This window comes from Streptomyces sp. Xyl84 (genome assembly GCF_059731885.1).
Map to the genome: position 1 here is coordinate 6,205,381 of NZ_AP029182.1, position 225,126 is coordinate 6,430,506.

General features: G+C 74.0%; 202 protein-coding genes and 4 pseudogenes (1 of these 206 only partly in view). 99 read left to right on the forward strand and 107 right to left on the reverse strand.

Going from position 1 to position 225,126, the window contains the following annotated elements; genetic code table 11:
• The first annotated feature begins 260 nt into the window (after positions 1-260).
• Entirely contained in the window at positions 261-788 is a 528-nt protein-coding gene (locus AC6I72_RS26980) for a hypothetical protein (RefSeq protein WP_498003722.1), read from the forward strand.
• Positions 789-797: 9 nt separating this feature from the next.
• On the opposite strand, the gene AC6I72_RS26985 is transcribed toward AC6I72_RS26980, so the two are convergent.
• Together AC6I72_RS26985 and AC6I72_RS26990 are read right to left on the reverse strand one after the other, a co-directional pair.
• Positions 798-1,316: a hypothetical protein gene (locus tag AC6I72_RS26985; protein WP_498003723.1), complete on the reverse strand. Its 519-nt coding sequence runs from the start codon at positions 1,314-1,316 to the stop codon at positions 798-800.
• A 264-nt stretch (positions 1,317-1,580) separates the two neighbouring features.
• Complete coding sequence (locus tag AC6I72_RS26990) at positions 1,581-2,096, reverse strand: DinB family protein (protein ID WP_498003724.1); 516 nt, start codon at positions 2,094-2,096, stop codon at positions 1,581-1,583.
• Positions 2,097-2,409: 313 nt separating this feature from the next.
• Here AC6I72_RS26990 and AC6I72_RS26995 point away from each other — a divergent pair, with 313 nt between their 5' ends.
• Positions 2,410-3,321 carry a Gfo/Idh/MocA family protein gene (locus AC6I72_RS26995; protein WP_498003725.1) on the forward strand — a complete coding sequence of 304 codons (912 nt, stop codon included), beginning with the start codon at positions 2,410-2,412 and terminating at the stop codon, positions 3,319-3,321.
• Here the strand turns inward: AC6I72_RS26995 and lnt are convergent.
• The gene (gene lnt, locus AC6I72_RS27000) at positions 3,239-4,816 is read right to left on the reverse strand and encodes an apolipoprotein N-acyltransferase (RefSeq protein WP_498003726.1); all 1,578 of its coding nucleotides are present in this window, start codon (positions 4,814-4,816) and stop codon (positions 3,239-3,241) included. The genes AC6I72_RS26995 and lnt overlap by 83 nt on opposite strands.
• Positions 4,817-5,090: 274 nt before the next feature.
• The gene (locus AC6I72_RS27005; RefSeq protein WP_498003727.1) at positions 5,091-5,861 is read right to left on the reverse strand and encodes a hypothetical protein; all 771 of its coding nucleotides are present in this window, start codon (positions 5,859-5,861) and stop codon (positions 5,091-5,093) included.
• 469 nt (positions 5,862-6,330) lie between these two features.
• On the opposite strand from AC6I72_RS27005, the gene AC6I72_RS27010 reads away from it, so the two are divergent.
• Positions 6,331-7,071, forward strand: coding sequence for an SDR family NAD(P)-dependent oxidoreductase (locus tag AC6I72_RS27010; protein ID WP_498003728.1), 741 nt, complete (start codon positions 6,331-6,333; stop codon positions 7,069-7,071).
• 62 nt (positions 7,072-7,133) lie between these two features.
• Here the strand turns inward: AC6I72_RS27010 and AC6I72_RS27015 are convergent, their stop codons facing one another.
• The 3 genes from AC6I72_RS27015 to AC6I72_RS27025 form a co-directional block, all read right to left on the reverse strand.
• A complete protein-coding gene (locus tag AC6I72_RS27015) occupies positions 7,134-7,313 on the reverse strand; it encodes a hypothetical protein (RefSeq protein WP_498003729.1) in 180 nt (59 codons plus the stop codon).
• A 105-nt stretch (positions 7,314-7,418) separates the two neighbouring features.
• Positions 7,419-8,294: an undecaprenyl-diphosphate phosphatase gene (locus tag AC6I72_RS27020; protein ID WP_498003730.1), complete on the reverse strand. Its 876-nt coding sequence runs from the start codon at positions 8,292-8,294 to the stop codon at positions 7,419-7,421.
• 190 nt (positions 8,295-8,484) lie between these two features.
• Complete coding sequence (locus AC6I72_RS27025) at positions 8,485-9,264, reverse strand: TVP38/TMEM64 family protein (protein WP_498003731.1); 780 nt, start codon at positions 9,262-9,264, stop codon at positions 8,485-8,487.
• A 49-nt stretch (positions 9,265-9,313) separates the two neighbouring features.
• Here AC6I72_RS27025 and AC6I72_RS27030 point away from each other — a divergent pair, with 49 nt between their 5' ends.
• From AC6I72_RS27030 to AC6I72_RS27040, 3 genes are all read left to right on the forward strand, one after another.
• Positions 9,314-10,099, forward strand: a complete 786-nt coding sequence (locus tag AC6I72_RS27030) for a DNA alkylation repair protein (protein ID WP_498003733.1) — start codon at positions 9,314-9,316, stop codon at positions 10,097-10,099.
• A 204-nt stretch (positions 10,100-10,303) separates the two neighbouring features.
• Positions 10,304-11,473 (forward strand): elongation factor Tu, encoded by a 1,170-nt coding sequence (gene tuf, locus AC6I72_RS27035; RefSeq protein WP_498003734.1) that lies wholly within the window; start codon positions 10,304-10,306, stop codon positions 11,471-11,473.
• A gap of 241 nt (positions 11,474-11,714) precedes the next feature.
• Positions 11,715-12,560, forward strand: coding sequence for a spermidine synthase (locus AC6I72_RS27040; RefSeq protein ID WP_498003735.1), 846 nt, complete (start codon positions 11,715-11,717; stop codon positions 12,558-12,560).
• A gap of 84 nt (positions 12,561-12,644) precedes the next feature.
• On the opposite strand, the gene AC6I72_RS27045 is transcribed toward AC6I72_RS27040, so the two are convergent.
• Entirely contained in the window at positions 12,645-13,712 is a 1,068-nt protein-coding gene (locus AC6I72_RS27045) for a DUF8017 domain-containing protein (RefSeq protein WP_498003736.1), read from the reverse strand.
• A 145-nt stretch (positions 13,713-13,857) separates the two neighbouring features.
• On the opposite strand from AC6I72_RS27045, the gene AC6I72_RS27050 reads away from it, so the two are divergent.
• Both AC6I72_RS27050 and AC6I72_RS27055 read left to right on the forward strand, forming a co-directional pair.
• Entirely contained in the window at positions 13,858-14,295 is a 438-nt protein-coding gene (locus AC6I72_RS27050; RefSeq protein WP_037856531.1) for a DUF4442 domain-containing protein, read from the forward strand.
• Between the two features lie 349 nt (positions 14,296-14,644).
• Entirely contained in the window at positions 14,645-15,301 is a 657-nt protein-coding gene (locus AC6I72_RS27055) for a DedA family protein (protein ID WP_498003737.1), read from the forward strand.
• Positions 15,302-15,466: 165 nt separating this feature from the next.
• On the opposite strand, the gene AC6I72_RS27060 is transcribed toward AC6I72_RS27055, so the two are convergent.
• Complete coding sequence (locus tag AC6I72_RS27060) at positions 15,467-16,024, reverse strand: gamma carbonic anhydrase family protein (protein WP_498003738.1); 558 nt, start codon at positions 16,022-16,024, stop codon at positions 15,467-15,469.
• A gap of 97 nt (positions 16,025-16,121) precedes the next feature.
• On the opposite strand from AC6I72_RS27060, the gene AC6I72_RS27065 reads away from it, so the two are divergent.
• Positions 16,122-16,949 carry an acyltransferase gene (locus AC6I72_RS27065; RefSeq protein WP_498003739.1) on the forward strand — a complete coding sequence of 276 codons (828 nt, stop codon included), beginning with the start codon at positions 16,122-16,124 and terminating at the stop codon, positions 16,947-16,949.
• A gap of 181 nt (positions 16,950-17,130) precedes the next feature.
• On the opposite strand, the gene AC6I72_RS27070 is transcribed toward AC6I72_RS27065, so the two are convergent.
• Entirely contained in the window at positions 17,131-17,988 is an 858-nt protein-coding gene (locus AC6I72_RS27070) for an EamA family transporter (protein ID WP_498003740.1), read from the reverse strand.
• 92 nt (positions 17,989-18,080) lie between these two features.
• On the opposite strand from AC6I72_RS27070, the gene AC6I72_RS27075 reads away from it, so the two are divergent.
• Together AC6I72_RS27075 and AC6I72_RS27080 are read left to right on the forward strand one after the other, a co-directional pair.
• Positions 18,081-18,653 (forward strand): cupin domain-containing protein, encoded by a 573-nt coding sequence (locus AC6I72_RS27075; RefSeq protein WP_498003741.1) that lies wholly within the window; start codon positions 18,081-18,083, stop codon positions 18,651-18,653.
• 42 nt (positions 18,654-18,695) lie between these two features.
• Positions 18,696-19,250 carry a YbaK/EbsC family protein gene (locus AC6I72_RS27080; RefSeq protein ID WP_498003742.1) on the forward strand — a complete coding sequence of 185 codons (555 nt, stop codon included), beginning with the start codon at positions 18,696-18,698 and terminating at the stop codon, positions 19,248-19,250.
• A 137-nt stretch (positions 19,251-19,387) separates the two neighbouring features.
• On the opposite strand, the gene AC6I72_RS27085 is transcribed toward AC6I72_RS27080, so the two are convergent.
• Together AC6I72_RS27085 and AC6I72_RS27090 are read right to left on the reverse strand one after the other, a co-directional pair.
• A complete protein-coding gene (locus AC6I72_RS27085; protein WP_498003743.1) occupies positions 19,388-20,626 on the reverse strand; it encodes a 4-hydroxybenzoate 3-monooxygenase in 1,239 nt (412 codons plus the stop codon).
• 79 nt (positions 20,627-20,705) lie between these two features.
• A complete protein-coding gene (locus tag AC6I72_RS27090; protein WP_498003744.1) occupies positions 20,706-21,119 on the reverse strand; it encodes a CoA-binding protein in 414 nt (137 codons plus the stop codon).
• Between the two features lie 147 nt (positions 21,120-21,266).
• Here AC6I72_RS27090 and AC6I72_RS27095 point away from each other — a divergent pair, with 147 nt between their 5' ends.
• The 4 genes from AC6I72_RS27095 to AC6I72_RS27110 all read left to right on the forward strand — a co-directional run bounded on the left by AC6I72_RS27095 (position 21,267) and on the right by AC6I72_RS27110 (position 27,756).
• Positions 21,267-21,998 (forward strand): hypothetical protein, encoded by a 732-nt coding sequence (locus AC6I72_RS27095; protein WP_498003745.1) that lies wholly within the window; start codon positions 21,267-21,269, stop codon positions 21,996-21,998.
• Positions 21,999-22,517: 519 nt separating this feature from the next.
• A complete protein-coding gene (locus AC6I72_RS27100; protein ID WP_498003746.1) occupies positions 22,518-23,144 on the forward strand; it encodes a YigZ family protein in 627 nt (208 codons plus the stop codon).
• A gap of 120 nt (positions 23,145-23,264) precedes the next feature.
• Positions 23,265-24,428 (forward strand): exonuclease SbcCD subunit D, encoded by a 1,164-nt coding sequence (locus AC6I72_RS27105; RefSeq protein WP_498003747.1) that lies wholly within the window; start codon positions 23,265-23,267, stop codon positions 24,426-24,428.
• Positions 24,429-24,762: 334 nt separating this feature from the next.
• Positions 24,763-27,756, forward strand: a complete 2,994-nt coding sequence (locus tag AC6I72_RS27110) for an AAA family ATPase (RefSeq protein WP_498003748.1) — start codon at positions 24,763-24,765, stop codon at positions 27,754-27,756.
• Positions 27,757-27,815: 59 nt separating this feature from the next.
• On the opposite strand, the gene AC6I72_RS27115 is transcribed toward AC6I72_RS27110, so the two are convergent.
• Entirely contained in the window at positions 27,816-28,262 is a 447-nt protein-coding gene (locus AC6I72_RS27115; RefSeq protein WP_037856555.1) for an Lrp/AsnC family transcriptional regulator, read from the reverse strand.
• A gap of 123 nt (positions 28,263-28,385) precedes the next feature.
• On the opposite strand from AC6I72_RS27115, the gene AC6I72_RS27120 reads away from it, so the two are divergent.
• Positions 28,386-28,904, forward strand: coding sequence for a rhodanese-like domain-containing protein (locus AC6I72_RS27120; RefSeq protein WP_498003749.1), 519 nt, complete (start codon positions 28,386-28,388; stop codon positions 28,902-28,904).
• 61 nt (positions 28,905-28,965) lie between these two features.
• Here AC6I72_RS27120 and AC6I72_RS27125 read toward each other — a convergent pair whose 3' ends face one another.
• Both AC6I72_RS27125 and AC6I72_RS27130 read right to left on the reverse strand, forming a co-directional pair.
• Entirely contained in the window at positions 28,966-30,654 is a 1,689-nt protein-coding gene (locus AC6I72_RS27125; protein WP_498003750.1) for a DUF885 domain-containing protein, read from the reverse strand.
• 256 nt (positions 30,655-30,910) lie between these two features.
• Complete coding sequence (locus AC6I72_RS27130; RefSeq protein ID WP_498003751.1) at positions 30,911-31,402, reverse strand: Lrp/AsnC family transcriptional regulator; 492 nt, start codon at positions 31,400-31,402, stop codon at positions 30,911-30,913.
• 59 nt (positions 31,403-31,461) lie between these two features.
• Between AC6I72_RS27130 and AC6I72_RS27135 the strand changes: the two genes are divergently transcribed.
• On the forward strand, positions 31,462-32,754 hold the full coding sequence (locus AC6I72_RS27135) for a trans-sulfuration enzyme family protein (RefSeq protein WP_498003752.1): 1,293 nt from the start codon (positions 31,462-31,464) through the stop codon (positions 32,752-32,754).
• Between the two features lie 112 nt (positions 32,755-32,866).
• On the opposite strand, the gene AC6I72_RS27140 is transcribed toward AC6I72_RS27135, so the two are convergent.
• The 3 genes from AC6I72_RS27140 to pdxR all read right to left on the reverse strand — a co-directional run bounded on the left by AC6I72_RS27140 (position 32,867) and on the right by pdxR (position 38,046).
• Positions 32,867-34,348 carry a GNAT family N-acetyltransferase gene (locus tag AC6I72_RS27140; RefSeq protein ID WP_498003753.1) on the reverse strand — a complete coding sequence of 494 codons (1,482 nt, stop codon included), beginning with the start codon at positions 34,346-34,348 and terminating at the stop codon, positions 32,867-32,869.
• A 291-nt stretch (positions 34,349-34,639) separates the two neighbouring features.
• On the reverse strand, positions 34,640-36,223 hold the full coding sequence (locus AC6I72_RS27145) for an alkaline phosphatase D family protein (RefSeq protein ID WP_498003754.1): 1,584 nt from the start codon (positions 36,221-36,223) through the stop codon (positions 34,640-34,642).
• A gap of 257 nt (positions 36,224-36,480) precedes the next feature.
• Positions 36,481-38,046, reverse strand: coding sequence for a MocR-like pyridoxine biosynthesis transcription factor PdxR (pdxR, locus tag AC6I72_RS27150; RefSeq protein WP_498003755.1), 1,566 nt, complete (start codon positions 38,044-38,046; stop codon positions 36,481-36,483).
• Positions 38,047-38,093: 47 nt separating this feature from the next.
• On the opposite strand from pdxR, the pseudogene AC6I72_RS27155 reads away from it, so the two are divergent.
• Positions 38,094-38,450 (forward strand): annotated as a pseudogene (locus AC6I72_RS27155) (EamA family transporter); the annotation flags it as partial.
• Positions 38,451-38,975: 525 nt separating this feature from the next.
• Here AC6I72_RS27155 and AC6I72_RS27160 read toward each other — a convergent pair.
• Positions 38,976-39,806 (reverse strand): alpha/beta fold hydrolase, encoded by an 831-nt coding sequence (locus AC6I72_RS27160; RefSeq protein ID WP_498003756.1) that lies wholly within the window; start codon positions 39,804-39,806, stop codon positions 38,976-38,978.
• Between the two features lie 216 nt (positions 39,807-40,022).
• Between AC6I72_RS27160 and AC6I72_RS27165 the strand changes: the two genes are divergently transcribed.
• The gene (locus AC6I72_RS27165) at positions 40,023-40,907 is read left to right on the forward strand and encodes an RNA polymerase sigma-70 factor (protein WP_498003757.1); all 885 of its coding nucleotides are present in this window, start codon (positions 40,023-40,025) and stop codon (positions 40,905-40,907) included.
• 309 nt (positions 40,908-41,216) lie between these two features.
• Complete coding sequence (locus tag AC6I72_RS27170; protein WP_498003758.1) at positions 41,217-41,978, forward strand: GntR family transcriptional regulator; 762 nt, start codon at positions 41,217-41,219, stop codon at positions 41,976-41,978.
• A 281-nt stretch (positions 41,979-42,259) separates the two neighbouring features.
• Here the strand turns inward: AC6I72_RS27170 and AC6I72_RS27175 are convergent, their stop codons facing one another.
• A complete protein-coding gene (locus AC6I72_RS27175) occupies positions 42,260-43,417 on the reverse strand; it encodes an ROK family transcriptional regulator (protein WP_498003759.1) in 1,158 nt (385 codons plus the stop codon).
• 248 nt (positions 43,418-43,665) lie between these two features.
• On the opposite strand from AC6I72_RS27175, the gene AC6I72_RS27180 reads away from it, so the two are divergent.
• Positions 43,666-44,109: a hypothetical protein gene (locus AC6I72_RS27180; protein WP_498003760.1), complete on the forward strand. Its 444-nt coding sequence runs from the start codon at positions 43,666-43,668 to the stop codon at positions 44,107-44,109.
• Positions 44,110-44,203: 94 nt separating this feature from the next.
• Here AC6I72_RS27180 and mug read toward each other — a convergent pair whose 3' ends face one another.
• The 8 genes from mug to AC6I72_RS27220 form a co-directional block, all read right to left on the reverse strand.
• Entirely contained in the window at positions 44,204-44,752 is a 549-nt protein-coding gene (gene mug / locus AC6I72_RS27185) for a G/U mismatch-specific DNA glycosylase (RefSeq protein WP_498004830.1), read from the reverse strand.
• Entirely contained in the window at positions 44,749-46,191 is a 1,443-nt protein-coding gene (gene purB / locus AC6I72_RS27190) for an adenylosuccinate lyase (protein ID WP_498003761.1), read from the reverse strand. The genes mug and purB overlap by 4 nt, the downstream gene beginning before the upstream one ends.
• Positions 46,192-46,250: 59 nt before the next feature.
• On the reverse strand, positions 46,251-47,084 hold the full coding sequence (locus tag AC6I72_RS27195) for an SGNH/GDSL hydrolase family protein (protein WP_498003762.1): 834 nt from the start codon (positions 47,082-47,084) through the stop codon (positions 46,251-46,253).
• Positions 47,085-47,262: 178 nt separating this feature from the next.
• A complete protein-coding gene (locus AC6I72_RS27200) occupies positions 47,263-48,276 on the reverse strand; it encodes a hemolysin family protein (protein WP_498003763.1) in 1,014 nt (337 codons plus the stop codon).
• Positions 48,273-49,658, reverse strand: coding sequence for a hemolysin family protein (locus tag AC6I72_RS27205; protein ID WP_498003764.1), 1,386 nt, complete (start codon positions 49,656-49,658; stop codon positions 48,273-48,275). Before AC6I72_RS27205 ends, AC6I72_RS27200 begins: the two co-directional genes overlap by 4 nt.
• Positions 49,659-49,829: 171 nt before the next feature.
• A complete protein-coding gene (locus AC6I72_RS27210) occupies positions 49,830-50,264 on the reverse strand; it encodes a GNAT family N-acetyltransferase (protein WP_498003765.1) in 435 nt (144 codons plus the stop codon).
• A gap of 174 nt (positions 50,265-50,438) precedes the next feature.
• Positions 50,439-53,012, reverse strand: coding sequence for an ABC transporter permease (locus AC6I72_RS27215; RefSeq protein WP_498003766.1), 2,574 nt, complete (start codon positions 53,010-53,012; stop codon positions 50,439-50,441).
• 5 nt (positions 53,013-53,017) lie between these two features.
• A complete protein-coding gene (locus tag AC6I72_RS27220) occupies positions 53,018-53,920 on the reverse strand; it encodes an ABC transporter ATP-binding protein (protein WP_498003767.1) in 903 nt (300 codons plus the stop codon).
• A 126-nt stretch (positions 53,921-54,046) separates the two neighbouring features.
• Here AC6I72_RS27220 and AC6I72_RS27225 point away from each other — a divergent pair.
• Together AC6I72_RS27225 and AC6I72_RS27230 are read left to right on the forward strand one after the other, a co-directional pair.
• Positions 54,047-54,256: pseudogene (locus AC6I72_RS27225) on the forward strand (toxin-antitoxin system HicB family antitoxin); the annotation flags it as partial.
• A gap of 187 nt (positions 54,257-54,443) precedes the next feature.
• A complete protein-coding gene (locus tag AC6I72_RS27230; protein WP_498003769.1) occupies positions 54,444-54,818 on the forward strand; it encodes a fic family toxin-antitoxin system, toxin component in 375 nt (124 codons plus the stop codon).
• 15 nt (positions 54,819-54,833) lie between these two features.
• On the opposite strand, the gene AC6I72_RS27235 is transcribed toward AC6I72_RS27230, so the two are convergent.
• The 4 genes from AC6I72_RS27235 to bioB form a co-directional block, all read right to left on the reverse strand.
• Positions 54,834-55,595, reverse strand: coding sequence for a class I SAM-dependent methyltransferase (locus AC6I72_RS27235; protein WP_498003770.1), 762 nt, complete (start codon positions 55,593-55,595; stop codon positions 54,834-54,836).
• A 99-nt stretch (positions 55,596-55,694) separates the two neighbouring features.
• On the reverse strand, positions 55,695-56,447 hold the full coding sequence (gene bioD / locus AC6I72_RS27240; RefSeq protein WP_498003772.1) for a dethiobiotin synthase: 753 nt from the start codon (positions 56,445-56,447) through the stop codon (positions 55,695-55,697).
• A gap of 1 nt (position 56,448) precedes the next feature.
• Positions 56,449-57,738, reverse strand: a complete 1,290-nt coding sequence (locus AC6I72_RS27245) for an adenosylmethionine--8-amino-7-oxononanoate transaminase (protein WP_498003773.1) — start codon at positions 57,736-57,738, stop codon at positions 56,449-56,451.
• The gene (bioB, locus tag AC6I72_RS27250) at positions 57,731-58,984 is read right to left on the reverse strand and encodes a biotin synthase BioB (RefSeq protein WP_498003774.1); all 1,254 of its coding nucleotides are present in this window, start codon (positions 58,982-58,984) and stop codon (positions 57,731-57,733) included. Before bioB ends, AC6I72_RS27245 begins: the two co-directional genes overlap by 8 nt.
• Before the next feature lie 147 nt (positions 58,985-59,131).
• Here bioB and AC6I72_RS27255 point away from each other — a divergent pair, with 147 nt between their 5' ends.
• The gene (locus AC6I72_RS27255; RefSeq protein ID WP_498003775.1) at positions 59,132-60,280 is read left to right on the forward strand and encodes an 8-amino-7-oxononanoate synthase; all 1,149 of its coding nucleotides are present in this window, start codon (positions 59,132-59,134) and stop codon (positions 60,278-60,280) included.
• 75 nt (positions 60,281-60,355) lie between these two features.
• Here the strand turns inward: AC6I72_RS27255 and AC6I72_RS27260 are convergent, their stop codons facing one another.
• The gene (locus tag AC6I72_RS27260; protein ID WP_498003776.1) at positions 60,356-60,586 is read right to left on the reverse strand and encodes a DUF397 domain-containing protein; all 231 of its coding nucleotides are present in this window, start codon (positions 60,584-60,586) and stop codon (positions 60,356-60,358) included.
• 45 nt (positions 60,587-60,631) lie between these two features.
• Positions 60,632-61,492 (reverse strand): helix-turn-helix domain-containing protein, encoded by an 861-nt coding sequence (locus AC6I72_RS27265; RefSeq protein ID WP_498003778.1) that lies wholly within the window; start codon positions 61,490-61,492, stop codon positions 60,632-60,634.
• Positions 61,493-61,711: 219 nt separating this feature from the next.
• Here AC6I72_RS27265 and AC6I72_RS27270 point away from each other — a divergent pair, with 219 nt between their 5' ends.
• Entirely contained in the window at positions 61,712-62,170 is a 459-nt protein-coding gene (locus tag AC6I72_RS27270; protein WP_498003779.1) for an ATP-binding protein, read from the forward strand.
• Positions 62,171-62,420: 250 nt separating this feature from the next.
• Here AC6I72_RS27270 and AC6I72_RS27275 read toward each other — a convergent pair whose 3' ends face one another.
• Positions 62,421-62,894 carry a C40 family peptidase gene (locus tag AC6I72_RS27275; protein WP_037856608.1) on the reverse strand — a complete coding sequence of 158 codons (474 nt, stop codon included), beginning with the start codon at positions 62,892-62,894 and terminating at the stop codon, positions 62,421-62,423.
• Between the two features lie 632 nt (positions 62,895-63,526).
• Here AC6I72_RS27275 and AC6I72_RS27280 point away from each other — a divergent pair.
• On the forward strand, positions 63,527-63,886 hold the full coding sequence (locus AC6I72_RS27280; protein ID WP_498003780.1) for an ANTAR domain-containing protein: 360 nt from the start codon (positions 63,527-63,529) through the stop codon (positions 63,884-63,886).
• A gap of 388 nt (positions 63,887-64,274) precedes the next feature.
• Entirely contained in the window at positions 64,275-65,864 is a 1,590-nt protein-coding gene (locus AC6I72_RS27285) for an alpha/beta hydrolase (protein WP_498003781.1), read from the forward strand.
• A gap of 125 nt (positions 65,865-65,989) precedes the next feature.
• Here the strand turns inward: AC6I72_RS27285 and AC6I72_RS27290 are convergent, their stop codons facing one another.
• A complete protein-coding gene (locus tag AC6I72_RS27290; RefSeq protein ID WP_498003782.1) occupies positions 65,990-66,691 on the reverse strand; it encodes a lysophospholipid acyltransferase family protein in 702 nt (233 codons plus the stop codon).
• 153 nt (positions 66,692-66,844) lie between these two features.
• Between AC6I72_RS27290 and AC6I72_RS27295 the strand changes: the two genes are divergently transcribed.
• The 7 genes from AC6I72_RS27295 to AC6I72_RS27325 all read left to right on the forward strand — a co-directional run bounded on the left by AC6I72_RS27295 (position 66,845) and on the right by AC6I72_RS27325 (position 72,042).
• Positions 66,845-67,384 (forward strand): PadR family transcriptional regulator, encoded by a 540-nt coding sequence (locus AC6I72_RS27295; RefSeq protein ID WP_498003783.1) that lies wholly within the window; start codon positions 66,845-66,847, stop codon positions 67,382-67,384.
• Between the two features lie 138 nt (positions 67,385-67,522).
• A complete protein-coding gene (locus AC6I72_RS27300) occupies positions 67,523-68,836 on the forward strand; it encodes a DUF2306 domain-containing protein (RefSeq protein ID WP_498003784.1) in 1,314 nt (437 codons plus the stop codon).
• The gene (locus AC6I72_RS27305; protein ID WP_498003785.1) at positions 68,745-69,290 is read left to right on the forward strand and encodes a hypothetical protein; all 546 of its coding nucleotides are present in this window, start codon (positions 68,745-68,747) and stop codon (positions 69,288-69,290) included. The genes AC6I72_RS27300 and AC6I72_RS27305 overlap by 92 nt, the downstream gene beginning before the upstream one ends.
• Before the next feature lie 29 nt (positions 69,291-69,319).
• Positions 69,320-69,952, forward strand: a complete 633-nt coding sequence (locus tag AC6I72_RS27310; RefSeq protein ID WP_498003786.1) for a DedA family protein — start codon at positions 69,320-69,322, stop codon at positions 69,950-69,952.
• Between the two features lie 76 nt (positions 69,953-70,028).
• Positions 70,029-70,535: a DUF6153 family protein gene (locus AC6I72_RS27315; protein ID WP_498003787.1), complete on the forward strand. Its 507-nt coding sequence runs from the start codon at positions 70,029-70,031 to the stop codon at positions 70,533-70,535.
• Between the two features lie 111 nt (positions 70,536-70,646).
• Complete coding sequence (locus tag AC6I72_RS27320) at positions 70,647-71,363, forward strand: DUF305 domain-containing protein (RefSeq protein WP_498003788.1); 717 nt, start codon at positions 70,647-70,649, stop codon at positions 71,361-71,363.
• A gap of 136 nt (positions 71,364-71,499) precedes the next feature.
• A complete protein-coding gene (locus AC6I72_RS27325) occupies positions 71,500-72,042 on the forward strand; it encodes a DUF4396 domain-containing protein (protein ID WP_498003789.1) in 543 nt (180 codons plus the stop codon).
• 44 nt (positions 72,043-72,086) lie between these two features.
• Here AC6I72_RS27325 and AC6I72_RS27330 read toward each other — a convergent pair whose 3' ends face one another.
• Positions 72,087-72,395 carry a hypothetical protein gene (locus AC6I72_RS27330; RefSeq protein ID WP_498003790.1) on the reverse strand — a complete coding sequence of 103 codons (309 nt, stop codon included), beginning with the start codon at positions 72,393-72,395 and terminating at the stop codon, positions 72,087-72,089.
• A gap of 217 nt (positions 72,396-72,612) precedes the next feature.
• Between AC6I72_RS27330 and AC6I72_RS27335 the strand changes: the two genes are divergently transcribed.
• The gene (locus tag AC6I72_RS27335) at positions 72,613-73,032 is read left to right on the forward strand and encodes a CBS domain-containing protein (RefSeq protein WP_498003791.1); all 420 of its coding nucleotides are present in this window, start codon (positions 72,613-72,615) and stop codon (positions 73,030-73,032) included.
• A gap of 256 nt (positions 73,033-73,288) precedes the next feature.
• On the opposite strand, the gene rocD is transcribed toward AC6I72_RS27335, so the two are convergent.
• From rocD to AC6I72_RS27350, 3 genes are all read right to left on the reverse strand, one after another.
• Complete coding sequence (gene rocD, locus AC6I72_RS27340; protein WP_498003792.1) at positions 73,289-74,509, reverse strand: ornithine--oxo-acid transaminase; 1,221 nt, start codon at positions 74,507-74,509, stop codon at positions 73,289-73,291.
• On the reverse strand, positions 74,506-75,318 hold the full coding sequence (gene ddaH, locus AC6I72_RS27345; protein WP_498003793.1) for a dimethylargininase: 813 nt from the start codon (positions 75,316-75,318) through the stop codon (positions 74,506-74,508). The genes rocD and ddaH overlap by 4 nt, the downstream gene beginning before the upstream one ends.
• 124 nt (positions 75,319-75,442) lie before the next feature.
• The gene (locus AC6I72_RS27350) at positions 75,443-75,946 is read right to left on the reverse strand and encodes an Lrp/AsnC family transcriptional regulator (RefSeq protein ID WP_498003794.1); all 504 of its coding nucleotides are present in this window, start codon (positions 75,944-75,946) and stop codon (positions 75,443-75,445) included.
• Positions 75,947-76,238: 292 nt separating this feature from the next.
• Between AC6I72_RS27350 and AC6I72_RS27355 the strand changes: the two genes are divergently transcribed.
• Genes AC6I72_RS27355 through AC6I72_RS27370 form a run of 4 tightly spaced genes read left to right on the forward strand, consistent with a single transcriptional unit; the run spans position 76,239 to position 80,323 of the window.
• Positions 76,239-76,994, forward strand: coding sequence for a LytR/AlgR family response regulator transcription factor (locus AC6I72_RS27355; protein ID WP_498003795.1), 756 nt, complete (start codon positions 76,239-76,241; stop codon positions 76,992-76,994).
• Between the two features lie 12 nt (positions 76,995-77,006).
• Positions 77,007-77,366, forward strand: coding sequence for a hypothetical protein (locus tag AC6I72_RS27360; protein WP_498003796.1), 360 nt, complete (start codon positions 77,007-77,009; stop codon positions 77,364-77,366).
• A 12-nt stretch (positions 77,367-77,378) separates the two neighbouring features.
• Complete coding sequence (locus tag AC6I72_RS27365; RefSeq protein WP_498003797.1) at positions 77,379-79,115, forward strand: sodium/solute symporter; 1,737 nt, start codon at positions 77,379-77,381, stop codon at positions 79,113-79,115.
• The gene (locus AC6I72_RS27370) at positions 79,112-80,323 is read left to right on the forward strand and encodes a sensor histidine kinase (RefSeq protein ID WP_498003798.1); all 1,212 of its coding nucleotides are present in this window, start codon (positions 79,112-79,114) and stop codon (positions 80,321-80,323) included. The genes AC6I72_RS27365 and AC6I72_RS27370 overlap by 4 nt, the downstream gene beginning before the upstream one ends.
• 42 nt (positions 80,324-80,365) lie before the next feature.
• Here the strand turns inward: AC6I72_RS27370 and AC6I72_RS27375 are convergent, their stop codons facing one another.
• The 5 genes from AC6I72_RS27375 to AC6I72_RS27395 form a co-directional block, all read right to left on the reverse strand.
• Entirely contained in the window at positions 80,366-80,536 is a 171-nt protein-coding gene (locus AC6I72_RS27375) for a hypothetical protein (protein ID WP_037856646.1), read from the reverse strand.
• Positions 80,537-80,636: 100 nt separating this feature from the next.
• The gene (locus AC6I72_RS27380) at positions 80,637-81,590 is read right to left on the reverse strand and encodes a cytochrome c oxidase assembly protein (RefSeq protein ID WP_498003799.1); all 954 of its coding nucleotides are present in this window, start codon (positions 81,588-81,590) and stop codon (positions 80,637-80,639) included.
• A 148-nt stretch (positions 81,591-81,738) separates the two neighbouring features.
• Complete coding sequence (locus AC6I72_RS27385; RefSeq protein WP_498003801.1) at positions 81,739-82,764, reverse strand: 6-phosphofructokinase; 1,026 nt, start codon at positions 82,762-82,764, stop codon at positions 81,739-81,741.
• A 290-nt stretch (positions 82,765-83,054) separates the two neighbouring features.
• Positions 83,055-83,783, reverse strand: a complete 729-nt coding sequence (locus AC6I72_RS27390; RefSeq protein ID WP_498003803.1) for a type 1 glutamine amidotransferase — start codon at positions 83,781-83,783, stop codon at positions 83,055-83,057.
• A 20-nt stretch (positions 83,784-83,803) separates the two neighbouring features.
• Entirely contained in the window at positions 83,804-85,042 is a 1,239-nt protein-coding gene (locus AC6I72_RS27395; protein WP_037856652.1) for a MurT ligase domain-containing protein, read from the reverse strand.
• A gap of 158 nt (positions 85,043-85,200) precedes the next feature.
• Between AC6I72_RS27395 and def the strand changes: the two genes are divergently transcribed.
• A complete protein-coding gene (gene def / locus AC6I72_RS27400) occupies positions 85,201-85,746 on the forward strand; it encodes a peptide deformylase (RefSeq protein WP_498003804.1) in 546 nt (181 codons plus the stop codon).
• Between the two features lie 261 nt (positions 85,747-86,007).
• Here the strand turns inward: def and AC6I72_RS27405 are convergent, their stop codons facing one another.
• Positions 86,008-86,652 carry a TetR/AcrR family transcriptional regulator gene (locus AC6I72_RS27405; protein ID WP_498003805.1) on the reverse strand — a complete coding sequence of 215 codons (645 nt, stop codon included), beginning with the start codon at positions 86,650-86,652 and terminating at the stop codon, positions 86,008-86,010.
• A gap of 181 nt (positions 86,653-86,833) precedes the next feature.
• Between AC6I72_RS27405 and AC6I72_RS27410 the strand changes: the two genes are divergently transcribed.
• Both AC6I72_RS27410 and AC6I72_RS27415 read left to right on the forward strand, forming a co-directional pair.
• On the forward strand, positions 86,834-88,060 hold the full coding sequence (locus AC6I72_RS27410; RefSeq protein WP_498004831.1) for an acyl-CoA dehydrogenase family protein: 1,227 nt from the start codon (positions 86,834-86,836) through the stop codon (positions 88,058-88,060).
• A gap of 89 nt (positions 88,061-88,149) precedes the next feature.
• Complete coding sequence (locus AC6I72_RS27415) at positions 88,150-88,407, forward strand: hypothetical protein (RefSeq protein WP_498003806.1); 258 nt, start codon at positions 88,150-88,152, stop codon at positions 88,405-88,407.
• Positions 88,408-88,467: 60 nt separating this feature from the next.
• Here AC6I72_RS27415 and AC6I72_RS27420 read toward each other — a convergent pair whose 3' ends face one another.
• The 8 genes and pseudogenes from AC6I72_RS27420 to AC6I72_RS27455 form a co-directional block, all read right to left on the reverse strand.
• Positions 88,468-89,049 (reverse strand): cupin domain-containing protein, encoded by a 582-nt coding sequence (locus AC6I72_RS27420; protein ID WP_498003807.1) that lies wholly within the window; start codon positions 89,047-89,049, stop codon positions 88,468-88,470.
• Positions 89,050-89,055: 6 nt separating this feature from the next.
• A complete protein-coding gene (locus AC6I72_RS27425) occupies positions 89,056-90,288 on the reverse strand; it encodes a cytochrome P450 (RefSeq protein WP_498003808.1) in 1,233 nt (410 codons plus the stop codon).
• Positions 90,285-91,349: pseudogene (locus AC6I72_RS27430) on the reverse strand (type III polyketide synthase); the annotation flags it as partial. The pseudogene AC6I72_RS27430 and the gene AC6I72_RS27425, both read right to left, overlap by 4 nt.
• A 696-nt stretch (positions 91,350-92,045) precedes the next feature.
• Complete coding sequence (locus AC6I72_RS27435; RefSeq protein ID WP_366724134.1) at positions 92,046-92,285, reverse strand: DUF6213 family protein; 240 nt, start codon at positions 92,283-92,285, stop codon at positions 92,046-92,048.
• A 25-nt stretch (positions 92,286-92,310) separates the two neighbouring features.
• Entirely contained in the window at positions 92,311-93,696 is a 1,386-nt protein-coding gene (locus AC6I72_RS27440; protein ID WP_498003809.1) for an NADP-dependent succinic semialdehyde dehydrogenase, read from the reverse strand.
• Between the two features lie 76 nt (positions 93,697-93,772).
• Complete coding sequence (locus AC6I72_RS27445; protein ID WP_498003810.1) at positions 93,773-94,321, reverse strand: NUDIX hydrolase; 549 nt, start codon at positions 94,319-94,321, stop codon at positions 93,773-93,775.
• On the reverse strand, positions 94,318-95,856 hold the full coding sequence (locus AC6I72_RS27450) for an ATP-dependent DNA ligase (RefSeq protein ID WP_498003811.1): 1,539 nt from the start codon (positions 95,854-95,856) through the stop codon (positions 94,318-94,320). The genes AC6I72_RS27445 and AC6I72_RS27450 overlap by 4 nt, the downstream gene beginning before the upstream one ends.
• Positions 95,857-96,061: 205 nt before the next feature.
• Positions 96,062-97,075 (reverse strand): NAD(P)/FAD-dependent oxidoreductase, encoded by a 1,014-nt coding sequence (locus AC6I72_RS27455; protein WP_498003812.1) that lies wholly within the window; start codon positions 97,073-97,075, stop codon positions 96,062-96,064.
• Positions 97,076-97,158: 83 nt separating this feature from the next.
• On the opposite strand from AC6I72_RS27455, the gene AC6I72_RS27460 reads away from it, so the two are divergent.
• The 6 genes and pseudogenes from AC6I72_RS27460 to AC6I72_RS27485 all read left to right on the forward strand — a co-directional run bounded on the left by AC6I72_RS27460 (position 97,159) and on the right by AC6I72_RS27485 (position 102,675).
• A complete protein-coding gene (locus AC6I72_RS27460) occupies positions 97,159-97,752 on the forward strand; it encodes a helix-turn-helix domain-containing protein (RefSeq protein WP_498003813.1) in 594 nt (197 codons plus the stop codon).
• Between the two features lie 263 nt (positions 97,753-98,015).
• Positions 98,016-98,993: an NADPH:quinone oxidoreductase family protein gene (locus tag AC6I72_RS27465; RefSeq protein ID WP_498003814.1), complete on the forward strand. Its 978-nt coding sequence runs from the start codon at positions 98,016-98,018 to the stop codon at positions 98,991-98,993.
• Complete coding sequence (locus AC6I72_RS27470) at positions 98,990-100,186, forward strand: acyl-CoA dehydrogenase family protein (RefSeq protein WP_498003815.1); 1,197 nt, start codon at positions 98,990-98,992, stop codon at positions 100,184-100,186. The genes AC6I72_RS27465 and AC6I72_RS27470 overlap by 4 nt, the downstream gene beginning before the upstream one ends.
• On the forward strand, positions 100,183-101,289 hold the full coding sequence (locus tag AC6I72_RS27475; protein ID WP_498003816.1) for an acyl-CoA dehydrogenase family protein: 1,107 nt from the start codon (positions 100,183-100,185) through the stop codon (positions 101,287-101,289). Before AC6I72_RS27470 ends, AC6I72_RS27475 begins: the two co-directional genes overlap by 4 nt.
• A gap of 192 nt (positions 101,290-101,481) precedes the next feature.
• Positions 101,482-102,356, forward strand: a pseudogene (locus tag AC6I72_RS27480) (phosphatidylinositol-specific phospholipase C/glycerophosphodiester phosphodiesterase family protein).
• Positions 102,357-102,480: 124 nt separating this feature from the next.
• Positions 102,481-102,675, forward strand: coding sequence for a hypothetical protein (locus AC6I72_RS27485; RefSeq protein WP_078883938.1), 195 nt, complete (start codon positions 102,481-102,483; stop codon positions 102,673-102,675).
• A 42-nt stretch (positions 102,676-102,717) separates the two neighbouring features.
• On the opposite strand, the gene AC6I72_RS27490 is transcribed toward AC6I72_RS27485, so the two are convergent.
• The 6 genes from AC6I72_RS27490 to xylB all read right to left on the reverse strand — a co-directional run bounded on the left by AC6I72_RS27490 (position 102,718) and on the right by xylB (position 110,601).
• Positions 102,718-104,019 (reverse strand): phosphodiester glycosidase family protein, encoded by a 1,302-nt coding sequence (locus AC6I72_RS27490; protein ID WP_498003817.1) that lies wholly within the window; start codon positions 104,017-104,019, stop codon positions 102,718-102,720.
• A 147-nt stretch (positions 104,020-104,166) separates the two neighbouring features.
• Positions 104,167-104,514, reverse strand: coding sequence for a VOC family protein (locus AC6I72_RS27495; protein ID WP_498003818.1), 348 nt, complete (start codon positions 104,512-104,514; stop codon positions 104,167-104,169).
• Between the two features lie 114 nt (positions 104,515-104,628).
• Complete coding sequence (locus tag AC6I72_RS27500; protein ID WP_498003819.1) at positions 104,629-106,713, reverse strand: SpoIIE family protein phosphatase; 2,085 nt, start codon at positions 106,711-106,713, stop codon at positions 104,629-104,631.
• 171 nt (positions 106,714-106,884) lie between these two features.
• A complete protein-coding gene (locus AC6I72_RS27505) occupies positions 106,885-107,490 on the reverse strand; it encodes an N-acetylmuramoyl-L-alanine amidase (RefSeq protein WP_498003820.1) in 606 nt (201 codons plus the stop codon).
• Between the two features lie 379 nt (positions 107,491-107,869).
• A complete protein-coding gene (locus tag AC6I72_RS27510; RefSeq protein ID WP_498003821.1) occupies positions 107,870-109,078 on the reverse strand; it encodes an ROK family protein in 1,209 nt (402 codons plus the stop codon).
• Positions 109,079-109,152: 74 nt separating this feature from the next.
• The gene (xylB, locus tag AC6I72_RS27515; RefSeq protein ID WP_037854742.1) at positions 109,153-110,601 is read right to left on the reverse strand and encodes a xylulokinase; all 1,449 of its coding nucleotides are present in this window, start codon (positions 110,599-110,601) and stop codon (positions 109,153-109,155) included.
• 181 nt (positions 110,602-110,782) lie between these two features.
• Here xylB and xylA point away from each other — a divergent pair, with 181 nt between their 5' ends.
• Positions 110,783-111,949 (forward strand): xylose isomerase, encoded by a 1,167-nt coding sequence (xylA, locus tag AC6I72_RS27520; protein ID WP_498003822.1) that lies wholly within the window; start codon positions 110,783-110,785, stop codon positions 111,947-111,949.
• A 56-nt stretch (positions 111,950-112,005) separates the two neighbouring features.
• Here xylA and AC6I72_RS27525 read toward each other — a convergent pair whose 3' ends face one another.
• From AC6I72_RS27525 to AC6I72_RS27535, 3 genes are all read right to left on the reverse strand, one after another.
• Positions 112,006-113,379 (reverse strand): esterase-like activity of phytase family protein, encoded by a 1,374-nt coding sequence (locus AC6I72_RS27525; RefSeq protein WP_498003823.1) that lies wholly within the window; start codon positions 113,377-113,379, stop codon positions 112,006-112,008.
• A gap of 295 nt (positions 113,380-113,674) precedes the next feature.
• Entirely contained in the window at positions 113,675-115,048 is a 1,374-nt protein-coding gene (locus AC6I72_RS27530) for an SWIM zinc finger family protein (protein WP_498003824.1), read from the reverse strand.
• Complete coding sequence (locus tag AC6I72_RS27535; RefSeq protein WP_498003825.1) at positions 115,045-117,909, reverse strand: SCO1167/SCO6262 family helicase; 2,865 nt, start codon at positions 117,907-117,909, stop codon at positions 115,045-115,047. The genes AC6I72_RS27530 and AC6I72_RS27535 overlap by 4 nt, the downstream gene beginning before the upstream one ends.
• A gap of 265 nt (positions 117,910-118,174) precedes the next feature.
• Between AC6I72_RS27535 and AC6I72_RS27540 the strand changes: the two genes are divergently transcribed.
• Positions 118,175-119,233: a fatty acid desaturase family protein gene (locus AC6I72_RS27540; RefSeq protein WP_498003826.1), complete on the forward strand. Its 1,059-nt coding sequence runs from the start codon at positions 118,175-118,177 to the stop codon at positions 119,231-119,233.
• A 205-nt stretch (positions 119,234-119,438) separates the two neighbouring features.
• A complete protein-coding gene (locus AC6I72_RS27545; protein WP_037854733.1) occupies positions 119,439-119,621 on the forward strand; it encodes a tail-anchor membrane protein in 183 nt (60 codons plus the stop codon).
• Positions 119,622-119,766: 145 nt separating this feature from the next.
• On the opposite strand, the gene AC6I72_RS27550 is transcribed toward AC6I72_RS27545, so the two are convergent.
• A complete protein-coding gene (locus AC6I72_RS27550; protein ID WP_498003827.1) occupies positions 119,767-120,729 on the reverse strand; it encodes a hypothetical protein in 963 nt (320 codons plus the stop codon).
• A 266-nt stretch (positions 120,730-120,995) separates the two neighbouring features.
• On the opposite strand from AC6I72_RS27550, the gene AC6I72_RS27555 reads away from it, so the two are divergent.
• Positions 120,996-121,868: an oxygenase MpaB family protein gene (locus AC6I72_RS27555; protein WP_498004832.1), complete on the forward strand. Its 873-nt coding sequence runs from the start codon at positions 120,996-120,998 to the stop codon at positions 121,866-121,868.
• Between the two features lie 169 nt (positions 121,869-122,037).
• Here the strand turns inward: AC6I72_RS27555 and AC6I72_RS27560 are convergent, their stop codons facing one another.
• Both AC6I72_RS27560 and AC6I72_RS27565 read right to left on the reverse strand, forming a co-directional pair.
• Positions 122,038-122,637 (reverse strand): class I SAM-dependent methyltransferase, encoded by a 600-nt coding sequence (locus AC6I72_RS27560; RefSeq protein WP_498003828.1) that lies wholly within the window; start codon positions 122,635-122,637, stop codon positions 122,038-122,040.
• Between the two features lie 178 nt (positions 122,638-122,815).
• Entirely contained in the window at positions 122,816-123,244 is a 429-nt protein-coding gene (locus AC6I72_RS27565) for a PPOX class F420-dependent oxidoreductase (protein WP_498003829.1), read from the reverse strand.
• A 93-nt stretch (positions 123,245-123,337) separates the two neighbouring features.
• Here AC6I72_RS27565 and AC6I72_RS27570 point away from each other — a divergent pair, with 93 nt between their 5' ends.
• Entirely contained in the window at positions 123,338-123,751 is a 414-nt protein-coding gene (locus AC6I72_RS27570) for a roadblock/LC7 domain-containing protein (protein WP_498003830.1), read from the forward strand.
• 122 nt (positions 123,752-123,873) lie between these two features.
• Positions 123,874-124,821, forward strand: a complete 948-nt coding sequence (locus tag AC6I72_RS27575) for a DUF6397 family protein (RefSeq protein ID WP_498003831.1) — start codon at positions 123,874-123,876, stop codon at positions 124,819-124,821.
• Positions 124,822-124,897: 76 nt separating this feature from the next.
• Here AC6I72_RS27575 and AC6I72_RS27580 read toward each other — a convergent pair whose 3' ends face one another.
• Together AC6I72_RS27580 and AC6I72_RS27585 are read right to left on the reverse strand one after the other, a co-directional pair.
• Positions 124,898-125,764, reverse strand: a complete 867-nt coding sequence (locus tag AC6I72_RS27580) for an acyl-CoA thioesterase (RefSeq protein WP_037854725.1) — start codon at positions 125,762-125,764, stop codon at positions 124,898-124,900.
• A gap of 61 nt (positions 125,765-125,825) precedes the next feature.
• Positions 125,826-128,339, reverse strand: coding sequence for a DEAD/DEAH box helicase (locus AC6I72_RS27585; protein WP_498003832.1), 2,514 nt, complete (start codon positions 128,337-128,339; stop codon positions 125,826-125,828).
• Between the two features lie 145 nt (positions 128,340-128,484).
• Between AC6I72_RS27585 and AC6I72_RS27590 the strand changes: the two genes are divergently transcribed.
• Entirely contained in the window at positions 128,485-129,279 is a 795-nt protein-coding gene (locus tag AC6I72_RS27590; RefSeq protein WP_498003833.1) for a metal-dependent hydrolase, read from the forward strand.
• Positions 129,280-129,356: 77 nt separating this feature from the next.
• On the opposite strand, the gene AC6I72_RS27595 is transcribed toward AC6I72_RS27590, so the two are convergent.
• The 4 genes from AC6I72_RS27595 to AC6I72_RS27610 form a co-directional block, all read right to left on the reverse strand.
• Positions 129,357-129,626 (reverse strand): type B 50S ribosomal protein L31, encoded by a 270-nt coding sequence (locus AC6I72_RS27595; RefSeq protein WP_498003834.1) that lies wholly within the window; start codon positions 129,624-129,626, stop codon positions 129,357-129,359.
• Between the two features lie 66 nt (positions 129,627-129,692).
• The gene (locus tag AC6I72_RS27600) at positions 129,693-130,166 is read right to left on the reverse strand and encodes a DUF5709 domain-containing protein (RefSeq protein WP_498003835.1); all 474 of its coding nucleotides are present in this window, start codon (positions 130,164-130,166) and stop codon (positions 129,693-129,695) included.
• Positions 130,167-130,478: 312 nt separating this feature from the next.
• Entirely contained in the window at positions 130,479-132,260 is a 1,782-nt protein-coding gene (locus AC6I72_RS27605) for an ABC transporter ATP-binding protein (RefSeq protein WP_498003836.1), read from the reverse strand.
• Positions 132,257-134,251, reverse strand: coding sequence for an ABC transporter transmembrane domain-containing protein (locus tag AC6I72_RS27610; protein ID WP_498003837.1), 1,995 nt, complete (start codon positions 134,249-134,251; stop codon positions 132,257-132,259). The genes AC6I72_RS27605 and AC6I72_RS27610 overlap by 4 nt, the downstream gene beginning before the upstream one ends.
• Before the next feature lie 864 nt (positions 134,252-135,115).
• On the opposite strand from AC6I72_RS27610, the gene AC6I72_RS27615 reads away from it, so the two are divergent.
• Positions 135,116-135,865: a L,D-transpeptidase family protein gene (locus AC6I72_RS27615; RefSeq protein ID WP_498003838.1), complete on the forward strand. Its 750-nt coding sequence runs from the start codon at positions 135,116-135,118 to the stop codon at positions 135,863-135,865.
• Positions 135,866-136,240: 375 nt separating this feature from the next.
• On the opposite strand, the gene AC6I72_RS27620 is transcribed toward AC6I72_RS27615, so the two are convergent.
• Entirely contained in the window at positions 136,241-136,696 is a 456-nt protein-coding gene (locus AC6I72_RS27620; protein ID WP_498003839.1) for a MarR family winged helix-turn-helix transcriptional regulator, read from the reverse strand.
• Between the two features lie 125 nt (positions 136,697-136,821).
• Between AC6I72_RS27620 and AC6I72_RS27625 the strand changes: the two genes are divergently transcribed.
• Both AC6I72_RS27625 and mltG read left to right on the forward strand, forming a co-directional pair.
• Positions 136,822-138,732, forward strand: a complete 1,911-nt coding sequence (locus AC6I72_RS27625) for an ABC transporter ATP-binding protein (protein ID WP_498003840.1) — start codon at positions 136,822-136,824, stop codon at positions 138,730-138,732.
• A 134-nt stretch (positions 138,733-138,866) separates the two neighbouring features.
• Positions 138,867-139,790 (forward strand): endolytic transglycosylase MltG, encoded by a 924-nt coding sequence (gene mltG, locus AC6I72_RS27630; RefSeq protein WP_498003841.1) that lies wholly within the window; start codon positions 138,867-138,869, stop codon positions 139,788-139,790.
• 15 nt (positions 139,791-139,805) lie between these two features.
• Here the strand turns inward: mltG and AC6I72_RS27635 are convergent, their stop codons facing one another.
• The gene (locus tag AC6I72_RS27635; RefSeq protein WP_498003842.1) at positions 139,806-140,885 is read right to left on the reverse strand and encodes an NAD(P)-binding domain-containing protein; all 1,080 of its coding nucleotides are present in this window, start codon (positions 140,883-140,885) and stop codon (positions 139,806-139,808) included.
• A 58-nt stretch (positions 140,886-140,943) separates the two neighbouring features.
• Between AC6I72_RS27635 and AC6I72_RS27640 the strand changes: the two genes are divergently transcribed.
• From AC6I72_RS27640 to AC6I72_RS27695, 12 genes are all read left to right on the forward strand, one after another.
• The gene (locus AC6I72_RS27640; RefSeq protein WP_498003843.1) at positions 140,944-141,366 is read left to right on the forward strand and encodes a secondary thiamine-phosphate synthase enzyme YjbQ; all 423 of its coding nucleotides are present in this window, start codon (positions 140,944-140,946) and stop codon (positions 141,364-141,366) included.
• Between the two features lie 424 nt (positions 141,367-141,790).
• On the forward strand, positions 141,791-142,771 hold the full coding sequence (locus AC6I72_RS27645; protein ID WP_498003844.1) for a hydroxyacid dehydrogenase: 981 nt from the start codon (positions 141,791-141,793) through the stop codon (positions 142,769-142,771).
• Positions 142,768-143,013 (forward strand): hypothetical protein, encoded by a 246-nt coding sequence (locus tag AC6I72_RS27650; RefSeq protein WP_498003845.1) that lies wholly within the window; start codon positions 142,768-142,770, stop codon positions 143,011-143,013. Before AC6I72_RS27645 ends, AC6I72_RS27650 begins: the two co-directional genes overlap by 4 nt.
• Before the next feature lie 316 nt (positions 143,014-143,329).
• Positions 143,330-143,866, forward strand: coding sequence for an RNA polymerase sigma factor (locus AC6I72_RS27655; protein ID WP_366724093.1), 537 nt, complete (start codon positions 143,330-143,332; stop codon positions 143,864-143,866).
• Positions 143,867-144,112: 246 nt separating this feature from the next.
• Positions 144,113-144,757: a hypothetical protein gene (locus tag AC6I72_RS27660; protein WP_498003846.1), complete on the forward strand. Its 645-nt coding sequence runs from the start codon at positions 144,113-144,115 to the stop codon at positions 144,755-144,757.
• 514 nt (positions 144,758-145,271) lie between these two features.
• Positions 145,272-146,819, forward strand: a complete 1,548-nt coding sequence (locus AC6I72_RS27665; protein ID WP_498003847.1) for an ABC1 kinase family protein — start codon at positions 145,272-145,274, stop codon at positions 146,817-146,819.
• 214 nt (positions 146,820-147,033) lie between these two features.
• Positions 147,034-147,936 carry an SAM-dependent methyltransferase gene (locus tag AC6I72_RS27670; RefSeq protein WP_498003848.1) on the forward strand — a complete coding sequence of 301 codons (903 nt, stop codon included), beginning with the start codon at positions 147,034-147,036 and terminating at the stop codon, positions 147,934-147,936.
• Between the two features lie 5 nt (positions 147,937-147,941).
• On the forward strand, positions 147,942-148,409 hold the full coding sequence (locus AC6I72_RS27675) for a hypothetical protein (RefSeq protein WP_498003849.1): 468 nt from the start codon (positions 147,942-147,944) through the stop codon (positions 148,407-148,409).
• Positions 148,406-149,458 carry a phosphatidylglycerol lysyltransferase domain-containing protein gene (locus tag AC6I72_RS27680; protein WP_498003850.1) on the forward strand — a complete coding sequence of 351 codons (1,053 nt, stop codon included), beginning with the start codon at positions 148,406-148,408 and terminating at the stop codon, positions 149,456-149,458. The genes AC6I72_RS27675 and AC6I72_RS27680 overlap by 4 nt, the downstream gene beginning before the upstream one ends.
• Positions 149,459-149,515: 57 nt before the next feature.
• Positions 149,516-150,496, forward strand: coding sequence for a ferritin family protein (locus tag AC6I72_RS27685; RefSeq protein WP_498003851.1), 981 nt, complete (start codon positions 149,516-149,518; stop codon positions 150,494-150,496).
• Between the two features lie 55 nt (positions 150,497-150,551).
• Positions 150,552-151,604, forward strand: a complete 1,053-nt coding sequence (locus AC6I72_RS27690) for a fatty acid desaturase family protein (RefSeq protein ID WP_498003852.1) — start codon at positions 150,552-150,554, stop codon at positions 151,602-151,604.
• A gap of 66 nt (positions 151,605-151,670) precedes the next feature.
• Positions 151,671-152,312 (forward strand): hypothetical protein, encoded by a 642-nt coding sequence (locus tag AC6I72_RS27695; RefSeq protein WP_498003853.1) that lies wholly within the window; start codon positions 151,671-151,673, stop codon positions 152,310-152,312.
• Between the two features lie 74 nt (positions 152,313-152,386).
• On the opposite strand, the gene AC6I72_RS27700 is transcribed toward AC6I72_RS27695, so the two are convergent.
• From AC6I72_RS27700 to AC6I72_RS27730, 7 genes are all read right to left on the reverse strand, one after another.
• Positions 152,387-153,256 carry an esterase/lipase family protein gene (locus tag AC6I72_RS27700; RefSeq protein ID WP_498003854.1) on the reverse strand — a complete coding sequence of 290 codons (870 nt, stop codon included), beginning with the start codon at positions 153,254-153,256 and terminating at the stop codon, positions 152,387-152,389.
• Positions 153,257-153,347: 91 nt separating this feature from the next.
• Positions 153,348-154,010, reverse strand: a complete 663-nt coding sequence (locus AC6I72_RS27705; protein WP_498003856.1) for a flavin reductase family protein — start codon at positions 154,008-154,010, stop codon at positions 153,348-153,350.
• Complete coding sequence (locus AC6I72_RS27710) at positions 154,003-154,488, reverse strand: SRPBCC family protein (protein ID WP_498003858.1); 486 nt, start codon at positions 154,486-154,488, stop codon at positions 154,003-154,005. Before AC6I72_RS27710 ends, AC6I72_RS27705 begins: the two co-directional genes overlap by 8 nt.
• Positions 154,489-154,661: 173 nt before the next feature.
• Positions 154,662-155,996 carry an aspartate aminotransferase family protein gene (locus AC6I72_RS27715; RefSeq protein ID WP_498003859.1) on the reverse strand — a complete coding sequence of 445 codons (1,335 nt, stop codon included), beginning with the start codon at positions 155,994-155,996 and terminating at the stop codon, positions 154,662-154,664.
• Entirely contained in the window at positions 155,993-157,090 is a 1,098-nt protein-coding gene (locus AC6I72_RS27720) for an SDR family oxidoreductase (protein WP_498003860.1), read from the reverse strand. The genes AC6I72_RS27715 and AC6I72_RS27720 overlap by 4 nt, the downstream gene beginning before the upstream one ends.
• A gap of 468 nt (positions 157,091-157,558) precedes the next feature.
• Positions 157,559-158,692, reverse strand: coding sequence for an acyl-CoA dehydrogenase family protein (locus AC6I72_RS27725; RefSeq protein ID WP_498003861.1), 1,134 nt, complete (start codon positions 158,690-158,692; stop codon positions 157,559-157,561).
• Between the two features lie 357 nt (positions 158,693-159,049).
• A complete protein-coding gene (locus AC6I72_RS27730; RefSeq protein WP_498003862.1) occupies positions 159,050-159,628 on the reverse strand; it encodes a TetR/AcrR family transcriptional regulator in 579 nt (192 codons plus the stop codon).
• Between the two features lie 248 nt (positions 159,629-159,876).
• On the opposite strand from AC6I72_RS27730, the gene AC6I72_RS27735 reads away from it, so the two are divergent.
• From AC6I72_RS27735 to AC6I72_RS27750, 4 genes are read left to right on the forward strand one after another with little or no spacing between them, the layout of a single operon-like run.
• Positions 159,877-160,464 (forward strand): (2Fe-2S)-binding protein, encoded by a 588-nt coding sequence (locus tag AC6I72_RS27735; RefSeq protein ID WP_498003863.1) that lies wholly within the window; start codon positions 159,877-159,879, stop codon positions 160,462-160,464.
• Entirely contained in the window at positions 160,461-161,453 is a 993-nt protein-coding gene (locus AC6I72_RS27740) for an FAD binding domain-containing protein (RefSeq protein WP_498003864.1), read from the forward strand. The genes AC6I72_RS27735 and AC6I72_RS27740 overlap by 4 nt, the downstream gene beginning before the upstream one ends.
• Positions 161,450-163,591, forward strand: coding sequence for a xanthine dehydrogenase family protein molybdopterin-binding subunit (locus AC6I72_RS27745; protein WP_498003865.1), 2,142 nt, complete (start codon positions 161,450-161,452; stop codon positions 163,589-163,591). Before AC6I72_RS27740 ends, AC6I72_RS27745 begins: the two co-directional genes overlap by 4 nt.
• Positions 163,584-164,738, forward strand: a complete 1,155-nt coding sequence (locus AC6I72_RS27750; protein WP_498003866.1) for an XdhC family protein — start codon at positions 163,584-163,586, stop codon at positions 164,736-164,738. Before AC6I72_RS27745 ends, AC6I72_RS27750 begins: the two co-directional genes overlap by 8 nt.
• A 72-nt stretch (positions 164,739-164,810) precedes the next feature.
• Here the strand turns inward: AC6I72_RS27750 and AC6I72_RS27755 are convergent, their stop codons facing one another.
• From AC6I72_RS27755 to AC6I72_RS27770, 4 genes are all read right to left on the reverse strand, one after another.
• Positions 164,811-167,714, reverse strand: a complete 2,904-nt coding sequence (locus AC6I72_RS27755) for an ATP-binding protein (RefSeq protein WP_498003867.1) — start codon at positions 167,712-167,714, stop codon at positions 164,811-164,813.
• A 231-nt stretch (positions 167,715-167,945) separates the two neighbouring features.
• The gene (locus AC6I72_RS27760) at positions 167,946-168,986 is read right to left on the reverse strand and encodes a (-)-alpha-amorphene synthase (protein WP_498003868.1); all 1,041 of its coding nucleotides are present in this window, start codon (positions 168,984-168,986) and stop codon (positions 167,946-167,948) included.
• A 5-nt stretch (positions 168,987-168,991) separates the two neighbouring features.
• Positions 168,992-170,275 (reverse strand): cytochrome P450, encoded by a 1,284-nt coding sequence (locus tag AC6I72_RS27765; protein ID WP_498003869.1) that lies wholly within the window; start codon positions 170,273-170,275, stop codon positions 168,992-168,994.
• Between the two features lie 610 nt (positions 170,276-170,885).
• Entirely contained in the window at positions 170,886-171,290 is a 405-nt protein-coding gene (locus AC6I72_RS27770) for a DUF5997 family protein (protein ID WP_498003870.1), read from the reverse strand.
• Positions 171,291-171,368: 78 nt separating this feature from the next.
• Between AC6I72_RS27770 and AC6I72_RS27775 the strand changes: the two genes are divergently transcribed.
• Positions 171,369-172,214: a LysR substrate-binding domain-containing protein gene (locus AC6I72_RS27775; RefSeq protein ID WP_498003871.1), complete on the forward strand. Its 846-nt coding sequence runs from the start codon at positions 171,369-171,371 to the stop codon at positions 172,212-172,214.
• Positions 172,215-172,334: 120 nt separating this feature from the next.
• Here the strand turns inward: AC6I72_RS27775 and AC6I72_RS27780 are convergent, their stop codons facing one another.
• Positions 172,335-172,808 carry an Lrp/AsnC family transcriptional regulator gene (locus AC6I72_RS27780; RefSeq protein WP_498003872.1) on the reverse strand — a complete coding sequence of 158 codons (474 nt, stop codon included), beginning with the start codon at positions 172,806-172,808 and terminating at the stop codon, positions 172,335-172,337.
• 270 nt (positions 172,809-173,078) lie between these two features.
• Between AC6I72_RS27780 and AC6I72_RS27785 the strand changes: the two genes are divergently transcribed.
• Positions 173,079-174,578 (forward strand): FUSC family protein, encoded by a 1,500-nt coding sequence (locus tag AC6I72_RS27785; RefSeq protein ID WP_498003873.1) that lies wholly within the window; start codon positions 173,079-173,081, stop codon positions 174,576-174,578.
• Positions 174,579-174,686: 108 nt separating this feature from the next.
• Positions 174,687-175,724, forward strand: a complete 1,038-nt coding sequence (locus tag AC6I72_RS27790) for a lactonase family protein (protein WP_498003874.1) — start codon at positions 174,687-174,689, stop codon at positions 175,722-175,724.
• 153 nt (positions 175,725-175,877) lie between these two features.
• Here AC6I72_RS27790 and AC6I72_RS27795 read toward each other — a convergent pair whose 3' ends face one another.
• Positions 175,878-176,801 carry a sirohydrochlorin chelatase gene (locus AC6I72_RS27795; RefSeq protein WP_498003875.1) on the reverse strand — a complete coding sequence of 308 codons (924 nt, stop codon included), beginning with the start codon at positions 176,799-176,801 and terminating at the stop codon, positions 175,878-175,880.
• A gap of 428 nt (positions 176,802-177,229) precedes the next feature.
• Here AC6I72_RS27795 and AC6I72_RS27800 point away from each other — a divergent pair, with 428 nt between their 5' ends.
• The gene (locus AC6I72_RS27800; RefSeq protein WP_498003876.1) at positions 177,230-177,907 is read left to right on the forward strand and encodes a uracil-DNA glycosylase; all 678 of its coding nucleotides are present in this window, start codon (positions 177,230-177,232) and stop codon (positions 177,905-177,907) included.
• Between the two features lie 173 nt (positions 177,908-178,080).
• On the opposite strand, the gene AC6I72_RS27805 is transcribed toward AC6I72_RS27800, so the two are convergent.
• From AC6I72_RS27805 to AC6I72_RS27815, 3 genes are all read right to left on the reverse strand, one after another.
• A complete protein-coding gene (locus tag AC6I72_RS27805; RefSeq protein ID WP_498003877.1) occupies positions 178,081-179,592 on the reverse strand; it encodes a histidine kinase in 1,512 nt (503 codons plus the stop codon).
• Between the two features lie 236 nt (positions 179,593-179,828).
• Positions 179,829-180,914: a WD40/YVTN/BNR-like repeat-containing protein gene (locus AC6I72_RS27810; RefSeq protein ID WP_498003878.1), complete on the reverse strand. Its 1,086-nt coding sequence runs from the start codon at positions 180,912-180,914 to the stop codon at positions 179,829-179,831.
• A gap of 369 nt (positions 180,915-181,283) precedes the next feature.
• Positions 181,284-182,906: an acyl-CoA dehydrogenase family protein gene (locus AC6I72_RS27815; protein WP_498003879.1), complete on the reverse strand. Its 1,623-nt coding sequence runs from the start codon at positions 182,904-182,906 to the stop codon at positions 181,284-181,286.
• Positions 182,907-183,182: 276 nt separating this feature from the next.
• Between AC6I72_RS27815 and AC6I72_RS27820 the strand changes: the two genes are divergently transcribed.
• The 3 genes from AC6I72_RS27820 to AC6I72_RS27830 all read left to right on the forward strand — a co-directional run bounded on the left by AC6I72_RS27820 (position 183,183) and on the right by AC6I72_RS27830 (position 189,922).
• Positions 183,183-184,163, forward strand: a complete 981-nt coding sequence (locus AC6I72_RS27820) for a PaaX family transcriptional regulator C-terminal domain-containing protein (protein ID WP_498003880.1) — start codon at positions 183,183-183,185, stop codon at positions 184,161-184,163.
• A gap of 266 nt (positions 184,164-184,429) precedes the next feature.
• Positions 184,430-185,551, forward strand: coding sequence for a hypothetical protein (locus tag AC6I72_RS27825; protein ID WP_498003881.1), 1,122 nt, complete (start codon positions 184,430-184,432; stop codon positions 185,549-185,551).
• A gap of 9 nt (positions 185,552-185,560) precedes the next feature.
• Positions 185,561-189,922 carry a cation-translocating P-type ATPase gene (locus AC6I72_RS27830; RefSeq protein ID WP_498003882.1) on the forward strand — a complete coding sequence of 1,454 codons (4,362 nt, stop codon included), beginning with the start codon at positions 185,561-185,563 and terminating at the stop codon, positions 189,920-189,922.
• Positions 189,923-190,162: 240 nt separating this feature from the next.
• Here AC6I72_RS27830 and AC6I72_RS27835 read toward each other — a convergent pair whose 3' ends face one another.
• Positions 190,163-191,242: an NADH:flavin oxidoreductase/NADH oxidase gene (locus AC6I72_RS27835; RefSeq protein ID WP_498003883.1), complete on the reverse strand. Its 1,080-nt coding sequence runs from the start codon at positions 191,240-191,242 to the stop codon at positions 190,163-190,165.
• Between the two features lie 122 nt (positions 191,243-191,364).
• Between AC6I72_RS27835 and AC6I72_RS27840 the strand changes: the two genes are divergently transcribed.
• Positions 191,365-191,727 carry an ArsR/SmtB family transcription factor gene (locus tag AC6I72_RS27840; protein ID WP_498003885.1) on the forward strand — a complete coding sequence of 121 codons (363 nt, stop codon included), beginning with the start codon at positions 191,365-191,367 and terminating at the stop codon, positions 191,725-191,727.
• A gap of 25 nt (positions 191,728-191,752) precedes the next feature.
• Here the strand turns inward: AC6I72_RS27840 and AC6I72_RS27845 are convergent, their stop codons facing one another.
• The 6 genes from AC6I72_RS27845 to AC6I72_RS27870 all read right to left on the reverse strand — a co-directional run bounded on the left by AC6I72_RS27845 (position 191,753) and on the right by AC6I72_RS27870 (position 197,527).
• Entirely contained in the window at positions 191,753-193,153 is a 1,401-nt protein-coding gene (locus AC6I72_RS27845; RefSeq protein WP_498003886.1) for an FAD-dependent oxidoreductase, read from the reverse strand.
• 133 nt (positions 193,154-193,286) lie between these two features.
• Complete coding sequence (locus AC6I72_RS27850; RefSeq protein ID WP_498003887.1) at positions 193,287-193,961, reverse strand: TetR/AcrR family transcriptional regulator; 675 nt, start codon at positions 193,959-193,961, stop codon at positions 193,287-193,289.
• Positions 193,962-194,202: 241 nt separating this feature from the next.
• On the reverse strand, positions 194,203-194,919 hold the full coding sequence (locus tag AC6I72_RS27855; protein WP_498003888.1) for an HAD family hydrolase: 717 nt from the start codon (positions 194,917-194,919) through the stop codon (positions 194,203-194,205).
• A 15-nt stretch (positions 194,920-194,934) separates the two neighbouring features.
• The gene (locus tag AC6I72_RS27860; RefSeq protein WP_498003889.1) at positions 194,935-195,633 is read right to left on the reverse strand and encodes a phosphatase PAP2 family protein; all 699 of its coding nucleotides are present in this window, start codon (positions 195,631-195,633) and stop codon (positions 194,935-194,937) included.
• Positions 195,634-195,915: 282 nt separating this feature from the next.
• A complete protein-coding gene (locus tag AC6I72_RS27865) occupies positions 195,916-196,851 on the reverse strand; it encodes a M56 family metallopeptidase (RefSeq protein ID WP_498003890.1) in 936 nt (311 codons plus the stop codon).
• 94 nt (positions 196,852-196,945) lie between these two features.
• The gene (locus tag AC6I72_RS27870; RefSeq protein WP_498003891.1) at positions 196,946-197,527 is read right to left on the reverse strand and encodes a DUF5134 domain-containing protein; all 582 of its coding nucleotides are present in this window, start codon (positions 197,525-197,527) and stop codon (positions 196,946-196,948) included.
• Positions 197,528-197,741: 214 nt separating this feature from the next.
• Here AC6I72_RS27870 and AC6I72_RS27875 point away from each other — a divergent pair, with 214 nt between their 5' ends.
• Together AC6I72_RS27875 and AC6I72_RS27880 are read left to right on the forward strand one after the other, a co-directional pair.
• The gene (locus AC6I72_RS27875; protein WP_498003892.1) at positions 197,742-199,457 is read left to right on the forward strand and encodes an FUSC family protein; all 1,716 of its coding nucleotides are present in this window, start codon (positions 197,742-197,744) and stop codon (positions 199,455-199,457) included.
• A 281-nt stretch (positions 199,458-199,738) separates the two neighbouring features.
• Positions 199,739-200,302 carry a MarR family winged helix-turn-helix transcriptional regulator gene (locus AC6I72_RS27880; protein ID WP_498004833.1) on the forward strand — a complete coding sequence of 188 codons (564 nt, stop codon included), beginning with the start codon at positions 199,739-199,741 and terminating at the stop codon, positions 200,300-200,302.
• Positions 200,303-200,350: 48 nt separating this feature from the next.
• On the opposite strand, the gene AC6I72_RS27885 is transcribed toward AC6I72_RS27880, so the two are convergent.
• Entirely contained in the window at positions 200,351-201,118 is a 768-nt protein-coding gene (locus AC6I72_RS27885) for a VOC family protein (RefSeq protein WP_498003893.1), read from the reverse strand.
• Positions 201,119-201,211: 93 nt separating this feature from the next.
• Positions 201,212-201,604 carry a VOC family protein gene (locus tag AC6I72_RS27890; RefSeq protein WP_498003894.1) on the reverse strand — a complete coding sequence of 131 codons (393 nt, stop codon included), beginning with the start codon at positions 201,602-201,604 and terminating at the stop codon, positions 201,212-201,214.
• Between the two features lie 405 nt (positions 201,605-202,009).
• Between AC6I72_RS27890 and AC6I72_RS27895 the strand changes: the two genes are divergently transcribed.
• Positions 202,010-202,558, forward strand: coding sequence for a GNAT family N-acetyltransferase (locus AC6I72_RS27895; RefSeq protein ID WP_498003895.1), 549 nt, complete (start codon positions 202,010-202,012; stop codon positions 202,556-202,558).
• An 18-nt stretch (positions 202,559-202,576) separates the two neighbouring features.
• On the opposite strand, the gene AC6I72_RS27900 is transcribed toward AC6I72_RS27895, so the two are convergent.
• Positions 202,577-203,260, reverse strand: coding sequence for a glycerophosphodiester phosphodiesterase (locus AC6I72_RS27900; protein ID WP_498003896.1), 684 nt, complete (start codon positions 203,258-203,260; stop codon positions 202,577-202,579).
• Between the two features lie 461 nt (positions 203,261-203,721).
• On the opposite strand from AC6I72_RS27900, the gene AC6I72_RS27905 reads away from it, so the two are divergent.
• The 5 genes from AC6I72_RS27905 to AC6I72_RS27925 all read left to right on the forward strand — a co-directional run bounded on the left by AC6I72_RS27905 (position 203,722) and on the right by AC6I72_RS27925 (position 208,398).
• A complete protein-coding gene (locus tag AC6I72_RS27905) occupies positions 203,722-205,119 on the forward strand; it encodes a DUF6421 family protein (protein WP_498003897.1) in 1,398 nt (465 codons plus the stop codon).
• Between the two features lie 41 nt (positions 205,120-205,160).
• Positions 205,161-205,919 carry an SDR family NAD(P)-dependent oxidoreductase gene (locus tag AC6I72_RS27910; protein ID WP_498004834.1) on the forward strand — a complete coding sequence of 253 codons (759 nt, stop codon included), beginning with the start codon at positions 205,161-205,163 and terminating at the stop codon, positions 205,917-205,919.
• Positions 205,916-206,989, forward strand: a complete 1,074-nt coding sequence (locus tag AC6I72_RS27915; protein ID WP_366724044.1) for a threonine aldolase family protein — start codon at positions 205,916-205,918, stop codon at positions 206,987-206,989. The genes AC6I72_RS27910 and AC6I72_RS27915 overlap by 4 nt, the downstream gene beginning before the upstream one ends.
• A 94-nt stretch (positions 206,990-207,083) precedes the next feature.
• Complete coding sequence (locus AC6I72_RS27920) at positions 207,084-207,677, forward strand: transglutaminase domain-containing protein (protein ID WP_498003898.1); 594 nt, start codon at positions 207,084-207,086, stop codon at positions 207,675-207,677.
• 19 nt (positions 207,678-207,696) lie between these two features.
• Positions 207,697-208,398 carry a B3/B4 domain-containing protein gene (locus tag AC6I72_RS27925; protein ID WP_498003899.1) on the forward strand — a complete coding sequence of 234 codons (702 nt, stop codon included), beginning with the start codon at positions 207,697-207,699 and terminating at the stop codon, positions 208,396-208,398.
• Between the two features lie 62 nt (positions 208,399-208,460).
• On the opposite strand, the gene AC6I72_RS27930 is transcribed toward AC6I72_RS27925, so the two are convergent.
• Entirely contained in the window at positions 208,461-208,685 is a 225-nt protein-coding gene (locus AC6I72_RS27930; protein ID WP_498003900.1) for a hypothetical protein, read from the reverse strand.
• Positions 208,686-208,797: 112 nt separating this feature from the next.
• On the reverse strand, positions 208,798-209,526 hold the full coding sequence (locus tag AC6I72_RS27935) for a lysophospholipid acyltransferase family protein (RefSeq protein ID WP_037854645.1): 729 nt from the start codon (positions 209,524-209,526) through the stop codon (positions 208,798-208,800).
• 264 nt (positions 209,527-209,790) lie between these two features.
• Here AC6I72_RS27935 and AC6I72_RS27940 point away from each other — a divergent pair, with 264 nt between their 5' ends.
• The 4 genes from AC6I72_RS27940 (at position 209,791) to AC6I72_RS27955 (ending at position 212,888) form a co-directional block, all read left to right on the forward strand.
• Positions 209,791-210,117, forward strand: a complete 327-nt coding sequence (locus tag AC6I72_RS27940) for a TlpA family protein disulfide reductase (RefSeq protein ID WP_498003901.1) — start codon at positions 209,791-209,793, stop codon at positions 210,115-210,117.
• 211 nt (positions 210,118-210,328) lie between these two features.
• Entirely contained in the window at positions 210,329-210,847 is a 519-nt protein-coding gene (locus AC6I72_RS27945; RefSeq protein WP_498003902.1) for a flavin reductase family protein, read from the forward strand.
• A 238-nt stretch (positions 210,848-211,085) separates the two neighbouring features.
• A complete protein-coding gene (locus tag AC6I72_RS27950; protein WP_498003903.1) occupies positions 211,086-211,871 on the forward strand; it encodes an electron transfer flavoprotein subunit beta/FixA family protein in 786 nt (261 codons plus the stop codon).
• Positions 211,872-211,925: 54 nt separating this feature from the next.
• The gene (locus tag AC6I72_RS27955) at positions 211,926-212,888 is read left to right on the forward strand and encodes an electron transfer flavoprotein subunit alpha/FixB family protein (RefSeq protein ID WP_366724037.1); all 963 of its coding nucleotides are present in this window, start codon (positions 211,926-211,928) and stop codon (positions 212,886-212,888) included.
• A 91-nt stretch (positions 212,889-212,979) separates the two neighbouring features.
• On the opposite strand, the gene AC6I72_RS27960 is transcribed toward AC6I72_RS27955, so the two are convergent.
• Positions 212,980-214,128, reverse strand: coding sequence for an IS30 family transposase (locus AC6I72_RS27960; RefSeq protein WP_498004835.1), 1,149 nt, complete (start codon positions 214,126-214,128; stop codon positions 212,980-212,982).
• 270 nt (positions 214,129-214,398) lie between these two features.
• Here AC6I72_RS27960 and AC6I72_RS27965 point away from each other — a divergent pair, with 270 nt between their 5' ends.
• Positions 214,399-215,703 (forward strand): DUF6986 family protein, encoded by a 1,305-nt coding sequence (locus AC6I72_RS27965; RefSeq protein WP_498003904.1) that lies wholly within the window; start codon positions 214,399-214,401, stop codon positions 215,701-215,703.
• 333 nt (positions 215,704-216,036) lie between these two features.
• Here AC6I72_RS27965 and AC6I72_RS27970 read toward each other — a convergent pair whose 3' ends face one another.
• Entirely contained in the window at positions 216,037-217,110 is a 1,074-nt protein-coding gene (locus AC6I72_RS27970; RefSeq protein ID WP_498003905.1) for a LacI family DNA-binding transcriptional regulator, read from the reverse strand.
• Positions 217,111-217,314: 204 nt separating this feature from the next.
• Between AC6I72_RS27970 and AC6I72_RS27975 the strand changes: the two genes are divergently transcribed.
• Positions 217,315-218,268, forward strand: coding sequence for an ROK family protein (locus AC6I72_RS27975; protein WP_498003906.1), 954 nt, complete (start codon positions 217,315-217,317; stop codon positions 218,266-218,268).
• Between the two features lie 100 nt (positions 218,269-218,368).
• Here AC6I72_RS27975 and AC6I72_RS27980 read toward each other — a convergent pair whose 3' ends face one another.
• Entirely contained in the window at positions 218,369-220,405 is a 2,037-nt protein-coding gene (locus tag AC6I72_RS27980) for an NPCBM/NEW2 domain-containing protein (RefSeq protein ID WP_498003907.1), read from the reverse strand.
• 190 nt (positions 220,406-220,595) lie between these two features.
• On the opposite strand from AC6I72_RS27980, the gene AC6I72_RS27985 reads away from it, so the two are divergent.
• Positions 220,596-220,790 (forward strand): hypothetical protein, encoded by a 195-nt coding sequence (locus AC6I72_RS27985; RefSeq protein ID WP_498003908.1) that lies wholly within the window; start codon positions 220,596-220,598, stop codon positions 220,788-220,790.
• A gap of 180 nt (positions 220,791-220,970) precedes the next feature.
• A complete protein-coding gene (locus tag AC6I72_RS27990) occupies positions 220,971-222,017 on the forward strand; it encodes an NUDIX hydrolase (RefSeq protein WP_498003909.1) in 1,047 nt (348 codons plus the stop codon).
• Positions 222,018-222,168: 151 nt separating this feature from the next.
• On the opposite strand, the gene AC6I72_RS27995 is transcribed toward AC6I72_RS27990, so the two are convergent.
• Together AC6I72_RS27995 and AC6I72_RS28000 are read right to left on the reverse strand one after the other, a co-directional pair.
• Positions 222,169-222,885, reverse strand: coding sequence for an MBL fold metallo-hydrolase (locus AC6I72_RS27995; RefSeq protein WP_498003910.1), 717 nt, complete (start codon positions 222,883-222,885; stop codon positions 222,169-222,171).
• Between the two features lie 87 nt (positions 222,886-222,972).
• Positions 222,973-224,325 carry a dipeptidase gene (locus tag AC6I72_RS28000; protein WP_498003911.1) on the reverse strand — a complete coding sequence of 451 codons (1,353 nt, stop codon included), beginning with the start codon at positions 224,323-224,325 and terminating at the stop codon, positions 222,973-222,975.
• A 215-nt stretch (positions 224,326-224,540) separates the two neighbouring features.
• Here AC6I72_RS28000 and AC6I72_RS28005 point away from each other — a divergent pair, with 215 nt between their 5' ends.
• Positions 224,541-225,126, forward strand: partial view of a geranylgeranyl reductase family protein gene (locus AC6I72_RS28005; protein WP_498003912.1) — the 5' end (the start) only. Its footprint extends 677 nt past the window's final position; the window shows 586 of its 1,263 coding nt (coding positions 1-586); it begins with the start codon at positions 224,541-224,543; the stop codon falls past the right edge of the window.

Sequence of the window (225,126 nt, forward strand, 5' to 3'; positions counted from 1 at the left end):
TCCGGTACCGGTCCCAGTGGGGGCCGGGGGCCGGGGGCCGGTGGCCGGTGGCGGTAGGCAGGGGCCGGGGGACGTGCCTGGTGCCGTTGTCGGGTGGCGCGTCCTCCGGCGGCGTCGGGGTGCCGTTGCCCCGGCCCGTACCGCCGCCGGTGTCCGGACTCGGGGTGAGACGCGGCCCTCCCGCGGGCAGCCTGAGCCGGAATGCCCGTGGGTGCCGTTAGCGTCGGGGGAGTCGGGTCGGGGACAGGGCTGGAGGACGGGTGGCGGAGCGGCAGGAGGAGACCGCGGACGACGCCGTGCTGACGCGGATCGGGCAGAGCGTCATGCTGCACCACGCCGGTGACCGCGAGGAGGCCCGGCTCCGGTTCCTGGCCCTGTGGCGGGAGATCGGCGCGGACGGCGATCCGCTGCACCGCTGCACGCTGGCCCACTACATGGCCGACACCCAGGACGACCCCTGCGACGAACTGGCCTGGGACCTCAGAGCGCTGTCGGCCGCCGAAGAACTCACGGACGAGCGGCGCGCCGGGTCCGAGGGCGCCCCTGCGGCGGCCCGCGCCCTGTACCCGTCCCTGCACCTGAACCTGGCCGCCGACTACGTGAAGCTCGGCCGCTGTGAGGCCGCCCGGAGCCACCTCCGCCACGCTCGCGGCACGGCCGGCGGCCTCGCCGACGACAGTTACGGCGACGGGGTGCGCGCGGCGATCCACCGGCTGGAGCTGCGGCTGGGCGACGGCGGGCCCGGCGCCGGAGGGGATCCGGGGGGACCGCCCCGGCAGCGGTCGTAGCGGCGGCGCTCAGCGGCCGTAGGTCTGGCCGCAGATCTTCGCCTCGGGACTGTTCGCACGCCAGCCGCCGTACTGCTTGCCGAGCGCGCAGACGCCCGGGCCGGCGGGCGGCGCTCCCTGCGCGGCGGGAGCCTGGCCGTGGTGTGCCGCGGGAGGCCGTGCCGGCGCGGGGCGGTGCGCGGGACGGCCGGGGGAGTGCGGTGCCGGGTGCGGGTGCGGGTGCCGCGCGCGCGGTGCCGGGGCGCTGACCGGGGCCGCGGGTGCGGCCGGGTGCGGGGCGGCGGGCGGGTGCGGGTGCGCGGGCGGTTCGGGGGAGCCGGAGGAGTCCGCGCGTTCCAGGGCCTCCCGGGCGGGAGCCTGGACGGCGCGCGGCCCGGTGCCGCCCTCCGGGCGCGGTGCCGGGGCAGCGGCGGAGGCCGCTCCCGGCCCCGGCCCGCCGGAAGCCGGCCGCTGGACCGTGACGCAGCCGGTCAGGGCCGAGACGGCCATGGTGAGCAGGAGCGTTGCGGCGGTCGTCGTTCGATGCACCCGCGCCACTCTGCTGCGTCCGGGGCGCGCGCGGCCCGCGGACCGGCGGAGGATGCCCCGCACGGGTGATCTCCCGCCCCGTAGGGAGTCCGGACGGTGCGGGTGGGTGACGCCCGTGCAGTCGGCGCGGTGCGGGTGGGTGACTACGCCCGTGCAGTCGGCGCGGTGCGGGTGGGTGACGACGCCGGTGCCGCCGGCCGGCGCGGCCGCGCACCACCCCCCCCGCCCCGGCTCGGGACCCGCCCCGGCTCGGGGCCCGTCCCGTCAGTCGCCCGTCGCCCCGTCGATGCGCTGGCGGATCAGGTCGGCGTGGCCGTTGTGCCGGGCGTACTCCTCGATCATGTGGGTGTAGATCCACCGCAGGTTGAAGGCCTCGTCGGTGAACCTGCTCCTGCCCTTCGACAGGTCGTCCAGGCCGACGCCCGCGGAGAGGCGGCGTGCGGCCTCGATCTCGGCCTGCCAGGTGGCGTGGGCCTCGGCCCAGGTGTCGGTGCCGGTGACGTGGAAGTCGCCGTCGGGGTCCTCCTCGTCGTAGTAGATCGGCCCGGCGTCCTCACCGGCCAGCACCCTGCGGAACCAGCTCCGCTCCACCTCCGCCATGTGCCGCACCAGGCCCAGCAGGGTCAGGTCGGACGGTGGGGTGGAGGCGGTGCGCAGCTGTTCGTCGGTCAGGCCCTCGCACTTCCACGCCAGGGTCTGGCGGTGGTAGTCCAACCAGCCCTCCAGCATGGTGCGTTCGTCGGCTGTCAGGGCGGGCTCGCGGCGTTCGGTCGTCGTCATGCGACGATCGTCGCTCAGGCGTGGCCCGCACACCACGGGTTTTCCCCGCCGCGGAGCAGGCCGGCCGGCGGTTCCCCCGGCCCCGCCCGCACCTCGTCGAGAGCGGGGAGCCGCGCGCCCGGCGCACCGGTGAACGGGCTCGCGCCCGGTGCGGGCACGCGGGGCGACCGAGCGCCGCGTGCTCCCGGCCCCCCGCCGGGAGCGCCACCGCGCGGCTTCGACGGGGCATCGCCCGCCGGCGGCCCACGCGGCGCCCGTATGCTGCCGTGCGGGCAGGAACCGCGGACGCGGACGGAACGGCGAGGGAGAACACGTGAAGGTCGGCTGCATCGGACTGGGCGACATCGCCCAGAAGGCGTACCTGCCGGTGCTGGGCACACAGTCCGGAGTCGACCTGCACCTGCAGACCCGGACGCCCGCCACGCTGCAGCGGGTCGCCGACAGCCTGCACCTGCCCGCCGGCCGGCGCCACACCGACCTGGACGCCCTGCTCGCACAGGGCCTCGACGCGGCCTTCGTGCACGCCCCCACCGCCGTCCACCCGGAGATCGTCACCCGGCTCCTGGAGGCCGGCGTACCCACGTACGTCGACAAACCGCTCGCCTACGAACTCGCCGACTCCGCCCGGCTGGTGGAACTCGCCCAAGAACGCGGCGTCTCGCTCATGGTGGGCTTCAACCGCCGCCACGCGCCCGGATACGCGCAGTGCGCCGAGCACCCGCGCGAGCTGATCCTCCTGCAGAAGAACCGCGTGGGGCTGCCCGAGGAGCCCCGCACGATGATCCTCGACGACTTCATCCACGTCGTGGACACCCTGCGGTTCCTGGTGCCGGGACCGGTCGACGACGTCACCGTGCGCGGCCGGATGCGCGACGGACTGCTGCACCACGTCGTGCTGCAGCTCGCGGGGGACGGGTTCACCGCGCTCGGCGTGATGAACCGCCTCAGCGGCTCCGCGGAGGAGATCCTCGAGGTCTCCGGACAGGACACCAAGCGCCAGGTGGTCAACCTCGCCGAGACCATCGACCACAAGGGACAGCCGACCGTGCGCCGGCGCGGCGACTGGGTGCCCGTCGCCCGCCAGCGCGGCATCGAACAGGCCGTGCTGGCCTTCCTGGACGCGGTCCGCGCGGGCACGGTCCTCAGCGCCCGGGACGCGCTGGAGACCCACGAGCTGTGCGAGCGCGTCCTGCGGACGGTGCTGGAGCGCTCCGGCGCGGCCTGAGCAGCGCCCGCACCCCCTCGGTCACGCACAGCGCGGCCAGCACCAGCAGCGCCGCGAGCACCGGCCAGTCGCCGTAGCGGACGTAGAGGGTGACGCCGTGCGCGGTCGGTACGTCGTACACCCGCGCCGTGCTCGCGCCGGTGCCGAGCCAGGGGCCGGCGCGCCGGCCGTCCGGGCCGTAGACGGCGGACACCCCGGTCAGCGTGGCGTGCACCATGGGGCGCCCGGTCTCGGCGGCGCGCAGCGCCCCGAGCGAGGCGTGCTGCCCGGGCGCCCAGCTGTGCTGGAACGTGGAGGTCGAGGACTGGGCCAGCAGCACCCCGGCACCGTCCCGCGCCAGGTGCCGGCTCATGTCGGGGAACGCGGTCTCGAAGCAGATCAGCGGACCGATGCGCAGTCCGTGGCCGACGTCCATGACCACCTGTCCGGTGCCCCGCCTGCGGTCCTCGCCGGCGGCCTTGCCGACGGAGGTCGCCCAGCCCAGCAGCGAGCGGGCCGGGACGTACTCGCCGAACGGGACCAGCCGCATCTTGTCGTAGCGGTCGCCGGTCGGGCCGTCCGGGCCGATCAGCACGGCACTCTTGTAGATGCCGGGCCGGTCGGAGCGCCGGGCGTCCACGTCGACCAGGACGTCCGCGCCGGCCTCCCGGGAGAGGGCCGCGAGCCGCCGGGCCAGGTCCGGCCGCTGCGCGAGGTCGAACCCGACGCTGCTCTCCCCCCAGACGACCAGGTCGACGTGGCGTCCCACTAGGCCGCGGGTCAGCTGCTCCTCGCGGTCGAACCGCCGCTGCCCGCTGTCGGTCCCGCCGATCATGCCCGGCTGGACCACGGCGATGCGGACCCGGCCGTCGACCTCCGGGCGCGGTGCCCAGACCCAGGCCGCCGAGGTCAGCGCGGCGGTGGCGGCGAGGCAGGCCACCGCGGGCGCCCGGACCCCGCGCACCGCCACGAGCACGGCGACCGCCACGTCGACGGCCACCACCAGGAAGCTCAGCAGCCACACACCGCCGACCGAGGCCAGACGCAGGGCCGGCGCCACCTGCCACTGGCTGGCGCCCAGCATGCCCCAGGGGCCGCCCAGCCCCTGCCAGGACCGGACGAGTTCGACGGCCAGCCAGGCCGACGGCAGCACGACGAGGGAGGCCGCGCAGCGGCCGGCGGAGGGCGTGCCGCCGAGGAACCGCCGCACCAGCCACCCCCAGGGCGCCCAGAGCGCACCCAGCAGCGCCGCCAGCACCACCGTGAACACGTGCAGGCTCGGCAGCAGCCAGTGGTGCACGGCCAGCATGAAGCCCAGGCCGCCGCACCAGCCGTCGTACGCGGCCCGCCGCCCGGTCGGCGCGCAGCGGGCCAGCAAAATCCACGGGACGAGCGCCACGTACGCGAACCACCACAGCGCCGGAGCGGGGAAGGCGAGCATCGGCAGCGCACCGGCGAGGGCGGCGAGCACCGAACGCCGCCATGGGGAGCCGAGCGAGCGGCCTGACGTCTTCATAGGGCGCCCTCCTACCCGTGGACGGCTCCGCTTACCCGGCGATCTTCGGACGGCTTCCAGTGTGCGCGCCGCCAGCCCCTGCGCGCAGGCGGGCGACGGCCCGGACAGCCCGGACGCTCCACGAACCGGCCGCCTGCTTGCGGATGTCCGGCGGTCCGTACGACCGGGGGCGGCGCGGCCGGCGCCGGACGGCTCCCCGGCCGTACGGAACCGGCCGGACGACCTGCGGCTCCCAGGCCCGCTCCCTGCGCCCCGGGTCAGTGGGCGACCCCCCTCACTCCGCAGCCGTGGCCTCGCCGAGCTTGGCCAGCTGGGTCCTGATGATCACGTCCGGCACGACGGCCGGGCCCTCGCCCCCGGAACGTCCGGGGCGGTGGAACGCGGAGAACATGACGACCGTCGTACCCAGCCGGACGGCCACGACGGCGTACGGAACCCGGACCGGCCGCTCGCCCTGGTCGCCGGCCGCGAGCTGGGTGAGGCGCAGAGACACGGAGGCGTCGCCGTAGTCCGGGTCGGGCCGCAGCGCGACGGCTTCGTAGCGGAAGCCCGCCTGGACGTCCTCGAAGGTCCGGCAGCGCTCGGCGGCGGTCCGCAGGGCGCCGATCACTCGTGTGGCGTCCCGGAGACTGTGTGACGACAGGGTCATGGTGGCTCCGGGGCCGTGCTCCTCGGAGAAGAGCTGCCGACCGGCGCGGGCTGTGGCGGTGAAGCCGCTGCCTGCGCCCAGGGCGTGAACGACGGGGGTGCAGGCGGCAGGGGCGGCCGCCCGGTGAGCCGCCGGGGCTGCCGTCGCCATGAACCGGACCTCGTAGCCCTTGAGATCCGTACCGGTGATCGCTGCCTGCTCCAGGGCCCGCTCGCTCAGCGGCCTGGCCGGGCCGCCGGAGGTCCCGGCGTGCCCGGGTCCTGCGCCTGTTGCGGGGGCCGGTCCGGGCCCGCACGCGGTCAGCGCGTACATGGTCATGAGGCCGGCCACCGCCAGGCCGGCCGTCGTACGGCGCACCACGCGCACCACTGTCTCCCCCTGGTTCGTCGAGCACACGGAGGATCCCGCCGGCTCGGTGACATCGCGCGGACCGGCCGCTCCGGTTCACCGCGTGCGGCAGCAGAGTAGGGCGTTCGTGCCGTCGGCGGGAAGGATCACCGTCCGCTCGCGGCCGAGGTGCGCGTGTTGGGCCGGTCGGGTGAGCTGGAGGGGGCCGCCGTGCCGCTTCCGCGGCCGTCGGCCGGTCAGGTGCCCACGCGCCCGCGGGCCTAGGCCCTGTCGTCGAATTCCCGCCTGCCTCGCGGCGCCATGCACGCACTCTCGCCGCACCGGGCCCAGACCCGAGTACGTCCAGTACGAGGGTCAGGGCCCGGCACGCCGAGAGCACGCACCTGACGCCGCGAGGCCCGCCCTCCGGGCGGACGACGGGAATTCGACGACAGGACCTAGGATGATCACATCCGGGCCACCCGCCGGCGCGTGACGCGGGTGTGGCAGGCAGCGGGCGAGGAGACCGGAGGTCGGTATGAAGCGTCTCGTGACGGTCGTCACCGGCGGCAGCCGGGGCATCGGCGCCGCCGTCTGCCGGCGGCTGGCGGCCGACGGGCATGACGTGGTGATCGGCTACGTCCGTGACACCGGCGCCGCGGAAGCCGTCGCGGACGAGGTGCTGGAGGCGGGGGCACGCAGTGTCGCCGTGCGCGTGGACACCTCCGTCGAAGCGGACGTCGAGCGGCTCTTCGCCACGGCCGAGGAGCGGCTGGGGCCCGTGACGGGCCTGGTCAACAACGCCGGCGTGACCGGGCCGCTGGGCCGGCTCGCCGATACGGACACCGCCGACCTGCGCCGCGTCGTGGACGTCAACCTCCTGGGCACGCTGCTGTGTTCACGGCGTGCGGCCCAGCTGATGGGCCCGCGCGGAAATGGCGTGATCGTGAACGTGTCGTCCGCCGCCGCCACCCTCGGCAGCCCCGGCGAGTACGTCCACTACGCGGCGACGAAGGCCGCCGTGGACGCGCTGACCCTGGGGCTGGCCAAGGAACTGGGCCCGGAGGGCATCCGCGTCAACGCGGTCGCACCCGGCATGATCGACACGGAGATGCACGCGGCGATGGGCGACCCGGACCGGGCCCACCGCGCCGCCGCCGGCATTCCGCTGCGCCGCCCCGGGCGGGCCGAGGAGATCGCCGCCGCCGTCGCCTGGCTGATGTCACCGGACGCCTCCTACGCGTCGGGAGCGGTCCTGCGGGTCTCCGGCGGACGCTGACACCGCACCGCCGCCCGGTGGCCGGAGGGCTGTCCCGGGGCGTCAGCGGCTCCGGCGTGGCCTCACGCCGCTTCCACCACCCGGCCCCGGATGGCGGCGGCCCACTCGACCACCAGCAGCTCGTACTCCGCACGCTCCTGGGCCGTCAGCGACCCGCCCGCACGCAGCCAGAGCGCCCGGATCTGCTCGTTCAGCTCGGCGGCGGACCGCACGGAACCAAGGGCCATGGAATTGGGGGACATGGCCACAAGCGTAGGGGCAAGCACTGACGCTGCGCTACCGGACGGCTACGGGAACCGTATGGAGTCGGTCACCGTCGCCGCCTCCGTCCGCCCACTCCCGCCCGCTCACCCCGCCGACTCGGCGGCGTGGGGACTGAGCACGCCGGCCGTGACCAGCCCGATGATGACGAGACCGAGTGCGATCCGGTACCGGACGAACGGCATGAAGCTCTTGGTCGAGATGTACTTCATGAACCATGCGATGACCGCGTACCCGGACACGAAGGCGACCACCGTCGCCGACAGCGTCGGCCCCCACGCCACCTGGCCGCTCTCCATCGCGTCCTTCAACTCGAAGGCGCCCGAGGCCAGTACGGCGGGAACGGCCAGCAGGAAGGAGTAACGGGCCGCCGCCTCGCGCCGGTAGCCCATGAACAGCCCGCCGCTGATGGTGGCGCCGGAGCGGGACACCCCGGGCACGAGCGCCATGGCCTGGCAGCAGCCGTAGACCAGACCGTCCTTGACTCCCAGGTCCCGCAGGTCCTTGCGCTGCTGCGGCGCCCGGTGCCGGCCGCCCTTCTCGTCGCGCGCCGCCAGCCGGTCGGCGACGCCGATGACCACGCCGACCCCGACGAGCATGGCCGCGGTCACCCGCAGATCACGGAACGGCCCCTCGATCTGGTCCTTGAGCGTCAGGCCGAGCACCCCGATCGGCACGGAACCCACGATCACCAGCCAGCCCGTCCGGGCATCGGGGTCGCGGCGCATCGAGGCGTCGAGGAGCGAGCGGGACCAGGCCGCGACGATCCGGCCGATGTCCTTGCGGAAGTAGATCAGCACGGCGGACTCCGTGCCGATCTGGGTGATCGCGGTGAAGGCGGCGCCGGGGTCCTCCCAGCCGGAGAAGGCGGCCGTCAGCCGCAGATGCGCGCTGGAGGAGACGGGGAGGAACTCGGTCAGCCCCTGGACGAGTCCGAGGACGAGCGATGCGAACCAAGACATGGAGGTACCGAGTCCAAGTGCCGGGCGGGAGAGGGCGACGGGCGCAGCGCGCACCCGGGCCGCCGGGAGCCGGGACCGCTGCGCCGAGGGGCAGCGTAGCCCGTCGACATGACGAGATCCCTACCCGGGCTTTACCGACACTTTACGGCAGGGTGTGGTTCCGACGGCGGTGTCCTCGATGCCGGTGTCCTCAACGCCCGCGCAGATGATGCCGCTTGCGCCAGGCGATCGCCGCGCCCGCCAGCGCCGGGACGGCGATACAGGCCATCGCGATCAGGAACGCCGGTGAGGTCGGCGTGGCGGCGCGGGCCCCGGCGACCGCGTAGGCGGCGGTGTTCGGAACCGACCCGAGCGCCGTCGCGAGCAGGAACGCCGGCCAGCCCATGCGGGAGACGGCGGCGCAGTAGTTGGCCGCCCAGAACGGCACCCCCGGGAACAGCCGGGCCGCCATCATCGAACGGAACCCGTGCCGGCTCAGCTGACCGTCCGCCGCCCTCAGCAACCTGCCCCGCAGCAGCGGCCGCAGCGCGTCCTGGCCCAGCACACGCCCCAGACCGAAGGCGATCCCGGCGCCGAGGACCGTACCGGCCAGCGCCGCCGCAAGCCCGAGCGCCGAGCCGAACAGCGCGCCCGCGGCGAGGTTCAGCAACGGACGCGGCACGAACGCCACCGTGCACAGACCGTACGCCGCCGCGAACAGCAGGACCGCCGCGAACCCGCCGAGCTGCGGCGGCCAGCCGTGCGCCAGCAGCCGCTGCGGCTGGAAGAGCAGCACGCACGCACCGGCCGCCGCGAGCAGCGCGAGCAGCAGGGACAGCCGCGCCCAGGGCGACAGCAGGACTCTGGCGCAACGGGCGGACGCGGTGAGGGTGAGGGGCGCGGCCGTGAGGACGGCGGCGCCCGGCTCCGTGACGCCGGCCCGGGGAGAGGCCGTGGCGGTGCCCCCAGAGCGGTTGGTGGCATCGAGCATCTGGTGACAGTAACCGACAGGTGTGTCTGATCGCCGTATGGTTCGTCTCATGAGGGTCACAGACGCGGGCACCCCGGCGGTGCCGGACAGCGCTCTCGCCGACACCGTCCTGGAGCGGCTGACCACCGCCTACGCCGCCGCGGCCGACCCCCGACGGGCCCCCGCCCTGCGCGCGTACATGAAGGACGTCGCCCCCTTCCTCGGTCTGACCGCACCCGTGCGCCGCGCCCTGTCCCGCACCGTCCTCGCGGGCACGCCCCGGCCAGACGAGGCCGACTGCACGGCGATCGCGCTGCGCTGCTGGGAGCTGCCCGAGCGCGAGTACCAGTACTTCGCCGTCGACTACCTGCGCCGCCACGTGGGGCGTTGCTCCTCGGCGTTCCTGCCCGTGGCACGGCACCTGATCACCACCGTCCCCTGGTGGGACACCGTGGACCTGCTCGCGGCACACGTCGTCGGCCCGCTCGTCGCCGCCGACCCCCGGCTGACGGCGGACATGGACGCCTGGATCGCTGACGAGAACCTCTGGGCCGCCCGCACCGCCCTGCTCCACCAGCTCCGCTACCGGCAACGCACCGACAGCGCGCGCCTGTTCGCCTACTGCGTGCGCCAGGCCGGGCACCCGGACTTCTTCGTGCGCAAGGCCATCGGGTGGTCGTTGCGCGAGTACGCCAAGACGGACCCGCAGGCCGTACGGGACTTCGTGGCCCGCGAACGGGGCCGGTTCGCGCCGCTGTCGGTGCGGGAGGCCCTGCGGAACATCGGCCCCCTGAACGCCGCCGGTGTCCTGGCCGGGCCGAAAACCATTCGACGCGCGGCCGCCCCTCGGCGATGATCGACCCATGTTCCGGCACGCCTTCCTCCTCGCAGCATCCGCGGTCGCGGATGCTCCGAAGGCTGCCGTCCGGATCCTCGTCGCCGCAGTCGACGGCGCCCGAAGCTGACCCTCCCCGGATCGTCCGGCGGACCCCGCAGGGGGAGGGTCGGCACTCCTTCGGGGTCCCGCGTCACCTTCACCACCAGGCTTCGAGGTACAGCCATGCCCAAGACGGCGTACGTACGCACCAAACCGCACCTGAACATCGGCACGATGGGGCACGTCGACCACGGCAAGACCACCCTGACCGCCGCCATCACCAAGGTCCTGGCCGAGCGCGGCACCGGCACGTTCGTGCCCTTCGACCGCATCGACCGGGCTCCGGAGGAGGCCGCCCGCGGCATCACCATCAACATCGCGCACGTCGAGTACGAGACCGACACCCGGCACTACGCGCACGTCGACATGCCCGGTCACGCCGACTACGTGAAGAACATGGTCACCGGCGCCGCTCAGCTCGACGGGGCGATCCTCGTGGTCTCCGCGCTCGACGGGATCATGCCGCAGACCGCCGAACACGTCCTGCTCGCCCGGCAGGTGGGCGTCGACCACATCGTCGTCGCGCTCAACAAGGCCGACGCGGGCGACGGCGAACTGACCGACCTCGTCGAGCTGGAGGTCCGCGACCTGCTCACCCGGCAGGGATACCCCGGCGACGCGGTACCGGTCGTGCGGGTCTCCGGGCTGAGGGCGCTGGAGGGCGACCCCCGCTGGACGGCGTCGGTCGAGGCGCTGCTCGACGCGGTGGACACCTATGTGCCGGTGCCCGAGCGGTACCTCGACGCGCCGTTCCTGCTGCCGGTGGAGAACGTGCTCACCATCACCGGCCGCGGCACCGTCGTCACCGGAGCCGTGGAACGGGGCAGGGTCCGCGTCGGGGACCGGGTCGAGGTGCTGGGCGCGGAGACCGAGACGGTGGTCACCGGCCTGGAGACGTTCGGCAAGCCGATGGAGGAGGCGCAGGCCGGGGACAACGTGGCGCTGCTGCTGCGCGGGGTCCCGCGCGGCGCGGTCCGTCGCGGGCACGTCGTCGCGGCGCCCGGCAGCGTGCGGCCCCGGCGGCGGTTCACGGCGCGGGTGTACGTGCTGTCGGCGCGCGAGGGCGGCCGGACGACCCCGGTCGCCACGGGGTACCGGCCGCAGTTCTACATCCGCACCGCGGACGTGGTCGGCGACGTCGACCTCGGCGAGGCGGGACTCGCGCGGCCGGGGGACACGGTCACCATGACGGTCGAACTGGGCCGCGAGGTGCCCCTGGAGCCGGGCCTGGGCTTCGCCGTCCGCGAGGGCGGCCGGACGGTGGGGGCGGGGACCGTGACCACCGTCGGCTGAGGACGGCCGGCTGCGAGCGGCCTCCCGGGTCACGGCTGCCGGCCGTGACTTCCGGCCGTGGCTCCCGGTCGTGACGCGCGGCCGTGACCTCGGGCCGCGATTTCCCGGCCCGTGAGGTGCGGGTGCCGTGCCATCGGCGGTGGCCGGTGGCACGGCACCGGCGGGGGCCGCCGGTGCCCGCGTGCGTGCCCGCACCGCGCCTGCCTGTCCGGTGGGAGGGCCGTCCCGGCACAATGGTGGGGTGACCGAGCCCATACCCGTGAGCCGCGCCGTCGATCACGGGACCGCCAAACTGATGCCCGACGTCGACCGCGAGCGCGCGTGGCTGCTGACCGTGGACGGCGCGCCGCAGTCGTACGTCGATCTGGACGCGCCCACCCACCTGGAGTTCGAGTACGCGCGCAGGCTCGGGCACGTGCTGGACACCGTGGCGCGGGAGGGCCGTCCCTTGGACGTGCTGCACCTGGGCGGCGGCGCCCTCACGCTGCCCCGGTACGTGGCGGCGACCCGGCCGGGTTCACGCCAGGACGTGGTCGAGGCCGACCGGGGCCTGCTGGAACTGGTCGTCGGACATCTCCCGCTGCCCCAGGGATCGGGCATCGACCTGCACGCGGCCGATGCCCGCGCCTGGCTGGAAACCGCCCCGGCCGACGCGGCCGACGTGCTGATCGCCGACGTATTCGGCGGCTCCCGGGTCCCGGCGCACCTCACCTCCCTCGCCTACGCGCGTCAGGCGGAGCGCGTGCTGCGGCCCGACGGCGTCTACCTGGCCAACCTCGCGGACGCCGCGCCCTTCGCGTTCCTGCGCTCCCAACTCGCCACGTTCGCCGCGGTGTTCGAGGAGATCGCGCTCATCGCCGAGCCGGGCGTGCTGCGGGGGCGCCGCTTCGGCAACGTGGTGCTGATCGCCTCGCACCGCCCGATCGAGACGGCCGCCCTGGCCCGGCGCACCGCCTCGGACACGTTCCCCGCCCGGGTGGAACACGGCGCCGCGCTGCGGGAGTTCGTCGGCGCCGTCCGGCCGGTGCGGGACGAGGACGCAGTGGCGTCGCCCGAGCCGCCGGGCGGGGCGTTCGGCATCGGCTGAACGCCCCCCGCGGCGCAGTCGCCGGCACCCGCCGCCGCTGTCACCCGCCGGTGCGGCTGCCGGTTCCGGCCGCCGCCCTCGCCGTCACCCTCCGGTGGGCGTCCCGTGCAGGCGGACCGTGGCGAGGACCTTCATGACGGTCGCCTTGGGCACCTCGTCGCGGACGCCCTTCACGCCGTAGAAGTTCCACGACACGAAGTCGCCGGCGGAGTTCTTGAAGCCGAAGGTGAGCGCCTTGCCGTCGGTCGCGCACTTGCCCTTCATCGGCGTCTTCGTCGACTGGGCCCAGGCGATGCTGCCCTCGATGCCCGAGGTGGTCTTGAAGGGCTGGGCCTTCTTGTCGAAGGAGATGCTCTTCTTGTCGGGCTGGGTGAAACCGCCGTACACCCACCACGGCACCGTGTTCACCGCGACCTCGTCGGTGTTCTTCGCGCCGTCGGCGCCCTTGACGCCCATGGTGGCCAAGGACGTGCTCTCGGTACGCCCGTCCTTGTCGTCGTCGGACGTGCACCACTTCGACTTGTCCTGGGCGAGCCCGGACATGACCGCGAGCAGCTTGCCGGTCTTGTGGTCCTCGAAACTGACGCCGACACCCGGCGGCTTGACCTCCCAGTCCGCGGGCACGTCGAAGGCGACGCCCCACTTGGGATTGACGACGACCTTCCAGCCCGCGATCTGCGGCTTCTCGGTCTCGTTGCCCCGGGGGTTGTCGTCCGGGGCGGAGCCGGAGGGGCCGGTGCCGGTGGAGGCGGGCGCCGACGCGGTCCCGGACACCGGCGGGGTCGCGCCGGAGTCCTTGCCACCGCCGTTCGCCGTGTCGTCCTTCTTCCCGCCGAGCACCAGGAAGCCGGTCACACCGGCGGCCACCACCACGGCCGCCGCCGCGACGATCGCGACGATCTTCGTCCGGTTGCCGCCGCCCCCGCCGTTCCCGCCGCCACCGCCGGCCGGCGGCTGCGGCATGCCGGGAGGCACCGGCGCGCCCCACTGCGGCTGCGGCTGCTGCGGAGGCTGCTGGGCATACGGGTTGGGCTGCTGGTAGCCGGGCTGCTGATACGGATTCGGCTGCTGGTACCCCGGCTGCTGGTACGGGTTGCTCTGCGGGTCCTGCGGGTTCTGCTCGCCCCCGGGCGGCTGCTGTCCTGGCCACATGAGCAGTAACCCTAGGGCTCCGGGGACACGATCCGGTCACCGGGCCTTGTCAGGGACGTACCGGAAAGCGGAGGGGGAGAGGCGGCGTCCGGTCTGGTCAGCGCGGGCTACTCATGAGTAACCTTCGGCCATGAACGCAGATCAGATGTCGATCGGCGAGCTGCTCGCCGCCACGGTGCCGATGGTGCGCACCCTGAACCTCGAGTACCTGGAGACCACGCCGGAGCGGGCCGTGCTCGCCCTGCCGGACCAGGAGGAGTACCGCAACCACGTCGGAGGCCCGCACGCCGGCGCGATGTTCACGCTGGGGGAGTCGGCCAGCGGTGCGATCGTGCTGGCCGCCTTCGGTGACCAGCTCGCGAGGGCGGTGCCGCTGCCGGTCGACGCCCGGATCGCCTTCAAGAAGATCGCCCTGGGCCCGGTCCGGGCCACCGCGACCCTCGGCCGCCCCGCCGCCGAGGTCGTCGCCGAACTCGACGAGGGCAAGCGCCCCGAGTTCCCGGTGACCGTGGAGATCCAGCGCGAGGACGGCGCCGTCACCACGGAGATGACCGTGGTCTGGACCCTCCGCCCCAACAACTGACGGCCGGCCCGGGCGGAGGACGGAGGCGGGGGTCAGGGCGGGAGGCGGCGCGTGGCCGGGGCGGGCCGGACTCGTGCCGGACGCTGAGGCGGCGGTGGGCTCCAGCGGCGGGGTCTCGCGGGGCGGCAGACGCAAGCTCCCCACCTCGCTGACCTCGAAGATCACCGCCCCGGCCCCGTCACCGGCCTTCGCGCACGGTCCGGGCCGCGCTCGCCCGGTTCCCCGGCTCCGGCGCCGACGGCGCTCAGGGCACGCCGGAAGCCTGAGCCGACCCGGTACGCTTCCTGGGGGGCGCGCCTTCGTGGCGCCTTTCGTGAACGCACGGACGCGAATCGGGGAGGAACCGGCGGTGCACGTCCAGGATTGGCTCGACACGGTGCCTTCGGCCGCTGTCTACGCGGTGGTGGCACTGGTCATCGGAGTGGAGAGCCTGGGCATTCCGCTGCCCGGCGAGATCGTCCTGGTCTCCGCCGCGCTGCTGTCCTCCCAGCATTCGGGCATCAACCCCGTCGTGCTCGGCGCGTGCGCCACCGCGGGCGCGGTGATCGGTGACTCCATCGGCTACGCCATCGGCCGCAAGGGCGGCAGACCGCTGCTCGCCTGGCTCGGCGACAAGTTCCCCAAGCACTTCAGCGAGGGTCATGTCGCCACGGCGGAACGGTCCTTCCAGAAGTGGGGCATGTGGGCGGTGTTCTTCGGCCGCTTCGTCGCCCTGCTGCGCATCTTCGCGGGCCCGCTCGCAGGCGTGCTGCACATGCCGTACTGGAAGTTCCTGATCGCCAACGTCCTCGGCGGCATCTGCTGGGCGGGCGGCACCACGGCCGCCATCTACTACATCGGGGTCGTCGCCGAGTCCTGGCTGAAGAAGTTCTCCTGGCTCGGCCTGGTGGCGGCCGTGCTGATCGGCCTCGTGTCGTTCCTGGTGATCAAGCGCAAGGCCAAGAAGGCGCAGGCCGCCCACCAGCAGGAGACCGAGGCGGCGGAGCCGGTCGCGGCCGGCGAGTAGCGCCCGCGCGCGCCCGCCCCGCCCGGGGCGCACCGCCTCTTCGCGTTCCCCGCCGGACCGGCCTGGCACCGGACCCGTCCGGCGGGCGGTCTCGCACTCCCGGCGGGACGGCCCGCCACCGGTTTCCCGAGGTCGGTCCGCTACAGGCTCCCCGAGGTCGGTCCGCTACCGGCTCCCGGTCGGCGGGTGCTCCTGCGCGTGGACGTCGCGGTGCGCCTCGGCCAGTTCCGCGTACATCGTGCCGTTGAGCGTGATCCCCTGCCGTTCCTCCTCGGTCAGTTCCCGCCTGACCTTGGCCGGCACGCCCGCGACCAGTGATCCCGGCGGTACCCGCATGCCCTGCGGCACCAGGGCCTGCGCGGCCACCAGCGATCCCGCCCCGATCACCGCCCCGTTCAGCACCGTCGCGCCCATCCCGACCAGGCAGTCGTCCTCGACCGTGGCGCCGTGCACCACGGCGTTGTGGCCGATGGAGACGCGCTCACCGACGCTGACGGGGAAACCCGGATCGGCGTGCAGCGTGCAGTTGTCCTGCACGTTGCTGTGCGCGCCGACGGAGATCCGTTCCACGTCACCGCGCAGCACCGCCCCGTACCAGACGCTCGCGCCCGAGCCGAGCGTCACCGCACCGATCACCGTCGCCGTGGGGGCCACGAACGCCTCCGCGTCCACCTGCGGCTCCCGCCCGCCGATGCCCGTGATCAGCGCCTTCTGCGTCGCCATCGTCCCGCCTTCCCCTGCCGTCCACGGCCCCGTCCGGGCCCGGTACCACGGCACCGTACGTCATCCGGTGGGGTGAAGATCACAGGTGTCCGGCCGGATGGGGCCACCGGGGGCTGAGTACGGTGAGCGGGTGCCTCAGCGCAAGAACACGTTCTCGTCCCGGTCCTCCTCATGGTCGCGCCGCCTCGCGCAGCGCGCCGTCCACGCGGGCTGGGCCTGGGTGCAGCGCACGGGTTCCGTCACGGCGGAACACCCCGGGCGGCTGCGCTTCGGTGCGATGGGAACAGGTACCAGACTGGCCTTTCCGCTCGGTACGGTCTTCGGCGAACCCTGGATCCACCTCGGTGCCCACTGCATCATCGGCGAGCAGGTCACGCTGACCGCCGGGCTGATGCCCGACCTCGACCTCGGGCCGGACCCGATCCTGCGCATCGGCGACGGCGTCGTCCTCGGGCGCGGCAGCCACGTCATCGCGGACACCACCGTCACCATCGGCAGCGACTGCTACTTCGGTCCCTACGTGTACGTCACCTCCACCAACCACTCCTACGACGACCCGCACCAGTCCATCGGCAAGCAGTGGCCGCGGATGGAGCCGGTACGGATCGGCCCGGGATGCTGGATCGGCACCGGTGCGGTCGTCCTGCCGGGCGCCAGGATCGGGCGGAACGTGGTGGTCGCCGCCGGTGCGGTCGTCCGCGGGGAGGTGCCCGACCACGCGGTGGTGGCCGGGGCGCCCGCCCGGGTCGTACGCCGCTGGACGCCCGACGAGGGCTGGCAGCCGCCGCTGCGGACCCCGGCGCCGGTGCCGCTGCCGGACGGCATCACTCCGGAGCAGCTGCGGGCGCTCGCGGCACTGGCCGAGGACGGCCCGGGGCAGAACGGCCCCGGGCAGAAAGTTCCTGGGCAGAACGCCCCGGAGTAGGACAGCAGCCCGGCGGCTGGCAGGGCGGCAGCCGGACGGGGAGCAGGGCGGCAGCCGGCGGCGAACGCCGGTCGGGGAGCAGAAGGCGGTACGGCGCAGGCGGGCAGCCCGGGGCGGAAGCCGGTCGAGCGGGCGCGGCGCCGCCCGGCCGTCGCCGCGCGCGTCACCGACGTGGCGTCCCTCAGCCGGTCGCCAGCAGCAGGGTGCCCACCATCGCCAGTCCCGCCCCCGCCGCCTGGACGGCCCGGAGGCGTTCGCTGAGGAAGCCGCGCGCGGCCAGCGCGGTCACCACCGGGTAGAGCGAGGCCAGGACGGCGGCCACGGTGACCGGGCCGTGCTGCGCGGCGACCGCGTAGGTGCCGTTGGCCGCGACGTCCGCGAGACCGACGAAGGCGAGCGCCGGCAGCGAGGTCCACGGGAAGCCGGTCGCGGGCAGCACCTCGCCGCCGCGGCGCGCGGAGGCGTACAGCGCGGCGCCGCCCGCCGCCACGTTGGTCACGCGCTGCACGAAGAGCGCCAGGAACAGGCCGGTGACGGTGGTCGAGGCCTCGGCGATCAACGCGAACACGGTGCCGAAGCCGACCGCCGCGACGAGCGTCAGCAAGATCGTCCGCCGCTGCACGGTGGCGCCCCGCGTCCGGGGGCCGCCGGCCAGGACGACGCCGGTGACGGCGACCGCGATGCCCGCGATCTGCGTCGGTCCCGGTCGTTCACCGAGCACCAGGCCGACCCCGATGGGGATCGCCACGCTCAGGGTGGCGAGCGGGGAGACCACTCCCATGGGGCCGAGCGCGAGTGCCTTGTAGAAGGAGAGCATGGCCACCGGCCCGACCAGACCCGCGGCGACCGCGCACCACAGCCGGGGGCCCGCCTCGCTCCAGCCGCCGGTGGCGAGCACGATCGCGCCCAACACCACGGCCGCGATCGACTGGGACACCACGACGACGGTCAGCGCCGGGTTGCGTCGTGTCAGCAGTCCGCCGCCGAAGTCGGCCAGGCCCCACAGGAGGCTGGTGGCCAGGGCGAAGAGTGCTGTCACGGTGGCCTCGCAGTACAGTGCGGCGAACGATCGGGTGCAACCCACCGTAGTTCAGTGAATTAATCTCTGTCATCCAAAATATTGGACGGAATGTGTCGGACCTCGAACTGCTGACCCAGTCCCTGGCGCGCAACGTCAAACGCTGGCGCGGCGAGCGCGGCTTCACCCTGGACACGCTCGCCGCCCGCGCGGCGGTCAGCCGCGGCATGCTCATCCAGATCGAGCAGGCCCGCACCAACCCCAGTCTGGGCACCGTCGTCAAGATCGCGGACGCCCTCGGTGTCAGCATCACCACGCTGCTCGACTACGAACAGGGCCCCCGCGTCCGTGTCGTCCCCGGCGACCAGGCGGTCCGCCTGTGGCACACCGACGCGGGCAGCTACAACCGCCTGCTCGCCGGTGCCGAGGCGCCCGGCCCGCTGGAGATGTGGGAATGGCGGCTGGTGCCGGGCGAGTCCAGCGCGTCCGACCCGCATCCGGCGGGCACCTTCGAACTGGTCCACGTCACCGCCGGGGAACTGACCCTCGTCGTGGACGGGACGGAGTACCGCGTGCCCGAGGGCGCGAGCGCGTCGTTCGAGGCCAGCGCGGCGCACAGCTACGCCAATCACGGCGACGTGCCGATGAACATGGTGATGGCGGTCTCCGTCCCGCCCGTGCACTGAGACGCCCGCCCGCGCCCCACGCACTGTTGCTAGCGTGCGGACATGCGCGCACCCATCGGCCACTTCGACCAGGCCACCGCCGCCCCCGACTGCCTCGACGAGCTGACCCGCCCGGTCGCCGACGCCGTACGCCACTGGCGCGGCAGCGTCCCCGCCGACCAGTTCGTCTACGTCGAGACCGACCCGCAGTGGGCCGACACCGCCACCTTCGTCGAGCACTACGGCCGCGACCTCCTCGAGCGGTCGGCGAACTGCGTGGTGGTCGCGGGCAAGCGCGGCGGCGAGTCGCGGCTGGCGGCCTGCGTGGTGCTCTCCACCACGCGCGTCGACGTCAACGGCGTGGTGCGCCGCCAACTCGACGCACGCAAGGCGTCGTTCGCGCCGATGGAGGTCGCCACGGGGGAGACCGGCATGGAGTACGGCGGCATCACCCCCCTCGGCCTCCCCGGGGACTGGCCGGTCCTCGTGGACTCGGCCGTGGTCGACCTGCCGTACGTCCTGGTCGGCAGCGGCCGCCGGCGGGGCAAACTCCTCATGCCGGGCAAGGCGTTCGCGGAACTGCCGGGGGCCGTCGTCCTCGACGGGCTGGGGGTCTGAGCCGCCCTCCATACGGTGCAGGGGCGAGCCGCGCTCGGGGTTCGGTCGCACTCAAGCCTGAGCCGTACCCGGGCCCGAACCGCGCCGAGACCCGGGTCCGCGCCCGGGGCTGCGTCGCACCCGGACCCGAGTCACGCTCACGGATGGGCGGCCGTGCCCAGGTACTGCTCGGCGAAGGCGGCCGCGGCGGCCGGTGAGGTGAACAGCCGGCGCAGCCGGGCCAGCGTCGTGCCCGCCCGGTACGGGTCGCCCGACGCCGTGCCGTGGTAGACGTCGGAGAGCCACTGGGAGAACTCCTGGTAGTCCCACACCCGCCGCAGGCTCGCCGCCGAGTAGCCGCTCAGAGGGCGGTCGTCGCCCGTGATGAGCCGGGCGGCGAGCGCGTCGCCGAGCAGGAAGGCGTCGTGCAGGGCCAGGTTCATGCCCTTCGCCGCGATGGGCGCGGTCAGGTGTGCCGCGTCGCCGGCCAGGAACAGCCGGCCGGAGGCCATCGGCTCCACGACGTAGTCGTGCATGGCGAGCACCCGTTTCTCCAGCAGCCGGCCCTCCTGGAGCGGCGGGGCGTCCGCCGCCGCGAGCCGCTGCCGCAGTTCCGCCCAGACCCGCTCGTGCGGCCAGTTCTCCGGGTCGTCGCCGGGCGGGCACTGCAGGTAGTAGCGGCTCACCTCGGCGCTGCGGGGCATGTGGCCGGCGAACCCGCGGGGGTGGACGCCGAACAGGACGCAGTCGGCCGACGCCGGTGCCTCGGCGAGCAGCGCCAGCCAGCCGACGCCGTAGTCGTGCCGTGCGATCCGGGCGTGCGCGGGCGCCAGAGCCGCCCGGCTCACCCCGCGCGCTCCGTCGCACCCGGCGACGAAGTCGCAGTGCACCAGGTGCCGTTCGCCCGTCTCGGCGCAGCGGTAGGAGACCGACGGATGGTCGGTGCCGATGTCGTGCAGGGTCACGTCCCGCACCCCGAAGCGGATGTCGCCGCCCCGGACGTCGGCGTACTCGTGCACGAGGTCCTTCACGAGCAACGGCTGCGGGCAGACGTAGTGGTGCTGACCCGTCATGTCCGTGTAAGGGAAGCGGTGGCGCTCGCCGTCGAAGCGGAACTCGCAGGTGGTGTGCCGGCCCGCCCCTTCCAGCAGCCGCACCGCCAGCCCGCGCCGGCGCAGTCCCCGCACGGCCCCCGCTTCCAGGACACCGGCGCGCGGGCGCTGCTCTATGAACTGCCGGGACTGCGTCTCCAGGACCAGGCAGTCCACGGAGGCGGCCCGGAGGATGTTGCCGACCGTGAGCCCCGCGGGGCCGGCGCCGATCACGACGACGGGACGGCGGGAGGGGGAGGCGGCGCGGGAGGGGGAGGCGCCGGGGTGGGGGGAGATCTGGGTCACCCCGGCATTATGTCGGTGTCCTGTCAGGAGTGATCAAGTGCGGTCACGCTCGGTCGGGGCGGTCCGGCGTGACGGGTGATCAGCGGGCGGTCAGGCGCGGGATCTCGATCGCCGGGCAGCGGTCCATGACCATCTCCAGCCCGGCGGCCCTGGCGCGCGCGCAGGCGGCCTCGTCGACGACACCCAGCTGGAACCACACCGCCCGCGCGCCCACGGCGACCGCCTCGTCGGCCACCGGGCCGGCCAGCCGGCTGTTGACGAAGACGTCGACGACATCGACGTCGAAGGGGATGTCCGCGAGGGAGGCGTAGCCCTGCTCCCCGTGCACGGTCTCCGCCGCGGGGTGGACGGGGACGATCCGCTTGCCGAACCGCTGCAGCACCTCGGCGACGCCGTAGGCGGCACGGCCGCGGTTGTTCGACAGACCCACCACGGCCCAGGTGTCACCCAGCCCGGTCAGGATCTTCCGCACCGTCGCCGCATCGCCGTACACCACAGTTCTCCTTCGTGTCCCGCGGTGAAAACCCACCGACGCGGCAACACCGGGGACCGGCCGCCGATTCCCGCCCCGCTTCGCCACACCGGACGGAATGTGCCCCACTTGCCTGCGCGCGGGCCGCCGGCCGCCTACGCTCGGGCCGTGCTGCGCATCACCGACGCCCGAACCGGCGAGCCCGTGGAGGCCGCCCCGGCCCGCCGTGGCCTGACCCGCGTCGAGGCGCACGCCTCCGGCTTCGACGCCTGCGGCCTGCGCGTGCTCCTCGTCGCCGACCTGCTCGTGCGCGCCCTGGAACTGGGGGGCACCCCCGTGTGGGCCCTGCTGACCGGAGACCGCGAACAGGCGGAGCTGCGGGCGGGCGCCGCGGCCCTCGGGATCCGGCCGTTCGAGGACAGCCGCGGTCTGGGCGCCGCGCTCGGCGAGGCCCAGGTCGTGCACGTGGCCCGCGAGGAGGACGCCGGTGCGACCGGCGGCGTGCGGATCGCCGTGGCGCCCGTCGACACCGCGCTCCCCGTGACGCCCGCCGTGGACCCCGACCCCGCCGCCTGGCGCCTCGCCCTGCTCGGCCACCCCCGTACCCGGCGCGTGCGGCTGGACACCGACGCGCTGGAGGAGTCCCGCCGCACCCTCGCACGCTGGCGCGGCGCGGTCGCCGGCTGGGCGGAGCAGCCCTCGCGGCCCATCCCCGACGACGTGCGCGCCCGGCTGCGCGACGCCTGGGAGGACGACCTGGACGCGTCCGCGGCGCTGCTCGTCCTCGGGCAGGTGGAGACCCGGCCCGACCTCGCGGACGGCGCCCGTTTCGAGGCGTACGCCTACGCGGACCGGCTCCTCGGCCTGGACCTCACGCGCGACGTGGGACGTACCGTCTGAGCGTCCGCGCGACAGAGGGACCGCGGCCCTCCGGGCGTCCGCGCGGCAACGGGACGGCCGCGCCGGGTGTCCGCGCGGCGACGGGACCGCCGCGCCGGGTGTCCGCGCGGCAACGGGACGGCCGCGCCGGGTGTCCGCGCCGCGGTGCGCCGAGCCGGCGGGGCGCGTGAGCAGCGGTGACCGGGAGCGTCCGCGTCCGCCGGGGCCGCCGGGACGTGCCTGCCGCGGGCCGCGAGCCCGGCCGGTGACGACTGCCTCACCGGCCTCCGCCCCGGACCCCGCCGTGCCGCGCGTCTCCGCCCCGGACCCCGCCGTGCCGCGCGCCTCGGCGCCGGCCCCGGTGAAGTTCCCGGCGTCCGCCGTCGCCGTACCGGCCCCGCCCGGGACGAGCCGGGCCGCCCTCGCGCCCGCCGCCCCGGTGCCGGCGGCCCCGACGGCGCCCGGAAGGCGCCCGGCCCGCCGCCGGCGCCGCACGGCACCGGCGGGAGGGCGCCCGCGCAGTCCGCATAGGCTGGCCGGATGCAGGACGAGTACCGCACAGTCGCCCGCGCGGGCGTGCACGAGACCGAGATCAACCGCTCCCGCTTCCTGTGCGCCCTCGCCCCGGCCGCCACCGAGCGGGAGGCCCAGGAGTTCGTCGCCGCCGTCCGCAGGGAGCACGCCGACGCCACGCACAACTGCTGGGCCTACGTCATCGGCGCCGACGCCGGAATCCAGAAGGCCAGCGACGACGGCGAACCCGGCGGCACCGCCGGCGTCCCCATGCTCCAGATGCTGCTGCGCCGTGACATGCGGTACGTCGTCGCCGTCGTCACCCGCTACTACGGTGGCGTCAAGCTCGGCGCCGGTGGTCTCATCCGGGCGTACGGCGGAGCGGTCGGCGAGGCGCTCGACACCCTCGGCACCCTGACCCGCCGCCGCTTCCGGCTGGCCACCGTGACCGTCGACCACCAGCGGGCCGGCAAGGTGCAGAACGAGCTGAGGGCGGCCGGGCGTGCGGTGCGGGACGTGCGCTACGGCGAGGCGGTCACCATCGAGATCGGCCTGCCGGACGCCGACGTGGAGGCCTTCCGGGCGTGGCTGGCGGACATCACGGCCGGAACCGCCGCCTTCGCTCCGGGCGGCGAGGCGTACGGGGACGCGTGAAACCTCACGCGACAGAACGGGCATCACGGCCCCAAACCCCGCAATCAGGGCCGTCGGTGACCGGCTGATAAGGAAGTGACCGCCCGTACTGTCACACCCGGCGGTTACCCTTCGGGGATCATGAGGCTCCTGCACACTTCCGACTGGCACCTGGGCCGGGCGTTCCACCGCGTGAACATGCTCGGGGCCCAGGCCGCCTTCGTCGGACACCTCGTGGCGACCGTGCGGGAGCGCGGCGTCGACGCGGTGGTCGTCTCGGGAGACGTGTACGACCGCGCCGTGCCCCCGCTGGCCGCGGTCGAGCTGTTCGACGACGTCCTGCACCGCCTGGCCGGTCTCGGCGTGCCCACGGTGATGATCTCCGGCAACCACGACTCCGCCCGCAGGCTCGGCGTGGGTGCCGGACTGATCGGCCGCGCCGGCATCCACCTGCGCACCGAACCGGCCGCGTGCGGCACCCCGGTGGTGCTCCGCGACGCCCACGGAGACGTCGCCTTCTACGGGCTGCCCTACCTGGAGCCCGCCCTGGTCAAGGACGAGTTCGGCGTCGACCGGGCCGGCCACGAGGCGGTCCTGGCCGCCGCCATGGACCGGGTCCGCGCCGACCTCGCCACCCGCGCCCCCGGCACCCGCTCCGTCGTCCTCGCGCACGCCTTCGTCACCGGCGGCGAGGCCAGCGACAGCGAACGGGACATCACCGTGGGCGGGGTCGCCTCCGTGCCCGCGGGCGTCTTCGACGGCGTCGACTACGCGGCGCTCGGCCACCTGCACGGCAGCCAGGTCATCACCGAGCGCGTGCGCTACTCCGGCTCCCCGCTGCCGTACTCCTTCTCCGAGGCCGGGCACCGCAAGAGCATGTGGCTCGTCGACCTGGACGCGACCGGGGGCGTCAGCGCGGAGCGGGTCGACTGTCCGGTGCCGCGCCCGCTGGCCCGGATCAGCGGACCCCTGGAGGAACTGCTGGCGGACCCGGACCTCGCCCGTCACGAGGAGGCGTGGGTCGAGGCCACCCTGACCGACCCGGTCCGCCCGGCGGACCCGATGGCCCGCCTCACCGAGCGGTTCCCGCACACCCTCAGCCTCGTCTTCGCACCCGAGCGCGCCCCCGACGACCCCGATGTGACCTACGCCCGCCGCCTTGCGGGCCGCAGCGACGAGCAGATCGCGGAGGACTTCGTGGCGCACGTGCGCGGAACCGGCCCCGACGCCCGTGAACAGGCCGTCCTGCGGGACGCGTTCGACGCGGTGCGGGCGGACGCGGCCGAGCGGGAGGTGGCCCGGTGAGCCCCCGGTACACGCGGGCGGACGCGGCCGGGCACCGCGTCGCGGACCCCGCGCGCAGTGGCGCGGCAGCGCAGCACCCGGCGACCGGCCACGCCACCGCCGTCCCGCGCCCGACCGGCGACGGCGGCCCGGAGCGGCGGGATGGCGAGCGGCGCGGCCCGGAGCGGCGCGCGCCGGGACGACGGGGATCCGGGCGGCGCGGACCGAGGTGGCAGGAGTCCCAGCGGCGCGGGCCGGGGCGGCAGGGGTCCGGGCGGCGCGGCCAGGAGCGGCGCGGGCCGGCGTGGCGGGCGTCCCGGCGGCGCGGGCCGCTGGGCGGAACCGGGGAGGCCCGGTGAGGCTGCACCGGCTCGACATCACCGCCTTCGGGCCCTTCGGCTCCACCCAGACCGTCGACTTCGACGCCCTGTCGGCCGCCGGCCTGTTCCTGCTCCACGGGCCCACCGGAGCCGGCAAGACCTCCGTGCTGGACGCCGTCTGCTACGCGCTGTACGGCTCCGTGCCCGGTGCCCGGCAGAGCGCCCAGGGCACCACCTTGCGCAGCGATCACGCGGCGCCCGGCACCCGCACCCAGGTCACCCTCGACGTCACGGTCGCCGGGCGCCGCCTGGAGATCACCCGGCAGCCGCCCTGGGAGCGTCCGAAGAAGCGCGGCACCGGCACCACCGTGGACAAGGCGCAGACCTGGCTGCGCGAGTACGACGCGCCCGCGGGCGCCTGGAAGGACCTCAGCCGCTCCCACCAGGAGATCGGCGAGGAGATCACCCAGCTCCTCGGCATGAGCCGGGAACAGTTCTGCCAGGTCGTGCTGCTGCCCCAGGGAGAGTTCGCCCGTTTCCTGCGCGCCGACGCCGAGGCCCGCGGCAAACTGCTCGGCCGCCTGTTCGGCACCCACCGTTTCGCCGAGGTCGAGAAACGCCTCGCCGACCGCAGGCGCGCCACCGAGACCCGGGTGCGCGAGGGCGACGCCGCGCTGCTCGCCGACGCCCAGCGCATGCAGCAGGCGGCGGACGGCGCCATGGACCTGCCCGGCCTCACGCCCGGCGAACCCGGCCTGGCCGACGCCGTACTGACCGGCGCCGCCGTCGCCCGCAGCACCGCCCGCGAACAGCTGACCGTCGCCCACTGCGGGCTCACCGCCGCCGAGGCCGCGCACACAGCCGCCGAGCGCGCCCTGGACGACGTACGCGAACTCGCCCGGCTGCAGGCCCGGTTCGCCGAGGCGCAGCAGCGGGCCGCGCGCCTGGCCGAGCGGGCCGACGCCCACCGTGCGGCGCGCGAACGGATGGAGCGGGGCCGCAAGGCCGGGACGGTCGCCCCGGCCCTCGCCCTGCGTGAGGCCGCCGACACCGCGCACCGCCGGGCGGCGGCCACCGAGGCGCACGCGCGCGCCCTGCTGCCCGCGGGCTTCGCGGACGCGGGCCCGGCCGGGCTCGCCGCCGCGGCGCGCCGGGCCGCCGAGGAACTGGGGCAGCTGGAGTCGGCCCGGCGCGCCGAGCGCCGTCTGACCGAACTCGCCGCCGAGCGCGCGGAGGTGGACCGCCAGGCCCGCGCCGACGAGGACCTGCTCCAGGAGGCCGAGACCTGGCTCGCCGGGTGGGAGACGACCCGCGCACGGCTGCGGACCCGTATCGACAGCGCCCAGGAGGCGGCGGGCCGCGCCGATCAGCTCGCCGTGCGCGGCGAGGGCGCCCGGGCCCGGCTGCGGGCCGCCCGGACCCGGGACCGGCTGGCCGGGGAGGCGGAACAGGCGCAGCGCCGTGCCCTCGACTCCGCCGAACGCGCCGTGCGGGCCCGGGCCCACTGGCTGGACCTGAAGGAACAGCGGCTGAACGGCATCGCCGCCGAACTCGCCGCAGGCCTCACCGACGGCGAGCCCTGCGCCGTCTGCGGCGCCACCGAACACCCGGCGCCGGCCCGGAAGATCGCCGGGCACGTCGACCGCGAGGCCGAGGAACGCGCCCTGGCCGCCCACCAGGACGCCGACGAACGGCGAGCCGAGGACGAGCGCCGCCTCGGCGCCGTACGCGAGGCCCTGGCCGCCGCCACGGCGGAGGCGGGCGACACGCCCACCGACCGGCTCGCCGAGGAGAGCGCCGAACTGGAGCGGCTGCTCACGCGCGCGCGGACGGACGCCTCCGTGCTGCACGCCGCGCAGGAGGAACTGCGCACGGCCGAGGCGGAACGCGAACGACGCCTGGCCCACCTGCGCCAGGCGGAGGCCCGCGCGGCCGCCCGGCTGACCCGCCGCGAGAACCTGGACCGGGAGCGAGCCGTCCTCCGGACCGAGGTGACCGAGGCCCGGGGCGCCGCCGCCGGCGTCGCCGAGCGGGCCGCGGAACTGGAGCTGCGGGCGGCCCGGCTCGCCGACGCGGCCGACGCGGCGCGCGCCGCCGAGGAGAGCGCCCAGCGCCTCAAGGACGCCGACGGCCGGCTCGCCGAGGCCGCCTTCCGGGCCGGTTTCGACACCCCGCAGGCCGCGTCCGCCGCTCTCCTGGACGACGCCGCCCACCGCGACCTCCAGCACCGCCTGGACGCCTGGCACGCCGAGGAGGCCGCCGTGCGCGCCGTGCTCGCCGAGGCCGCCACCGTGACCGCGGCCCGGCAGCCGGCCGCCGATGCCGCCGCCGCCGAAGCCGCGGCCCACGCGGCGGCCCGGCGGCTGCGCGAAGCCGCCTCCGCGCGGGACGCCGCCGCCCGCCGCTGCGCCGAACTCGACCGGCTCTCCGCCCGCGCGGCCTCCGGCGTGCGCCGCCTGGCGCCGCTGCGCGCCGAGTACGACCGGGTGGCCCGGCTCGCCGCCCTCGCCGCGGGCACCTCCGCCGACAACGAACGCAGGATGCGCCTGGAGTCCTACGTCCTCGCGGCCCGCCTGGAGCAGGTGGCCGCCGCGGCGACCGCCCGGCTGCAGCGGATGTCGTCGGGCCGCTACACCCTGGTCCACTCCGACGACCGGGCCGGACGCGGGCGCAGCGGCCTGGGGCTGCACGTCGTCGACGCCTGGACCGGCCGCGAACGCGACACCGCGACCCTGTCGGGCGGTGAGACGTTCTTCGCCTCCCTCGCCCTCGCCCTCGGCCTCGCCGACGTCGTCACCGACGAGGCCGGCGGGGTCCGTCTCGACACCCTCTTCATCGACGAGGGCTTCGGCAGCCTCGACGACCAGACCCTCGACGAGGTCCTCGACGTCCTCGACTCGCTGCGCGAACGCGACCGCAGCGTGGGCATCGTCAGCCACGTCGCCGATCTGCGCCGTCGTGTCCACGCCCAGCTGGAGGTCGTCAAGGGACGGTCCGGGTCGGCGGTGCGGCAGCGCGGGGCGGGCTGAGCGGGGCCACCGGGCCGGACCCGGGCCGCCCCAGCCGACTCGGGGCCGCCGGGGCGGACTCAGCGGCCGAGCGGGCGCCGGGACAGCGGCGAGGAGTACACGACGCTCGTCGTCACCGATCCCAGCGCGCCGATCCGGCCCGAGACCTCCTCCAGGTGCCGCATGGAGCGCGCGGTGACCTTGATGACGAAGCAGTCGTCGCCCGTCACATGGTGCGCCTCCAGGATCTCCGGGGTGGCGGCGACCAGGTCGTGGAAGGGCTTGTAGTTGCCGTTGGGGTAGCGCAGCCGCACGAACGCGAGGATCGGCAGGCCCAGCCGCTCCGGGTCGACCACGGCCGTGTACCCCTGGATGACGCCCGCCTCCTCCAGCCTGCGCACGCGCTCGGTGACGGCGCTCGGCGACATGGACACGGCCCGCGCCAGCTCCGCGAAACTGGCCCGTCCCTCCCGCTGGAGGACGTCGAGGATGCGCCAGTCGGTGGCGTCCGGGGAAAACACGGTCATGGGCGTTGGATAGCAGGCGGATCCCCGCCCGATCAAGGGGACTGCCGGGGATCGTCACTTCAGCCGGGCGGTTTCCGGCCGTAGATTTCCGGTCGTCGGACCGCACCACGGAAGGAACAGCCGATGACCACCACCGCCGCCGGAGCCACGAGCCCCGGCCCGGGCGCCGTTCGCGCCGCCGTCAACGCCGTCCTGCGCGTCCCCCCGGCGCCCCCCGCCGAGGCCGCCGCGCACTTCCGGGCGAGTCTCGCCTTCCACACCGACGTGTCCGACGTGGCCGCCGCGTTCGCGGACGGCGGCGACCCGGGGTTCGTCCTCGTCGACTGCCGCTCCACCGACGCCTGGGACCAGGGACACGTCCCCGGCGCGGTCCACCTGCCCACCGCGCTCGTCCCCGAGCAGGCCCCGGCGCTGCTCGACCGGTCCGTCCCCGTCGTCACCTACTGCTGGGGCCCGGGCTGCAACGGGGCCACCCGCGCCGCGCTCGCCCTCGCCGAACTCGGCTACCGCGTCAAGGAGATGCTCGGCGGCTTCGAGTACTGGGCGCGGGAGGGCTTCGCCTACGAGACCTGGCAGGGCACCGAGCGCCGGAGCCCCGACCCGCTCACCGCACCGGCCGGGAGCGGGGACTGCGGCTGCTGAGCAGCAGCCGGGGGCGGGGCGGCCGGACCCGGACCGCCCCGCCCCCGGCTTCAGTGCCGGCTCACAGCTGGGACAGCTCGTCCAGCAGGTCGTCCAGGCCCAGCGAACCCTGGGAGAGGGCCGCCATGTGCCAGGCCTTCGCGTCGAACGCGTCCCCGTGCCGCTTCCTGGCGTTCTCGCGGCCCAGCAGCCAGGCCCGCTCACCCAGCTTGTAGCCGATGGCCTGGCCGGGCATCGACAGGTAGCGGATCAGCTCGCTCGCCACGAAGTCCCGCGGACGGCTGCTGTGCGCGCCGAAGAACCTCAGGGCCAGCTCCGGCGTCCAGCGCTCACCCGGGTGGAACGGCGAGTCCGCCGGGATCTCCAGCTCCAGGTGCATGCCGATGTCGATGATCACGCGGACCGCCCGCATCATCTGCGCGTCCAGGTAGCCGAGCCGCCGTTCCGGGTCGGTGAGGAAGCCGAGTTCGTCCATCAGACGCTCCGCGTACAGCGCCCAGCCCTCGGCGTTGGCGCTGACGATGCCCACGGTCGCCTGGTAGCGCGAGAGGCTGTCCGCCACGTGCGCCCACTGGGCGAGCTGGAGGTGGTGGCCGGGGACGCCCTCGTGGTACCAGGTCGACACCAGGTCGTAGACCGGGAAGCGGGTCTCTCCCATGGTCGGCAGCCAGGTGCGGCCCGGACGGGAGAAGTCGGCGGACGGCGCCGTGTAGTAGGGGGCCGCGGCGCCGCCGGGCGGGGCGATGCACGACTCCACGCGGCGCACCCGCTCGGCCAGTTCGAAGTGGGTGCCGTCGAGGGCTTCGATCGCCTCGTCCATGAGGCCCTGCAGCCAGTCGCGGACCTCGTCCACGCCCTCGATGTGCGTGCCGTGCTCGTCGAGGTGCGCCAGCGCCACCCACGGGGTCTCGGCGCCCGGCAGGACCTTCTCGGCCTCCTTCTTCATCTCGCCGAGCAGCCGGTGGAACTCCGACCAGCCGTACGCGTAGGCCTCGTCGAGGTCCAGGTCGGTGCCGTTGTAGTAGCGGGAGAAACGCGCGTAGCGCTCGCGGCCGACCGTGTTCGGCGTGCCCTCGACCGCCGGGGCGTAGACGTCGCGCATCCAGTCCCGCAGTTCGACGACGGCGGCGGTCGCCGCCCGGCCGGCCCCGTCCAGTTCGCCCCGCAGGGACTCGGGGCCGTCGGCCGCGAAGTCCTCGAACCAGCCGCGTCCCTGACCCGTGTCCGACCACTCGGTGAGCTGGCCGATGAAGGTCTGTGCCGGCCGCGGGCCCGCGTGGAGCTTGCGCTCCAGACCGGCGGCGAGGGACTCGCGGTAGCCGCGCAGCGCGGCCGGCACGGCCCGCAGCCGCTCGGCGACCGCCGCCCAGTCCTCGTCCGTGTCGGTGGGGGTGATGGTGAACGCCTCACGCACCGAGTGCACCGGGCTGTGGATGTTGCTGACGGCGCGCAGGCCCTCCTCGGCCTCGTGCACCGCGATCTCGGCGGTCAGCCGCTCGCGCAGCAGGCGCGCGCACCGTCGCTCGGCCTCGGAGTCCGCGCCCGGCCGCCGCTCGGCCTCGGCCAGCCGCGCCAGGGTGGTGCGCGCGAGGTCCGCGAGCGCCTCCTGGCCGGCCGGCGAGGTGTCGGGCAACCTGCTCGAACTCTCCTTCACCCCGAGGTAGGTACCGGTGATCGGGTCGAGGGCGATGAGTTCGTCGACGTAGGCGTCGGCGACCTGACGGGGCAGCGGGCTGTTGGTGTCTGACATGTGGACCATCCTCGTACGCGAAGAGGGTCCGCGTCAGCCCGGTTTGCCGGGCGAAGGGATCGAATCCGGTCGCTGCCGGGTCGATTTCGCTCAGAGCTTCGCGCGTCCGGTCGTGCGGCGCCGTGTTCTTCCGCGCGCCGTGTCCGGCGCCGCTCCTGCCGGGGCGTGGCACCTCACGTCCCGCCGGCCCCTCGGCGCACCGCGTCACGTGCCGCTGTCCTCCGCCGTCCTCCACGTCGTGCCGCGCCGCCTGCGTTCAGGGCGCCGACGGTTCCGTGCCGGGCGGCAGCAGCGGGCCGCAGTCCCACTGCTGGAAGATCAACCGCGTCTCCACCCGGGCCACCTCGCGCCGGGCCGTGAACTCGTCGAGCACCAGCCGCTGGAGATCCACCATGTCCGCCACCGCGACATGCACGAGGTAGTCGTCGGGACCGGTCAGATGGAACACGGTCCGCGATTCCGGAAGCGCCCGGATCCGGTCCACGAACGGCCCCACCAGTTCCCGCCGGTGCGGCCTGACCTGCACCGACAGCAGCGCCTGGAGACCCCGGCCCAGCCTGGCCGGGTCGAGCCGCAGCTGATGGCCGAGGATCACGCCCGAACGGCGCAGCCGCGTCACCCGGTCCAGACAGGTCGAGGGCGCGACGCCGATCTGGGCGGCCAGATCGCGGTAGGTCGTCCGGGCGTCGTTCTGCAGCAGCCGCAGCAGATGGAGGTCCACCGGATCCAGTACGACTGATTCGGCCATGTGCCGAACGTAACACGGCCCTCCTGCCACTCGATCCGTTCTCTGTTCACTCTTTCGTCATGGACACGCCCTTGGACTCAGCGAGCACGTCCGCGGACGGCGCCCCGCGCCCCGCACCCCGAGCACTGGCCACCGAGGCCGTGCACGCCGGCCGGGAGGACCTCGCCCGGCAGGGCCTGCACGCCCCGCCGATCGACCTGTCCACCACCTACCCCTCCTACGACAGCCGGGCCGAGGCCGCCCGGATCGACGCCTTCGCCACCGACGGCGCCGAGTTCGACGGCCCGCCCGTCTACGGGCGGCTCGGCAACCCGACCGTCTCCCGCTTCGAGACCGCGCTCGCCCGGCTGGAGGGCACCGAGACCGCGGTCGCCTTCGCCAGCGGGATGGCCGCCCTCAGCGCGGTCCTCCTCACCCGCTCCGCGCTCGGCCTGCGGCACGTCGTCGCCGTACGCCCCCTGTACGGCTGCAGCGACCACCTGCTGACCGCCGGACTGCTCGGCTCCGAGGTGACCTGGACCGATCCGGCGGGCATCACCGACGCGCTGCGCCCCGACACCGGGCTGGTGATGGTCGAGTCCCCGGCCAACCCGACGCTGGCCGAGGTGGACCTGCGGGCCGTCGCCCACGCCTGCGGCTCCGTGCCGCTGCTGGCCGACAACACCTTCGCCACCCCCGTGCTGCAGCGTCCGGCCGCGCAGGGCGCCCGCCTCGTGCTGCACAGCGCCACCAAGTACCTCGGCGGCCACGGTGACGTGATGGCCGGTGTGGTCGCCTGCGACGAGGAACTCGCCGGCCGGCTGCGGCAGGTCCGCTTCGCCACCGGAGGCGTGCTGCACCCGCTCGCCGGCTACCTGCTGCTGCGCGGTCTGTCCACGCTGCCGGTGCGGGTACGGGCCGCCTCCGCCACCGCCGCGGAGCTGGCCGCCCGGCTGGCGGCCGACCCGCGCGTCGCCCGCGTGCACTATCCGCGCATCGGCGGCGCCATGGTCGCCTTCGAGGTGCACGGCGACCCGCACGCCGTCATCGGCGGCGTCCGTCTGATCACGCCCGCCGTGAGCCTGGGCAGCGTCGACACGCTGATCCAGCACCCCGCCTCCATCAGCCACCGCATCGTGGACGCGGAGGACCGGCGCGGCGCCGGGGTGAGCGACCGGCTGCTGCGGATGTCGGTGGGCCTGGAGGACGCCGAGGACCTGTGGGCGGACCTCGACGCGGCCCTCGGGGCCTTTCCGGAGGCGTCCTCGGGTACGTCCTCGCAGGCCTCCTCGGCCGCGGCCCCGGGTGCCGTCCGGGCGGAGCTTCGGACAGAGCCGCCGCAGGTCAAGGGGCTGCACGAAGCACTGAGCTGACCTGACTCGACCCGCCCTGGGAGCCCCGGCGACCGGCGGGGGAGGCCCGGGGCCCGGCGGGGGCCGTCCGGTGCGTCCGGTGCCGGTCCCCGCCGCGGCGGGGACCGCGGGATCAGTCGCGCAGGCCCGGCCCGTCGTACTGCTCGCGGTGGCTGCCGTGCGCCGGACGGCCCGGTACCGGACCGCCCGGCACCGCGGCGGCGTCCAGGCGGGCGGTGATCACCAAAGTGCCCTCCTCGATCTGGTAGTCCAGGGGAAGACCGAGGCCCCGCATGGCGCTGATCATGCCGGTGTTCGCCGCCTGCGTGACGGCGTACACGCTCGCGCAGCCCGCCTCGACGGCCATGTCCACCAGCCGGCCCAGCAGTTCCGCGCCGACGCCGCGCCGCTGCCACTCGTCCTCGACGAGCAGGGCGACCTCCGTCTCGTCGCCGTCCCACAGCAGATGACCGAGGCCGATGATCCGCCCGGAGGCGGTCTGCGCGGCGAGGGTCCGGCCGAAGCGGGGGCTGAGGAGGTGGTTCAGATAACGGTCGGCGTCCGCCACCGGACCGTGGTACCGCAGGCCGAGCGTGCGCGCCGAGCACCGCTCGTGCATCCGCAGGGCCGCCGCCAGATCGCCCGGGCCGGCCCGGCGCACGGTGAGGGCGCTCCCCTCGGACAGCGTCAGCACGTCCTCGCCGCGCGGAACCCGCGGGCCGAGGCGGGTGTCCAGCTCCACCAGCGCGCGGGCCCGCGCGAACTCGGTGGGCGTGAAGGGCAGATACGGCCGCTCCACGGTGATCACCCCGCCCTCGGGCGCCCGCAGCCGCAGCACCGTGTCCTCCAGCACCCCCTCCGCCGGGACCTCCTCGTCCGCACGTCCGCCGCCCACCGGCCGGCCCGGCAGTGAACGGATCGTGCACCGGCCCAGCAACTGGCGCAGCGCCAGCGGAAGTTCGGCCGTGTCCAGCGCCGTGCGGGCGGCCAGGGCGAGCGCACGCGTCGGCGCGTCCACCAGGTCGTGCGCGTCGGCCCGCTCGATCCACGTGTCGCGGCCGCCGGCCGCCGCGGCCGCCCCGGTCAGTTCCGGCGCCTCGACCCGGCCCGGGGCGCGCAGCAGGAACTCGTCCACCGTGCCCTGGGCCAGCGGATGCGTCTGCAGGCTGAGGATGTCGACGCCCCGGCCGGCCAGCGCCGCGCAGAGCGCCGCCAGCGAGCCCGGCTCGTCCCGCACCGTCGTCCGCATCCGCCACAGCGCGCTCGGCACCGGCGCCTCGTCACGGTCCGCCGGAAGGGGAGCGCGTGACGGCCCGGCCTGCCGCCGCCGGATGGCGGTAGGCCGGGCGCCGGTATCCTCCGCGGGGGGTGCGTGCCCGTGGCGCCGTGCCCACCAGGTGTGGAACCCCGCCGTGGCCAGGAGTGCCAGCGCCGAGACCGCCAGCAGCGCGGGCCCGTCCGGGCCGTGCCCGATCAGGTTCGCCACCCCGTCCGCCACCGCGACGGCCGTGAACAGCGCGGCGAGTTCGACCACGTCCCGTCGCCAGTGGTGCACCGGGCGCCCGCGCTTCGCCGTCCGTGCCGTCCGCGTCACATCAGACATTTCTCTGCTCATGCCGTCACTGTGAAGGAACCGTGTTGCGTGATCACGAACGCCCTGTGACTTACTGGTAAAGCGCGGATCCGCGCGGTTCGCCGCCTTCCTGGCGTCCTGTACCGCTTCGGGCGGGCGGAACGCCCCCGGCCCCGCAGCACACCGCCGGCCGCCGCTGCTCTCGTGCCGGCCCCCGGCCGACGTCGCGTGGAAGACGCCGCCTCCGGGACCGGCCGGCCGGTCCCGCGGCGAAGCCGCGCACCGGGGGATGACGCCGGCGCGCGGCACACGAAGAGCGTACGGGAACCGGAGTCACTGCCCGACCCGTCCCGGCTGCAGCACCTGGGTGAACAGCACGCCGCCGTCCTGCTCCCGCAGCCGGACCGTCAGTTCGCCGCTGTCGCCGTCGATGTCGACCTCCCCGAAGAACTGGTAGCCCTCGGCGGGTGAGACGTCGGCCACGGCCGGCGCCTTGACGAACACCCGGTCGGGGCCGAACGTCCCGTCGAGCGGACTGGCCGGGAAGGCACCCGCGTTGAGCGGTCCGGAGACGAACTCCCAGAACGGCGCGAAGTCCTTGAACGCCGCCCGCGACGGGTCGTAGTGCTGCGCCGAGGTGTGGTGGACGTCCGCGGTCAGCCACACCGTGCCGGTGATCCGCCGGTGCTTGACGAACCGCAGCAACTCGGCGATCTGCAGCTCCCGGCCGAGCGGCACGCCCGGGTCGCCCTGCGCGACCGCCTCGAAGTTCGGCCGGCCCTCCACCCCGTCGGGCACGACCAGCCCCAGCGGCATGTCCGCGGCGATCACCTTCCACACCGCCCGCGACCTGGCCAGCTCACGCTTGAGCCACCGCAGCTGCTCGCGGCCCAGGATGCCCTGCGGGTCGCTCCTCTGGTCGTCGGGCGAGTTGGCGTTGCGGTAGGTCCTCATGTCCAGCACGAACACGTCGAGCAGCGGACCGTGGTGGCGGACGCGGTAGATCCGGCCGTCCGGACGGCCGCTGACCGTGGAGACGGGGAAGTACTCGGAGAAGGCCCGCCGGGCCCGCAGCGCCAGGTCGTCGAGCCGCGTGCCGGCGGGGTAGGGGGTGCCGCCGCCGATGACCTCGCCGGGGTACCAGTTGTTGCGGACCTCGTGGTCGTCCCACTGGATGATGCCGGGCACCTGGGCGTTGAACCGGCGCAGCGCCCCGTCCAGCAGGTTGTAGCGGAAGTTGCCGCGGTAGTCGGCCAGGGAGACGGCGACGTGCGACTTCTCCTCGGTGGTGACGCTCCGGTAGACGCCGCCGTCCGGCAGGGCGGCCGTCGCCTGGATCGGGCCGTCGGCGTAGATGTTGTCGCCGCTGCACAGGAAGAAGTCCGGATCCAGCTTCGCCATGGCGTCGAAGATGCGGTAGCCGCCGATCGACTCGTTGATGCCCCAGCCCTGCCCGGCCAGGTCACCCGACCACACGAACCGGACGCCCTGGCGGCGGCGTGCGGGGGCGGTGCGGAAGGTGCCGTACGCCGGTTCGCCGGTGCGGCGCGGGTCGTCCGGGTCGGCCAGGAGCACGCGGTAGTGGATCTGCTCGCCCGACGGCAGCCCGTGCAGGCGGGCCGTGCCCGTGAAGTCGGTGCCGGCGCCCAGGAGCGGCCCGTGCCATCTGCGGGGGTCGCGGAACGCTTCGGTGGCGGACGTCTCGACGATCATCCGGGCCGGGCGGTCCGCACGCACCCAGACCAGACCCGAGTCGGCGGTCACGTCGCCCGCCTGCACGCCCCAGTCCGCCCGGGGACGGCCGGACAGGGCCAGTGCCGGTGCCGCGCCGAGCGCTCCGGGCAGGGTCAGGGCCGCCGACGCGGCCAGCGAGCCGCGCAGCACGCTGCGGCGGCCGGGAAGCGGACGAGGGGACATGGAGGGGCCTCCAGGGACGAGATCCGGCCGGTGTTCGCAGCCACACCTACTGGTGCGGTACGGCGAACACGCAAACCGCGGGTGAACACCGGCCGCGCGCTCGGCCCGGCGGCGGACTTCCCCCGACCGGCGACCGGCCGTCCGGCCGACGCCCGTCGGCCCCGCCCTGCCCGTCGGCCCCGCCCTGCCCGTCGGCCAGGCCCGGTCCGCCGGGCATGCCCGGCCTGCCGGGTGGCTCGTGTCCGCCGCAGCCGGCTCTACGCGTGGGCCGCCTCCGCCAGCAGGCGTACGCCCGCGCGGATGCGGGCCGGCGGCAGGTGGGCGTACCCCAGGACGAGGCACACGCCCGGCCCGGCGTCGTCATGTCCCCGGTCCGCCGCCGTGCCTGCGCCGGGACGCGTCCCCGTGGTCACGTCGCCCCGGGTGTCCGGGTCCGGGGCGGCGCCCGGGGCCGTGACCGGCCGGACGGCGCCGCGCTCCGGGACCGTGCCTGCGCGCGCGTGCGTGTACGCCGTCAGCGTGCGCACCGCCACGCCGGCGGCGCTCGCGCGGGTGAGGAACCGGTCCTCCGGGCCGTAGCGTCGCGGCAGGGCGGCGATCAGGTGCAGACCGGCCGCGATCCCGGAGAGCCGTACGCCGGGGAAGTGCTCCCGCAGGGCGGCGACGAGCGTGTCCCGGCGTTCCCGGTAGGCGCGCTGGCAGCGGCGCAGCTGGCGGTCGTAGTCGCCCCGCTCGACGAAGCGGGCGAACAGTGCCTGGTCGACGGTCGGATGGCCGAGGTCCATGGTCCGCTTGCGCTCGACGATCTCGTCGGCCAGGGAGTCGGGCACGAGCAGCCACCCCAGCCGCAGCCCGGGCGCCAGGGACTTGCTGACCGAGCCCGCGTAGACGACGTGCTCGGGGTCCAGCCCCTGGAGCGCCCCGACCGGGGCACGGTCGTAGCGGAAGTCGCCGTCGTAGTCGTCCTCGAAGACCAGGCCGCCCACCGACCGGGCCCAGTCCAGCAGTTCGGCGCGGCGCCGGGCGGAACAGGCGATGCCCGTGGGGAACTGGTGGGACGGAGTGGTCACCACGGCCCGTATTCCCGCCCGGTACAGCGGACCGAGGGCCGGCCCCTGCGCGTCCAGCGGCAGCGGGACGGTGCCCACGCCGACGGAGGCGTACAGGGCGCTGTGCTGCGGGCTGCCGGGGTCCTCGACGCCGACCAGCCGCGTACCGCGCGCGTGCAGCACGGAGCCGAGCAGGCAGGTGGCCTGGGCCACGCCCGAGACGACCACGATCCGCTCGGGGTCGGCGACGACGCCCCGGCGCCGCGTGAGCAGCCCGGCCAGGGCCGTCCGCAGCCGGGGCAGCCCGCGCGGGTCCGGGTAGCCCAGGTCGTGGTGGGGGAGGTCCGCCAGCACGGCGCGGTGCGCGGCGGCCCACGCGGCGCGCGGGAACAGGGACAGGTCGGGTGTGCCGGGCACGAAGTCGGCGCGGGTGCCCAGGGAGCGGGGAGCGAGGTCACGCGCGCGCGTGCGGGCCGCACGGACGGCCCCGCCCACCCAGGTGCCCGCGCCGCGCCCGCTGCGCAGGTAGCCCTCCGCCGTCAGCTGCTCGTACGCCTCCGTGACCAGCCCCCGCGACACCCCGAGGTCCGCCGCCAGGTCACGGCTGGAGGGCAGCCGCGTTCCCGGGGCGAGCCGGCCCGAGCGGACGGCCTCACGCAGCGCCGCCTGGAGCGTGCGTCCACGCGCGCGGGCGGGCGCCGACGCGGCCGGCAGCAGCAGCTCCCAGGCGGCGGTGCCGGTCAGCCCGCGCGGATTGGTCCCCGATGACGTCATGGAAGTGGACCTTAAACCGGACCGCCGCGGTGCCTAGCGTCGCCGTCATGAACGCCACCACCTCGCGCGGTGCGCTGCTCGCCGCGCTCGCCTGCCTCCTCGTCGGAGGATCCTTCACCGCCAACAGCGTCCTCGGGCACTACCCGTACGCGGGGGGCCAGTTCCTGCGCTACGCACTGGCCTGCCTGCTGCTCCTGCCGCTCGCCGGACGGGGCGCGGCGGCCCGGCTGCGGCGGCTGGCCCCGCGCCAGTGGGCCCGGCTCGCGCTGCTCGCCGCGGTGGGCATGGTCGGCTTCAACCTGGCCGTCATCGCCGCCGAGCGCACCGCAGAACCGGCCGTGCCCGGCGTCTTCGTCGGCTGCGCCCCGGTGGTCGTGGCGGTCCTCGTGCCGCTCCTGGAAGGACGCCGCCCGCGGCGGACCGTGCTCCACGGCGCCTGCCTGGTGGCCGTCGGTGCCCTCGCGGTGCAGGGCTGGGGCCACACCGACGGCGCCGGGATCGCCTTCTCCGCGGGGGCGCTGGCAGGCGAGGCCGGTTTCGCGGTCCTCGCGGTGCCCGTGCTGCGTCCGCTCGGGCCCCGGCTGCTGTCGGCCGTGGTGTGCGCCGTCGCCGCCGTGGAGTCGGCGGCCGTGGGGCTCCTGCTCGACGGCGGCGCATGGCTGCGGCGCCCGGACGCGGGTGAGGCCGCCGCGCTGCTGTGGCAGGCGGCGGTCGTGACCGTCGTCGGCTTCGTGTGCTGGTACATGGGCATGCAGCGGATCGGCGCCGAGCGCGCCACGCTCTTTTCGGGCCTGATCCCGGTCGCCGCCGCCTGTTCCGCGCCCCTGGTCGGCACCGGGTCCTACGGCGCCGCCCAGGCCGTGGGCAGCGCCCTGGTCGGCACCGGGGTCGCCGTGGGCTCCGGGGCGTTGCGGCGGGCCCGGCGGCGCTCAGCGGCTCCCGTCGAGGAGCACCCGCGCGACCAGCGCCGGATCGTCGTTCATCGGGACGTGTCCGCAGCCGGGCAGCCGCACCAGCCGGGCCCGCGGGACGGTCTGTTTGGCGCGCACGCCCTGCCGGGGGATCAGCAGGCGGTCCTTGGTTCCCCAGGCCACGGTGACGGGGATGCCCGGGACGTCGTCGGTGAACCGGACCCCGACGCCCGCCCTGAGCGTCTCCTCGAAGCCGGTGGCCCGCGCCAGGGCCAGCGTCTCGGCGACCACGGCCTCGGGTGAACGGCGGCCCGGCCGCGCGTAGATCGTGCTCGTCAGGACGGTGCGGCCGGCCGCCGTGCGCGACAGCCGCTCGACCAGCGGCAGCGGCGTGCGCCGGGCGACGGCCCGCATGCCCTGGAGCACGCCGAACGCGTAGCGGCGTTCGGCCTGGGACCAGAACCCGGCGGGGGACAGCGCCGTGACGGAGCGTGCCCGCTTCTCGCGGCCCAGTTCGAGGGCCAGCAGTCCGCCCAGGGAGTTGCCGGCCACATGGGGCCGCTCGATCTCCAGGGCTTCGCACAGGGCGCCGAGGGCGGTGTTCATGGTCGGCAGGTCGTGCCGCAGCCCGTCGGGCAGGGCGGGGGACTCCCCGAAGCCGGGCAGATCGACGCAGATCACGTCCCGCTCCGCCGCGAGGAGGTGGACCACCGGGTCCCAGGCCTGCCGGTGGTGGCCTATGCCGTGCAGCAGGAGCAGCGGCTCACCGGTGCCCACGCGCGCGTAGGACAGCGTCACGGTCCGCGGGCCGAGCGCGGAGGGGACCGGGAAGGAGACGGTGGCTGACATGGATGCTCCTCATCGGGGTCATCGGGGTCATGGGGGTCAGGGGGCGGGCAGGCACGGGGATCTCCGGGATCACCGGGACGCCGGGATCGCGAGCGGGCAGCGGTTAGACAGCTTGTCAGTAATTACTACCGGCGGGTAGCCCCTGGTGCGCGGAAGCGCCCCCGCTTTCCCCGCAGTCGCCTGGACACCGCCGCGGGGGTCGGCTGGGATGGGGTGGTGACCACCGAGACGCGGACCGACCTCTTCGAAGAGCACCGGCCCGTCCTCATGGGCGTCGCCTACCGCATGCTCGGGCGGGTGGCGGACGCCGAGGACGTGGTCCAGGAGACCTGGCTGCGCTGGTCCGGCGCCGACCGGGACGCGGTGCGCGAACCGCGTGCCTACCTGGTGCGCATCACCACCCGCCTCGCCGTCGACCGGCTCCGGCAGATCAAGGCGCGCGGTGAGTCCTACGTCGGCCCGTGGCTGCCCGAGCCCCTCGTCACGGACCTCGCCGGCACCGTCGCGGACGGCGCGGAACGGGCCGTGCTCGCCGACTCCGTGTCGCTCGCCGTCCTGGTCGTCCTGGAGTCGCTGTCGCCGCTCGAACGCGCGGTGTTCGTCCTCAGAGAGGCGTTCGGCCACCCCTACGCCGAGATCGCCGCCCTGCTCGGCCGGGGCGAGGCGGCGGTGCGCCAGCTGGCCGGGCGCGCCCGCCGGCACGTCGAGGAGCGGCGCCCGCGCTACGAGGTCGACCCGGTCCAGCGGCGCGACCTCACCGAGAAGTTCCTCGCCGCCGCGGCCGGCGGCGACCTGGCCGCCCTGATGAGCCTGCTCGCGCCGGACGTCCGCCTGGTGGGGGACAGCGGCGGCAAGTCCAAGGCGCCGCTGCGGGTGCTGGAGAGCGCGGACCACGTGGGGCGCTTCCTCGTCGGCGCGGCCCGCAAGGGCGTGCTCGACCCCGCCGTCCGCCTGCTGGAGCTCAACGGCGGTCCCGCCGCCCTGGTCCTGTCCGGCGGCGAGCCCGACAGCGTCTTCCAGCTGGACGTCGTCGAAGGCCGGATCCAGACCGTCTACATCATCCGTAATCCGGACAAACTGGCGTCTCTCGCCGGCGTCTGAACCGCTCCGGCGAACCGGCCGACGGCCCGGGCGACGGACCGGCCGACGGACCGGGCGCCGCGTCCGGCTCCCGCGCGGCAGCCGAGGCCCCCGTCCGCAGGGCGGGGGCCTCGCCGTCCTGCCGTGAACGCCCGCCTGTGCGAACGCCGCGTGAACGCTGTGCGCCGCGGCGGGCCCCGGCGCCCATGCGGCCGATGATTGGTCTTGACCAAGGGTGAGGGCGGCCCTATGGTCGCAGATAAGTACAACAACCTTTAATAAACAAGGGCGCTAAAACGCCGCCGGACCACGGCGATTGCGGAGGACAGGGTGGGGACCACGCAGCTGGAACCGGTGCCGGAGCCGAAGTACTGGCACCTGAAGACCGTGCTCAGTGAGGCATTGGACTCCGAGTTCTCGGTCGGCGAGATCCTGCCCAACGAGCGGGACCTGGCCGCCCGCTTCGGAGTGGCCCGGGCGACCCTGCGCCAGGCCCTGGAACAGCTGGAGCTGGAGGGCAGACTGCAGCGCCGCCGCGGGGTCGGGACCACCGTCGCACCCCCGCGCGTGGGTGTGGCCGTCGGCGGCGGGCAGCACGCCTGGCCGGGCACGGCCGACGACGCCTGGCACCCCGTGGACTGCGTCCAGGCGGTCCCGCCCGCCGCTGTCGCCGACGCCCTGGGGGGCGACCGCGACGAGCCCGTGCACACGGTGCGCCGGTCCCGGATGAGCCACGGCCAGCCGGTCGCCGCCGAGCTGCTGTACGTGCCCGCGTCGTCGGTGCCCGGCCTGACCGCGATCGACGCGCCCTCGGGACCGGCACGCGCGCGTGCCGTGCTGCGCGAGCTGCAGCACCTGGACCTGGAGGGCCAGGAACGGGCGGTCGAACTCGGCTCGGCCCGCGCCGACGACGCCAAGGAGCTGGACCGGCTGCCCGGCGCGCCCGTCCTCGTCGTGACGACGCGCTTCGTCGCCGCGGGGGGCACCGCCGCGCTCTCCGTGGCCACCTACCGGGCCGACACCTGCCGGCTCACCTTCGGGGACTCAGGGCGCGTGGAGATCCACCACGGTCCGGAACGGAAGGCCTCCTGACCCCCGGCTGACGGGCCGTGGCGCCGCCCCGCGAAGCGGCCGCCGCCGTCGAGCCACCCCGCCCGGCCCGTCGCCCTGCCCTGCGGGTGCCGGGCCCGTAGGCCCTGTCGTCGAATTCCCGCCTGCCTCGCGACGCCATGCACGCACTCTCGCCGCACCGGGCCCAGACCCGAGTACGTCCAGTACGAGGGTCAGGGCCCGGCACGCCGAGAGCACGCACCTGACGCCGCGAGGCCCGCCCTCCGGGCGGACGACGGGAATGTGACGACAGGACCCAGGGCTCAGCGGCGGTTCGTCATCGTGCTCTCCACGGCGAAGAGCTCCTCCTCGACGTGGTCCAGGGCCAGTCGCAGGGCGCCCGTCGTCACGGCGGCCTCGCCGAGCACCGACAGGGTCACCTGCGGTGTCCGCAGGCAGTAGCGGGCCAGTTCACGCCGCAGCGGTTCCAGTACGCCGTCCAGGCCCGCCGCCCAGCCGCCGACGACCACCAGTTCCGGGTCCAGGGCCAGCACCAGTGCCGCCACGTCGTGCACGAGCCGCTGGATGAAGCGGTCCATGGCCGCGAGGGCCCGCTGGTCACCTTCCCGGGCCAGGGCGAAGACGCCCGCCACCGCCTGCTCGTCCAGGGGGTGCAGCGGCTGGTCCGTGGTGGACAGGAGCGTCTCGGGCGTGACGTCCCGTCCCAGCAGGTGCAGTGCGCCGATCTCACCGGCGGCCCCGCCGAACCCCCGGTGCAGCCGGCCGCCGATCAGCGAACCGGCGCCGGGGCTCAGTCCCGCCAGCACGAACACCACGTCGTTCGAGGCGGTGGCGGCGCCCTTCCAGTGCTCGGCGAGCGCCGCGGCGTTGGCGTCGTTCTCCACCAGCACCGGGCACCGGAAGGAACGGCCGAGCCGTTCGCCCAGGTTCAGGCCCGTCCAGCCGGGCAGCGCGGTGCCCAGCCGTACGACACCGCCCGCCTCGACGATCCCCGGGGTTCCGACCCCGACGGCCCGCAGCGAACTGCGCGGAACCCCGGCCCTGCGCAGCAGTTCGGCGACCGCGGTGCGCAGCCGCTCCAGGCGTTCGTCCGCGTCGGCGGCCTCGCCCACCTCCTTGGCCTGGGCGCCGAGCACCCGGCCGTCGAGGTCGGACAGGAGCGCCGCGACGCGGTGGGCACCGATCTCCAGGCCGAGCAGGTGCCCGGCCTCGGCCCGGAACCGGTAGCGCCGCGCGGGCCGTCCCTGCCGCCGGGCCGCGCCCTCCTCGGCGGCCTTCTCGGCGACGAGGCCCGCTTCCATGAGGTCCTCGACGACGCCCTCGACCGTCGGCCGGGACAGGCCGGTCAGCCGGGTGATCTCCGTGAGCGTCGCGCAGTCCGCGGCACGCAGCGCGTGCAGCACCACCGCGGAATTGATCCTTCGCAGCAGCGAGGGATCCCCGCCGGTCAGCCGCCCCAACGTCCGTCCTCCCAGCTCGTGCGCGTGTTGGGCGGATCGTACTCGGCGCGGGCCGGGGCAGCGAGTACCGGTACGGCGGGGGCGGTGCCCGCACGGGGGCGGCCGGCCCGGCCGGCCCGGTCCCGGGCAGCGCCCGGGGCCCGGATCGCCGTCAGGCGCTCCGCCCGGGCGCAGTACTCCCGCCGCATCCGGCGGACCCCCGCCTGACGCACCGCCAATTGTCAGTGGCGGCCGCTTTACTGGAACGCATGGACATCGCGAAGGCTCTCGCTGTGATCGACCGGCTGTGCGCCGAGGCGTTCCCCGCCGAGTCCGTCAGGACGGACGTCGGCACGGCGGGACCGGGTTACCTGATGGCCGAGTTGGAGACGAGCGACGACTTCTGGGAGGACGACGGCGGCCGGTGGGAGGAGACGGCGGATCAGTTCGCGTGCGACCGCGACGGGCTGGGGGAGCGGTTGACCGAGCGGTGGGGGAGCCCGCAGGCGTTCAGCCTGTACAGCGTGTTCGAACGGGCCACGCGCGGCGAGGAGACGGCGGAGCCGTGGGCCTCGCTCAGCGGGCACGTGCCCGACGTCCAGGTGTGGCGGGCGTCCGAGAGCGGCCGGTGGATAGCCCTCGGCGTCTCCCAGTGGGACAAGGAGCTGCCCTTCCAGCTCCTGGCGGTCGTCACGGCCACCGACCCGCCATGACCGGCATGAGTGCCGTGTCCCCCGGGACCACCACGAGGACGGCGACCAGCGGAACGGCCACGGCCACCACGCCCCCCGCGACGGCCGCGCTCCGTCACGCGGCCTCCGCCGCCGCCCGCAGCCGGGCGAACTCCACGGCCATGGTCTCCGCCGTCCAGTGCGCGTTCAGACCGCTCGGATTGGGCAGCACCCACACCCGGGAGGAGCCGATCGTCCGCTCCTGCGGACCGACCTGCGCCCGGCGTTCGCCGAAGGCCGCCCGGTACGCGGTGACACCGACCACGGCCAGCCACCGGGGCCGCAGCCGTGCCACCTTGAGCGCCAGCAGCCGCCCGCCCTCGCGGTACTCCTCCGCCGTCAGCTCGTCGGCCCGAGCCGTGGGCCGGGCCACCACGTTGGTGATCCCCAGCCCGTACGACAGCAGTTCGTCCTGTTCGGCGGGCTTCAGCAGCCTCGGGGTGAACCCGGAGCGGTGCAGCACCGGCCAGAACCGGTTGCCGGGGCGGGCGAAGTGGTGGCCCGTCACGGCGGTCGTCAGACCGGGGTTGATGCCGCAGAACAGCACGCTGAGACCGTCCGCGACCACGTCCGGTACGAGACGGTCGCGGGCGGCCTCGAGCTGCGCCTGGGTGAAGCGGGTCAGAGGATCGCCCCCGGGGCGTAGGCGGCGGCCTCCGGGTGCTCCTTGACGATCGCCTCGATACGGCCGACGACCGCGCCGACCTGGTCGGCGGCGGCGCCCGTGAAGGACAGCTTGTCGGCCATCAGCTCGTCCAGCTGCGCGCGGTCGAGCGGGAGGCGCTCGTCGGCGGCCAGCTTGTCGAGCAGATCGTTGCGCTCGGCGCCCTGTTCGCGCATGGCGAGCGCGGTGGCCACGGCGTTCTCCTTGATGGCCTCGTGGGCGACCTCACGGCCGACACCCGCCCGCACCGCGCCCATCAGCACCTTGGTGGTGGCGAGGAACGGCAGGTAGCGGTCCAGCTCGCGGGCGATCACCGCGGGGAAGGCACCGAACTCGTCGAGCACCGTCAGGAAGGTCTCCAGCAGTCCGTCCAGCGCGAAGAACGCGTCCGGCAGCGCGACCCGGCGCACCACCGAGCAGGAGACGTCACCCTCGTTCCACTGGTCGCCCGCCAGCTCGCCGGTCATCGAGGCGTAGCCGCGCAGGATCACCATGAGGCCGTTGACACGTTCGCAAGAACGGGTGTTCATCTTGTGCGGCATCGCCGAGGAGCCGACCTGGCCGGGCTTGAAGCCCTCGGTGACCAGTTCGTGCCCGGCCATCAGCCGGATCGTCTTGGCCAGCGACGACGGGGCCGCCGCGAGCTGCACCAGCGCGGTGACGACCTCGTAGTCGAGGGAGCGCGGGTAGACCTGGCCGACCGAGGTGAAGGCCTGGCCGAAGCCCAGGTGGGCGGCGATCCGCCGCTCCAGCTCCGCCAGCTTCGCGGCGTCGCCGCCGAGCAGGTCCAGCATGTCCTGCGCGGTGCCGACCGGGCCCTTGATGCCGCGCAGCGGATAGCGGCCCAGCAGTTCCTCGACCCGCCCGTACGCCACCAGCAACTCGTCGGCCGCGGTGGCGAACCGCTTGCCCAGGGTGGTGGCCTGCGCGGCGACGTTGTGGGAGCGGCCGGCCATGACCAGCTCCCCGTACTCCGCGGCCAGCTTGCCCAGGCGGGCCAGGACGGCCACCGTGCGGTCGCGCACCAGCTCCAGCGAGAGCCGGATCTGCAGCTGCTCCACGTTCTCCGTGAGGTCGCGCGAGGTCATGCCCTTGTGCACGTGCTCGTGCCCGGCGAGGTCGTTGAACTCCTCGATCCGTGCCTTCACGTCGTGCCGCGTGACCTTCTCGCGCTCGGCGACGGAAGCCAGGTCGACCTGGTCCAGAACGCGCTCGTAGTCGGCGATGGCCGCGTCCGGGACCTCGATCCCGAGATCCTTCTGGGCGCGCAGCACGGCGAGCCAGAGCTGCCGCTCCAGCCTCACCTTCTGCTCGGGCGACCACAGCGTGGCGAGCTGGGCGGAGGCGTAGCGTCCGGCGAGGACGTTGGGGATGCGGGGCTTGGCGGGAGCGGAAGTCACGTGTACGGATTCTACTGGCGAATCGTGCAGGCCAGCGCCACCGGGGCCTTCGTCCGAACCTACGAGGGCCGGGAACCCGAGGAGCCGGTGCGCCGGGCGCCGGCCGCGTCCGGGCCCGGGTAGGGCAGCAGCTCGGGGCGCTTGGCCGGGCGCCCGTCACCGGAGGAGCGGCCGGTCAGCCGCCTGCCTATCCAGGGGAGCAGGTGCTCCCGGGCGAAACGGGCGTCCGCGGCCCGGCGGGTCAGCCAGCCGGGCGGCAGGGTCGCCGGCAGCGGCGTGCGCCACTCGGGGTCCTCCGGCTCGTGGCCGAGCGCCTGCCACACCGCCTCCGCGACCCGGCGATGGCCCTCGTCGGTCAGGTGCAGCCGGTCCACGCCCCACAGGCGCGGGTCGGCGAGCGACGGGGCCCCGTACAGGTCGACGACGACCGCGCCGTGCCGCTCGGCCAGCTCGTCGACGCAGGCGTACAGCTCCTCCATGCGGGGCCGGAACCGCTCCAGGACGGGGCCCTGGCGGCCCGGGCTGCGCATCAGCACGAGCTGCCGGCACGACGGGGCCAGCCGCTCCACCGCCTGCGTCAGCAGCCCGCGCACCCGGCCCATGTCGCACTTGGGCCGCAGGGTGTCGTTCAGCCCGCCGACCAGGGTGACCACGTCGGCCCGCATGGCAGCCGCCGCCTCGACCTGCTCGTCGACGATCTGCCCGATGAGCTTGCCCCGCACGGCGAGGTTGGCGTACCGGAAGCCGGGACTGCGCTCGGCCATCCGGGCCGCCAGCAGGTCGGCCCAGCCCCGGTAGGAGCCGTCGGGCAGCAGGTCCGACATGCCCTCGGTGAAGGAGTCGCCGACCGCGACCAGGCTGGAGTACGGGGGGTTCGTGGCGTTCGTCTGCATGGCGTGAGCGATGGTAACCCGCCGCCACACCCGCATACCAAGCGGTCGGTCCCACCGGCTGGGACCCCAGTCCGGGCCGCCGCTTGGGCCGACCTGCCGGGCCCGCCGCCCGGGTCTCCGGCTCCCGGGCCGCCCGCCGGGCCCCACCGCCTCGGCCGGGCCGGTGGGGCCCTCCGCCTCAGACGCGCTGCCCGAACAGTTCCCGCAGCACGTCCTCCATCGTCACCAGCCCGGCCAGCCGCCCGTCGGTGCCCAGCACCGCCGCGAGGTGCGTACGGCTGCCGCGCATCGCGGTCAGCACGTCGTCCAGCGGGGTGCTCTCCCTGACCCGGGCGATCGGGCGCATGTCACGCGGACGGAAGGGCTCGGTGCGCGGCGAGGCGTCCAGCGCGTCCTTCACATGCAGGTACCCGATGATCCGGCGCTGATCGTCGACCACGGGGAAGCGCGAGAAGCCGGACTCGGCCGACAGCCGCTCCAACTGCTCCGGGGTCACCCCGAGACGGGCGTAGACCACCTGCTCCAGGGGGAGCACGACGTCGCGCACCGGCCGGCTGCCCAGCTCCAGCGCGTCGTGGAGCCGCTCCTGCGCCCGGTCGTCGATGAGACCGGCCTCGCTGGCGTCCTTGACGATCTCGGCCAGTTCCGTGTCCGTGAAGGTGGCCGAGACCTCGTTCTTGGCCTCCACCCGCAACAGCTTGAGCAGGACGTTGGCGAACGTGTTCACCGTGAAGATCACCGGACGCAGCGCGCGGGACAGCGCGACCAGCGGCGGGCCGAGCAGGAGCGCGCTGCGCACCGGCTCCGCGAGCGCCACGTTCTTGGGCACCATCTCGCCGAGGAGCATGTGCAGATAGGTCGCCAGCGCCAGCGCGATCACGAACGACACCGCGTGGCCCGCCCCGGACGGCACACCGACCGCGTGGAACACCGGCTCCAGCAGGTGCGCTATCGCGGGTTCGGCGACCACACCGAGGACCAGCGTGCACAGGGTGATACCGAGCTGTGCCGCCGCGAGCAGCGCCGACACGTGCTCCAGGCCCCACAGCACGCTCCGGGCGCGCCGGTCGCCCTCCTCGGCGTACGGCTCGACCTGGCTGCGGCGCACCGAGATCAGCGCGAACTCGGCGCCCACGAAGAAGGCGTTGACGACCAGGGTCGCCAGACCGATCAGAATCTGTACGGCGGTCACCGGCCGGCCCTCTTCCCGTCGCTCAGGTGCTTGCCCGCGTGCCCGTCGCGCACCGCGGCGGCGTCGTGACGGCCGCCGTCGAGCGGGGCGTGCAGCAGCACACGGGCCGCGCGGCGCCCGCTCGCGTCCACCACGTCCAGCCGCCAGCCCGCCACGTCCAGGACGTCGCCCGTCTCCGGTATCCGGCCCAGTTCCGCGGCGACCAGGCCCGCCAGGGTCTCGTAGGGCCCGTCGGGCACCCGCCAGCCCACACGGGCCAGCTGGTCGACCCGGGCGGAGCCGTCGGCGGAGTACAGGGAGCGGCCCTCGTCGTCCGCCCCGGCCGGGGCGAGGTCGGGTGTCTCGTGCGGATCGTGCTCGTCGCGCACCTCGCCGACGACCTCCTCGACGATGTCCTCCAGGGTCGCCACCCCGGCCGTGCCGCCGTACTCGTCGATGACGACCGCCATCGTCCGCCTGCCGGACAGCCGGTCCAGGAGCCGGTCGACGGTCAGCGACTCGGGGACGAGCATCGGCTCGCGCATGATCTCGGAGACCCGCAGGTGGGTACGGCGCTCGGCGGGCACCGCCAGGACGTCCTTGACGTGGGCCGTGCCCACCACCGAGTCCAGGCTGCCGCGGTACACGGGGAAGCGGGACAGACCGGTCGCCCGGGTCGCGTTCGCCACGTCCTCGCAGGTGGCCTGGGCCTCCAGGGCGACGACCTGGACGCGCGGCGTCATCACGTTCTCCGCGGTGAGGTCGGCCAGGTTGAGCGTGCGGACGAACAGCTCGGCGGTGTCCGCCTCCAGGGCACCCTGCTTGGCCGAGTGCCGGGCCAGCGCCGCCAGTTCCTGGGGCCCGCGCGCGGAGGCCAGCTCCTCGGCGGGCTCCACCCCGAGCCTGCGCACCACGCGGTTCGCCGTGTTGTTCAGGTGGGTGATGAACGGGCGGAACGCGCCGCTGAACCAGCGCTGCGGGGTGGCCACGTGCCGGGCCACGGCCAGCGGTGAGGAGATCGCCCAGTTCTTGGGCACCAGCTCACCCACCACCATCAGGAACACGGTGGACAGGGCGGTGCCCACGACCAGGGCAACGGAGGTCGCCACGGACCGCGAGACGCCCAGCGACTGGAGCGGACCCGCGAGGAGCTTGGCGATCGAGGGCTCGGCGAGCATGCCGACGACCAGGTTGGTGACGGTGATGCCGAGCTGCGCGCCGGACAGCTGGAACGTCAGGTTCCGTACGGCTTTGAGGGCACCGGCGGCGCCGCGCTCACCGCGTTCGGCCGCGCGCTCCAGCGCGCCGCGCTCGACGGTGGTGAGCGAGAACTCGGCCGCGACGAAGGCGCCGCAGGCCAGCGACAACAGGACCGCCACGAGCAGGAGGAGCACTTCGGTCATCGGGTCACCCCCCTCCCATGGTCGGCCAGGACACGGGGGATCGCGCGGTGGTGCGTACGGCTACTGGGAGGCTCGCCCATGGACGGACGCTCACAACCTTTCATGAAGGACCGGGTGTCCCTCCATGGTAAAGGACGAGCAAAAATACCCTCCCGTGCGCCGGGCTCCCGGTCAGTCCGTCCGGTCGGCGAGCGGCTTCACCCAGCGCCGCCAGTGCTCCTCCGGCGCGTAACCCGCCGCCCGCCAGGCGAGGTGGGCCCGCTCGTTGCGCGTGAGCACCATCGCGTCGCCGCGCCGCCCGCCGAGCCGTACGAAACGTTCCTCGGCGGCGGCGAGCAGGGCCGAGCCGATGCCCTGGCGCCGGCGCCCGGGACGCACCGCCAGCCGGTACAGGTGGCAGCGCCAGCCGTCGAAGCCCGCGATCACGGTGCCGACCAGCTCGCCGGCGTCCTCCGCCAGCAGCAGCGCCTCCGGGTCGCGTGCGACCAGCCGCGCCACGCCGTCCCGGTCGTCACTGATGCTCGTGCCCTCCGCCGCCGTCCTCCAGAAGGCCAGTACGGTGTCGAGGTCGGCGGGGGTCGCGGGCCGAATACGCAGGTCAGTCATGGCGTGATCCCACCACGCAGGCCGGGGCTTCGAGTTCGAATTCCATGATGCGGACGTTCCATCCCGCCGCCCGCCGCCCGCCGCCCGCCGCCCGCCGCCCGCCGCCCGCCGCCCGCCGCCCGCCGCCCGCCGCCCGCCGTCTCTCCCCTCACAGCGCCTCGGCCACCGATCCCCTCACTCGTGCGCGATCGCCGCCAGCACGTTCATCCGGGACGCCCGCAGGGCCGGCAGCAGGGCCGCGACGATCCCCACCACGGCCGAGCCGATCACGACCGCGACGATCGTGCTCCAGGGGATCGCCAGCGTCTTCATCCCCTGCAGGGCCAGGACCCGCTGGGTGCACACCCCCCACACCAGTCCGAGCGCCAGCCCGAGGACCGCGCCGAACACCGCGATCACCACCGACTCCAGCCGGATCATGCGCCGCAGCTGCCGCCGCGCCAGCCCGATGGCCCGCAGCAGCCCGATCTCCCGCGTCCGCTCCACCACCGACAGCGCCAGCGTGTTCACCACTCCGAGCACGGCGATCACGATGGCCAGCCCGAGCAGCGCGTAGACCAGGTAGAGCAGCACCGCGATCTGGTCGTGCACCAGCTTCTTGTAGTCGGCCTGGTCACGCACCTGCACGGTCGGATACGGGGCGAGGACCTTCTCCAGCCGGGCGCGCAGCCGGGCGGGGCTCGTGCCCGGGGCCGCGTCCACGTACAGCGCGGCGTCCTGCGTGCCGGGGGCGTACCGGTCGAGGGTGCCGATACCGAGGTACAGGCCGCCCTGGAGACCGAACCCCTCCGCCGTGTCCTGGTCGGTCAGGGCGCCGACGGTCAGGTCGCCCCGGCGTCCGCCCTGGAACTCCGCGGGCACCGCGGTCCCCAGCCGCACGCCGTGCTCGCGCGCGAAGCCCACGTCCATGGCCAGGTGCCCGCCGGCCAGCGCCGTCGCGGTGTTCCCCGCCGAGTACGTCATGTGGGCGACGTCGTCCAGCCGACGGTCGTAGGCGGAGGCGACCGTCTCGACCCGCTTGCCGTCCGGCAGCCGCACCGCGATCGCCGCCAGCCGCTGCCGGACCACGAGACCCGCCCCGGGAGTGGCCCGGACGGTGTGCGTGACCTGCTGCGGGAAGGGCATGAACGTGTGGGTCTGCACGATGTAGTCGGCGCCGAGCGTGCGTTCGATCTGGTGGTCGATGGAACGGGTCATGGAGGCGCTGGCCACGGACATCCCGCCGACCAGGGCGAGGCCCACCATCAGGGCGGCGGCCGTGGCGCCGGTCCGGCGCGGGTTGCGCAGGGCGTTGCGCTGGCTCATCCGGCCGACCGCGCCGAAGAGCGCGGGGAACCAGCCGCCCAGCACCCGGATCAGCGGACGCACCAGCAGCGGGCCCGCGATCACGGTCGCCACCAGCGTCAGGACGACACCGGACCCGAGGAGCGTGACGGCGGTCGCGGTCCGGCCGGCCGCGGCGCACCCCCCGAGCGCGACCGCACCCGCGGTGCCGAGCACCGCCCCCGCCACCGCGCGGACCTTCAGGGGCCGCCCCACACCGGCGACCTCGGCGTCCGCGAGGGCCGCCATGGGGGAGACGGCCGCGGCGCGGCGGGCCGGGAGGCAGGCCGCCACGAACGTCACGCCGACCCCGATGAGATACGCGGTCAGGGGCGTCGTCCACCCGACCACCATCTCGGTCGTGCGCAGGTGCATGCCGAAGACGCCCAGGAGACGGATCAGGCCGGCCGCGAGACCGATGCCGGCCGCCAGGCCCAGCGTGGAGCCGGCCAGGCCCAGCAGCACCGCCTCGGTCAGCACCGACCGGCGCACCTGCCGCCGGTCGGCGCCCAGGACGCGCAGCAGGCCCAGCTCGCGGGTGCGCTGGGCGATCAGCATGGCGAAGGTGTTGACGATCAGGAAGACACCGACGAGGACCGCGATCCCGGCGAAGCCGAGCATCACGAACTTGACGATCGCCAGGAAGGGGCCGAGGCTTTCGGCGGCCGACCTGACGTGCTCGGCCGCCGTCTTCACGTCGTACGCCCCGCCGCCGCTGCCCAGCGCCGCCACGATCCGCTCCCGCAGCTCGGCGTCCGTGACGCCCGCCGCCGCGTCGACGGAGATGCTGGTCGCGCGGGCCGTCGAGCCGAGCAGCCGGGTCTGCGCGGTCGGCGTGTCGAGGTACAGCAGCGCCGCGCCCGGATTGGTGGTGGTGAAGGTGGCGATGCCCACCACCCGCACCCGGAAGGTCCCCGGCTGCGCCTGGACCGTCAGCACGTCACCGGTCCGCACGTGCTGGTGCGCGGCCGTGTCCGCGTCCAGCAGGGCCTCGCCGGGACCGTGCGGGGCGTGTCCCGAGGTCAGTCTCACCGGGCTGTGGTCGGTGACCTCCCAGTTGCGGGCCACGGTGGGGGCGCCGGTGGTCGGGCCGACCGGCCGGTTCCGGCTGTCGACGACGACCACGGTGTCGACCGAGGCTTCCACGTGGGCGGCCGCGACGCCCGGCACGCGGGACAGCCGTCCGGCGAGCGAGGCGGGCACGGTCTGCAGCGCCCCCGTGTGCAGGGGCGACCTCAGCTCCTGCCGGGGCGCCACGCTGACATCGGCCGCGGTGGAGGCGAAGAGCCGGTCGAAGGTGCGGGAGACGGTGTCGGAGAAGATCGTGCTGCCCGCGACGAAGGCCACGGACAGCACGATGGCCAGGGCGGAGAGCAGCAGCCGCCCCCGGTGGGCGAGAAAACTGCGCAGCGTCGCCTTGAGCACGCCGGTCAGGCCTCCTCGACGGCGGTGCCGTCCCCGTCGCGCAGCAGCGGGCCGCCCCCCGCCGGCGGGCCGCCGATCAGACCGGGGGCGGGCGTGCGCCGGTCGACCCCGGCGAACAGGCGCATGCGCTCCAGCACCGCCTCGGCCGTCGGGTGCGGCATCTCGTCGACGATCCGGCCGTCCGCGAGGTAGAGCACGAGGTCGGAGTGGGCGGCGGCGCCCGGGTCGTGGGTCACCATGACGACGGTCTGCCCGAGTCCGTCGACGGCGTCCCGCAGGAAGCCGAGCACCTCCAGGCCCGCCCGCGAGTCGAGGTTGCCGGTCGGCTCGTCCGCGAAGATCAGTTCCGGCCGGGAGGCGAGGGCCCGCGCGCAGGCCACCCGCTGCTGCTGGCCGCCGGAGAGCTGCGCGGGCCGGTGCCCGAGCCGGTCCCTCAGCCCCAGCGTGTCGACGACCTGGTCCAGCCACCGCGGGTCGGGCCTGCGGCCCGCGATGTCCATCGGCAGGGTGATGTTCTCCAGGGCGTCGAGCGTGGGGATGAGGTTGAACGACTGGAACATGAACCCGATCCGGTCCCGCCGCAGCCGGGTCAGCTCGCGGTCCTTCAGAGCGGTGATCTCGGTGTCACCGACCCAGACCTGCCCGGCCGACACGGTGTCCAGCCCGGCCAGGCAGTGCATCAGCGTGGACTTGCCGGAGCCGGAGGGACCCATGACCGCGGTGAAGCGGCCGCGGGCGACGTCCACGTCCACCGAGTCCAGGGCGAGTACGGAGGTCTCGCCCGAGCCGTACGCCTTGGTCAGCCCGCGGGCGCGGGCCGCCGCGCCGGGCACAGGGCCCGGCACCACGTCGGGTGGGGACACGGCGGCCTCCTCGGCGGTGGGTCGGTCCGGAATGTCCTGACTCATAACTTTTCTCTCCCCGGTCGAGCGTAGTGTGACCGACCGCCCGGCCGGTATCCCTCCAAGGGCCGAGCGGGTCCTGCGGGCGCCGCTGCCGCTCCCGTCCTCCCTTGCCGTTGCTAGCGTCGAGGCATGGCGAAGACCCAGCTGAACGTGCGGGTGGACGAGGGCACGGCCCGCGCCGCCCGCGAACGCGCCCTCGCCCGCGGCATGAGCGTCAACCGCTACATCGAGGAACTGGTCCGTCAGGACACGGGCGAGACCGGCCGCACCTTCGTGGAGGCCGCCGCCGACTTCATGAAGAGCTACGAGGCGGTCTTCGCGCAGGAGTTCGACGGAGCGTCCGTACGCCGACCGGCGCCGAACGCGGCCGAGGACGGTGCGACCGTCGCGGACGAGGAACATCCGAAGGCGGCGCACGAGGAACACCCGACGGTCGCGGCCGAGGATCCCGCGACCGTCGCCGGCGAAGAGCGCGCGATCGTCGCTGACGACGTCACGCACCACGGCGAAGGGCGTCGCTGAGCCCTTGAGCGACGTCCGCATCGACCTCGCCTGGCTGCTCATGCTCGCCGAGCGCATGACACCCGGAGACCCCCAGGTCACCGACTGGGGCGCTCTGGTGGCCGCGGTGGCGCGCCACCGCGCCGAGATCTTCGACGTGCCCGTCTACGACTCCCCGCAGGCGCGCGCCGCCGCACTGCTCCAACTCCTCGTCCACGTCCCCGCCCTGGAGCGCTCGAACGCGCTGTTCGCCTCCGCGGTGGCGTACGCCTACCTGGTCGCCAGCGGACTGAAGGTCTCCCCCTCACCCGAACAGGTGCGTGATCTGGCGCGGCTGGTCAAGAGGGGGGACGCCTCGGTGCACGAGATCGCCCGAGAACTGCGCCGGTGGAGCACGTGACCGGCTGAACTCAGCTCAGGGGCCTGCGCCCGGCTCGCTTCCCGCCCCGGAGCGGAACCCTGGACCGGGCTCGTCGCCCGCGTCGCGCCGTCCGTCCGCGGCCGGGCGCCAGGCCGTGCCCAGCGAGCAGTACGAACTCGGCAGGACCGGCCCCGTCTCCGGCAGCAGCACCCGACGGTAGGGGCCCAGGACGAAACCGGCCGCCCGCAGCGCGGCCACCGGATCGCGCGACAGGTGGCAGCCGCCGCTCAACGGCGGCCACACCGTGCGGTCCAGGGCCCGCTGGGCGAGGCCCATCACCCGGCCGCCGCCCACGCCGTGCTCGAAGAACCGCACCTCGCCGCCCGGCCGCAGCACCCGCCGCGCCTCGGCCAGGGCCCGGGACACGTCGTGCACGCTGCACAGCACCAGCGAGAACACCACCGCGTCGAAGGCCTCGCTCTTGACCGGCAGCGCCTCGGCGCACCCCGGCACCACGTCGACCGGCACGTCCGCGCGCAGGGCCGCCGCCACGGCCTTGTGCCGCAGCAGGCGCTCCGGCTCGATCGCGACGACCTCCGCGACCCCGCCGGGGTAGTGCGCGAAGTTCAGCCCGTTGCCCGCGCCGATCTCGATCACCCGTCCCGTGAGACCGGCCAGCAGCCGCTCGCGCAGCCCCGCCATGCCCAGCCGGGTCTCCGCGGCCACGCTGAAGCGGGCGTAGCAGCGGGCGAACAGCGGATGACGGACGGGATCGCGCCCGGCCCTGCCGAAGCCCGCGGTGGAGCAAGGCGGCATGGCGACCTCCCGGTCCGTATCGGTGCCTGGAGTGAGTGTCCCCCGCCCGGCCGCCCGGCACGCGCGGCCGCCCCCCGCGCGCGGGAGCGCGGGGAGCTGTCAGTGCGCGGGAGTGCGCCCGGCCTGGCCGAACGGCGCGGGCGCCTCGCGCACCGTGAAGGCGGCCGCGTCCCAGCTGCCGTCGAGGCGCGGCGCGAGCCACTGCCCGGCGTCCCTGCGGAAGGCGGCCGGCGCCAGTGCCCCCGCCCCCTCGGGCAGCGCGCCGAGCAGGGGGGCGCCGGCCACCAGCGGCAGGTCGGCGACGTTGCACCGGGAGGCGAGGTCGGGGCGGGCGGGCCAGCTGCCGATCACCACACCGAGCAGGGCCAGCTCGCGCTCGCGCAGCTCACGGGCGGTCAGCTCGGTCGTGTTCAGCGTGCCGAGCCCGGCGGAGGCGACCACGAGCACCGGGGCCCGCAGCAGCTTCGCGGCGTCCGCGAGGGTCCCGCCTGCCGCGTCGAACCGCACCAGGAGGCCGCCGGCGCCCTCCACCAGCACCAGGTCGTGCTCGGTCGCCAGCTTGGCGGCGGCCTCGGCCACCTCCTCCGGCCGCACCGGCGCCCGTCCGGCGCGCAGCGCGGCCGTGCCCGGCGCCAACGGCTCCGGGTAGCGGGCGACCTCACGTGCCGTCACCGGACCGGCGAGCCGCGCGACCTCGTCGGCGTCCCCGCGCTCGTCCGGGCCCACACCCGTCTGCGCGGCCTTCAGCACGGCCACCGACCGGCCGGCCCCGAGAGCCGCCGCGGCGACGGCGGCCGTCGCGACGGTCTTGCCGACCTCCGTGCCCGTCCCCGTGATCACCAGTACCGGCATCTCATCCCTCCCGCGCCGCCGCGCACACCGCGCGGGCGATCCGTGCCAGGTCCGCGTCGTCCGTGACGTACGGCGGCATCGTGTACACCAGGTCCCGGAACGGCCGCAGCCACACGCCCTCGCGCACGGCGGCCCGGGTCGCCGCCGCCATGTCCACCGGACGGTCGAGCTGGACGACCCCGATGGCGCCCAGCACGCGTACGTCCCGCACGCCCGGCAGCCGCGCCGCCGGAGCCAGCCCCTCCCGCAGGCCCGCCTCGATCCGCTTGACCTCACCGAGCCAGTCCTGCCCCAGCAGCAGGCCGATCGAGGCGCACGCCACGGCGGCGGCCAGCGGATTGCCCATGAACGTCGGGCCGTGCGCCAGCACCGGCACCTCGCCGCGCGAGATCCCGTCGGCCACCCGCGCGGTGCACAGCGTCGCGGCCATGGTCAGGTAGCCACCGGTGAGCGCCTTGCCCACGCACATCACGTCGGGGGTCACCGCCGCGTGGTCCGCCGCGAACAGCGCGCCGGTGCGGCCGAACCCGGTCGCGATCTCGTCGAACACCAGCAGCACCCCGTGCGCGTCGCACGCCTCGCGCAGCACCCGCAGGTAGGCGGGGGAGTGGAACCGCATCCCGCCCGCGCCCTGCACCACCGGTTCGACGATCACGGCGGCCAGTTCGCCCGCGTGGCGTTCGATCAGCTCGCACAGGTGCGCCGCGTACGTCTCGTCGTACCCGGTGGGCGGCGCGTCCGCGAAGACCTGGCGCGGCAGCACGCCCGACCACAGTTCGTGCATCCCGCCCTCGGGGTCGCACACGGACATCGGCTGCCAGGTGTCCCCGTGGTAGCCGCCCCGCCAGGTCAGCAGCCGCCGCTTCTCCGGGCGGCCGAGCGAGCGCCAGTACTGCAGGCACATCTTCACGGCGACCTCGACCGAGACCGAGCCGGAGTCGGCCAGGAAGACGTGTTCCAGACCGTCGGGAGACATGTCGACAAGGAGCTTCGCGAGCCGGACGGCGGGCTCGTGGGTGAGCCCGCCGAACATCACATGGCTCATCCGCGCCGACTGCGCGCGGGCGGCCTCGTCGAGCACCGGGTGGCGGTAGCCGTGGATCGCCGCCCACCACGACGACATCCCGTCCACCAGCTCGCCCGCGCCGCCGGCGAGCTTCAGCCGCACCCCGCTCGCCGACTCCACGACGAGCGGTTCCTGGCGGCCCGGCATCGGGCCGTAGGGGTGCCACACGTGCCGCCGGTCGAGATCCAGCAACTCCGGCACCCGCAGAACGGACGGGTCAGGCATTGGGCGCGAGGTCCGTTCCGGCACCGCGGTGGCGCAGCGCCACCAGGTCGGTGCGGGGCTCGGCCGGGCTCGCGGGGGCGGCCGGGGCTGTCGCCGCACCGCAGACACCGCCGTCCGCGTGCGAGGCGCACCCGCCGCTCTCGTGCGACCCGCACCCGCCGTCCGCGTGCGAGGCACACCCGCCGTCCCGCGGGGCGCCGCCGCCCTCGCCCGCGTGCGAGCCGCAGCCGGCCCCGGCCCGCGCGCGGTGCTCCGGCAGCGTCACCTGGTCGCTGCCCTCCACCTCGAAGCCCGCGTCCGCGATCATCTCCAGGTCGTCCTTGCCCGCCTGGCCCTCGGTGGTCAGGTAGTCGCCGAGGAAGATCGAGTTGGCCAGGTGGAGCGCGAGCGGCTGCATGGTCCGCAGATGGACCTCGCGGCCACCGGCGATGCGCACCTCGATGTCCGGGCACACGAACCGCACCATCGCGAGGATCCGCAGGCACCGCTGCGGGGTGAGGTTCCACTCCGCGGCCAGCGGGGTCCCCTCGACCGGGATGAGGAAGTTGACCGGCACCGAGTCCGGGTCCAGCGCGCGCAGCGCGTAGACGACGTCGACCAGGTCCTCGTCGCTCTCGCCCATGCCGGCGATGAGCCCCGAGCACGCGGACAGCCCCGCCGCGTGGGCCTTGTTCACCGTGTCCACCCGGTCGGCGTAGGTGTGGGTGGTCGTGATGTCGCCGTACGTCGACTCGGAGGTGTTGAGGTTGTGGTTGTACGCGTCGGCGCCCGCCGCGCGCAGCCGCTCGGCCTGACCGTCGGAGAGCAGTCCGAGACAGGCGCACACCTCGACGCCCTCGTTCTGGTCCTTGATCGCCCTGATGGTCTCCGAGACCCGGTCCACGTCCCGGTCGGTCGGCCCGCGCCCGCTGGCCACCAGGCAGACCCGCTTGGCACCGCCCGCCAGGCCCGCCGCCGCGGCCCGGGAGGCGTCGTCGGGCTTGAGCCAGGTGTACTTGAGGATGTCCGCCTTCGAGCCGAGCCGCTGCGAGCAGTACGAGCAGTCCTCGGGGCACAGGCCGGACTTGAGGTTGACGAGGTAGTTGAGTTTCACCCGGCGGCCGAACCAGCGGCGGCGCACCTTCCCGGCCGCGGCCACCACATCGAGCAGATCGTCGTCGGAGGTGGCCAGGACGGCCAGAGCTTCCTCACGGGTCGGCAGTTCGCGCCGAAGCCCCTTGTCCACCAGCGTGTTCAGCAGGTCCATGAGAGCCGATCCTGTCCTACGGGGCCATCCGGGGCCAAGGAGAGTTTGCACAACAGAGACGGTTCGACGTGTGGGTATTGCCACACCATGCGGGGCGTGTCCTGCGGCTAGTGTCTGTCCACTGCCTACAAAAGTCCCGGAGGAGCCATGGCGTTCGGCTGGATCGACGAGCAGGCGGACGCGCGCCGCCGCGCCGGGCTCGTACGGACGCTGCGGCCCCGTCCGGCCGACTCCCCCCTGCTGGACCTGGCGAGCAACGACTACCTGGGCCTGGCCCGCCACCGGGAGGTCACCGAGGCCGCGGCGGACGCGGCCCGCACCTGGGGCGGCGGCGCGACCGGCTCCCGCCTGGTCACCGGCACCACCGCACTCCACCGCGAACTGGAGCGGGAGCTGGCGGAGTTCTGCGGTGCCGAGGCGGCCCTGGTCTTCTCCTCCGGGTACGCGGCCAACCTCGCCGCGGTCACCGCGCTCGCCCCGCACGGTTCGCTCATCGTCTCGGACGCGGGCAACCACGCCTCGCTCATCGACGGCTGCCGGCTGGCCCGCGCCACCACGCAGGTCGTCGCCCACGCGGACCCGGACGCCGTGCGCAAGGCGCTCGGCACGCACGCGGGTCAGGCCGTCCTCGTCTGCGACGCGGTGTTCTCCGTCGACGGCGACGCGGCCCCCCTCGGCCGCCTCGCCGAGGCCTGCCGGGAGCACGGCGCGGGCCTGGTCGTCGACGACGCGCACGGTCTCGGCGTCCTCGGCGCCGGCGGCCGGGGAACCCCCCACGCGGCGGGACTCGCGGGCGCGGACGACGTGGTCGTCACCGTCACGCTGTCCAAGTCCCTGGGCAGCCAGGGCGGAGCGGTGCTCGGACCCGCCCGGGTGATCGACCATCTGGTCAACACGGCCCGGACGTTCATCTTCGACACCGGGCTCGCCCCCGCGGCGGCGGGCGCGGCGCTGGCCGCGCTGCGCCTGCTGCGCCGTGAACCGGAGCGCGCGGCGCGGGCGCGGGCGGTGGCGGCCGGACTGCACGCGCGCCTGACCGCCGCGGGACTGCGGGCGGTGCGCCCGGACGCGGCGGTGGTCTCCGTGTGCGCGCCCTCCCCGGGGGACGCCGTGCGGTGGGCGGCCGACTGCCGCGCGGCGGGCCTGGCCGTGGGCTGTTTCCGGCCTCCTTCCGTGCCCGACGGCGTCTCACGGCTCAGGCTGACCGCCCGCGCGGACCTGACCGCGGCGCAGATCGAACGTGCCGTACGAGTGATCGGGGAGACCCGGTCACGGGAGGGCGGGACGCGGCCATGAGCCGGCGGGGCGTGGCCGTGCGCCGCCGGTGACGGCAGGGGCCCGGGACACGCCCGGACGGTGCCGCGACGAGGCTCAGAGGCGGCGCACCGCGGCCGTGAACTCCGCCCAGCTGCCCGGGGAGAAGAGCAGTGCGGGCCCGGCCGGGTCCTTGGAGTCGCGCACGGCGAGCAGTCCCGCGTACGGCGGCGCGGCCGGCCGGGCTGTCTCGACGCAGTTGTTCGCTCCCGTGCTGTAGCTGCTGCGCAGCCACCGCACGCCGGGCAGACCGGTCGCGGAAGGTACGTGACGAGGCAGAGCGGACATGGTGCCTCCTTGACGTCCGACAAGGCGGGACCCGTTCGCGCGCCGTCACCTGCCCTGGAGCATCCCGGTGATGAAGGCCGACGAGTCCTCGATCGACAGTGCGTGGAACCGAAGGGTGTCGAAGGCCTCGGTGTAGGCCTCCAGGTCTTCTTTCCGCTCCAGATGGAGGCTACTCGTCAAGTGGTCGAGAACGACCACATCCAGATCAGAAGTGTTCTTAAATGAGAAGATGACGAAAGGGCCGGTGAGGCCGATATGCGCCCCCGCGGTGAACGGCAGGACGCGCAGGGACACTTGGGGCAGCCGCGCCGCCTCCGACAGCCGCTCGAGCTGCCGTGCCATGATCTCGGGGCCGCCGACCTCCCGGCGCAGCACCGCCTCGTCCAGTACCGCCTCGAGTGTCAGCGGCGGGTCGCCCCGCAGCACGGCCTGACGCGCCAGCCGCACCTCCACCAGCGCGTCCAGCCGGTCGTCGTCGAGCCCGTCCACGGCGGCCCGGGTCACCGCGCGGGCGTACTCCGGGGTCTGCAGCAGCCCCGGGACGACCGTCGTCTCCAGCGTGCGCATCGCGCTCGCCTGCGACTCCAGACTGATGAAGTCCCGGTACGTCGGCGGCAGGACCCCGCGGTAGGCGTGCCACCAGTGGTGCCTGCCGTCACCGTCGTCGGAGCCGGCCAGCATCATCAGCAGGTCCCGCAGCTGGGCGTCGCGGACCGCGTACGCGTCCAGCAGTGACCGCACGTCGGCGGGTTTCACGCCGCTGGCGCCCGTCTCGATCCGGCTCACCTTCGACTGGTGCCAGCCCACGAGCCGGGCGGCCTCGCCACTGGTGAGACCCGCATCGCTGCGCAGCGCGCGCAGTTCGGCGCCGAGCTTGCGGCGGCGCACCGCGGGACCGTGCTGCATGGAACCGGCTCCTCACTTCTTCCCGGACGGGCGTCACCTACGGTCTCCCGTGGCGGAGTTCACCGCTTCGAGGGACAGATATATGCACATCTTGGCGGATCGCCACCCGCGACCCGCCCGGCGGTGGCACTCTGACGGCGAAGCACCAGTCCGGGACCGTACTCGAAACCATCCGCTCCGTGTCCGACCGCGGTCCCGCGGGAAAGGGACGACGTCGCCATGGCAGACCACCTGGAAGCATCCGTCACCCTGCCGAGCGATCCCGCCTCGGTGGCGGCCGCCCGTACCTACGCGGTCGGCACGCTGGCGGAGTGGGGCCTGCCGTCGGACACGGACACCGCCGACACCGTCCGGCTCATCGTCTCGGAACTGGCCACCAACGCCGTACAGCACACCCTCGGCCAGTCACCCACCTTCAGGGTGGACCTCGTCCTCGACCGCGACGAACAACTGCGCGTCGGGGTCACCGACAGCCACCCGCGGTTCCCCAGACGCCTGCCGGCCGCCGTCCAGCAGGACAACGGCCGGGGCATGGTGATCATCCGTTGGCTCACCGCCGAGTGCGGCGGCAGGGTGACCGTGCGGCCCACCCGCGAGGGAGGCAAGACGGTCAGCGTGGACCTGCCGTGGCCGGTGCACACCCACCCGGTCACGGCACCGGGCGTGCGGCAGCCCTAAGAGCCGCCTGCGGAGAACCTGGGTCCCGCCGTCACCCGCGCGGCACGGCAGCCGCCGCGGTGTACTCAGCCGTCAGCCGTCAGCCGTCAGCCGTCAGCCGTCAGCCGTCAGCCGTCAGCCGTCAGCCGTCAGCCGTCAGCCGTCAGCCGTCAGCCGGCCGCGTCGTGTTCGCGCCCGTGGCCCGTCGGGCGCGTGCGCCGCCCGGGGGTGCCGGCGGCGCTCCACGGCGCGGCCGGCACCCCCGGGCGGGTCAGCTGACCCGGCCGTACCAGACGCTCCTGGTCCAGATCTTCTCCAGCTTCACCACGTCCCCGGTCTTCGGCGCGTGCCAGATCTTGCCCGAGCCGGCGTAGATGCCGACGTGGTAGACGTACGAGCCCGAGTGGAAGAACACCAGGTCCCCGGCCCGACGGCTCTTCGAGGAGATGTGCCGCGACTTGTTGTACTGCTGCGCGGCCGTGCGGGGCAGCTTCTTGCCCGCCCTCTTGAAGGAGTACAGCGTGAGCCCGGAGCAGTCGAACCTGCGGGGTCCCGTGGCTCCCCACTGGTAGGGGGAGCCCTTCTTGGACGCCGCGATCTGCAGCGCCTTCGTCGCCATGGTCGCGGCCGAGGCGTCGGAGGCGACGCCGGGCACCACGATCGAGCCGCCGACGGCGGCGAGGGTCAGGGCCGAGGCCGTGCCGGCCCGGGCCATCAGCGACGGGACACGATTGAGCGCAGTCATGCGCAACCCTTCGTCAGCCGCCTGTGAAGGATGACCTGTCGGATTCGGGCTGGCGAAGTTGCCCGGCCGCGCAGCGCGCGGCTTCACCCCAAGGGCAGCTCGGTCCGGCCATGGCGTGACCGTTCCGGCGACCCGTCGTGCTTGGGTCCTCCACTCCTGCCGATCCACTCCTGTCGACCGGTCATCCGGGCGGCGGCAGGACTCGGCGTCCGCCCGGACCGCCCCGCCGTTGTGGCGGGGGCTTGTCGTCAGACAGGGATCTTCACCTATGGATGTCCGAAAATCCCAACGGAACCGGAGGTTTGTGTTGTTACTCACCGCTCGCCCGTTCGGGTGGACACTCCTGCGCTCGAACGGCTGTCCCCTCCTCCGGCGAGCCCCGGACCAGCAGCGGAAGAAACCGTTCCGCCATCCGGGCCGACGCGCCGCGCAACCCGAACGGCCCTGGAAAAAGGACGTTTTCCTACGCCGAAAGGCGGTACGTCATTTGGACCGTTTCGGCTCCTCCGCCGCGGCGGCGGAGCCGGCGGGCAGCGGCGGGGAGCGCGTGCCGCCGTTCCGGTCGTGCGCGCGGCCCTCATGGAGCAAGCTGGAGTCGGAACTGTGGCCGCTCGACGACCCAGGGGATCTCCATGGCGTTCTTCGCGATGTCCAGGCGGCATCCGCTCCAGCCACTGTCCGTCACCGACCTGGTGGCGGAGCACGAGCGGCTGCACGAGGAGAACGAGCAGTTGCAGCGTGCCCTGACCTCGCACGCCGTCATCGACCAGGCCATCGGGGCCCTGGTGGCCGTCGGGCGCGTCCCGCCGGAGAGCGCCTGGCGGGTGCTGCGCGAGGTCTCGCAGCGTACGAACACGAAAGTGCGTACGGTCGCCGAGCACATCCTGAAGTTCGCCCAGGGCGGCGCCCTGTCCGGCACCGAACTGGAGGAGCTGAGACGGGCGCTCGACCGGCACGCCGCGCGCGGGTCCGCGCGCCACTGCGCGCCCTGAACGCCCCGGGGAAGCGCCCCTGAGCCGCTCCCGGCCCCCCGGCCTCCCGGCCTCCCGGCCCCCCTGTCCTCCGTCCCGCCGGCCCTGCGACCGGCCGGTCCTCGGCCCGCGCTCCCGTCGGCCGGCTCCCGGACCCCACGGCCCCGCCCCTGGCGGTACCAGGGCCGTCCCCGGAGCCCGCGACGCAACCGTGGCGGTACCACCGCCCCGGCCCCGATCGCCCGGCCGCGGCCGAGGCCCTCGCCCGTCTCCGCTGAGCGGAACACCATGCGCCGGTTATCGGATTGGCAAAGAAGGTCAACGACCCCTGTTCTCAGCCGCCTCACAGCCGGAAGGATCCCCCGTACCCAATTCGCAACGATGTACGGGGAGGTCCCACTTGAGGGCTATGAGACCGAAGAACCGCGCTGTGGCGCTCGGTTCGGCCGGTGCGCTGGTCACGGCGACCCTGATAGCCGGTGCCGTGGCGGCCCCCGCGGCCAGCGCGGACAGCCGTCCCGGCCAGGACCGCGAGGCCCGCGGCGCGGCCGTCGCCGCGGACCGCGCCGCCAGGGCCGGCATCGACTGGCAGGACTGCCCCGCCGACTGGGGGCTCGCCAAGCCGATCCAGTGCGGCTACGTCTCGGTTCCGCTCGACTACGCCCACCCGTACGGCAAGCAGATCAAGCTCGCCGTCGACCGGATCGGCAACACCGGCACCAAGGGCGAGCGCCAGGGCGCCCTCGTCTACAACCCGGGTGGTCCGGGCGGCTCCGGCCTGCGCTTCCCGGCCCGGGTCACCTCCAAGAACCCCGTCTGGGCCAACGTGGCGAAGGCCTACGACTTCGTCGGCTTCGACCCGCGCGGTGTCGGCCGCTCCACGCCCATCTCCTGCGCGGACCCGCAGGAGTACGTCAAGGCGCCCAAGCCGGACCCGGTGCCCGACTCCGAGGCCGACAAGCTGGCCCAGCGCAAGCTGGCCCGTGAGTACGCCGAGGGCTGCTACGAGCGCACCGGCCGCGCGATGCTCGAGCAGATGACCACGCCGAACACCGCTCGCGACCTGGACGTCATCCGCGCCGCGCTCGGCGAGAAGAAGATCAACTACCTGGGTGTCTCCTACGGCACCTACCTCGGTGCCGTCTACGGCACGCTGTTCCCCGGCCACGTGCGCCGGATGCTCGTCGACAGCGTCGTCAACCCGGCCCGGGAGAACATCTGGTACGAGGCCAACCTCAACCAGGACATCGCCTTCGAGGGCCGCTGGAAGGACTGGCAGGACTGGGTCGCCAAGAACGACGCCAGCTTCCACCTGGGCACCACCCGGGACGCCGTCCAGGCCAAGTGGCTCCAGCTGCGCGCCACCGCGAACAAGAACCCGATCGGCGGGGTCGTCGGCCCGGCCGAGCTGCTCGGCTTCTTCCAGACCGCCCCGTACTACGACTCCTCCTGGGTGCCGGTGGCCACGGCGTTCAGCAAGTACTTCGCCGGTGATCCCCAGCCGCTGATCGACGCCGCCGCCCCCGACATGTCGGACACCGCGGGCAACATCGCCACGGAGAACGGCAACGCGGTGTACACCGCGGTCGAGTGCACCGACGCCAAGTGGCCCACCAGCTGGCACAAGTGGGACCGGGACAACACCCGGCTCAACGCGAAGTACCCGTTCCTGACCTGGTCCAACGCCTGGATGAACCTGCCGTGCGCCACCTGGCCGGTCAAGCAGCGGACCCCGCTGGACGTCAAGACCGGCAAGGGGCTGCCGCCGGTCCTGATCGTGCAGTCCACGCGCGACGCCGCCACCCCGTACCCGGGCGCCGTCGAGCTGCACCAGCGCTTCAAGGGTTCGCGTCTGATCACCGAGAAGGACGCGGGCTCCCACGGTGTGACCGGCCTGGTCAACCCGTGCATCAACAGCCGGGTGGACGCCTACCTGCTCACCGGCGAGGTGGACGGGGCGGACGTGACCTGCGGTCCGCACGCGACGCCGAAGCCCTAGGGACCCGGCACACGCGGTGAGGGGCGGCCGGATCTCCCGGCCGCCCTTTCGCCGTACCGCAGCCGCCGGCCGTCCCTTCGCCGTGCACGCAGCCGCCGGCCGTCCCTTCGCCGTGCCGCCGCCGGTCAGGTCAGCGGCGCCCGCGGGAACCTGCGGTCCCGCCCGCCCTGTGCCGCGCTCTGCCCGGCCTTGACGTCGGCCGCGTACCGGTCGACGTACTCCTGCCCGGACAGCGACAGGATGGCGTACATGATCTCGTCGGTGACGGCGCGCAGGACCGCCTTCTCCCCCTCCATGCCGGCGTAGCGGGAGAAGTCGAGCGGCTCGCCGAAGCGGATGACGACGGGGTGGATCCGCGGGACGACCCGGCCGGGCGGCTGGGCCTCGAACGTGCCGATCATCGCGCACGGGACCACCGGCACCCCCGCCTCGAGCGCCATCACCGCGACGCCCACCTTGCCCTTGTACAGGCGGCCGTCGTGCGACCGGGTGCCCTCCGGGTAGATGCCGAGGAGTTCGCCCCTGCGGAGCACCCCGATACCCTCCCGGACGGCGGCCCGGCCGGCCTCCTTGCCCGACCGGTCGACCGGGATCTGCCCGGCGCTGCGGAAGAAGGCGGCGGTGAGCCGTCCCTTCAGACCGGGACCGGTGAAGTACTCGGCCTTGGCCAGGAAGGTGATGCGCCGCCGGAGCACGGCGGGCATCAGGAAGTGGTCCGAGAAGGACAGGTGGTTGCCCGCGACGATGGCGGGACCGGACCGGGGCACGTGCTCCAGTCCTTCGATGCGCGGCCGGAAGAACAGCCTCAGCAGCGGGCCCAGCAGCACGTGTTTCAGCAGGTGATAGAATACGACTCGCCCCTCACTCCGGTGTCTTGTACAGCCATGCCCCCTCCGTTTCCCGCCGACTCCTCACCCGCCGCCCGGGCCGCCCCCCCGCCACGGTCCCGCCGTCCGCGAGCGGGGCGGTAGCGTCGCCCCATGGCTGACGTGCGGTTGACGACCTCCTCCTTCCTCGTGCTCGGGATCATCGACGAACTGGGCGAGGCCAGTGCCTATGACGTCAAGGTGCAGGCGGCGCGGACGGTGGCGCCGTTCTGGTCGGTGCCGCACGCGCAGGTGTACGCGCAGTGCGACCGCCTGCTGGAGGCGGGGCTGCTGGAGCAGGTACGGCAGGAGAGCGGGCGCAACCGCAGGGTGCTCGCCCTGACCGAGCACGGCCGGACCGCCCTGCGGGGGTGGCTCGGCGACCCGGAGTTCGAACCGGTGGAGGCCAGGGAGCGCGGCATCCTCAAGCTCTGGTTCGGGGCGCGGCCGCGGGTGCTGGCCCCGGTCCAGCTGGACGAGCACCGCAGCACCCTGCGCTCGTACGCCGAACTCGCCGAGGAAGTCGGCGAGTTGCTCACGCCGGGGCAGCGGGAGGCGCTGGAGTTCGGCATCCGCTACGAGCAGATGATGGTCGACTTCTGGACCTGGGTGCGCGGCCGTGAGGAACTGCGCGGACCGGCCGAGGATTCCTGACCGCGACGGACCGTTGACCCGGGCCGTGGCCCCCTCTACCGTGTCCATGGTCCAGCCTGGACAGTCCAATCCGGACTATGGAGGGGACCGAGGCGGGGCGCCGACCGGCCGCGCCGCGGCCAGGAGAGGGGGTTCGCCGTGCGCCGTCCGAGGGGCAGCACCTGGCGCCGGGGCGCCGCGATCGCGGTGACCGCGGTCTGCCTGGCCTACGCGCCGGTCGCGGCGACCGGGCTGTGGCCCTACGCCCGCCCCGGCGCCCCCGCGTTCGGCGAGTGGCTGCTGTCGCACGCCGTCTCACCGCGTTACGTGGCCGACGCCGTGGCCACCAGGACCGGGCCCTACCGGCACAGTCTGCTGCCGCTGGTCCTGCACACGGTGCTCGGCGGTGCGCTCATGCTCCTCGGCCCCGCGCAGCTGCTGACGGCGGCACGGCGGCGCGTACGCCTGCACCGGGCGCTCGGAGTGGTCTTCGCCGTCATGGTGTACGGCTCCATGGCGGGTGCCGGGCTGTACCTCGCGCGTACCGCTCCCGAGGACGCCTTCAGCGGGGCGGCGTTCTGGATCGTGCTCGCCACCCTCCTGGCCGGCACCGTGATGAGCGTGACCTGCGGCATCCTGGCCGCCGTCGCAGGCCGCCCCGACCTGCACCAGCGGTGGATGCTGCTGTGCTGCGCCTTCCTGCTGACCGCACCCCTGCTGCGGCTGGAATGGGGTGCCCTGCCGTGGCTGCTGCCGGGACTGCCCCTGGCCGAGATCAACCAGGTGGCGATCCTCCACCTGGGTTCGGTGGCCGTCCTCGGCGCGCTCGTCGCCTCGCGCGGCCTGGACCGGCGCAGGAGGCTCACCGGCCTGTCCGGCACCTGGGCACCGCTGCCGGTGCTGGCCGCGGCCCACCTGGCCGGGGCCGCGGCGCTGGCCTGGATCGTCCACTCCTGCCTGGCCTGGGGAGCGGGGGGACGGCGTCTGCTGGCGGCCTACCTCGTGCCCTACGCCCTCTCCTACGCCGTCATGGCCGTCTGCGGGCGGCGCGCGGCACGTCAGGGACGTACCTGGGCCGGTGAGGAGTGGCGGCTGCACCTGACGGCGCTGTGTCTGGCACCGGTGCTGACGGCAGGCACGGCGCCGGTCTTCGAACGGGTCATGGGCCTGGACGAGCGCACCGCGCTGTCCGCCGCCGTCGCCATCGGCTGCGGAGTCCTCGCCACCGCGGCGACCTGGGTGGTGAGCCTGCGCGTCCTGCGGGCCGCGCGGCCGGCGCCGGAGCACCGGCCGTCGGCCGGGTCCTCGTCGCCCCCGCTTCCCGCTTCTTCCACGTCTTCCACGTCCTCCGCAGGTGCGGAGGCAGCCCAGAGGAGTGCCGATGAAACTCTCACGCATCGACCGGTCCGTCACCAAACTGCTGCAGCGGCGCAAGCTCTTCCTCAAGCAGGAACAGGAAGACGACCTCGGTGAGGTGGTGTACGTCTGCGTGGACGACGGCGAACCGGGTGGCTTCCCGGTGGGCCACGTAATGCCGGTGGCCCAAGGACGGGCGTGGCTCGCCTTCGCCCGGGTGCGTCCCGGCCACCCCTTCGGCACCGACCAGGTGGCCGCCGGGCTGCCGAGCGTCGAGGACGCCCTGCGTGCCGTCCTCGACCACGCCCACTACGGGGACATCATGGCCTCCCTGGCCCAGGAGTCCGGCTCCACCACGACGTACACCGCCGACGTGGACGTCGAACAGGCCCGCTGGCTCGCCGCGCTGGACGAACCGGAGGGCATGACCCACCTCGGCAGGGGCCGGGTCCGGTTCACCGGGTCCGCCGTGGCCTACCTGCGCAGCCTTCCGGAACACCTCGACTGCCACGTCGACCACAAGGACCGGCTCTGGCTGGCGGGAGACGCGTACCCGCTGAAACGGGAGTGACAGCCCGTCGGGGACGTACGGTGGGGTCCATGGCTCCTCCGCTTCCGGGTCCGCTGGAGCACCTGGCACCGCTGCTCAGCCACTACGGCTACCTGGCCGTCGGGGGCGTCGTCCTCGTGGAGGACTTCGGGGTCCCGGCGCCGGGGGAGACCATGCTCATCGCGGCGGGCGTGTACGCCGGGGCGGGGGAGCTGAACGTGGTGGCCGTGGGCCTCATCGCCTTCGCCGCCGCGGTCGTCGGTGACAACATCGGCTACCTGATCGGCCGCTTCGGGGGCCGCGCCTTCGTGCACCGCTGGGGCAAGTACATCTTCCTGACGCCGCAGCGGTTCGCGACGGCGGAGCGGTTCTTCACCCGCCACGGCGGAAAGATCGTCACGGTGGCACGCTTCGTCGAGGGGCTGCGGCAGGCCAACGGCATCATCGCGGGCACCACCGGGATGCACTGGCTGCGCTTCCTCGCCTTCAACGCCCTGGGCGCGGCCCTGTGGGTGGGCCTGTGGGTCTCCCTCGCCTACTTCGCGGGGACCCACATCAACGCCGTCTACGACACGATCAAGCGGTACGAGGTCTACGTCCTCGTGGCACTCGCCGTCCTCGTCGCCGCCTTCGTCGTCCGGCACCTGGTGCGCCGCCGCCGGCAGCGGCGCCAGGAGCAGTGAGCGCCCGCGCCGCCGGGTCCGCCCGCCGGGGCAGGGGGGCGCCGCGCCGGGCGGCGGCCCTCCGTACGATGGGCCCATGACGTCCGGCGCCCGCACCCGCTCACCCGGGCACCGTGCCTGCCGGACGCTGTTCCTCCTGGCCGTGCTGGCCGGGATCCTGGCGATGCACGGGCTGGCGCCCGGCGGGATGTCCGCGCCGGGCGGCCACGGCGGGACGTCCCTGCCGGGGCACCGCGGTGGGATGTCCGCGACGGTGGACCACGGTGGGGCGGTCGCGGCGGTGAGCCGCGGCGAGACGTCCGGGCCGGGGGAGCACGGCGCGAGCGCGACGACCGTGGTCGCGCAACCCGCCGGGGGTGACGCCTGCCGGCATGCGTCCGGTGCCGGCGGCGGCACCACCGCGCACCACGCGGACCCCACGTGCGCGGCCGCCGGCACGGCCACGGGGTACGCGCCGCCCGCGCTGCTGCCCGCGCCGGTCCCCGCTGCCGCGCCGCCCCCGGCCCGCACCGCCCTGGCCGGCCGGACGGTCGAGGGCCGGGCACCGCCCGACCTGGCCGAGCTGCAGCTCCTGCGGATCTAGAGGCACCCGCGCGGCATCCCGCTCGCTCCGGGGTGGCGTGCTCCGGTCCCGCACCTGATCCGTCGTTCCCGCGCGCCCGCGCGCGGGTTTTCTCCAAGGAGCTGTACGTCCATGGCGACTCGCCTGACGACCCACCGATCCCGTCTTCGTTCCCGGCGCACCGCCGCCGCGGCCGCGGCCGTGACCGCCGCCCTGGTGCTGACCGCCTGCGGCGGCGGCAGCGGCACCTCCACGCCGGTCCGCTCCGCCCCCGGGAACGGTGCCACCGCCCACCCGTCCGCCGCCCCCTCGGGCAGGGGCGGCCACAACGCGCAGGACGTGACGTTCGCGCAGGAGATGATCCCGCACCACCGGCAGGCGGTGGCCATGGCCGCCCTCGTGCCGACGCGCGCCGCGTCACAGCAGGTCAAGGACCTCGCAACGAGGATCAGGAAGGCCCAGGACCCGGAGATCGCGACCATGACCGGCTGGCTGAAGGCCTGGGGCGCGACCGTCCCTGACGCCGGCGCCACGGGCATGACCGACATGCCCGGCATGGACCACTCGGGCTCGACGGCGTCCGGGCACTCCGCCCCCGGGCACTCCGCCTCGCCGATGCCCGGGATGATGTCGGACGCCGGCATGAGCGAGCTGGCGAAGCTCTCCGGGAAGGCCTTCGACCGCGCGTTCCTGCGGATGATGGTCGACCACCACGCGGGCGCCGTCGCCATGGCGCGCACGGAGCGGGACAAGGGCGCCGCCAGCGCGGCCACCGCACTGGCGGAGTCGGTCATCACCTCGCAGTCGGCGGAGATCGCCGAGATGCGCAAGGCGCTCGCCGGACAGTAGGCCCTGACTCCTCCGGGACGGCGGCCGTCCGCACCCGCCGTCCCGGAGGACGCCGCACACAGGATCAAGGACGGGGAATACCCCCTGGGGGTATGGTGTTGTCTACTGCCGTAGCCGCATCGACAGGGGAGCGAAGATGGCACAGCACGAGCACCACGGTTCCGGCCACGAGGGACAGCACGGGCAGCACGGGCAGCACGACGGGCACCACGCTCATGACGGGCACCGTCATCCGGCGCTCGGGGCCACCTCCTGGCGCATGGCCGCGCAGGCCACGCTGCACTGCCTCACCGGCTGCGCGATCGGCGAGGTGCTCGGCATGGTCGTCGGGACGGCCGCCGGCCTGCACAACGGCGCCACCGTCGCCGTCTCCGTCGCGCTGGCCTTCGTCTTCGGCTACGCGCTGACCATGCGCGGCGTCCTGCGGGCCGGTCTGCCCGTACGGCAGGCGCTCAAGGTCGCGCTGGCCGCCGACACCGTGTCCATCGCGGTCATGGAGCTGATCGACAACACCGTCATGGTCGGCGTGCCCGGGGCCATGGACGCCGGTCTGGCCGACGCGCTCTTCTGGATCTCCCTGCTCCTCTCCCTGGCCCTCGCCTTCCTGCTGACCACCCCCGTGAACCGGTGGATGATCGGCCGGGGCAAGGGCCACGCCGTGGTGCACGCCTACCACTGACCCCCGCCCGGGGCGCGTCACGGACGGCCGCGTCCCGGGGCACGTCAGGGATAGCGGCGGTCGTCCGGACGCGTCGTCCCGCCCGCCGGGCCGGTGTCGGGCCGGCCGCCGTAGCGCGCGACACGGTGGTTGTGCCGGTGGTGGGCGGCCGCGCCGGCCAGCAGGGAGAGGCCGAGGCAGAAGAGCAGGGCGAGCGCGAGTCCGGTGCTGAAGATCGCGAGGGTGTTCATCGTGACGATGTCGTTGCCGAGTATCGACACCGTGTACCGCGGGCCGCCCGACATGTTGCCGGCGATGGCCAGACCGGTGAAGGCGCCCGTGGCAGCGAGGAGGAGCAGGCCGATGAGCAGCATGGGAGTCATCTCCTCATGGGAAGTGCCGTCGCCGCTCGGGTACCCGCATCCTCCGCGGGCCAACGGCCGTGTGTGACGGCCCGAGGCCCCTGGGGAACGGGGGCGGCCCGGGGGCCGGTGTGCGGTGCGGTGCGCGGGTGCGGCGCGGCTGCGGCCGGGTACCCGGCCGGAGCAGTTGCGGTGAACGGCATCGCAGGACCCGACGAAGGGAGGCGTCATGGCTCAGCACGTACGCGACATCATGACCAGCCGACTGGTGACGGTGGAGCCGCAGGCCTCGGTCACGGCGGTGGCCCAGAAGATGCGGGACGAGGACATCGGGATCGTCCTGGTCACCGAGGGCGACGAACTGCGCGGCCTGTTCAGCGACCGCGACCTGGTGGTCCGCTCGCTGGCGGAGGGCGGCGACCAGGAGCAGAGGACGGTCGCCTCCGCGTGCAGCGGCGACCTCTTCACCGTGGGCCCCGACGAGGAGGTCGACCACGCGGTGGAGCTGATGCGCGAGCACTCCGTGCGCCGCGTGCCGGTCGTCGACCACGGTCACCCGGTGGGGATCGTGTCCATCGGCGACCTGGCCATCGAGCGGGACCCCGGCTCAGCGCTCGGGGACATCAGCGCGGCACGGCCCAACGACTGAGGCCGCTCGTCACTCGTCCGGCTCAGGCGCCGGTCAGGCATGACCCGGCGAGCCCGGCTCCGAGGGAGGCCCCGGTGCCTCGGCACGAGCAGAGCCGTGCCACCGGGCCGTTACGGCACCCGGGCGGCGACGACATCTGGGGGCGCCCCCCGAGCGGGGCGCCCCCAGCCGTGTCGTCCGTCAGGTCGTGTCTTCCGTCCGGCCGTGTCGTCCGTCCGTGCCGGTCCGTCCGGCCGTGCCGGCGTCTGTCAGGCGGTCAGGCGGCCAGTACCTTCTCCAAGGAGCCCAGCGCGGAGCGCAGTTCGTCCTCGGTGACGGTCAGCGGCGGCGCCAGCCGGATCGTGGAGCCGTGGGTGTCCTTGACGAGGATCCCCTCCCGCATCAGCCGTTCGCTGATCGCGCGGCCGGTGCCGAGGGCCGGGTCCACGTCGACGCCGGCCCACAGGCCGCGGGAGCGGAAGCCCACCACGCCCTTGCCGACCAGCTCGGTGAGACCGTCGCGCAGGACCACGCCGAGGTCGGCGGCCCGGCGCTGGAACTCGCCCGTCTCCAGCAGCTCGACCACCGCCGTGCCGACCGCCGCCGCCAGCGGATTGCCGCCGAACGTCGACCCGTGCTCGCCCGGCCGCAGCACACCGAGCACCTCCCGGCTGCCCACGACCGCCGACACCGGGACGATGCCGCCGCCGAGCGCCTTGCCGAGCAGGACGACATCCGGCACCACGCCCTCGTGCTCGACGGCGAGAGTGCGTCCCGTGCGGCCCAGACCCGACTGGATCTCGTCGGCGACGAACAGGCAGCCCGCCCGCCGGGTCAGCTCCCGCACCCCGGCGAGGTAGCCCTCGCCCGGCACGATCACCCCCGCCTCGCCCTGGATCGGCTCGATCAGCACGGCGGCCGTGGTCTCGTCGACCGCCGCCTCCACCGCCGCCAGGTCGTCGTAGGGGACGATCCGGAATCCGGGCGTGAACGGGCCGAAGCCCGACCGTGCCGTCTCGTCCGTGGAGAAGCCGACGACGGTCGTCGTGCGGCCGTGGAAGTTGCCCGCCGCGACCACGATCGTCGCCCGGTCGGCCGGGACGCCCTTGACCTCGTACGCCCACTTGCGGGCGACCTTGATGCCGCTCTCCACCGCCTCGGCGCCGGTGTTCATGGGCAGCACCAGGTCCTGCCCGGTGAGCGCCGCCAGCCGCTCGGCGAACTCGGCGAGCCGGTCGTTGTGGAAGGCCCGGGAGGTGAGGGTCAGCCGGTCGAGCTGGTCGCGGGCCGCCTCGATCAGCGCGGGATGACGGTGGCCGAAGTTCAGCGCCGAGTAACCCGCCAGCATGTCGAGGTAGCGGCGGCCCTCGACGTCCTCCACCCAGGCGCCCTCGGCCCGGGCGACCACCACGGGCAGCGGATGGTAGTTGTGCGCGAGCACCGGCTCCTCCGCCCGGATCAGCTCGTCGGAGGTACGGGTGTCTGCGGGTGCGGTCATGAGCGGATCTCCTGGGTGCAGCACTTGATCCCGCCGCCGGCCTTGTGGAACTCCGACAGGTCGACGGGAACGGGCAGGTAACCGAGGTGCGCGAGACGGTCGGCGAGGGCGGTGGCGCCGGGGGAGATGAACACGTGGCGCCCGTCGGAGACGGAGTTGAGACCGAAGGCCGCGGCGTCCTCCTGGGTGGCGATCACCGCGTCCGGGTACAGCCGGGCCAGGACCTCGCGGCTGCCGGGCGAGAACGCCTGCGGGTAGTAGGCGATGTTGTCGTCGTCGAGGACGAACAACGCCGTGTCGAGGTGGTAGAAGTACGGGTCCACCAGGGTCAGGCCGATCACCGGCACCCCCAGGAACTCCTGGGCCTCGCGGTGGGCCTCCCGGGTGGTGCGGAAGCCGGTGCCGGCGAGCAGCCAGCGGCCGGCCGGCACGAAGTCGCCCTCGCCCTCGCACACCGACTCGGGCCGGTACACGTCGAACCCGGCCGACTTGAACCAGGTGTCGTAGGGCACGGATTCAGGGCGCCGCTCGGGGGCCTTGAAGAGGGAACCGAAGACACGGCCGCCGACGACGACCGCCGCGTTGGCGGCGAAGACCATGTCGGGCAGTCCGGGGACGGGTTCCACGGTCTCCACGAGGTGACCGTGGGCGCGGTAGGCGTCGGTCAGCGCCTGCCACTGGGCCTGGGCGAGTCCGGTGTCGACGGGGCGGTCCGGGTGCATCCAGGGGTTGATCGCGTACTGCACGGCGAAGTGTCTGGGTTCGCAGACGAGGAAGCGCCGCCGGCGCGGCACACGGGATTCGGGCACAGAGGGGTTCCTCCGCTTCCTGGGGTGTCGACTGAGGGTTGACACCACGGTAGGAAGCGGCGGATACGCCCGACAAGGAACAGAAGCTGCGTGTCGGAGCAGGAATGCTGCGTCTTCCGTCCTTTCAGCGCACGTCTGCTGCGCCTTCGGGGGCGGCCTGGCTGGCCCCCGCCTCCGGGCTGTCCGGCAGCAGGTGGGAGAGGACCATGACGCTGATCGTCTTGCGGATGAACGGCTCGACCCGGATCCGCTCCAGCACCTCCTCGAAGTGCGCCACGTCCCGCGCCCGCACGTGCAGCAGCGCGTCCGCGCCGCCGGTCACCGTCATCGCCGCCGTGATCTCCGGGTGGTTGCGCACCACCTCGGCCAGCCGCCGGGGCGGTGCCGCGCCCTCGCAGTACACCTCGACGTACGCCTCGGTCCGCCAGCCCAGCGCCGAGGGCTTCACCGTCGCCGTGAACCCGGTGATCACCCCCGTGTCGCGCAGCCGGTCCACCCGGCGCTTGACTGCCGTCGCGGAGAGCCCGACGGTCGCACCGATCTCCGCGAAACTCGTACGGGCGTTTGCCATCAGAGCGGTGAGGATCTTGCGATCCAGCTCGTCGAACGGCGTGGGCCTGCTGTTCATGTCCGCACTGTATCCAGCGTGGAGGCGTGCGCCCGTCGAGCGCGCACGCGCACGCCGTCGGGGTGAGCGCCCGCGCTGTCCGGAGGACCGCCCGCGACGGCCGCCGCGAGCGCCGGCGCTGTCCGGCACCGATGCCCGCGCCCTTTGACGCGAGCGCCCCTGCTCTCCGGCCGAACCCCCGCGCCCTCCGGCGTGAGCGCCCCTGCCCCCGGGGACGCCCGAGCCCTCCCGGCCGGAACGGCCGTGCCCGCCGCATGTCCAGGGCCGCCGCCGGCCCCTACACTCCACGTTCATGCTGCGCGCCCTCGCCGTCGACGACGAACGCCCCTCCCTGGAGGAACTGCTCTACCTGCTCGGCGCCGACCCCAGGATCGCGGGCGTCGAGGGCGCGGGGGACGCGACCGAGGCGCTGCGCCGCATCAACCGGGCGCTGCGGTCGGGGCCCGGCGGGCCCGACGCGATCGACGTCGTCTTCCTCGACATCCAGATGCCCGGCCTGGACGGCCTCGACCTGGCCCGGCTGCTCACCGGGTTCGCCGAGCCGCCGCTGATCGTGTTCGTCACCGCCCACGAGGACTTCGCCGTGCAGGCCTTCGACCTGAAGGCCGTCGACTACGTCCTCAAGCCCGTCCGCGGGGAACGCCTCGCGGAGGCCGTCCGCCGCGCGGCCGAGCTGCGCCGCACCGCCGTACGGATCCCCGTCAGCGAACCCGACCCCGACCAACTGCCCGTGGAACTGGGCGGCGTGACCCGCTTCGTCGCCGTCGAGGACATCACCCACGTCGAGGCACAGGGCGACTACGCCCGGCTGCACACCGCCCGGGGCAGCCACCTCGTCCGCATCCCGCTCTCCGCGCTGGAGGACCGCTGGCGCGCACGAGGCTTCGTCCGCATCCACCGCCGCCATCTCGTCGCCCTGCACCACATCCGCGAACTGCGCCTGGACGCCGGTTCGGTGAGCGTCCTCATCGGCGCCGAGGAACTCCAGGTCAGCCGCCGCCACGCGCGCGAACTGCGGGACCTGCTGATGCGCCGCACGGCGCGCTAGAGGACGCCCACCATGCCGCAGGACCCCGCCGGACGCCGCGTCACCGTCACCGGCCCGCCCCGCCGCACCCGCCGGGCCACCGGCCACTACCGGCCCCGCACCGAGATCGACGAACAGACCACCCTCGGCCACACCTACGTCCGCTCCCTCATGCGCACCCAACTGCGCACCGCCCTCGCCGTCTTCGGGGTGCTCGTCCTGCTCGTCGGGCCGCTGCCGCTGGTGTTCGCCGCGGCCCCCGACGCCCGCCGCCTGCGCTGGGCGGTCCTCGGCTTCTGCCTGTACGCCCCCCTCGTCCTGCTCGCCCGCTGGTACGTGCGCCGCGCCGAACGCAACGAACGCGACTTCGTCCGCCTGACCGAGGACCGCTGAGGCCGCATCCCCGTGAACTCCGCCTACACCGTCCCCGCCGTCGCCCTCGTCGTCGTGGCCACCGTCCTCGTCGGCGCCTTCGGCCTGCGCATATCGCGGACCACCTCCGACTTCTACGTCGCCTCCCGCACCGTCGGCCCCCGCCTGAACGCCGCCGCCATCAGCGGCGAGTACCTGTCGGCGGCCTCCTTCCTCGGCATCGCCGGACTGGTCCTCGTCCAGGGCCCCGACATGCTCTGGTACCCGGTCGGCTACGCCGCCGGCTACCTCGTCCTGCTCCTGTTCGTCGCCGCCCCGCTGCGCCGCTCCGGCGCCTACACGCTGCCCGACTTCGCCGAGGCCCGGCTCGCCTCCCAGGGAGTGCGGCGGCTGGCGGGCGCCTTCGTCGTCGGGGTCGGCTGGCTGTACCTGCTGCCCCAGCTCCAGGGCGCGGGACTGACGCTCGCCGTGCTCACCGGAGCACCCGGCGCCCTCGGCGCGCTGATCGTGGCGGCCGTCGTGGTGGCGACCGTCGCCGCGGGCGGCATGCGCAGCATCACCTTCGTCCAGGCCTTCCAGTACTGGCTGAAACTGACCGCCCTGCTCGTCCCCGCCCTCTTCCTGCTCCTGGCCTGGCAGGGCGACGGCGCGCCCCGTCACGCCTTCGACGAGCCCGCCGCCTTCCGCGAGCGGCGCACCGTGCGCGTCGACGCCGCCCTCGGCCTGCGGCTGGAGCGTCCGCTCACCGTCACCGTCCACGGCACCGTCGACGGCCGCCCCCACCACGGCGAACGCGTGAGCCTGCCCGCCGGCACCCATCACGTCCAGCGCGGCACCCGCCTCACCTTCGACCCGGGTGCCAGGGTGCCCGCCGCGGACCGGACCGGGGCCGGCGGTCTGTCCAGCACGCCGGCCGCGACCCGTGAGGAACGCCCGCTGTACGCGACGTACGGACTCATCCTCGCCACCTTCCTCGGCACCATGGGCCTGCCGCACGTCGTCGTCCGCTTCTACACCAGCCCGCACGGCGTCGCCGCCCGCCGCACCACGGTGGCGGTGCTCGGCCTGATCGGCGCCTTCTACCTGCTGCCGCCGGTCTACGGTGCCCTGGGCCGTCTCTACGCCCCCGAGCTGACGCTCACCGGCGACGCGGACGCCGCCGTGCTGCTGCTGCCCGACCGCCTGATCGGCGGCCTCGGCGGCGACCTGCTCGGCGCGCTGGTCGCGGGCGGTGCCTTCGCCGCGTTCCTGTCCACCGCCTCCGGCCTGACCATGGCGGTGGCCGGGGTGCTCACCCAGGACGTCCTGCCCTCGCGCGGCCCGCTGCCCGCCCGCGGCGTCCGGCACTTCCGGCTCGGCACGGTGCTCGCGATGGCCGTGCCGCTGGCCGCGAGCGCCCTGGCCGGAGGGCTGCCGGTGGCCGACGCCGTCGGCCTCGCCTTCGCCGTGTCCGCCTCCTCCTTCTGCCCGCTGCTCGTCCTCGGCATCTGGTGGCGGCGGCTGACCCCGCCCGGCGCGGCGGCCGGGATGCTGGCGGGCGGCGGAGCCGCGTTCGTCGCCGTCGCCGTGACCATGGCCAAAGTCCCGGACACCGGCCCGCTGCACGCGCTGCTGGCCTGGCCGGCCCTGTGGTCGGTGCCGCTGGGCTTCCTCACCATGGTGCTGGTGTCCCTGGCCACCCCGGGCCGGGTGCCGGCCGGCACGGCGGCCGTCCTCGCCCGCTTCCACCTGCCCGAGCAACCGGAACCGGCCACGGAGGTGAAGGCGTGAGCGGTTTCCTCGCCGGGCTGTGCGTCGCCGTCCTGCCCCTGCTGGCCGCCGGGTTCTGGCTGGGCCGGCGCACCGCCCGCCCGCGCCACCTCGGCGGACTGGGAACCCCCGTCGAGCACGCCACCTTCCGGACCCTGCACACCGCCTCCCTCGCCGCGCCCCCGCTGCGGGCCGGCCTGACCGAGGAGACCGCGCGGAAGGCGGCCCGCCGGCTGCGCTCGCTGCTCGGCACCGACGCGCTCTGCCTCACCGACGACAGCCGGGTGCTCGCCTGGGACGGGACCGGCGCCCATCACCGCGAGGAGATCATGGACCGCCTCACCGGCGCGCTGGACACCGGCCGCGGCGAGGCGTTCCCGCTCACCTGCCGGGCGCCCCACTGCCCGGTGCGCTGGGCCGTTGTCGCCCCGCTCACCGTGGACGACCGGGTGCACGGCGCCCTGGTCGCCTGCGCGCCCCGCGAGTCCGCCGTCCTGGTCCGCGCCGCCGCCGAGGTCGCCCGCTTCGTGTCCGTCCAGCTCGAACTGGCCGAACTCGACCGCTCCCGCACCCGGATCGTCGAGGCCGAGATCAAGGCCCTGCGCGCCCAGATCTCCCCGCACTTCGTCTTCAACTCGCTCGCGGTGATCGCCTCCTTCGTGCGCACCGACCCCGAGCGCGCCCGCGAGCTGCTGCTGGAGTTCGCCGACTTCACCCGCTACTCGTTCCGCCGGCACGGCGACTTCACCACGCTCGCCGACGAACTCCACGCCATCGAGCACTACCTCGCGCTGGTCCGGGCACGCTTCGGCGACCGCCTCGCCGTCACCCTGCAGATCGCCCCCGAGGTGCTGCCGGTCGCGCTGCCCTTCCTGTGCCTGCAACCGCTCGTGGAGAACGCGGTCAAGCACGGCCTGGAGGGCAAGGCCGGGACCTGCCGCATCCGCATCACGGCCCAGGACGCGGGCGCCGAGGCACTGGTCGTCATCGAGGACGACGGCGCGGGCATGGACCCCGGGCTGCTGCGCCGCATCCTCGCGGGGGAGGACAGCCCCTCCGGCGGCATCGGCCTGTCCAACGTCGACGACCGGCTGCGCCAGGTCTACGGCGACGACCACGGCCTGGTCATCGAGACCGCGCCGGGCGCGGGCATGAAGATCACCGCCCGGCTGCCCAAGTACCAGCCGGGCGTGCACTCGGGGCGGCTCGGGAGCCTCCCCGGGGACTGACCGGTGCGCCAGCTCGCGGCGAGGCGGCTCAGGGCGCCGGGCTCACGTGCCGTGCGAGACGATCATCCCCAGGGTGACCAGGCCCAGCACGACCCAGCCGAACCACAGCCAGCCGTTGCCGCCCAGCGCCACCGTGTACGCCGTCACCGCGACCAGAGTGCCGACGGTGAGCACCCCCATCGCTCTCGTGGAACCGTCCGTCGAGCCGGGCATCGGCACCCTCCTCCTCGTCCGTCCTGCCTCCATGGTGCCCCGGTTCCGCGTTCCGGGAGGCGCTGGTGCGCGCAGAGGACGGAGGTGAAGGGAGAGCGGTTTAGTTGCCGCGCGCGTCCAGCGAGGCCAGGTAGGCGTTGTAGGCGGCCAGCTCCTTGTCGCCGTCGCGCTCCGCGGCCCGGTCCTTGCGCCTGGCCTGCCGCTGCTCGGAGCGGTACCACTGGAACAGCAGCGCGAGGAGCACCAGCACCGAAGGCACCTCGCTGAACGCCCAGGCGATGCCGCCGGCCGCGGTCTGGTCGGACAGGGCGTCGATGCCCAGCGAGGCGGGCGGGTTGCGGAAGGTGTCCACCATGGGCGTCGACCCCATCATCAGCGCGATGCCGAAGAACGCGTGGAACGGCATGCCCGCGAACAGCTCCAGCATCCGCATCAGGTAGCCCGGCCGGTGCGGACCCGGGTCGATGCCCATGATCGGCCAGAAGAACGCCACACCCACCGCGAGGAAGTGCACCATCATCGCGATGTGCCCCGCCCTGGACCCCATCAGGAAGTCGAAGATCGGCGTGAAGTACAGCGCGTACAGGCTGGCGACGAACAGCGGGATGGTGAACGCCGGGTGCGTGATGATCCGGACGTAGCGGCTGTGCAGCAGGGCGAGCAGCAGCTCGCGCGGGCCCTTGCGGCCCCGGACCGCCGCCACCGGCAGCGCGCGCAGCGCCAGCGTGATCGGGGCGCCGAGCAGGATCAGGATCGGCGAGAGCATGCTGATGACCATGTGCTGCACCATGTGCACGCTGAACATGACCATGCCGTAGTCGTTCAGCTTGGTGCACATCACCAGCGCCACGGTCAGCACGCCGACGACGTACGCGATCGTGCGGCCCACCGGCCAGGAGTCGCCGCGCCGCCGCAGCCGCACCACACCCCAGCCGTACAGGCCCAGACCGAGCAGGCAGGCGACGAGGAAGAACGGGTCCGGGGACCATTCCAGGCCGCGTCCCAGCGTGAACGGCGGCAGATCCATGGTCATGCCGTGCCCGCTGTGATCCATCCGCCGGCTCCTGATTCGTGGGGGTGCGCACTGTCCGACCACAGCTGGGGGCGTCCGTGACCGTCTGTCCCCAGCTGTCTGTCCGCACCCAGGGTAGAACCGCCCCCGGCCGCGCTCGCGACCGGGGGCGGCTCGCACCGGCCGTGTGCTACAGCACGCACTCCGCCTCGGCGTACCGGTCGGCGGGCACCGTCTTCAGGGTCTCCACGGCCTCGGCCAGCGACACCATCACGATGTCCGTGCCGCGCAGCGCCGTCATCCGGCCGAACTCCCCGCGGTGCACGGCCTCCACGGCGTGCCAGCCGAACCGGGTGGCCAGCACCCGGTCGTACGCGGTCGGGGTGCCGCCGCGCTGGACGTGCCCGAGGATGACCGGCCGCGCCTCCTTGCCCAGGCGTTCCTCCAGCTCCACCGAGAGCTGCCGGGCGATCCCGGCGAACCGCTCGTGGCCGTAGACGTCCTTGCCGCCCTCGTCGAAGTCCATCGTGCCGGGCAGCGGCTTGGCGCCCTCGGCGGCGACGACGATCGCGAACCGCTTGCCCGCCGCGAACCGCTCCCCGACCTTCTGCGTCAGTTCGTCGATGTCGAAGGGCCGTTCGGGGACGACCACGGCGTGCGCGCCCGCCGCCATCCCGGACTGCAGCGCGATCCAGCCGGTGTGTCGGCCCATGACCTCCACGATCAGCACCCGCTGGTGGGACTCGGCGGTGGTCTTCAGCCGGTCCAGGGCCTCGGTGGCGACGGTCACGGCGGTGTCGAAACCGAAGGTGACGTCCGTGACCGCGATGTCGTTGTCGATGGTCTTGGGCACCCCGACGATGGGCAGCCCGTTGTCGGAGAGGAGCCGGGCCGCCTTGAGGGTGCCCTCGCCGCCGATCGGGATGATCGCGTCGAGCCCCAGTTCCTCGACGTGGCCCCGGGCCCGCTCCACTCCGTCGCGCAGGTGCTCGGGCCGGACCCGGGAGGAGCCGAGGATGGTGCCGCCACGGGCCAGGATGCCGCCGACGGCGTCGAGGTCGAGCTTGAGGTAGTCGCACTCCAGGAGGCCCTTCCAGCCGTCCCGGAAGCCGATGACCTCGTCGCCGTGGTCGGCGACGGCGCGGTGCACGACGGACCGGATGACGGCGTTCAGGCCGGGACAGTCGCCGCCGGACGTGAGGACACCAATGCGCATAGCCCGAATAACCTTCTCCACGTGGGCCGGGACCGGACCGCGCTGTCCGGCTCGATCCCGGCCACCCTACCGGCGTCAGGGGGTGGTGCCGCACGGCCCGTCCGGCTGGTGGACGCCGGTGCACAGGTGAGCGGCCGCGTCGTCAGGCGGGCCCGGTCACAGCCTCGCGCACCCGCCTTGCGGGGAGCTTGCGAAGGGGTGGAGAGCACCCTGCGTACGGACGAAGACGACGGAACGCGCCCGGGGACGTCCCCGGGCGCGTTCCGGTGCGGCGGCGCGGTGGTGTGCGGTCAGGCGGGCTGCTCCGCCGCCGCGATGCGCTCGGTGCGCAGCGCCTCGTACCAGCGGTCGTCGATGGGCGGCAGCGCGTTCACGTCGAGCGCCAGCTTCAGCAGCAGGTCCGCGATCTGCGGGTTGCGGGCGAGCACCGGGCCGTGCATGTAGGTGCCGAAGACGGTGTCGTTGTACGCGCCCTCGGTGCCGTCGCCCGTGCCGTTGCCCCGGCCCACGCGGACCTGGGCGAGCGGTCGGGCGGTCGGGCCGAGGTGGGTGACGCCCTGGTGGTTCTCGAAACCGGTCAGCGGCGGCAGCCCCAGACGCGGGTCGACGTCGCCGAGGACGTCGCCCACGCACCGCTCGCCCTCGCCGCGCACCGACACCACGTCGAGCAGGCCGAGACCCGGCTCCCGCTGGCCGAGGTCGTTGACGAACTCGTGGCCGAGGATCTGGTAGCCGGCGCAGACCGAGAAGACGATCGCGCCGTTCTGCACCGCCTGGTACAGGTGCCCGTCCCGGCGCAGCCGTTCCGCCGCGAGGCGCTGCGGACGGTCCTCGCCGCCGCCGATCAGGTAGATGTCGCCGGAGGTCGGGATCGGCTGGTCGCTGCGCACGTCCAGGCGGGCCACGTCCAGGCCGCGCTGGCGCGCCCGGCGCTCCACGACGAGCGCGTTGCCCTGGTCGCCGTAGGTGCTCAGCAGGTCCGGGTAGATCCACACCAGCCGCAGTTGGTTGTCGCTCATGAAGTGGTCGTCCTCCGTGATCAGTTGCCGACGCGGCGGCGCAGGTCCTGGAACGCGGTGTAGTTGGCGATGACCTCGATCCGGCCGGGCGGCGCCTGCTGCACGGCCTGGTCGAGGTTCTCGCATACCTGGAAGTGCTGGTTGGCCACCTCGAGACGCACCGCGAGGTCCAGCTTCCGGTCGCCGATCACCAGCAGCGGGTGGCCGGTCAGCCGCGTGTAGTCGACGTCCCACAGCCAGGACGTGTCGGTGCCGTCGGCGCCGCGCGCGTTCACCGAGAGGATGACCGGGGCGGGCGGCGGGTCGATCAGGGAGAAGGTCTCCAGCCAGCCGGCCGGGTTCTTCGCCAGCAGCAGGCGCAGGTCACGGCCCTGGAACTGCACGACGTCGTAGCGTCCGGCGACGGCCTGCACCTGGTACATCCGCTCCAGGGCCACCTGCGGCGGCACACCGAAGACGGCGGCGACGGCCGCGGAGGAGGCGGCGTTGGCCTTGTTGGCGCGGCCCGGCAGCTGGAGGTGGATCGGCCAGGCCGAGCCGTGCGGGTCCAGGACGTGGTCGCCGGAAAGGGCCCAGCTGGGCGTGGGCCGGCGGAAACCGCACTCGGCGCAGAACCAGTCGTCGCCCGGACGCTGCATCACACCGCCGCAGGACGGGCACGACCAGGCGTCGTCCTTCCACATCTGTCCGGCGGCCACCCAGATCACGTTCGGCGAGGAGGACGCGGCCCACACCACCAGCGGGTCGTCGCAGTTGGCGACGACCACGGCCTTGGAGCCGGCGAGCCCCTCACGCCAGTTCTCGGCGAGCATCCGCGTCTCGGCGGCCCGGTCGAGCTGGTCGCGGGAGAGGTTGAGCAGCGCGATGCACTTGGGGTCGGTGTCCCGGGCGACGCCCGCGAGGTACTTCTCGTCGACCTCGATGACGCCGAACTTCGCGTCCGAGCCGCCCGCCAGCGCCGAGGTGATGCCCGCGGGCATGTTGGCGCCGAGCGCGTTGGAGACCACCGGTCCGGCGGCCCGCAGCGCCTCGGCGATGAGCCGGGTGGTGGTGGTCTTGCCGTTGGTCGCCGACACCAGGACGACGTCCAGGTTCTGGGCGAGCCGGGCCAGCAGGTCGGGGTCGAGTTTGAGCGCCACCCGGCCGCCGATCACCGAACCGCTGCCGCGCCCCGCGGCGCGCGATGCCGCCGCGACCGCCTTGCCCGCGGTCACGGCCAGCTTGGCCCGCGGCGTGAGCGGGTCCGAGTTGCCTGCCATCAGTTCTCGATCCTCCTTGCGTACGCGCCGCGCCTGAGCCATCCGGCAACGTGGTGTGGACCTCAGCCTATCGAGATCCGATCGTGCTCCCGAATCCCGGCACCGTCACGGCGCCCGCGCGCCGTTCGCGCGTGCAGGAGGACCGTACCCTTGCCGCCATGCGACACGGCTCGATCCCGGGCGCCCGCGGGCGCGTACGGCCCCTCACCCTGCTCGGCGACGACGCGCTGCGTGCGCCGTGCCGGGAGGTCACCGACTTCGGCCCCGGACTGGCGGCGCTCGTCGAGGACTTGTTCGCCACGATGTACGCCGCCCGGGGCGTGGGACTGGCCGCGAACCAGGTGGGCGAGGCGCTGCGCGTGTTCGTCTACGACTGTCCGGACGACGAGGACGTACGGCATCTGGGGCACGTGGTGAACCCCCGGCTGGTGGCCGCCGACGGTGTGGTACTGCGCGGCCCGGAAGGCTGTCTTTCGCTGCCGGGACTGGAGGCGGGCACCGAGCGCCACGACCGCGCGGTGGTGGCGGGTCTCACAGTGACGGGGGAGCCGGTCACCGTCGAGGGGACGGGCTTCTTCGCCCGCTGCCTGCAGCACGAGTGCGACCACCTGGACGGCAGCCTGTACGTCGACCGCCTCACCGGGTGGCGCCGGCGCAGGGTGCTGCGGCAGGCGGCCAGGGCGTCCTGGGGGCGCCCGGGGTGAGACAGGGGCGGGGACCTGGCCGGGCGGCGGGGGCGCCGAAGGCGCGGCCGGGAGCGGCGCGGGCGCCCTGGAAGCCGGGTTCCGCCAGGCCCTGTCGTCACATTCCCGCCTGCTTCGCGACGCCATGCACGCACTCTCGCCGCACCGGGCCCAGACCCGAGTACGTCCAGTACGAGGGTCAGGGCCCGGCACGCCGAGAGCACGCACCTGACGCCGCGAGGCCCGCCCTCCGGGCGGACGACGGGAATCTGACGACAGGACCTAGAAGCCGGGGCCGCCGGCCTTGTCGCCGGCCGCGGCGAGCCGGCCCCACAGGAGGTCGGCCAGACTGCGCACCAGTTCCGCGCGGGAGCAGGGGCGCTCGCCCAGCCACCAGTCGCCCGCCGCGTGCATCATGCCGACGATGCCGTGGCCCCAGACCCGGGCCAGTTGCTGTCCGTCCGGTCCGAGGTCGACGCGTTCCTCGATGACCTGGGCCAGCTCCTCGCCCATGCGGCGCAGCAGCGGCGCGGAGTGCTTGCCGACGTCGAAGCCCGCCTCGCCGCCCTGGCCGCCCTCGGCCGGGTGCATCAGGAACCGGTACACCTGCGGCCGGGCCTCTATTGCGGCGAGGTAGGTGTCCAGCGTGGCCTCGACGCGCTCGCGCCGCTCGGCCGGGGCGTCGAGCGCGGCCCGCAGCGAGTCGAGCAGCGCGTCGGTGTGCCGCTTGGCGAGGGCGGCGTAGAGCCCGCCCTTGTCGCCGAAGTGGCGGTAGAGGATCGGCTTGGTGATGCCGGCCTCGGCGGCGATGGCGTTCATGGAGGCGTGCGGGCCGTCGCGCAGCACCACCCGGTCGGCGGCCTCCAGCAGCTCGCGCCGTCTGCGGTCGGCGGACCGCTGCTGCTCGGTCCGCTGCGTGGTGTCCATGATCTCTCCCCACCCGTGCTGATTCGGTGACGCCTGCGCAAACTAACACTGACCGGGCCCCGGACCTCGAACGGGCTGCCGAGGGAACGTCGGGGGAACAGCGGGACTTGACTTCTCCTACTGGCCGGTAACACAGTACGGTTACCGCAAGTAACACCACATGGGTACCGCTGGAGGGGACATGGCCGAGTTCACCATGGAGCTCAACGACGAACAGAAGGAGGTCCGCTCCTGGCTGCACGGCTTCGCCGCCGACGTGATCCGCCCCGCGGCCGCCGAATGGGACGAGCGTGAGGAGACTCCCTGGCCGGTCATCCAGGAGGCCGCGAAGATCGGCATCTACTCCCTCGACTTCTACGCCCAGCAGTACTTCGACCCGACCGGCCTCGGTATCCCCATGGCCATGGAGGAGCTGTTCTGGGGCGACGCGGGCATAGCCCTGTCCATCGTCGGCACCGGGCTGGCCGCGGTCGGCGTCCTCGCCAACGGCACCGAGGAGCAGATCGGCACCTGGATCCCCCAGATGTACGGCGACGCCACCGACGTCAAGGTCGCCGCCTTCTGCTCCTCCGAACCCGACGCCGGCTCCGACGTCGCCTCGATGCGCACCCGCGCCGTCTACGACGAGGCCAAGGACGAGTGGGTCATCAACGGCACCAAGACCTGGGCCACCAACGGCGGCATCGCCAACGTCCACGTCGTCGTCGCCTCCGTCGACCCGGAGCTGGGCTCCAAGGGGCACGCCTCCTTCATCGTCCCGCCGGGCACCCCGGGCTGCTCCCAGGGCCAGAAGTTCAAGAAGCACGGCATCCGCGCCTCGCACACCGCCGAGGTGATCCTCGACAACGTGCGCGTCCCCGGTTCCTGCCTGCTCGGCGGCAAGGAGAAGCTGGACGAGCGCCTCGCCCGCGCCCGCGAGCGGGCCAGGGCGGGCGGGGAGAGGGTGAAGAACGCGGCGATGGCCACCTTCGAGGCGTCCCGCCCCGCCGTCGGCGCCATGGCGGTCGGCACCGCCCGCGCCGCCTACGAGGTCGCCCTCGACTACGCCAGGACCCGCGAGCAGTTCGGCCGGCCGATCATCGACAACCAGGGCGTGGCCTTCCAGCTCGCCGACATGGCCACGTCCATCGACGCGGCCCGCCTGCTGGTGTGGCGCGCCTCCTGGATGGCGATCAACGGCAAGCCGTTCACCGCCGCCGAGGGCTCGATGTCCAAGCTGTTCGCCAGCGAGACCGCCAAGAAGGTCACCGCCCAGGCGGTCCAGATCCTCGGCGGCAACGGCTACACCCGGGAGTACCCGGTGGAGCGGATGCACCGCGACGCGGCGATCTACACGATCTTCGAGGGCACCAGCGAGATCCAGCGGCTCGTCATCTCCCGCACGATCTCGGGCCTGCCGATCCGCTGACGGTCCCGGCCGCCGCCACGCCCTCTGGTCCGCCCCCGGCCGCCCGGCTACCTTGAGGGCGCAGACGTCACCGGCAGCCAGGGGGATTCGTGGCGACGACCGCGCAGCAGCAGCTCAAGGACGCGGAGAGCAAGCACCAGCAGGTGTCCGGACGCAACGCGCTCACCGCCCATCCCACGGCGATCGCCGAGGCCGAACGCACGATCGGCCTCCTCGTGGCCAAGAGCAACCTGGAACTGGCCGCGGCCGTCCAGCGCCTGACCGAAGCGCTGGGCAAGAGCCAGGCGGACCTCGGCAAGGCCGTGGACGCCCTGACCGCCAAGGTGGCGAAGCTCGCCGAACGCTGAACCGCCCGCAGCACCCGTGCCCCGCCCGTCGTACGCGGGCGGGGCACTCGGTGCCGGGACTCAGCGGTGCCTGAGCGGCGTCAGCTGCTCGATGTCGTAGCGGCGTCGCAGGGCCTCGATCGCCGCGTGGTCCGGCGGGCCGCCGTTGCCGAGGATCTCCAGCAGCTCCTCGAAGTACCGCTCGTGGTCCGGCGGCGGGGACGCCTGGAAGAACATCTTCGCCGGGCTGTCCGTGGGGTTGGCGAAGGCGTGCGGGCAGCCGGGGGGCACCACGATGACGGTGCCCGGGGTCGCCCGCACCACGCGGTTGCCCGAGCGGGACTCCCACTTCTGCCAGCGGTCGGGCGTCCGGATCCGCGGCTCGAAGGCGAGCACGTCCAGCTCACCCTCCAGCACGTAGAACAACTCCTCGCTGCGCGTGTGCACATGGGCTCCCACGTCGAAGCCCGGCGGGACCTCCACCTCGAAGGTGGAGGCGGTCCGCGAGTGCGAGCCGGTCACCTTGAACGTCACGCGCTGGGCGGCCGTCTCGACCACCCGGCCGTGGCCCGGCGGCACGAGCAGGCCGTCCGCCGCGGCGACGCCGGACACGGCCAGTTCCGGATCGTCGAGCGTGGTCAGCGGCGGCTCGATCGTCGTCATCGGCGCTCACCACGCCACGGGCAGGGCCTCGGGCCCGCGGATCAACGCGCCCTTCCTGAACGGCACCTCGTCCGGCGCCACCGCGAGCCGCAGCGTCGGCAGCCGGTCCAGGAGGGCGTCCACCAGCAGCTCGGACTCCATCCGGGCCAGCTGGCCGCCCGGGCAGTAGTGCGGGCCGAAACCGAACGCCACGTGCGGGTTGGGGCTGCGCGAGAAGTCGATGCTCTGCGGGTCGGTGAAGACGTCCGGGTCGCGGTTGGCGGCCAGGTAGGAGACGTAGACCGGGTCGCCCGCCCGGATCCGCACCCCCTTGATCTCCACGTCCTCCAGGGCGATCCGGGACAGCCCGACCGCGTTGCGGTGCGGGATGTAGCGCAGCAGTTCGTCGATGGCCTGCGGGCGGACCGAGGGGTTCGCGCGCAGCCGGTCGGCCAGCTCCGGGCGGGTCAGCAGCAGGTAGAACATCTGCCCGCTGTTGTTGGTGACCGCCTCGCCGCCGATCTGCAGGAGCACGGCGAGTCCCACGGCCTCCTCCAGGGTGATCTCACGGCGCCCCACGGCGGTGCCGAGCAGCGAGGCGACGTCCTCGCCCCCGCTGTCCGCGCGCGCGTCGATCAGTTCCGTGAAGTAGGCGCCCATCTCCTCCTTGGCCTGCTCGCTGACGTCGGCGCCGTGCGAGGAGGACAGGATCAGCTGGGTCCAGCCGTGCATGCCGTGCCGGTCGGCCGCCGGGACACCCATCAGTTCGCAGATCACCGCGATCGGGAACGGGCTGAGCACCGCGGCGGTGAGATCGGCGGGCGGACCGGCCGCGATGAGGCCGTCGACCAGTTCGTCCAGCATCCGCCGTGCGCTGTCCCGTATCCGGTCCACCCCGCGCGCCGTGAAGGCGGGGGCGACCGAACGGCGCAGCCGGTTGTGGTCGGGCGGGTCCAGGAAGCCCACGGCGCCGCGGGACGGGATGAAGTGCGGGGCCAGCCGCGTGACCTGCTGGTCCATCACCGCCTCCCGGCTGAACCGGGCGTCGTTGGTGACCAGCCGGACGTCGTCCATGCGGGTCACCAGCCAGGCCCAGCCCTCGCCGTTGGGCAGTTCGATCCGGGTGACCGGCCCCTCCTCCATCAGGTCGGCCAGCACCGGGTCGAAGTCGACGCCGGTCAGGTCGAGGGCGGGCCAGTGCCGCACCGGGCACAGTTCCTCACCTGCCCGGTCGGGCGGGATGAGTGTGTTCTCGGTCATGCCCCGTCCCCGATCTGCCAGTTGCCCAGGGACATCTCCGCGGTGATGCCGGGCCCGAACCCGGCGAGCAGCCCGCGCGCACCGTCCTCGACGCCGCCCTCGTCGCACAGCCGGCGCAGCGCGTCCAGGACGACGGCGCTCGCGATGTTGCCGTACTCGGTGAGCGTGGCCCGGCTGAACCGGAACGCGTGCGGGTCGACCTTCAGGAACTTGCTGAGGTCGTCGAGGATGCGCGGACCGCCCGCGTGGATGACGTAGAAGTCGAGGTCGGAGGCGTCCCAGCCGTGCATGCCCGCCAGGTCCTGAAGAGCCGGGGCGAGCGGCTCCATGGTGGCGGGCACCCGCTTGTCCAGCAGGAAGTGGAAGCCGGTCTCCCGGACGGCGTACGCGATCCAGTCCTCGGTCTTGGGGATCAGGTACGAGCCGTTGCGCTCCAGGCGCACCCCCGTGCCGCCGGTGCCGCGGACCACGGCGGCGGCGATGCCGTCACCGAACAGGCCGTTGGACAGGAGCGAGCCGACGCCGAGGTCGGTGGGCTGGTAGCACAGCGAGCAGAACTCGCAGGCCACGATGAGCGCGTTGGCGTCCGGGTAGGCCGTGCAGAAGTCGTGCGCGCGGTTGATCGCCGCGCCGCCCGCCGCACAGCCCAACTGGGCTATGGGTATCTGACGGGTGGTCGAGTCGAAGGCCATTTCGTTGATCAGCCACGCCGTGAGCGAGGGCATCATGAAGCCCGTGCACGAGACGTAGATGATCACGTCGATGTCGGTGGTGAGGACTTCCGCGTCGTCGAGCGCCCGCTGGATGACCGCGGGGACCCGGGCCTTGGCCTCGTGCTCGTAGAGCTTGTTGCGCTCCTCGAAGCCCGGGTGCTTCAGGGTCTCCTCGATGGGCTGCACGATGTGCCGGGTACGCACGCCGGTGTTCTCGATCAGCCGGAGGGCCAGCGCGAGTTGCGGGTGGTCCGCGTGGTGGGACCGTGCGAGTTCCAGCGTCTCCTCCATGGTGATGACGTGCTCTGGAACGGACACCGAGGGCCTGCACAAAGTCGCCATGATCCGTGCCTGCTTTCGCCTTCCGGGAGGCGGGTGGCCTCCCGGTCAGAGGGTGGTGCACCCAGAAGGGTGGTCCACCCACGATCACCCGGGAGAGCGACGATCTCTCGCCGGACTACTCCAATCCGGCGACGGCGGGGCGGCGCCCCACGGGCCCGGAAGCCCCGTCGGCGCGGTGCGGACACCGGGCTCGACGGCGGGAAAAGGGCTGGTCAGAGGGGGCGGCCCGGAAGCCCGGAGGGGGCGGGGTGAGCGGGCGGAGGCGACGCTCGCCGACGGCACGACGAACGGGGTCGCGCGCGCCGTGCGCGGGGGGCGAGAAAGGGCCGGACGCCGCGGGGGAGTGAGCGCGCGGGGACGGGGCCGGTGCCGCGGGGAGGGGGAGGGCGCGGTGCGGCCGGCAGGCGCGCGGCGGCCGGCGGTGGGGCGGGGCGGCCGGAAGGTGTCCGTGCCGGGAGATGCGGTGCGGCCGGCCGGGGGCGATGCGCCGGGAGGCGCGGTGCGGCCGCGAGAGCGGTCCGGGGGGAGCAGGGACGTGCGGTGCGGTGCGGCCGGCGTGGCGGCCGGGGTGCGGTGCCCCGGGAAGTGCGGTGCGATGCGCCGGGAGGTGCGGTCGCGCCGCCGGGCGTTGCGGGGACCGTGCCGCCCGCCCCCGTCCGCGGTGGTGAAATCGCCCGCCCCGTGCCGTCCGCGCCGCGCGCCTCAGCCCGAGGCCGCTCCGCTGCTGTGCGCGATGCACGCCACGTCGATCCGGTCGGCCAGCTTGGCCAGTTCGATGGTCAGGGCGGCCACCGTGTCCTCGTCGAGCCCCTCCTGCCCGGCCTCCACCAGCCGCAGCCACCGGCCGCCCACCGTCCGCAGCAGCTTGCTCACGTCGGCCGCGGACACCTGCAAGGTACCGCGGTCGTCGACGATCAGAGGGAGTGTCACTTCGCGGTTCACAAAGGCGATCGTAGCCGCGGAAGCCTCACGCTCCGTGCCACACCGTGGTGATGTTGCAGAACTCGCGGATTCCGTGCCCGGACAGCTCACGCCCGTACCCCGAGCGCTTCACCCCGCCGAACGGGAACGCCGGGTGCGAGGCAGTCATCCCGTTCACGTACACCCCGCCCGCCTCCAGGTCCCGCACGAACCGGTCCACGTCGGCCTCGTCCCGCGTCCACACGTTCGAACTCAGGCCGAACGGCGAGTCGTTGGCGATCAGCACCGCCTCGTCCAGGTCGGCGGCGCGGTAGAGCGTGGCGACCGGGCCGAAGGCCTCCTCGCGGTGGATGCGCATCTCCCGGGTGATGCCGGCCAGTACGGTCGGCGGGTAGTACCAGCCGGGGCCGTCGGGCCGTTCGCCGCCGCACAGGACGGCCGCCCCGCCGCGGCGGGCGTCGTCGACCAGTTCCTCCAGGTCGGCCCGGCCCCGCTCGCTGGCGAGCGGCCCGACCTCGGTGTCCTCCCGCATCGGGTCGCCCGTCCTCAGCGCCCGCATGCCGGCCACGAACCGCTCGGCGAAGGCGTCGTGGACGTCCGTGTGCACGATGAACCGCTTGGCGGCGATGCACGACTGCCCGTTGTTCTGCACCCGCGCGGTCACCGCGACCTCGGCGGCCCGGTCGATGTCGGCGGACGGCATCACGACGAAGGGGTCGCTGCCGCCCAGCTCCAGCACCGTCTTCTTGATCATCTCCCCGGCGGTGGACGCCACTGCCCGGCCCGCCGGTTCGCTGCCGGTCAGGGTCGCCGCCCTCACCCGCTCGTCGCGCAGGATGTCGTCGACCGCGCCGGAGCCGATCAGCAGCGTCTGGAAGCAGCCCTCGGTGAAGCCCGCCCGGTGGAAGAGGTCCTCCAGGTACAGGGCGGTCTGCGGCACGTTCGAGGCGTGCTTGAGCAGGCCCACGTTCCCGGCCATCAGCGCGGGGGCCGCGAACCGCACGACCTGCCACAGCGGGAAGTTCCACGGCATGACCGCGAGCACCGGCCCCAGCGGCCGGTAGCGCACCAGGGCGCGCGAGGCCCCGGAGTCCGCGACGTCGGCGGCGGCCGGTTCCTCGTCGGCGAGCAGTTCCCCGGCGTGCTCGGCGTACCAGCGCATCGCCTTCGCGCACTTGGCGGCCTCCGCGCGCGCCTGTTTGACCGGCTTGCCCATCTCGGTGGTCATGATCCGGCCGATCTCCTGCTGGTCCTCGTCGAGCAGCTCGGCGGCCCGGTTCATCAAAGCGGCCCGCTCGGCGAAGGACGTCGTCCGGTACGTACGGAAGGTGGCCTCGGCGAGCTGGAGCCGGCGCTCGGTCTCCTCCTCGCCCATGGCCTCGTACGTCTTGATCGTCTCGCCCGTGGCCGGGTTCACCGTGGCGATGGACATGGCTGACCTCCCTGCAAGCGGGCTGTGCTTCGACCTTCGCGCGCCGCGCTGCCCGCCGCAACGCGTGCGGCCCTCCTCAGCGCGAGTGCTCCGCCAGCCGGTCGAGAAACGCGCTCTGCGCGGTGACGATCACCGCACGGGCACGGTCGAGGCCGAGCCACGCCACCCGGTCCAGCTCCCGGAACTCCTGCGTCCGCCCGGAGCGCGGCGGCCACTCCATCGTGAAGGTGCCGGGCACGACCGCCGCCGGATCGAGATCGCCCTCGACCGCCCAGACGGTCACCGTCTTGCCGCCCGCCTGCCGGACCTCGCCGAGCGGCAGCGCCGGGCCGTCGGGCGGCGCCACGCCCAGCTCCTCTCGGAACTCGCGCCGGGCGGCCCGCAGCGCGGGTTCGTCCGGCGCGTACTCGCCCTTGGGCACGGTCCAGGCGCCCGCCTCGCGGCGGGACCAGAACGGGCCGCCCATGTGACCGAGCAGCACCTCCAGACCGCCGTCGTCCGCGCCGGTGCGCCGCGTGCCGTCCGTCCCGCTGGACCGTGTGTCCTCCGCGCCGGTGCGCCGGAAGAGGAGCAGCCCGGCGCTCCGCCTGCTCCACCGGTCCCCTCCGCCCCGTGCCCCGGTCACGGCCGTACCTCCGGGTGCGCGGCCAGCAGCGTCTCCACGGTGTCCGCGTCCTCGGGGCGCTTGTCCTCGCGGTAGCGCACGACCCGGGCGAAGCGCAGGGTGACGCCCGCCGGATAGCGGGTGGAGCGCTGCAGGCCGTCGTAGGCGATCTCCACGACCAGTTCGGGGCGTACGACCACGCCCCACCCCTTCTCCTCCACGGCCAGCTCCTGGAGCCGTCCGGTCTGCCAGGCCAGCAGGGCGTCGGTCATGCCCTTGAACGTCTTGCCGAGCATCGCGAAGCCGCCGTCGGCGGTCCGGGCGCCCAGGTGCAGGTTGGACAGCCTGCCGGTGCGGCGGCCGTGTCCCCACTCGGCGGCCAGCACCACGAGGTCCAGCGTGTGCACCGGCTTCACCTTCAGCCAGGAAGCGCCGCGCCGGCCCGCGCTGTAAGGCGCGTCGAGCGCCTTGACGACCACGCCCTCGTGACCGCGCCCGAGGGTGTCCGCGAGGAAGTCCTCCGCCCGGCCGGTGTCCTCGGGCCCGGCGACCAGCGTCCGTCTGACCCGCATCGGCTCGGGGACCAGCCGGGCCAGCTCGGCGTGCCGTTCGGCGAACGGCAGGTCGAGCAGGTCGCGGTCGCCGACCGACAGGGCGTCGAAGAAGACCGGCGAGACCGGGACCGCCCCGGCGGCCGTGGCCACGTCCAGCCGGGAGCCGACGCGTCCGGCGGTCTCCTGGAAGGAGCGCGGCCGGCCGTCGGCGGTGAAGGAGAGCACCTCGCCGTCCAGGACGAACCGCTCGCCCGGCAGCTCCAGGGCGGCCGCGCTCACCTCGGGCAGCCGGTCGGTGATGTCGTCCAGCGTGCGGGTGTGGATCCGGACGGTGGTGCCGTCGCGGTGCACCTGGACCCGGATCCCGTCCAGTTTCTCCTCCACGGCGCAGGCGCCCAGCTTCTCCACGGCCTCCGCCACCGAGGAGGCACTGTGCGCCAGCATCGGCAGCACCGGACGGCCCACGGTGAGCCGGAAGCGCTCCAGCGCCGGCGGCCCCTGCGCCAGCAGGGCCTGCGCCACCGTCTGCAAGGACCCCGCCAGCATCACCGCCCGCCGTACGTCCGCCGCCGGGGCGCCCGTCGCCGCTGCCAGCCCCTCCGTCGCGACCGCGTCCAGCGCGCCCTGACGGACCTCGCCGGTCAGCAGCCCCCGCAGGAACCGCTGCTCGTCCTCCGTCGCCGCGCCCATCAGCTCCTCCACCAGCCGGGCGCGTTCGCTCTGCGCACCGGCCCCGGAGACCTTGCCCAGTTCGCTGAGCCGGGCGTCCACCTCCCGCACGGTGAGGGACGGTTCGGCGGCCGCCGGCACCGGGCGGCCGAGCACCTTCCACCCGACGCCGATCCGCCCCTGCGGGAGCCTGCCGGCCAGGTACGGGATGACGATCGGCACGTCCTGTGCCGCCGCCTCCCGGAACAGCTCCGCCAGCAGGGCGGTCTTGCGGGACCGCGCGGAGGTGGCGGCGACGTCTTGGGACACCTGTGCGAGCCGGGCGAGCAACATGCAGTAAGGGTGCACCGCGGGGCGCGCTCCTACACCCCCGCGCGGGTGCGGGGTGCGGGGTGCGGGGTGCGTGTGCGCGGGCGGACGGGCCGGGCGGGCCGGTGGCGGCCTCCTGGCGCCGCTGTCCCGCGCCGGTGCGCGCGGGCCGCTGTCCCGCGCTGCCGCGCGCGGAGGTGCGTGGCCGTGCCCGCACCCCGCGATGCGGCTACGCCTTCGCGGGCGGCTCCGCCTCCGCGGCCCCGATCGCCGCGTCCAGGTCGGCGAAGAGCAGTTCACCGTTGATCGCCGCGCCGGCGCGGTAGCCCCGGCTGGCCGAGTTGATCACCTGCTCGGCGAAACCGCTCGCGTTGCCCGCCGCCCACAGGCCGGGCACGGTGGTCAGGCCCCGTTCGTCGATCACCGGGTAGGCGCCGAACGGTGTCTCGCGCAGTTCCGCGCCCAGCCGCAGCAGCAGGTCGTTGCACGGCACCGCGCGCGGCGCGACGAACAGGACGTCGCGGGGGTGCGTCGCCCCGTCCGCGAGCCGGACCCCGGTGAGCCGGCCGGATCCGGTGACCACCTCCGTCACCTCGCCCGGCACGACCTTCACGCCGGCCGCCGCGAGCCTGCGCAGGTCGGTGTCGGACAGTTCGTCCTCACCGACCTGGTGCAGGAACAGGGTCACGTCCTTGGACCACTGGCTCACCATCAGCGCCTGGTGCACGCTCAGCGGGGTGGTGCCGAGCACGCCGAAGGCCTGGTCGCGCACCTCCCAGCCGTGGCAGTAGGGGCAGTGGAGCACGTCCTGGCCGAACCGCTCGGCCAGGCCCGCGATCCCGGGCAGTTCGTCCCGCAGCCCGGTGGCGACGACCAGATGCCGGGCGTGGACGGTGCGTCCGCTCGCCAGGGTCACGTCGAACTCTCCGTCCGCGTCCCGCACGGCGTCGACCGCCCGGTCCCGGACCAGACCGACCCCGTACCGTGCGATCTCCTCCCGGCCGACGGCCAGGAACTCGGCCGGTGACATCCCGTCCCGGGTCAGGAAACCCTGCATGTGCGCGGCGGGCGCGTTGCGCGGCTCGCCCGCGTCGACGACCAGCGTGCGGCGCCGGGCCCTGCCCAGCACCAGTGCGGCGGACAGCCCGGCCGCGCCGCCTCCGACGACGACGACTTCGTGGCTCTCGGCCCCGGCGGCGACTCCGTGTCCCTCGGCCCCGGCGGCGTTCTCGGTCTCGGTCATCGTGACCACCTCCCTCTCCCGCACGACAGTCGCGCGAGCCCTGCGGGATTGACAAACGTGTTTGCCGAAACTGCAATGGCGGGATGACGACGGACGACGTACTGGCGGGTGTGGGACCGAGGCTGCGGCGGATCCGCAAGGAGCGGGAGGTGACCCTGGCGGCCCTGTCGGAGACGACCGGGATCTCCGTCAGCACCCTCTCGCGGCTGGAGTCCGGCCTGCGCAAGCCCAGCCTGGAACTGCTGCTGCCGATCGCGCAGGCCCACCAGGTGCCGCTCGACGAACTGGTCGGCGCGCCCCCGGTCGGGGACCCCCGGGTGCGGGCCAAGCCGATCGTGCGCGGAGGGCGCACGCACTGGCCGCTGACCCGGCAGCCCGGCGGTCTGCAGGCGTACAAGGTGCTCGAACCGCAGCGCCAGGAGGAACCGGTCCCGCGCTCCCACGAGGGCTACGAGTGGCTGTACGTGCTGTCCGGCAGGCTGCGGATCGTGCTGGGGGACCACGACGTGGTGCTCGCGGCGGGGGAGGCCGCCGAGTTCGACACGCGCGTGCCGCACTGGTTCGGGTCGACGGGTGAGGGGCCGGTGGAGTTCCTGAGCCTGTTCGGCCCGCAGGGCGAGCGGATGCACGTACGGGCGCGGCCGTCGCGGCGCGGCTCCGGCGGCGAGGACGACTGAGGGGCCTCGCCCCCCGGGGGTCTTCCGGCGGGGCTCTCGGCGCCTGGCGGGCCGGCCCGACCGGGGAGACCGTACGGAAGACGGCCCGCCCCGCGCCCGCGCGCCGTGTCCGCCCGGGTTCCCCGCGCCGGGCCGGGTTCCGTGTCCGCCCGGGTTCCGTGTCCGCCCGGGCCGCCTGTTCCCCTGAGAGCAAGCGACCGCTTAGTATGCCGTCGACCGGACGGACGACGCGGTTCCTGACCCAGTACCTGTGGAGGCGGCGCATGCGGGCATGGCGAGTGCACGAGAACGGCGAGCCGGGCGAGGTGATGCGCCTGGAGGAGACCGGCCGGCCCACGCCGGGCGAGGGCCAGGTCCTGCTCGCGGTACGGGCCGCCAACATCAACTTCCCGGACGCGCTGCTGTGCCGGGGCCAGTACCAGGTCCGGCCGCCGCTGCCCTTCACCCCGGGCGTGGAGATCTGCGCGGAGACCGAGGACGGCCGCAGGGTCCTCGCCACCCCGGCGCTGCCCCACGGCGGTTTCGCCGAGTACGCCGTCGCGGACGCGGCCGCCCTGCTGCCCGCCCCGGAGTCGCTCGACGACGCCGAGGCCGCGGCCCTGCACATCGGCTACCAGACGGGGTGGTTCGGCCTGCACCGCCGGGCCCGTATCGAGGCCGGTGAGACGCTGCTCGTGCACGCCGCGGCCGGCGGCGTCGGCAGCGCGGCCGTCCAGCTCGGCAAGGCGGCCGGTGCCACCGTCATCGGTGTCGTCGGCGGCCCCGCCAAGGCGGCCGTGGCCCGCGAGCTGGGCTGCGACGTCGTCGTCGACCGGCGCAGCGAGGACGTCGTCGCCGCCGTCAAGGAGGCCACCGGCGGCCGGGGCGCCGACGTGGTCTACGACCCGGTCGGCGGCGAGGCGTACGCCCAGTCCGCCAAGGCCGTCGCCTTCGAGGGCAGGATCGTCGTCGTGGGCTTCGCCGGCGGGACCGTCCCCAGCCCGGCGCTGAACCACGCCCTCGTCAAGAACTACTCGATCCTCGGCCTGCACTGGGGCCTGTACAACACCAGGAATCCCCAGCTCGTCCGGCACTGCCACGACCGGCTCACCGAACTGGCCGCCCGGGGCGCGATCAAGCCGCTGGTGAGCGAGCGGGTGCCGCTGGACGGCGCCGCGGAAGCCGTGCAGCGGGTCGCCGACGGTGTCACCACCGGACGGATCGCCGTGGTGCCCGGACCGGAGAAAGGAGCCGCCGCATGAGCGGCAACACCCTCGACGCGGACGGACTGCGCCGCCGCACACGCGAACTGCTCGCCGCGCATCCGCCCCGCGGCACCGACCGCCTCGGCTTCCTCCGCGCCCGTTTCGACGCGGGCCTGGCCTGGGTGCACTTCCCCGAAGGCCTCGGCGGCCTCGGCGCCCCGCGACCCCTGCAGGCCGTCGTGGACGCCGAACTGGAGGCGGCGGGCGCCCCCGACAACGACCCGCGGCGCATCGGCATCGGCCTCGGCATGGCCGCCCCGACCATCCTGCGCTACGGCACCGACGAGCAGAAACAGCGCTTCCTGCGGCCGCTGTGGACCGGTGAGGAGGTCTGGTGCCAGCTCTTCAGCGAGCCCGGCGCCGGATCCGACCTGGCCGCGCTCGGCACCCGAGCCGTCCGCGACGGCGCGGGGGACTGGGTGGTCGACGGGCAGAAGGTGTGGACCTCCAGCGCCCACCTGGCCCGCTGGGCCATCCTCATCGCCCGCACCGACCCCGCCCTGCCCAAACACCAGGGCATCACCTACTTCCTGTGCGACATGACCGACCCCGGCGTGGAGGTCAGGCCGCTGCGCCAGATCACCGGCGAGGCCGAGTTCAACGAGGTCTTCCTGACCGGCGTCCGCGTCCCCGACGCGCACCGCCTCGGCGAGGTCGGCGACGGCTGGCGGGTCGCGCAGACCACCCTGATGAACGAGCGCGTCTCCATCGGCGGCATGCGCCTGCCCCGCGAGGGCGGCATGATCGGCCCGGTCGCCCGCACCTGGCGCGAACGTCCCGCACTGCGCACCCACGACCTCCACCAGCGGCTGCTGAAGCTGTGGGTGGAGGCGGAGGTGGCCCGCCTCACCGGTGAGCGGCTGCGCCAGCAGCTCGCCGCGGGGCAGCCCGGCCCCGAGGGTTCCGGCATGAAGCTCGCCTTCGCCCGCCTCAACCAGCAGATCAGCGGCCTGGAAGTGGAACTGCGCGGCGAGGAGGGGCTGTTGTACGACGACTGGACCATGCGCCGCCCCGAACTCGTCGACTTCACCGGTCGCGACGCCGGCTACCGCTACCTGCGGTCCAAGGGCAACAGCATCGAGGGCGGGACCAGCGAGATCCTGCTGAACATCGTCGCCGAACGCGTGCTGGGCCTGCCCGCCGAACCGCGCACCGACAAGGACGTCGCCTGGAAGGACCTGGCCCGATGAGCACCCAGCCGGACCTCCTCCACTCCGAGGAGGAAGAGGCGCTGCGCGCCGCCGTACGCGACCTGCTCACCGATCACTGCCGGCCGGCGGACGTGATCGCGCGGGTGGAGACGGACACCCCGCACGACGTGCCCCTGTGGAAGACGCTCGCCGACGGCATGGGCCTCGCGGGCCTGCTGGTGCCCGAGGAACTGGGCGGCCAGGGCGCCACCCACCGGGAAGCCGCCGTCGTGGTGGAGGAACTGGGCCGCGCGGTGGCGCCCGTGCCCTACCTGACGAGCGCCGTCGTGGCCACCGAGGCGCTGCTGGCGTGCCGTGCGGACGACCTCGTCGCCGAGCTGGCGTCGGCCGCGTCAATCGGTGTGCTCGCCGTCGGTCTGCACACGGCTCCGGGCGTCCCCTGCGCCGTCGTACGGCGGGAGAACGGCGTCCTGACCGGGGAGGTGACCGCCGTCGCCGACGCGGCGATCGCCGACGTGCTGCTGGTGCCCGCCGACGACGGAGGCCTGTACGCGGTGGAGGCCCCGGCCGCGACCGTCACCGCGCAGGTGTCCCTGGACCTGACCCGCCCGGTGGCACACGTGCGGCTGGACGGGGCCGAGGGCCGCCGGCTGGGCGATGCCGGACCCGCCGTGCGCCGCGCCCTGCGGGCCGGCGCCGGACTGCTCGCCTCCGAGCAACTCGGCCTGGCCGACTGGGCGTTGACCGAGACCGTACGTCACCTGAAGGAGCGCAAGCAGTTCAACCGGCCGGTCGGCGGCTTCCAGGCGCTCAAGCACCGGCTCGCCCAGCTGTGGCTGGAGACCGTCAACCTGCGCGCCGCCGCACGCAACGCGGCCGACGCGCTCGCCCGCGACGAGGACGCCGACGTGGCGGTCGCCGTCGCCCAGGCCTACGCGGCGACCGTCGCCGTGCACGCCGCCGAAGAGGCCCTTCAACTGCACGGCGGCATCGGCATGACCTGGGAACACCCGGTCCACCTGTACTTGAAGCGGGCCAAGGCCGACTCGATCGCCTACGGCACCGCGGGCGCCCACCGCGACGCGCTGGCCTCCCTCGTCGACCTCCCCGGGCCGCCCGCCGCGCACGAGCCGGCTCCCTGACCGGCGCCCCGACAGGCCCGTCCCCCCGCGTCCGCCGTGGGGACGGGCCTCCGCGGCGCCCGCCGCCGGCGGGTGAACGGACGCGTACCATCCGGCCAACTCCTCACCGGCGCACGCCGCTCGCGCACCCGCGCCCCGCATACTCCCCGGAGGTCCCGTACGTCTCCGTACGCTCCTCAAGGGAGGCAGAGCATGGCCCTCACCACCCGTCGCAGAGCCCTCACCACCCTCGGCGCCGTCCTCGCGGGCACCGTGGCGCTGCCCGCCGCGCACGCCGCCGCAAGTGAACGGCGGCGCGGCCCGCACCCGCTGTGGCACGCCCACGCCCACAACGACTACGCACACCCGCGGCCCCTGCTGGACGCCCTCGACCACCGCTTCAACAGCGTCGAGGCCGACATCCACCTCGTGGACGGCGAGCTTCTGGTCGCCCACGACCCGGCCGATCTCGACCCCCGGCGCACCCTCGCCTCCCTCTACCTCGACCCGCTGGCCGCCCGCGTCAGGGCCAACCACGCTGGGTCCACCGGGGATGGCCCAGGCCCCTGCAACTGCTGATCGACATCAAGACGGAGGGCGCCGCCACCTACCTCGCCCTCGACCGTCACCTGACTCGCCACCGGCACCTGTTCACCACGTACGCGCACGGGCGCGTCCGCCCCGGACCTGTCACCGCCGTGATCTCCGGCGACCGCGCGGCCCGCGCGCCCATGGAGGCGCAGACGGTACGCCGGGCCTTCTACGACGGCCGGCTCACCGACCTCGGCGGCCCGGCACCCGCGTCGTTCGTCCCGCTGATCAGCGACAACTGGACGTCGACCTTCACCTGGCTGGGCTACGGGCCCTTCCCGCAGGCCGAGCGGCGCACGCTGCGCGGCATCGTCGGCCAGGCGCACGCCCGCGGACAGAAGGTGCGGTTCTGGGCCACGCCGGACGAGGCCGGACCGGCCCGCGACGCGCTCTGGGCCGAACTCCTCTCCGCCGGCGTCGACCACCTCAACACCGACGACCTGGCCGGCCTGGCATCCTTCCTGGACGCGCGCGAGGACCGGAAGGCGCGGCCGTGAGCCGGCCGTAGTTCAACCGCAGAACCACACGTTCGGCGGACACGTCAGCCGCCCGGACGAACCCTCCGCTACGCCACACTTGCCGCCGAAAGCCGCGAAGTGGGCGTGGCGGAGGAGGTTGACGATGGCCATTTCCATCTCTGTGGTGCTGTTGCTCGCGATCCTGGCGATCATCTTCGTGCGCAACTGCTCGCTGAAGTTCTCGCACGCCCTCGTCTGCGGTCTGCTCGGCTTCTTCCTCGCCGGCTCCAGCATGGCCCCCACCATCCACGACTGCCTGGTGGTCACCGCCGAGATGGTCAGCAGCCTGCGGCCCTGAGAGCCGCGGCCCCGGCCGGAGTCCGTTCTCCGGGGGTGCGCGTCACGCGCCGGGGAACACCCCGACCCCGTTCGCGACCGCTCGTTCGGCGCCCCCGCTGGGATGGTTGAGGACGCTGACCGCCCCTGCGCCCGTTTTCCGGGCGACCAGCGTGCTGGAGCCGCCGCCGTCCAGGTTGAACCCCTCCGTCGCCCCCAGGTCCCGCAGGGTGGCGGCGACTTCCGCGACGGTCAGGCCGGCGCGGTACTCGGACGCGCCGTCCAGCGCCATGAGCAGCAGCCGGTGCCCTCCGTCCGCGATCCCCACGGCGGTGCGCACGGCCGACGTCGTGCCGTCGAGCCCCGGCAGCGCGGCGCCCCCGCGCAGGACCGGAAACCCCCCGATCGCGAAGGCGTACGCCCGGCCGGAGGCCGCCGTCAGGCGGTGCTCGACGCTCACCGACTCGCCCTTGGACAGCTTGCGCAGCCGCTGCGCCCCCGCCTCCCTGCCCACCAGGACCGTGGTGCCCGCGGAAATGCCGCCGCTGCCGGGTCTGCCGGCCGTGGCGACGACCCGGCCGTCCCGGACCGTCACCTCGTAGGTGTCCGTACTGCACGGAGCGCCGCGGTCCCCGTCGGTGCCGCACACGGCCCGTTCCCGGGAGAGACCGCCCCAGTCGGAGGTGTACGCGCCGATCGAACCGACCGGCAGCGCGTACTGGTTGAACCCGCCGATCCCCAGCTCCGCCTCGGGCGTGGTCACCGAGCCGGACAGGGCCAGCCGGTCGAGGCGGGCCGTGCGGTCCGTGCCGACGCCGAGCACGTCCTCGGTGGTGGTGCCGGACGGCAGGGCGGGCCCGAAGCGCTGCCCGCGCGGCACGGCGGCCTTGAGCGCCTTCCCGTCCGCGATCTCGGGGCCGACCGGGGAACCGGTCGCCGGGACGCCCGGATGCTGGGTCTCGGTGATGTCGAAGAAGTCGCCGTTGACGCCCGCGAGCGCTCCCTGGGAGCCGGCGAGCCGGGACACGGTGCTCCGCGCCGCCACGGCTCCCGGGTGCAGCAGGCCGACGCGGACGTGCTTGTTGTCCAGATCGACGCTGACCAGGTGCGCGCGTGCCTTCCCGTGGATCCCGGAGAGGTCGATCTCGCGGTACTCCACACCCGGCGCGATCTCCTCGGCGCGGTGCGTGCCACCGGTCCGTCCAGCCGAGCCCGCGAGGCCCGTCCCCGTCAGGCCCGTCCCGGCCTGTGCCGTTCCCGCGTGGGCCGTTCCCGTACCCGTCAGTGCGCCGCCGGCGAGGAGAACGCTCACCACCGCCGCGAACCGCCCGGCGCGGCGCCTCACCACCCGTCCCGCTGTGCTCACCCTGCCCCCTGATGCCTCGTCAACTCCCTGCGGACTCAGGGAAGTGCAGCAGAAGCCGGCGGCCCGGGCGGTGACCGGCGGCCTGTGGCACGGCGACGGACGGGAAAACGCACTCCTTCGGGTGTCTTCGAGTGCCCTCGGCTGCCGTCAGCGGTGTCCCAGCACGTTGACGACGCGGCCGTTGGGATCCCGGACGAAGAACCGGCGTACGCCCCACTCCTCGTCGGTGAGCGGGTGCACGATCTCCGCGCCGCGCTCCCGCAGCGCGGCGTGGGCCGCGTCGACGTCGTCGACCTCGACGCTCAGGTCGGGCGTGACGGGAGCCGTCCGGTCCTCGCCCATGAAGCTGATCTGCGCGGCCGGGTTCACCGCGGAGGCGAGCGTCCGGATCCAGCCGTGGTTCATGACTTCCTCGAAGCCCAGCAGTCCGTAGAAGTCCGCACTCTCCTCCAGGGCCTCGGAACGGACGTTGGGGACGACGCGGCGGACCTGCATCGGGCGGCTCCGGTGATCGCTGGGGTGCCGCGTGCCGCGAGGCGGTCGCCCAGGAGCGGCACCGCGGGCGCGCATGCGGAGGGGTGCGGTCAGGGTAGCGAAGCGACGCGGGTGTCAGTGGCCGTCGTCGGCCAGAGACTGCTCGGTCCACACGGTCTTGCCCGCCGCCGTGTACCGCACGCCCCAGGCCCGGGCCAGTTGGGCGGCGACGAACAGGCCGCGTCCGCCCTCGTCGGCGGTCCGGGCGTGGCGCAGGTGCGGAGCGGCCTGGCCGGCGTCGCGCACCTCGCAGGTGAGCGTACGGTCGTGGATCAGCCGGAGTTCGATCGGCGCGCTCCCGTACCGCAGCGCGTTGGTGACGAGTTCGCTGACGATGATCTGCGTCTGGTAGGCGGTCTCCTCGTCCACGCCCCATTCGGCGAGCCGGTCGCGTGCGCGGGCGCGGGCGGTCGCCACCGACGCGCGGTCGTCGTCGAGCCGCCAGGAGGCGAACGCGCCGGGCGGGAAGGACCGGGTGCGGGCGACGATCACCGCGGCGTCGCCCGTGCCGAGGCCGTCCGGGAGGGCGTAGACGACGGCGTCGCACAAATCCTGCAACGGCCGCTCGGCATAGTCCGAGACGGCCCGCAGCTGCCGGCAGGAGTCGGCGAGGTAGGCCGTGACCAGGGGGTCGCTGGTGAACACCAGCACGCTCCCGGCGGGCACGTCGATCTCGGCCGTCGCGAACGGTGAGTCCTCCGCCACGCCCAGGGGCGGCCCGGCCGGTGTGTCGGGGACGCTGACGGTGCGGTCGGGACGGATCACGACGGGCGCCAGATCACCGGCCGCCGCCATCACACAGGTGCCGGTCAGCGGATCGTGGACCGCGTAGACGCAGTTCGCGGTGAGTGCCTCCCGGCGCAGGGGATCACCCGGCGGCAGGCTCGCCCGTTCCTGGGCCAGGTGGGCCGCCGTGTCGTGCAGCCGGGCCAGCAGTTCGTCGGGGGGCAGGTCGAACGCCGACAGCGACCTCAGCACCGTGCGCAGCTGGCCCATGCCGGCCGCCGCGTTCAGCCCCCGCCCTGAGACGTTCCCCACCACGAGAGCGGTGCGGGCGCCGGACAGGGCGATGGTGTCGTACCAGGCGCCGGGATCGGCGCCGGTGACCGACAGGTAGGCGGTCTCCAGCGACGCGTGGGACTCGGGGCGGCGGGGCAGCAGCTGGCGCTGGACCGTGGCGGCGATGGTGTGTTCGCGGATATAGCGCCGGGCGTTGTCGACGCACAGGGCGGTGTGCGCGGCCAGCTCCACCGCGAGCCGCCGGTCGCCCGTGTCGAAGGGCGGCGAGTCGCCCGACCGGTAGAGGCTGACCAGGCCCAGTACCGTGTCCCGCAGGGCCAGCGGCACCACCAGCAGCGTGTGGGTGTCCGCGGAGCGGATGGCGTGCGTGCGCGGCGGGTCGGCGGGCATCCACTCGGCCCCCGGGCGCAGCGGGACGATCCGGGGGCGCAGGTCGGTCAGGGCCTGGGTGAAGGGCGTGGGCGCCGGCAGCCGCCGCACGTCGCCGACCGGGTGCGCCTGCGGCGGGTGCGCGGTGCCGCTGCGGAAGGCGGTGCGCATCAGCGGGGTGCCCGGCGGCAGCGGGGCCGGCGGCGGCTCGTCGCCCCGGATCACCGATTCCACCACCTCCACGACCGCGATGTCCGCGAACTGCGGGACCACGGCCTCGACCAGCTCCTCACCGGTCACCACCGGGTCCAGCGTCCGCCCCACCCGGCGCCGTACGGCGTCGAGGACCCTGGTGCGGGCTCGTCCCCGTTCGCGTTCGGTGACGTCGACCGCGGTGACCGCCACACCCAGTACCTCCCCGCGCCGGCCCTGCAGACGCATGGCGGTCGTCTCGAAGCAGCGCTCCTCGGGCGGATCCCCTTCGACACGCGCCCGCACCAGCCGCTGCCGCAGGGGCTCGCCGGTCTTCAGCACCTCACGCAGCGCCGCCTCCATGTCGTTGTCCTCGACCATGCGGTAGACCTCGCGCATCGGCCGCCCGGTCAGGTCGCCGGCGGACTTTCCCCGCATGGCGGGCGTCCCGGGGGTCAGCCGCACCACCCGCAGCTCGGGGTCCAGCAGATGGAGTCCGACCGGTGAGCCGGTGAAGAGCGCCTCCAGCATGGCTGCCGAGGTCTCGTCCACGGGCCGTCCGGGATCGCCGTACGCCACTGGGACCTCCTTCGGCCGCGCCTGTCCGTCCGCTCGCGCCGCACGCCGGTGGCATGCCCCGGGGTGCGGGCTTCCAGCGTGCTCCGCCCGGGGTCCCGCCGCACGCGCAGCGCGCGGGTGACCCGGCGTGGCCACGGGCGGGCGGGGCGCCGCGCGGGCGGACGGTCCCGGTCAGTCGAAGTTGACCATTCTCAGGTAGCGGACCCAGTCCCAGTTGGGACCGGGATCGGTGTGGTCCGTGCCCGGCACCTCGTAGTGCCCGATGATGTGCGTGCGGTCCTTGGGGATCCCGTACCGGTCGCAGATCGCCGAGGTGAGCCGGGCCGACTGCTCGTACAGCGCGTCGGTGAAGTACGCCGGTCTGTCCACCCACCCTTCGTGTTCGATGCCGATGCTGTGGGTGTTGTAGTCCCAGTTGCCCGCGTGCCAGGCGATGTCGGATTCGCGGACGCACTGGGCGACGTGTCCGTCGGCGGACCGGACCAGGTAGTGCGCGGACACCTTCTTCTGCGGGTTCTGGAAGATGGCCAGGGTGTTGGCGTAGGTCTCCTGGGTGACGTGGATGATCACCCGGTCGAGGGAGTAGCTGCTGGGCCGGTCGGACGCCGTGTAGTTGGAACTCGAAGCGGGCTGCCAGTCGGTGGGCGGGTAGTCGGTGGCCAGGGGACGGGGGCGCGCGGTGGCGCGGGCGGCGGGGAGCAAGGCGGCGGGGACGGCGGCGAGGGCGGCGCCCTTCAGGAGGCGCCGTCGGCTGGGCTGGGATCCTGCCCGGTCCATGGGCGACGACCTTTCTCGTGGGGGGAGTCCCGCTTGTCTCGGGGGCTCGTTCTTCGTGGAGGTCCGTGTGCCGAGGAGGTTCGCGTTCCGTAGAAGTTCGTGCGGTTGCGTGGGGGTGTGTCCGCCGGTGGCGGTGAGTCTCGCGCACAGCCGGGCGCTCCGTGCGGAGCCCGGCCGCGTGTCCGGTTGGTGTCGCACACCTCGGTGGCGGTGGTGCGACCGGGTGGGTACGGGCCGCCGTCGTGAGCCCGCGGACGGCGCCTCGCGTGAATCACGGTACGGCGCGCAGGGGTTGGGCAGAAGAGCCCGGCAAGGATCCGTGGACGGGCGGTGGATTGTGGACAACGCCGCCACTCGGACGAGTGAACTGCGCCGGGTTTCAGGCGCGTTCGGCCACGGCCGCCGGGTCGTCGAGAACGGCTCGGACCACCGCGTGCGCGGCGCCGAGCAGCGGGCCCTCGGGGCCGAACCGTGAGACGGTCACCGGGCAGGCCGGTCCCGCGGTGCGCCGGTCCAGTTCGGCCTCCAGCGCGGGCAGCAGCCAGGGAGCGAGCCCGGCCAGCGCCCCGCCGAGCACGACGGACCGGGGGTCGAGCAGGTTGACCGCGCCGGTCAGGGCCACACCGAGCGCCCTGCCGGCGTCGTGCAGGGCCCGCCGTACGTCCTCGTCCCCTGCGGCGGCGCGGGTGGCGAGCAGCCCGACCCGGCCCTCGCCCGCCGCCATCCCGGCGGCCCGCAGCACGGCCTCCTCGCCCGCGTACTGCTCCAGGCAGCCCCGGCCGCCGCACGGGCACGCGGGCCCCTCCGGCTCGACCGGGACGTGCCCCAGCTCGCCGGCGAAGCCGCGGGTGCCGCGCAGCAGCCGGCCGTCGACCACCAGCGCCGCGCCGATGCCGATCTCCGCGGACACGTGCAGGAAGTCCGGCGGCGTGTCCTCGCCGAGCCAGAGTTCGGCCAGGGCGCCGAAGTTCGCCTCGTTGTCCACCGTCAGGGGGTACGCGCCGGGCAGCAGGGTGCCGAGATCGGTGTCGCGCCAGTCCAGGTTGGGGGCCCGGACGACGGTGCGGCCGTCCCGCGCGACCAGGCCCGGCACGGCGACGGCGAGTCCCGCCGGCCACAGACCCTGCCCCTCCGCCTCGGCGACCACCTGGGATATGAGCGCGGTGAGGTCCTCGGCCACCGGCTCCGGGGCGCGTCCCCGGTTCGTGCCGTGGCGTACGGCCCGTGCCCGGACCTTCCCGCGCAGGTCGACCACGCACGCCGCGAGGTGGTCCACGCCGACCTCCGCCCCGATCCCCGCCGGTCCGCGTCCGCTGACGGCGAGCGCCGAGCCGGGGCGGCCCACCCGGCCGGGCCGCTCGGGCCCCAGCTCCTCCAGGAGACCCGAGCGGATGAGTTCGTCGACCAGCGTCGACACCGCCGCCCGGGTGAGCCCGATGCGCGAGGCGACCGCGGCCCGCGACAGCGGTCCCTCGGCGCTGACGGTGTGCAGGACCCGGGCGAGGTTGCGGCGGCGCATGCCCTGCTGGGTGTCGGACAGCGCACGTCCCGGACCGGTGGGGCGGGGCTCGTTCAGCGGTGCGGTCATGCCTGCGTCGTCCTCGGTCGGTGTACGGCGGCGGGGCCGCACGGTCGTGCCCGGCCGTGGCCCCGCCGGTCCTGTCAGTGCTCCCGCGTCCCCCGCTCCAGCAGCGGCGCCGCGTCGGAGAGTACCCCGGAGATCCTCTCCAGCGTCGCCTCGTCCCGCTCCACCGGGTCGAGCACCGGCCCGTCGGCCGTCCTCCAGCGGCGGGCCACCGCGGCCGGGTCCTCACCGGTCAGCAGCCCGGCTGCCTGGGCCGCGGCCCCCAGGGCGACCAGTTCCCTGGCCTCGGGGATGCGCACCGGGCGCCCCGAGAGCCGGCGTACGGTCTGCTGCCACGCCGTGCCCCGGGCGCCCCCGCCGATCAGGACCAGGGGGGTGGTGCGGTCGGCGTCCCGGTCCAGCACCAGGTCCAGTGCGCCGAGCAGCGAGTGGACGGCCCCGTCGTAGGCGGCCTGCAGCAGCTGACCGGCGGTCGTGTCGTGGCGCAGGCCGTGCAGCAGGCCGGAGGCGTTCGGCAGGTCGGGGGTGCGTTCGCCGTCGAGGTAGGGAAGCAGGGTGACGCCGCCGGCGCCGGGCTCGACGGCCTCGCGGTCGAGCCCCAGCAGCGTGGCGATCCGGTCGACGGCGAGCGTGCAGTTGAGGGTGCAGGCCAGCGGGAGCCAGTCGCCGCGCGCGTCGGCGAAGCCCGCCACCGTGCCGGAAGGGTCGGCGGGGCGGTGCTCGGAGACCGCGTAGACCGTCCCCGACGTGCCGAGGCTGAGGACCGGGGTGCCCGGGCGCAGCCCGAGGCCGAGCGCCGCGGCGGCGTTGTCCCCGGTACCGGGCGCCACCAGGGTGCCCTTGGAGAACGGCAGGTCGTGGATGTCGCGCACCGTCCCGGCCACTTCACCCGGGCGCACCACGCGGGGCAGCAGAGCGGGGTCGAGGCCGACCCGGGTGAGGATCTCCTCGTCGTACGCCTCGTCGGCGGACGCCCACCAGCCCGTCCCCGAGGCGTCACCGCGGTCGGTGGTGCCCTGGCCGGTCAGCCGCTCGGTCAGGTAGTCGTGCGGCAGGCGCACGGCCGCCACCGACCGCGCCGCCTGCGGCTCGTGCTCGGCGAGCCAGGCCCATTTGGTGACCGTGAAGGACGCGCCCGGCACGCTGCCCGTACGGTCCGACCAGGCCTTCGGGCCGCCCAGCTCGGCCACCAGCCGGCGCGCCTGCGGGGCCGAGCGCACGTCGTTCCACAGCAGGGCGGGACGTACGGGGTCCCCGTGCGCGTCCAGGGTGACGAGCCCGTGCTGCTGGCCGCCGATCGACACGGCGGATGCCTCGTGCGCCGCGTCCCCGCACTGGTGCAGCGCCGCGACCAGCGCCTCCCACCACTGGCGCGGGTCGCTCTCCCGGCCGGCTCCGGTGGACACCGTGTGCGGTGCCTGGCCGCTCGCCACGACCCGGCCGGTGGCCGCATCGACGACGAGCGCCTTGGTGGACTGGGTGGACGAGTCCACACCGACGACGAGCGGACCCTCGGCTGCTGACATCGGCTCTCCTCTTTTTTCGCGGCTCATGGAGGTCTGACCTGCGGTTTTCCTGCTGCGTCGGGGTCGGATCCGGACGCTGCGGACCGGTCGGCGCCCCGATGTCCCTTCCCAGGGACGCGTCGGCATACTAATTTGTAAATCGCCATGACGAAATAGTCGCAAGCGAGCAAGGAGCCGCGGCATGAACTACCAGCCCACCCCCGAGGACCGGTTCACGTTCGGTTTGTGGACCGTCGGCTGGCAGGGACGGGACCCCTTCGGCGACGCCACCCGCCCCGCCCTCGATCCGGTCGAGTCGGTCCAGCGCCTGTCCGAGCTGGGCGCGTACGGCGTGACCTTCCACGACGACGACCTGATCCCCTTCGGGTCCTCGGACAGCGAGCGCGAGGCCCACGTCAAGCGTTTCCGGCAGGCCCTGGAAGCGACCGGCATGACGGTCCCGATGGCCACCACCAACCTCTTCACGCACCCGGTCTTCAAGGACGGCGCGTTCACCGCCAACGACCGTGACGTGCGCCGCTACGCGCTGCGCAAGACGATCCGCAACATCGACCTGGCGGTGGAGCTGGGCGCGAAGACCTACGTGGCCTGGGGCGGCCGGGAGGGCGCCGAGTCCGGGGCGGCCAAGGACGTGCGTGCGGCACTGGACCGGATGAAGGAGGCCTTCGACCTGCTCGGCGAGTACGTCACCTCCCAGGGCTACGACCTGCGCTTCGCGATCGAGCCCAAGCCGAACGAGCCGCGCGGCGACATCCTGCTGCCCACCGTCGGCCACGCCCTGGCCTTCATCGAGCGCCTGGAACGCCCCGAGATGTACGGCGTCAACCCGGAGGTCGGCCACGAGCAGATGGCCGGTCTGAACTTCCCGCACGGCATCGCCCAGGCCCTGTGGGCGGGCAAGCTCTTCCACATCGACCTCAACGGCCAGTCCGGCATCAAGTACGACCAGGACCTGCGCTTCGGCGCCGGTGACCTGCGCGCCGCGTTCTGGCTCGTCGACCTGCTGGAGAGCGCCGGCTACGACGGCCCGCGGCACTTCGACTTCAAGCCCCCGCGCACCGAGGACTTCGACGGTGTGTGGGCCTCCGCGGCCGGCTGCATGCGCAACTACCTCGTCCTCAAGGAGCGCGCCGCCGCCTTCCGCGCCGACCCGGAGGTCCAGGAAGCGCTGCGCGCGTCCCGCCTCGACCAGCTCGCCCAGCCCACCGCCGCCGACGGCGTGCAGGCGCTGCTGGCCGACCGGTCCGCCTACGAGGACTTCGACACCGACGCCGCCGCCGCGCGCGGCATGGCCTTCGAACACCTCGACCAGCTCGCCATGGACCACCTGCTGGGCGCCCGGGGCTGAACCGGGGCCGCCGGGTGGGGCGCACGCGCGCGTGCACCCCACCCGGCGACGCGGCCTCAGATGCGGTGCGGCAGCCGCACGTAGGTCACCGTCGTCTCGACACCGCTGTCCACCAGACGCCCCCGCGCGTCGAACGCCTCCGCGCCGTCCGTCATCCCGAAGTCGTTGTCGTTGACGAGGGCGAGCGTCTGGTCGTCCACGCGCGCGACACCCTCGATCTTCCCCGGCACCCCGGGGACCTCGCCCAGGTCGACGGCCAGCCGCTTGCGCAGCACCGGCACACCGGCCGCCGCCGGGTCGTCGAGCTGCTCCAGCGACGGCGAGGCGGTGTCGTCGTCCCAGCGGCCGCCGAGGATGTCCGCCCGGCGCTCCAGCCGCACCAGGTGCAGCCGCGCCGCCCTGTCGGTGCGCTCCTCCACCAGCAGCCGGTCACGGCCCACCGCGACCACGGAGGAGATCTTCAGCTCGGAGGTGTCGTCCTCGCCGGGATCGACCACGCCGACCGGGTCGAAGCGGTACGCGTACTCGGCGGTGACCGCCCGCTCGCGGGGCGAGAAGCGCAGCAGCCGGGTCGTGCGCGAGGCGTCGCCCGCGTCCGCGTCGGGCAGTGACAGCGGGCTCTGCAGGGCCATCACCAGGTCGCCGCCCGGCAGTTGCGCCAGACCCTCGAAGCCGCGGTTCGTCTTCCGGTGGAGGAGGACGGACGGCAGCGCCTCCACCACCGGGTAGTCCGCGCCGGTCAGCCCCAGCCCCTCGGGCACGTACCGCGTGAGCACCCTCCCGCGCGCGGAGACGTGGACGAGGGAGGGCCCGTACTCGTCGACGAGCCAGAACGAGCCGTCCGCCGCCCGGACGATGCCCTCGGTGTCCAGACCGTCCGGGTCGTACGCCAGCGCCGTCCGGGCGTCGTAGGAGTACGGTGCCTCGTCACGGCCCGCCTGGTCGGGCAGGCCGGTGACCGCTCTGCCGGAGGCTGTCGTCAGGGGAATCGCATCCAGTACCCGTACCTTGTCGCCCGACACGCGGATCTTCACGATCGCCGGGTCGAAGCCCGGCACGGGGAACGTACGGCGCTTCTTTCCGGCCACCTTGATCTGGCCGTTGGGCCCGCGGTCGGTGACCGTCCAGAACTCGCCCTGGCGGCCCGCCGGGTAGATGTCGCTGCCGATGCCGCCCAGATCCACACCCCGGTCGTCGTCCACCGTGCCGGGCAGCAGCCGGTTGCTGAACGCGCCGAGCGGGATGTCCGGGAGCGTCGCCGTGCGGATCACGCGGGCGTCGCCGGTGCGGTCCGCCCGCGCGGCACGGGCAGCGCCGGCGGGGGCGGCCGCTGCCGTGCCGGCGGCGGTGAGCGCGGCGAGCAGGGCGAGCGGGAGCCCCGCCGCGAGAGAACGGTGGATGCGCCGCCGGCCGGGGGCGTGCGAGGACATCGGGCCTCCTGAGAACACAAGTGCGCTGACAGCGGCCAGCGTTGGGCCACACGGGCAACGGCCGCGGACGGGCAGGTGAACGACGGGCGTCCGCGGGCCGTCGGCCTGGGGACGGCCGGGCGCGCCGCCCCCGGGGCAGGGGCATTCCCTGCCCCGGGCGGCACGGCCTCTCGCATCAGCCCCCGCACACAACCCTTACTGCACCGGACCGGGCTGTCTCAGGCGGGCACGCGCCGACCCGGGCGACGCACATGCGGTGCCGGCCCTTCACGCGGCCAGGGGGCAGGGTGGGTGGTCAGGAGCCTTCCAGGGCAGCGCCCGGGGCGGTGGTGTCCTGCGCCGTCGCGTCCTGCGCCGTCGCGTCTTGCGCCGTCGCGTCCCCCGCGGGGGCGCCCTGTGCGGTGGCGAGTGCGGTGGCCGGGTCCTGGGCGGCGGCGCCGGCCGGCTCCCAGTGGCCGTTGTCCTTGCGGAAGGGCCACCAACGGCCGTCCTGTCCGAGCCGGAGCTGGTGGGCCGTGCCGACGACGGTCCACCGGTTGCCCGTGGCCCGCAGCGAGGGCCGGTCCTCCTCCCAGGCCGACGCCAGCGCGGCACGCGCGCGTGCCTGTGCCTCGCCGTCGGGGGTCCACTCCTCCTCCAGCACGGACAGTCCGGCGGCGCCGCCCGTGCGCCAGGCCCGTACGGCCCGCGCGAGCTGTGCCCTGCTCCGTCCCGAGCCCTTGGCCAGCCGGTCCAGCAGGACGTCGTCCGCGCTCCCCGGGCGGCCGGTGCCGTCGACGCCCTCCCGCAGGCCCGCGGCAAGGCGCACGGCGTCCTGCGCGGCCGTGAGGCCGTGGTCCGCCGGATGGCTGAAGGGCGCGCCCTCCCGTGCCCCGAGGAGCCACCTGTGAGCCGTGGCCGCGGTGTGCGCGGCCAGGAACTCCAGGGCGGCCGGGTCGATCCCGGGCGGCGGGGCCGCGTCGGTGCCGAGCGACGGCGGCAGGCCCGGTCCGGCGAGGGGCCCGGGCGGAGGCGGCAGTGCCGGCAGGGTGCGTCCCGGCGCGTAGGCCGCCGCTGCGTCCACGCCGTCCGGCGCGCTCGGTGCCTCGCCCCCCGCGGTGTCCCGCGCGTGCAGCTCGCCGAACAGGGTCCGCTCGTCGCAGCCGCGCATGAGCAGCAGCACGAAGGGGTCCTGGTCCAGGAGGCGGGCCACGAGGTGGCACAGCGCGCTCGTGTGCCCGCAGTGGTCCCAGGCCTCGCAGTCGCACCGCGGTTCCAGGTCGCCGATCCCCGGCAGCAGCTCGATGCCGGCGGCCGAGGCGTCCTCGACGAGATGAGGCGGCAGGTCGCGGTCGAGGAGGGCCGCCAGGTGCCCGGACCGTTCCACGACCAGGTCGAGGAACCGGGCCCACTGGGCGTCGGACAACCGCTCCAGCAGGACGTCCGCACGGTGCGCCGTGCGGTCCCGGTCGTGCACGACGGCGGTGATGCGGCCGGGGCGCACCGACACCGCGCCCACCGCTCCCGAGCGGGCGAGGCGCCGTCCGGTCCGCACCTGCTGCCCGTCCAGCGCCGTGTCCTCCAGCGCCTTCAGCCAGGCGTGGCCCCACCAGGTCTGCGCGAATCCCCGTCCCTGCGCGGGAGGCAGCGCGGCGAAGGTCCGCTCCGGGTCGGTGTCGTGGTCGCTCATCGGGATCCTCCTCGCAGCTCCACCAGCGCGGCCAGTTCGGCGTCGGTCAGTTCGGTGAGCGCGGACTCACCGGATCCGAGGACCGCCTCGGCGAGGCCCCGCTTGCGGCGCAGCAGGTCGGCAATGCGGTCCTCGACCGTGCCCTCCGCGACGAGCCGGTGCACCTGCACGGGCCGGCGCTGACCGATGCGGTACGCCCGGTCGGTGGCCTGCGCCTCGACCGCCGGGTTCCACCAGCGGTCGTAGTGCACGACGTGTTCCGCGCGCGTGAGGTTCAGTCCTGTGCCCGCGGCCTTCAGCGACAGCAGGAACACCGGGACCTCGCCGTCCTGGAAACGGCGGACCGACGCCTCCCGCTCGGCGACCGGTGTGCCGCCGTGCAGGAACAGCGACCGTACGCCGCGCGCCGCCAGGTGGCGTTCGATCAGCCGCCCCATCTGCACGTACTGCGTGAAGACCAGCACGCTCGCGTCCTCGGAGAGGACGGTGTCGAGCAACTCGTCCAGCAGCTCGAGTTTCCCCGACCGCCCGGTGAGCACGGGCCGTTCCTCCTTGAGGAACTGCGCCGGGTGGTTGCAGATCTGCTTCAGGCCGGTCAGCAGCTTCACGACCAGTCCGCGCCGGGCCATGCCGTCCGCGCCGGAGATCTCGGCGAGCGTCTCGCGCACCAGGGCCTCGTACAGCCCGGCCTGTTCCCCGGTGAGCGTGACGGCGTGATCGGTCTCGGTCTTCGGCGGCAGTTCGGGCGCGATCCCGGGGTCCGACTTGCGGCGGCGCAGCAGGAACGGTCCGACCAGCCGCGCGAGGCGTTCGGCGGCGGCCGGGTCCCGGCCGCTCTCGACGGCCTGCGCGTACCGGGTGCGGAAGGTGCCGAGCCGGCCGAGCAGACCCGGCGTCGCCCAGTCGAGGATCGCCCACAGCTCGGACAGGTTGTTCTCCACGGGGGTGCCGGTGAGCGCCACGCGCGCGCCCGCCCGGATGGTGCGCAGCTGACGGGCCGTGGCCGAGTACGGGTTCTTCACGTGCTGGGCCTCGTCGGCCACCACCATGCCCCAGGCCACCTCGGCCAGTCGCGGTGCGTCCAGGCGCATCGTGCCGTACGTGGTCAGGACGAACTCGCCGTCCGCGAGGTCCGCCAGGTCGCGCCGGGCCCCGTGGAAGCGGCGCACGGGCGTACCCGGTGCGAACCTCTCGATCTCGCGCTGCCAGTTGCCCATCAGGGACGTCGGGCACACCACCAGTGTCGGGCCGCCGGCCGCCGGGTCCTGCTCCCGGTGCAGGTGCAGCGCGATCAGCGTGATCGTCTTGCCGAGACCCATGTCGTCGGCCAGGCAGCAGCCGAGTCCGCCGGCCGTCATCCGTGCCAGCCAGCCCAGGCCGCGCAGCTGGTAGTCGCGCAGCCGGGCGGCGAGCGCGGCCGGCTGCGCGACGGGCTCCTGGGCCTGCGGTCCCGTGAGGCGGTCCCGCAGGGCCGCCAGCCATCCGGTGGGGCGGACCTCGACGCTGTCGCCGTCGACCTCGGCGGAGCCCGTCAGCGCGGCGCCCAGGGCCTCCAGGGAGGTGATCTTCCGGTCCTGCCGGGCTCTGGCGCGCCGCAGTTCGCCGGGGTCGACGAGCACCCACCGGTCGCGCAGTCTGACCAGGGGGCGGTTCGCCTCCGCCAGGCGGTCGAGTTCGCCGCGCGTGAGCCGCTGACCGCCCAGCGCGAACCACCAGTCGAAGGCGAGCAGGGCGTCGGCGGACAGCGCCGCTCCGGGCCCCGGCGAGGCGCGTCGGGAACCGTCCGCGCCGTCGGGCGGCCCCACGGTCGCACCGGATGTCAGCCCGCGGGCCGTCTCCGCGGGCCAGTGCACCTCCACCCCGGCCGCGGCGAGCGCCCGCGCGCCCTCTCCGAGCAGGCCGGCGACGTCTTCGTCGGCGAGTTCGAAGGTGTCCGGCACGGCCGCCGACAGCAGCGGGGCAAGGGGCGGCCAGGCCCGGACGGCCCGGCGCAGCGCCAGCAGGACGTCCGTCCTGGCCCCGGGGCCGAACGTCGCGCCCATGGCCTCCGGCTCGTCCCAGATCCGCGCCGCGTCGGCGACCCGCGCGGGGCCGCTCACACTGTGCACCTGCAGCACGGCGCGGAACCGCGGATCCGGGCCGCCCTGGCCGGCGGTGTCCAGCCCCGTCACCTCGACGCGCAACGAGACGCGCACCCCCGCGTCGTGGCCCGCGGCCACCTCGGCGGCCCATGCCCGGTGCTGCGGTACGTGCCGTGGTTCCCGGACCGCGTAGGCCGCCGCGCCCGTGACGAGGGGCGCGGCCGGTGAGCGGGGCAGGGTGTCGGCGACGGCGTCCAGGAAGGCACGCAGCAGGTGCTCGGGGTCGGGCAGCCGCGGCTGCTCGGTGCCGTCGAGCGGCACGGCGTGCGCCTCCGGCGGCATCGCGGCGGCCAGCGCGCCGGCCTGCTCCGCGTCGACTCCGTGCAACGGGGCCGCGCGCCAGGCGTCGTGATCGCCCGCCGAGACGCCCGGCAGCAGCAGGCCGCGAGCCGTGAGGTGCAGGCCCAGCATCGCTGCCGCGCCCCAGAAGACGGTGGCCCGGTGGCCCTGCCCGTCCTCACGCGCGCGCGTGAGGACGGGCAGGGCCACCCGCAGGGGGAGAGTGACGGCGGGAACGGTCACCCGCGCGACCGCGTCGTCGCGGGGAATGACGACCGTCAGGTCCGTCACGGGCACCTCGGCCGGTGCCGTGGGAGCCGAGCCGTCGGGCCGCCAGAAGGCGACCCGGCCGCTGCGGGCGGGGTCCGAAGGCAGGAACACGGCGCAGCAGCGGGCGAGTTCGGAGAGGTCGGGCGGTGTTGCCGGGGAGATCCTCTGCACGGCGACGCTGATTCCTCAAATTTGACTACTGGGTGAGCCGCCGAGGGTACAGCACCATGGCGCCCCCTGGAGGGCGGTGCGGCAGTGACGTGCGCCACCGGAGGCAGAGGTGCTGCCAGCCCCCGGTCACCCCCTGGGGCCACCCCCCGCCCGGCCTGTAGGTGACCCCCCGGCGTGCCGGGGTGCTGACGCCATGGTCGGCGCAGGGCCTCGATCCCTACGTTTGCTCAGGTCAGGCCGTTACCGAGAGACCGGAGACCCCGCCATGCCACAGCCCGCCGCAACCGTCGCGGACGGTACCGCCGAGAGGGCCGGCGGACCGTCCGCCGGCGGCAGTGAATTCGCGCCCCTGCTCCGCACCGTCAGGAGCCAGGAACTGCTGGGCCGGCGGCACGGCTGGTACGCGCGCGTCATCGCCGGCAACGCGCTCGCCCTCGCCGCGGTCGTCGCGGGGCTCTTCCTGATCGGCGACTCCTGGTGGGCGCTGCTCCTGGCGGTGCCCTTCGCCGTGCTCTTCGCCCGCACCGCCTTCATCGGCCACGACGCCGGCCATGCGCAGATCACCGGCCACAAGGCGGTGAGCCGGGTGATCGGGCTGGTGCACGGCAATCTGCTGCTCGGCCTGAGCTTCTCCTGGTGGAACGCCAAACACAACCGGCACCACGCCAACCCCAACCACATAGAAAAGGATCCGGACGTCGCCGCCGACGTACTGGTCTTCACGGGCGGGCAGGCCGGTGTCCGGCAGGGCTTCCGCCGCTGGCTCACCCGCAACCAGGCCTGGCTGTTCTTCCCGCTCACCCTCCTGGAGGGCATCGCGCTCAAGGTGCACGGCTTCCAGGACCTGCGCCGCCAGTCCCCCCGGGAGCGCGCGGTGGAGGGCACCCTCCTCGTCGCCCACGTGGTGCTCTACACGGCGTTGCTGCTGGCCGTCCTGTCACCGGGCAAGGCGCTGGCGTTCGCCGCCGTGCACCAGGCACTGTTCGGACTGCACCTGGGACTCGCCTTCGCACCCAACCACAAGGGCATGGAGATGCCCGACCCGAACGGAGACCGCTGGGGGCACCTGCGCCGTCAGGTGCTCACCTCCCGCAACATCCGCGGCGGCGTCCTGACGGACTGGTTCCTCGGGGGACTCAACTACCAGATCGAGCACCATCTCTTTCCCAGCATGCCGCGCCCGCACCTGCGGCTCGCCCAGCCCCTGGTGCGCGCCCACTGCCGGGACCTGGGCATCCCCTATGCGGAGACCGGCCTCGTCGACTCCTACCGGCAGGCCCTGCGCCACCTGTACGAGGTGGGGGAGCCGCTCAGGGCGGAGTAGCCGGGGCGGAGCAGTCGTCGGCGGAGCAGCGGGGCGGCCGCCGTTCGGACCGGGCGGCCTGCTGAGGGACAGACCCGTAGGGGACAGGACTCCGGGGTCTCTCAGGGGTGTCTAGGGGACGTCTGGGGGGCGCGGCCCGGAACCGCCCGAGCCGCGCAACCGTTTCCACGACAGAGAGCGGCAGTGGCCGCGAAGGAGGCGACAGATGTCGAAGAACGCGAAGATCGCCGTCGGTGGAGTGGCGGTCGGACTGATCCTGTGGATCTGGCTGCCCTGGTGGGCCGCGCTCCTCATAGTCCTCGGCGTCCCGGCCGCCGCCTACCTCGCGCTGGACCCCTCCCAGCGCCGCAGGCTGCGCCGCGTCACCCGCAAGGAACTCGGCCGCTGAGGCACGGCTGCCCGGCCCCGGCCCCGGCCGTCGCCGCGCAGGGCCGGCCGCGCGCCCGCCCGGCTTCCCCCGGGCGGGAAACCGCGTGAACCGCCCCGCCCGGTACGTCGGCCAGGCATGTCGGCCAGGGACGGCGCAGCTGTTCTCAGCTGGGGCGTACCGCCAGCTTGTCGAGGGCCTGCAGCAGGCCGGGCAGCTCGGGCCCCCGGCCGACCGGATGGACCTCACCGGGTTCCTCGTCGAGGAGGACGAACGCGATGTCGTCGGTCCGGGCCACCATCGACCAACCCGGTCCGTCGGCGCGCAGGGTCCGCGCCTCGCCCGGCGCGAAGGAGGACCGGACGCGGCCCACCGGAGGCGGTGAGTCCAGGTACGCACGCGCCTGGGCCAGGACACGCCGGACGGCCCGGTGCCCCGGGAGAGCCTCCTCCCGGGGTTCGCTCGGCGTGCCGCCGTCCGCCGCGGACCCGCGCCCCTCGCCGCTTTCCCGCGCCCTGGCGCCTCTCCCCTCTTCCCCGGCCGCACCGGCCCCTGCCTCCCGGTCCGTTCCGGCAGCGTCGCCGCCCGGGTCCGGCACATCGCCGCTCCGCCCGCGCGGGGCGGCGAAGGCGTCGTCGTCGAGCTGTTCCCGCCACGCCGTCCAGCGCAGGGCTATCTCGTCGGCGCCCAGGCGCCGTTGCGCCGGCCCCCAGGTGCTGGTGTCGGGCGGCACCAGTAGCGGACCGTACCCCGCCTCCGGGGCGGGATCATGGGGTGCGGGCACACCCGGCGCCGCGACCGCGACGGCCAGCGGCCAGCCCGGCAGCGCGGCGACGACCGTGCGCTCGTCCGGCGACAGGTCGTACTCCATGCCGCAGTCCCAGGAGGCGATGGCCACGGCCACCAGAGACACGTCGTCGACGACGACCGTCCACCGTGCACCGGCACCGTCCTGACCGAGCACCAGCCCGTACCCGTCCGCCGCCGGGGCCAGACCGAGCGCCGCGCAGGCTTCGGGATAGTCGTCGCCCAGCACGCTCGGGAACTGCGCCGGCGTCAGCAGCACCGCCGTGAGCACGTAGAGCGCGTCATCCGCGGCGGTGACGGCTTCCTCGTCCGTCCCGGCCATCCCAGCCTCCCCATCGGTTCGTCCAACGGCGCGCACCCTAGTGCGCGCGGAAGGCGGTTGTCACGACCCGCGTCACCTGTCGGACCTGCAGTTTTCCTCCCCGGAGGGGGCAAACGACCGCACCGCGCGCCGACGGCTGCGCACTTCGCGCACCGCTTCTCCACCGATGGCTCATATCCCGCTACGCACAGTAGAGTTGGAGAGCGACCGGGAAGAAGGGGTGCGGCGTGCAGAAGCGGTACCAGCGGCTGGAGCAGATCCGCCGGATGGACCCGGTGGCCGAGGCGACCGAGATCCACCGGCTCACCGCGGCGTACGAGTTCCCCTGGGACTTCACCCGCGCCCTGGAACTGGCCCTCTACCGGACGTACGCCGTCCCGAGCATCGGCAGGCTGCTGGCCGAGACCGCGGAACTCACGGACCGCGCCCAGAAAAGGTACGACGACACCGCACTGCTCCTGGACACCGTCGTCGAGCACGGTTTCACCGGTGAACCGGGCCGCACCGCGATCCGGCGCATCAACCAGATGCACCGCAGCTACGACATCAGCAACGACGACATGCGCTATGTGCTGTGCACGTTCGTCGTCATGCCCAAGCGGTGGATCGACGCGTACGGCTGGCGCAGGCTCTCCCGGCACGAGACCGTGGCCGCCGCCGTCCACTACCGTACGCTCGGCCGGCACATGGGCATCAAGGACATCCCCGAGTCGTACGAGGAGTTCGAGGCGCACCTCGACGCCTACGAGAAGGCCCACTTCGGCTGGGACGAGCAGGCCCGCACGGTCTCCGACGCCACGCTCGACCTGATGACGTCCTGGTATCCGCGCCCCCTCGCGCCCATCCTGCGCGGCGCCACCCTCGCCCTGCTCGACGAACCGCTGCTCAGGGCGTTCCGGTACGACCCGCCGTCCGAGCTGACCCGCACGCTCGTGCGCCGCGCGGTCCGCGCGCGGGGCCGCGCCGTCAGGCTGCTGCCACCGCGCCGCGCGCCGCACTTCGCGCGGCAGAACTGGGAGATCAAGAGCTATCCGGACGGCTACCGGGTGGCCGACCTGGGGACCCGTCCGGTGCCCGGCCTCCGGGGCTGCCCGGTGCGGCCCATCGGCGACTCGGCGGGCGGCCGCACCGGCCAGTGAGCCGGCCGTGGCGCGCGGCCGGGCCGGTTCCCGGAAGCGTTCGCGGCCGCTGTCGCCGGCAGGGGCGGGCGGTGACCGCGCTTCGACGGTCCGCGCCGAGAGCGCGGCGTTCGACCGTACGGCGTACGCCGTAAGCCGGTGGTGCGGGTGCGCGGGGATACGGCCGGCGTCAGTCCTCGCGGACGGCCAGCGCGAGGAAACGGGTGTCCTCGTCGGCGTACGACGTCATGCGCCACCCGGCCCCCGCCAGCAGCGGCCGGAGGTTGGGCTCCGCGCGCAGGTCCTCCGGCGTGACGCGGCGTCCCTGGCGTGCCGCGAGCGCCGCCCGGCCGATCGGGTGGAACAGCGCCAGGCTGCCCCCCGGCCGCACCACGCGCCGCAACTCCCGCAGGTTCTCGGCCGGGTGCGGAAGGTGCGCGACGAGGCCCGCCGCGAACACGGCGTCGAACGACTCCGAGCCGAACGGCAGCGCGGAGACATCGGCGAGCACCAGTCGCCCGTCCCGGTCGCGGCCGGCCCGTAGGGCCGCCTCCAGCATCGCGAGGGTCAGATCGACCCCCACGACCACGCCGGAGGCCCCCACGGCGGCGCGCAGCGGCGGCAGGGCGCGCCCGGTCCCGCATCCGGCGTCGAGCACGCGGTCGCCCCCGCGGAGGCCCAGCTCGTCGACCGCGGCGGCATAGGCGGGCCCGTCATCAGGGAACCTGCTGTCCCAGTCCGCGGCGCGGGCGGTGAAGAACTCCTGCACGCGCGTGTGGTCGTCACTCATGCCGTGCATGATTGCGCACCGCGTCGGGCGATGTCACGGCGCGCACGGTCGGACGCGGGGCGATCCGACCGGCGTGTCGGGCACGCCGGACGGATACGCACCGCCCGCCCGGCCGCGACCCGCCGGGCTGAAGGGGGCGCGGACGCACGGCCTGCCCGCGGCCGGGAAGCGGACCGGATCAGTCCGCGACGTCCCGCAGCGCCACGACCTTGTCGATCCTGGCCCGGACCAGCAGTTCCCCCGGGACGCCGTTGCGCGCACCGAACTCCTCCGCGCGCTCCTCACCCATGTACCGGGCGCCGATCCGCGTGGCCCAGTGCCGGACCTGGTCCAGGTCCTCGGACAGATGCGCGCGCCCCTGCACCACCACGAAGGCGAACGGCGGCCGGTCGTCGTCCACGCACAACGCGAACCGGCCGTCACGTGCCAGGTTGCCGCCCTTCACCGTGTCCTTCCCGGTGTTGAAGACCACGTCGTCCCCGTCGAGCAGGAACCAGACCGGCGCCACATGAGGGCTTCCGTCGGCCCGGACGGTCGTCAGCTTGGCGGTGCGGGTGCCGTACGAAACGAACGCCCGCCATTCCTCGTCGGTCATCTTGTCTGCCATGCCCCCATCCTCCTTGCCGGGGCAGTGACAGTGGTGAAGGCTGGCGGGAGATCCTCCGGTCAGGAGGAGACCACACAGGGGGGCGACAGCATCATGGAGCAGAAGCACACACTCGGTTGGCTGCTGGACGACCTGACCGAACGGGTGGAACACGTCCGGCACGCCTTACTCCTGTCCACGGACGGCCTGGTCACGGGAGCCAGCACGGGCCTGCGGCGGGAGGACGCCGAGCACCTCGCCGCCGTCTCGTCCGGGCTGCACAGCCTGGCCAAGGGCTCGGGACGACACTTCGGCGCGGGTTCGGTGCGGCAGACGATGGTCGAGTTCGACGACGCGGTGCTGTTCATCACTGCGGCCGGCGCGGGCAGCTGCCTGTGCGTCCTCAGCGGCGCCGAGGCCGACATCGGGCTGATCGCCTACGAGATGACCCTGCTGGTGAACCGGGTCGGTGAGCACCTCGGCGTGGCGACCCGGCGACCTGAAAGCGGTCCTGCGACCGACCTGTGACCAGCGCGTTCGCTTCTTCCCCGGAGTTATCCACAGGCCCGAGCGGAGATTCGCCGCCGCGGCTACCGTTTTTCACAGGCGAGCGCGGCAGACGCGAGCCACTCACTCCACGGGGGACGAACATGTCCGGCGACACCATCACGCACGAGTCCACACCCACGCCCCACCCCGCCGCGGGGAAGCGCGACACGACGACTTTCGGCCAGAGCCGGGCCGCCCGCGAACTCGGCCTCAAACGCCGCCAGTTCGACCTCGCCGTGCGCCTCGGCCACATCCGCACCCTCCCCGACGAAGGCGGAGGCGGAGGCGGCCGCAGGGTGGCACGCGAGGAGATCGAGCGGCTCCGCGCTCAGCAGGACTTCCCCGAGGCCCTGTGCAAACGGGCGGAAGCCGTCGGCACCCGGCAGGCCGCGGAGGCCATGGGAGTCACCAGGGACCGGTTCACCCGCCTGGCCCGCCTCGGCCTGGTGGTGCCCGTCGACTTTTATGTCAACAGGTACCGGGCCGTGGTGTGGCTGTACCTGGCTGACGAACTGGAGGGATTCGCGGCCGGCCCGAACAACGCACCGCTGCTGAACCGGCCGCTGCCGGAGTCACTGCGGGACCAGCTGCACGCGGGCCTGGACCTGCGCCCGCGCAACTGGCGCGGCCGCTACCTCGGCTTCCTGCTGCGGCAGGCCGGGGATCCCTGGGAGCGGGCCGCCGCGCTCGCCTCACTGCTCGACCCGCTCCAGGTCTCCGAGACCGTCGGCGACCCCTACGAACGCGCCCACCTGAACCGCTTCCGAGTCCACCCACCCGCGCACGGGGCACCCGGTTCGCCCACCGCCCACCTCACCGAGCGGATCACCACGGCGGAGGACGCCGATGAGATCGCCTGGCTCCGGGCGGACCTGGCGGGGGCGGTGACGGAGGCGCGCGAACACCGTCCCGCGCCGCGCCCGGCGCCCCGGCATCCCGACGGGGGAGCGGCACAGGACGCCCGGCCCGCACCGGACGGGCAGCGGGAGCCCACCCGGGAAGACCCGTCGAGGGGTCTGCTCGGGCGGCTCTTCCGCAGAGGCGCCTGACCTCCCGGTCACGTCTCCCGGCGCCGCCACCGGAGCCGGCGTCCGCCACCGGCGCCGAACGGCGGCCGCCGACCGGCTACACCGGGCGGAACAGTCCCTCCTGGACGACCGAGACGAGCAGACGTCCCTCCGTGTCGTAGATGCGGCCGCGGGCCAGGCCCCGGCCGCCCGTCGCGACGGGGGACTCCTGGTCGTACAGGAACCACTCGTCCGCCCGGAACGGCCGGTGGAACCACATGGCGTGATCCAACGAGGCCATGTCGAAGCCGCGCGGCCCCCACAACGGCTCGACGGGCAGACGCACCGCGTCGAGCAGCGTCATGTCGCTGGCGTAGGTCAGCGCGCAGGTGTGCACCAGAGGGTCGTCGCCGAGCGGCCCGACCGCGCGCATCCACACCGCGCTGCGCGGCTCGGCGTCCTCGATCTCCTCGGCGGTCCAGCGCAGCCGGTCCACGTAACGGATGTCGAAGGGCTGGCGGCGCGCCATCCGCTCCAGTTGCTCGGGCAGCACGCCCAGGTGCTCGCGGACCTCCTCGGCGACCGTCGGCAGGGATTCCGGTGGCGGAACCTTGCGGGCGGGCGGCAGCTGGTGCTCAAAACCACCCTCTTCGGCGTGATGAAAGGAGGCGGTCAGATTGAAGATCGTGCGGCCCTGCTGCACCGCGGTGACCCGGCGGGTCGTGAAGGACCGTCCGTCCCGCACCCGCTCGACCTGGTACACGATCGGCACCCCCGGCCGGCCGGGCCGCAGGAAGTACGCGTGCAGGGAGTGCACCGGGCGGTCACTGTCCGTGGTGCGTCCCGCGGCCACCAGGGCCTGGCCCGCCACCTGGCCGCCGAAGACCCGTTGCAGGGACTCCTGCGGGCTGCGGCCGCGGAAGATGTTGACCTCGATCTGCTCCAGGTCGAGCAGATCGACAAGCCTCTCGGCCGGGTTCGTCATGGGTGCGATTCTCCTGTGCTCACGGCCGGCCGGAGTGCGTTCCCGGCTGACCGACGTCCCTTCAGAGCTGTCCGACAGCCGTCACCCGGACGACCGCCCGGCCCTCGGCGTCCGAGGCGGCCAGATCGACCTCCGCGCTGATGCCCCAGTCGTGATCGCCGTTCGGGTCGTCGAAGATCTGCCGTACGCGCCACAGCCCGTGCTGGGGCTCCTCCTTGATCACCAGCAGCTTGGGGCCGCGGGCGTCGGGACCGGTGCCCAGATCCTCGTACTCGTCCCAGTACTTGTCCATGGCCTCGCCCCACGCCTCGGCGTCCCACCCCGTCTCCGCGTCCATCTCGCCCAGCTCCTCGACCTGGTCGAGGGCGGCGAGTTCCACGCGGCGGAACATCGCGTTGCGGACCAGGACACGGAAGGCGCGCGCGTTGGAGGTGACCGGCTTGACCTGATCGGCCTTCTCCTGCGCCTCCTCGGCGGTCATCTCCTCCGGGTTCGCCAACTGCTCCCACTCGTCCAGCAGACTGGAGTCCACCTGGCGCACCGTCTCGCCCAGCCAGGCGATCAGGTCCTGCAGGTCCTCGGACTTCAGGTCGTCCGGGACGGTGTGCTCCAGCGCCTTGTAGGCGCTGGCCAGGTATCGCAGGACGATGCCCTCGGTCCGCGCCAGTTCGTAGACGGACACCAACTCGGTGAAGGTCAGCGCCCGTTCGTACATGTCCCGGATCACAGACTTGGGCGACAGCGGGTGGTCGCCGACCCACGGGTGGCTCTTGCGGTAGGTGTTGTACGCGTGGAAGAGGAGTTCCTCCAGCGGCTTGGGGTAGCTGACGTCCTGGAGACGCTCCATGCGCTCCTCGTACTCGACGCCGTCCGCCTTCATCGCGGCCACGGCCTCGCCGCGCGCCTTGTTCTGCTGCGCCGCCAGGATCTGCCGCGGGTCGTCCAGCGTGGACTCCACGACGGACACCATGTCCAGTGCGTAGGACGGCGATTCGGGATCGAGCAGTTCGAACGCGGCCAGTGCGAAGGTGGACAGCGGCTGGTTGAGCGCGAAGTCATGCTGGAGATCGACGGTGAGGCGGACGATCCTGCCCTCGGCGTCCGGCTGGTCGAGCTTCTCGACGATGCCGCCGTCCAGCAGCGACCGGTAGATGGCGATGGCCCGCCGGATGTGCCGCAGCTGCTGCCGGCGCGGCTCGTGGTTGTCCTCCAGCAGGTGCCGCATCGCCTCGAAGGCGTTGCCGGGGCGCGCGATCACCGACAGCAGCATGGTGTGCGTCACGCGGAAACGGGAGTTCAGCGGCTCCGGCTCGGAGGCGATGAGCTTGTCGAAGGTGGTGTCCGACCAGGCGACGAAACCCTCGGGCGCCTTCTTGCGGACGACCTTGCGGCGCTTCTTCGGGTCGTCGCCGGCCTTGGCGAGCGCCTTCTCGTTCTCGATGACGTGCTCGGGGGCCTGCGCGACGACGAAGCCCTCGGTGTCGAAACCCGCACGCCCCGCCCGGCCCGCGATCTGGTGGAACTCGCGGGCGCGCAGCGTGCGCACACGGCTCCCGTCGTACTTGGTCAGGGCCGTGAAAAGCACTGTACGGATCGGGACGTTGACACCGACGCCCAGCGTGTCCGTACCGCAGATCACCTTCAGCAGACCGGCCTGCGCCAGCTTCTCCACCAGCCGCCGGTACTTGGGCAGCATGCCGGCGTGGTGGACGCCGATCCCGTGCCGGACGTACCGCGAGAGGTTGCGGCCGAACTTGGTGGTGAAACGGAAGTTGCCGATCAGCTCGGCGATCTGCTCCTTCTCCTCACGGGAGCACATGTTGATGCTCATCAGTGCCTGCGCCCGCTCCACCGCCTGCGCCTGTGTGAAGTGGACGATGTACACGGGTGCCTGCCGCGCCTGCAGCAGTTCGGTGAGCGTCTCGGTGAGCGGGGTGCGCCGGTACTCGTACGACAGGGGCACCGGGCGGGTCGCCGAGCGGACCACGGCGGTGGGCCGGCCGGTGCGGCGGGTGAGGTCCTTCTCGAAGAACGAGACGTCACCGAGCGTGGCCGACATCAGGACGAACTGCGCCTGCGGAAGTTCGAGCAGCGGAATCTGCCAGGCCCAGCCGCGGTCCGGTTCCGCGTAGAAGTGGAACTCGTCCATGACGACCTGGCCGACATCGGCGTCCTTGCCGTCACGCAGGGCGATCGAGGCGAGGACCTCCGCGGTGCAGCAGATGACGGGCGCGTCGGCGTTCACGGAGGCGTCGCCGGTGAGCATGCCGACGTTCTCGGTGCCGAACAGCTTGCACAGCTCGAAGAACTTCTCCGACACCAGTGCCTTGATCGGCGCCGTGTAGAAGGTGACCTCGTCCCGGGCCAGGGCGGCGAAGTGCGCACCGGCGGCGATCATGCTCTTGCCGGAGCCGGTGGGCGTCGACACGATCACGTTCGCCCCGGAGACCGCCTCGATCAACGCCTCCTCCTGGTGGGGGTAGAGCGTGAGACCCCGCTCCTGGGCCCACGACTCGAAGGCTTCGTAGAGGGCGTCGGGGTCGGCGGTCGGCGGCAGCTGATCGATGAGGGTCACGCACCCATCTTGCCTGGCCGCCCGGCCCGGACGGGAATCGGCTGCCGGAAGGAAGATCACGACCGCTACGCTGTGTGGTCGGCGCCCTCACGGCGCGCCGGGCCAACTGGGCGGCAGCACACGACGAATGGGGCGGGGAACGGCCATGATGGGACCAGCACACTCACTGTCGGGCGCCGCGGCCTGGCTCGGGGTCGGAGCGGCGACGGCAGCGGCCGGGCACGCGATGCCCTGGCCGGTCCTGCTGGTCGGTGCGCTGATCTGCGCCGGTGCCGCACTCGCCCCGGACCTGGACCACAAGGCCGCCACCATCTCACGGGCCTTCGGCCCCCTGTCGCACTGGCTCTGCGAGATCGTCGACAAGCTCTCCTACGCCGTCTACAAGGCGACCCGGAAGAAGGGCGACCCGCGCCGTTCCGGTGGCCACCGGACGCTGACCCACACCTGGCTGTGGGCGGTGCTCATCGGTGCCGGTGCCTCGGCCCTGGCGATCACCGGCGGACGCTGGGCGGTGCTCGCCATCCTCTTCGCGCACATGGTGCTGGCCATCGAGGGCCTGCTGTGGCGGGCGGCCCGCGGTTCCAGCAGCGACATCCTGGTGTGGCTGCTGGCCGGGACGAGCGCCTGGATCCTCGCCGGCATCCTCGACCAGCCCGGCAACGGCTCCGACTGGCTCTTCACGGCGCCGGGTCAGGAGTACCTGTGGCTGGGGCTGCCGATCGTGCTGGGCGCGCTGGTGCACGACATCGGGGACGCGCTGACCGTCTCCGGCTGCCCCATCCTGTGGCCGATACCGCTGGGCCGCAGGCGCTGGTACCCCATCGGACCGCCCAAGGCCCTGCGTTTCCGGGCGGGCAGCTGGGTGGAGCTGAAGGTGCTGATGCCGGTGTTCATGCTGCTGGGCGGGGTGGGCTGCGCGGCCGCGCTGAACGTCATCTGAGCCGGTCGTCGCCCCTGCGGTCCGCCCGCCCCGTGCGCGGACGGCGGACCGGGCGGCCGTGGTGGCGGTGGCCGCCCTCAGTCCTCGTCCCGGCTCTGCCCCGAGCCGCCGCCGTAGCGGCGTTCGAACCGGGCGACACGGCCCTCGGAGTCCACCGTGCGGGCCTGGCCGGTGTAGAAGGGATGGCTCTCCGAGGAGATCTCCACGTCCACGACCGGGTAGCTCTTCCCGTCGTCCCAGTCGATCGTCCGGTCACTGACCGCGGTCGAACGGGTCAGGAAGGCGTAGCCCGCCGCCCGGTCACGGAAGACCACGGGGTGGTAGTCGGGGTGCTTGTCCTGCTGCATGGATGCTCCTCGTCGTGCGGCGGTGGCGCGGGAGGCGACGGCGGCGACAGCGGCGGGCGGGCCGCGTCAGCCGTACAGGGTGTCCTCGTCGACGACGTGCATCGCCGCCTCCTCGGCGGAAGCGGCCGCGCCGTCGATCCCGACGTCCATGGCCACCAGCGCGCTCTCCTCGTCCTCGTGGGCGCCCTCGTCGGGGGCGACGAGGCGGCCGGAGCGGGCGGCACCGACCTCGTTGTCCAGGAGTTCCCCGTCGGAGCCGTCACAGTCACCGATGCCGTCGCCGTCCGGCGGGGCGAGGTCGGGCAGCTCCTCGGCCAGACGCTGCTCCAGCGTCTCGCCCTCCCGGCGCTCCGCCGCGGTCACGCCGGTGTGCTCCACGGCCCACGGCCGCTCGGGAGGGGACCAGCCACGGTCCAGCGGATCGTCGACACCGTCGTACTCGAGGGTGTCCTCCGAGTCCAGCACTCCGGTGTCTTCCTTGATCTCGGAGTCGTCATCGGGCTGGTAGACGTCGTCTCCCCATCCGTCGGCGCTGTCCACGGGAACCTCCAGGTGGTGGGGACGGGCCCGTTCTCTCGCCGCCCGGCGCGCACCGGACGGTTCCAGGGCGCTCCCCGAGCCGCTGCCTCACTCCAGCCTTCCACCCCTGTTCGGCACCGCGCAACGGCACGGCCACGGCACGCCGCCCACGGGCCCTGCATCACCCGCGCACCCTTCGTCGACCGCACCCCCGGGCCCACCCGAGCCCTGTCCGACCCGTGCCGTGACCGGCGAGTGCCACGGTGCGCGGCGCCCGCCGAAGCGGGCGGCCGCCCGCCTCGGGCGGCCCGGGCCCCGGTCCCGCTCCCTGGCTCAGCCGTGCCAGGAGCGCCACAGCGCCGCGTACGCGCCGTCCGCCGCGACGAGTTCGTCGTGGCTGCCCAGCTCGCTGACCCGGCCGTTCTCGACCACGGCGATCACGTCCGCGTCATGTGCGGTGTGGAGCCGGTGGGCGATGGCCACGACCGTGCGCCCCTCGAGGACCCGGGCCAGGGACCGTTCCAGGTGACGGGCCGCCCGCGGGTCCAGGAGCGAGGTCGCCTCGTCCAGGACCAGGGTGTGCGGGTCGGCCAGGACCAGCCGGGCCAGTGCGATCTGCTGCGCCTGGGCCGGAGTGAGCGTGAGGGCGCCCGAGCCGACCTCCGTGTCCAGGCCTTCGCCGAGGGCGCGGGCCCAGCCGTCGGCGTCCACCGCGCCCAGCGCCGCCCACAGCTCGGCGTCCACCGCGTCGGTGCGGGCGAGCAGCAGGTTGTCGCGCAGCGAACCCACGAACACGTGGTGCTCCTGGTTGACGAGGGCCACGTGGGAGCGGACCGCTTCCGCGGGCATCCGCGACAACTCGGCACCGCCGAGGGTGACCCGGCCGTCCCGGGGCGCGTAGATACCGGCGAGCAGCCGTCCCAGCGTGGACTTGCCGGCACCCGAGGGACCGACCAGGGCCAGCCGGGTGCCGGGGGCCACCTTCAGGGACACCTGGCGCAGTACGTCGACGCCCTCGCGGTAGCCGAAGTGCACCCGGTCCGCGTGCACCACCCGTCCGTCAGGCGCGAGCGAGCCGTCCCCGCCCTCCGGCTCGATGTCACGGACGCCCACCAGGCGCGCGATCGACACCTGAGCGACCTGGAGCTCGTCGTACCAGCGCAGGATCAGCCCCACCGGGTCGATGAGCATCTGCGCGACGAGGGCACCGGTCGTGAGCTGGCCGACCCCCATCCAGCCCTGCAGCACGAACACGCCCCCGACCATGAGCACGGCGGCGAGGACCGTCACATGGGTGACGTTGATGACCGGGAAGAACACCGACCGGAGCCACAGCGTGTAGCGCTCCCACGCCGTCCACTCCTTGATGCGGCGCTCCGACAGGGCGATCCGCCGCGCGCCGAGCCGGTGTGCCTCCACGGTGCGGCCCGCGTCGACCGTCTCGGCGAGCGCGGCGGCCACCGCCGCGTACCCCGCGGCCTCCGACCGGTAGGCGGACGGCGCCCGCCGGAAGTACCAGCGGCAGCCGACCACCAGCAGGGGCAGGGCGAGCAGGACGGCCGCGCCGAGCGGCGGCGCGGTGACGACCAGGCCACCCAGCAGCAGTGCCACCCACACCACACTGATCGCCAGCTGGGGCACGGCCTCGCGCATCGCGTTGGCGAGCCGGTCGATGTCCGTGGTGATGCGCGAGAGGAGGTCGCCGGTGCCGGCCCGCTCCAGGACCCCCGGCGGCAGACCGACCGCCCGGACGAGGAAGTCCTCGCGCAGGTCGGCCAGCATCCGCTCGCCGAGCATCGCACCGCGCAGCCGCACCTCGCGCACGAACACGGCCTGGACGAGCAGGGCGATGACGAACAGCGTGGTGGTGAGGCCGAGACGGAGTTCCCTGCTCCCGTCCGAGACCCGGTCGACCAGGTCGCCGAGCAGCCACGGACCTGCCATGGAGGCGAGGACCGAGACCGTGTTGACCGTGACGAGCAGGCCGAACTCCCGGCGGTGCCGGTGCAGCAGTTCCTTCACGTAGGCGCGTACGGTCGCGGGGGCGCCGACGGGCAGGGTGTCGGCCGTCGTCGGGGCCGCCGGGTCGTACGACGGCGGGGCCACGCCGATCATGCGGTCTCCTCGATCTCTTCCAGCTCTTCCAGCTTTTGGAGTTCTTCCAGCTCTTCGAGCGCGCCCCGGACGGCGGACTCGCCGTCGTGGTGCGGTACACCGGCCGCCGCGGGCTCCGTGTCACTCGTGTCACCCAGAGCGTGTTGCCCGTCCTTCACGGCGTGTTGCCCGTCCTTCACGGCGCGTTGCCCGTCTTTCTCGGCGCGTTCCTCCGCGCCGTCGTGTGTCGCGCGTTCCTCGTCCGTCTCGCGGGTCACCACGGCCCGGTACCGGGCGTCGGTGTGCACCAGGTCGCGGTGGGTGCCCATCGCGGCGACCGTTCCCTCGTGGAGCAGCACCACCCGGTCGGCGCGCTCCAGGACCAGCGGTGACGAGGTGAAGACCACGGTGGTGCGCCCGTCACGGAGGTCCCGCAGACCCTGCGCGATCCGGGCCTCGGTGTGGGAGTCGACGGCGGAGGTCGGTTCGTCCAGGACCAGTACCTCGGGGTCGGTGACGAGGGACCGGGCCAGGGCCAGCCGCTGGCGCTGGCCTCCGGAGAGGGAACGGCCGCGTTCCGTGATCCGGACGTCCATCGGGTCCCCGGCGACCGGTGAGGCCTGAGCCAGGGCTTCCAGGACATCACCGCACTGCGCCGCGCCGAGCGCCGCCTCCGCGGTGACCTCGCCCGAGGCGGGCACGTCGAGCAGCTCCCGCAGCGAACCCGACAGCAGCACCGGATCCTTGTCCTGCACCAGGACGGCCGCACGGGCCAGGTCGAGCGGCAGTGCGTCGAGGGGCGTGCCGCCCAGGAGCACCGACGGGCCGGGCTCGCCGGGGTGGCCGCCGAGGCGTTCCGCCAGCCGGCCCGCCTCGTCCGGGTCGCCGCAGACCACGGCGGTCAGACGTCCACCGGGCGCCAGCAGCCCGGTCGCCGGGTCACGCAGATCCCCGGTGGGGGCCTGCGCCAGGGAGGAGGGGGCCCGCGCGTCTGCGGGAGCCGTTTCCGGGGCGGCGGTCCGCTCCAGCGACAGCACCCGCGCCGCGCGTTTGGCCGACGGCCGGGAGAAGGAGTACGCCATGGCGATCTCCTCGAAGTGCCGCAGGGGGTAGGTGAGGACCATGACCGAGCTGTAGACGGTGACGAGTTCGCCCACGGTGATCCGGCCCGCGCGGGCCAGGTGCACGCCGTACCAGACGACCGCGATCAGCAGCAGGCCCGGAAGCAGCACCTGGACGGCGGAGATCAGGGACCACATGCGAGCGCTGCGCACGGCTGCCTGCCGGACCTCCTGGGAGGCGCGGCGGTAGCGGTCGAGGAACAGTTCCTCGCCGCCGATGCCGCGCAGTACCCGCAGGCCGGCCACGGTGTCGGAGGCCAGCTCGGTGGCGCGGCCCGCCTTCTCGCGCTGCAGGTCGGCGCGCCGGGTGGCGCGAGGGAGCAGCGGGAGCACGGCGAGTGCCAGGACGGGCAGGCCCACGGCGACGACCACGCCGAGCGCCGGCTGGTAGACGAGCAGCGCGCCGCACACCAGCAGGATGGTGACGGCGGCCGCGGTGAAGCGGGACACGGCTTCCACGAACCAGCCGATCTTCTCGACGTCCCCGGTGGAGACGGCCACCACCTCGCCGGCGGCGACCCGACGGGTCAGGGCCGAGCCCAACTGGGCGGTCCTGCGGGCCAGGAGCTGCTGGACTCGGGCTGCGGCGGTGATCCAGTTGGTGACGGCGGCACGGTGCAGGAAGGTGTCGCCGAGCGCGTTGCCCGCGCAGGCCAGCGCGAGCAGGCCGCCGCTGAGGGCGAGCCGGGTGCCCGAGCGGTCGACGACCGCCTGGACGGCGAGTCCGACGCAGAACGGGAGCGCGGAGACGGAGGAGAAGTGCAGCAGACCCCAGGCCAGCGCTCTCAGCTGTCCGCCGAGCTGGTTCCGCCCCAGCCACCACAGGAATCGGGGACCCGAGCGTGCGTCCGGCACGCCCGGGTCGGGATACGGAAGGTCGTGAATCTGCATGACGTCCCAGCGGTTCGGGTCAGGGCGGGGGAGGGTTGCGACGGCGGCGACGAACCGTGACAGGTTCGCTTCGCCGAGTCGTCGAAGGCAAGCGGTTTTCCACTGTGGGGCAACGGGATTGACGACCGCACACGCCGAGCGTGCCGCGCCCGGGCCGACGCCACGCGCACGCCGGCCGCGGCGACCGGCCACGTGCACGCCGACCGCATCGGCGGGTTCACCCGCGCGCCGGCTGCGGCGATCGGCCACTGCGCGCCGTCCGGGGCCGGGGCCACCCGGCACGCCGGCCGCGGCGATCGGCCACTGCCCGCCGACCGGAACCGGGGGCCACCCCGCACGCCGGCCGCGATGACCGGCCACGTGCGCGCCGACCGGATCGGTGGGTTCACCCGCACGCCGGCCGCGGCGACCGGCCACGTGCGCGTCGACCGGGACTGGGGGCCATCCCGCACGCCAGCTGCGGCGAGCGGCCACGTGCGCGCCGACCGGATCGGTGGGTTCACCCGCACGCCGGCCGCAGCGACCGGCCACGCGCAGCCGGCCATGCGGCCGGTGACGCACGCACCGCCGTCCCCGCCTGCCGCGCGCGCACGTGTGCCGTACCGGTCGGCCACGTGGGCGCCGCCGTGCCGGACGGCCGTCCGCGCGCTCGGCCCGAGGGCGCATGTGCGGCCGTCCGGGTGTCGCGCGGAGGGCTCGGATTCCTGATGGCGGTCCGGAGCCTCGGCGGCCGTGTTCCCGTACCTCCTCGACCCCTGCTCCGGGCCTGTCCGGCGCGCCCGGCACCCCCCAAAGAGAAGCGAATAAGGCTGTTTGGACCAACGTCGAGTAGATCGTCAGGTCCCCGGTGCCCACCATGGATTCATGCGAAGAGGCGGCGTAAGGCATGCGATGGTCGCGATGACGGCCTGTGGATTCTTTCTGACGGCTCTGGCCGCGTGTGGTGGCCCGCGGACCGAGGTCCGCCACGGAGACGTCCCCCGACCGGGAGGCCCCACGGGGACCGCCCGGCCCAGTCCCACGGCGAAGCCGGCCCGCGTCCCGGGGGTGGGCGAGCGGATGTGGCAGCGGGTTCCGGCGGACACCCGGCAGGTGGTGGTGGTGTACGGAGAGGGCAAGAACTCCCCGGACTCCACCCTGGTGTTGTACGAGAAGCACGGCAAGGTGTGGCAGCGGGTCGACAGTTGGGCCGCGCACAACGGCAAGCAGGGTTGGAACCCCAACCACCGGGAGGGCGACGAGCGCAGCCCCGTGGGCGTGTTCACGCTCTCCGACGCCGGCGGTCTCCTCGACGACCCCGGCACCAGACTGCCGTACACCCAGGACGAGGACGCCTTCGCGACCCCGTACTACTGGGACGAGGCCCACTGGCACGACTTCGACTACGTCATCGCCATCGACTACAACCGCAGGCCGGGCACGCGCCCCGACGATCCGACCCGCCCGCAGGGTCAGAAGAAGGGCGGTGGCATCTGGCTGCACCTGGACCACGGCGACGGCACGCTGGGCTGCGTCAGCGTTCCGGAGTCGGCGATGGAGTACCTGCTGCGCAGGCTGGATCCGAAGGACAAGCCGGTGGTCGTGATGGGGGACAAGGCGGAACTGCGGGCGTAGCCGCGCAGGCCGGTCGACGGACCGTTCACCGGTCCACCCGCGAGACACGAACAGTTCGGCAGTCCCACGCACAGCACAGTTGACCGGTCCGACCACAGGTCAGTCGGCCGGTTCACCTTCAGGAACAGCGCGGCGTCCGGCCGCAGGACAGCCGGCCCGTTCACCTTCAGGAACAGTTCACCGGTCCGGCTCCAGGAACAGCCGGCCGGGCCACGTACAGGAGCAGTTCGGCGGTCCGCGTGCGGACCCGCAGGCGCGGAGCCGGTGTTCCGGCCGAGCAACCGCAAGGTCGAGCCTGCTGCCGACGCGCCCGTGGCCGCGCCCCACCCCGCAGGCGTTCGGGCGCGCGCCCTCGATCGCGCTACCGCACCCCCTTCAGCAGTGGTGCCCCCGTGCGGGCGCCGTGCCGACGAGGGTGTCCAGCAGCTCACCGAGGGCCGCACGCTGCGGTTCGGTCAGCGGCGCGAGGATCTCCTGGGCGGCGATCCGGCGCACTCCGTGCAATTCGCGCAGTGCGCCGTGGCCGTCGTCGGTCAACTCGATGCGCGTCACACGGCGGTTGGCGGGGTCGGGGACCCTGCGCACCTTCCCGCTCGCCTCCAGTCCGTCCACCAGCGTGGTCACCGCGCGCGGCACGACCTCCAGCGAGGCGGCGAGATCCGCCATGCGCGGCGGCTCCCCGAAGCGCGCGAGGGTGCGCAGGAGCCGGGACTGCGCCGGGGTGATGCCGAGGGCGCGCTGTTCCAGGTGGCGCTTCTGGATGCGGTGCACCCGGCGGGTGAGCAGCAGCAACTGCTCGGCGAGAAGGCCGTCGGGGTCGGGGGTCGTCATACGGGAACAATATCAGGATGCCGTTCATTATGAGCGTAGGTAACAATGAGCTAGCATCAGGAAATCCGCCGCCGACCGCACGCCCGGCCGGTGCGCGCAGAGCCCACTCACTCCCGTAGGAGCCCATGCACCCCGACCGTCACCCCTCCTGGACCCCGCCCGCCGACGCGAAGGAACAGCCCCGGCAGGTCCGCCGCATCCTCGGGCTGTTCCGCCCCTACCGCGGCCGTCTCGCCGTCGTCGGCCTGCTCGTCGGCGCGGCGTCGCTGGTCTCCGTCGCGACGCCTTTCCTGCTGAAGGAGACCCTGGACGTCGCGATCCCGCAGGGCCGCACCGGCCTGCTGAGCCTGCTCGCCGCGGGCATGATCCTCAGCGCGGTCCTCACCAGCGTCTTCGGTGTGCTGCAGACCCTGATCTCCACGACCGTCGGCCAGCGCGTCATGCACGACCTGCGCACCGCGGTCTACGGGCGCCTGCAGCGCATGTCCCTCGCCTTCTTCACCCGCACCCGCACCGGTGAGGTGCAGTCCCGCATCGCCAACGACATCGGCGGGATGCAGGCCACCGTCACCTCCACCGCCACCTCGCTGGTCTCCAACCTCACCAGCGTGGTCGCCACGATCGTCGCGATGGCCGCGCTCGACTGGCGGCTGACCGTGGTCTCCCTGCTGCTGCTCCCGGTGTTCGTGTGGATCAGCCGCCGGGTGGGCAACGAGCGGAAGAAGATCACCACACAGCGGCAGAAGCAGATGGCCGCGATGGCCGCGACGGTGACCGAGTCGCTCTCCGTCAGCGGCATCCTGCTCGGCCGGACGATGGGCCGCTCCGACTCGCTGACCGCGTCGTTCGCGGCGGAGTCGGAGAGCCTGGTCGGTCTCGAAGTGCGGTCGAACATGGCCGGGCGCTGGCGCATGGCCGTCATCACCGTCGTCATGGCCGCCATGCCCGCCGTCATCTACTGGACCGCGGGCGTCGCGCTCCAGGTCGGCGGCCCGAAGGTCTCCCTGGGCACCATCGTCGCCTTCGTCTCGCTCCAGCAGGGCCTGTTCCGGCCGGCCGTGAGCCTGCTGGCGACCGGGGTGCAGATCCAGACCTCCCTCGCCCTCTTCCAGCGCATCTTCGAGTACCTCGACCTCCCGATCGACATCACCGAGCGTGAGCAGCCGGTCCGCCTCGACCGGGTCAAGGGCGAAGTCCGTTTCGAGAACGTCACCTTCCGCTACGACGACAAGAGCAGCCAGGACGGCAGAGGGCAGAAGGGTCACAGGATTGAGAGGGGTGGCAAGGCCGACCTGGGAGTCGAGGGGGGCCTGGGGCACCAGGAGCACCGAAGCGGCCAGGGGGCGCCGGTCCTCGACGCGATCGACGTCACGGTCCCGGCGGGCAGCAGCCTCGCCGTCGTCGGTCCGACCGGAGCCGGCAAGTCCACGCTCGGATATCTGGTTCCCCGGCTGTACGACGTGAGCGGGGGCCGGGTCACGCTGGACGGCGTCGACGTGCGGGACCTGGACTTCGACACGCTCGCCCGCGCGGTGGGGGTGGTCTCGCAGGAGACGTACCTCTTCCACGCCTCGGTGGCCGAGAACCTGCGGTTCGCCAAGCCGGACGCCACGGACGAGGAACTGCACGCGGCCGCGAAGGCGGCCCAGATCCACGACCACATCGCCGCCCTGCCCGACGGCTACGACACCGTCGTCGGCGAGCGCGGCCACCGGTTCTCCGGTGGCGAGAAACAGCGCCTGGCCATCGCCCGGACCATCCTGCGCGACCCGCCGGTCCTCATCCTCGACGAGGCCACCAGCGCCCTGGACACCCGGACAGAGGCGGCCGTCCAGGAGGCCATCGACGCGCTGTCCGCCAACCGCACCACGCTCACCATCGCGCACCGCCTGTCCACCGTCCGTGACGCGGACCAGATCGTGGTCCTCGACTCCGGCCGCGTGGCCGAACGCGGTACGCACGAAGAACTGCTGGAACTGGACGGACGGTACGCGGCGCTGGTCCGCCGTGACGCCCGGCTGGAGCCGACGACCTGACGGCCCGCCGGGGGTCCGGCCCCCGGCCGTGGCGGACACCGCGAACGCGGAGCCCGAGCGGGCCACTCCCCGCCGGGCGCCGACAAGATGACGATATGCCGGGTTCAGGGACCCTGGAGGGTTACCGTGCCCGCATGCAGACGAACAGTCCGTCACGGAAGACCGTCAAGCTGACGCGGCGGGGCCGGCTGGTCCTCCTCGTGTCCGGGGCCGCCCTGGCCGGCACCGCGGTGGTGGTGCCGCTGCTGACCCTGCGCGAGGACGCGGCGGCGCGCCCGCGGACGCTGGTGGTTCCGGAGGGCTGGCGGGCCGTCCAGGTGTACGCCGCCGTCGACAAGGCGCTCGCGCTGCCCCCCGGCAGTACGAAACAGGCGGCCGCCGGGGCAGGCCTGAAGCTGCCGGCCGCGGCCGAGGGCAATCCGGAAGGCTATCTGTTCCCGGCGACGTACCCCGTCGACGACCGGACGACCCCGCGGTCGCTGCTGTCGGCCATGGTCTCCACGGCGAACAGGAAGTTCTCCGCCGCGCCGGTCGCCGCGGGCGCGCCCCGCACCGCGATGAGCCTCTACCAGGCGGTCACCATCGCGAGCATCGTGCAGGCCGAGTCCGCCACCAAGGCCGACATGGGGAAGGTGGCGCGGGTCGTCTTCAACCGGCTGGAGCAGGGCATGCCGCTCCAGATGGACTCCACCTTGAACTACGGCCTCGGCCGCAGCACCGTCCGCACCACCGCCGAGGACACGCGGATCGGCAGCCCGTACAACTCCTACCAGCGCATGGGTCTTCCGCCGACCCCCATCGACAGTCCCGGCGAGGACGCCCTGCGCGCCGTGTACAACCCGGCCCCGGGCGACTGGCTGTACTTCGTCACGGTCAAGCCCGGTGACACACGATTCACCGCCGACTACGCCGAGCACCAGCGCAACGTCGAGGAGTTCAACGCGCGTCTGCGGAGCTCCGCCCAGCAGCGGAGCGAGCGGCAGGGACACGGGGAGCGCGGGGACGGGGAACAGGGGGACCAGCGGCAGAGCCGTGGTCCGCAACCGGCCGGGAGGTGAACAGGTTTCCCGGACTCAGGCGGCGACGGCCGGTTCCCCGGCCAGCAGCCGCCGGATGTCCCGGACGGCCGCACGCCCGGCGCGGTTGGCGCCGACCGTGCTCGCCGAGGGACCGTAACCGACGAGGTGGACGCGGGGATCGGCCACGGCACGGGTGCCTTCGACGCGGATGCCGCCGCCCGGTTCCCTCAGCCGCAGCGGGGCGAGGTGGCCGAGCGCGGCGCGGAACCCCGTCGCCCACAGGATGACGTCGGCCGCCAGGCGCTGCCCGTCCCGCCACTCCACTCCGTCGGGGGTGATCCGGTCGAACATGGGCCGGCGGTCCAGGACCCCGTCGCGCAGCCCCTCCCGCACGGCGTCGTTCAGCGGAAGGCCCGTGACCGAGACGACGCTGCGGGGCGGCAGCCCCTGGCGGACCCGCTCCTCGACGAGCGCGACCGCGGCACGGCCCGCGTTCTCGTCGAAGGGCCCCTCACGGAAGACCGGCGGCCGTCTGGTCACCCACGTGGTGGCGGCGGCGTAGGGCGCGAGTTCGAGCAGGTGCTGGGTGCCGGACGCACCGCCGCCGACCACGATCACCCGCTGTCCGGCGAACTCCTGCGGACCCGCGTACTGCGCGGTGTGCAGCTGCCGTCCGCGGAAGGTCTCCTGCCCCGGGTACCGGGGCCAGAACGGCCGGTCCCAGGTGCCGGTCGCGTTGATCAGCGCGCGTGCCGCCCACACCCCGGCCGAGGTCTCCACGCGCAGACGCCCCCCGGCGCCCTCGCGCACGGCACGCACGTCGACGGGCCGCCGTACGCGGAGATCGAACGCGCGCTCGTACCGGGCGAAGTACTCGCCGATGACGTCCGAGGACGGCCGCGCGGGGTCCGCGTCCGTGAGTTCCATCCCGGGCAGCGCGTGCATCCCGTGCACCTTGCCGTACGTCAGCGACGGCCAGCGGAACTGCCAGGCGCCGCCGGGGCCGGGGGAGTGGTCGAGCACGACGAAGCCGCGATCCGGCTCGAACCCGGTGCGCCGCAGGTGATGGGCGGCGGCCAGGCCCGCCTGACCGGCGCCGATGACGACCACGTCGACCTCGTGTGTGCTGTTCACGCAGGGACCAACCGCGCCGCGGGCACGGATCTTCCCCGGGATCGAGGAGGATGGGTGCATGTCACATGCCTTCACCACCCGAGTGCTGAACGTCGCTTCCGGCTCACGGGAGAGGGTCGTCGACCTCACCCGTGACTGCGAGGCCTTCCTGCGGGAGGCCTCCGACGGCCGTGACGGCCTGCTGAACCTGTTCGTACCGCACGCCACCGCCGGCATCGCGATCATCGAGACGGGCGCGGGCAGCGACGACGACCTCCTGGCCGCCCTGCACACCCTGCTGCCCGCCGACGACCGCTGGCAGCACCGCCACGGCAGTCCCGGCCACGGCCGCGACCACGTCCTGCCCGCCCTCGTCCCCCCGCACGCCACCGTCCCGGTCATCGGCGGCCGGATGGAACTCGGCACCTGGCAGTCGGTGTGCCTGGTGGACACCAATGTCGACAATCCGAACCGCGAGGTACGGCTGAGCTTCCTGGGGTGAACCGCAGGACGATCGGGAGGACCAGGACGACCGGGAAGACCGGGAAGGTCACCGTTGGGCTCGCGGGGCGCCGGGACCGAGGGTCGAGGGGCGATCACCGCCGACGTGTCCGATCAGGATCGGAGTTCCCGCCGTACAGCCTCCTGGTGATCCCCGGTTCCCTGTTCACCGTCGCCCCCCTCGTCACCGCCTCCGTACTGCTGCAACGCCAGTGACGCAGCGGACTCGCCGCAGGGAGCACCCCGTGACCGACAGCACCGCCCGCTCCGGGCCCGCCCAACCGCCCGACACCGCTTCATCCGACGCCACCCCTGCGCCCACCCCCGGGCCAGCGGGCGCCGCCCCCGCGTCACCGAGGGCCGCCCCGGCGTCCGCTTCCGTCCCGCCCGCCGGGACCGTCAGACGTCCGAAGACGCTGCTCGTCATGGACGCCAGGTCGCGCGGAATGCAATTCCGCGAGGAGGAGATGACGCGGCTGCGGGCGGTGGCGGCGCTCGGTGAACCCGTGGTCGTGGACGAACTCGCCTCGCCCCGCACCCGGCGCCGGCTCGCCCGGACGGAGGTGCTGATCACCTCCTGGGGCTGCCCCCCGCTCGACGCACAGGTCCTGGACGCGGCCCCCCGGCTGCGTGCCGTCCTGCACGCGGCGGGCTCGGTACGCCCGCACGTCACGGACGCCGTCTTCGACCGGGGCATCCTGGTGACCACCGCCGCCGACGCCAACGCCGAACCGGTGGCCCACTTCACCCTCGCCGCCGTCCTGTGGGCCTTCAAGAAGGCTCCCTTCCTCGCGAACGACGCCCGGCGCTTCCGCGACGACTGGAGCTACGTCGAGCGCCGCGGCGAACTGACCGGTGCCGGCCGCACGGTGGTGGTCGTCGGCTTCTCCCGCATCGGCAGCCGCGTCGTACGGCTGCTGCGCGAACTGGACCTGGCACGGGTCCTCGTCGTCGACCCGGTGGCCGACCCCGCACACATCGTCGCGGCGGGCGGCGAACCCGCCGCCCTCGCCGAGGCACTGCCCCACGCCGACGTCCTCAGTCTGCACGCGCCCGCGCTGCCCGGGACCCGGCACATGATCGGCGCCGCCGAGCTGGCCGCCCTGCCCCAGGGCGCCGTCCTCGTCAACACGGCCCGCGGCAGCCTCGTCGACACGGCGGCCCTGGAGGCCGCCTGCCGCGCCGGCCTGCACGCCATCCTCGATGTCACCGACCCCGAACCGCTGCCGGCCGACTCGCCGTTGTACACCCTGCCGAACGTGATGCTGACCCCGCACATCGCGGGGTCCCTCGGCTCCGAGGCCCGCAGGATGAGCGCACTGGCCCTGACCGAGCTGGAACGCTACGCCGCCGGACTGCCCCCGCTCGCCCCGGTCACCCGGCAGAGCCTGGCGGTGCAGGCGTGAGCCGGCCGTACGAGCGCCCCGCCCCGCGCCCCGCCCCCGGTCTGGCGAACCAGTCCCCGCCCACCGGCTGGGAACGGCGGCACGGGACCGCCCTGGCCGACCACTGGCTCACCGCGCTCGACGCCCCCGGGAGGGGTGACCTGCCCCCTTCGGACATCCGGCCGGACGAGGGCGGTGGTCGCCTCGCGCGGATCCGGTGGACCGGCGGGGTGCTCGCCCGGATCACCGTTCCCCGGGACTGACGCCACCCCGCCCGATCCGGCGGCCGCCCCCCGGGACCCGCCCCTGCCGAAGAGCTCCCTGGAAACCGGTCACGCTTTACCCAGTGCTGGTACGTTTCCGCGCCTGCCGTTACGTTTCCGCTGGGCGGATTCATACTGCGCCGACTTCTTGGAACAGCGGCTCGTCCGGCCTCTTCGTCCATGGCACGCTAGCACGAAACGGAACCCGAGGTACCGCCTGTCCTGCCACCTTCACGCGGATGAGTGGACGTCCACCTCGCCCGTTTGCTGATGTTCCGGGAAGGACATTTTCCGGGGTGACGGGCGGAGGGATTTCGTGGACTGTTCTGAAGAGTTCAATCGTTCAAAAGAGTTCCAGCGGGAATTCTCCTGGGATGTCATTGCCGGCCACCGCGAACGCCTGATGCGGCTGGTGCGCCGCCGGCTTCCGAACGCCCAGGACGCGGAGGACTGCGTACAGGAGGCAATGCTCCGGGCTGCCGCGCACGGCAACCTGGACCGGGAGCGGATCGGGCCGTTTCTGACCTCGGTCGCCCTGCGCCTGTGTGTCGATCACTACCGTGAACAGGAACGACGTCATCGGCTGCTGCGGCGTGCGGCGGACGCGCGCGCCCCCGAGATGCCGGACGAAGGAGTGTGCGACCAGGACTTCGGGCGCTGGCTGCTCGGTCAGGTGCACCTGCTGCGCGGCCGCGAGCGCCAAGTCGTGCTGGCGCGCGCCCAGGGCATCTCCACGCTGGAATTCGCGCGCATGCACCAGATCTCGGTGAAGGCTGCGGAAGGTGCTTTCACCCGGGGGCGGGCCCGGCTGCGACTGGTGTGCGCCCGTGCGCTGGACGGTGCGATGGCCTGAACCGGAAAACGATCGCATGCGATCGGCGGTACGTTTCGTGAACGTAAAAGAAAAAACGTGAGCGGAATCCGCAGAAAAACTCCATCTTATTCATTTCCGGATTTCAGGGTTCCCGGTTTCCTGGATTCCTGTATCTTCGAATTCCCTGGAACCCAGGGATCGAATTGCCGCACTCCGTGCACGCCACCTCCGGACTCCGTGGGGCGACTCCCCGGATCCCGACAGGCTCATGAAAGGGAAGTGACCGTGGGGAAGAACAACACGCAGGACACCATCAAGGACCTGATCGGCGACATCGCCGACAGCACGAAGAAGGCCTTCGACGAGATGCTCGACCGGAAGGACGACGACCGCGGCGGCCTGGACTGGTTCGGGCCGGTCAACCCGTACCAGGCACTCACCGGCCTGCCCGGCGACGTACTCCGGACGGTCAGCGCGCTGTCCGCCCTCGGCGGGGTCGCCAACCCCGTCGCCGCGCTGGCCAACGCCGCCAACGCGGCGGCCGGAGCGGGCAGTCCGCTCGGCGCGCTGACCGGCGCCGCGGGCAACCCCCTGGCGGCGCTCACCGGCGCGGGCGCGAATCCGCTCGCGGCGCTGACCGGCGCGGCCGGCGCGGTCAACCCCCTGGGCGCGCTCGCGGGCGGAGCCAACCCCCTGGGCGCCCTCACCGGTGGCGGCAACCCCCTCGGTGCCCTGGGCCAGGTCGCGGGCGGCGCCGCCTCGGCGGTGTCGGGTGCGGCGGGCATGGCCGAGGGACTGGCCGCGCTGCCCGGCCAGCTCGCCCAGCTCACCGAACTCGTGGCCAACCTCGCGAGCGTCCTGGAGAGCGTCCAGAAGGTCGCGGGGCCGCTCGCCGGCGCGAGCACCCCGGCCGCCCGCAAAGCCACCTGAGCCCTCTGCGGCTCCCGGCGGCCGGGCCGGCTTCCTGCTCCCGGCCGCCGGGCTCACCGGGCGAAGGCTCGCTTTCGCCCGGTGGCCGCCTCGCGGCGCCGACGAGCACCGTGCCGGACCGAGGCGTCCGCCTCGCGGGACCGGCGTGGTCCCTCCGGACGCTCCGGCGTCCGTCCCGGGGCTCCGTGCCCGCACCCGCAGACCACGGTGTCCGCCCGGGAACTCCGCACCTCTCGCCCGGAGACCCACCGAGGTGCCGGGGACGTCGGGGTGCCTCCGACCGGCAACTCCCTACGTCGGTGAGCCACCTCGGTTCCCCGGCCCGGCAACTCCCCGCGGCGACAGGAAACCTCGATCCCTCGGACAGGCAACTCCCCGCGGCTGTGCGGCACCTCCGTGCCACAGCCAGGCAACTCGCGGCGGCCGTACGGCCCCTCGGTGCGCCTTCGCCCGGAGAACCCGGGCCTCCGTCGGGAACCCCCGACATCCGTCAGACATCAGGAGGATGTGGCACATGAGTGCCCCGCTCGGCAGCCGGCTCCGGCTGGTGGTGAAGGTGCTGGGAAGCCTCGTCACCGACGAGGTCGGCCAGATGGCCCGGGCCAGACGGCAGTTCGGGCGGGACTCGCCGCCGTCGGCCGAGACCGCCGCCGGGGAGGGCAGCCGCCGCGCGCGAGCGGTCCGTCAGGCACTGGAGAGCCTCGGCCCCTTCTACGTCAAGCTCGGACAGATCCTGTCCACCCGTCCCGACATGGTGCCCCCCGCCATGATCGCCGAGCTGCAGAACCTCCACGACCAGGTCGACGTCCAGCCGTTCTCCGTCTTCGAACCGGTCCTCGAAGCGGAGCTGGGCCCGGACTGGAAACTCTGCTTCGACGACATCGACACCACCCGCCCGCTCGGCGCCGCCTCGCTGGCCCAGGTGTACCGGGTGGAACTGCCCGGCGGCCGCCCGGCCGTCGTCAAGGTGCAGCGCCCCGGCATCCGCGACACCGTACGCACCGACATGGCGCTGATGCGCAAGGCGTCCCGGATCCTGGCACGCACCGCGCCCCGCTTCAACGAGGTCATCGACGTGGAGGCGATGCTCGACTCCATCTTCGACGCCATGGAGCCCGAACTGGACTTCACCGGCGAGGCGCGCAACATGGACGAGGCGCGCGAGAACATCCGCCGCTACCCGACCCTGGAGGTGCCCCGGGTCGTCCACGCCACCCCCAAGGTGCTGGTGCAGTCGCTCGCGGCGGGGACCTCCGTCCGCCACGTCGACCGGCGCGCGTTCAGCGACCGGGAACGCATGGACATGGGCAAGGACCTGCTGCGGTTCATGTACCGCGGCTACTTCGTCGACCGCATGTTCCACGCCGACCCGCACGCGGGCAACGTGTTCGCGCGGCCGGGCGGTCCGGCCACCCTCATCGACTGGGGCATGGTCGGCCGGCTCGACCGGCGCACCAGCCTGCGCCTGCTGCCGCTGCTGATGTCCATCGCCCAGAACGACGGCCACGGACTGGCCTGGGCGTGGGCCGACATGGGCCGTGTCACGGCCTGGTCCAACCTGCCGGCGTTCGCCTCCGACATGGCCGCCCTGGTGCCCAAGGTGGCCACGGCCTCGCTGGAGGACATCAACTTCGGGGTGTCCCTGACCACCGTGCTGGAGAAGGCCACACGGCGCGGCATCGGCTCGGCGCCGGCCATCTCCCTGCTGGGCAAGTCCTTCGCCAACCTGGAGGGTTCGGTGCGCTGCCTGGCGCCGGACATCGCGCTCGCCGAGGTCTTCAAGTCCGAGGTGCGCGGCATCATCGTCTCCCTGCTGCGCGAGTACTTCTCGCTCGACCAGGTCGCCCGCAACACCATGGACCTGCTCACCGCCGTGACCTCGGGCCCCGAGCAGTGGCGCGGAGTGCTCGCGGACGCCGCCAACCGCCGCTTCGCCCTCCAGGTCAACGAGCCGTACACCCCCGCCTCCCTGGGCGGGCAGCGCTCCTGGTCGCCCTCGCGCGGCCTGATGGCCCTGGGCGCCGCGGCCCTCCTGCTCGACCGCCGACGGACACCGCGCTGAACCCGCCCCCGCCCGTCCGCGCGCCGCCCGCACCGCAGCCACCCCCGGCGCCGGCCCGGCACCGGCCCCGCGCGGCCCACCAGGGCACCGGCCGCCCCGGGCACCCACCGAGCCGCCGGGCTGCCCGGCCACCAGCTCACCCCTTACCGACCCCCGCCCTCCCACCTGGCACGACCCGCTCGTGTGCGCACCCTGAGACGAAGGATCCCGACCGATGCCCATGCTGCTGCCGCAGGACGACACCCACCCCGGTTCCGCCGACGGGACCGACCCCGTGTCGGCCGCCCTGGACGGCGTCTCCGGAACGGCCCTGTGGACCGTACGGATGCGGGCCCAGGAGTCGGCCCGCGCCGACGCCCTCTTCGACGACCCGCTGGCCGCCGAGTTCCTCGCCCGCGCCCGTGAGGCGGGCACCCCGCCCGGCAGCGGCCTGCTCCAGCAGGTACTGCCGGACTGGCTGGCCGTACGCACCCGCTTCTTCGACGACCACCTCATCGCCGCCACCCGTTCCGGCTGCCCGCAGGTGGTCCTGCTGGGCGCCGGGCTCGACACCCGGGCCCACCGGCTCGACTGGCCCGACGGAGTCCACCTCTTCGAGGTCGACCTGCCGGCCGTGCACGCCTTCAAGGAACGCATCGTCTCCGGTCACCCGGCGGCCGTCGCCCGCCGCGTCCCGGTCGCCGCCGACCTCCTCGCCGACTGGTCCGGCGCGCTGACGGCCGCCGGGTTCGACCCCGGCCGGCCCACGGCCTGGCTGTGCGAGGGGCTCCTGTTCTACCTGGCCCCCGAGGCCGTGGACCGCCTCGTCGCCACCGTCGGGGAACTGTCCGCGCCCGGCAGCACGCTCGGCGCGGAGTGCCTCAACGCCGACGCGGCCGACTCGCCCTTCGTCCGGCCCTGGCTGGAGGCCCTGTCCGGCTCGGGCACCCCGTGGGTGTGGCACCTGGCGGACGCCGAACACTGGTGGGGCGAACGTGGCTGGGACGCCCGTACGGCCGACCTGCTCGCCCTGCCGTACGCCGTCGAACGCTTCGCTCCGCACCTGGCCGCCCACCCCGGTCTGGAGAAGCAGAGCATGGTCCTGGTCACCGCGACCCGGCCCGCCGGGGGGCGGTGAGCGCGATGGACGGCCACAACCTCTGCCAGACCCCGACCACCTACCGGCTGCTGCGCCTGGAGTACCTGCTCGGACTGCTCGTCGCCGCCGGGTTCTTCCTCGCCCACCTCGCCGAGATCCGCTGGTGGGTCGCCGCCGTGCTCTTCCTCTACGTCGACCTGATCGGCTACCTCCCCGGCGCCGTCGCCTACCACCGCAGCCCCGACCGGCGGATCTCCCGGGTCTACTACGTCCTGTACAACACCATGCACAGCCTCAGCGTGCAGGGCGCGGTCCTCGGCGCCTGGGTGCTGGTGCACGGCTGGGAATGGGCGCTGCTCGTCCTGCCGATCCACCTGTTCGGCGACCGCGCCCTGTTCGGCAACTTCGTCAAGTCGTTCACCGTGTCCTTCGAACCCCGCCCGCACCCCTCGGTCCAGTCCGCGCTGCACGACTTCGCGTCCGTGCCCTGGCACCAGGCGGCCGCCCGATGAGCACCCGGCAGGCGCGGCAGCCCGCACCGCCGCCGCAGCAGCCGGAGGCCCCCGACGACGACGAGGCCTACGCCATCCTGCGCCGCCACGCCGGCCACAGCAGCGCCTTCCTCGCCCTGAACGCGGGCAACCGCCGTTTCCGCACCTCCGGCGTCGACGGCTTCGTCCCCTACCGGGAGGGCGGCCGGCGGCACCTGTTCCCGCTCGGCGGACCGATCTGCGCCGCCGGGGACCGGGACCGGCTGCTCACCGCGCTGCTGGAACGGGCCAGAAGCGAGGGGCGGCGGGTCACCGCGGTCCAACTGCCGCGCCCGGCAGCCGAACTGCACGCCCGGCACGGCTTCACCGTCAACCAGTTCGGCGCCTCCTTCAGCATCCACCTCGACGGCTACGGCCTCGGCGGGCAGCGCATGGTCAAGGTGCGCAACATGGTCAACCGGGCCCGCCGCGAAGGCGTGACCGTCACCGAGGTGACCGCCGGGGAACGGGCCGCCCCGCAGGTCCGTGCCGACCTCGACGCCGTCGACCGGGCCTGGCTGCGCGACAAGGGCCGCCATGTGAAGGAGCTGGACTTCCTGATCGGTGAGCGCGGCGGGCCCGGCGCACCGCACCGGCGGCTGTTCACCGCCCGGCACGCCGGACGGACGGTCGCCTACGTGTCGTACTCGCCCGTCTTCGGCGACCGCTCCGGCTGGCTCTACGACCTGACCCGGCGGCTGCCCGACGCCCCGCCCGGCACCGTCGAGATGGTCTTCGCCACCGCGCTGCGCCGCTTCCAGGACGAGGACTGCGCCTGGCTCCACCTCGGCTTCACCCCGTTCGTCCAGCTCCGGCCGGACGCATGCGCCTTCGGGCCCACCAGCGGTGCCCTGCGGCGCTGTCTGGAACTCCTGGCCGCCAAGGGGCAGGCGATCTACCCGGCGGCCACCCAGGAGTCGTTCAAGCTCAAGTGGCGTCCGCAGCTGATCGAACCCGAGTACCTGGCCTTCCAGGGCGGGGTCACCCCCGGCGCCGTGTGGCGGCTGATGCGGCTGACCAAGGCCGTCTGAGCCCGCCCTCCCTCCCTCGCGCACCGACGCGCACACACCCTGAGCTGAAAGGCAGAGATGACCACAACCGTCGCCCACGGCCCGGCCCGCCCCACCGCGATCCCCGCGGAGGCCGACCGGAACCGCGCCCCGAGCCTCCTCGACGGCGCGCTGCACGCCGACCTGACACCGGAGGGCTGCGACCTCGGCTACTGGTTCCGCGCCGTCCCCGAAGGCACCCTCGCCGGCGACCCCATGGGCCGCACCCCGGACGTCACGGTCCCGGAGCACATGCTGTGCGAAGGACCGCTGCGGCAGGCCGTGATGCAGGAGCTGGCCTTCCGTTCCATGGCCGAGGAGAAGGCGGCCCGCGCCATCTCCTACCTGGTCGCGCACGCCCCCGACCTCAGCGGCATGGACTTCTACACCACCCAGCTGATGGACGAGGCCCGCCACGCCTACGCCTTCCGCGGCCACCTCCTGGAACTCGGCGTCGAGACGGCCGGCCTGGAAGCCACCATGGAGGACCTCGCAGGGGCCGACCGGGACGCGGTCCTCGCCCCGCTCGAGGAGTTCGGCCTCGAGGTCCTGCGCGACCAGCGGGACTACGTCGGCGGGGTCGTCACCCTGACCGTCCTGGTCGAGGGCGTCCTCGCGCCCACCGCGGAACTCAGCGAACGCAAGTGGCGCCCCTTCGATCCCGCCGCCGCCGAGATCGAACGGGCCGCCGGCATCGACGAGATCCGCCACCTGTCGGTGGGCACCACCATCGTCCGGCGCCACCTGGAACAGCACCCCGAGGACCGCAAGCGCATCGGCGACCTCATCGCCCGCGGTGTCGAACTGTGGTCCCGGCTGCCCGTGCGCGAACTGACCCTGCGACGCGAACAGCTCTTCCAGCAGGGCCTCGAACAGCACCGGGACATCGCCGGCGACTACGAGGTGTGGCCGGGCCGCCGGCTCGCCGACACCACCGCCGAGGAACGGATGGCGACCGCCGCCGAATGGGCCGGGAACACCCAGCGGGCGCGCCTGGCCGACATGGGGCTCGCGCCGTGAGGCGGCCTCCCCACCCCGTACGAAACCGAGAACGAAAGGGCTGGTGGCACCCCCGATGACCGACATCCCGGCAGTCGACTCCGCACCCCGTGACCCGGGCGCGGCGGAGGAGGACTTCCGCGAACTGACCCGGCGCGTCACGGCAGCCGGACTGATGCGGCCCCGCAAGGGGCAGTACGCGGCCGCCATCGTCACCGTGTGGCTGATGAACGCCGTCGGCTGGGCGGCGCTCGCGCTGAGCGACGGCATCTGGTGGCAGATCGTGCCGGCGGCGGTCTGGCTGGCGGTCTGGCACGAACAGCTCGCCTTCCTGCTGCACGACGCGGGCCACCGGCAGATCAGCCGCTCCCAGAAGACCATCCGCGCCCTCGGCCTGATCCACGGCAACCTCATGCTCGGGGTGTGCTTCGGCTGGTGGGTGCAGCACCACAACCGGCACCACAACCACCCCAACCACCTGGAGCTGGACCCCGACATCCTGCGCCGGGTCGCGGTCTTCGCGCCCGAACAGGCCCGGCAGCGCACCGGGTTCGCCCGTTTCCTCGCCGCCAACCAGCGTTACCTCTTCTTCCCGCTGCTCGGCCTGGAGTCGGTCGTGCTGCGCATCGCCGGGGTCATCGCCCTGCGCCGGCGCGCCGTGCGCAAACCCTGGCTGGAGGGCGGCCTGATGGCCCTGCACGCGGTGCTGTTCTTCGGTGCGCTGTTCTGGCTGCTGCCCTGGCCGAGCGCCCTGCTGTTCCTCGCCGTGCACCAGGTGCTGCTCGGCTACCTGCTCGGCCTCGCCTTCGCCGTCAACCACAAGGGGCTGCCCACCCGGACCGGCGGGGAGTGGAGCTGGCTGGAGCGCCAGGTGCTCACCTCCCGCACCCTGCCCACCAGCCGGGTCGGCGACTTTTTCTACGGCGGCCTCAACTACCAGATCGAGCACCACCTGTTCCCGGGCATGCCGCGCTCCGCCCTGCGGCACGCCTACCCCCTCGTGAAGGGGTTCTGCGCCGAGCGCGGCATCGCCTACACCGAGACCGGCGTCCTGGAGTCCTACCGGGACCTCGCGCGCCACCTGGGTTCCGCGAGCGAGGTCCTGCGCTCCGGCACCGTCACCGCCTGACCCCCCGCGGGTCCTCGCACCCGCGTACGTCCCCGAAGCCCTCACGGACACGGAAGGAACCGTCGTATGAAGACCAGCCGGACCACCGCCACCCCACCCCGCTCGCGCCGGCCCCGGCTGCGCAGGGCGCTGCTGCCCGCCGCCCTGCTCGCAGGTCTCGGCCTGACCGCCCCGGCCGCCGTCGCCGCACCGGCTGCCACCCCGGCCGCCCCCGCCACCGCCCGGGCCGCGGCGGCGGACCCGGGGCCCGTACCCGACCTGGTCTGCCGCCTCGACGCCGAGGTGAACTTCAGCCCGCCGCTCGGCGTGCTCACCCGGCAGTCGCAGGTGACCGGCCACATCGGCTACCGCGACTGCCGCTCGCCGGACGGTGCGGCCCCGGAGCTGACCGACATCGTCTTCCATGTCGTCGGCACGGGCCGGTTCGGCGCCCTGCCGGTGCCGACGTTCTCGGTGGAGGGCACCGGCCAGGGCACCTGGAACACCGGGGAGTACGGCTCGCTGTACTTCAACGGTGAGCTGAAGAAGGGCAGTCCCGTGCCCGACCGCACCGTGACCAGCGGCCCGCTCGCCGGTGACGGGATCAACGGCCTCCAGATCCCCGTGCCGCGCTTCGACAAGATCGACCCGAACGGGGTCGCCGGATTCGACGTCGTCGGCCAGGTCTGCTTCTGGAACGGCGAGAAGGGCAGGTGCACCGCGTACTGAGCACGGCCGGGAACACGACGGTGGGGTGAGGCCCGAGGGCCTCACCCCACTTCGTCGTGCGCCGGGCCGGCCGCTCAGCCGTCCAGGGCCCGGAGCATCTCGCGCAGCACGACGGGGTCGTACGGCATCGCCATGTGCGTGGCCCGGTTGTCCGGGGCGAGTTCCTGCAGGCACAGGTTGGTGACCTCGTGCCCCGGCTCACTGGGGGTGAGCCGCTGCGAGGTGGGCGGCTGGACCACCTCGTCCCGCGTGGACCAGATCACGGTGTACCGCACGCCGGCGACGGTGTCGCCCGTCGACGTCAGCTCGCGGACGAACTCCGAGTCGTGCAGCAGCTGCACGAACGCCGGACTCACCCGGAAGAGCAGTTCCTCCTCGACGATGTCCCGCACCCCGACCGCCTGGCGGACCAGCGCCGTCAGCCCCTCCACGGTCACGCCGTGGCTGCTGGGCGCGATGCCGACGAACCGGCGCACCTTGCCGGCGCCGCCGAGGAACTTCAGGTAGTAGTGCGGGATCATCCCGCCCTGCGAGTGCCCGACGAGGTCGACCTGGGCCGCGCCGGTGTCGGCGAGCACCCGGTCGACGAACTCGGCCAGTTCCCGGGTGGAGAGCCGGATGTCGGCGAGGCCGTACAGCCGTGGCAGGGTCGGCATCTCCCCGTAGTTCAGCCGGAAGACCCGGTGCCCGGCGGCCTTGAGCACCGGCACCGCCTCCCGCCACACGTACTGGCGGTCGCCCAGGGTGCCGTGCACGAGGACGACGGGGTACGGGCGCTGGGCGTCCGGGGGCCGGCCCCAGTCGTCCGCGGTGGCCTCGGCGTCGAGAGCGGCGGCGACCCGGTGGCTCGCCGCCGTGGTGTTGCCGGCGAGCCGCTCGGGCGTGCGGGTGAGTTCGGTCCGCGCGTCGTCGGCGTTCACTCCGGGGATGGGGGGCAGGGACATACGGCCTCCTTGGACGGTCATGTCGGTGAGCGGATACGCGGACGCCCGGCCGGTGGAGCTGATGGCCGGGCGTCCTTGAGGAGGAGAACGGTCAACTTCCCCCGCCCTGGGACGGGAGAGAAGCGGTTTCGGCCTGAGAAGGAGCAGGAGCGGGTGCGGCCTGAGAAGGAGAAGAGGCGGGCGCGGTCCGGGGTGGCAGGGGGGTGAGGGCGTGGAAGGTACGGTCGTGCCACACCAGCGGCCTGCCGGCGCCGGCCTCGACGGCCCGTACCCGGCCGACGACCGCGTCGTGGTCGCCGTAGCGGCGTACGTCCTCCACGACACACACCGACCAGGCGAGCGCCTCGGACACCACCGGCACGCCCAGCACCTGCCGGACCGGGACGCCGGCGAACCGGGCGGCGGGGGACAGGGCCGGGTCGGCGAAGCGCTCGGCGACGCCGCGCTGCCGCTCGGTGAGGAAGCTGACGGCGAACGCGCCGCGCTCCCGTACGGCGGTCAGCGTCTGCGAACCGCCGCGCAGACAGGCGAGCAGCAGCGGAGGCCGGGCCGACACGGAGGTCAGGGCCGAGACGGTCATCCCGGCCGGCCGGCCGGCGGCGTCGAGCGCGGTGACCACCGTGACCCCGGCCGCCAGCCTGGTGTAGAGGGCGAGGCAGCGGACGGCGTCGGGACCGGGTTCGTCGCGCAGCGTGTCCCAGCCCGCGGCGGGCGGTGCTCCCGGTCTGAGCGGGGCGAGGGCGAGATCAGCCACTGACGGGCGCCGCCGTCCGGGGCAGCGGGAGGGCCGGCGCCGCGGTGACGGAGCCGAGCAGTCCGCCCAGGATCAGTTCGATGTTGGTGCGCAGTGTGGACTCCGCCACCGGGTCCAGCATGTCGGCCAGGGTCGGGATGCCCAGATCGAACACGGCGTCGAAGGTCACGACGGTGCCGGACCCGGTCGGCGCGCACCGCCAGGTCCCCTCGAACACCTCGAAGTCGCCGCGCAGCTGGGTGAAGCCGAGTGTCAGGCGCTCCGGATGGAACGAGTCACGTTCCGACCACCGCATCAGGCCGTTGCGGAACCGGACGGTCCAGTCCGACACCACCGAGCCGTCGGCGCCGGGCGGATGCACCACCACCTCGCGTACGGTCTCGGTGACGTCCGGATAGCGGCGGAAGTCCCGGATGCGTTCGTAGGCTGCTTCCGGGCTCACGTCCTGGGCGTTCATCTGTACGGTCACGCGACGCATGGCAATACCTTTCGTGGTCGTGGTCGTGGTCGTGGTCGTGGTCGTGGTCGTGGTCGTGGTCGTGGTGGTCGGTGGTCGGCCTCGGCAGCCCCGTGGTGCGCAGGGGCCTTCGAGGAGAGAGGGGAGAGCGGTCCGGGGAGGCAAGAGGCGAAGGGGGACGGGAGGAGGGCCGGTCAGCCGACCCGGGCCGCCACCGCTCGCAGCGCCTCGCTCAGGGCCGTGAGGAAGAGTCCCAGCTCGTCGTCGGTGACGACGGCCGGCGGGGTCAGCCGCAGCACACGGCCCGCGTTGAGCGAGTGGTTCACCAGGACGCCACGCCCGACCAGTTCGAGGATCAGCTCGCCCACGGCCTGCTCGACACCGAACTCCAAGCCGATCAGCAGGCCACGGCCGCGCACGTCGCGGACGAGGCCGCCGGTGTAGGGCGTACAGGCGGCGCGCACGCCGTGCAGCAGCCTCAGTCCCAGCGCCCGGGCACGGCCCGGCACGTCCTCCCGCTCCATGGTCTGCACGGCGGCCAGCGCGGCGGCGCAGGCGAGCGGCGAGGCGGCGAAGGTGGAGGTGTGCAGGTAGGGGTCGCGCGAGAACGGCGCGTAGGCCTCGTCGGTGGCCACCATCGCGGCGACCGGCACCACACCGCCGCTCAGGCCCTTGCCCACGAGGAGCACATCGGGACGGACGTGCTCCGTGTCCACACCCCACCACGAACCCAGCCGGCCCAGACCTGTCTGGATCTCGTCCACGATCAGGAAGGCACCGTACGTCCGGCACAGCCGCCCCGCGTCCGCCAGGTAGCCCGGCGGGGGGATGCGGACGCCGCCCTCGCCCTGCACGGGCTCCACGATCACACAGGCCCGTTCGCCGAAGCGGGCGAGCATGTCCTCCAGGGCCTCCCGGTCCCCGAACGGCACCGCCGCGCTGTCCGGCAGCAGGGGACGGAACGGGTCCTGGTAGGTCGGGTTGGCGGTCGCGCTGAGCGCGCCGAGGGTCTTGCCGTGGTATCCGCCGACGGTGCTGACCAGCGCGGTGCGGCCGTGGGCGCGGGCCAGTTTGAGTCCGGCCTCGGTGGCCTCCGCGCCGGAGTTGACGAAGTGCACCCGGTCCAGGCCGAGCGGGGTGTGCGCGGCCAGCGCGGCGGCGGCCCGGGCGGCGACGGGCTCCAGGAACACCCGGGTGGCCAGCGGGTGGGCGTCGATCTGCCGGTGCACCGCGGCGGTCACCGCCGGGTGCCGGTGGCCGAGGATGAAGACGCCGTACCCGCCGAAGTCCAGATAGCGGCGGCCGTCCGCGGTGTGCACCCAGGCACCCTCGGACGCCGTCTCCACCATGCCGCCGAGCACCTCGCCGAGCACCGCGCGGCCGGAGGCCAGGTGCTCACGGTAGAGACGGGCGATGTGCGCTCCGTCGGCCCGGAGGTCCGGGGGCGGCGGTGCCGCATCCTCCGTCGCTTCCGGGGCTCGGGGGCCTGCCGGGGAAGGCGCGGTCTCGGTGACGGGGAGCGCCGTCATGACGCCAGCTCCCGGGGCGCGGTGCCCTCCTGGAGGGCCGGCCGGGTCCGCCGTTGCCGTCGCAGGCCCGCCGGACCCGCCGCCCAGGCGGCCAGGTTGCTCAGCAGCGCCCGGCGCAGGTCGTCCTTGGCGACGGCCGTGCCGCAGTGCGCCGAGCCCAGGGAGGACTCGAAGGGCAGGGCCCGCTGGAAGACGAGCAGCAGTTCCGCGTACGTGTGGAAACGGCGGCGCAGCGACTCCGGGAAGGCCGGGCCCTCGATCAGCGGGAGCAGGAGCCGGTGCACCGACTCCAGCGGGATCAGCCGCGGGGGGTGCGGGCGGGGACCGTACCGGTCGGCGAACTCCATGCAGGTGTCGACGACCTCGCGTTGCAGCAGTGCCTCGGTGCCGGCCGTCAGCCAGTACTCGCCCTGGGTGACCCCGCCGCGCAGCAACGCGCCGACAGCACGGGCGACGACGTCCTGGGGCACCATGTCGATGCGCGCCCCCGGCTCTCCGGGCAGGACCGGGACCTGTCCCTTCACGATGGCTCCCAGGGCCCGCGTCAGCCCCTGGGCGCCCGCGATGCGGCCGGTGACGGAGTCGCCCATCACCACCGACGGACGCAGGATCGTCGCGGGCACCGGCGCCTCGCGCACGGCCTGTTCCGCCGCGGTCTTGGAGGCCAGGTAGGCGGCGGCACCGGGGAAGCGCCGCTGCTCCTCCTCGGCCAGCGGGTTGGCCACGAAGGCGGTGCTGATGTGGTGGAAGGGCGCCTGCGCGCGGACGGCGAGGTCGAGCATGGTGGCGGTGCCGTCGAGGTTGGCCCGCCAGATCGCCTCGGGCTCGGCCTTCCAGTTGGTGGCCGCGGCGGAGTGCACGACGAGGTCGACGTCGTCGGCCAGTCGCGCGAACTCGGTCCGGGACAGGCCGAGGCCGGGTTCCAGCAGGTCGGCGCTCACCTCTTCGACCCGGGGGTCGTCCACGGGTGTGCGGTGGCGCAGGCAGATGATGCGGAAGCCGGGCGACAGCTCCTCGATCAGTGCCCGGCCGAGGACACCGGAGCCCCCGGTCAGCAGGAGCACCGGGCGGCGGGGCGGCGGTAGATGAGGCATGCGAAGGATCCCCTCGGTCGGAGACGGACGGTGACGGCGCGGGCCGGGAAGCCCGGTGGGCGGCCGGCGCGGTGGACACGGCGATGGGCGCGGTGACGGGAACGACGTGGGGCCGACCGGTTCGGCGGCGACAGGTGCGACGGCGACAGCTTCGGCGGCGGTGGGTACGAGAGTGGCGGGTACGACGGCGGTGACGGATACGACGGGGTATCGGATACGACGGGCATGACGGATGTGACGGCGGTGGCGGAAGGGCCGGTGGGTCCGGTGGGTCCGGTGGCGCGTGGCGCCGACCGCGGCCGGGCACGGCGATGCGTGACGGGGCCCCGGTGTCTCACGCCACGGCGGGGCACTGTGCCGGCGGGTCGACAGGCGCAGCCACGCGCCGTGGCGGCGGGCCGTCAGGGCCGACCGCGCGCGGTGGCGGCCGGGTGTCAGGCGGCGGCCGGGCGCCGTCGTGCGGGGGTGTCAGGCCACGGTCAGTGACCCGTCGGCCAGATAAGCGGCCAGCGGGCCGGTCATCCGCGACCGGGACGGCGGGTGCAGGGCGAGGCCGTTGGTACAGGCGGCGAGGTAGCCGACCTCGTCGGAGGTCATGAAGTTCAGGCCGCCGAGCAGTTCCACCGCGCGCGGGACGATCCGGGACAGCGCGTCCTGGACGCCGTAGCGGACGTAGAGCGATTCGGCCAGCGCGGACTCGTCGGGAGTGCTCTCGTCCACACGGCGGGCGAGGCCCTCGACGGACGCCGCCGCGCTCTCGGCGGCGACCAGCAGCGCGACCCGCTCGCTCTCGGGTACCCGGTCGTTGAGCAGCACCCGCTCCACCAGGCCGCTCGCCGCGCCCAGGTAGCTGCCCGTCATCAGCAGCTCGAACCAGACCAGACCGATCGTCTGCACCTCGTCGAGCCGGGCCCCGGGCGGGCACGCGGTGCGCACCATGAGGTCGGGCGGCACCAGCACGCCGTCCAGGGTCACCTGGTCGCTCTCCGCGCCCGCCAGGAACCCGCTGGACCAGAAACCGCTGACGCTCAGCCCCTCGCTGGCGGCGGGTACCAGGGCCACGGCCAGTTCCTCGCCCTCGCCGTCCTCGCGGGGCACGAGCACGCTCGCGGTGAGCAGGTCCATGGAGCGGGCCAGGCTGCACGGGCGCTTCACGCCGGTGATCCGCAGCCCCTCGGGTGTCGGAGTGGCGGACATCGACGGCGACAGGATGCCGGCGCCGCTGCGCCCCTCGGCGAACCCGGAGGCCATCAGCTGGTTCTCCGTGGCGACGGCCTGGACCAGCATCCACTCCAGGCCTTCACCGGCATTGCTCAGTCCGACGAGGGTCGCCATCGAGAAGTGGTGCATGGTGGTCGCCACGGCCAGGGAGGGCGAGCGGCTGCCGAGGGCGCGCTGCACCCGTACGGCGTCGAGCGCGGTGGCGCCCCGGCCCTGGAGCGACGCCGGGGCGAGCAGCCCCGGGCCGCCGCTGTCCCGGAAGAGCCCGATGCCCGGGCTGCCGGGCCGCTCCAGGGTCATCAGCGGTACGGCTCGCAGGCTGTCGTCGAGCCCCGGCAGCAGTTTGGTGAGGGCCGCACGTTCACGGTCCAGGAATCTCATGTCGTCCCCTGCTCCTTGGTTCGCGGGCGCTGCCTGCGGCGAGGTTCACGGTGTCGCTGTCGTGGCAGCGTCACTTGTGTTTACGCGCGGGGCGCGAGGACCCCTCGGGACGAAACGAGGTGACACGAACTCGGGGCCCGTTGAGGGGAGATGGGGGAGAGGGCGAGGGGAGGAGCGCCCAGAGGGGCAGGACGGTGCGGGGCGGGGCGAGGTGACGAGGGTGGGGTGACGCGGGTGGGGTGAGGGCTGGTGAGGCGAGGCCGGGTGAGGCGACGGGCTCGGGGGAGAGGGGGTGGCCGGAGGCGGGCGGTGGTTCGCGGCCGGGTCCGTTCGCGTTCCGGAGGGAGCCGTGCGCCCTCAGCGGCCGGGCGCTCCGACGCGCAGGCCGTCCATCACCAGGTCGAGGAGGCGGCTCGCGCGGGACTGCCAGTCGCCGTGCGGATCCAGCTGCCAGATGCCGGCGATGGCGAGGACGAAGTCGTCCGCGCTCACGCCGGGTCTGATGGTGCCGGCCTCCTCCGCGGCGCGGAGCAGCAGTTCGGCGGCGGTGGACAGAGCGGTGTGCCCCGGCTTGGCCGGGCTGCCCGGTCCGCTCGTGGCCTGGCGGATCACGTCCGCCAGCCCGGCCTTGGTCATCGCGAACCGGGCCAGGCGGTCCATCCACTCCCGCAGCGCCCGGTCGGGAGGGCGGCACTTCAGCAGTTCGGCCGCGCTGTCGGAGACCTGCTGCATCTCGTGCCGGTAGATCTCCAGGACCAGCGCCTCGCGGTTGGGGAAGTTGCGGTAGAACGTGCCCTGCCCCACCCCCGCCTTCCTGGCGATCAGGCTGAGGGGGACGTCGGCACAGCGGGTCAGCTCGGCCACCGCGACCTCCAGGATGGTCTCGCGGTTGCGTTGCGCGTCCGAGCGCAGAGGGGCGTGCTTCTTGTGCTGCACTCGTGCTCCTTTCGGGTGCGTAGCCGAACCCGGTCTTGCTAAGCGGACAGCTGTCCGGTAGGTTTTCGATAACGGACAGCTGTCCGCTTGTCGTCCACCATAGCGGCGGGCAGCGCTTTTCTGCCACGTACAGTGCCCACTCCTGCCACCTGAGTCCTTACCCCGCAACGCGCCGCATTTTCCGGACTCGTCATCTTTCAGGCCGACATCCCGACGTGTTTCCGCCGCATACGCGAAAGAAGCTGACCATGGACCCAGCCACCTCGTCGACGCACAGCCCGATCACCTTGAACATCAACGGCGAGAAGCACGCGCTGTCCGTCGACCACCGCACCACCCTGCTCGACGCCCTGCGGGAGCGGCTCGATCTGACCGGCACCAAGAAGGGCTGTGACCAGGGACAGTGCGGTGCCTGCACCGTGCTGCTCGACGGCCGTCGCGCTGTGGCCTGTCTCCAGCTGGCGGTCGCTGCCGAGGGGCGTGAGATCACCACCGTCGAGGGCATCGCCGAAGGCGACCGGCTGCACCCGGTGCAGCAGGCCTTCCTCGACCTCGACGGCTACCAGTGCGGCTACTGCACACCGGGCCAGATCTGCTCGGCCGTCGCCATGATCGAGGAGCACGCCGCCGGCTGGCCGAGCGCCGCCACCGACGACGTGCGTCCCGAAGCGGGGCCGCCTCCGCTGACTCCGGAGGAGATCAAGGAGCGGATGAGCGGCAACCTGTGCCGCTGCGGCGCCTACGCGTCCATCGCCCAGGCGGTCGCCCGGGCCGCCGCGACCACGCAGTCCGACGGCAAGGCGTCGGCCGCGGAGACCAAGGAGGCCGTGGCATGAGGGAGTTCGGCTACGAGAGGGCCCGGGACGTCGCCGGTGCCGTCGCCCTGCTGGACGCCGACCCGGACGCCCGGTTCCTCGGCGGCGGCACCAACCTGGTCGACCTGATGAAGACCGGTGTCGAGCGGCCCGCCCGGCTCGTCGACGTGCGCGAGCTCCCGCTCGACGGGATCGAGCCCACCGAGGAGGGCGGCCTGCGCATCGGCGCCACGGTCACCAACAGCGACCTGGCCGCCCACCCCGAGGTGCGCCGCCGCTACCCCGCGCTGGCGCAGGCGGTGCTGGCAGGTGCCTCGGGCCAGCTGCGCAACATGGCCACCGTCGGCGGCAACCTGCTCCAGCGCACCCGCTGCGGCTACTTCACCGACGTCACCCGGGCGTGCAACAAGCGCGTCCCCGGCAGCGGCTGCCCCGCGATCGAGGGCGAGCACCACAACCACGCGATCCTGGGCGCCTCCGAGCACTGCGTGGCGGTCCACCCGTCGGACATGGGGGTGGCCCTGACCGCCTTCGACGCCGTCGTCTCCTACGTGACGGCCGACGGGCCGGGCAGCCTGCCCCTCGCGGACTTCTACCTGCCCGTGGCAGACACCCCGCACCGCGAGACCGCTCTGCCGCCCGGGGCGCTGATCACCGGTGTCACGCTGCCGCCCGCCCCGGTCGCGGGCAACTCGCGCTACCGCAAGGTGCGCGAGCGTGCCTCCTACGCGTTCGCCATCGGCTCGGTGGCCGCCGCGCTCGACGTCCGCGACGGCGCCGTTCACGAAGTGCGCCTCGCCTTCGGAGCCGTCGCCTCCCGCCCCTGGCGGGCCCGCGCGGCCGAACAGGCGCTGACCGGTGCACCCGCCGACGCCGCGGCCTTCGCCGCCGCCGCGGACGCCGAGCTGGCGGCGGCCGACCCGCTGCCGCACAACGGGTACAAGGTGACCCTCATGCGCAACCTGGTGGTGGCCGTGCTGACCGAACTCGCCGAGGAGACCGCCCGATGACCACCGCCACCGGAACGCGTACGACCGTCCAGGGCGCCGTGGGCACCGCGCACACCCGTGTGGAGGGCCGCGACAAGGTCACCGGAGCCGCGCGCTACGCCGGCGAGATCCCCTTCGCCGACCTGGCCCACGGCTGGCTGGTGCTCTCCACCGTGGCCCGTGGCCGGATCCGGTCCGTGGAGACCGCGCCCGTCCTCGCCATGCCCGGCGTCCTCACCGTCCTGCACCACGGGAACGCGCCCCGCCTGAAGACCGACTTCATCGGCATGCTGGGCACTCCGCCGGACCCCACCTGCACCCTCTTCCAGAACGACCGGGTGGCGCACCTGGGCTGGCCGGTGGCCCTGGTCGTCGCCGAGACCTCCGAGCAGGCCCGGGAAGCGGCCGAAGCCCTCGTCGTGCACTACGAACAGGAGCCGCACGACACCGAGTTCTCCGCCGACCGCACCGACGCCTACGCGTTGGAGGGCCATATGCCGGCGGTGGTCGAGAAGGGCGACCTGGAAGCCGAACTCGCCGCCTCCGCCGTCGCCCTGGACCAGCAGTACACCACCCCCGAAGAACACCACAGCATGATGGAGCCGCACGCGGCCACCGCCCTGTGGGACGGCGGGCGGCTGGAGGTCGTCGACTCCAACCAGGGCGCCACCTGGGTCGTCGGCGAACTGGCCAACCTGTTCTCGCTCGACCCGTCCGCCGTGCGGGTGCGCTCCGAACACGTCGGCGGCGGCTTCGGCAGCAAGGGGGTCCGCGTCCACCAGGTGGGCGCCGTGATGGCCACGACCGTCCTGCACCGTCCGGTCCGTGTCGTGCTGACCCGCCGCCAGATGTTCTCGCTGACCGGCTACCGCAGCCCGACTGCCCAGCGGATCAGGCTCGGCGCGGACGCCGACGGACGCCTGCGCGCGCTGGAACACCTCTCGCTCAACCAGACCTCGTCCGTGCACGAGTTCGTCGAGTCCTGCGCCGCCCCCTCGCGGGTGATGTACGACGCCGACGCCCACCGTACGGCCCACCGCATCGTCCGGCTGGACGTACCGACCCCGACGTTCATGCGCGCACCGGGAGAGGCCCCGGGGTCCTTCGCGCTGGAGTCGGCGCTCGACGAACTCGCCGAGAAATGCGGCCTGGACCCGATCGAACTGCGCCGGCGCAACGAACCGGAGCGGGGCCCCGCCTCCGGGCTGCCCTTCAGCGGCCGCAACCTGGAAGCCTGCTTCCGTGAGGGTGCCCGCAGATTCGGCTGGGCGGACCGGGACCCGCGCCCCGGCGTGCGCCGCGAGGGACGCTGGCTGCTCGGCACCGGCATGGCCGCCGCGTCCTTCCCCTCCGGAGCCGGACCGTCCACCGCCATCGTCACCGCCGAGGCGGACGGCACCTTCACCGTGCGGATCGCCGCCGCGGACATCGGCACCGGCGCCCGTACCGCGCTGGTCCTGATCGCCGCCGACGCCCTGGCGACCACCCCGGACAAGGTCCGGGTACGCATCGGCGACAGCGACTTCGGGCCGGCGATGATCGCCGGCGGTTCCATGGGCACCCGCTCCTGGGCCTGGGCCGTCACCGCCGCGGCCGGAGAACTGCGCGAACGGCTGGCACTGGGCACCGACATCCCGCCGGAGGGCATCACGGTACGGTCCGACACCACCGAGGCCGTCGGCGCCCTGGCCCGCAAGGAGCGGCACTCCTTCGGCGCCCAGTTCGCCGAGGTCGCCGTGGACGTCACCACCGGCGAGGTCCGGGTGCGCCGCATGCTCGGCATCTTCGCCGCAGGCAAGATCGTCAACCCGCTGACGGCACGCAACCAGCTCGTCGGCGGCATGATCTGGGGCATCTCCATGGCGCTGCACGAGGAGGCCGTCCGCGACCGGGCCAGCGGTGGCCTCTACGGCGCCGACCTCGCCGGCTACCACGTCGCCACGCACGCCGACGTACCGCCGCTGATCGAGGCCGACTGGGTCGACGACCCGGATCCGGACGACCCGGTCGGGATCAAGGGCGTCGGCGAAATCGGCATCGTCGGCGCCGCGGCCGCCGTCGCCAACGCGGTCTGGCACGCCACCGGCGTCCGCCACCGCCACCTGCCCATCCGCCCCGACCGGGTCCTGCAGGCGGCCGCAGGGGAGCCACATGCTTGACATCGCCGGGGAACTGCACCGCTGGACCGAGGAGGGCCGCGCCTTCGCCGTCGCCACCGTGGTGGCCGTCGGCGGCAGCGCGCCGCGCGGCCCGGGCGCGGCCCTCGCGGTCGACAGCGAGGGCACCGTCATCGGCTCGGTCTCCGGCGGCTGCGTGGAAGGCGCGGTCTACGACCTGTGCCGGCAGGCGCTGCAGGACGGCACCACCGTCCTCGAACAGTTCGGCTACAGCGACGAGGACGCCTTCGCCGTCGGACTGACCTGCGGCGGGACCATCGACATGATGATCACCCCGGTCCCGTCGCACGCACCCGTGCGGACGGTCCTGCGGGCGGCGCTGTCGGCCGCCGTCCGGGGCGAGCCGGTGGCCGTCGCCCGGATCGTCCGGGGCCCGGACGACCTGCTGGGCGCCACGGTGCTGGTCCGGCCGGACGGGACGGACGAGGGCGCGGACGACGGCGGATTCGGCGACCACCCGGAAGCGGCCCGCACCGCGGTCGCCGAGGCCCGGGCCCTGCTGGAGGCCGGCCGTACGGGCACGGTGGAGCTGTCCGAGGACGGCTCGCACTGCCCGGGCGGTCTGACCCTCCTCGTGGAGTCCACCCTGCCCCCGCCCCGCATGATCGTCTTCGGCGCGGTCGACTTCGCCGCGGCACTGGTCAGGGCGGGCAAGTTCCTCGGGTACCACGTCACGGTGTGCGACGCCCGGCCCGTGTTCGCCACGCGGGGCCGCTTCCCCGAGGCCGACGACATCGTCGTCGACTGGCCGCACCGCTATCTGCGGGAGACCCCCACGGACCGGCGGACGGTGCTGTGCGTGCTCACCCACGACGCGAAGTTCGACATACCGCTGCTCACGGTCGCGCTGCGGATGCCGGTCGCCTTCGTCGGCGCGATGGGCTCACGCCGCACCCACGAGGACCGCCGGCGCCGGCTGCGCGAGGCAGGCGTGAGCGAAGCGGAACTGGCCCGCCTGCGGTCCCCGATCGGCCTGGACCTCGGCGCGCGGACCCCGGAGGAGACCGCCCTGTCGATCGCGGCCGAGATCGTCGCCGCAAGGCGCGGCGGCACCGGCGCCCCGCTCACGGGCTCCGACGGACCGATCCACCACGACCGGGCCGCCCCCGGCGCCACCCGGGCAGCGTGAGCCTCACGGCCCGGGCGCCGCGCACCGGACAGCGGCGTCCGGGCCGTGTCCCGGCCACGGTCGCCTCCGCGCTCAGGGGCAGGACCGGGGAAAGGTCTCCAGGGCGGCGGCGAGACCGGCCGCGTCGGTGCCGACCTTCCGGTACACGGAGGAGAGGAGCTGGCGCACTCCCCGCTCGGTGAGGTGCAACTCCTTGGCGACCACCGCGACCGGGTGCCCCTGAGCGGCCAGCTCGGCGGCCCTGCGTTCCTGGGCGGTGAGCGTGTCGGTCTGCCCGTACCGCAGAGGCAGCGGGCGCATCCCCGCGGCCGACAGCTCCGCCCGGGCCCGGCCGGCCAGGGCCTCCGCCCCGCAGTGCACGGCGGTCTCCAGCCCCCGGTACAGGCGGTCGGCGGCCTCGGGGAGCCTGCCGTTGCGGGCGAGCGCCGCGCCGTGCCCGACCAGCGCGCGGGCCAGCTCGTAGCCTGCCGGGGACCCCTCCAGCAGGCACACCGCCTCCGCGTGCAGATCGAGCGCAGCCGGTCCGCCGGTGACCTCGGCCAGGGTGCGCAGCGCCTGCCCGGTGGCCGACGCGGCGCCGAAGGCCCGCGCCCGCGCGACGGCTTCCGTCGCCAGGCCGACGGCACGCTCAGGGGCCGTGGGGGCCAGCGCCGATGCCAGGTCCAGCTGCCAGGGGCACCACGCCGGATTGCGCCAGGCCCGGGCGTCCAGCCGGTCACCGACGCCGGCCAGCAGCCGCACCGCCTCGGCGTCGCGGCCCTCCACCAGCAGCAGCTCGGCGTAGACCGTGCGGGGGTCGGGGTAGATGACCGCGTTCGGCGCGGTCTCGCCGAAGCGGTGCTCGTCGGCGACCTGCCGGGCCTCCTTGACCCGGCCGCGGGCCAGCAGGGTCTGGATCAGGACACCGACCGCGAACCACTGGGCCGGAACCGCGCCTTCCACCCGGTCGGCGATCCGCAGGCCCTCCAGAACCAGGTCCTCCGCCTCGGCCAGACAGCCGCGGTGGTAGCGGATGTAGCCGAGGAGAGTCTGCCCCAGGGCCAGGTGGGAGCCGCGCCAGCCCTTGTCCGTGCACTCGGCGATGCCCCGGCCGAACAGTTCCTCGGCCCGCCGGGGCTGGTCGCAGTACATGAACAGCAGGGCGACCGAGGCGGGGACCTCGAAACCCCGGTGCTCGTCGGTCCAGCTCAGCCCTCCGCGCAGCGCCCTCTCGGCGTGTTCCAGGACGGTCTGCCGGTGCTCCCCGCGCACCATGGCGTCCCAGGCGCGCAGTCCCAGGATGTAGCGCTCCTCCAGGGTGCGCCCCGTCAGCCGTCCGGCCAGCCGCGCCAGCTTGCGGGACCGGGCAGGTGAGTCGGGTTCGTCGCTGCGGAAGGCGCTCCACACGAAGTGATCGGCCTGCATGCGCAGCCGTGTCCGCGGATCGGTGGCCTGCTGTGCCTCCTCGGCGGCCACGCGGGCGGCCTCCGCCATGCGGTCCGTGTGGGCCAGGGCCTGCGTCAGCCGGTAGACGACGGAGGCCCGCAGATCGGGAGCGAGGTCCGGCTCCGCCAGCGCCTCCCGGAGAAGGGTGACGGTGGCCGCGGGCTCGATGAGGAAGGTCGCGCAGGCCAGTTCGTGCAGGAGCGCGGCCCGGTCCTCGGGCAGCGGCGGCTCCTGCAGCGCCCGGGTCAGCACCCGGCGGGCGGCTTCGGGAGCCCCCGCCCGCAGGTACTCACGGCCGGCCTCCCGCAGGCACTCGACCGCCTCGGGCCTGGCCTCGCACGGGACCTCCAGCAGATGCCGCGCGGCGGCCGTGGGCCCGAGCCCCGCGGCGCGGACGGCCACCGCGGCGGCGTTGTGCAGGCCGACCCGAAAGCCCGGCTGGATGGACTGGTAGATCGCCGTGGCGATCAGCGGATGCGCGAACTCGAGTCCGCCGCCGGGGGACTGGCTGTCGGTCAGGATCCCGGCGGCCCGCAGCTTCGCGGTCTCCTGTGCGGCCTGCTCCACACCGACCACGGCGATCGTGGCGGCCAGTTCCGGTGAGACGGAGGTGCCCAGCACGGCGGCGGCCGAGGCGAAACGCACGGTCGTCGTGCCGAGCCGGCGCAGCCGGTCCAGCAGTCCCGGGCCCTTGATCGCCGAGGCCAGGTCGCGCATGACCGGCAGCTCGTCCCCGGTGCCCCGCACCTCCCGTTCGGCCAGCCGGATCGCCAGCTCCACCGCTTCGAACGGGCGCCCCTCGGTGACCGTCCAGCACTCCGCGCAGAACTCCTCCTCGGCTCCCTCGCCCAGATGGTCCCTGATGATCCGGGCGACGCCCGCCGCGGAGAGCGGCATGAGGGCGTGCGGACGGTTCTCGTGGTGTTCGAGCAGCGACCGGAACGCGGTGGCCTCGGGCGGCAGTTCGCCGGGGCGGTAGGCGACGACGATCAGCAGCGGAAGGTTCTCGATGCGCGCCGCGAAGGAGGCGAGCCAGCTCAGGGACTCGGCGTCGGCCCAGTGCGCGTCGTCGAGCAGCAGCACGACCGGCGCCTGCTCCACGGCCAGGCGCGTCATCACCCAGTCCAGGCCGTCCCGCACCCCGGTTGGGTCGGGCACGCGGGCGCTGCCGGACGCCTCCAGACCGAGCGCGGTGGCGACGATGTCGTACCAACTGCCCAGGAACGCGCGGCGTTCCGGTCCGGGCATCGCCGCCAGCGGGGGCTGCACGAGCTGCCGCACCACGTGGAAGGCGAGTTCCTGCTCCGTCTCCCCGCCCCGGCCCGAGAGCACCGTGAGTCCCCGCGCGGCGGCACGGGCGCGCAACTGCGCCATGAGCGTCGTCTTGCCCAGCCCCGCCGCGCCCGTGAAGGCGAGCAGCCCGCCACGGCGCGGGGCACCGTCGGCGGACGCGGCGAGGTCGGCCAACGCGGCGTCGAGCACGCGCAGTTCCCGCTGGCGTTCGAGCAGGGGTCGGTGTTCGGTGTGTGACTGCCACGGCTCATGTGCCATGTGCCCTACCGCTTCCTGTCCTTGGGCCCTGTCCTCCGGGGGAAGCCAGAGCGTACGCCCGGGCAGCCCCCGGGCGGCCGAACGGGGCACGCAAGGGGCAAGGAAGGGTGAATCAGCCCTCACAGGGGATTGAGGTGCCCTCCAAGTGGGTAACTCCGGCCGAATGGGCGGGTCGAAGACCGCGGGACGGACAGGCGGGCCGAAGGCCGGGGGCCGAGCGGGCGGCAGGTCCTAACGGGCGGGCGCCTGTGCGGAGTCGGCGTAGCGCGGTACCGTCCGCGACCAGTGGTAGCACCCGCGGATCCAGCCGCTCATCCCGTCCACGTAGCCGAGGCCGGCGGCGCTCAGTTCCGGCCGGAGTTCCGCGCGGATCCGCTGGAACTCGCGGATGGTGCCGTTGATCCGCGCGATGGCCGGCAGCACGGCCTCGGCCAGGGAGCAGTCGTACGCCCGCTGGTAGCCGAGGGCCAGGTTGATCAGGCCGCCCGCACGCTGCTCCTTCACCGCCGAGTACAGGTCCGGTATCCACACCGCGGCGTCCACGGACAGCCGGGTCAGCCGCCGCATCAGCGGGTGATGGAGTTCCTGCGGCCGCATCTCCTGCGCCTCCGCCGCCTCGCAGAGCGGATAGAACGGCTCCACGCCGGCGGTCAGCGACCGTATCGACGTGCACACCCCCATGTGCGGCGGCGCGCTCCCGTTCTGGGCGACCGCCTCGTACATCAGGCCGTGCACGTACTCACGGCTGTTCGACGCCCACCGCGCCGCCTGGCCGGGGGTGCAGCGCTGCCGGACCTGGCGGTGCAGGTCGGCCAGGGCCGCGCCGAGGGCCGTCGTCGGCGGCCGGCCGTCGCGGAGGATCGCGACGCTCTCGCACAGCATGGGCAGCAGCCGGTCGGCCCCGCCCAGCCCCACCTCCTCCGCCCGGTCGTCGAAGACGAACTGGTAGGCGATCTGACGGGCGACGAGCAGCAGGATGTCCGCGTCGGCGTCCGGGGTGATGTACGAGGCGAGCTGGGCGGGACGGGTACGGGCGATCATCTTCGCCACCCCGGGTCCGGCGGTCAGCCCGCAGCTGTCCAGCCAGGCGTCCGTGCCCGCCGCCGCCTCGGCCTCGTGGCGGTTGCTGCGGAAGGGGAAGGGCATGTACAGGTGGGCGTCGATCAGATCGTTCAGCGTGGCCGCCGGATCGGCCGCGCGGTCGGTGGCCGCGGCGGCCGGGACTCCCTTGGCTCCCTGGCGCGGTACCGCGCGTTCCTGGGTCGTCGACACCACTGTCACCTGCCCTTCGGTTCGGAGAGGTCCTGCGGACGGTCCGTGCGCGGTTCACAGGTCATCACCAGCGACCGCGGCCCCAGGGTCACCGCGGGGCGCGGCCGGGCCGGCGGCCCGGGCCGATGGCGCAGCCGCACCCGCCCGGCGACGGTCGCGAGCGCCACGGTGGCCTCCGCCACGGCGAACGCGTCCCCGATGCACTTGCGGTTGCCGGCGGCGAACGGGAGCATCGCGCCCGGCGGCACGGCATCCGCGGCGCTCGGCAGCCAGCGGTCCGGCAGGAACCGTTCCGGGTCGGGGAACGACGCGGGATCGTGGTGGAGCAGGTAGGGGCTGTAGAGGACGGTGGCCCCGCGGGGCAGCCGGCAGCCGCCGAGTTCGGTCTCCTCGGTGGTGACGCGGGTGAAGAGCCAGCCGGGAGGGGAGTGCCGCAGCGTCTCGGTGACGGTGTTGCCGGTGTGCACCAGACGCGGCAGATCGGCGGTCGTGGGCGCGCGCCCGCCGAGCACCGCGTCGACCTCCGCGTGCACCCGGCGCTCCGCCTGCGGGTGCCGGGCCAGCAGGCTGAAGAGGGACGCCAGGCACAGGGCGGTGGTCTCCACTCCGGTGAGCAGGAGGGTGATGAGGTGGTCGTGGACCTCCCGTCCGGTGATCGGCGGCCCGTCGTCACCGCGCTCGGCGGCCAGCAGGGTGCCGAGCAGGTCGTCCCGCGGAGCGTCCGCGCGGCGCTGCGCTACGGCCGCGCCGACCAGGCCGTGCAGGCGTGCGAGGGCGTGCCGGTAGCGACGGTTGGCCGGCAGGGGTAAGCGGAAGGGCGCGTCCAGCGGCACCACCGTGCGGACGAACAGCCCGCGCACGACCGTGGACAGACAGCTCCTCAGCTCGGCGGCCGCCGCCTCGTCCAGGGTGTCGGAGAGGAGGACCCGGCTGGTGACCCGGGTGGTCAGCGTCATCATCGCGGCGCTGACGTCGATCGGCTGCCCGGGCCGCCACGCATCGCACAGCGCCGCGGTCTCGGATGCCATCAGCTCGGTGTACGCGGCGACGCGGGTGGCGTGGAAACGCGGTTGCAGCAGGCGGCGCTGCCGGCGGTGCGTGTCCTGGCGGCTGGTGACCAGGCCGTCGCCCATCAGCGTCCGCAGCCGGTCGTACTGGGGACCGCCCTTGTCGAACGTACGCGTGTCCACGAGCATGCGGTGGACCAGCTGAGGATGGCACACCACCCAGGCGGGCAGCGGGCCCAGCCGGATCCGGACAATGTCGCCGCGTTCCGGCAGAGAGTTCACGAACGCCAGTGGACGGCGGAACAAGGCGATACCGTGGCTGAAGAAAGGGAATATGCCTGGCGCAGTACCCACGGTCCAGGACCGGTCGGACCGGTCCGTCGTGGACAGGGCACCGGTTGACGCACCGCTCATCGAATACCACCTGCCTCGGTCGGCACACACAACTCGGGCGGTCTTTCAGGGCTTGGCGTTCGCACCATGTCCTGCCCAGTCCAACGCGTGACCGGCCTCCCCTGCGCCGAGCAACGGGGGCGCACGGGAGCGCGCGGAAGCATGGGACCGACCGTCTGTGTGCCCTGCCGAGGCAACCGGCCGTTTCCGCCGTCAGGACTCTTCCGGCGTCAGGCCTTCTCAGGTACGGAGCCCCAGAGGCCCGGCACGGCGACAGGCACCGTCCGGTACGGGGCCAGTCGGCGTGGGATCGGCCCGGCACGGGGGCATGGCGCCGTGGGGACCGAACAGGCGGGGGGACCGGCCCGGCGGTGGGACCAGGCCGTCATGGGGACCGGCCTGGCGCAGGGTCGGGCCGCCATGAGGATCAAGCCGGCGTGGGGGAGCAGGCGGGCGTCGGGTCCGTCCGGTGGGCGGACCCTCTCCTGCCGGGCTCCCGTCAGCTCTGCGGGCCGTGACCCTCCTCGGCGCGCTCGGCGTCCCGCTTCTTCAGCCGGGCCGCCTCCTTGCGGACCTCCGCCTGGGTGGCGCGTTCCTTCTCCAGCCACTTGGGCCGCTCCTGCTTGAGGGCCTCGATCTGCTCGGTGGTGAGCGCCTCGGTGACCCCGCCGCGCGCCAGACCCGCGATGGAGACCCCGAGCTTGGCCGCGACCACCGGACGGGGGTGCGGGCCGTCACGTCGCAGCTCCCGCAGCCACTCGGGCGGATCGGCCTGGAGCTGGTCCAGCTCGGCACGCGAGACGACGCCCTCCTGGAACTCGGCGGGCGTGGCGGGCAGGTACACACCCAGCTTCTTCGCCGCCGTGGCGGGCTTCATCGTCTGGGTGGTCTGGTGCGACTTCATGGTGTCCAGACTATCGACCGGCGCAGGGGGTTCCGACCACGCGCCGACGGACCGGGCGGGGGCGGGTAACCTGGCCGGGTGACAGGCTCGGAAGCATCCCCCACGTTCCGGCTGGCGTACGTCCCCGGGGTGACGCCCGCGAAGTGGGTGCGGATCTGGAACGAGCGCCTGCCCGACGTCCCCCTCGACCTCGTGCAGCTCCCGGCCGCCGAGGCACCGGCGGCGCTGCGCGAGGGCGCCGCGGACGCGGGCGTCGTACGGCTGCCCGTGGACCGTACGTTCTTCAGCGCGATCCCCCTCTACACCGAGACCACGGTGGTCGTCGTCCCCAGGGACCACCTGGTGACGGCGGCGGACGAGGTGTCCGTCGCCGACCTGGCCGACGAGGTCGTCCTCCATCCCCTGGACGACGTCCTCGGCTGGGAGCGGCCGCCGGGGGAGCCCGCCTTCGAACGCCCGGCCACCACGGAGGACGCGATCGAACTGGTGGCGGCGGGCGTGGGCCTGCTGATCGTCCCCCAGTCGCTGGCCCGGCTCCACCACCGCAGGGACCTGACCTACCGGCCCGTCGTCGACGCCCCGCAGTCGGGTGTCGGGCTGGTGTGGCCCGAGGAGGCGACCACCGACCTGGTCGACGACTTCATCGGCATCGTGCGCGGCCGGACCGTCAACAGCACCCGGGGCCGGACCGCCGCCCAGGCCCCTGGCGTGACCGGCGGCCGGAAACCAGCGGCGGGCAGGACGGGCGCAGCCGGTGGCACGGGCAAGGCCGGGAGCAAGGGCTCGGGCAGGACGGCCGCGGGCGCCGGAAAGGGCGCCGCGCCCAAGGGTGGCTCCCGCGGGGCGCCGCGCGGGGCCAGGGGAGCGGGCTCCCAGGGCTCGGCCAAGGGCGCTCGGCGGGGCAGGCCCCGCCGCAGCTCGTAGCCGCGTCGTCGGCTCGTAACCGATCGTCGGCACGCGGACGGTGGCGCGGCATGCGGTCGGTCCGGCTCCCGCGCGGTCCGTCGGCTCCCGCACGGGCCGCCGGATCGCGCGGTGGGATCACTACCCGGTCGTACGTCCGATCGACTCCACGAGAGGCAGCAGCCGGTGCGGGACGCGTTCGCGCAGGGCCACCTCGGTGCGGGTGCGGACCACGCCGGGCAGGCTGATCAGCTTCTGGATCACGTCCTCCAGGTGGGCGTTGTCCCGCGCCACCACCCGGGTGAGGAGGTCGCCGCCGCCGGTGATGGAGAACGCCTCGACGATCTCGGGCACCCCGGCCAGCGCGTCCCCCACGTCGTCCAGGTGGCCCTGGGTCACCTCGATGTGCACGAACGCCAGCACCGGATGACCGAGGGCGGCCGGGGAGAGCGAAGGTCCCGTCCCGGTGATCACCCCGTCCCGCTCCAGTCGGTCCAGCCGGGCCTGGAGCGTGCCGCGTGCGATGCCGAGGAGGCGGGCGTACTCCCGCACACTGGTGCGCGGCTGTTCGAGGAGCAGCCGCAGGATGCGGGTGTCGAGTTCGTCCACGGCCATGACGGCTCCGGCCTCCCAGCGGCGGGTCGATGCACCCCGACTGTACCAATGGCTCAGTCGGGTGCGATGCGGGTGGGCCAGGTGATCTCGTCCATTGGCCCGCTGACGGGCCGGTCTTCGCACAGCGGAGTGGGCCAATGGACCAGTGATCCTGCGATGACTTGAGCCAGGGGCCTCGGAGGTGCTGTGATGGACGTGTCGATGGCGCTGCGGATCACCGCGGCGCCTTTTTCGTGTCGTGTCCGACGTCTGCCGAGGGGGCGGTCATCAGTGCTGAAGAGGGTGTTCGCGGCTCCGGACCCCGGGCGGGCGCGGCTGCGGTTCGCGTCCCGCGCCGTGCTCGGGATCGCTCTGGCCACCGTCGTGTGCGGCCTGGCCGGCCACTCGCTGCCCGGCGCCGTCACCGGTGGGCTCGCCGCGCTGCTCGCCCTGTTCACGGTCTCCGACCCCACGGTGCGCGGCCAGGCGGTCACCACGGCGCTGCTGCCCGTGGCCGGCATCCCCGTCCTCGCCGCCGCGGCCTGCCTGCACGACCTCCCGGTCGCCCGTGACCTCACCTTCCTCGCCCTGGTCGGCGCGGGCGTGTACGCGCGCCGCTGGGGGCCGCGCGGCCACAGCCTGGGCGTCTTCGCGTTCATGACCTTCTTCGTGGCCCAGTTCCTGCACGCCACGACCGGCCGGCTGCCCGACCTGTCGGCCGCGATGGTCCTGTCCGTGCTCAGCGCGGCGGCGGTCCGCTTCGGGCTGTGGTGCTACGAGCGCCGCCAGTCCCCGGCCGCCGTGCCCGCACCGCCGGGCGGCAGCGGACTGGCCCGGGTGACCACCCGGCAGGCCGTCCAGGCGACCGCGGGGGCCGGCTTCGCGCTCGTCGTGGGCCAGCTGGTGTCCGGACAGCGCTGGTACTGGGCGGTCGGGGCGACCTGGTGGGTCTTCGTCAACACCGCATCCCGCGGGGAGACCCTGGTCCGCGGCTTCCGCCGGGTCCTCGGCACGGTGCTCGGCCTCGTCCTCGGCGCCCTGCTCGTCGCCCCCCTGCACGGGACTCCCCTGCCCACCGCCGTGCTGGTCGCCGTGGCCGTCTTCGGGATCTTCTACACGGCCGCCGTGTCCTACACCTGGATGATGCTGTGGGTCACCCTGCTCGCCGTCTCGCTCTACGGGCTCCTCGGCGTCCTCACCCCCGGGCTGCTCGCCCTGCGGCTGGGGGAGACGGCCGTCGGGGCGCTCGGTGCCTGGCTCGCCGTGCTGTTCGTGCTGCCGGTCAGCACCCATGCCGTCACCGGCGCCTGGATCCAGCACGCCCTGCGCTGCGTCCACGCCTGCACCGCCGAGGCCGCCGCCCGGCTCGCGGGCGCGGCGGACGCCGACCCCGCGCACCGCGTGGCCGAACTGGAACACCTGCTCGGCCGGGTCCGGCTCTCCGTGGCGCCGCTGGTCCATCCGCTGAACCCGATGCGGGGCCGCAAGCGGCGCGCCCGCCGGGTGCTCGCGCTGCTCGACGACTGCGCCCGCGAGGTCCGCGGACTGGTCGCGGTCGCCGCCGACCCCGAGGCGTCCCACGACGCGCGCCTGGCCGCCGCCTGCTGGCGGGTGGAGGCCGCGGTCCAGGCCCTCACCGACGGCGATGGCGGACCCCTCGACGCCACCGGCACGCCCGGGGCCGCCGCGGAGCCGCCCGCGCTCGCCCACCTGCACGGTCTGGAACGGGCGCTCGCGGAACTGGCCGCACCGCTGCGGGCGCCGTCGGGCTCGCCGCTGGTCGGTGCCTGACGCGACGGTCCCGGCGGCACCGGCGGGACACTCCTGCGCCTTGGTCTAGACCGTTCTTGATCGACTGCTACCGTCACCCGCAACGGGTCGACGGAGAGGGGATCAGAGGTGGCGGACGAGGACGGCAGGCGGCGACGGGCCTTCATCGGGTCGTTCACGGCGGCGGGAGGGCCCGGTGTGGTCACCGCGGCCGTGGCGGAGGACGGCGCGCTGACCGTGCTGAGCAGCGTGGACGGCGTGCTGGACCCGTCGTACCTCGCCCTGTCGGCCGACGCCGGCACGCTGTACGCGGTCAGCGAGACCGCCGAGGGCGCACTGGCCGCGTACCGGGTGAAGGGCGAGACGGTCGAACTCACTGGCCCGCCGGTCCGGGTCGGCGGCAGCGGCCCCACCCACCTCAGCCTGGTCGACGGACACGTTCTCACCGCCAACTACGGCTCCGGCAGCGTCAGCGCCGTCCCCCTCCGGGCGGACGGCCGCCTCGGGCAGGGCGCGTCCGACGTGCTGCGGCACACCGGTTCCGGTCCGCACGAACGCAGACAGCGCGCGCCGCACGCCCACCAGGTGCAGCCCGACCCGAGCGGCCGCTGGGCCGTCAGCGTCGACCTCGGCACCGACTCCGTGCGGGTGTGCACGCTGACGGACGGCAGCCTCGGCCTGCACCGCGAGATCGCCCTCCGCCCCGGCTCGGGCCCCCGCCACCTCGCCTTCCACCCCGGCGCCCGGCACGCGTACGTCGTCAACGAACTCACGCCCACCGTCACCGCCTGCCGCTGGGAGGCGGAGACCGGCTCGCTGCGGCCGCTGGCCGAGACCCAGGTGCTGCCGGACGCCCCGGCGGGCGACGCCTACCCCTCGGGCATCGCCGTCGCACCGGACGGCCGCTTCGTGTGGACGGCGACGCGCGGCGAGGACGTGCTCTCGGTCTTCGCCGTCGAGGCCGGCGGAGGCCGGCTGGAGCTGCGGGCGACCGTCCCCTGCGGCGGCCACTGGCCCAGGGCGCTCACCCTGTCCGACGGATTCCTCTACGTCGCCAACGAACGCTCCGGTGACGTCACCTGGTTCGCCGTGCATCAGGAGACGGGGCTCCCGGAACGCGCCGGCTCGGTCAAGGTGGCCGCCGCGTCCTGCGTCGTCTTCGGCTGACGCCCCGGCCGGCTCCGCCCCGTGCCGCCGGTGACGGCACGGCGAAGGGCCCGCCCCGGCCTGTGCGGAGCGGACCCTTCGAAGTGGTCTTGCGGGTGCCCGTGCCACCGCGGTGGCCGCGGCCGCCCGAGTGCTACGGGCGCCGGTGCGGCGTCATCGCACCGGCGTGCCCTGCGGCTGCTGCGGGGCGATGCCCAGGGCGGTCGTGTACTTGGCCAGGGCGAGCTTGCCGATCGCCGGGTAGGCGCCGAGCGCTTCGGCGGCGGAGCAGTCCGCCTCCTTGACGGCCGCCTCGACCAGCTCGGCGTCGATCTCCGGACCGATCAGGTACGGCGCGAGGGCCAGCTGCTGCGAACCGGACGAACGCAGCTGCTCGGCGACGCCCGCGACGGAACCCTCCTGGTCGAGGGCGGCGGCCATCACGGGCACCGCGAGGCGGGCGGCGAGCAGCATGCCGGTGATCCCCGCCGCCTGCACGGCCTCCTCGCCGCCGACCGACGCGAGGATGATGCCGTCCGCGGCCGTCGCCACGGTGAACAGCCGGGCGCGGTCGGCGCGCGCGAGCCCCGCCTCCGACAGACGCACGTGCAGGGCCTCCGCGAGCAACGGGTGCGGGCCGAGCACATCGGTCAGCTCGGCGGCGACCCGGCTGTCCATGACGGCCTGGCGCAGCCGCCGCAGCAGCGCGTTGTCCGGACCGGCCAGCAGCGGTACGACGACCGCGGCCGGACCCTCGGGCTCCTTGACGTCCACACCGGCGGCCAGCGCCTGCTCGTAGCGGGCCGTGCGCTCGTCCGCCGCGCGCGCCAGCACCGACTGCAGGGTCGGGAACTCCGCCCCGTCCCCGTCCAGGTACCCGATCAGGGCGTCGAGACCGGGAAGCTCGGAGCGGGCGATGCTCACGACCTCCTCGGCGAGGGAGCGCGCCGCGGCACCGGGCGTGCCCGGCACCGCGAGGACGAGCGCGGGCGCGCCCTCGGGAGCCGCCAGCGGTTCGGGTCGGCGGTGCCGTCCGGGCTGGCGGGGGCGCGGCATTCGTACAGGCAGGCCGGACGCGGGCCCAGTGGGGGAGCTCATGGCGCCGCATGTTACTGGCTTTCGGGGTTCCCCTGTTCGGGGAGGGGTCGGGTGAGCGGTTTCCGTCCGGTTTTGTCGTATGAGGTACACACTGATCGGAAATGATCGGTGTGGTGCGAACCCGGCCTCAAGGGGCGTGAGGGGACACATCCGGGGAGCGGCGCGCGGCGCGTCACCCGGGGAGGCGGACCCGGCCGCCCCCCCCATGACGGCCGTCTCCAGCCGTCCCGGCCCCGCGTCGGCGCAGCCCGGACCGGGCGGAGGGCCACTGGCCGGCGGGCGCACGGACATGCCGCCTCCCCGGGTTTCCGGGAGGTCCGGAGACCGGGAAGGTCTCGACGGCAGGGAAGGGTGGCGTCGCGGGCCCGTCCGTGCGGAACCTCCCTGCCCGTGCGGCGTCCTGGCCTGTGCCAGTAGAGTGACGCGCCGTGGCACCACGACCGTTGCATGAACTCGTCGAGGCGGGCTGGGCGAAGGCCCTCGAACCCGTGGCCGAACGCATCGCCGCGATGGGGAACTTCCTCAGAGCCGAGATAGCGGCCGGCCGGACCTACCTTCCGTCCGGGGCCAATGTGCTGCGGGCGTTCCAGCAGCCGTTCGACGACGTGCGCGTCCTCATCGTCGGCCAGGACCCCTACCCCACCCCCGGCATGGCCATCGGACTGAGCTTCGCGGTCTCGCCCGAGGTGCGGTCGCTGCCGGGCAGCCTGGAGAACATCTTCCGGGAACTCCATGCCGACCTCGGTCTGCCCAGGCCGTCCAACGGCGATCTGACGCCGTGGACCCGGCAGGGCGTGCTGCTGCTGAACAGGGCGCTGACGACGGCGCCGCGCAAGCCCGCGGCGCACCGGGGCAAGGGCTGGGAAGAGGTCACGGAGCAGGCCATCCGGGCGCTGGCGGCCCGCGGCAAGCCGCTGGTGTCGATCCTGTGGGGGCGCGACGCGCGCAATCTGCGTCCGCTGCTCGGCGATCTCCCGGCGATCGAGTCCGCCCACCCCTCGCCCATGTCGGCGGACCGCGGCTTCTTCGGTTCGCGCCCCTTCAGCCGGGCCAACGACCTGCTCCTGCGACAGGGCGCGCAGCCGGTCGACTGGCAGCTCCCCTGAGCCGCCGCCCGCCCGCCGCCCCGCCCCCTCGACCGCCGGCCCGCCCCCTTGACCGCTGACCCGTCCGCTTCACCGCCGGTCCGGCGAGGGGTCGTTCGCCTCGTCGGTCCGGCCGGCCCCGGGGGCGTGCGGGTCGAGGGGGATAAAAGCCCCGTCGGCGCCGCGCACACCTGTCATCCCTGTGGTTGCCCCGGACCCGGTTCGGTTCCCGGTCTCGCGGGCGGTGCTGCGGCCGGATGGCCGTCCCGGGCGCTGCGGTCGGGGACGGGCAGCGTGAACGCCACTTCGAAACCGGCCTCCGGTCCGGGCCCGGCGCGGAAACTGCCGCCGTAGAGCCTCACGCGTTCATGCATGCCGATCAACCCGTGCCCGGTTCCCGCCGGGGCCGGGCCGGTCCCCTCCTCGGTCCGGCCGGCCTGCGCGGCGCGCCGGCCGGGTCTCCCGGCCCGCCCGCCCAGGCCCCTTCGCGGTCCGGGGACGGCGGCGACCACGCTCCCGGCGTCGGCACCGGCACGGCTTCCGGCGTCCGCCCCGCCTCCGGCTTCGGTCCCGGCTCGGCTGTCCCTCCCGCCGACGGTCTGGGACGCCGCCTGCGTCACCGACGTCCCCTGCGTCACCGGCGCAGCGCCGAGGGCCGTACGGGAGCCGTCCGTCGGGGGGCCGCCGTCGTCGGACACCGTGACGGCCAGCGCGTCGGTGTCGTACGCCAACGCGATCCGGACACGGGCACGCGCACCGGCGTGTTTCAGCGTGTTGGTCAGGGCTTCCTGGACGATGCGGTAGGCGCACAGGTCCGCCCCCGGCGGCAGCGGCCGGGGCGTGCCCGTGACGGCGGTCTCGACGACGAGCCCCGCGGCGGTCATCCGGGCGGCGAGTTCGTCCAGCCGGGCGAGACCGGCGTCGGGTCCGGTGGACGGGCCGGACACGGCGTCGGTGCCGTCCGGGCTGACGCGCAGCACCTGGAGCAGGCCGCGCATCTCCTCCAGCGTCTCGCGTGCGGTGTCCTCGATGGTGTGCAGGGCGGCCCGGGCCTTCTCGGCGTCGCTGTCGAAGACGTACCGGGCCAGACCGCTCTGCACCGAGACGACCGACAGGTGGTGGGCGACCACGTCGTGCAGTTCGCGGGCGATCCGCAGGCGTTCCTCCGTGACCGCGTGCCGGGCGCGTGCTCCCTCCTCTGCGCGCAGGCGTGCGGTCAGCCGGTCCAGTTCGGTGTTCTGCCGCTCCAGACGGCGCAGGTTCGTGCCGAAGCCCCAGGCGAGGAGCAGGACCACGAGGGTCTGTCCCAGGGCCACCAGGAACGACATCGCGTGCGACGCCAGCGCGTTGTACAGCCACGCGGCCGTGACCGGCACGGCGGCCCGCGCGGTTGCCCGGGGAGGCCGCGCGGCGGCGATCGTGAAGAACGCCAGCATCGGTGACCACACGTTGACGGACGGCTGGTAGCCGAACGCGGTGTACAGGGCGAGGCCGGCGCACGTGGCGCACAGCACCGGCCACGGAGCCACCCGGCGCACCGCGAGGGGCAGGTGGATCAGGCAGGTCAGGACGACCGCGCGGGCGTCGAAGGCGGGCCAGCCAAGAGGCCGGTACCCGGCGGCGAAGCCCAGCGTGACACCCAGCAGGGCGGCCGCGATCAGCGAGTCGAGGTACAACCGTTGACGTGGCGTCACCCGCAAGCGCATGACCGCAGGGTAGCCAGCGCCCCCGCGCCCCGCGCCGGTGCCGGGGGCCGCACTTTACTCCTTCCGCCCGCCCGGGCCGCCGCCGCGTCCACGGGTGCGTGGTCCGGGGCCCGGGCCGGCGGGCGGATCGCCCGTGCCCGTGCCCGTGGCCGTCGCCTTGGTATGGGGCATGGTCGCCGGAGCCGGAGCCGGAGCCGGAGCCGGAGCCGGAGCGCGGGCCGCCCCCCGCTCCCGCGTCAGTCGACCACCGCCGCGCGGACACACAGCACGTCGGGCAGGTGCGAGGCCAGTTGCTGCCAGCTGTCGCCGTCGTCCGCCGAGGCGTACACCTCGCCGTTGCGGTTGCCGAAGTACACGCCCGCCGGGTCCGCCGTGTCGGTGCACAGGGCGTCGCGCAGCACGGTGCCGTAGTGGTCCTCCTGCGGCAGACCTGCGGAGAGCGGCTCCCAGCTCCGCCCGGCGTCGGCCGTCCGGTACACCCGGCAGCGGCGGCCGGCCGGGACCCGGTCCGCGTCGGCGTTGATCGGGAAGAGGTACGCCGTGTCGCCGCGGTGCGGATGGGCGGCCGCCGCGAAGCCGAAGGTCGAGGGCAGGCCCTCGCCGATGTCCGTCCAGTGCGCGCCCCTGTCGTCGCTGCGGTACACGCCCCAGTGGTTCTGCAGGTAGAGCCGGTCGGGGTCGACGGGATCCTGCGCCACCTTGTGGACGCACTGGCCGAACTCCGGGTCGGGGTCGGGCAGGAACACGGCGGACACCCCGGAGTTGGACGGCGCCCAGCTCGCGCCGCCGTCGGCCGTGCGGAACACCCCGGCGGTGGACACGGCGACCGTGACGGCCTTCGGGTCGCGGCGGTCCGTGACCACGGTGTGCAGGCCCTCACCGCCGCCGCCCGGCACCCACTTGGACCGGGTGGGGTGCTCCCACAGCGGACGGACCAGCTCGAAGCTCTCGCCGCGGTCCTCGGAGCGGTACAGCGCGGCCGGTTCCGTGCCCGCGTACACCACGTCGGGTTCGGCGGCGGCGGGGTGCAGCTGCCAGACCCGCTCCAGCGAAGCGCCGGTGTCCTTGGGGAACTTCACCGCCGGCCGGGCCGGTTCGGTCCAGGTGCGGCCCAGGTCGTCGGAGTGGAACACGGACGGCCCCCAGTGCGCGCTGTCCCCGCCGGCCAGCAGCCGGGGGACGGTCCCCCTGGTGTCGATGGCCACCGAATACACGGCCTGGGCGTTGAACTGGGGACTGTCGTCGAACTCCCAGGCGCCGCCGCGCCGCCGCCCGATGAACAGACCCTTGCGGGTGCCCACGGCGAGCAGTACCTCGGTCATGCCGATCACCTCCGCGACAATGGGTCCAGGACGCCTTCGTCCCAGACACCGGCCAGTCTGCACCCCACCACTGACAGTCACCCTCGGGGCGGCGTCACCGCAGGTCACAGCGGCTCGTCGGAGAGACCGCGGTCGGGCGGCCAAGACGCGCCCGAGGCGCGCGGAGCACGGCCGGCCCCCGGCGGGCGGGGCGTGCCGGGAACGGGCACGAGCCACCGGCCGGCCCGGCCGGTGGCCCCCCGGATCGTCGTACGGTCCGGTCCGGCAGCGGCGCGTCCGGGATCCACGACCCGTCCCGCTCCGGCTCGGCGGATCCACGGCCGGGCCGCCCGCCGGCTCACCCGGATCGTCGTCCGGCCCGGGAACGGCTCACCCGAATCCCGGCAGCGCCCGTTCCAGGATCGCGTCGAGGTCCGCGGCGGCCGGCAGCGTGCCGAAGGAGTGTCCCCAGTCCCCGCCCAGCCGGGTGGCGCAGAACGCGTCGGCGACGGCGGGCGGGGCGTACCGGACCAGGAGGGACGCCTGGAGCGCCAGTGCCATCAGCTCGACCAGGCGGCGCGCGCCCACCGGGGAGGCTTCGCTCAGCCCCCGCCGCAGACGGGTCACGGCCGCGTCCAGCCGGGGGTCGGCGCCGTGCGCGAGGGCGAGTTCGGCGAACAGCGCCTCGGCGGCGCCCGGCTCACGTTCCAGCGCCCGCAGCACGTCCAGGGCGTTGACGTTCCCGGAGCCCTCCCAGATCGACAGCAGCGGGGCCTCGCGGTAGTGCCGGGGCATGCCGGACTCCTCCACGTACCCGTTGCCGCCCAGGCACTCCAGGGCCTCCGCGGTGAAGGCGGGCCCCCGCTTGGTGACCCAGTACTTTCCGACGGCGGTGGCCACCCGCCGGAACGCGGCCTCCCGCGGCGCCCGCGCGCCCTCCCGCACCGCCCGGTCGGCAGCCCCGGCCAATCGCAGGGTGAGCGTCGTCGCGGCCTCGGACTCGAGCGCCAGGTCGGCCAGTACGTTGCGCATGAGCGGCTGGTCGGCGAGCAGTGCGCCGAAGGCCCTGCGGTGCCGCGCGTGGTGACCGGCCTCCACGAGGGTCTTGCGCATGAGGGCCGCCGACATCATCACGCAGTCCAGCCGCGTGCAGTTGACCATCTCGATGATCGTCTTGACGCCCCGGCCCTCGGGGCCGACCAGCCAGGCCACCGTCCCGTCGAACTCCGGTTCGCATGAGGCGTTGGACCGGTTGCCCAGCTTGTCCTTGAGCCGCTGGACGCGGAACGTGTTGCGGCTGCCGTCGGGCAGGACACGCGGCACCAGGAAGCAGGACAGCCCGCCCGGCGCCTGGGCCAGGACCAGGAAGACGTCGGACATGGGCGCCGAGGTGAACCACTTGTGGCCGCGCAGCGTGTACACGCCGGGCTCCTTGGCCGGCGTGGCCGTCGTCGTGTTGGTCCGCACGTCCGAGCCGCCCTGCTTCTCGGTCATGCCCATCCCCGCCAGCAGCCCCGGCTTGCCGGCCGGTGCCCGCAGTCCCGGCTCGTAGACCCGGCTGGTCAGCAGCGGTTCGTAGAGGGCGGCCAGGTCCGGCTGGGCGCGCAGGGCGGGTACGGCCGCGTACGTCATCGACGTGGGGCAGCCGTGCCCCGCGTCGGTGTGGCCCCACACCAGGCCGCCCGCCGTACGGGCCACGTGGGCGCCCGGCCGGTCGTCGGCCCAGGGCGCGCCCGCCAGGCCCTCGGCGACGGCGGTCCGCATCAGGTGGTGCCAGGCGGGATGGAAGTCGACCTCGTCGATCCGGTTGCCGTAGCGGTCGTGGGTCCGCAGTTCCGGCTCGTGGCGGTTGGCGAGATCGGCCCACTCCTGCACCTGCGCGCTCCCGGCCCGCACCCCGAGCCGCCGCACGCGGTCCTCGGCCCACCCGGCTCCCTCCCGGCGCAGCCCCTCCAGCAGCGCCGCGTCGTCGGACGCGTCGTACGGGGTCAGGGGCGGGGCCTGGTTGGTCACCTCGTGGGTGGCGTGGGGGCGGGGCGGACCGGCCGGCCCGGAACGTGGCGGTGCGCCGTCCCGCCGGGCTTCTCCCGCGCCCGGCGGGGAAACGACGGCGGGCGCGGGTGCGCGCGAGTCCGAGCGTGCCGGGGCGGACGCCGGTATCGGCCCGGATACGGGCGCCGGCGCCGGTGCGGGTGTGCGTGCGGGTCTCGAGGCCATGCGCGTAGTGTTGCATTCTCGCTACGGCCGCAGCAATACTGCAACAAGAGGGGATCCGTACAGTACGTGACCATGAACGCCTCCCAGGAGCCCGCAGCGCTCGACCTGCGCCCTTTGTCGGCACGGTCCGTCGTGCTGAGCCTGCTGCTGGGTACGCACCCGCCCGAGCTGCCGGTGAAGGAGCTCCTGCGGGCCGTCGAGCCCTTCGGCGTCGGCGGGTCGACCCTGCGGGCGGCGCTGAGCCGGATGGTGGCCGCCGGTGATCTGTGGCGTGCGGACGGCGTGCACGGCCTCAGCGACCGGCTGCTGGAGCGCCAGCGGCGCCAGGACGAGGCGGTGCACCCGCGGACCCGGCGCTGGGACGGCGAGTGGGAGATGGCCGTGGTGACGGCGACCGGACGCGGACCGGCCGAGCGCGCCGAACTGCGCGCCCGGCTGGCCGCCCTCCGGCTCGCCGAACTCCGCGAGGGCGTCTGGCTGCGACCCGCCAACCTGCGCCGCGCCTGGCCCGCCGGCCTCGACGGTGTCGTCCGGTACTTCGCGGCGCGGCCGGCCGCGGGCCCCCGGAGGGACGAGGAACGGCGGGACGAGGACGTCCGGCCGGCCGAGGGCACCCGGCGGAGCCAGGACGCAGGGCGGAGCCGAGCGTGCGGGCGCGATGAAGGCAGCAGGGGAGGCGAGGGCTCCCACTGGGGCGAAGGCTCCCGGCCGGACGAAGAGTCCGGACGGGATGAAGGCTCCCGGCGCGACGAAAACTCCCAGCGGGACGGAGACTCCCGGCCGGACGGAGGCGCCCGCGCGCTGGCCGCGGACCTCTGGCCGCTCGACGCCTGGGCGGCCACGGCCCGGGCCCTGCTCGCGCATGTGGCGCGCACCGACCGGCCGGCCGACCGGTTCACCGCCCTCGCTGCCGTCGTACGGCACTTGCTCGACGATCCCGTCCTGCCCCCGGCTCTGCTGCCCGCCGACTGGCCGGGACCGGAGCTGCGGGCCGTCTACACCGACCGGCAGAGGCGGCTGACCGAGGAGGTCCTGGGCGGGGCCGGCCGGTAGGCGGCGTGCCGAACGGCGCGCCGGGTGCGTGCGGGCGTGGAGAGCGGGCGCTTTCCGGTCGACGTCCCGCGCGGTGGACCAGAAGATCCGGGGGAGTTCCTGGGAGCGCCTCCAGGAAGCGGCCCGCCGGCGCCGTGGCGGCCGATCCCGGTGGCGCGCGAGGGAACCCTGACGTTCCCTGAGTAATGAACAAGGCGGGATGACCAGGACGGCCGCGGGCACCCGGTGGGCACGGACGCGGGATCTCACCCCAGGCGAGGAGAGTCATGGCTGAGCAGATGTCGTCGGTCCTCACGATGCCCCTGCACGGCGCCGCGTCGGTGCTGCGCAGGGTGCCCGGCGCCGGGACCGTGGGCAGGGCCGCGCAGGGCACGCTGGAGAGGATCGGCGCCGTGTCACCGAAGGGGCGGCGGCTCGCGGTCTACACGGGTGCCGGGGTGCTCGGCGTCGCCGGGCTGGTCGAGTGGCCGGTGGCGCTCACCGGCGCCGCGGTGGCCTGGCTCACCCGCCCCCGGTCCGAGCACCCCGAGCAGCAGCCCTCGTCCCCCGGGCAGCGCACGGACGGCGCACAGCGCACCTCCGCGCCTTCCGAAGGCACCGCACGCCCGCGCGCGCCCCGGAGCACGGGCCCCGGGCGGGAGACCCTGACGACGCCGGCCGCCCGGTCCTCCCTGGCGAAGACGACGACCAAGGCGTCCGCCGCGAAGGCCACCGCCGTGAAGACGTCCGCCGCCAGAACACCTGCGGCCAAGACGGCGGGCGCCGCCACCGGGACCGGCGCCGCCGCGCGCGGCGCCACCGCGGGTGAGACCCCCGCGAGCGAGAACGCCACGGGCGGGACCACGGCGCGCAGGACCGCGGCCCGTAAGACCGCGGCCCGTAAGACCGCCCCCAGCGCGACCCCGGCGGGCAGGGCCCCCACGAGCAAGGCACCCGCAAGCAGGGCCTCGGCATCCGCGGGCAGGACCGCCGGCAGGACCTCTGCGGGCAAGGCCTCACCGAGCACAGCCAGGACCGCGACGGCCAAGGCCGCGACCGCCCGGGCCACGACGACCAAGGCCGCGGCGGGCAAGGCGGCCGCCCCCGAGACGACCCCCGGGAGGTCGGCGACCGCCAAGGCCGTGACCGCGAAGGCAGCGGCCGCGAAGTCGACAACCGCGAAGTCGACAACCGCGAAGTCGACGACCGTCAAGTCCGCGACCGCCAAGTCCCTCGCAGCGAAGTCCGCGACCGCGACGTCCAGGACCCCCAAGTCCGCGACCGCCAAAGCCACCTCCTCCGCCAAGTCCGCGACCGCCAAGTCCGCCACCGGCCGGCAGGGCAAGGGGCGGGGCGCGTCCGGCGGGCGGCTCGGGCCGACGACGCGGCCCGGCCGCACCACCCTCTGAGGGCGTGTCATGGTGCTCGGACTGCTCACCGCCCCTTCGGCCGCCGCCCGGCTGCTGCCCGCGGCCCCCGAACTGCTGGCGCGCGCCGCCGCCCCGGCGATCGGCGCGGCGGCCGGGGCGCTTGCCGGGACCGCGCGCGCCGGTGTGCGCGGCGCGGACACGGCGGCGCGGGTCGCGCGGGTCGCCCGCAACGCGCTCCCCGGCGCGCACGGCCACTGGCGCTCCGGCACCCGGGCCCACCTGGCGCTGCGTACCGCCGAACCCGAGCGGGTGCGGCGGGCCGGCGGGAGGGACCACCTGGCCCGCCGGGTGGCCGTCGCGCTCGCCGAGCGGCCCGATGTGCTCTTCGCGTACTGGGACGAGGGGCTCGCCCGGCTGGTGGTGACCGCCACGGAGGACGAGGCGGCCGAGCGCGTCGCGGACCACGCGGCCGACCTGGCAGCACGGCACGGCCTGGCCCTCGACGGCGGCGACCCCGAGGAGCCGACGCACCCGGCCGATCCCGCCGGAGTGCGGGCGGCGGCGGCCACACTGGCCGCCGACGTGCTCGGCATCGCCGTGGCCCTCACCGCGTCCGCCCTGCACCTGCCGCCGTCACCCCGGCTGGTCACCGCCGTGGTGACACTGCTCCGGGAGAACCCGCGCTTCCGTGCCTGGCTGCGGGGCCGGCTCGGCGACGCGCGGATGGACCTCCTGCTGGCCGGTGCGAACGCCGCCGCCCACGGCGCGGGCCAGACGCCCGCCTCGCTGGTGCTCGACGGTGCGCTGCGCGGCTGCCAACTGGCCGAGACCGTGGCCCGTTCGGCGGCCTTCGACACGCTGCACGACCAGCTCTGCTCGCCCGGACGGCTCAGTCTCGCCCGGACCGGCGGACCGCCCCGCCCGCCGTTGCGCGTCTCGCCCGCCCAGGAGTACGCCCGGCACGCCTCCGCGGGCAGCCTGGTGGGCGCGGCCGTGACCCTGCTGGTCAAGCACGACGCCGCCGAGGCCGCCGAGGCGGTGCTCGCGGGCTCGCCGAAAGCCGCGCGCTACGGGCCGGCCGTCTTCCACGCCGTGCTCGGCGCCGCCCTGGCCCGCACCGGCGTCCTGGTCCGCGACCCCGAACGGGCCCGCCAGCTGGAGATGGCGGGCACCGTCGTCCTGCACCCCAGCGCGCTGCGCACCGCGGACGGCGAAGCCGACCCGTGGGCCGAACCCGTGCTGGACGCGGCCCGCCGGGCCGGACTGCGGGTCGTGGTCGTCGACGACCCCGCCCTGGAGGACCTCACCCCCCTGGCCGACCAGGTCGTGGACGCCCGGCGCCCGCTGGACGACGTGGTGTACGGGCTGCGCGCGGAGGAGGACGCGGGCGCGGTGCTGACGGTCGCCCGCGTCGCATCGGCCGACGAACACGGCGTCCTGGCCGGGCTGACCGGCAGCGACATCTCGATCGCGCTCACGGACCGCGACTCGGCCGTCTTCTGGGACGCCGACATCCTGGCCCTGCACGGCCTGCCCGACGTGTGGCGGTTGCTGAAGGCGGTCCCCGCCGCGCGCACGGTCGGCCGCCGGGCGCAGACCCTGGCCCGCTCCGGTGCCGCGCTGTCCGGGCTGCTCGTCGCCGTCGGCGAGTCCGGCAGGGGACGCGGGCGCCTCGCCGTCCTGCCCGGGCTGCGGCACGCGCCGGTCGACCTGAGCGCGGCCGTCGCCCTGGTCTCCGGGGCTCGCGCCGCCCTCGGCGTGGCCGTGGCCCGCGCGCCGCACCCGCGTCCGCGCGTGCACTGGCACGAACTGCCCTCGGACGAGGCCCGGGAACGGCTCGCCCACGAGGAGCCGGCCGTACCGACCCCGCTGGAGGCGGCCACCGCAAGGGTGCGCGGCACGGCCGGCCAGGCCCTGCGGCATCCCGTGCTCGCCCCGGCACGCTGGACGTACGAGCTGGGCCGGGCCGTACGGGGTGAACTGCGGGACCCGCTCACCCCGGTCCTCGCGGTCGGCTCGGCGGCCTCGGCCATCCTCGGCTCCGTCATGGACGCGCTGCTCGTGGTCGGCGCCCTCGACCTGAACGCGCTGGTCGGCGGGGTCCAGCGGCTGCGCGCCGAGCGGGCCCTGTCGGGCCTGCTCGCCGACCAGAAGCGCAAGGCCCGGCTCGCGCCGCCCCCCGCCGAGGCGCCGGCCGGCGGCACCCGCACCGTCGAGGCGGGCCGGCTGCGGCCGGGCGACGTGATCGAACTCAAGGCGGACGACGTCGTGCCCGCCGACGCCCGCCTGCTGTGGGAGGAGGGCCTGGAGGTCGACGAGTCCGCGCTGACCGGGGAGTCGCTGCCGGTGCAGAAGCAGACCGCGCCGACCCCGCACGCCGTCGTCGCCGACCGGCTCTGTATGGTCTTCGAGGGCACGACCGTGGTGGCCGGTCAGGCCCGGGCCGTCGTCGTGGACACCGGCGAGGACACCGAGGCCGCGCGCGCCGTGCACCTCGCCGCCCGGACGCCGCCCGCCGCCGGTGTGCAGGCCCGGCTGCAGGAACTCACCCGCAAGGCCCTGCCGTTGACGCTCTCCGGCGGGGCGGCGGTGACCGGTCTGGCACTGCTGCGCGGCACGCCCGTGCGGGACGCGGTCAGCGGGGGAGTGGCCGTCGCGGTGGCCGCCGTGCCCGAGGGCCTGCCGCTGGTGGCCACGGTGGCGCAGCTCGCGGCAGCCCGCCGGCTCAGCCGTGACGGCGTGCTCGTGCGCACCCCGCGCACGCTGGAGGCGCTGGGCCGGATGGACACCCTCTGCTTCGACAAGACGGGCACGCTCACCGAGAACCGGCTGCGGCTGGTGCGGGTCTGCGCCACGGACGGCGTGATCCACCCGGTGGACGACGAGGCCGCCGCCGACACGGTCCGGGCGGCGGCCCGCGCCTGCCCCCGCGGGAACGGCGGCGCCGAGGCGAACGGCGGTACGGACCGGCCGGTGCACGCCACCGACGAGGCCGTGCTGGACGCGGCAGGCCCCGACCCGGACTGGACGCAGCTCGAAGGCCTCGACTTCGAGGCCGGGCGCGGGTACGCGGCGGCCGTCGGCCGCAGCGGGAACGGGCCGCGGATGCTGGTGGTCAAGGGCGCCCCGGAGACGGTCCTGCCCGCCTGCCCGGGGCTGCCCGCGCACGCCTCCGGCGCCGCGCAGTCGCTCGCGGGCGACGGGCTGCGCGTCCTCGCCGTCGCCCGGCGGCGGCTCGCTGCGGCGGAGCGGGAGACGGACGTACTCGAACAGCCGCTGGCACAGCTGGAGTTCGCGGGCCTGCTGGCGCTGTCGGACGTGCCGCGCGAGACCTCCTTGGCCCTGGTGCACGGCCTGCACGAAGAGGGCGTACGGCCGGTCATGCTCACCGGCGACCACCCGCAGACCGCGCGGGCCATCGCCACCGAACTGGGCTGGCCGCAGGACACGGTCGTGGTCACCGGGGACGAACTGGCCGCCGCCGACCGCGTCGCACGGGCGCGGATGCTGCGCGACGCGGGCGTGGTGGCCCGTGTGGCGCCCGAGCAGAAGCTGCAGGTCGTGGAGGCGCTGCGGGACGCCGGCCGGGTGGTGGGCATGGTCGGCGACGGCGCCAACGACGCGGCTGCGATCCGCGCCGCGGACATCGGCGTGGGCATCAACGCGCGGGGCTCGGCCGCCGCCCGCAACGCCGCGGACATCGTCCTGACCGCCGACGACCTCACCGTCCTGATCGACGCCATCGGCGAGGGCCGCGCGCTGTGGCACAGCGTCGCGGACGCCATCGCCATCCTGATCGGCGGCAACGCGGGCGAGGTCGGCTTCGGGATCCTCGGCACGCTGGTGTCGGGCCGGGCTCCGCTGTCCACCCGTCAGATGCTCATGGTGAACCTGTTCACCGACCTGTTCCCGGCCATGGCGGTGGCGGTGACACCGAAGGAGGACGCGGCGCGGGCCGCCTCCCCCGAGGACGCGGCGGGCGGGGTGCTGGGCGAGCCGCTCGTCCGGCAGATCCGCCACCGGGCCCTGACCACCTGTCTGGGCGCGGTCACCGCCTGGCTGATCGGACGCTTCACCCCGGGCACCGCGCGCCGCGCCGGCACGATGGCGCTGTGCGGTGTGGTCGGCACCCAGCTCGCCCAGACGCTGCTCGACCGCCGGGGCAGTCCGCTGGTGCGGCTGACCTCGCTGGGCTCCGCCGCCGCCCTGGTCGCCGTGGTCCAGACACCGGGCGTCAGCCACCTCTTCGGCTGCACCCCCCTGGGCCCGCTCGCCTGGGCCGGCGTCGCGGCGGCCATCGCCCTGGCCCTGGCCGGCCAACGGGCGCTGCCCCGGCTGGAGCAGACGGTCATGCGCTACGCCCGAAGGGACGCGGCGGAGCCCGAGCAGGCAGCGGGACGCGCACGCTGACGACTCCACGCGGCCCCCTGGGCCACCGGCCCGGCTCGGCGGAGCCACTGAGCCGCCTCGGCGGACGGCCCGGCACCGCCGCTCGGCGGAGCCGCTGAGCCGCCCTCGGCGGACGGCCCGGCCCTCCCGCTCGGCGGACCCGCCGAGCCCTTCTTCTCGGCGGACGGCCGGGCAGCACCCTTCCACGGGCCGCCCGGCAGCCGCGCCCGGCCGCCCCGCCCCGCGGCCTGCCGCCGGGGCTCAGACCGACCGGTGGTACTGGTCGGGCACGTGCACCGTGGCGCCCAGCTCGCGGGCGGCGTGGCGGGCCCAGGACGGGTTGCGCAGCAGCTCGCGGCCGAGCAGGACGGCGTCCGCCTCGCCGTTGGCGAGGATCTTCTCGGCCTGCTCGGTCTCGGTGATCAGGCCGACCGCGGCCACCGGCATGGGCGTCTGCGCCTTCACCCGGGCCGCGAACGGCACCTGGTAGCCGGGGCCGGTCGGGATACGGACGGCGGAGGCGTTGCCGCCGGTGGAGACGTCGAGCAGGTCGATGCCGTGGGCGTGCAGCTGAGCCGCGAAGCGGACCGTGTCGTCGGCCGTCCAGCCGTTCTCCTCCAGCCAGTCGGTGGCGGAGATGCGGAAGAACAGCGGCTTGTCGTCCGGCCACACCGCCCGCACCGCGTCGACGACCTCCAGCGCGAAGCGCACCCGGTTCTCGTAGGAGCCGCCGTAGGCGTCGGTACGGCGGTTGGAGTGCGGGGACAGGAACTCGTTGATCAGGTAGCCGTGCGCGCCGTGGATCTCGGCGATCTCGAAGCCGGCGGTGAGGGCCCGGCGCGCCGCGGCCGCGAACTGCCCGACGATCTGCCGGATCTCCTCGGCGGTCAGCTCGTGCGGGACCGGGTGGCCCTCTGCGAAGGGCACCGCGCTCGGGGCGACCGGCTGCCAGCCGTGCGCCTCCGGTCCGACCGGCGCCCCGCCCTTCCACGGCCGCTCGGTGGAGGCCTTGCGTCCGCTGTGCGCGAGCTGGACCGCCGCCACCGTGCCCTGCCCGCGCAGGAAGCCGGTGATCCGGCGGAACGCCTCGACCTGGGCGTCGTTCCAGATGCCGAGGTCGTACGGGGAGATCCGGCCCTCCGGCGACACCGCGGTGGCCTCCACGATGATCAGGCCCGTGCCCCCGGCCGCCCGGGCCGCGTAGTGCGCGAAGTGCCAGTCGCCCGGCACACCGGCCGCGGGGCCCTCGGGCGCCGCCGAGTACTGGCACATCGGGGGCATCCAGACCCGGTTGGGGATCGTCACTTCGCGCAGGGTGTAGGGCTCGAAGAGCGCACTCACGGCGGGCTCCATTTCGTCACGGGACCGAGGGACAGGCTTGTACGGTAACTCTCGTAGTACGGTGACTGTCAAACTACGACGGTGCTCGTAGAATGAGGACTCTCGTACGAAGTGGAGCCGCCGTGACCACCGCCCCCGTTCCCGCCGCCGGCAGCCGCGATCTTCCGCATCCCGGGCGGGAGGAGATCCGTCTGGAGCACGTGCTGCACGCGCTGTCCGAGCCCGTGCGGCTGCGGATCGTGCGCGCGCTCGCCGCGGAGGGCGGTGAGTTGTCGTGTTCGTACTTCGACCTGCCCGTCAGCAAGTCGACCACCACGCACCACTTCCGGGTCCTGCGCGAGGCCGGTGTCGTCCGCCAGGTCTACCGGGGCACGGCAAAGATGAACGGCCTGCGCCGCGACGACCTCGACCGCCTCTTCCCGGGCCTGCTCGACAGCCTCCTCGACGCCGCCGCCCGCCAGGCCGCCCGCCTCGCGGAGGGCTGAGCCGGCCCGACCCGAACGAACGACCCTACGGCGCCGCCGTGCGCGCCGCGGCCCGCAGGGAACGCCAGTCGGGCAGCTTGACCACGCCGGCGCGTCCGAGCGAGGCGCCCAGCTCCGCCTCGGCCCGCTCGATCGCCTGCCAGCCCGCCCACGGCACCGGCTCGAACCCCTCGGCGCGCAGCGCGGCCACCGCGTCGCCGGGCACCGGCTCCCGGACGAGCGCGGGCGCGTCCGCCAGCAGCGAGGCCACCGTCTCCTTGGCGCAGGGCCGGTTGGTGCCGATGACCCCCGTGGGTCCCCGCTTGATCCACCCGGCCACGTACTCACCGGGCGCCACCGCCCCGTCGCGCAGCACACGTCCCTCCCGGTGCGGCACCGTGCCGAGGGCCGCGTCGAACGGCAGCCCGTCCAGCGGCACCCCCTGGTAGCCCACCGACCGCAGCACCAGTTGCGCGGGCACGTCCTCGTGCCGCCCGGTGCCGGTGACCCCGCCCCGCCCGTCCGGCACCGTCCGCTCGAACCGCACGGCTGCGACCCGGCCGTCCCTGCCGATCAGCGCGACGGGACGGAGGAAGAAACGCAGCCGGATCCGGCGGCCCGGCTCCCGCGCGCCCGTGACGGTCGCCGTGACGCCGCCGGGTTCCGGCGCGTCCGTGCCCGTGGACGCACTCGCCCAGCCGCGCAGCACCTCGACGTTGCGGCGCTGGGCGGCCGGCAGTGCGCAGGGGTCCGCACAGGCCGGATCCAGCGCCAGTTCGGCCGGGTCGACGACGAGAGCGGTGTCCGGCAGGGAACTCAGCTCCCGCAGCTCCTTGGTGGTGAAACGAGCCTGCGAGGGGCCGCGCCGCCCCACCATGTGGATCTCCCTGACCCCGCTCCCGGCGAGTGCGGCGAGTGCGGCCTGGGGCATGTCGGTGGGGCTCAGCTCCGCCGCGCCCCGGGCCAGCATGCGGGTGACGTCCAGGGCCACGTTCCCCACGCCGATGACCACGGCGCCGCGCACGTCCCGCAGGAAGCCGTGGTCCACGGCGTCCGGATGGGCGCTGTACCAGGACACGAACTCGGTCGCCGACCAGCAGCCCGGCAGGTCCTCGCCGGGGATGCCGAGCCGGCGGTCGGTCGCGGCGCCCACGCAGTACACCACCGCGTGGTACAGCTCCCGCAGCCGGCCGGTCGGCAGCCCGCCGGGCCCGCCGACCGGCACACCGCCCAGGAACCGGACCCGCTCGTGCTCCAGGACCGCGCGCAGACTGTGCTGCAGGGACTTGATCTTCTCGTGGTCCGGTGCCACGCCGTACCGCACGAGCCCGTACGGGCAGGGCAGCCGGTCGAGGACGTCGACGCGCACCGAGGGGTCCTGCTGGACGAGGCCCTGAGCGGTGTAGCACCCGCTCGGCCCCGAGCCGACGACGGCGACACGCAGCACGGCACAACCCCCTGACTCCGGTGCGGACGGAGGACAGCGCTGAGGGCTCCAGCATGACACCCGGCGGCCCGGCCGGGCAGGACCACGACGCCGGAGCGCGGCGTGTCGCGCGGGACCGCTCCGGCCGGCCCGGCTACTCCGGCTCCTCCGCCGGGGGCCGTCCCGTGGCGAAGAACCGGGAGACGTCCCTACCGCAGGCCCCGCCGGGCCCCTCGGTGTCCGGGGGCGTGCCCAGCTCCCAGCCGAGGCGGTACCGCTCGAACAGCTCCGCCCGCAGCTGCGGCACCGGCATCGGCGCTCCGGGGATGAGCGCCGAGTAGACCGCGCCCATCAGCAGGGCCCGCAGCATCGGGTAGTCGGCGTCGACGTCCGCCGAGCCGCGCCGGGCCACGGTGTCCCGCAGCAGGACCGCCAGGCGCTGCTGCTCGGGGCACTGGACGAAGCCCTCGGCCTGCAGGATCCCCGCCATGTGCTGGCGCATCAGCACGGGCCGGTCGCGGGCCAGCCCCAGGATCGCGTCGATGGCCCGTGCCATCCGCTCGCGGCCGTCCTCGGTGCGCGGCTCGCGCTCCAGCGCCTCCTCCAGCGTGCGGTGCATCAGACGGTGCACGGCGGACTGCACCAACTGGCGCTTGCCGGGGAAGTAGTACGAGACCAGGCCGCGCGCCGAACCCGCGCGGTCGGCGATGTCCCCGAGGGTCGTCGCGTCGTAACCGTGCTCGCCCACGAGTTCGACCGCCGCCTGCAGCAGCCGCTCCCGGGAACGCCGTCGCAACTCTTCATTGACCGAGGCGCTTCGCGGGGACATCCTGTAACTCCTGCGTTGACTGGCTGCCAGCCAACTATACTCAACGCGAGCAGGCCGACCTTGTCACGGGGGTGTGGTCGGGCTGCGCGCCCGTCTCGGGCGACGCGGGGGATCGTCCGAGACGGGCACCCTCACAACCCATTGGTTTACTCAGGCGACTTTCTCTGCGGCGGGCACCGACGCCTTCCGGGCCGGGCGCAGGGCAGGTCCGGGCCGGACCCGTGCCGGCCGGGCCCCCACCTCACGCGCGCCCCGGCCGGGGCCGGCCCGCCAGGTCGAGCACGGGCCGCAGCGCGTCCGGGCGCTCCGCGACCGGCAGGTGGTCCACGAAGTGCACCGCGCACCCCAGAGCCGCCGCGCCGCCGTCGGCCTCCCGGCTGTCGCCCACCATCAGCACGTCCTCCGGTTCCGCGCCGAGCGCCGCGCAGGCCATCGCGAACAGCCGCGGGTCCGGCTTCTGGATGCCGTGCTCGTACGACAGGACGTACGTGTCGACGAAGGCGTCCAGGCCGTGGGCGCGGAACACCGGGCGCAGATCCCAGCCGATGTTGCTCACCACGCCCACCGCGACACCGCGTTCGCGCAGGGTGCGCAGCACCTCCGGCGCGTCGGGGTAGGGGGCCCAGGCCTGCGGCGTCCGGTGCCGGTCGTACAGCGCGTCGTGCAACGCCGGGTCGGGCAGGCTCACTCGACGGGACATGCCGGTGTACGCGGCGCGGTGCTGTTCGGCGCTGCGGTCCCTGACCTCCCACAACCCGGCCAGCTCCTCCGGGACCCGCACCGGCGGCACCCCGCCCGGCAGGGCGCCCGCCTCCTCCAGTCCGCGAGCCGCCTCTGTCAACGCGCGCTCGGTGAACGGCAGATCCGCCGCGTCCAGCACCGCGCGCAGCCAGGACTCGGTGGACTCGACGCGGAAGAGAGTGCCGGAGAAGTCGAAGAGCACAGCGGTCTTGGCCATGGGGGTGATCATCGCTCACCGGGCGCGCGGGGGCCACCCGTTGGGGACGGCGGACGCCACGGCCACCACGGTCGCACCGAGCAGCCAGCCGCCCAGGACGTCGGAGGGCCAGTGGACGCCCAGCCAGACGCGGGTCAGCCCGACACCGGCGACGGAGATCACGGCCACCACCAGGGCGGCACGCCGTATCCCGCGTCCGGCGCCGCACTGGTGGAGCAGCCGCAGGAGCAGGCCGCAGACCACCGTCGCGGTCATGGCGTGGCCCGAGGGGAAGGCCGCGTACCGGGCGGAGTCCACCGGATCGGGCCAGACCGGGCGGGGCCGGCCGACCACGGCCTTCAGGCCCTGCTGCAGCAGCGTGCCGAGGGTGCACGAAATCACCAGCCACAGCGCCGTTCTCCAGGCCGCGCGCCGCCACAGGAGCCACACCGCGCTCACCGCGCACAGCAGACGCATGGTCAACGGGTCCCACACCCAGTCGGTGAGGACGCGGCACACGTGAGTGAGGCCCTGGTCGCCGACCGCCCAGCGGTGGGTCGTGCGGGCCACGGCCGCATCGAGAGCGGTCAGCGGATGCCACCGCAGGGCGACCAGGACCAGCAGGAGCGCGGAAGACAGACCGAACCCGAGGGCCGCGAGCAGCACGGTGGCAGGCGGGCCGGGGGCGCGGCGGCCCTGCGGGCGGGGCGGAGGGGCGGTGGATGGGGAGCGCATGACGCGATGTCCGGGGGGTGTGGAGGCAGGGGGGCGGGATGCGGCGGCAGCGGATACGGGGAGGGGAGCGGTGGCAAGGGGACGGGGGACGGACGCAACGGCGAGGACGGAGGCAGGGGCAGAGGTGGGACAGAGGGGTCCGCGGGAGCGTGTGAGTGAGGGGAGCGGTAGGCCGCGCGGACGCAGGGTGCCGGACCCCTGGAGCCGGGACCCCGGGACCCGGAGTGCAGGATCCGGGGGCGCGGGGTCCGGTGACGCCGCGCCGGCCCGGGCCGGGGCGCCTCAGCCCAGGGCCCGCAGGCCGGGCACCAGCGTCACCAGTACCGGGACCACCGGCACGAGCGACGCCACGGCCGTCAGGCGCACCCGACGGGCCGCGGTGAGCCGGTCCGGGGGAGTGAGCAGACGGTGCACCCGGTGCGGCACATGCGCCTGCGGGGTGGGGCAGGGTCCGAAGACCCCGCGGTCCTCGTTGAGTTCGACCAGGGCGAGAGCGGTGGTGAGCCTGCCGAAGCGGCGCGAGGCCATGTCGTCGGCGGCGAGTTCCACCAGGCGGTGCATCTCGTCGCGGAACGCGGCGAACACCGGCACCTGCGGGAAACCGTCCGCCAGCGCCGCCGAGCAGTGCAGCAGCCAGTCGTGCCGGGCCCGGGCGTGACCCTGCTCGTGCGCGAGGACCGCATCGAGCTGACGTCCCTTCAGGCGGCGCAGCGCGGCGGTCGTGACCACCAGCCGGGGCGCCGCCCCCGGCAGCCACCAGGCCTCCGGCCGCTCGCCCTCCAGGACGACCAGCCGCTCCGCTCCCGCGTCCTCGCCGGGCAGCAGCGGGGCGCGGACGAGGAGTTCGGCGCGGCGCCGGCGGCGGCGCGTACGGGCCCGTACGACTTCACGGACCAGCATCGCCGCACTCCACACGCCGCCGCAGGCGAGGGCCACCGCGGTCGTCGGCGCCCAGGCACCGGCCGCGCCGAGGGCGTACGCCTCCACCACCGGACGCGGAGCGGTGGCGAACACGTGCCCGCGCACCTCCTGCCAGGCCGCCGCGGCGCTCAGGACCATCGACAGCGCGCAGCACAGCAGAACGGCGGCCACCACGCACTGCCACGCCCACAGCGCGACCACCGGCTCACGGTCCGGCCAGTCGGCCCGGGCGAGCAGTCGGGGCGCGGCGACGGCGGTCAGCGCGCCGAGCAGCAACAGGAGCGCGGGGACCATCATGCGATCACCCTATGAGCGGCCACCCGCTCAGGGGTACGACTCCGCGCGGCAAGTGACGCAGACCACGGCGCGCCCGCAACACGCGGCACGGCTCTCACATGGTCAGCAGCATCGCCACCATCGCCAGCCCCATCGACAGCCGGCACGCCTGCGCCAGCTCCGGCCGGTCGCCCCAGCCGGGTGGCCCGCCGGCCGGACCGCCGCCCGTGGGGGCGCCGGGGCCCTGCGGTCCCGCGGCGGCCGGGACGAGCCGTGCGCCGCTCACCAGGACGTATCCGGCGAAGTACAGCAGCAGGACGCCGGTGATGAGGGGCACGCCCGAACCGCCGTGCGCGTGGTGGTGGGTGCCCGGCGCGAGAGCCATCGCCACGGACATGTAGACCATCGCGGCGGCGCCCACCAGATGGTGCAGGTGGTGCGCGCTGGTGCGCGCCCACCACAGCGCGCGCACCGCCGCGACGCCGAAGACCCCCGCGTAGAGGGGCCACGCCCAGGCGGGCGGACTGAACACCGCCGCGGGCACGGCCATGACGGCCATCCCGAAGCCCATGAGCGCCTCGCCGCCCGCCGCGCGGCGCTGCTCCTCGACAGGGCTGCGCATCCGCAGCAGACAGTAGGCCCCGGTCGCCGCGCACAGCGCGACCAGCAGCCAGCCGGGCGAAGCCGGTCCGTGCACCCGCCCACCTCCCGCTCGCAGGTCCGGACCGCGCGTCGGCGGCCCTCCGGTCGCTCAAGCGATGCCCACCACGCTCGGTGCGCACACGAGCGCAAGGAGGTACAGGGGGAGCGTGCGCGGGGAGCGCGCGGGCGGCCCGAGCACCGAGCCGGGTCCCGAAAGGGCTGCTCACCAGCACTACTTTACGAGTAAAACACCTGCTAACCTTATGGGTATGAGCAGTGCGCCCGTCAGGCCGACCCCCGCCTCCACATCCCCTTCCACCGCGCCCGCGCGCCGGTCCGTCCGGCGCCTCCCGCTCACCGGTGCGCTGCGGCTCGGCCGCCCCTCCGACATCTGGTTCAAGCCCGCGCTCAGCTCGGTGATCTCCGTCGCGCCGCCGAACCTCACACTGCTCGCCCTCGGCCGGCTCGACCTCGCCATGTACACGATGGCGGGATCGCTCTGCGCCCTGTACGCCCACAACCGTCCCTACGCCGTCCGCGCCCGGGTGCTGGCCTGGGTGGTGCTCGGCATGCTGGGCGGCCTCGCGGTCTCCCTGGTCACCGCCTCGCTCACCCGCGACACCGTCGTCCTGGTCGCCGTGGGCGCCGTCATGGCCGCGGCGCAGAAGGTCCTGTGCGACGCGACCCGGGTGGGCCCGCCCGGCAACGTCGTCCTCACCTTCATCAGCTCCGCGTCCCTCTTCGCCCCGCAGACGCTCGGACAGGTCCCGGCCCACATGGCACTGGCGGCCGCCGCGGCGGCCTGGGCGTGGCTGGTGGGCATGGCGCCCGGCCTGGTGCGCCCGCACGGCCCGGAACGCCGCGCCACCGCGCAGGCGCTGAACGCCGCCGCCGCGTACGCGGCCACGGGCGGGACCGGCGACGCCCACGCCCGCACGCGGGCCACCGCGGCCGCCGCCGTGCAGGCCGCCTGGCAGGCGCTGCCGACGACCGGCTCCCGGTCGCGCGCCCGGCGCGCCCTGGCCCAGCTCGTCATCCGCGCCGAGGTCGCCCTGGCCGCCCCCGCAGACACCGACCCGGAGCGGCTGCGGACCTGGGCACGTGAGCTGCGCGGCAACGGACCGATCCCGCACACCGGCGAGACGGCGGCGGCCACGGAGGAGATCCTCGGCCTGGACGCCGAGGCCGACGCCCCGCGCCGCTCCTGGTGGAGCCTGCTCGGCCCGCTCACCCCGATCGCCGTGCGGACCGCGCTCGGCTGCGCGCTCGCCGGGTACGCCTCCCTCGCCCTCGGCATCGGCCGCCCCTACTGGGCCCTGGTCACCGCGGCCTCCCTCTACCAGGCGAACGTCACGCTGACCTGGAGCCGCGGGGTCCAGCGCGTCGTCGGCAACCTCGTCGGCGTCCTCGTCTTCGCCGCGATCACGCCGCTGGCCCACACCAGCGGGGTGGCCCTCGTCCTGATGTGCGTGGCCCTCAACTTCGGCGCCGAGGCGCTGATGGGCCGCAACTACTGGCTCGGCAGCATCTGCGTGACGCCCATGGCGCTGCTCGTCACCGAGTTCGCCGGACAGCACCCGGCGGGCGAGCTGATGACCGAGCGGGCCGTGGACACCGTCGTCGGCGCGCTGGTCGGCTTCGTGGCCGCCGTGGCCGTCACCAACCGGCGGGCGGGGGACCGCATCGGACACGCGCTGAGCGCCGTCGACCGCGCCCGCGAGCGGGCCGCGCGGCTGCTCGCCGAACCCCGGCCCGGGCCCGCCGCGCTGGAGTCCGCCCGGCGGAGCCTGGCCGCGGCCCTGGTGGATCTGCGCGCCACCGTCGACGCCGCGTCGGGCGAGTGGTGGCAGCGCGCCCTGCCCCAGGAGCGGGTCGTGCTCACCGAGCAGTCGGCACACCGTACGCTCGCCGCGACGGTACGACGCCTGGGCCTGCACTCCCCGGCGGCGAGCACGGGCAGGACGACGGAGGACGCACGGCCATGACGGCGAGCAACGGACGACCGGCACCCACGGAAGCCGGCCCCGGGGACACCCCCCGCGGCCCCGGCCCCGCGGGGGCCGACCCCACGGCCCCGTACGGGACCGCGGAGCCGTCCCGGACCACCGGCCCCGCACCGGCTCCCGCGGGCCGCGCGCACATCGCCGCCGACTCCACGGCCTCCGCCGATTCCGCGCTCTTCACTGCGGACTCGGCCCCCGCCGGCCGCGCGGACGTTCCCGCCGGACCCCCGGCCCCCGCCGGCCCCGTGGCACCGGCCGCCCCCGTGGCGCCGGCCGCCGGTCCCGCCCCGGCCGCTCCCACGGCTCGGGCGGATGCCGCCGCCCGGGACGACACCGTCGCCGGGGTCGTCCGGCAGTGGCGGGCCGTCCACCCCGACCTGGACACGGCGCCGATGGAGATCATCGGCCGGATCAACCGCTGTGCCGCCCTCCTCCAGCAGGCGGAGGACGCGCCGCTGCGCCGGGCGGGGCTCAGCCGGCCGGAGTTCGACCTGCTCGGCGCGCTGCGGCGGACCGGACACGAACTGACGCCGAGCGAGCTGGCCCGTGAGACCTTCTCCTCGGGCGCCGCCGTCACCAAGCGGCTCAAACAACTCACCGAACGCGGCCTGGTGGAACGGCGCGGCGACACCCGGGACCGCCGGGTCGCCCATCTGCGCCTCACGGACGCGGGCCGGGACCTCGTCGACGGCCTGCTGCCGGACCAGCTGGCGTACGAACGGACCGTGCTCGGCGCTCTGGACGGGGACGGGCGGGGAGAGCTGGCCGAGCTGCTGGGCGAGCTGCTCACCCGTCTGGAGGGCCGCCCCGGCGTCCCCGGGGTCTGAGTGCGCGGGCGACGCGGCCCGGCGGCCGCCGGCCGGCGGTCCTCGTCGTCAGTCCTCGGCCCCGGCCTGGTAGACGCCGAAGGCCGCGCCCTGCGGGTCGCGCAGCACCGCGATGCGCGGCCCGTGCGCGACGCTGACCGGCTCCTGGAGGGCCCTGGCCCCGGCCCCCGTCGCCACCTCCGCGGCCCCGTCGACGTCCTCGACCGCGAAGTAGGGCAGCCAGTGCGGCGGCACATCGGCCGGGAAGCGCTCGTGCAGGGCGGTGACGCCGCCGAAGTCCATGCCGTGCATGCCCCACTGCGTGTACCACTCCGAGGCGTTGACGCTCCAGCCGAACACCGCGGTGTAGAAGTCCCGGGCCCGTTTGACGTCCCTGGTCGCCAGCTCGACCCAGCCCAGTGATCCGGGCCTGTTGAACACCCCGGCGCCGGCGAAGTCCTTGGCCTGCCAGATCTGGAAGGCCGCGCCGGACGGGTCGAGCGCCACCGTCCGGCGGCCTTCGTCGAAGATGTCCATGGGGCCCCGGATCACCGTCCCGCCGGCCTGCGCCACCCGGTTCGTGGCCGCGTCGGCGTCGGCGACGGCGAACGAGACGTTCCACGCGACCGGCTGGGTCGGCCGGTACAGCGGGCCGAGCCCGGCCACCGCCGCGCCCCCCAGGCGCACGACGGTGTAGCCGCGCAGCTCCGGCCGGGCGTCCGGCTCGTCGCAGTGCCAGCCGAACAGCTCGCCGTAGAACCGCTTGGCCGCCTCCAGGTCGCTGGTCCCCAGCTCCGCCCAGCAGGGGCCGCCGATCACCGGCTTGTCGAACTCCATGACACTCCTCCGGGAAGGCTCGGCCCCCACCACCAGAACGCTATCCCCGGTCACCGACGGTGGCCAGCGGGACTCGTACGGCCGGGAACGAGTTCAGATGCCCGGCCGGTGGCGCAGCGGGTGCTCGGCGGGCACCTCGACGAGCACGAGGGGGATGCCGTCCGGATCGGCGATCCACATCTCGATCAGCCCCCAGGGCTCCCGCACCGGCGGCCGGACGATCTCGACCCCGGCGGCCCGCAGCTCGTCGTGGGCCGCGGCCAGGTCCTCGACCTGGAGCCACAGCCGGATCCCGGGGGAGGGAGGTGTCCGGGAGCGGCCCGACAGCTCCAGGAAGCCGCCTCCGAGGAAGTAGACCGTGCCGCGCTCGGGGCCCGTGCCGAACTCGCGGTAGACGGGCAGCCGCAGCCGCTCGCCGTAGAAGGCGCGGGAGCGCTCGGGATCAGTGGGCCGGATCAGCGTCCGGCTGCTGAGTACGTGCACCATGCCCGGAGTTTAGAACCCCGGGCAAAACGGGCGCCCGGCACGCATGCTCGCGGCGTTGCCCGAGGCCACAGCACTAGCTCCGCTGCAAGGACCTTCCGGCGCCTTGCGATCGCACGCGCCGGACGCCGGGGAGCTGATCGGACTTCCCTTTTGTCCGCAGCTCTTGAGGGCCTCCCGTTCGGAGCCGTTCGGACCGTGCCGGGCTCGCGGGCCCCGGCACCGTCCTCCGGACTCTCCGAGCCTGAACGGCGTGGGAGGCGCCCCGACGCCGTGCCCCCTCGGCCCCGTCACCGCGCCCCGGCCCAGGCCCGGCCTGATCCGGGCGGGGGACCCCGGCCCTGTCCGGCGGGGTTACCCTCGTGCCTGCCCCGCCGCTTCCGAGACAAGACCCGAGAGGCACACTTCATGGACACCGCCGCCCCCGCACCGGTCTTCCGCGACGCCACCGATGCCGACGTCGACACGCTGGTGGCGCTGATCGAGTCGGCGTACCGCGGGGACGCCAGCCGGGCCGGGTGGACCACCGAGGCGGACATCCTGCACGGGCAGCGCACCGACCCGGAGGGCGTGCTGGCCGTGATCAAGTCCCCCGACAGCAGGCTGCTGGCCGTCGAGCGGGAGGGCCGCGTGGTCGCCTGCTGCCAGCTCGAGCACCGCGGTGACCACGCCTACTTCGGCATGTTCGCGGTCAGCCCCGCCCTGCAGGGCGCCGGTCTCGGCAAGGTGATCATCGCCGAGGCGGAGCGGCAGGCCCGCGCGACCTGGGGCGTCACCGAGATGCACATGACGGTGATCTCCGTGCGGGAGGACCTGATCGCCTGGTACGAGCGGCGCGGTTACCGACGTACGGGGCGGATGAGCCCCTTCCCGTACGGCGACGAGCGCTTCGGCGTCCCGCAGCGCGACGACCTGGAGTTCGAGCTGCTGGTCAAGCCGCTCGCGCAGGGGGCGTGAACCTCGCGCGGCCGCCCGCTACGCGGTGAAGCGGCCGGTGCGCTTGATCTCCGGATAGTCGGTGGTGGCGCCGTCCAGTTCCAGGGCGCGGACCAGGCGCAGGTGGTCCAGGGTGTTCACCACCCACCCGAGGATCCGCAGGTCCGCCGCGCGCGCGTGCTCGACGATCTCCAGGGTGAGCCTGCGGATGTCGAGCACGAGGGTGCCCGCGCCGGCCGCGGTGGCGCGCTCGACGACCTCCGTGCCGTAGCGCTCGGCGACCAGCGCGGTGCGCGCGCCGGGGACCAGGCGGGCGATCTCGGCGATCGCCTCGTCGTGGAAGGACAGCACCTCGACGCGGCCCACGAGGTCGCGGCGGCGCATCACCTCGGCGAGCGCCTTCGCCGCCGCCACGTCCTTGATCTCGGCCTGCAGGGGCGTGTGGACGGCGTCGAGCACCTCCTCGAAGACCGGGATCCGCTCACCGAGGCCCGCGTCGAGCGCCCGCAGCTCCGCGAGGGTCTTGTCCGCGACCGGGCCGCTGCCGTCCGTCGTGCGGTCCACTTCGGGGTCGTGCATGACGACGAGCGCGCCGTCCTTGCTCAGGTGCAGATCGAGTTCGATGGCGTCGAGGCCGGCCTGCTGGGCGGCGACGAACGAACGGAGGGTGTTCTCGGGCTCCACACCCATGACCCCGCGGTGACCGATGGTAAGGAAGTTCAAGGTTCAACTCGCTTCCGTCGACGGCGGCTCGGCTCGCCCGCGGACCGGGACCTCGACGTCCACGCGGCAGTGCCGCAGCCTAACGGTCCGCAGTCGCGATGCACCCGTGCGTACACGGGGCAGTGGGGTGACGGCCGGGCCACGGCAGGGCCGCACCGGCCCGGGCGGTCACCCCTGCGTGGGCGAGTCCTCGGGGCGTTGACCGAGCGGGCCGACGGAGCGGGCCGAACGTGGGGCGCCGCCGGGCCGGCCGCGCTCGCGAGGCCGGAAACCGCTCCCGCGGTCCCTGGGACGCATCACCCGACCGGCCTAGGGGTAGTAGCCGCCATACGGGTGGCAGGCAGGAAAATGGCCGGTGAAGGTGAGCATCGGCAGGATAATTTCCGGAGGGCGCCCTTGCTGGAAGAAAGCTCATATGTATACGGTCTTCTTACGCGAGCTTCTCCCGTGGAGGATGGGTCATGACGGAAATTCTTGTGCAGGTGGGTGCGGAGGGACATGTTCCTCCGGTGAGCAGGGTGGTCGAGCACCCGGCGTGGCCCGTGCTCAAGGATGCCGTGGAGCAGATCCGGCCATGGCAGTCGAAGGACGGTTCGATCGACTTCGACCGTGAGGGCGCGCCCGCCCGCGAGGACGCCGAAGCCGCCGTGCGCCGCGTGACCGGCGCCGTCGAGGAACTGTCCCCGCTGCTGCCGCACGACGCCGCCTACCACCGCGCGCTCGTGGCGGACCTGCACCGCTGGGCCGACGACGGCTTCCAGGTGCCGGACTTCCTGGACTCGCTGCTCGCCTTCCAGCCCGCGGCCCACCGCGCGGACGGCCTCCAGCACCTGGTCGTCTTCCCGATGTACACGCAGAACGGCAACCCGGACCGCAACCTGGAGGCGGTCGTGCTGCGCATGGTCTGGCCGGACTGGCTGGCCGAGCTGGAGCGCACCCGCTACGACAACCCGCTCTTCTGCGGCATCACCTTCGAGGACTTCACGGCGGGCTACGACACCAACTCCGCTGTGCTCTTCCCCGAGACCATCGCCGTGCGCGAGGCGCCGGAACGATTCTCCTGGGGCGGTATCTTCTGCGACCGCGAGGCCGCCCGCTTCCGCCGGGTGACCGCCGCGGCCGTCGGCCTCCTGGGCCTGGAGCTGCCCGACGACATCGCCGCCATGGTCGACGACCAGAAGCGCTGCGAGGAGGCGTTCGTCCTGTGGGACATGGTCCACGACCGCACCCACAGCCACGGCGACCTGCCGTTCGACCCCTTCATGATCAAGCAGCGCCAGCCGTTCTGGATGTACGGCCTGGAGGAACTGCGCTGCGACCTCACCGCCTTCAAGGAGGCCGTGAAGCTGGAGACCGACGGCGTCCCGCAGGCCCGCGACGTGCAGTACGCGGTCCTCTTCGACCGCATGTTCCGCTTCCCGGTCACCGGCGAGCGTGTGCGCAACTACGACGGCCTGGGCGGCCAGCTGCTCTTCGCGTACCTGCACAAGCACGACGTGGTGCGCTGGACCGACAACAAGCTCTCCATCGACTGGGAGCGCGCCCCGCAGGTCACCAACCAGCTGTGCGCCGAGATCGAGGAGCTGTACCGCGACGGCATCGACCGCCCGAAACTGGTGCACTGGTTCGCCGGGTACGAACTGGTCGCCAGCTACCTCGCCCCGCACCCGGCCTCCAGGTGGGCCAAGGGCCCCGACGCCCTGGACCTGACCCAGCCGCCGCGCAAGCTCGTCGATGACGTGCTTCCGGACGAGTTTCCGCTCAGCATGTTCTACGAGGCACTGTCCAAGAAGCTGAAGAACGTGATCGCCTCCACCAAGGGCATCACGGCCGACAGCGCCGAGCAGGTCGCCGCGTGAGCGACCGCGTCCAGAACACTGCTCCTACGGAGGCGAAGAAGATGGCGGGCAACGGGGCTCTCAGCGGTGCGGTGATCGCGGTGGCCGGCGCGGGCGGACCCGCCGGGCGGGCGACACTGCTCAGGCTCGCCGAGGCGGGCGCGACCGTCGTCGGTGCGGACAACGACCCGCAGCGGCTCTCCGAGGCCGTGGACGCGGCCCGCTACGCGTCCGGCGGCGCGAGCGTCACCGGCGACACCGTCGACCTGCTCGACCTCAAGTCCACCCGGGACTGGGCGGCGCACGTCGAGAAGGACTTCGGGCGCGTCGACGGCCTGGTCCACCTCGTGGGCGGCTGGCGCGGCAGCGAGACGTTCACCAAGACCAGCCTGGACGACTGGGACTTCCTGGAGCTGCTGCTCGTCAAGACCGTGCAGCACACCTCCCTGGCCTTCCACGAGGCGCTCCAGCGCAGCGAGCGCGGCCGGTACGTGCTGATCAGCGCCTCGGGTGCCAGCAAGCCCACGGCGGGCAACGCCGCCTACTCGGCCGCCAAGGCCGCCGCCGAGGCCTGGACGCTGGCCATGGCGGACTACTTCCGCAAGGCCGGCAAGGCGGAGGGCGCCGAGGGGCCGACGTCGGCGGCTGCGATCCTGGTGGTGAAGGCGTTGGTGCACGACGCGATGCGCGCCGAGCGTCCCAACGCGAAGTTCGCGGGCTTCACGGACGTCAAGGACCTCGCCGAGGCCATCACCGGCGTCTGGAGCAAGCCCGCCGCGGAAGTGAACGGAAAACGTCTGTGGCTGACCGAGCAGCCGTGAACCCTGCCAAGACCGACGCGCGCCGCCGTCACGACCCCGAGGTCCGCGGCTTCGCCAGCGACAACTACGCCGGTGTCCACCCCGAGGTGCTCGCCGCCCTGGCCCTGGCCAACGGCGGGCACCAGGTCTCCTACGGCGAGGACGAGTACACCGACCACCTCCAGCGGATCGTCCGCAGCCACTTCGGCGCGAGCGCCGAGGCGTTCCCGGTGTTCAACGGCACCGGCGCCAACGTCGTCGCGCTGCAGGCGGTCACCGACCGCTGGGGCGCGGTGATCTGCGCGGAGAGCGCGCACATCAACGTCGACGAGGGCGGCGCCCCCGAGCGCATGGGCGGCCTGAAACTGCACACGGTGCCCACCCCGGACGGCAAGCTCACCCCCGAGCTGATCGACCGGCAGGCGTTCGGCTGGGAGGACGAGCACCGCGCGATGCCGCAGGTCGTCTCGATCACCCAGAGCACGGAGCTGGGCACGCTCTACACGCCCGAGGAGATCCGGGCGATCTGCGAGCACGCCCACGCCCACGGCATGAGGGTCCACCTGGACGGGTCCCGGATAGCCAACGCCGCCGCCTCCCTGGACGTCCCCATGCGGACCTTCACCAACGCCGTCGGTGTCGACATCCTCTCCCTGGGCGGCACGAAGAACGGCGCCATGTTCGGCGAGGCGGTCGTCGTCCTCGACCAGGGCGCCGTCCGCCGCATGAAGCACATCCGCAAGATGAGCATGCAGCTCGCCTCCAAGATGCGCTTCGTCTCGGTGCAGCTGGAGGCCCTGCTCGCCAAGGACCTGTGGCTGCGCAACGCCCGGCACGCCAACGAGATGGCCCAGCGGCTCGCCGAGGGCGTACGGGCGGTGCACGGGGTGGAGATCTGCTACCCCGTCCAGGCCAACGGCGTCTTCGCCAAGCTGCCGCACGCGGTGAGCGAGCGTCTGCAGAAGCGCTTCCGCTTCTACTTCTGGGACGAGTCCGCGGGGGTCGTGCGCTGGATGTGCTCGTACGACACCACGGAGGACGACGTGGACGCGTTCGTGGCGGCGCTCAAGGAGGAGATGGCGCGGCACTAGAGCGAGAGGGGCGCACCCCGCAGGTGTGCATAGTTATGCGATCATTCGGAAAGTCATTGACTGTCGAGTGATCGCATTCCTATGCTCTGCGGCCATGGAGCTGATCCAGCACACCTCTGACCTGTCCGCCTATCTGGCCGCCGACGAGGCGATCGACCACGATCACCCGGTGGTCCGCGAGGTCGCCGCCCAGCTCGCCGAGGGCGTGGCCGACTCGTATGCCTATGCGCGGTCCGCGTACGAGTTCGTGCGCGACATCATCCCGCACTCGCAGGACTCGGGCGACCCGCGCGTCACCTGGCGGGCCTCCGACGTCCTGCGGCTGCGCACCGGCATCTGCCACGCCAAGGCGCACGCCCTCGCCGCCCTGCTGCGCGCCGAGGACATCCCCACGGCGCTGTGCTACCAGAGGCTCGCCTGGGACGACGGCGCTGGACACGCCCTGCACGGACTCGTCGCCGTCCGGTTCCGCGGCGCCTGGCACCGGCAGGACCCGCGCGGCAACAAGCCCGGTGTCGACGCGCAGTTCTCGCTGGCAGGGGAGCGGCTGGCCTACGTACCGGACCAGAAGTCGAATGAGATGGACTACCCGGTACTGTACGCTGAACCTCATCCGGTCGTGCTGAATGCGCTCAAGGCCGCCCCCGACCGGGCCGCGCTGTCCGCAGAGCTCCCCAGCGAACTGTGACGTACGAGGCGGAGAGACCATGACGCTCACACTCACCGTGTCCGACGAGGTGCGAGCCCTCGCGCCCGGCTTCACCCACGTGGCCGTCGAGGCGCACGGCCTGGTCAACGGCCCCAGCACCGAGGCCGGCGCCGCCCTCCTCGACGACGCGGCCCGCCGCCTCGCCCTGCGCCTGGACGGGCGCGCCCCGCACGAGGACCCGCACATGGCCGCCTGGCGGGAGACGTACACGGCGTTCGGATCCAAGCCGTCGCGCACCCGGAACTCGGCCGAGGCGCTGGCCAAGCGCGCCCTGTCCGACGCGGGGCTGCCCCGCATCAACGTCCTCGTCGACCTCTACAACGCCGTCAGCGTCGCCCACCTGATCCCCGTCGGGGGTGAGGACCTCGACCGGATCCAGGGCGGCATGAGCCTGGTGCGGGCCGGCGGCGAGGAGGAGTTCGTGACCGTCGCGGGCGGTGAGGAGGTCGTCGAGCCCCCCGACGCCGGCGAAGTGGTGTGGCGTGACGAGGCCGGCGTCACCTGCCGCCGCTGGAACTGGCGCCAGGGCCCGCGCACCCGTCTCACCGAGCGGACGACCTCCGGCGTCTTCCTGCTGGAGAGCCTCGCCCCGATGCCCGTGGCCGACGTCGTCCGCGCCGCCGGTGAACTCGCCGAACTGCTGGAGAAGTTCAGCCCGGGCGCACGGATCACCGTACGCGAACCACAGTCCGCGTCCTGAGTCTCGGAGCGCTGAACAAAAGGGGCGCCCGGCTGATCGGACTCCCCTTCTGTTCCGACCTCTCAGGGGCGGCGGTACTGGTCGCTCATGGTCGGCGTGGTGTTGTGCATCGCCAGCGTGCTGTAGGAGGAGCGGTCCCGCTGGGCCTGGATCCGGCTGGCCTGCTCGATGAGCAGACCCTCCGCGTTCTTGGTGGAACCGTTGCGGCGGCGCAGCAGCACGACGATCAGGCACACCACGACCCCGGCGAGCAGACCGAACATGACGGCGAGCGAGACCATGGACATCCCCCGTCCCCTTGTACGCGCCGGCCGGGGGCCGACCGCGCGCCAAGTCCGCGGTGACCCGGCGGACCGTCAGTTTAGGGCGCGCGGTGGCCGGGGCACCACCGATCGGGCCTCAGAGCGCGGCCGCCGTCCGCAGTTGCTCCGGAGTGGGGGCCGTGCCGCCCAGGTGCGCGGGCATCCACCAGGTGTCCTCCGGGTCCCTCGGACGCACCGGATAGGCGCGCTGGGCGGCCTCCAGCAGTTCCTGGACGCGCTCGCGCAGCCGGCGGGTGATGGCCCCCGCGTACTGGTCGCGCGGGGCCTCGACCGCCTCGCCCACGCGGACCGTGACGGGCGTGTGGCTGCGCCTGAAGTTGCGCGGGTGCCCCTTGGTCCACAGCCGCTGCGTGCCCCACACAGCCATCGGGATCAGCGGCACCCCCGCCTCCTGGGCCAGCCGCGCGGCACCCGACTTGAAGCTCTTGAGGGTGAAGGACTCCGAGATGGTGGCCTCGGGGAAGACCCCGATCACCTCGCCCGAGCGCAGCGAGTCCAGCGCGTGCGCGTAGGCCGCCTCACCCTGGGCGCGGTCGACCGGGATGTGCTTCATGCCGCGCATCAGCGGACCCGAGATCCTGTGCCGGAACACCGACTCCTTGGCCATGAAACGGACCAGGCGCTTCTGCGGCAGGGCCGCCAGACCGTTGAAGATGAAGTCCAGGTAGCTGATGTGATTGCTGACCAGCACGGCGCCGCCCTGACGCGGTACGTTCTCCGAACCCCGGCAGTCGATCTTGAGGTCCCACACCTTGAACATGGTGCGGGCGAAACCGATGACGGGACGGTAGACAAGCTCGGCCATGGGCGGGGCGGACCCTTCTGTCTGCCAGGGAAGGGGGGACTCCCGGCGGAAGTTACGCAGCCGTAGGTTTACGGCATGTCGCAGATCGTGCCCCAAGAACGGCCGGGGAGCCAGTCCACGTGCCCGTCACCGGCGAGATCCTCGTCACGTCGATCGGCCGTCCGGGGCACCCCCGCCGCCGTCCGGGAATCTCCGCGGGCCCGCGCGCGCTGAAGCGGAGCGGAGCAGGATGACGGCACGGGACGGCGGAACGGGAGGGTACGCGTGCGCGGACCGGAGACCGACAAGCGGCTGGGCGCCGCCGAGTTGGGGCGGGAGCTGGGCGAACGCGCCACGCTGGTGCAGTTCTCCACCGCCTTCTGCGCACCCTGCCGGGCGACCCGCAGGGTCCTCGGCGAGGTGGCCCGCATGGTCCCGGGCGTCGTCCACGTCGAGATCGACGCCGAGGACCGCCTGGCGCTCGTCCGCGAGCTGGACGTCCGCAGGACCCCCACCGTGCTGGTCCTCGACGCGGACGGACGCATCGTGCGGCGCGCCACCGGGCAGCCCCGTACGGCGGACGTCGTCGCGGCCCTGGGGGAGGCGTGGTGAGTCCCGTGCGCACGAGGGTGATTCAGGTCCCGTGTGGTACGTACTTGACTGCACCCGCCACCTATCGTCAGCCTGACCGTATGCCTCGAGAACTCCTTCTTCCCGGCCGGCGCCAGGGGGCGGCGCTCCCGGCCCGCGGCGTGAGAGCGCGCTGTCCGGGCTGTTGAACAGCCACGGTTCCCGCGCGTCCCACCAGCAGAAGGACAACTCCATGACGGTCCCGTCCGACCTCGTCACTCCCGGCACCATCCGGCCTGCCTCCCCCGAACTGCTGCGCTCCGCCTTCCGGCGGCACGCGGCGGGCGTGGCGGTGATCACCGCGCGCGGTGCGAGGGGACCGGTCGGCTTCACCGCCACGTCCCTGACCTCCGTCTCCGCCGAGCCGCCGATGATCTCCTTCGGCATCGGCACCGGCGCCTCCAGCTGGCCGGTCGTGTCCGACACCGAGCACCTCGGCGTCCACATACTCGGTGAGCACCAGGAGGAACTGGCCGCCACGTTCGCCCGCAGCGGCGCCGACCGCTTCGGGGAGCCCACCGCCTGGCGCGACGGGCCGCAGGGGGTCCCGGTGCTCGACGGTGTCCTCGCGTGGCTGGTCTGCCGGGTCGTGGGACGGGTCCCGGCGGGCGACCACCGCATCGTGATCGCCGAGGTCGTCCTCGGCGACTGCCCCGGCGCCGGCCGCCCCCTCCTCTACCACCAGGGCCGCTTCAGCGCCCTGCGCGACTGAGCGGACGGTCCGGATCCGGCCGCTCCGGCACCCGTCCGCGCAGCGGTCGAGTTCCGGTTACGCTGCGTTGCGAAGGTCACAGTTCAAAGCGCTTGCTCAGCGGGAAGGAACTGGGTGTACTGGCGAGTAATATCTCGCTCGGAGCGTGGGGTCGCCCCGACCGGGATCGGCCGCTTCAGGCGCCTATGCTGCCTGCAAGAAGGCAGCCCAGAAATGACGATGCAGTAGGAGAGCCGGCGTGAGCTTGAGGATCGTTGTCACTGTGAAGTACGTGCCCGACGCCACTGGCGACCGGCACTTCGCCGATGACCTGACCGTCGACCGGGACGACGTGGACGGTCTGCTCTCCGAGCTGGACGAGTACGCCGTGGAGCAGGCCCTGCAGATCGCGGAGAACGCGGACGACGCCGAGGTGACCGTGCTGACGGTGGGCCCGGAGGACGCGAAGGACGCGCTGCGCAAGGCGCTCTCGATGGGCGCGGACAAGGCGATCCACGTCGAGGACGACGACGTGCACGGCACGGACGCGATCGGCACCTCGCTGGTGCTGGCCAAGGCCGTCGAGAAGGCCGGTTACGACCTGGTGATCTCCGGCATGGCCTCCACCGACGGCACGATGGGCGTGGTGCCGGCGCTGCTGGCCGAGCGGCTCGGCGTCCCGCAGGTGACGCTGCTGTCCGAGGTCTCGGTCGAGGACGGGGTCGTCAAGGGCCGCCGCGACGGTGACACCGCCTCGGAGCAGCTCCAGGCGTCGCTGCCGGCGGTCGTCTCGGTGACCGACCAGTCGGGCGAGGCGCGTTACCCCTCCTTCAAGGGGATCATGGCGGCGAAGAAGAAGCCGGTGGAGTCCTGGGACCTGTCGGACCTGGACATCGAGGCCGACGAGGTCGGCCTGGCGGGCGCCTACACGGTGGTGGAGTCGGCGGCGGAGCGTCCCGCGCGGACCGCGGGCAAGATCGTCAAGGACGAGGGCGAGGGCGGCAAGCAGCTCGCCGAGTTCCTCGCGGGCCAGAAGTTCATCTGAGCCCCGTCCCCCGCCCCCTCCCTCATCCGTCGCAAGCAGGAGAGAAGAAGTCCCATGGCTGAAGTCCTCGTCTACGTCGACCACGTGGACGGCGCCGTCCGCAAGCCCACCCTGGAGCTGCTGACCCTGGCCCGCCGCATCGGCGAGCCCGTCGCCGTCGCGCTGGGTGCCGGCGCCTCCGGCACCGCCGCCGCCCTCGCCGAGCACGGCGCCGTGAAGGTCCTGACCCACGAGGCCGCCGAGTACGGCGAGTACCTGGTGGTGCCGAAGGTGGACGCGCTGCAGGCCGCCGTCGAGGCCGTGTCCCCGGCCGCGGTCCTGGTCCCCTCCTCCGCGGAGGGCAAGGAGATCGCCGCCCGTCTGGCACTGCGCATCGGGTCGGGCATCATCACCGACGCCGTCGACCTGGAGGCCGGCGCGGAGGGTCCGGTGGCCACCCAGTCGGTGTTCGCCGCCTCCTTCACCACCAAGTCCCGCGTCTCCAAGGGCACGCCGGTCATCACGGTCAAGCCCAACAGCGCCGCCGTGGAGGCCGCCCCGGCCGCCGGTGCGGTCGAGGCCCTGGACGTCACGTTCTCCGGCCAGGCCACCGGCACCCGGATCACCGGCCGCACGGCGCGTGAGTCGACGGGCCGTCCGGAGCTGACCGAGGCCGCGATCGTGGTCTCCGGTGGACGCGGCGTCAACGGCGCGGAGAACTTCGGGATCATCGAGGCGCTCGCCGACTCGCTCGGCGCGGCCGTCGGTGCCTCCCGCGCCGCCGTCGACGCCGGCTGGTACCCGCACACCAACCAGGTCGGCCAGACCGGCAAGTCCGTCTCGCCGCAGCTCTACATCGCCAACGGCATCTCCGGCGCCATCCAGCACCGGGCCGGCATGCAGACCTCGAAGACCATCGTCGCGGTCAACAAGGACCCCGAGGCGCCGATCTTCGACCTCGTCGACTACGGCGTCGTCGGCGACCTCTTCGAGGTCGTCCCGCAGCTCACCGAGGAGATCAAGACCCGCAAGGGCTGATTCTGCGGCTCCCTTCCCGGGGCCGCCCCGGGCCAGGCCCCCGTGACCGATGGCGCTTTCTAGGGATCGTCGCAACACGTGGTCGTGTTGGTCAGGCCGCGAGCAGTTTATGCAGGCGCTCGGCTGGGGTTTCCCAGCCGAGCGTTTTGCGTGGGCGGCCGTTGAGTTGGGCGGCCACCGCTGCGAGGTGCTCGGGGCTGTGGACGGAAAGGTCGGTGCCCTTGGGGAAGTACTGCCGCAGCAGGCCGTTGGTGTTCTCGTTCGAGCCGCGCTGCCAGGGGCTGGCCGGGTCGCAGAAGTAGACCGGGATGTTGGTGGCGACGGTGAACGAGCCGTGGGCGGCCATCTCGGCGCCCTGGTCCCAGGTCAGCGACCGCACCAGGTGAGCGGGCAGGGTCTGGACGGTTCCCACGAGGGCGTCGCGGACGTGTTCGGCGGTGCGGCCGTCGGGCAGGTGCAGCAGCATGACATAGCGGGTGGCGCGCTCGACGAGGGTGCCGATCGCGGAGCTGCCGTCCTTGCCGATGATCAGGTCGCCTTCCCAGTGGCCGGGCACGGCCCGGTCTTCGGCCTCCGCAGGACGTTCGCTGATCATCACCATCGGGGTGGCGAACCGCGGGGTGCGCTGTTGGGCCTGGCGGCGGGGCTTGCGCCGTACCCGGCCAGTGCGCAGCGCCTTGGCCAGCTCACGGCGTAGTTCACCCCGGCCCTGGACATAGAGGGCCTGGTAGACGGTCTCGTGCGCCACGTGCATCTCCGGCCGGTCGGGGAACTGGGTCCGCAGAGCCTGGCAGATCTGCTCGGGACTCCACCGTAGGTCCAGGTGACGCTGGATGAAGTCCCTCAGCTGCGGGTTCTGCCCGATCCTCCCCGGCTTCGGGCGGGGCCGGCGGGCGTCGCAGCGGGCCTGGGCGGCGTAGGGCCGGTAGGCCCAGCGGGAGGCGTCCCCGCGCAGCGGCATGCCGTTGCGGCGTATCTCCCGGCTGATCGTGGACGGGCTGCGGCCCAGCTCGGCCGCGATCTGCCGGACGGAGGCCCTCTCACGCAGCCGGTCGGCGATGTGGATGCGGTCCGCTTCCCGCAGATACCTCGACGGACCCTCGGGCGTCCTCGCGGCACGGACCGGCGGTGCTGCCTTGTCCTTGCCGGAGGCCGCCCGGCCGTTGCGCCACCGCTTCCCCGTTCGGGAGTTGATCCCGACGCGTTTGCAGGCTTCGGCGCTGCTCAGACCCTGGTCCATGAGCCGGAAGTATTCCTCCCGCTCACGGACCAGGGTCCTGCGCCCCTGAGCCTTGCCCCGGTTCTCCCGGATCTTGAAGTCCATCGCACCCCTTGAACTGGGGTGTTGCAACGACTCCTAGAACCAACGGATCGGTCACGGGGGCCTCGGCTTGTCCGGGTCGGGCCGATGGCCCAGGCTGCGGACAGGTGTTGACCGCCGGGAAGCTCCACGGATAGCTTCGTACTGCGGATTATTGATTCCGCACAACGGAAAGCAGGAGGGTGTGGAATGGGTCAGGGCCAGCAGGAGACGGTGGCGACGAGCCTTGCGGGCGCCGTCAGCGAGGAGATCAGCGCCTCCCTCGCGCCGGTCGACGCCGAGCTGGAGCGCTGCTACCCGGGCGATCCCGGCACCCGCCAGCCCGTCCACACGGTGTACGTCCCCGGTGACGCCTTCGCCGCCGACACCATCCGCTCCTGGGGCGACCGGGCGCTCGCCGCCCTCGACGAGCACGCCCCGGACGCCGCGTCCTTCGCCGCGGTCCTCGGCCTCGGCGACGAACTCGCCGAGCCGGTCTACTCCCGCGTCCGCGCCAAGCTGGAACGCGAACCGGTCGAAGACCTCCGCATCGACTTCGAGGACGGCTACGGCCCGCGCCCCGACGCCGAGGAGGACGAGACCGCCGCCCGGGCCGCCCGGCTGGTGGCCGAGGCGTACGCGAAGGGCACGGCCGCGCCGTACATGGGCATCCGCATGAAGTGCATGGAGGCGCCGGTACGCGACCGGGGCATCCGCACCCTCGACGTCTTCCTCAGCGGTCTGATGCAGGCCGGCGGACTGCCCGACGGACTGGTCCTGACCCTGCCGAAGGTGACGTACCCCGAGCAGGTCACCGCGATGGCGCGGCTGCTGGAGGCCTTCGAGAAGGCCCACGGGCTGGAGCCCGGGCGGCTCGGCTTCGAGATCCAGATCGAGACCAGCCAGTCCATCCTCGCCGCGGACGGCACCGCCGCCGTCGCCCGGATGATCGGGGCCGCCGAGGGCCGCGCCACCGGCCTCCACTACGGCACCTTCGACTACAGCGCCTGCCTGGGCGTCTCCGCCGCCTACCAGGCCAGCGACCACCCCGCCGCCGACCACGCCAAGGCCGTCATGCAGGTCGCCGCGGCCGGCACCGGCGTCCGGGTCTCGGACGGTTCCACGAACGTCCTGCCGGTCGGTCCCACCGAGAAGGTCCACGACGCCTGGCGCCTGCACTACGGCCTCACCCGCCGTGCCCTGGCCCGCGCCTACTACCAGGGCTGGGACATGCACCCGGCGCACATCCCCACCCGGTACGCGGCCGTGTTCGCCTTCTACCGCGAGGGCTTCGAGCAGGCGGCGGGCCGCCTCGCCCGCTACGCCAACCGGGCCGGCGGCGACGTCATGGACGAGCCCGCCACGGCCAAGGCGCTCAGCGGCTACCTGCTGCGCGGTCTGGACTGCGGCGCCCTGGACATCGCCGAGGTCGCCCGCCTCACGGGCCTGACCCGGGCCGACCTGGAGGGCTTCGCCGCCCCCCGCCGCGGCGACCTCACGGCGTCCGCGCAGTAACCCAGGGGCTCCACCATTCGCCGCCGTGGCGGGGAGCGCCGTTGGTGGGGGTGGCCGGCCGCCCCCACCGACCGGGGCTGTCTGCCGCTCTGCCGCTCCGGAGTCCTGTGGACCTGCCGGAGCGGCACGCGGACGGACGGGCGCGTCGTCCAGGGCGCCGGTCGTCAGGTCCGACCCCGCGCGTGACGGCCGGGCGGCAGAGCCCGGCCGGCTTCGCCTCCCGGCCTCGCCCGGCCTGCTCCTCTTCCGGCTTCGCCCGGCCGGTTCCGCCTCCCGGCTTGGCCCGGCCGGCCCTGTCTCCCGGCTTGGCCCGGCCGGGACTGGGGGGAAGCGTCAGGGTGAAGGCGGCAGTTCGCCCGAACCCCGCTGGACGAGCCGGGTCGGCAACTCGATGCGTTCCGGGGCCAGCTGGGTGCCCTCCAGCTGACGGAAGAGCCGTTCGGCCGCGGTGCGCCCGAGGGCTGCCGCGTCCTGGGCGACCACGGTGACGCCCGGCTGCAGCAGGTCGGCGAGTTCGATGTCGTCGAAGCCGACGAGCGCGACCGGCCGGGACAGTCCGGCCAGGACACGGATCACGGTGACCGTCACCCGGTTGTTGCCCGTGAAGACCGCGGTGACCGGGTCCGGCCCGGACAGCATCTCCTCGGCCGCCCGGCGCACCCGCTCCGGATCGGTGACGCCCAGCGACATCCAGGAGTCCTGGACGGTTATGCCGGCGTCCTCCATCGCCGCCCGGTAACCGCGCAGGCGTTCGGCCGCGGTGTGGATGCGGGGCATGTCGCCGATGAAGCCGATCCGGCGGTGGCCGTGGGCGATCAGGTGGGCGACGCCGTCGCGGGCGCCGCCGAAGTTGTCCGAGAGGACGACGTCCGCGTCGATCCGCCCGGCCGGGCGGTCCACGAACACCGTCGCCACGCCCGCCTTGATCTCCGGTTCCAGGTACCGGTGGTCGTCGCCGGCCGGGATGATGACCAGCCCGTCCACCCGCCGCGCGCACAGCGCCAGGGCCAGCTCCTGCTCACGGTCCGGGTCCTCGGCGCTGGAACCGTTGATCAGGAGGGCGCCGTGCGCCCGGGCCACCTCCTCCACCGCGCGGCTGAGCGGACCGTAGAACGGGTCGGCGAGGTCCTCCAGGACGAGCCCGATGCTCGCCGTGCGCCCCTTGCGCAGCACCCGTGCGCTGTCGTTGCGGCGGAAGCCGAGCGCGTCGATGGCCTCCTGGACGCGCCGCTCGGTGTCCGAGGTGACGCCGGGCTCGCCGTTGACGACGCGCGAGACGGTCTTGAGGCCCACGCCGGCCCGGGCCGCCACGTCCTTCATCGTCGGACGATTGCCGTACCGTGTCCCGGACGCGCGGTCCGTGGCACGGTCGGCGGGGCGGTCTTCTCGGCGGGCGGTCTCTGGCACGATGCGGCGTCCTGTCCTGTCGTCCGGCGGGGGTGTGTCGGCCCCTGGGTGCGTAAGAGGATGTGGCGTCGAGCATAGAGCCTGGACAACGTTGTCATACCCGCGAGAGACTGTCCACCGCATACTCGGCCCGCACTCCCATCGCGCGGCCGGTCTGCGCCCACCTCTTGGCTCTTTCATGGTTGACGGGGAGATCTGACTCTGATGCACACCGACCTCGTGGCCGCGCTCGACATCGGCGGCACCAAGATCGCCGGCGCGCTGGTGGACGGCCACGGCAGCATCCTGGTGCGCGCCCAGCGCGCCACGCCCGCGAGGGAAGACGGCGACACCGTCATGCGGGCCGTGGAGGACGTGCTCGGCGAGCTGAGCGCGTCGGCGCTGTGGGGCAGGGCCACGGCGCTGGGCATCGGCAGCGCGGGCCCGGTGGACGCCTCCGCCGGCACGGTCAGCCCGGTCAACGTACCGGGCTGGCGCGGCTACCCGCTGGTGGAGCGGGCCCGGGCCGCGGCCGGCGGGCTGCCCGTGGAACTGATCGGGGACGGCGTGGCCATCACGGCCGCGGAGCACTGGCAGGGCGCGGCCCGCGGGCACGACAACGCGCTGTGCATGGTGGTCTCCACCGGAGTGGGCGGCGGTCTCGTCCTCGGCGGCCGGCTGCACCCGGGCCCGACGGGCAACGCCGGCCACATCGGCCACATCAGCGTCGATCTGGACGGTGACCCCTGCCCGTGCGGGTCCCGGGGGTGCGTGGAGCGCATCGCCAGCGGCCCGAACATCGCCCGCCGGGCGCTGGAGAACGGCTGGCGGCCGGGGCCCGACGGCGACGACACGGCCGCCGCGGTGGCCGCCGCGGCCCGCGCGGGCGACCCGGTCGCCGTGGCCTCCTTCGAGCGCGCCGCCCGGGCCCTGGCGGCGGGCATCGCGGCGACGGCGACCCTGGTGGAGATCGACATCGCGGTGATCGGCGGGGGAGTGGGCAAGGCGGGGGACGTGCTGTTCGACCCGCTGCGCCGGGCCCTGACCGACTACGCCACGCTCTCCTTCGTCCGGCGCCTGACGGTCGTCCCGGCGCAGATGGGCACGGACGCGGGGCTGGTGGGGGCCGCGGCGGCGGCGCTCACCGGACAGACGGACGCGGCCGCGGCCGGAGTCTGACCGCGGCCGCGGGTGGGGATGCGCGGGAGCGAAGGGGTGGGGCCGGGCGACGCGTCGCCCGGCCCCACCCCTTCACCGCCTGGTGCGCGGCGTCAACGGCTCAGCACGTCAGCCGGGCGTTCGCCCAGTCGCCGTGGTCGGAGTCGGTGTTGTCGCCGCCGTTGGTGACGACGAGCCGGACGACCTCGGCGCCGGTGACGTCGGCGCTGATCGGCTGGGCCGGCATGGCGTTGGTGAGGACGCCGGTCGAGGCGGCCCTGGTGCCGTCCGCCCAGATCTCGAAGGAGACGGTGCCCTTGGCGCCCTTCTCGTCGTCGACGCCGACGTCCGCGGTCACCTTCGTGCAGGCCTTGCCGGTGTAGTACGTGACCTCGCTCGGCGCGTGGGTGCCGAGCCCCTTGGCGTACACGACCCCGCCGACGGTGATCGGGCGGCCGTCGCCCGCGGCGCTCTCCCCGTTGCTGGTGTTGCGCTCCACGGGACCGTAGCCGTTGGTGGCCGACATCCAGGGCAGGTCACCGAGGTACGACGTCCCGGAGGGCGGCGGTACGACCACCGACGCCGTGACGGTCAGCGTGCCGGTGGCGCGGGTGGTCGCGCCCGCGGCGCCGTAACCCGCTCTCAGCGTCAGGTCGTACGAGCCGGTCGGCGTCCCCTGCGGGGCCGTGACCGTCCACCGCGTCTTCAGGGCGCCCCCGGTGGGGACGGCGTGGGCGCGGGCGGAGGAACGGGCCCGCACCGTCCAGCCCTGGGGGCCGGTCAGCGACACGGAGAGGTCGCGGGCCGAGGTGCGGCCGAGGTCGGTCACCGTGCTCGTCAGCGTGGTGGGCCTGCCCGCCACCACCAGCGGCGAGCCGTCGGTGGCGAGTTCGACCGCGGGCGGGTTCTCGCTCCAGTGCCGGTCGGGCGAGACGCGTACGAGCACCGTGCCGTGGGCGGGGACCGTCGCCGAGATCGTGCCCGCCGTGTTGTAGTCCCGGTGCTGCCACAGGTCGCGCAGGGTGTAGGCGGCGGCGTGCGGCAGACCGACGGCCCGGGCGGTGGTGGCGATGCGCTGCGGGGTGCCGGTCTCGTTGAACAGGGCGACCGCGCGGCTGCCGTCCTTCATCTCCTTGGCGACGACCCAGCGGCCGTCCTGCGAGGAGACCACGGAGCCCTGCTTGCCCAGCGGGTCCTGGTCCACGGCGATGACGTCCCGGTTGGCCAGGATGCCGAGCGTCTCGGGGGACGCCTTGCGCAGGTCGGAACCGATGAGGAGCGGCGCGGCCATGACCGACCACATGGAGAAGTGGGTGCGGTACTCGGTGTCCGTCATGCCGCCGTTGCCGACCTCCAGCATGTCGGGGTCGTTCCAGTGGCCGGGGCCGGCGTACGGGGCCAGCGGCAGGTTCTTCTTCAGGATCGACAGCATCGAGGACCACTTGTCCTGGATGTCGTGGGTCGTGCGCCACAACTGCCCCACGCCGGCCGCCCACTCCCAGGGCTTGTTGTCGCCCCATTCGCAGATGCTGTAGACGATGGGCCGGCCGGTCTTCGCGGTGGCCTGCGCCAGGGCGTCGCGCATGGTGAGGTAGCGCTGGCGCGCGTCCACGCCCTGGTTGTTGCAGTTGTCGTACTTCAGGTAGTCGACGCCCCACTCGGCGAACTGCCCGGCGTCGCTGTACTCGTGACCGAGCGCGCCCGGGAAGCCGGTGCTGCTGCAGGTCTTGGTGCCCGCGCTGGTGTAGATGCCCAGTTTCAGACCCTTGGCGTGCACGTAGTCCGCGACCGCTTTGATGCCGCGGGGGAAGCGGACGGGGTCGGGGACCAGCTTGCCGTCCGCGTCGCGGGCGGGCAGGGCCCAGCAGTCGTCCAGGTTGACGTACTGGTACCCGGCGGACTTCAGGCCCTTGTCGACGAACAGATCGGCGATCCCCTCGACCATGGACTCGTTGAACTCCGGCCCGCAGTGGGTGGAGTTCCAGTTGTTGAAGCCCATCGGCGGGGTGAGGGCGAGCCCTTCGGCCCGGGCGGGCGAGGCGGTCCGGTGCTCCTGGGCCACGGCGACCGAGGGGGCCGCGCCCCCGAGGGTGAGCAGCGAGGCCGTGAGTACTCCGACGACTCTTCGACGGGAGGTGCGCGTGTGCGGCTGACGCATCGTGAACGTTCCTCCGAACTCCCGAAAGATGGGATGACTTCATGTCCGCGTCATCGTGTGCGTTTACGGTAGGACCTGTCGGACTGTGTCGGAAGGGAACGCCACGCTTGTTCAGCGGTTGTTCGATACGCCGTCACGGCCCCGGCGCACGCAGCCGTGACCAACGGCGCCGCCGGGCGTTGGGGAGGGCATGAAGAAGCGCAGCATGCTCGCCCTCGCCTCCCTCGCCACCGGATTCGTCGTGGCCGCCGTCTCTCCCTCGCACGCCGCCGACCACGATGCGCTCGGGAACCTGGGCGTGAAGGACACCGTGGGCGCCGTGGACCACCTCGTCAGCCACGACAGCCTCGCCGTGGACGACGACGCCCTGGGGCAGAACGGCTGAGGCCGCCGGGCGGCACGGCCGGGCCCCGGGGCGGTGCGGCCGGAGCGGGCACGGCCACGGAACCCCGGTGACGGCCCGTCACCGGGGTTCCGTCCTGTCCGCCGCCGCCCTCATCTGGGGCTGGTTTCCGTGGCAGGGTGGAGCGGGCAAGCCACAGGGGGCCAAAGAAGAGGGGGACCAGTGACCGTCGTCTGGATCAACGGCACGTTCGGTGCGGGAAAGACCACCACCGCACGGGAACTGATCGACCTGATCCCGAACAGCACGCTCTTCGACCCCGAGATCATCGGCGGCCTTCTCACGCACCACCTCCTGCCGCCCAAACACCTCGCCGAGGCCGGTGACTTCCAGGACCTGCCGATCTGGCGGCGACTGGTGATCGACACGGCCGCCGCGATGCTCGCCGAACTGGGCGGCACCCTCGTCGTCCCGATGACCCTGCTCCGCCAGGACTACCGCGACGAGATCTTCGGGGGCCTCGCCGCCCGCCGCATCGGCGTGCGGCATCTGCTCCTCGCCCCGGCGGAAACGATCCTGCGTGAGCGGATAGCAGGCCGTGAGGTCCCGCCCGGCCTTCCCGACAGCGACCTGCGGATACGCCAGTGGGCCTACGACCACATCGAGCCCTACCGCACCGCGCTGGCCGCCTGGCTCACCGCCGACGCCCACCTCATCGACACCAGCGCGCTCACCCCCTACGAGACGGCCGTCCGCATAGCCGACGCCGTCGGCAGCGGCGCCGTGCCCGCCTGCGACATCGTGCAGACGCCCGAACCCACCGCCGAGACCGTCGCCTCCGGTGTCCTCCTCTTCGACGAGCGGGACCGGGTGCTGCTCGTCGACCCCACCTACAAGCCCGGCTGGGAGTTCCCCGGCGGTGTCGTCGAACCCGGGGAGGCACCGGCCCGCGCCGGGATGCGCGAGGTCGCCGAGGAGACCGGGATACACCTGGAGGAGGTGCCCCGGCTGCTCGTCGTGGACTGGGAACGCCCCGCGCCCCCCGGCTTCGGCGGGCTGCGCCTTCTCTTCGACGGCGGCCGGCTCGACTCCTCGGCGGCCGCCCGGCTGCTGCTGCCCGGTCCCGAACTGCGCGACTGCCGCTTCGTCACCGAACGCGAGGCCGCCCGGCTGCTGCCACCGGTCCGCTGCGAACGGCTGCGCTGGGCCCTGCGGGCCCGCGAACGGGGCGCGGCGGTCTACCTGGAGGCGGGCGTGCCGGTGGGCTGAGGGCCGTGCCCGGGCGGACCGCAGAGGCCGGAGACGAGGCAGGCGCCGGTGCGGCCGGCGGCCTGGACCAGGGTGCGTCACGCCCGTGCCGGTGGTGCGGTGAAGCCCGGCTGCGCCGCCCCGGCAGCCGCGCCGGGCGGCGGGACGTCCGTCAGGCGGACGTCCGGTAGCCGTCCGCCGAGCGCCGCAGCGTCTCGCCGGCCCTCCCGGTCACCGGAGCGCCGTGTCCGAAACAGGCGACGTCCGTGTCCAGCGCGGCCAGACGCCGAAAGGACCGCACGGCCCGGTCCCGGTCGAGATTGAACACGCCCAGGATGACCGTGCCGTCCACCGGCGAGGCGGCGACCGCGTCTCCCGTGAACAGGACGCCGTGGCGCGGCAGGTGCAGCGCGATGCTGCCGTCGGTGTGGCCCGGTGCGGGCACGACACGGGCACCGCCGCCGAAATCGAGGACATCGGTGTCCGACAGCTCGGTGACCCGTGGCGGGCGGACCGGCTCCCCCTGCGGGAGCTGCGCGAGGGCCGCCGCGTGCAGGGGGCGCTCCCAGTCCTCGTGGACCGGCGGGGGAGCGGGCGCCTCGCCCCGGACGACCGGCGCGTCCAGACGGTGCACCAGAACCTCGGCGCCGTACGGTCCGGACAGTTCGCCCGCCCCGCCCATGTGGTCCTCGTGGAAGTGGGTGAGCACGATCCGCCGCAGCTCGGCGGGATCGCGCCCCAGGGACCTGATCGCATCGGCGATCGGGGCGCCCGCGCCCCTGGGCCCGGCGTCGACGAGCGTCAGCCCGTCCTCGTCGGACCACAGGTAGGCCTGGCCCACGGGGAAGCGCAGCAGGTGCAGTTGGGGGAGGATCTCCACGACGTCCATGGCACGACCGTAGAGAGACCCCCGCCGCGCGGCGAGGGTCCTTCGCTGTCGGCAGAGCGGGCGGTCCCGCTCCCGGACGCTTCCGGCTCAGCCCGCGTAGTTGCGCAGGAACAGTGCCTCGGCGACCGACAGCCGCTCCAGCTCCTCGGGCGAGACGCTCTCGTTCACCGCGTGGATCTGCGCCTCGGGCTCGCTCAGGCCGATCAGCAGGATCTCCGCCTGCGGGTAGAGCGCGGCGAGGGTGTTGCACAGCGGGATGGAACCGCCCTGGCCGGCGTACTGCAGCTCCTCGCCGGGGTAGGCGACCGCCATCGCGTCGGCCATCGCCTGGTAGGCCGGGCTGGTGGTGTCGGCGCGGAAGGCCTGGCCCTGGCCGATCTGCTCGGTGCTCACCCGGGCACCCCACGGCGTGTGCGCCTCCAGGTGGGCCTGGAGCAGCTTGGTGGCCTCGCCGGCGTCGACGCCCGGCGGCACCCGCAGGCTGACCAGCGCGCGGGCACCGGCCTGCACGGACGGGGTGGCGCCGACGACGGGCGGGCAGTCGATGCCGAGGACGGTGACGGCCGGACGGGCCCAGACACGGTCGGCGACGGCGCCCGAGCCGATCAGCTCCACCCCGTCCAGCACCTTCGCGTCCTTGCGGAACTGCTCCTCCTCGTACGCGAGACCGTCCCACGCCGCGTCGGCGGCCAGGCCGTCCACGGTCGTCGAACCGTCCTCGGCGCGCAGCGAGTCCAGGACGCGGATGAGCGCGGCGAGCGCATCGGGGGCGGCGCCGCCGAACTGGCCCGAGTGCAGGTTGCCCTCGAGGGTGTCGACCTGGACGCGGACCAGGGTCATCCCGCGCAGGGTGCTGGTCACGGTGGGCAGCCCGGCGCGGAAGTTGCCGGTGTCGCCGATCACGATGGTGTCGGCCGCCAGCAGCTCCGGGTGCTCCTCGGCGTAGCGCTCCAGGCCGCCGGTGCCCTGCTCCTCCGAGCCCTCCGCGATCACCTTGACACTGACCGGTATGCCGCCGTTCGCCTTCAGGGCACGCAGCGCGAGCAGGTGCATGATGACACCGCCCTTGCAGTCGGCCGCGCCGCGCCCGTACCAGCGGCCGTCGCGCTCGGTCAGCTCGAAGGGCGGCGTCGCCCAAGCGGCCTCGTCCAGCGGCGGCTGCACGTCGTAGTGGGCGTACAGCAGCACGGTCTTGGCGCCCTCGGGGCCGGGCAGGTAGCCGTACACCGACTGGGTGCCGTCCGGGGTGTCGAGCAGGGCCACGTCCGTGAAGCCCTCGGCGCGCAGGGCGTCGGCGATCCAGTTCGCCGCGCCCTCGCTCTCGCTCCTCGGATACTGGTCGAAGTCCGCCACCGACTTGAAGGCCACCAGCTCGGCCAGTTCCGCCCGGGCCCCGGGCAGGAGGGAGGCGACGGTCTCGGCGACCGGATGCGACGACATGGGCACGCTCCTTGTGGGTGCGACATTGCACTCTGAGCACCTTGCCGGTGCTCTGTGAGCACTTCTGTGTTCCGGATGATCGTGTCAGCGCGGGCGCGTCCACGTGCGCGGGGCGCGTCCGCTGCCGATCCTCCCACAGCGGACCTGGCGGAAACCCGCCGTAGGATGCCAGGGACAGCAGCGGCAGCCGGGTTGATCTGGAGCGGTAGACCATCGTGAGCAGCGAGAACTCTTCGGCGGACGACGTGCAGCAGGTGTGGGACGTCGTCGTGGTGGGCGCGGGACCCGCGGGGGCCTCGGCCGCCTACGCGGCGGCGGTCGCGGGGCGGCGCGTGCTGCTGCTGGAGAAAGCGGAACTGCCGCGGTACAAAACGTGCGGCGGCGGGATCATCGGTCCCTCGCGCGACTCGCTGCCGCCCGGCTTCGACCTCCCGTTCAAGGACCGGGTGCACGCCGTGACGTTCTCCCACAACGGCCGCTTCACCCGCACCCGCCGCTCCAAGCAGATGCTGTTCGGGCTGATCAACCGGCCCGAGTTCGACCAGCAGCTCGTCGAGCACGCGCAGAAGGCGGGCGCCGAACTGCGCACCGGCGCCACCGTCTCCCGGGTCGAGCAGCACGGCTCGGCGGTGCCGGACCGGCGGACGGTCGCCGTGGTGCTCCAGGGCGGCGAGACGGTCCTCGCCCGCGCCGTGGTCGGCGCCGACGGCAGCGCCAGCCGCATAGGGGCCCACGTCGGGGTCAAGCTCGACCAGGTGGACCTCGGCCTGGAGGCGGAGATCCCGGTACCCGAGACCGTCG

Coding starts and splice junctions, on each gene's coding strand:
- AC6I72_RS26990 (WP_498003724.1), bottom strand. CDS start 2,096: ATGACGACGACCGAACGCCGCGAGCCCGCCCTGACAGCCGACGAACGC.
- lnt (WP_498003726.1), bottom strand. CDS start 4,816: ATGAAGACGTCAGGCCGCTCGCTCGGCTCCCCATGGCGGCGTTCGGTG.
- AC6I72_RS27010 (WP_498003728.1), top strand. CDS start 6,331: ATGAAGCGTCTCGTGACGGTCGTCACCGGCGGCAGCCGGGGCATCGGC.
- AC6I72_RS27015 (WP_498003729.1), bottom strand. CDS start 7,313: ATGTCCCCCAATTCCATGGCCCTTGGTTCCGTGCGGTCCGCCGCCGAG.
- AC6I72_RS27020 (WP_498003730.1), bottom strand. CDS start 8,294: ATGTCTTGGTTCGCATCGCTCGTCCTCGGACTCGTCCAGGGGCTGACC.
- AC6I72_RS27025 (WP_498003731.1), bottom strand. CDS start 9,264: ATGCTCGATGCCACCAACCGCTCTGGGGGCACCGCCACGGCCTCTCCC.
- AC6I72_RS27030 (WP_498003733.1), top strand. CDS start 9,314: ATGAGGGTCACAGACGCGGGCACCCCGGCGGTGCCGGACAGCGCTCTC.
- tuf (WP_498003734.1), top strand. CDS start 10,304: ATGCCCAAGACGGCGTACGTACGCACCAAACCGCACCTGAACATCGGC.
- AC6I72_RS27045 (WP_498003736.1), bottom strand. CDS start 13,712: ATGTGGCCAGGACAGCAGCCGCCCGGGGGCGAGCAGAACCCGCAGGAC.
- AC6I72_RS27050 (WP_037856531.1), top strand. CDS start 13,858: ATGTCGATCGGCGAGCTGCTCGCCGCCACGGTGCCGATGGTGCGCACC.
- AC6I72_RS27060 (WP_498003738.1), bottom strand. CDS start 16,024: ATGGCGACGCAGAAGGCGCTGATCACGGGCATCGGCGGGCGGGAGCCG.
- AC6I72_RS27065 (WP_498003739.1), top strand. CDS start 16,122: ATGGGGCCACCGGGGGCTGAGTACGGTGAGCGGGTGCCTCAGCGCAAG.
- AC6I72_RS27080 (WP_498003742.1), top strand. CDS start 18,696: ATGCGCGCACCCATCGGCCACTTCGACCAGGCCACCGCCGCCCCCGAC.
- AC6I72_RS27100 (WP_498003746.1), top strand. CDS start 22,518: ATGCAGGACGAGTACCGCACAGTCGCCCGCGCGGGCGTGCACGAGACC.
- AC6I72_RS27105 (WP_498003747.1), top strand. CDS start 23,265: ATGAGGCTCCTGCACACTTCCGACTGGCACCTGGGCCGGGCGTTCCAC.
- AC6I72_RS27115 (WP_037856555.1), bottom strand. CDS start 28,262: ATGACCGTGTTTTCCCCGGACGCCACCGACTGGCGCATCCTCGACGTC.
- AC6I72_RS27120 (WP_498003749.1), top strand. CDS start 28,386: ATGACCACCACCGCCGCCGGAGCCACGAGCCCCGGCCCGGGCGCCGTT.
- AC6I72_RS27125 (WP_498003750.1), bottom strand. CDS start 30,654: ATGTCAGACACCAACAGCCCGCTGCCCCGTCAGGTCGCCGACGCCTAC.
- AC6I72_RS27130 (WP_498003751.1), bottom strand. CDS start 31,402: ATGGCCGAATCAGTCGTACTGGATCCGGTGGACCTCCATCTGCTGCGG.
- AC6I72_RS27135 (WP_498003752.1), top strand. CDS start 31,462: ATGGACACGCCCTTGGACTCAGCGAGCACGTCCGCGGACGGCGCCCCG.
- AC6I72_RS27140 (WP_498003753.1), bottom strand. CDS start 34,348: ATGAGCAGAGAAATGTCTGATGTGACGCGGACGGCACGGACGGCGAAG.
- AC6I72_RS27145 (WP_498003754.1), bottom strand. CDS start 36,223: ATGTCCCCTCGTCCGCTTCCCGGCCGCCGCAGCGTGCTGCGCGGCTCG.
- pdxR (WP_498003755.1), bottom strand. CDS start 38,046: ATGACGTCATCGGGGACCAATCCGCGCGGGCTGACCGGCACCGCCGCC.
- AC6I72_RS27160 (WP_498003756.1), bottom strand. CDS start 39,806: ATGTCAGCCACCGTCTCCTTCCCGGTCCCCTCCGCGCTCGGCCCGCGG.
- AC6I72_RS27180 (WP_498003760.1), top strand. CDS start 43,666: ATGGACATCGCGAAGGCTCTCGCTGTGATCGACCGGCTGTGCGCCGAG.
- AC6I72_RS27195 (WP_498003762.1), bottom strand. CDS start 47,084: ATGCAGACGAACGCCACGAACCCCCCGTACTCCAGCCTGGTCGCGGTC.
- AC6I72_RS27205 (WP_498003764.1), bottom strand. CDS start 49,658: ATGACCGAAGTGCTCCTCCTGCTCGTGGCGGTCCTGTTGTCGCTGGCC.
- AC6I72_RS27210 (WP_498003765.1), bottom strand. CDS start 50,264: ATGACTGACCTGCGTATTCGGCCCGCGACCCCCGCCGACCTCGACACC.
- AC6I72_RS27220 (WP_498003767.1), bottom strand. CDS start 53,920: ATGAGTCAGGACATTCCGGACCGACCCACCGCCGAGGAGGCCGCCGTG.
- AC6I72_RS27235 (WP_498003770.1), bottom strand. CDS start 55,595: ATGCCGCCTTGCTCCACCGCGGGCTTCGGCAGGGCCGGGCGCGATCCC.
- bioD (WP_498003772.1), bottom strand. CDS start 56,447: ATGCCGGTACTGGTGATCACGGGGACGGGCACGGAGGTCGGCAAGACC.
- AC6I72_RS27245 (WP_498003773.1), bottom strand. CDS start 57,738: ATGCCTGACCCGTCCGTTCTGCGGGTGCCGGAGTTGCTGGATCTCGAC.
- bioB (WP_498003774.1), bottom strand. CDS start 58,984: ATGGACCTGCTGAACACGCTGGTGGACAAGGGGCTTCGGCGCGAACTG.
- AC6I72_RS27255 (WP_498003775.1), top strand. CDS start 59,132: ATGGCGTTCGGCTGGATCGACGAGCAGGCGGACGCGCGCCGCCGCGCC.
- AC6I72_RS27260 (WP_498003776.1), bottom strand. CDS start 60,586: ATGTCCGCTCTGCCTCGTCACGTACCTTCCGCGACCGGTCTGCCCGGC.
- AC6I72_RS27265 (WP_498003778.1), bottom strand. CDS start 61,492: ATGCAGCACGGTCCCGCGGTGCGCCGCCGCAAGCTCGGCGCCGAACTG.
- AC6I72_RS27270 (WP_498003779.1), top strand. CDS start 61,712: ATGGCAGACCACCTGGAAGCATCCGTCACCCTGCCGAGCGATCCCGCC.
- AC6I72_RS27275 (WP_037856608.1), bottom strand. CDS start 62,894: ATGACTGCGCTCAATCGTGTCCCGTCGCTGATGGCCCGGGCCGGCACG.
- AC6I72_RS27280 (WP_498003780.1), top strand. CDS start 63,527: ATGGCGTTCTTCGCGATGTCCAGGCGGCATCCGCTCCAGCCACTGTCC.
- AC6I72_RS27285 (WP_498003781.1), top strand. CDS start 64,275: ATGAGACCGAAGAACCGCGCTGTGGCGCTCGGTTCGGCCGGTGCGCTG.
- AC6I72_RS27295 (WP_498003783.1), top strand. CDS start 66,845: ATGGCTGACGTGCGGTTGACGACCTCCTCCTTCCTCGTGCTCGGGATC.
- AC6I72_RS27305 (WP_498003785.1), top strand. CDS start 68,745: ATGAAACTCTCACGCATCGACCGGTCCGTCACCAAACTGCTGCAGCGG.
- AC6I72_RS27310 (WP_498003786.1), top strand. CDS start 69,320: ATGGCTCCTCCGCTTCCGGGTCCGCTGGAGCACCTGGCACCGCTGCTC.
- AC6I72_RS27315 (WP_498003787.1), top strand. CDS start 70,029: ATGACGTCCGGCGCCCGCACCCGCTCACCCGGGCACCGTGCCTGCCGG.
- AC6I72_RS27320 (WP_498003788.1), top strand. CDS start 70,647: ATGGCGACTCGCCTGACGACCCACCGATCCCGTCTTCGTTCCCGGCGC.
- AC6I72_RS27325 (WP_498003789.1), top strand. CDS start 71,500: ATGGCACAGCACGAGCACCACGGTTCCGGCCACGAGGGACAGCACGGG.
- AC6I72_RS27330 (WP_498003790.1), bottom strand. CDS start 72,395: ATGCTGCTCATCGGCCTGCTCCTCCTCGCTGCCACGGGCGCCTTCACC.
- AC6I72_RS27335 (WP_498003791.1), top strand. CDS start 72,613: ATGGCTCAGCACGTACGCGACATCATGACCAGCCGACTGGTGACGGTG.
- rocD (WP_498003792.1), bottom strand. CDS start 74,509: ATGACCGCACCCGCAGACACCCGTACCTCCGACGAGCTGATCCGGGCG.
- AC6I72_RS27350 (WP_498003794.1), bottom strand. CDS start 75,946: ATGAACAGCAGGCCCACGCCGTTCGACGAGCTGGATCGCAAGATCCTC.
- AC6I72_RS27355 (WP_498003795.1), top strand. CDS start 76,239: ATGCTGCGCGCCCTCGCCGTCGACGACGAACGCCCCTCCCTGGAGGAA.
- AC6I72_RS27360 (WP_498003796.1), top strand. CDS start 77,007: ATGCCGCAGGACCCCGCCGGACGCCGCGTCACCGTCACCGGCCCGCCC.
- AC6I72_RS27375 (WP_037856646.1), bottom strand. CDS start 80,536: ATGCCCGGCTCGACGGACGGTTCCACGAGAGCGATGGGGGTGCTCACC.
- AC6I72_RS27380 (WP_498003799.1), bottom strand. CDS start 81,590: ATGGATCACAGCGGGCACGGCATGACCATGGATCTGCCGCCGTTCACG.
- AC6I72_RS27385 (WP_498003801.1), bottom strand. CDS start 82,764: ATGCGCATTGGTGTCCTCACGTCCGGCGGCGACTGTCCCGGCCTGAAC.
- AC6I72_RS27390 (WP_498003803.1), bottom strand. CDS start 83,783: ATGAGCGACAACCAACTGCGGCTGGTGTGGATCTACCCGGACCTGCTG.
- AC6I72_RS27395 (WP_037856652.1), bottom strand. CDS start 85,042: ATGGCAGGCAACTCGGACCCGCTCACGCCGCGGGCCAAGCTGGCCGTG.
- def (WP_498003804.1), top strand. CDS start 85,201: ATGCGACACGGCTCGATCCCGGGCGCCCGCGGGCGCGTACGGCCCCTC.
- AC6I72_RS27405 (WP_498003805.1), bottom strand. CDS start 86,652: ATGGACACCACGCAGCGGACCGAGCAGCAGCGGTCCGCCGACCGCAGA.
- AC6I72_RS27410 (WP_498004831.1), top strand. CDS start 86,834: ATGGCCGAGTTCACCATGGAGCTCAACGACGAACAGAAGGAGGTCCGC.
- AC6I72_RS27420 (WP_498003807.1), bottom strand. CDS start 89,049: ATGACGACGATCGAGCCGCCGCTGACCACGCTCGACGATCCGGAACTG.
- AC6I72_RS27425 (WP_498003808.1), bottom strand. CDS start 90,288: ATGACCGAGAACACACTCATCCCGCCCGACCGGGCAGGTGAGGAACTG.
- AC6I72_RS27440 (WP_498003809.1), bottom strand. CDS start 93,696: ATGTCCATCGCCACGGTGAACCCGGCCACGGGCGAGACGATCAAGACG.
- AC6I72_RS27450 (WP_498003811.1), bottom strand. CDS start 95,856: ATGTTGCTCGCCCGGCTCGCACAGGTGTCCCAAGACGTCGCCGCCACC.
- AC6I72_RS27455 (WP_498003812.1), bottom strand. CDS start 97,075: ATGACCGAGACCGAGAACGCCGCCGGGGCCGAGGGACACGGAGTCGCC.
- AC6I72_RS27460 (WP_498003813.1), top strand. CDS start 97,159: ATGACGACGGACGACGTACTGGCGGGTGTGGGACCGAGGCTGCGGCGG.
- AC6I72_RS27465 (WP_498003814.1), top strand. CDS start 98,016: ATGCGGGCATGGCGAGTGCACGAGAACGGCGAGCCGGGCGAGGTGATG.
- AC6I72_RS27470 (WP_498003815.1), top strand. CDS start 98,990: ATGAGCGGCAACACCCTCGACGCGGACGGACTGCGCCGCCGCACACGC.
- AC6I72_RS27475 (WP_498003816.1), top strand. CDS start 100,183: ATGAGCACCCAGCCGGACCTCCTCCACTCCGAGGAGGAAGAGGCGCTG.
- AC6I72_RS27485 (WP_078883938.1), top strand. CDS start 102,481: ATGGCCATTTCCATCTCTGTGGTGCTGTTGCTCGCGATCCTGGCGATC.
- AC6I72_RS27495 (WP_498003818.1), bottom strand. CDS start 104,514: ATGCAGGTCCGCCGCGTCGTCCCCAACGTCCGTTCCGAGGCCCTGGAG.
- AC6I72_RS27505 (WP_498003820.1), bottom strand. CDS start 107,490: ATGGACCGGGCAGGATCCCAGCCCAGCCGACGGCGCCTCCTGAAGGGC.
- AC6I72_RS27510 (WP_498003821.1), bottom strand. CDS start 109,078: ATGACCGCACCGCTGAACGAGCCCCGCCCCACCGGTCCGGGACGTGCG.
- xylB (WP_037854742.1), bottom strand. CDS start 110,601: ATGTCAGCAGCCGAGGGTCCGCTCGTCGTCGGTGTGGACTCGTCCACC.
- xylA (WP_498003822.1), top strand. CDS start 110,783: ATGAACTACCAGCCCACCCCCGAGGACCGGTTCACGTTCGGTTTGTGG.
- AC6I72_RS27525 (WP_498003823.1), bottom strand. CDS start 113,379: ATGTCCTCGCACGCCCCCGGCCGGCGGCGCATCCACCGTTCTCTCGCG.
- AC6I72_RS27530 (WP_498003824.1), bottom strand. CDS start 115,048: ATGAGCGACCACGACACCGACCCGGAGCGGACCTTCGCCGCGCTGCCT.
- AC6I72_RS27540 (WP_498003826.1), top strand. CDS start 118,175: ATGCCACAGCCCGCCGCAACCGTCGCGGACGGTACCGCCGAGAGGGCC.
- AC6I72_RS27545 (WP_037854733.1), top strand. CDS start 119,439: ATGTCGAAGAACGCGAAGATCGCCGTCGGTGGAGTGGCGGTCGGACTG.
- AC6I72_RS27550 (WP_498003827.1), bottom strand. CDS start 120,729: ATGGCCGGGACGGACGAGGAAGCCGTCACCGCCGCGGATGACGCGCTC.
- AC6I72_RS27555 (WP_498004832.1), top strand. CDS start 120,996: ATGGACCCGGTGGCCGAGGCGACCGAGATCCACCGGCTCACCGCGGCG.
- AC6I72_RS27560 (WP_498003828.1), bottom strand. CDS start 122,637: ATGAGTGACGACCACACGCGCGTGCAGGAGTTCTTCACCGCCCGCGCC.
- AC6I72_RS27565 (WP_498003829.1), bottom strand. CDS start 123,244: ATGGCAGACAAGATGACCGACGAGGAATGGCGGGCGTTCGTTTCGTAC.
- AC6I72_RS27570 (WP_498003830.1), top strand. CDS start 123,338: ATGGAGCAGAAGCACACACTCGGTTGGCTGCTGGACGACCTGACCGAA.
- AC6I72_RS27575 (WP_498003831.1), top strand. CDS start 123,874: ATGTCCGGCGACACCATCACGCACGAGTCCACACCCACGCCCCACCCC.
- AC6I72_RS27580 (WP_037854725.1), bottom strand. CDS start 125,764: ATGACGAACCCGGCCGAGAGGCTTGTCGATCTGCTCGACCTGGAGCAG.
- AC6I72_RS27590 (WP_498003833.1), top strand. CDS start 128,485: ATGATGGGACCAGCACACTCACTGTCGGGCGCCGCGGCCTGGCTCGGG.
- AC6I72_RS27595 (WP_498003834.1), bottom strand. CDS start 129,626: ATGCAGCAGGACAAGCACCCCGACTACCACCCCGTGGTCTTCCGTGAC.
- AC6I72_RS27605 (WP_498003836.1), bottom strand. CDS start 132,260: ATGATCGGCGTGGCCCCGCCGTCGTACGACCCGGCGGCCCCGACGACG.
- AC6I72_RS27610 (WP_498003837.1), bottom strand. CDS start 134,251: ATGCAGATTCACGACCTTCCGTATCCCGACCCGGGCGTGCCGGACGCA.
- AC6I72_RS27615 (WP_498003838.1), top strand. CDS start 135,116: ATGCGAAGAGGCGGCGTAAGGCATGCGATGGTCGCGATGACGGCCTGT.
- AC6I72_RS27620 (WP_498003839.1), bottom strand. CDS start 136,696: ATGACGACCCCCGACCCCGACGGCCTTCTCGCCGAGCAGTTGCTGCTG.
- AC6I72_RS27625 (WP_498003840.1), top strand. CDS start 136,822: ATGCACCCCGACCGTCACCCCTCCTGGACCCCGCCCGCCGACGCGAAG.
- mltG (WP_498003841.1), top strand. CDS start 138,867: ATGCAGACGAACAGTCCGTCACGGAAGACCGTCAAGCTGACGCGGCGG.
- AC6I72_RS27640 (WP_498003843.1), top strand. CDS start 140,944: ATGTCACATGCCTTCACCACCCGAGTGCTGAACGTCGCTTCCGGCTCA.
- AC6I72_RS27645 (WP_498003844.1), top strand. CDS start 141,791: ATGGACGCCAGGTCGCGCGGAATGCAATTCCGCGAGGAGGAGATGACG.
- AC6I72_RS27665 (WP_498003847.1), top strand. CDS start 145,272: ATGAGTGCCCCGCTCGGCAGCCGGCTCCGGCTGGTGGTGAAGGTGCTG.
- AC6I72_RS27670 (WP_498003848.1), top strand. CDS start 147,034: ATGCCCATGCTGCTGCCGCAGGACGACACCCACCCCGGTTCCGCCGAC.
- AC6I72_RS27675 (WP_498003849.1), top strand. CDS start 147,942: ATGGACGGCCACAACCTCTGCCAGACCCCGACCACCTACCGGCTGCTG.
- AC6I72_RS27680 (WP_498003850.1), top strand. CDS start 148,406: ATGAGCACCCGGCAGGCGCGGCAGCCCGCACCGCCGCCGCAGCAGCCG.
- AC6I72_RS27685 (WP_498003851.1), top strand. CDS start 149,516: ATGACCACAACCGTCGCCCACGGCCCGGCCCGCCCCACCGCGATCCCC.
- AC6I72_RS27690 (WP_498003852.1), top strand. CDS start 150,552: ATGACCGACATCCCGGCAGTCGACTCCGCACCCCGTGACCCGGGCGCG.
- AC6I72_RS27695 (WP_498003853.1), top strand. CDS start 151,671: ATGAAGACCAGCCGGACCACCGCCACCCCACCCCGCTCGCGCCGGCCC.
- AC6I72_RS27700 (WP_498003854.1), bottom strand. CDS start 153,256: ATGTCCCTGCCCCCCATCCCCGGAGTGAACGCCGACGACGCGCGGACC.
- AC6I72_RS27710 (WP_498003858.1), bottom strand. CDS start 154,488: ATGCGTCGCGTGACCGTACAGATGAACGCCCAGGACGTGAGCCCGGAA.
- AC6I72_RS27715 (WP_498003859.1), bottom strand. CDS start 155,996: ATGACGGCGCTCCCCGTCACCGAGACCGCGCCTTCCCCGGCAGGCCCC.
- AC6I72_RS27720 (WP_498003860.1), bottom strand. CDS start 157,090: ATGCCTCATCTACCGCCGCCCCGCCGCCCGGTGCTCCTGCTGACCGGG.
- AC6I72_RS27725 (WP_498003861.1), bottom strand. CDS start 158,692: ATGAGATTCCTGGACCGTGAACGTGCGGCCCTCACCAAACTGCTGCCG.
- AC6I72_RS27735 (WP_498003863.1), top strand. CDS start 159,877: ATGGACCCAGCCACCTCGTCGACGCACAGCCCGATCACCTTGAACATC.
- AC6I72_RS27740 (WP_498003864.1), top strand. CDS start 160,461: ATGAGGGAGTTCGGCTACGAGAGGGCCCGGGACGTCGCCGGTGCCGTC.
- AC6I72_RS27745 (WP_498003865.1), top strand. CDS start 161,450: ATGACCACCGCCACCGGAACGCGTACGACCGTCCAGGGCGCCGTGGGC.
- AC6I72_RS27750 (WP_498003866.1), top strand. CDS start 163,584: ATGCTTGACATCGCCGGGGAACTGCACCGCTGGACCGAGGAGGGCCGC.
- AC6I72_RS27755 (WP_498003867.1), bottom strand. CDS start 167,714: ATGGCACATGAGCCGTGGCAGTCACACACCGAACACCGACCCCTGCTC.
- AC6I72_RS27770 (WP_498003870.1), bottom strand. CDS start 171,290: ATGAAGTCGCACCAGACCACCCAGACGATGAAGCCCGCCACGGCGGCG.
- AC6I72_RS27780 (WP_498003872.1), bottom strand. CDS start 172,808: ATGGCCGTGGACGAACTCGACACCCGCATCCTGCGGCTGCTCCTCGAA.
- AC6I72_RS27795 (WP_498003875.1), bottom strand. CDS start 176,801: ATGAGCTCCCCCACTGGGCCCGCGTCCGGCCTGCCTGTACGAATGCCG.
- AC6I72_RS27805 (WP_498003877.1), bottom strand. CDS start 179,592: ATGCGCTTGCGGGTGACGCCACGTCAACGGTTGTACCTCGACTCGCTG.
- AC6I72_RS27810 (WP_498003878.1), bottom strand. CDS start 180,914: ATGACCGAGGTACTGCTCGCCGTGGGCACCCGCAAGGGTCTGTTCATC.
- AC6I72_RS27820 (WP_498003880.1), top strand. CDS start 183,183: ATGAACGCCTCCCAGGAGCCCGCAGCGCTCGACCTGCGCCCTTTGTCG.
- AC6I72_RS27825 (WP_498003881.1), top strand. CDS start 184,430: ATGGCTGAGCAGATGTCGTCGGTCCTCACGATGCCCCTGCACGGCGCC.
- AC6I72_RS27830 (WP_498003882.1), top strand. CDS start 185,561: ATGGTGCTCGGACTGCTCACCGCCCCTTCGGCCGCCGCCCGGCTGCTG.
- AC6I72_RS27850 (WP_498003887.1), bottom strand. CDS start 193,961: ATGTCCCCGCGAAGCGCCTCGGTCAATGAAGAGTTGCGACGGCGTTCC.
- AC6I72_RS27855 (WP_498003888.1), bottom strand. CDS start 194,919: ATGGCCAAGACCGCTGTGCTCTTCGACTTCTCCGGCACTCTCTTCCGC.
- AC6I72_RS27860 (WP_498003889.1), bottom strand. CDS start 195,633: ATGCGCTCCCCATCCACCGCCCCTCCGCCCCGCCCGCAGGGCCGCCGC.
- AC6I72_RS27865 (WP_498003890.1), bottom strand. CDS start 196,851: ATGATGGTCCCCGCGCTCCTGTTGCTGCTCGGCGCGCTGACCGCCGTC.
- AC6I72_RS27875 (WP_498003892.1), top strand. CDS start 197,742: ATGAGCAGTGCGCCCGTCAGGCCGACCCCCGCCTCCACATCCCCTTCC.
- AC6I72_RS27885 (WP_498003893.1), bottom strand. CDS start 201,118: ATGGAGTTCGACAAGCCGGTGATCGGCGGCCCCTGCTGGGCGGAGCTG.
- AC6I72_RS27890 (WP_498003894.1), bottom strand. CDS start 201,604: ATGGTGCACGTACTCAGCAGCCGGACGCTGATCCGGCCCACTGATCCC.
- AC6I72_RS27895 (WP_498003895.1), top strand. CDS start 202,010: ATGGACACCGCCGCCCCCGCACCGGTCTTCCGCGACGCCACCGATGCC.
- AC6I72_RS27905 (WP_498003897.1), top strand. CDS start 203,722: ATGACGGAAATTCTTGTGCAGGTGGGTGCGGAGGGACATGTTCCTCCG.
- AC6I72_RS27910 (WP_498004834.1), top strand. CDS start 205,161: ATGGCGGGCAACGGGGCTCTCAGCGGTGCGGTGATCGCGGTGGCCGGC.
- AC6I72_RS27920 (WP_498003898.1), top strand. CDS start 207,084: ATGGAGCTGATCCAGCACACCTCTGACCTGTCCGCCTATCTGGCCGCC.
- AC6I72_RS27925 (WP_498003899.1), top strand. CDS start 207,697: ATGACGCTCACACTCACCGTGTCCGACGAGGTGCGAGCCCTCGCGCCC.
- AC6I72_RS27930 (WP_498003900.1), bottom strand. CDS start 208,685: ATGTCCATGGTCTCGCTCGCCGTCATGTTCGGTCTGCTCGCCGGGGTC.
- AC6I72_RS27935 (WP_037854645.1), bottom strand. CDS start 209,526: ATGGCCGAGCTTGTCTACCGTCCCGTCATCGGTTTCGCCCGCACCATG.
- AC6I72_RS27945 (WP_498003902.1), top strand. CDS start 210,329: ATGACGGTCCCGTCCGACCTCGTCACTCCCGGCACCATCCGGCCTGCC.
- AC6I72_RS27955 (WP_366724037.1), top strand. CDS start 211,926: ATGGCTGAAGTCCTCGTCTACGTCGACCACGTGGACGGCGCCGTCCGC.
- AC6I72_RS27960 (WP_498004835.1), bottom strand. CDS start 214,128: ATGGACCAGGGTCTGAGCAGCGCCGAAGCCTGCAAACGCGTCGGGATC.
- AC6I72_RS27965 (WP_498003904.1), top strand. CDS start 214,399: ATGGGTCAGGGCCAGCAGGAGACGGTGGCGACGAGCCTTGCGGGCGCC.
- AC6I72_RS27975 (WP_498003906.1), top strand. CDS start 217,315: ATGCACACCGACCTCGTGGCCGCGCTCGACATCGGCGGCACCAAGATC.
- AC6I72_RS27980 (WP_498003907.1), bottom strand. CDS start 220,405: ATGCGTCAGCCGCACACGCGCACCTCCCGTCGAAGAGTCGTCGGAGTA.
- AC6I72_RS27985 (WP_498003908.1), top strand. CDS start 220,596: ATGAAGAAGCGCAGCATGCTCGCCCTCGCCTCCCTCGCCACCGGATTC.
- AC6I72_RS27995 (WP_498003910.1), bottom strand. CDS start 222,885: ATGGACGTCGTGGAGATCCTCCCCCAACTGCACCTGCTGCGCTTCCCC.
- AC6I72_RS28000 (WP_498003911.1), bottom strand. CDS start 224,325: ATGTCGTCGCATCCGGTCGCCGAGACCGTCGCCTCCCTCCTGCCCGGG.